This is a genomic window from Chloracidobacterium sp. N (assembly GCF_018304765.1).
GTDB lineage: Bacteria > Acidobacteriota > Blastocatellia > Chloracidobacteriales > Chloracidobacteriaceae > Chloracidobacterium > Chloracidobacterium aggregatum.
Map to the genome: position 1 here is coordinate 739,483 of NZ_CP072642.1, position 230,686 is coordinate 970,168.

The 230,686-nt window shown below is 62.1% G+C and carries 187 protein-coding genes, 3 pseudogenes and 1 riboswitch (1 of these 191 cut by a window edge); of the genes and pseudogenes, 101 read left to right on the forward strand and 89 right to left on the reverse strand.

From position 1 onward, the window contains the following. Positions 1-50: 50 nt before the first annotated feature. The gene (locus J8C05_RS03150) at positions 51-1,028 is read right to left on the reverse strand and encodes an AAA family ATPase (protein WP_058866574.1); all 978 of its coding nucleotides are present in this window, start codon (positions 1,026-1,028) and stop codon (positions 51-53) included. Positions 1,029-1,266: 238 nt separating this feature from the next. On the opposite strand from J8C05_RS03150, the gene J8C05_RS03155 reads away from it, so the two are divergent. Beyond that, positions 1,267-1,635, forward strand: a complete 369-nt coding sequence (locus tag J8C05_RS03155; RefSeq protein ID WP_211422751.1) for a hypothetical protein — start codon at positions 1,267-1,269, stop codon at positions 1,633-1,635. A gap of 141 nt (positions 1,636-1,776) precedes the next feature. On the opposite strand, the gene J8C05_RS15690 is transcribed toward J8C05_RS03155, so the two are convergent. Then, a complete protein-coding gene (locus J8C05_RS15690; protein ID WP_343316657.1) occupies positions 1,777-2,088 on the reverse strand; it encodes a type II toxin-antitoxin system PemK/MazF family toxin in 312 nt (103 codons plus the stop codon). Between the two features lie 158 nt (positions 2,089-2,246). Here J8C05_RS15690 and J8C05_RS03160 point away from each other — a divergent pair, with 158 nt between their 5' ends. Next, positions 2,247-3,401, forward strand: a complete 1,155-nt coding sequence (locus J8C05_RS03160) for a glycosyltransferase family 2 protein (protein ID WP_211422752.1) — start codon at positions 2,247-2,249, stop codon at positions 3,399-3,401. A gap of 26 nt (positions 3,402-3,427) precedes the next feature. Here J8C05_RS03160 and msrP read toward each other — a convergent pair whose 3' ends face one another. Then, entirely contained in the window at positions 3,428-4,405 is a 978-nt protein-coding gene (gene msrP, locus J8C05_RS03165) for a protein-methionine-sulfoxide reductase catalytic subunit MsrP (RefSeq protein ID WP_211422753.1), read from the reverse strand. A gap of 20 nt (positions 4,406-4,425) precedes the next feature. After that, on the reverse strand, positions 4,426-6,552 hold the full coding sequence (locus J8C05_RS03170) for a S9 family peptidase (protein ID WP_343316638.1): 2,127 nt from the start codon (positions 6,550-6,552) through the stop codon (positions 4,426-4,428). 206 nt (positions 6,553-6,758) lie between these two features. Here J8C05_RS03170 and J8C05_RS03175 point away from each other — a divergent pair, with 206 nt between their 5' ends. Further along, entirely contained in the window at positions 6,759-7,709 is a 951-nt protein-coding gene (locus tag J8C05_RS03175) for a PhoH family protein (protein ID WP_211422755.1), read from the forward strand. Positions 7,710-7,746: 37 nt separating this feature from the next. Here J8C05_RS03175 and lpxB read toward each other — a convergent pair whose 3' ends face one another. Together lpxB and J8C05_RS03185 are read right to left on the reverse strand one after the other, a co-directional pair. Beyond that, on the reverse strand, positions 7,747-8,964 hold the full coding sequence (lpxB, locus tag J8C05_RS03180) for a lipid-A-disaccharide synthase (RefSeq protein WP_211422756.1): 1,218 nt from the start codon (positions 8,962-8,964) through the stop codon (positions 7,747-7,749). 27 nt (positions 8,965-8,991) lie between these two features. Further along, entirely contained in the window at positions 8,992-10,008 is a 1,017-nt protein-coding gene (locus tag J8C05_RS03185; RefSeq protein WP_211422757.1) for an NADP-dependent oxidoreductase, read from the reverse strand. Between the two features lie 98 nt (positions 10,009-10,106). Between J8C05_RS03185 and recO the strand changes: the two genes are divergently transcribed. Continuing rightward, positions 10,107-10,898 carry a DNA repair protein RecO gene (gene recO, locus J8C05_RS03190; protein WP_211422758.1) on the forward strand — a complete coding sequence of 264 codons (792 nt, stop codon included), beginning with the start codon at positions 10,107-10,109 and terminating at the stop codon, positions 10,896-10,898. Continuing rightward, positions 10,820-13,552 carry a PIG-L family deacetylase gene (locus tag J8C05_RS03195; RefSeq protein WP_211422759.1) on the forward strand — a complete coding sequence of 911 codons (2,733 nt, stop codon included), beginning with the start codon at positions 10,820-10,822 and terminating at the stop codon, positions 13,550-13,552. Before recO ends, J8C05_RS03195 begins: the two co-directional genes overlap by 79 nt. Here J8C05_RS03195 and J8C05_RS03200 read toward each other — a convergent pair. Beyond that, positions 13,549-15,297 carry a serine hydrolase domain-containing protein gene (locus J8C05_RS03200; protein WP_211422760.1) on the reverse strand — a complete coding sequence of 583 codons (1,749 nt, stop codon included), beginning with the start codon at positions 15,295-15,297 and terminating at the stop codon, positions 13,549-13,551. The two genes, J8C05_RS03195 and J8C05_RS03200, sit on opposite strands and share 4 nt — an antisense overlap. Before the next feature lie 376 nt (positions 15,298-15,673). Here J8C05_RS03200 and J8C05_RS03205 point away from each other — a divergent pair, with 376 nt between their 5' ends. After that, a complete protein-coding gene (locus tag J8C05_RS03205; protein ID WP_211422761.1) occupies positions 15,674-16,417 on the forward strand; it encodes a PspA/IM30 family protein in 744 nt (247 codons plus the stop codon). A gap of 77 nt (positions 16,418-16,494) precedes the next feature. On the opposite strand, the gene xth is transcribed toward J8C05_RS03205, so the two are convergent. Further along, positions 16,495-17,298, reverse strand: a complete 804-nt coding sequence (gene xth, locus J8C05_RS03210; protein WP_246840736.1) for an exodeoxyribonuclease III — start codon at positions 17,296-17,298, stop codon at positions 16,495-16,497. 112 nt (positions 17,299-17,410) lie between these two features. Between xth and dnaX the strand changes: the two genes are divergently transcribed. Next, complete coding sequence (dnaX, locus tag J8C05_RS03215; protein ID WP_211422762.1) at positions 17,411-19,186, forward strand: DNA polymerase III subunit gamma/tau; 1,776 nt, start codon at positions 17,411-17,413, stop codon at positions 19,184-19,186. Here the strand turns inward: dnaX and J8C05_RS03220 are convergent. The 9 genes from J8C05_RS03220 to kynU form a co-directional block, all read right to left on the reverse strand. Beyond that, positions 19,170-19,928 (reverse strand): uracil-DNA glycosylase, encoded by a 759-nt coding sequence (locus J8C05_RS03220; RefSeq protein ID WP_246840737.1) that lies wholly within the window; start codon positions 19,926-19,928, stop codon positions 19,170-19,172. The two genes, dnaX and J8C05_RS03220, sit on opposite strands and share 17 nt — an antisense overlap. After that, complete coding sequence (locus J8C05_RS03225; protein ID WP_211422763.1) at positions 19,906-20,826, reverse strand: branched-chain amino acid transaminase; 921 nt, start codon at positions 20,824-20,826, stop codon at positions 19,906-19,908. The genes J8C05_RS03220 and J8C05_RS03225 overlap by 23 nt, the downstream gene beginning before the upstream one ends. Positions 20,827-20,916: 90 nt before the next feature. Beyond that, complete coding sequence (gene rocF / locus J8C05_RS03230; protein WP_211422764.1) at positions 20,917-21,855, reverse strand: arginase; 939 nt, start codon at positions 21,853-21,855, stop codon at positions 20,917-20,919. Between the two features lie 64 nt (positions 21,856-21,919). Continuing rightward, a complete protein-coding gene (locus tag J8C05_RS03235) occupies positions 21,920-22,396 on the reverse strand; it encodes a S24/S26 family peptidase (protein ID WP_211422765.1) in 477 nt (158 codons plus the stop codon). 145 nt (positions 22,397-22,541) lie between these two features. Further along, positions 22,542-24,776: a tetratricopeptide repeat-containing diguanylate cyclase gene (locus tag J8C05_RS03240; RefSeq protein WP_211422766.1), complete on the reverse strand. Its 2,235-nt coding sequence runs from the start codon at positions 24,774-24,776 to the stop codon at positions 22,542-22,544. Positions 24,777-24,798: 22 nt separating this feature from the next. Beyond that, positions 24,799-25,992 (reverse strand): serine/threonine-protein kinase, encoded by a 1,194-nt coding sequence (locus tag J8C05_RS03245; protein WP_058866556.1) that lies wholly within the window; start codon positions 25,990-25,992, stop codon positions 24,799-24,801. Positions 25,993-25,999: 7 nt separating this feature from the next. After that, a complete protein-coding gene (locus J8C05_RS03250; protein ID WP_211422767.1) occupies positions 26,000-26,380 on the reverse strand; it encodes a DUF1987 domain-containing protein in 381 nt (126 codons plus the stop codon). 212 nt (positions 26,381-26,592) lie between these two features. Beyond that, the gene (locus J8C05_RS03255) at positions 26,593-27,276 is read right to left on the reverse strand and encodes a hypothetical protein (RefSeq protein ID WP_211422768.1); all 684 of its coding nucleotides are present in this window, start codon (positions 27,274-27,276) and stop codon (positions 26,593-26,595) included. Positions 27,277-27,305: 29 nt separating this feature from the next. Then, entirely contained in the window at positions 27,306-28,574 is a 1,269-nt protein-coding gene (gene kynU / locus J8C05_RS03260; protein ID WP_211422769.1) for a kynureninase, read from the reverse strand. A 100-nt stretch (positions 28,575-28,674) separates the two neighbouring features. On the opposite strand from kynU, the gene prmC reads away from it, so the two are divergent. The 4 genes from prmC (at position 28,675) to J8C05_RS03280 (ending at position 30,928) form a co-directional block, all read left to right on the forward strand. After that, entirely contained in the window at positions 28,675-29,586 is a 912-nt protein-coding gene (prmC, locus tag J8C05_RS03265) for a peptide chain release factor N(5)-glutamine methyltransferase (RefSeq protein WP_211422770.1), read from the forward strand. An 18-nt stretch (positions 29,587-29,604) separates the two neighbouring features. After that, complete coding sequence (locus J8C05_RS03270) at positions 29,605-29,994, forward strand: hypothetical protein (RefSeq protein WP_211422771.1); 390 nt, start codon at positions 29,605-29,607, stop codon at positions 29,992-29,994. Positions 29,995-30,077: 83 nt separating this feature from the next. Further along, entirely contained in the window at positions 30,078-30,551 is a 474-nt protein-coding gene (locus J8C05_RS03275; protein ID WP_211422772.1) for a hypothetical protein, read from the forward strand. 83 nt (positions 30,552-30,634) lie between these two features. Next, positions 30,635-30,928, forward strand: a complete 294-nt coding sequence (locus J8C05_RS03280; protein WP_211422773.1) for a hypothetical protein — start codon at positions 30,635-30,637, stop codon at positions 30,926-30,928. Between the two features lie 77 nt (positions 30,929-31,005). Here J8C05_RS03280 and J8C05_RS03285 read toward each other — a convergent pair whose 3' ends face one another. From J8C05_RS03285 to J8C05_RS03300, 4 genes are all read right to left on the reverse strand, one after another. Then, on the reverse strand, positions 31,006-32,538 hold the full coding sequence (locus J8C05_RS03285; RefSeq protein ID WP_211422774.1) for a glycosyltransferase family 39 protein: 1,533 nt from the start codon (positions 32,536-32,538) through the stop codon (positions 31,006-31,008). A gap of 66 nt (positions 32,539-32,604) precedes the next feature. Then, positions 32,605-33,717, reverse strand: a complete 1,113-nt coding sequence (locus tag J8C05_RS03290; RefSeq protein ID WP_211422775.1) for a radical SAM protein — start codon at positions 33,715-33,717, stop codon at positions 32,605-32,607. Between the two features lie 139 nt (positions 33,718-33,856). Next, positions 33,857-35,155: a DUF1501 domain-containing protein gene (locus J8C05_RS03295; RefSeq protein ID WP_246840738.1), complete on the reverse strand. Its 1,299-nt coding sequence runs from the start codon at positions 35,153-35,155 to the stop codon at positions 33,857-33,859. 21 nt (positions 35,156-35,176) lie between these two features. Beyond that, on the reverse strand, positions 35,177-37,279 hold the full coding sequence (locus J8C05_RS03300) for a DUF1800 domain-containing protein (protein ID WP_211422776.1): 2,103 nt from the start codon (positions 37,277-37,279) through the stop codon (positions 35,177-35,179). A gap of 230 nt (positions 37,280-37,509) precedes the next feature. Here J8C05_RS03300 and J8C05_RS03305 point away from each other — a divergent pair, with 230 nt between their 5' ends. The 4 genes from J8C05_RS03305 (at position 37,510) to J8C05_RS03320 (ending at position 42,344) form a co-directional block, all read left to right on the forward strand. After that, the gene (locus tag J8C05_RS03305) at positions 37,510-38,850 is read left to right on the forward strand and encodes an inositol-3-phosphate synthase (protein WP_211422777.1); all 1,341 of its coding nucleotides are present in this window, start codon (positions 37,510-37,512) and stop codon (positions 38,848-38,850) included. A gap of 19 nt (positions 38,851-38,869) precedes the next feature. Then, on the forward strand, positions 38,870-40,465 hold the full coding sequence (lnt, locus tag J8C05_RS03310) for an apolipoprotein N-acyltransferase (protein ID WP_211422778.1): 1,596 nt from the start codon (positions 38,870-38,872) through the stop codon (positions 40,463-40,465). Positions 40,466-40,526: 61 nt separating this feature from the next. Continuing rightward, entirely contained in the window at positions 40,527-41,930 is a 1,404-nt protein-coding gene (gene cysS / locus J8C05_RS03315; protein WP_211422779.1) for a cysteine--tRNA ligase, read from the forward strand. A gap of 69 nt (positions 41,931-41,999) precedes the next feature. Further along, a complete protein-coding gene (locus J8C05_RS03320; RefSeq protein ID WP_148263921.1) occupies positions 42,000-42,344 on the forward strand; it encodes a hypothetical protein in 345 nt (114 codons plus the stop codon). Positions 42,345-42,464: 120 nt separating this feature from the next. Here the strand turns inward: J8C05_RS03320 and J8C05_RS03325 are convergent, their stop codons facing one another. After that, entirely contained in the window at positions 42,465-42,704 is a 240-nt protein-coding gene (locus J8C05_RS03325; protein ID WP_041569061.1) for a hypothetical protein, read from the reverse strand. A gap of 102 nt (positions 42,705-42,806) precedes the next feature. Between J8C05_RS03325 and J8C05_RS03330 the strand changes: the two genes are divergently transcribed. Both J8C05_RS03330 and J8C05_RS03335 read left to right on the forward strand, forming a co-directional pair. After that, entirely contained in the window at positions 42,807-44,102 is a 1,296-nt protein-coding gene (locus tag J8C05_RS03330; RefSeq protein WP_211422780.1) for a M16 family metallopeptidase, read from the forward strand. Further along, positions 44,102-44,983 (forward strand): alpha/beta fold hydrolase, encoded by an 882-nt coding sequence (locus tag J8C05_RS03335; RefSeq protein ID WP_211422781.1) that lies wholly within the window; start codon positions 44,102-44,104, stop codon positions 44,981-44,983. The genes J8C05_RS03330 and J8C05_RS03335 overlap by 1 nt, the downstream gene beginning before the upstream one ends. A 120-nt stretch (positions 44,984-45,103) precedes the next feature. On the opposite strand, the gene J8C05_RS03340 is transcribed toward J8C05_RS03335, so the two are convergent. Further along, positions 45,104-45,820 (reverse strand): prepilin-type N-terminal cleavage/methylation domain-containing protein, encoded by a 717-nt coding sequence (locus tag J8C05_RS03340; protein WP_211422782.1) that lies wholly within the window; start codon positions 45,818-45,820, stop codon positions 45,104-45,106. A gap of 185 nt (positions 45,821-46,005) precedes the next feature. Continuing rightward, positions 46,006-47,325, reverse strand: a complete 1,320-nt coding sequence (locus tag J8C05_RS03345) for a PP2C family protein-serine/threonine phosphatase (RefSeq protein WP_211422783.1) — start codon at positions 47,323-47,325, stop codon at positions 46,006-46,008. 217 nt (positions 47,326-47,542) lie between these two features. On the opposite strand from J8C05_RS03345, the gene J8C05_RS03350 reads away from it, so the two are divergent. Beyond that, on the forward strand, positions 47,543-49,117 hold the full coding sequence (locus J8C05_RS03350) for a hybrid sensor histidine kinase/response regulator (RefSeq protein WP_211422784.1): 1,575 nt from the start codon (positions 47,543-47,545) through the stop codon (positions 49,115-49,117). Positions 49,118-49,183: 66 nt separating this feature from the next. On the opposite strand, the gene J8C05_RS03355 is transcribed toward J8C05_RS03350, so the two are convergent. Then, the gene (locus tag J8C05_RS03355; RefSeq protein WP_211422785.1) at positions 49,184-50,797 is read right to left on the reverse strand and encodes a phosphoenolpyruvate carboxykinase; all 1,614 of its coding nucleotides are present in this window, start codon (positions 50,795-50,797) and stop codon (positions 49,184-49,186) included. A 267-nt stretch (positions 50,798-51,064) separates the two neighbouring features. Here J8C05_RS03355 and J8C05_RS03360 point away from each other — a divergent pair, with 267 nt between their 5' ends. Beyond that, positions 51,065-52,006: a DUF808 domain-containing protein gene (locus J8C05_RS03360; RefSeq protein ID WP_211422786.1), complete on the forward strand. Its 942-nt coding sequence runs from the start codon at positions 51,065-51,067 to the stop codon at positions 52,004-52,006. 29 nt (positions 52,007-52,035) lie between these two features. Continuing rightward, positions 52,036-52,482, forward strand: a complete 447-nt coding sequence (locus J8C05_RS03365; protein ID WP_211422787.1) for a DMT family transporter — start codon at positions 52,036-52,038, stop codon at positions 52,480-52,482. A gap of 13 nt (positions 52,483-52,495) precedes the next feature. Here the strand turns inward: J8C05_RS03365 and J8C05_RS03370 are convergent, their stop codons facing one another. Continuing rightward, positions 52,496-54,937 carry a PBP1A family penicillin-binding protein gene (locus tag J8C05_RS03370; protein ID WP_211422788.1) on the reverse strand — a complete coding sequence of 814 codons (2,442 nt, stop codon included), beginning with the start codon at positions 54,935-54,937 and terminating at the stop codon, positions 52,496-52,498. Between the two features lie 78 nt (positions 54,938-55,015). On the opposite strand from J8C05_RS03370, the gene J8C05_RS03375 reads away from it, so the two are divergent. The 6 genes and pseudogenes from J8C05_RS03375 to J8C05_RS03395 all read left to right on the forward strand — a co-directional run bounded on the left by J8C05_RS03375 (position 55,016) and on the right by J8C05_RS03395 (position 61,440). Beyond that, entirely contained in the window at positions 55,016-55,732 is a 717-nt protein-coding gene (locus J8C05_RS03375; RefSeq protein WP_211422789.1) for an SDR family oxidoreductase, read from the forward strand. 59 nt (positions 55,733-55,791) lie between these two features. Next, on the forward strand, positions 55,792-56,655 hold the full coding sequence (panC, locus tag J8C05_RS03380) for a pantoate--beta-alanine ligase (RefSeq protein ID WP_211422790.1): 864 nt from the start codon (positions 55,792-55,794) through the stop codon (positions 56,653-56,655). 176 nt (positions 56,656-56,831) lie between these two features. Continuing rightward, positions 56,832-56,894, forward strand: a pseudogene (locus tag J8C05_RS15720) (zinc-ribbon domain-containing protein); the annotation flags it as partial. A 75-nt stretch (positions 56,895-56,969) separates the two neighbouring features. Continuing rightward, positions 56,970-58,553, forward strand: coding sequence for a formylglycine-generating enzyme family protein (locus J8C05_RS03385; RefSeq protein ID WP_211424461.1), 1,584 nt, complete (start codon positions 56,970-56,972; stop codon positions 58,551-58,553). 67 nt (positions 58,554-58,620) lie between these two features. Then, positions 58,621-60,300 carry a tetratricopeptide repeat protein gene (locus tag J8C05_RS03390; RefSeq protein WP_211422792.1) on the forward strand — a complete coding sequence of 560 codons (1,680 nt, stop codon included), beginning with the start codon at positions 58,621-58,623 and terminating at the stop codon, positions 60,298-60,300. Between the two features lie 258 nt (positions 60,301-60,558). Beyond that, positions 60,559-61,440, forward strand: coding sequence for an ABC transporter permease (locus J8C05_RS03395; RefSeq protein WP_459543835.1), 882 nt, complete (start codon positions 60,559-60,561; stop codon positions 61,438-61,440). Here the strand turns inward: J8C05_RS03395 and J8C05_RS03400 are convergent. The 7 genes from J8C05_RS03400 to J8C05_RS03430 all read right to left on the reverse strand — a co-directional run bounded on the left by J8C05_RS03400 (position 61,408) and on the right by J8C05_RS03430 (position 68,441). After that, positions 61,408-62,457 carry a ketopantoate reductase family protein gene (locus tag J8C05_RS03400; protein WP_211422794.1) on the reverse strand — a complete coding sequence of 350 codons (1,050 nt, stop codon included), beginning with the start codon at positions 62,455-62,457 and terminating at the stop codon, positions 61,408-61,410. The two genes, J8C05_RS03395 and J8C05_RS03400, sit on opposite strands and share 33 nt — an antisense overlap. Beyond that, the gene (locus tag J8C05_RS03405) at positions 62,454-62,765 is read right to left on the reverse strand and encodes a lycopene cyclase domain-containing protein (RefSeq protein ID WP_211422795.1); all 312 of its coding nucleotides are present in this window, start codon (positions 62,763-62,765) and stop codon (positions 62,454-62,456) included. The genes J8C05_RS03400 and J8C05_RS03405 overlap by 4 nt, the downstream gene beginning before the upstream one ends. Further along, positions 62,762-63,088 carry a lycopene cyclase domain-containing protein gene (locus tag J8C05_RS03410; RefSeq protein WP_211422796.1) on the reverse strand — a complete coding sequence of 109 codons (327 nt, stop codon included), beginning with the start codon at positions 63,086-63,088 and terminating at the stop codon, positions 62,762-62,764. Before J8C05_RS03410 ends, J8C05_RS03405 begins: the two co-directional genes overlap by 4 nt. 80 nt (positions 63,089-63,168) lie before the next feature. Next, the gene (locus J8C05_RS03415; protein WP_211422797.1) at positions 63,169-63,858 is read right to left on the reverse strand and encodes a class I SAM-dependent methyltransferase; all 690 of its coding nucleotides are present in this window, start codon (positions 63,856-63,858) and stop codon (positions 63,169-63,171) included. A 57-nt stretch (positions 63,859-63,915) separates the two neighbouring features. Further along, on the reverse strand, positions 63,916-65,991 hold the full coding sequence (locus tag J8C05_RS03420) for a thioredoxin domain-containing protein (protein ID WP_211422798.1): 2,076 nt from the start codon (positions 65,989-65,991) through the stop codon (positions 63,916-63,918). Positions 65,992-66,193: 202 nt separating this feature from the next. Then, entirely contained in the window at positions 66,194-67,813 is a 1,620-nt protein-coding gene (locus J8C05_RS03425) for an ABC1 kinase family protein (protein ID WP_211422799.1), read from the reverse strand. A 154-nt stretch (positions 67,814-67,967) separates the two neighbouring features. After that, positions 67,968-68,441: a peroxiredoxin family protein gene (locus J8C05_RS03430; protein ID WP_211422800.1), complete on the reverse strand. Its 474-nt coding sequence runs from the start codon at positions 68,439-68,441 to the stop codon at positions 67,968-67,970. 433 nt (positions 68,442-68,874) lie between these two features. Here J8C05_RS03430 and rseP point away from each other — a divergent pair, with 433 nt between their 5' ends. The 10 genes from rseP to J8C05_RS03480 all read left to right on the forward strand — a co-directional run bounded on the left by rseP (position 68,875) and on the right by J8C05_RS03480 (position 76,793). Continuing rightward, complete coding sequence (gene rseP, locus J8C05_RS03435; RefSeq protein ID WP_211422801.1) at positions 68,875-70,353, forward strand: RIP metalloprotease RseP; 1,479 nt, start codon at positions 68,875-68,877, stop codon at positions 70,351-70,353. A gap of 160 nt (positions 70,354-70,513) precedes the next feature. Beyond that, positions 70,514-70,663, forward strand: a complete 150-nt coding sequence (rpmH, locus tag J8C05_RS03440) for a 50S ribosomal protein L34 (RefSeq protein ID WP_014099211.1) — start codon at positions 70,514-70,516, stop codon at positions 70,661-70,663. Between the two features lie 19 nt (positions 70,664-70,682). After that, positions 70,683-71,090: a ribonuclease P protein component gene (gene rnpA / locus J8C05_RS03445; protein ID WP_211422802.1), complete on the forward strand. Its 408-nt coding sequence runs from the start codon at positions 70,683-70,685 to the stop codon at positions 71,088-71,090. Positions 71,091-71,182: 92 nt separating this feature from the next. Then, the gene (gene yidD / locus J8C05_RS03450; RefSeq protein WP_407062869.1) at positions 71,183-71,452 is read left to right on the forward strand and encodes a membrane protein insertion efficiency factor YidD; all 270 of its coding nucleotides are present in this window, start codon (positions 71,183-71,185) and stop codon (positions 71,450-71,452) included. Continuing rightward, a complete protein-coding gene (yidC, locus tag J8C05_RS03455; protein ID WP_211422803.1) occupies positions 71,452-73,326 on the forward strand; it encodes a membrane protein insertase YidC in 1,875 nt (624 codons plus the stop codon). The genes yidD and yidC overlap by 1 nt, the downstream gene beginning before the upstream one ends. Positions 73,327-73,397: 71 nt before the next feature. Next, entirely contained in the window at positions 73,398-73,889 is a 492-nt protein-coding gene (locus J8C05_RS03460; protein ID WP_211422804.1) for a Jag family protein, read from the forward strand. A gap of 42 nt (positions 73,890-73,931) precedes the next feature. Continuing rightward, positions 73,932-74,888, forward strand: coding sequence for a hypothetical protein (locus J8C05_RS03465; protein WP_211422805.1), 957 nt, complete (start codon positions 73,932-73,934; stop codon positions 74,886-74,888). 76 nt (positions 74,889-74,964) lie between these two features. Then, positions 74,965-75,624 carry an ABC transporter ATP-binding protein gene (locus J8C05_RS03470; protein ID WP_211423192.1) on the forward strand — a complete coding sequence of 220 codons (660 nt, stop codon included), beginning with the start codon at positions 74,965-74,967 and terminating at the stop codon, positions 75,622-75,624. Further along, positions 75,621-75,980: a hypothetical protein gene (locus tag J8C05_RS03475; RefSeq protein ID WP_211422806.1), complete on the forward strand. Its 360-nt coding sequence runs from the start codon at positions 75,621-75,623 to the stop codon at positions 75,978-75,980. Before J8C05_RS03470 ends, J8C05_RS03475 begins: the two co-directional genes overlap by 4 nt. A 120-nt stretch (positions 75,981-76,100) precedes the next feature. Continuing rightward, positions 76,101-76,793 carry a LolA family protein gene (locus J8C05_RS03480; RefSeq protein ID WP_211422807.1) on the forward strand — a complete coding sequence of 231 codons (693 nt, stop codon included), beginning with the start codon at positions 76,101-76,103 and terminating at the stop codon, positions 76,791-76,793. Between the two features lie 35 nt (positions 76,794-76,828). On the opposite strand, the gene J8C05_RS03485 is transcribed toward J8C05_RS03480, so the two are convergent. Then, the gene (locus J8C05_RS03485) at positions 76,829-78,175 is read right to left on the reverse strand and encodes a DUF58 domain-containing protein (RefSeq protein WP_211422808.1); all 1,347 of its coding nucleotides are present in this window, start codon (positions 78,173-78,175) and stop codon (positions 76,829-76,831) included. Positions 78,176-78,346: 171 nt separating this feature from the next. On the opposite strand from J8C05_RS03485, the gene J8C05_RS03490 reads away from it, so the two are divergent. The 5 genes from J8C05_RS03490 to J8C05_RS03510 all read left to right on the forward strand — a co-directional run bounded on the left by J8C05_RS03490 (position 78,347) and on the right by J8C05_RS03510 (position 86,171). Further along, complete coding sequence (locus tag J8C05_RS03490; protein ID WP_211422809.1) at positions 78,347-79,819, forward strand: O-antigen ligase family protein; 1,473 nt, start codon at positions 78,347-78,349, stop codon at positions 79,817-79,819. Between the two features lie 67 nt (positions 79,820-79,886). Then, a complete protein-coding gene (locus tag J8C05_RS03495) occupies positions 79,887-80,984 on the forward strand; it encodes a peptidyl-prolyl cis-trans isomerase (protein ID WP_211422810.1) in 1,098 nt (365 codons plus the stop codon). A gap of 229 nt (positions 80,985-81,213) precedes the next feature. Then, a complete protein-coding gene (locus J8C05_RS03500) occupies positions 81,214-82,896 on the forward strand; it encodes an SUMF1/EgtB/PvdO family nonheme iron enzyme (protein ID WP_211422811.1) in 1,683 nt (560 codons plus the stop codon). A gap of 86 nt (positions 82,897-82,982) precedes the next feature. After that, positions 82,983-84,497 (forward strand): response regulator, encoded by a 1,515-nt coding sequence (locus tag J8C05_RS03505; protein WP_211422812.1) that lies wholly within the window; start codon positions 82,983-82,985, stop codon positions 84,495-84,497. A gap of 150 nt (positions 84,498-84,647) precedes the next feature. Further along, positions 84,648-86,171, forward strand: a complete 1,524-nt coding sequence (locus tag J8C05_RS03510) for a response regulator (protein WP_211422813.1) — start codon at positions 84,648-84,650, stop codon at positions 86,169-86,171. Positions 86,172-86,218: 47 nt separating this feature from the next. Here the strand turns inward: J8C05_RS03510 and J8C05_RS03515 are convergent, their stop codons facing one another. Beyond that, the gene (locus tag J8C05_RS03515; RefSeq protein ID WP_211422814.1) at positions 86,219-86,899 is read right to left on the reverse strand and encodes a tetratricopeptide repeat protein; all 681 of its coding nucleotides are present in this window, start codon (positions 86,897-86,899) and stop codon (positions 86,219-86,221) included. A gap of 124 nt (positions 86,900-87,023) precedes the next feature. Between J8C05_RS03515 and J8C05_RS03520 the strand changes: the two genes are divergently transcribed. Then, entirely contained in the window at positions 87,024-89,144 is a 2,121-nt protein-coding gene (locus tag J8C05_RS03520; RefSeq protein ID WP_211422815.1) for a molybdopterin-containing oxidoreductase family protein, read from the forward strand. Between the two features lie 17 nt (positions 89,145-89,161). On the opposite strand, the gene J8C05_RS03525 is transcribed toward J8C05_RS03520, so the two are convergent. The 6 genes from J8C05_RS03525 to J8C05_RS03550 form a co-directional block, all read right to left on the reverse strand. Beyond that, positions 89,162-91,069, reverse strand: a complete 1,908-nt coding sequence (locus tag J8C05_RS03525; RefSeq protein ID WP_211422816.1) for a WD40 repeat domain-containing serine/threonine protein kinase — start codon at positions 91,067-91,069, stop codon at positions 89,162-89,164. Positions 91,070-91,216: 147 nt separating this feature from the next. After that, positions 91,217-91,429, reverse strand: a complete 213-nt coding sequence (locus J8C05_RS03530) for a hypothetical protein (protein WP_211422817.1) — start codon at positions 91,427-91,429, stop codon at positions 91,217-91,219. Positions 91,430-91,448: 19 nt separating this feature from the next. Further along, a complete protein-coding gene (locus J8C05_RS03535) occupies positions 91,449-91,754 on the reverse strand; it encodes an RNA-binding S4 domain-containing protein (protein ID WP_211422818.1) in 306 nt (101 codons plus the stop codon). Positions 91,755-91,770: 16 nt separating this feature from the next. After that, positions 91,771-92,544: an enoyl-CoA hydratase/isomerase family protein gene (locus tag J8C05_RS03540; RefSeq protein WP_211422819.1), complete on the reverse strand. Its 774-nt coding sequence runs from the start codon at positions 92,542-92,544 to the stop codon at positions 91,771-91,773. A gap of 5 nt (positions 92,545-92,549) precedes the next feature. Continuing rightward, complete coding sequence (locus J8C05_RS03545; RefSeq protein WP_211422820.1) at positions 92,550-92,969, reverse strand: thioesterase family protein; 420 nt, start codon at positions 92,967-92,969, stop codon at positions 92,550-92,552. A 32-nt stretch (positions 92,970-93,001) separates the two neighbouring features. Beyond that, the gene (locus tag J8C05_RS03550) at positions 93,002-94,561 is read right to left on the reverse strand and encodes a YifB family Mg chelatase-like AAA ATPase (protein WP_211422821.1); all 1,560 of its coding nucleotides are present in this window, start codon (positions 94,559-94,561) and stop codon (positions 93,002-93,004) included. Positions 94,562-94,748: 187 nt separating this feature from the next. Between J8C05_RS03550 and J8C05_RS03555 the strand changes: the two genes are divergently transcribed. From J8C05_RS03555 to J8C05_RS03575, 5 genes and pseudogenes are all read left to right on the forward strand, one after another. Next, positions 94,749-95,612 (forward strand): hypothetical protein, encoded by an 864-nt coding sequence (locus tag J8C05_RS03555; protein ID WP_211422822.1) that lies wholly within the window; start codon positions 94,749-94,751, stop codon positions 95,610-95,612. 134 nt (positions 95,613-95,746) lie between these two features. After that, entirely contained in the window at positions 95,747-96,340 is a 594-nt protein-coding gene (locus J8C05_RS03560) for an SGNH/GDSL hydrolase family protein (protein WP_211422823.1), read from the forward strand. Between the two features lie 70 nt (positions 96,341-96,410). After that, a pseudogene (locus tag J8C05_RS03565) lies at positions 96,411-97,584 on the forward strand (phosphoglycerate kinase). A gap of 30 nt (positions 97,585-97,614) precedes the next feature. Continuing rightward, the gene (gene recF / locus J8C05_RS03570) at positions 97,615-98,808 is read left to right on the forward strand and encodes a DNA replication/repair protein RecF (protein ID WP_211422824.1); all 1,194 of its coding nucleotides are present in this window, start codon (positions 97,615-97,617) and stop codon (positions 98,806-98,808) included. A gap of 12 nt (positions 98,809-98,820) precedes the next feature. Continuing rightward, entirely contained in the window at positions 98,821-99,549 is a 729-nt protein-coding gene (locus J8C05_RS03575; protein ID WP_211422825.1) for a sulfite exporter TauE/SafE family protein, read from the forward strand. Between the two features lie 325 nt (positions 99,550-99,874). Here the strand turns inward: J8C05_RS03575 and J8C05_RS03580 are convergent, their stop codons facing one another. After that, positions 99,875-100,504: a DUF7676 family protein gene (locus tag J8C05_RS03580; RefSeq protein WP_211422826.1), complete on the reverse strand. Its 630-nt coding sequence runs from the start codon at positions 100,502-100,504 to the stop codon at positions 99,875-99,877. Between the two features lie 181 nt (positions 100,505-100,685). On the opposite strand from J8C05_RS03580, the gene holB reads away from it, so the two are divergent. From holB to J8C05_RS03600, 5 genes are all read left to right on the forward strand, one after another. Next, the gene (gene holB / locus J8C05_RS03585; protein ID WP_211422827.1) at positions 100,686-101,696 is read left to right on the forward strand and encodes a DNA polymerase III subunit delta'; all 1,011 of its coding nucleotides are present in this window, start codon (positions 100,686-100,688) and stop codon (positions 101,694-101,696) included. 238 nt (positions 101,697-101,934) lie between these two features. Beyond that, a complete protein-coding gene (locus J8C05_RS03590) occupies positions 101,935-102,912 on the forward strand; it encodes an alpha-ketoacid dehydrogenase subunit beta (protein ID WP_211422828.1) in 978 nt (325 codons plus the stop codon). Positions 102,913-102,980: 68 nt separating this feature from the next. Further along, entirely contained in the window at positions 102,981-103,793 is an 813-nt protein-coding gene (locus tag J8C05_RS15430; RefSeq protein ID WP_246840739.1) for a biotin/lipoyl-containing protein, read from the forward strand. Then, on the forward strand, positions 103,747-104,391 hold the full coding sequence (locus J8C05_RS15435; RefSeq protein WP_246840740.1) for a 2-oxo acid dehydrogenase subunit E2: 645 nt from the start codon (positions 103,747-103,749) through the stop codon (positions 104,389-104,391). Before J8C05_RS15430 ends, J8C05_RS15435 begins: the two co-directional genes overlap by 47 nt. 84 nt (positions 104,392-104,475) lie before the next feature. After that, complete coding sequence (locus J8C05_RS03600; RefSeq protein ID WP_211422829.1) at positions 104,476-106,827, forward strand: ArnT family glycosyltransferase; 2,352 nt, start codon at positions 104,476-104,478, stop codon at positions 106,825-106,827. Positions 106,828-106,958: 131 nt separating this feature from the next. Here the strand turns inward: J8C05_RS03600 and J8C05_RS03605 are convergent, their stop codons facing one another. Then, positions 106,959-108,587 carry an HD-GYP domain-containing protein gene (locus tag J8C05_RS03605; protein WP_211422830.1) on the reverse strand — a complete coding sequence of 543 codons (1,629 nt, stop codon included), beginning with the start codon at positions 108,585-108,587 and terminating at the stop codon, positions 106,959-106,961. A gap of 5 nt (positions 108,588-108,592) precedes the next feature. Beyond that, positions 108,593-109,090, reverse strand: coding sequence for a hypothetical protein (locus J8C05_RS03610; RefSeq protein WP_211422831.1), 498 nt, complete (start codon positions 109,088-109,090; stop codon positions 108,593-108,595). 477 nt (positions 109,091-109,567) lie between these two features. Between J8C05_RS03610 and J8C05_RS03615 the strand changes: the two genes are divergently transcribed. Genes J8C05_RS03615 through J8C05_RS03625 form a run of 3 tightly spaced genes read left to right on the forward strand, consistent with a single transcriptional unit; the run spans position 109,568 to position 113,074 of the window. After that, positions 109,568-109,969, forward strand: coding sequence for a response regulator (locus J8C05_RS03615; RefSeq protein ID WP_211422832.1), 402 nt, complete (start codon positions 109,568-109,570; stop codon positions 109,967-109,969). A 27-nt stretch (positions 109,970-109,996) separates the two neighbouring features. Further along, complete coding sequence (locus tag J8C05_RS03620; protein ID WP_014099253.1) at positions 109,997-110,869, forward strand: CoA transferase; 873 nt, start codon at positions 109,997-109,999, stop codon at positions 110,867-110,869. A gap of 24 nt (positions 110,870-110,893) precedes the next feature. Then, complete coding sequence (locus J8C05_RS03625) at positions 110,894-113,074, forward strand: molybdopterin oxidoreductase family protein (RefSeq protein ID WP_211422833.1); 2,181 nt, start codon at positions 110,894-110,896, stop codon at positions 113,072-113,074. A 739-nt stretch (positions 113,075-113,813) separates the two neighbouring features. On the opposite strand, the gene J8C05_RS03635 is transcribed toward J8C05_RS03625, so the two are convergent. Then, entirely contained in the window at positions 113,814-114,113 is a 300-nt protein-coding gene (locus J8C05_RS03635; RefSeq protein WP_211422834.1) for a hypothetical protein, read from the reverse strand. Here J8C05_RS03635 and J8C05_RS03640 point away from each other — a divergent pair. Beyond that, positions 114,112-114,432 carry a hypothetical protein gene (locus J8C05_RS03640; protein WP_211422835.1) on the forward strand — a complete coding sequence of 107 codons (321 nt, stop codon included), beginning with the start codon at positions 114,112-114,114 and terminating at the stop codon, positions 114,430-114,432. The two genes, J8C05_RS03635 and J8C05_RS03640, sit on opposite strands and share 2 nt — an antisense overlap. Before the next feature lie 467 nt (positions 114,433-114,899). On the opposite strand, the gene J8C05_RS03645 is transcribed toward J8C05_RS03640, so the two are convergent. Together J8C05_RS03645 and bchI are read right to left on the reverse strand one after the other, a co-directional pair. Then, the gene (locus J8C05_RS03645; protein WP_211422836.1) at positions 114,900-115,754 is read right to left on the reverse strand and encodes a 5'-nucleotidase, lipoprotein e(P4) family; all 855 of its coding nucleotides are present in this window, start codon (positions 115,752-115,754) and stop codon (positions 114,900-114,902) included. Positions 115,755-115,767: 13 nt separating this feature from the next. After that, a complete protein-coding gene (bchI, locus tag J8C05_RS03650; RefSeq protein ID WP_211422837.1) occupies positions 115,768-116,940 on the reverse strand; it encodes a magnesium chelatase ATPase subunit I in 1,173 nt (390 codons plus the stop codon). Between the two features lie 117 nt (positions 116,941-117,057). Between bchI and thiE the strand changes: the two genes are divergently transcribed. After that, positions 117,058-117,690 (forward strand): thiamine phosphate synthase, encoded by a 633-nt coding sequence (gene thiE / locus J8C05_RS03655; protein ID WP_211422838.1) that lies wholly within the window; start codon positions 117,058-117,060, stop codon positions 117,688-117,690. Between the two features lie 12 nt (positions 117,691-117,702). Here the strand turns inward: thiE and galE are convergent, their stop codons facing one another. Continuing rightward, positions 117,703-118,695, reverse strand: a complete 993-nt coding sequence (galE, locus tag J8C05_RS03660) for a UDP-glucose 4-epimerase GalE (protein WP_211422839.1) — start codon at positions 118,693-118,695, stop codon at positions 117,703-117,705. Positions 118,696-118,815: 120 nt separating this feature from the next. On the opposite strand from galE, the gene J8C05_RS03665 reads away from it, so the two are divergent. Both J8C05_RS03665 and J8C05_RS03670 read left to right on the forward strand, forming a co-directional pair. Beyond that, the gene (locus tag J8C05_RS03665; RefSeq protein WP_211422840.1) at positions 118,816-119,298 is read left to right on the forward strand and encodes an RNase H family protein; all 483 of its coding nucleotides are present in this window, start codon (positions 118,816-118,818) and stop codon (positions 119,296-119,298) included. A 13-nt stretch (positions 119,299-119,311) separates the two neighbouring features. Continuing rightward, positions 119,312-119,938, forward strand: coding sequence for a histidine phosphatase family protein (locus J8C05_RS03670; protein ID WP_211422841.1), 627 nt, complete (start codon positions 119,312-119,314; stop codon positions 119,936-119,938). 8 nt (positions 119,939-119,946) lie between these two features. Here J8C05_RS03670 and J8C05_RS03675 read toward each other — a convergent pair whose 3' ends face one another. From J8C05_RS03675 to secA, 10 genes are all read right to left on the reverse strand, one after another. Continuing rightward, on the reverse strand, positions 119,947-120,804 hold the full coding sequence (locus J8C05_RS03675) for a phenylalanine 4-monooxygenase (RefSeq protein WP_211422842.1): 858 nt from the start codon (positions 120,802-120,804) through the stop codon (positions 119,947-119,949). A gap of 262 nt (positions 120,805-121,066) precedes the next feature. Continuing rightward, positions 121,067-122,503 carry a cytochrome b N-terminal domain-containing protein gene (locus tag J8C05_RS03680; protein ID WP_211422843.1) on the reverse strand — a complete coding sequence of 479 codons (1,437 nt, stop codon included), beginning with the start codon at positions 122,501-122,503 and terminating at the stop codon, positions 121,067-121,069. Positions 122,504-122,605: 102 nt separating this feature from the next. Further along, positions 122,606-123,139: a QcrA and Rieske domain-containing protein gene (locus J8C05_RS03685; RefSeq protein ID WP_211422844.1), complete on the reverse strand. Its 534-nt coding sequence runs from the start codon at positions 123,137-123,139 to the stop codon at positions 122,606-122,608. Between the two features lie 194 nt (positions 123,140-123,333). Beyond that, positions 123,334-123,519, reverse strand: a complete 186-nt coding sequence (locus J8C05_RS03690; RefSeq protein ID WP_058866477.1) for a CPXCG motif-containing cysteine-rich protein — start codon at positions 123,517-123,519, stop codon at positions 123,334-123,336. Between the two features lie 69 nt (positions 123,520-123,588). After that, a complete protein-coding gene (gene lepB / locus J8C05_RS03695; RefSeq protein WP_246840741.1) occupies positions 123,589-124,719 on the reverse strand; it encodes a signal peptidase I in 1,131 nt (376 codons plus the stop codon). Between the two features lie 73 nt (positions 124,720-124,792). Then, entirely contained in the window at positions 124,793-126,136 is a 1,344-nt protein-coding gene (locus J8C05_RS03700; protein ID WP_211422845.1) for a M16 family metallopeptidase, read from the reverse strand. Positions 126,137-126,293: 157 nt separating this feature from the next. Continuing rightward, positions 126,294-127,682, reverse strand: coding sequence for an alkaline phosphatase D family protein (locus J8C05_RS03705; protein ID WP_211422846.1), 1,389 nt, complete (start codon positions 127,680-127,682; stop codon positions 126,294-126,296). Positions 127,683-127,778: 96 nt separating this feature from the next. Continuing rightward, complete coding sequence (locus J8C05_RS03710) at positions 127,779-128,912, reverse strand: protein kinase domain-containing protein (RefSeq protein ID WP_211422847.1); 1,134 nt, start codon at positions 128,910-128,912, stop codon at positions 127,779-127,781. A gap of 140 nt (positions 128,913-129,052) precedes the next feature. Then, positions 129,053-130,765 carry an ABC transporter substrate-binding protein gene (locus J8C05_RS03715; RefSeq protein ID WP_211422848.1) on the reverse strand — a complete coding sequence of 571 codons (1,713 nt, stop codon included), beginning with the start codon at positions 130,763-130,765 and terminating at the stop codon, positions 129,053-129,055. A gap of 146 nt (positions 130,766-130,911) precedes the next feature. Then, positions 130,912-133,692, reverse strand: a complete 2,781-nt coding sequence (secA, locus tag J8C05_RS03720; protein ID WP_211422849.1) for a preprotein translocase subunit SecA — start codon at positions 133,690-133,692, stop codon at positions 130,912-130,914. 512 nt (positions 133,693-134,204) lie between these two features. Here secA and J8C05_RS03725 point away from each other — a divergent pair. The 5 genes from J8C05_RS03725 to J8C05_RS03745 all read left to right on the forward strand — a co-directional run bounded on the left by J8C05_RS03725 (position 134,205) and on the right by J8C05_RS03745 (position 140,050). After that, complete coding sequence (locus J8C05_RS03725) at positions 134,205-134,702, forward strand: roadblock/LC7 domain-containing protein (RefSeq protein WP_014099275.1); 498 nt, start codon at positions 134,205-134,207, stop codon at positions 134,700-134,702. 76 nt (positions 134,703-134,778) lie between these two features. Next, positions 134,779-135,369: a GTP-binding protein gene (locus tag J8C05_RS03730; RefSeq protein WP_014099276.1), complete on the forward strand. Its 591-nt coding sequence runs from the start codon at positions 134,779-134,781 to the stop codon at positions 135,367-135,369. 185 nt (positions 135,370-135,554) lie between these two features. Beyond that, positions 135,555-136,340: an enoyl-ACP reductase FabI gene (locus J8C05_RS03735; RefSeq protein WP_014099277.1), complete on the forward strand. Its 786-nt coding sequence runs from the start codon at positions 135,555-135,557 to the stop codon at positions 136,338-136,340. Positions 136,341-136,345: 5 nt separating this feature from the next. Further along, a complete protein-coding gene (locus tag J8C05_RS03740) occupies positions 136,346-136,984 on the forward strand; it encodes a hypothetical protein (RefSeq protein ID WP_211422850.1) in 639 nt (212 codons plus the stop codon). Positions 136,985-137,101: 117 nt separating this feature from the next. Continuing rightward, positions 137,102-140,050: a TonB-dependent receptor gene (locus J8C05_RS03745; protein ID WP_211422851.1), complete on the forward strand. Its 2,949-nt coding sequence runs from the start codon at positions 137,102-137,104 to the stop codon at positions 140,048-140,050. A gap of 51 nt (positions 140,051-140,101) precedes the next feature. On the opposite strand, the gene J8C05_RS03750 is transcribed toward J8C05_RS03745, so the two are convergent. Both J8C05_RS03750 and gltX read right to left on the reverse strand, forming a co-directional pair. Beyond that, positions 140,102-141,235, reverse strand: coding sequence for a pyridoxal phosphate-dependent aminotransferase (locus tag J8C05_RS03750; RefSeq protein WP_211422852.1), 1,134 nt, complete (start codon positions 141,233-141,235; stop codon positions 140,102-140,104). Positions 141,236-141,245: 10 nt separating this feature from the next. Further along, positions 141,246-142,775, reverse strand: coding sequence for a glutamate--tRNA ligase (gene gltX / locus J8C05_RS03755; RefSeq protein ID WP_211422853.1), 1,530 nt, complete (start codon positions 142,773-142,775; stop codon positions 141,246-141,248). A 217-nt stretch (positions 142,776-142,992) separates the two neighbouring features. On the opposite strand from gltX, the gene J8C05_RS03760 reads away from it, so the two are divergent. After that, positions 142,993-143,922 (forward strand): PLP-dependent cysteine synthase family protein, encoded by a 930-nt coding sequence (locus tag J8C05_RS03760; protein WP_211422854.1) that lies wholly within the window; start codon positions 142,993-142,995, stop codon positions 143,920-143,922. A 117-nt stretch (positions 143,923-144,039) separates the two neighbouring features. Beyond that, positions 144,040-146,313: an AAA family ATPase gene (locus J8C05_RS03765; RefSeq protein ID WP_211422855.1), complete on the forward strand. Its 2,274-nt coding sequence runs from the start codon at positions 144,040-144,042 to the stop codon at positions 146,311-146,313. On the opposite strand, the gene J8C05_RS03770 is transcribed toward J8C05_RS03765, so the two are convergent. From J8C05_RS03770 to queD, 5 genes are all read right to left on the reverse strand, one after another. Next, positions 146,310-148,844, reverse strand: a complete 2,535-nt coding sequence (locus J8C05_RS03770) for a glycogen/starch/alpha-glucan phosphorylase (protein ID WP_211422856.1) — start codon at positions 148,842-148,844, stop codon at positions 146,310-146,312. The two genes, J8C05_RS03765 and J8C05_RS03770, sit on opposite strands and share 4 nt — an antisense overlap. A 32-nt stretch (positions 148,845-148,876) precedes the next feature. Further along, positions 148,877-149,356 carry a hypothetical protein gene (locus tag J8C05_RS03775; RefSeq protein ID WP_211422857.1) on the reverse strand — a complete coding sequence of 160 codons (480 nt, stop codon included), beginning with the start codon at positions 149,354-149,356 and terminating at the stop codon, positions 148,877-148,879. A 21-nt stretch (positions 149,357-149,377) separates the two neighbouring features. Then, complete coding sequence (locus J8C05_RS03780) at positions 149,378-153,151, reverse strand: PD-(D/E)XK nuclease family protein (protein WP_211422858.1); 3,774 nt, start codon at positions 153,149-153,151, stop codon at positions 149,378-149,380. 86 nt (positions 153,152-153,237) lie between these two features. Further along, a complete protein-coding gene (locus tag J8C05_RS03785) occupies positions 153,238-154,467 on the reverse strand; it encodes an MFS transporter (RefSeq protein ID WP_211422859.1) in 1,230 nt (409 codons plus the stop codon). Between the two features lie 12 nt (positions 154,468-154,479). Then, positions 154,480-154,857 carry a 6-carboxytetrahydropterin synthase QueD gene (queD, locus tag J8C05_RS03790; protein WP_211422860.1) on the reverse strand — a complete coding sequence of 126 codons (378 nt, stop codon included), beginning with the start codon at positions 154,855-154,857 and terminating at the stop codon, positions 154,480-154,482. Between the two features lie 223 nt (positions 154,858-155,080). On the opposite strand from queD, the gene J8C05_RS03795 reads away from it, so the two are divergent. Next, the gene (locus tag J8C05_RS03795; protein WP_211422861.1) at positions 155,081-159,226 is read left to right on the forward strand and encodes a protein kinase domain-containing protein; all 4,146 of its coding nucleotides are present in this window, start codon (positions 155,081-155,083) and stop codon (positions 159,224-159,226) included. Between the two features lie 148 nt (positions 159,227-159,374). On the opposite strand, the gene J8C05_RS03800 is transcribed toward J8C05_RS03795, so the two are convergent. From J8C05_RS03800 to J8C05_RS03810, 4 genes and pseudogenes are all read right to left on the reverse strand, one after another. Further along, positions 159,375-160,457 carry a DNA adenine methylase gene (locus tag J8C05_RS03800; RefSeq protein ID WP_459543836.1) on the reverse strand — a complete coding sequence of 361 codons (1,083 nt, stop codon included), beginning with the start codon at positions 160,455-160,457 and terminating at the stop codon, positions 159,375-159,377. Between the two features lie 11 nt (positions 160,458-160,468). Beyond that, positions 160,469-160,699, reverse strand: coding sequence for a molybdopterin dinucleotide binding domain-containing protein (locus J8C05_RS15760; RefSeq protein ID WP_407062876.1), 231 nt, complete (start codon positions 160,697-160,699; stop codon positions 160,469-160,471). A 47-nt stretch (positions 160,700-160,746) separates the two neighbouring features. Next, positions 160,747-162,360 (reverse strand): annotated as a pseudogene (locus tag J8C05_RS03805) (molybdopterin-containing oxidoreductase family protein); the annotation flags it as partial. A gap of 53 nt (positions 162,361-162,413) precedes the next feature. Next, entirely contained in the window at positions 162,414-163,406 is a 993-nt protein-coding gene (locus J8C05_RS03810) for a quinone oxidoreductase family protein (RefSeq protein ID WP_246840742.1), read from the reverse strand. 71 nt (positions 163,407-163,477) lie between these two features. On the opposite strand from J8C05_RS03810, the gene J8C05_RS03815 reads away from it, so the two are divergent. The 5 genes from J8C05_RS03815 to J8C05_RS03835 all read left to right on the forward strand — a co-directional run bounded on the left by J8C05_RS03815 (position 163,478) and on the right by J8C05_RS03835 (position 174,481). Beyond that, on the forward strand, positions 163,478-167,071 hold the full coding sequence (locus J8C05_RS03815; RefSeq protein ID WP_211422862.1) for a protein kinase domain-containing protein: 3,594 nt from the start codon (positions 163,478-163,480) through the stop codon (positions 167,069-167,071). 12 nt (positions 167,072-167,083) lie between these two features. Then, the gene (locus J8C05_RS03820) at positions 167,084-170,836 is read left to right on the forward strand and encodes a protein kinase domain-containing protein (RefSeq protein WP_211422863.1); all 3,753 of its coding nucleotides are present in this window, start codon (positions 167,084-167,086) and stop codon (positions 170,834-170,836) included. Between the two features lie 8 nt (positions 170,837-170,844). Further along, positions 170,845-171,465 (forward strand): PH domain-containing protein, encoded by a 621-nt coding sequence (locus J8C05_RS03825; protein WP_211422864.1) that lies wholly within the window; start codon positions 170,845-170,847, stop codon positions 171,463-171,465. Then, on the forward strand, positions 171,462-172,979 hold the full coding sequence (locus J8C05_RS03830; RefSeq protein WP_211422865.1) for a PH domain-containing protein: 1,518 nt from the start codon (positions 171,462-171,464) through the stop codon (positions 172,977-172,979). The genes J8C05_RS03825 and J8C05_RS03830 overlap by 4 nt, the downstream gene beginning before the upstream one ends. Before the next feature lie 422 nt (positions 172,980-173,401). Then, positions 173,402-174,481 carry an NHL repeat-containing protein gene (locus J8C05_RS03835; protein ID WP_211422866.1) on the forward strand — a complete coding sequence of 360 codons (1,080 nt, stop codon included), beginning with the start codon at positions 173,402-173,404 and terminating at the stop codon, positions 174,479-174,481. Here the strand turns inward: J8C05_RS03835 and J8C05_RS03840 are convergent. After that, a complete protein-coding gene (locus tag J8C05_RS03840; protein ID WP_211422867.1) occupies positions 174,465-175,109 on the reverse strand; it encodes a histidine phosphatase family protein in 645 nt (214 codons plus the stop codon). The genes J8C05_RS03835 and J8C05_RS03840 overlap by 17 nt on opposite strands. 3 nt (positions 175,110-175,112) lie before the next feature. Then, complete coding sequence (locus J8C05_RS03845) at positions 175,113-175,616, reverse strand: GNAT family N-acetyltransferase (RefSeq protein ID WP_211422868.1); 504 nt, start codon at positions 175,614-175,616, stop codon at positions 175,113-175,115. A gap of 95 nt (positions 175,617-175,711) precedes the next feature. On the opposite strand from J8C05_RS03845, the gene J8C05_RS03850 reads away from it, so the two are divergent. The 12 genes from J8C05_RS03850 (at position 175,712) to J8C05_RS03905 (ending at position 195,544) form a co-directional block, all read left to right on the forward strand. Beyond that, positions 175,712-176,410 (forward strand): TetR/AcrR family transcriptional regulator, encoded by a 699-nt coding sequence (locus tag J8C05_RS03850; RefSeq protein ID WP_211422869.1) that lies wholly within the window; start codon positions 175,712-175,714, stop codon positions 176,408-176,410. Then, positions 176,407-177,753 carry an efflux RND transporter periplasmic adaptor subunit gene (locus J8C05_RS03855; RefSeq protein WP_211422870.1) on the forward strand — a complete coding sequence of 449 codons (1,347 nt, stop codon included), beginning with the start codon at positions 176,407-176,409 and terminating at the stop codon, positions 177,751-177,753. Before J8C05_RS03850 ends, J8C05_RS03855 begins: the two co-directional genes overlap by 4 nt. Positions 177,754-177,781: 28 nt before the next feature. Further along, positions 177,782-178,561 (forward strand): SDR family NAD(P)-dependent oxidoreductase, encoded by a 780-nt coding sequence (locus J8C05_RS03860; RefSeq protein ID WP_211422871.1) that lies wholly within the window; start codon positions 177,782-177,784, stop codon positions 178,559-178,561. A gap of 36 nt (positions 178,562-178,597) precedes the next feature. Then, positions 178,598-181,753, forward strand: a complete 3,156-nt coding sequence (locus J8C05_RS03865; RefSeq protein WP_211422872.1) for an efflux RND transporter permease subunit — start codon at positions 178,598-178,600, stop codon at positions 181,751-181,753. Continuing rightward, entirely contained in the window at positions 181,753-184,290 is a 2,538-nt protein-coding gene (locus J8C05_RS03870) for a nitric oxide reductase activation protein NorD (protein WP_211422873.1), read from the forward strand. The genes J8C05_RS03865 and J8C05_RS03870 overlap by 1 nt, the downstream gene beginning before the upstream one ends. A 147-nt stretch (positions 184,291-184,437) precedes the next feature. Then, positions 184,438-185,214 (forward strand): ABC transporter ATP-binding protein, encoded by a 777-nt coding sequence (locus tag J8C05_RS03875; protein WP_211422874.1) that lies wholly within the window; start codon positions 184,438-184,440, stop codon positions 185,212-185,214. Continuing rightward, positions 185,211-187,748, forward strand: coding sequence for a glycosyltransferase (locus tag J8C05_RS03880; RefSeq protein WP_211422875.1), 2,538 nt, complete (start codon positions 185,211-185,213; stop codon positions 187,746-187,748). The genes J8C05_RS03875 and J8C05_RS03880 overlap by 4 nt, the downstream gene beginning before the upstream one ends. Before the next feature lie 21 nt (positions 187,749-187,769). Continuing rightward, positions 187,770-189,665, forward strand: a complete 1,896-nt coding sequence (locus J8C05_RS03885) for a glycosyltransferase family 2 protein (protein ID WP_211422876.1) — start codon at positions 187,770-187,772, stop codon at positions 189,663-189,665. Between the two features lie 2 nt (positions 189,666-189,667). Next, a complete protein-coding gene (locus J8C05_RS03890; protein WP_211422877.1) occupies positions 189,668-190,291 on the forward strand; it encodes an HAD family hydrolase in 624 nt (207 codons plus the stop codon). Between the two features lie 16 nt (positions 190,292-190,307). Then, positions 190,308-192,179 carry a hypothetical protein gene (locus tag J8C05_RS03895; protein ID WP_211422878.1) on the forward strand — a complete coding sequence of 624 codons (1,872 nt, stop codon included), beginning with the start codon at positions 190,308-190,310 and terminating at the stop codon, positions 192,177-192,179. A 39-nt stretch (positions 192,180-192,218) separates the two neighbouring features. Then, positions 192,219-194,174, forward strand: a complete 1,956-nt coding sequence (locus J8C05_RS03900; protein ID WP_211422879.1) for a hybrid sensor histidine kinase/response regulator — start codon at positions 192,219-192,221, stop codon at positions 194,172-194,174. Next, positions 194,171-195,544, forward strand: a complete 1,374-nt coding sequence (locus J8C05_RS03905) for an FAD-binding oxidoreductase (protein ID WP_211422880.1) — start codon at positions 194,171-194,173, stop codon at positions 195,542-195,544. Before J8C05_RS03900 ends, J8C05_RS03905 begins: the two co-directional genes overlap by 4 nt. A gap of 6 nt (positions 195,545-195,550) precedes the next feature. Here J8C05_RS03905 and J8C05_RS03910 read toward each other — a convergent pair whose 3' ends face one another. The 4 genes from J8C05_RS03910 to J8C05_RS03925 all read right to left on the reverse strand — a co-directional run bounded on the left by J8C05_RS03910 (position 195,551) and on the right by J8C05_RS03925 (position 199,510). Then, complete coding sequence (locus tag J8C05_RS03910; RefSeq protein ID WP_211422881.1) at positions 195,551-197,326, reverse strand: tetratricopeptide repeat protein; 1,776 nt, start codon at positions 197,324-197,326, stop codon at positions 195,551-195,553. Positions 197,327-197,378: 52 nt separating this feature from the next. Beyond that, positions 197,379-198,338, reverse strand: a complete 960-nt coding sequence (locus tag J8C05_RS03915) for an NAD-dependent epimerase/dehydratase family protein (RefSeq protein ID WP_211422882.1) — start codon at positions 198,336-198,338, stop codon at positions 197,379-197,381. A gap of 95 nt (positions 198,339-198,433) precedes the next feature. Further along, on the reverse strand, positions 198,434-198,778 hold the full coding sequence (locus J8C05_RS03920; RefSeq protein WP_058866433.1) for an STAS domain-containing protein: 345 nt from the start codon (positions 198,776-198,778) through the stop codon (positions 198,434-198,436). 237 nt (positions 198,779-199,015) lie between these two features. After that, positions 199,016-199,510: an ATP-binding protein gene (locus tag J8C05_RS03925; protein ID WP_058866432.1), complete on the reverse strand. Its 495-nt coding sequence runs from the start codon at positions 199,508-199,510 to the stop codon at positions 199,016-199,018. A 369-nt stretch (positions 199,511-199,879) separates the two neighbouring features. Here J8C05_RS03925 and J8C05_RS03930 point away from each other — a divergent pair, with 369 nt between their 5' ends. The 6 genes from J8C05_RS03930 to J8C05_RS03955 all read left to right on the forward strand — a co-directional run bounded on the left by J8C05_RS03930 (position 199,880) and on the right by J8C05_RS03955 (position 205,774). After that, the gene (locus J8C05_RS03930; protein WP_211422883.1) at positions 199,880-201,022 is read left to right on the forward strand and encodes an alpha/beta fold hydrolase; all 1,143 of its coding nucleotides are present in this window, start codon (positions 199,880-199,882) and stop codon (positions 201,020-201,022) included. An 83-nt stretch (positions 201,023-201,105) separates the two neighbouring features. Next, complete coding sequence (yhbH, locus tag J8C05_RS03935) at positions 201,106-202,275, forward strand: sporulation protein YhbH (protein ID WP_211422884.1); 1,170 nt, start codon at positions 201,106-201,108, stop codon at positions 202,273-202,275. 144 nt (positions 202,276-202,419) lie between these two features. Continuing rightward, complete coding sequence (nrdR, locus tag J8C05_RS03940) at positions 202,420-202,920, forward strand: transcriptional regulator NrdR (protein WP_058866429.1); 501 nt, start codon at positions 202,420-202,422, stop codon at positions 202,918-202,920. A 222-nt stretch (positions 202,921-203,142) separates the two neighbouring features. After that, entirely contained in the window at positions 203,143-204,402 is a 1,260-nt protein-coding gene (locus J8C05_RS03945) for a type IV pilus twitching motility protein PilT (RefSeq protein ID WP_211422885.1), read from the forward strand. A 64-nt stretch (positions 204,403-204,466) separates the two neighbouring features. Next, entirely contained in the window at positions 204,467-205,153 is a 687-nt protein-coding gene (locus J8C05_RS03950) for a zinc-ribbon domain-containing protein (protein ID WP_211422886.1), read from the forward strand. A gap of 81 nt (positions 205,154-205,234) precedes the next feature. After that, entirely contained in the window at positions 205,235-205,774 is a 540-nt protein-coding gene (locus J8C05_RS03955; protein WP_211422887.1) for a DUF3299 domain-containing protein, read from the forward strand. Between the two features lie 55 nt (positions 205,775-205,829). On the opposite strand, the gene J8C05_RS03960 is transcribed toward J8C05_RS03955, so the two are convergent. Continuing rightward, a complete protein-coding gene (locus J8C05_RS03960; RefSeq protein WP_211422888.1) occupies positions 205,830-206,867 on the reverse strand; it encodes a Gfo/Idh/MocA family protein in 1,038 nt (345 codons plus the stop codon). 243 nt (positions 206,868-207,110) lie between these two features. Here J8C05_RS03960 and J8C05_RS03965 point away from each other — a divergent pair, with 243 nt between their 5' ends. The 4 genes from J8C05_RS03965 (at position 207,111) to J8C05_RS03980 (ending at position 210,868) form a co-directional block, all read left to right on the forward strand. Further along, on the forward strand, positions 207,111-208,796 hold the full coding sequence (locus J8C05_RS03965; RefSeq protein WP_211422889.1) for an LIC_10190 family membrane protein: 1,686 nt from the start codon (positions 207,111-207,113) through the stop codon (positions 208,794-208,796). Continuing rightward, complete coding sequence (locus J8C05_RS03970; RefSeq protein ID WP_211422890.1) at positions 208,796-209,740, forward strand: DMT family transporter; 945 nt, start codon at positions 208,796-208,798, stop codon at positions 209,738-209,740. The genes J8C05_RS03965 and J8C05_RS03970 overlap by 1 nt, the downstream gene beginning before the upstream one ends. A gap of 85 nt (positions 209,741-209,825) precedes the next feature. Further along, the gene (rpmG, locus tag J8C05_RS03975) at positions 209,826-209,987 is read left to right on the forward strand and encodes a 50S ribosomal protein L33 (protein ID WP_058866422.1); all 162 of its coding nucleotides are present in this window, start codon (positions 209,826-209,828) and stop codon (positions 209,985-209,987) included. A 230-nt stretch (positions 209,988-210,217) separates the two neighbouring features. After that, positions 210,218-210,868, forward strand: a complete 651-nt coding sequence (locus J8C05_RS03980) for an STAS domain-containing protein (protein ID WP_211422891.1) — start codon at positions 210,218-210,220, stop codon at positions 210,866-210,868. A gap of 9 nt (positions 210,869-210,877) precedes the next feature. On the opposite strand, the gene J8C05_RS03985 is transcribed toward J8C05_RS03980, so the two are convergent. The 3 genes from J8C05_RS03985 to J8C05_RS03995 are packed head-to-tail and all read right to left on the reverse strand — an operon-like array spanning position 210,878 to position 213,656. After that, positions 210,878-212,842: a hypothetical protein gene (locus J8C05_RS03985; RefSeq protein ID WP_211422892.1), complete on the reverse strand. Its 1,965-nt coding sequence runs from the start codon at positions 212,840-212,842 to the stop codon at positions 210,878-210,880. Positions 212,843-212,871: 29 nt separating this feature from the next. Further along, positions 212,872-213,306 carry a hypothetical protein gene (locus tag J8C05_RS03990; protein WP_211422893.1) on the reverse strand — a complete coding sequence of 145 codons (435 nt, stop codon included), beginning with the start codon at positions 213,304-213,306 and terminating at the stop codon, positions 212,872-212,874. Next, positions 213,303-213,656, reverse strand: coding sequence for a putative quinol monooxygenase (locus tag J8C05_RS03995; RefSeq protein WP_211422894.1), 354 nt, complete (start codon positions 213,654-213,656; stop codon positions 213,303-213,305). The genes J8C05_RS03990 and J8C05_RS03995 overlap by 4 nt, the downstream gene beginning before the upstream one ends. Positions 213,657-213,882: 226 nt before the next feature. On the opposite strand from J8C05_RS03995, the gene J8C05_RS04000 reads away from it, so the two are divergent. The 4 genes from J8C05_RS04000 (at position 213,883) to J8C05_RS04015 (ending at position 218,373) form a co-directional block, all read left to right on the forward strand. Next, entirely contained in the window at positions 213,883-215,064 is a 1,182-nt protein-coding gene (locus J8C05_RS04000) for an acyl-CoA dehydrogenase (RefSeq protein WP_211422895.1), read from the forward strand. A 21-nt stretch (positions 215,065-215,085) separates the two neighbouring features. Next, entirely contained in the window at positions 215,086-216,030 is a 945-nt protein-coding gene (locus tag J8C05_RS04005) for an NAD(P)/FAD-dependent oxidoreductase (protein ID WP_211422896.1), read from the forward strand. Between the two features lie 79 nt (positions 216,031-216,109). Beyond that, entirely contained in the window at positions 216,110-217,528 is a 1,419-nt protein-coding gene (locus tag J8C05_RS04010; RefSeq protein WP_211422897.1) for an alpha-amylase family glycosyl hydrolase, read from the forward strand. Positions 217,529-217,530: 2 nt separating this feature from the next. Continuing rightward, positions 217,531-218,373 carry a methyltransferase domain-containing protein gene (locus J8C05_RS04015; protein WP_211422898.1) on the forward strand — a complete coding sequence of 281 codons (843 nt, stop codon included), beginning with the start codon at positions 217,531-217,533 and terminating at the stop codon, positions 218,371-218,373. 20 nt (positions 218,374-218,393) lie between these two features. On the opposite strand, the gene J8C05_RS04020 is transcribed toward J8C05_RS04015, so the two are convergent. From J8C05_RS04020 to J8C05_RS04065, 10 genes are read right to left on the reverse strand one after another with little or no spacing between them, the layout of a single operon-like run. Continuing rightward, positions 218,394-219,167, reverse strand: a complete 774-nt coding sequence (locus J8C05_RS04020; protein ID WP_211422899.1) for an SDR family oxidoreductase — start codon at positions 219,165-219,167, stop codon at positions 218,394-218,396. Positions 219,168-219,214: 47 nt separating this feature from the next. Further along, complete coding sequence (locus tag J8C05_RS04025) at positions 219,215-220,198, reverse strand: P1 family peptidase (RefSeq protein ID WP_211422900.1); 984 nt, start codon at positions 220,196-220,198, stop codon at positions 219,215-219,217. Beyond that, the gene (rfbD, locus tag J8C05_RS04030) at positions 220,186-221,040 is read right to left on the reverse strand and encodes a dTDP-4-dehydrorhamnose reductase (RefSeq protein WP_211422901.1); all 855 of its coding nucleotides are present in this window, start codon (positions 221,038-221,040) and stop codon (positions 220,186-220,188) included. Before rfbD ends, J8C05_RS04025 begins: the two co-directional genes overlap by 13 nt. An 8-nt stretch (positions 221,041-221,048) precedes the next feature. Beyond that, positions 221,049-222,884 (reverse strand): serine/threonine-protein kinase, encoded by a 1,836-nt coding sequence (locus J8C05_RS04035; protein ID WP_211422902.1) that lies wholly within the window; start codon positions 222,882-222,884, stop codon positions 221,049-221,051. Between the two features lie 37 nt (positions 222,885-222,921). Continuing rightward, positions 222,922-223,971: a nicotinate-nucleotide--dimethylbenzimidazole phosphoribosyltransferase gene (gene cobT, locus J8C05_RS04040; protein ID WP_211422903.1), complete on the reverse strand. Its 1,050-nt coding sequence runs from the start codon at positions 223,969-223,971 to the stop codon at positions 222,922-222,924. Next, positions 223,968-224,906 (reverse strand): alpha/beta hydrolase, encoded by a 939-nt coding sequence (locus tag J8C05_RS04045; protein ID WP_211422904.1) that lies wholly within the window; start codon positions 224,904-224,906, stop codon positions 223,968-223,970. Before J8C05_RS04045 ends, cobT begins: the two co-directional genes overlap by 4 nt. A 57-nt stretch (positions 224,907-224,963) precedes the next feature. Then, positions 224,964-225,989 carry a phosphoribosylformylglycinamidine cyclo-ligase gene (purM, locus tag J8C05_RS04050; RefSeq protein WP_211422905.1) on the reverse strand — a complete coding sequence of 342 codons (1,026 nt, stop codon included), beginning with the start codon at positions 225,987-225,989 and terminating at the stop codon, positions 224,964-224,966. Positions 225,990-226,003: 14 nt separating this feature from the next. Further along, the gene (locus tag J8C05_RS04055) at positions 226,004-226,273 is read right to left on the reverse strand and encodes a DUF3006 domain-containing protein (RefSeq protein WP_211422906.1); all 270 of its coding nucleotides are present in this window, start codon (positions 226,271-226,273) and stop codon (positions 226,004-226,006) included. Positions 226,274-226,298: 25 nt separating this feature from the next. Then, positions 226,299-226,748, reverse strand: coding sequence for a GatB/YqeY domain-containing protein (locus J8C05_RS04060; protein ID WP_211422907.1), 450 nt, complete (start codon positions 226,746-226,748; stop codon positions 226,299-226,301). 16 nt (positions 226,749-226,764) lie between these two features. Continuing rightward, positions 226,765-227,448 carry a DUF3386 family protein gene (locus J8C05_RS04065; protein ID WP_211422908.1) on the reverse strand — a complete coding sequence of 228 codons (684 nt, stop codon included), beginning with the start codon at positions 227,446-227,448 and terminating at the stop codon, positions 226,765-226,767. A 235-nt stretch (positions 227,449-227,683) separates the two neighbouring features. Between J8C05_RS04065 and J8C05_RS04070 the strand changes: the two genes are divergently transcribed. The 3 genes from J8C05_RS04070 to cobD form a co-directional block, all read left to right on the forward strand. After that, entirely contained in the window at positions 227,684-228,751 is a 1,068-nt protein-coding gene (locus J8C05_RS04070; protein WP_211422909.1) for a type 1 glutamine amidotransferase, read from the forward strand. A gap of 191 nt (positions 228,752-228,942) precedes the next feature. Beyond that, positions 228,943-229,147, forward strand: a riboswitch (cobalamin riboswitch). Between the two features lie 170 nt (positions 229,148-229,317). Next, entirely contained in the window at positions 229,318-230,271 is a 954-nt protein-coding gene (gene cbiB / locus J8C05_RS04075; protein ID WP_211422910.1) for an adenosylcobinamide-phosphate synthase CbiB, read from the forward strand. Beyond that, a protein-coding gene (gene cobD / locus J8C05_RS04080; RefSeq protein WP_211422911.1) for a threonine-phosphate decarboxylase CobD crosses the window boundary here: on the forward strand, positions 230,268-230,686 show its start. 691 nt of this gene lie beyond the right edge of the window; 419 of the gene's 1,110 nt are visible here — the first part of the coding sequence; its start codon is at positions 230,268-230,270; the stop codon falls past the right edge of the window. The genes cbiB and cobD overlap by 4 nt, the downstream gene beginning before the upstream one ends.

The following is a 230,686-nucleotide window of genomic DNA, read 5'->3' on the forward strand; positions in this document are numbered from 1 at the left end:
CGACTGTGGCCGGTGCCTGTGCCCCTTTTGGATGTGTCCACTGCCGGGGATCACAGGGGCACGGCCACGGTTTTGAGAATTTCTTCGAGTGCCGACCGGGCGTCATCGGTTTCGCGTCCCCCACCGGCATAACGTGGACTGACGATGACCCGGTGGGAGAGGACCGGAATGGCGAGGCGCTTGATGTCATCCGGCAGGCAGTAGTCGCGTCCGTCAAAGAGCGCCTGCGCCTGTGCTGCGCGAAACAGCGCCAGGCTGCCCCGTGGGCTGACACCCATTTCCAGCAGTTCCGATGTGCGGGTGGCGTTGACGATGCGCAGCAGGTAGTCCACCAGGGCGTCATCCATCCGCACCGTACGGGCGCGTTCCTGCAACGCCAGCATATCCGCCGCCGACAGCACCGGTTTCATCTCCAGCAGGGGATCGCGACGGGCCTTGCCGAGCAGGATTTGCCGTTCGTCTTCGGCTGAGGGATACCCCATGCTGAGGCGCATGGTGAACCGGTCGAGCTGGGATTCCGGCAGGGGATAGGTCCCGTGGTGTTCGACGGGATTCTGCGTCGCCAGGACGATGAAGGGCCTGGGCAGGTCAAACGTCTGGTTTTCAATCGTCACCCGTCCTTCGGCCATGGCTTCGAGCAGGCAGCTCTGGGTTTTGGGCGTGGTGCGGTTGATTTCGTCAGCCAGAACGACGTTGGCAAAGATGGGGCCCGGACGGAACTCGAAACGGCCGGAAGCCTGGTCATAGACACTCAACCCCAGGACATCGCTGGGAAGCAGATCGCTGGTGAACTGGATGCGCTGAAAGGAGCAGTCCAGGGCGCGGGAAAGGGTACGTGCCAACGTGGTTTTGCCGACGCCAGGCACGTCCTCGATGAGCAGGTGTCCATCGGCGACGAGCGTGACCAGGGCCAGGCGGACGACATCGTGCTTGCCCCGTACGACGGTCTCGATGGCGGACTCCAGTGCCTGCAACTGCTCGGCCACACTCGACAGGCCCGACACCACGGGAGAAGAAGATGGCGTCACCGTTCAGTTACTCACTTTCTTGCGGACGGGATATTCCTGCTGGTGTATGACTTTGAATGTACGTCATACCATGCCGCTGACCAGTCTCGCAGCACACAGTTGCCGTCTGGCGTTGTCGTAAGGGGCATCCGGCGTGCGGCCGTGGGAAGGTTATGGACCGGAAGGTTGCGGGCGAAGGGACGGCGAGACATCCAAGGAAGCCTTCACCTTGAGGTCTTCACCTGGAGGGAAGGGAGCTATGGCGACGTTTGAAATCCGTGATGGACAACTGGCGTTGAAGTTTTCCCCGCTGGAGAAGCTGGGCGGTTTGCGTTCCGGCGCTACCGTCGGACTCGAGGACATCCAGGCGGTTGAGAAAGTGGATGATCCGTGGGATATCCTCGATGGCCTGCGCTTTGGCACCGGCATCCCGTGGGTCATTGTGCTGGGGACGATGCTCCGGCAGGGCGGCAACGATGTGGTGGCTGTGTACCGCCGGGACCCGGCGGTTGTCGTCACCTTGCGGCCTGGCGCGCCCTACCAGCGTCTCATTGCCACCGTGCCACAGCCGGAGCAGGTTGTGGCTACCCTCCAGACCGCTCTGAAAAACGAACGCAGGAAAACCTGACAAGAAAGCCTGAACTGGTGCGCTACTTTATGCTGCGCGACTGGTTGGGGGAACGACTTGGGTTGTGAGGCGTTGGTTTGCTGAATTTCCACTTCCGCCTGCCCACACTGCAAGTGATTGGTGAAAGCACCGCTTGGGCACTCACCGTCTGTCTGCAAACATCTCTGTCAGCACCCCTGGCACCGCCCGTCCTGTCTCACGGGTCCTCACTCCAAGTCGCCTGACCAGGCGTTCCCTGTCCACCGTCCGCAACTGATCCAAAACCACCTGTCCTTCTTTCCCCCCAAACCGGCACTTCACTCGCGTGGGGTACTCCCGCCCCTTCGTCCACGAAGCATACTGGTTGTGGATGCCAGTGGTGGCAACCCGAAGCTTGCTACACCGGGCAACATACTGGGCCGGCTGTGGTGAGCAGCCCGGCTGTCTGCTGGCGTGATTCGGTGATGCCGTCAGCCAAAGTCCATGCCGCTGGGTCCAGGGTGGTTCGGCTGCTCAGCCACCTTGAGACCGCTTCGGGCACTTTTGGCACTGGTTCCGTGGCGCTAAGCTTGAGCACGTCGGGTAACGTCCGCAGTTCGTTGCACAGCACGTCCAAAGGCTGGCATCACACCATGGAACTTCTGCTTCAAAGCCTGGCCATCGTGACCGGTGCCGTTCTGGTGGCTTCGCTGGTTGCCCTTGGGCGCGGCAACCGGGCCATCCGCTTTCTGGCGGATGCCGTCGGGCCGGATGTCCGCCCACAGGCGACCGTCAGCATCATTGTCGCGGCCCGCAATGAAGCCGACACCATCGAGCCGGCGCTGCGGTCACTGCTGGCCCAGGACCATCCGGGGCTGGACATCATCGTGGTCAATGACCGTTCCACCGATGCCACCGGCGACGTTCTGGCCTGCCTTCAGCGTGAGTTCCCGGCGCTCAAAACCGTGACCGTCACCGCGCTGCCTTCCGGCTGGCTGGGAAAAAATCACGCCCACTGGGTCGGAGCGCAGGCAGCCACCGGCGATTTCCTGCTCTTTACCGATGCCGACATCATCATGCACCCCAGCGCCGTGCGCCGTGCTGTGGCCTTTGCCCTTGCCGAAGGCCTTGACCACGTCGCCGTCGGGCCCGAGGTCCCCCTGCCCGGCTTCTGGCTGACGGCCTTTCTCGGCACCTTCACGATGTGTTTCTCGATGTTTGTGCGTCCGTGGCGGGCGCGCGACCCGCGCAGTACGGTCTTTGTCGGCATTGGTGCATTCAATCTCGTCCGCCGCACGGCCTACGAGCGCGCCGGTACGCACGCTGCCATTCGGATGCGGCCCGATGACGACATGAAACTTGGCAAAATCATCAAGCTGGCCGGCGGACGACAGGAACTGGTGGCCGGCAAGGAACTGCTGTCCGTCACCTGGTATCACTCCCTGGGCGAACTCATCCGGGGGCTTGAAAAGAACACTTTTGCCGGTATGGATTACAACCTGGCGCTGGCTGTCGCCGGGCCGCTCACGCTGTTTCTGCTGTTTGTCTGGCCCTGCCTGGCGCTGCTGGTGACAAGCGGCTGGGTGTGGCCGGTCAACCTGCTCAACGTCGGGCTGGGGCTGGCGCTCTATGCCGACAACTCGCTGCGGTACGGCGTCCGGTGGCGACACGTCCCGCTCTTTCCGCTGACCGTCCTGCTGATGATGTTCATCGTGTGGAATGCCACCCTGCGAACCCTTCTGGGGCGCGGCATCACCTGGCGCGGCACGTATTATTCTCTCGCCGAACTCAAGGCGAATCGGGTCTAGGCTGCCTTCTGAATGCGGGGCGGCGTTCAGTAGAAGGTTCTCAGGTCCATGCCGGCATAAAGATGCGCTACCTGGTCGGCGTAGCCGTTGAACAGCAGGGTCGGCCGTCGGGTGAGCTCACCAATGCGCCGTTCGGTGGCCTGGCTCCACCGGGGATGACTCACCGCCGGATTGACGTTGGCATAAAAGCCGTATTCACGCGGTACGGTTTCGCGCCAGGTCGTGCGTGGCATGCGGGGCGTCAGCACAATGCGCACCACCGACTTGATGCTTTTGAAGCCATACTTCCACGGCACAACCAACCGCAGCGGGGCGCCGTTCTGGTTGGGCAGGGTTTTGCCGTACAAGCCCACAGCAAGCAGCGTCAGCGGATGCAAGGCTTCATCCAGCCGCAGCCCTTCACGGTAGGGCCAGTCGAGCAGCCGCCCGCGTTGCAGGGGAAACTGTTTCGGATCGTGCAGGGTCTCGAACGCCACGAACTGCGCCCTGCCCAGTGGCTCGACCAGGTTGAGCAGGGAAGCCAGCGGAAAGCCCACCCAGGGAATGACCATGGACCAGCCTTCGACACAGCGAAGCCGGTACACCCGGTCTTCAAGCGGAAAGCGGCGCAGAAGATCGTCTATGTCGAAGGTCTGGGGACGCTGGACATCGCCTTCAACCGTCACCGTCCAGGGGCGTGTCACCAGCGCGCGGGCTTCATAGGCCACATCGTGCTTGGAGGTCGAAAACTCATAGAAGTTGTTGTAGTGCGTGATGTCGTCGTAGTCCGTCGGCGGCTCGTCAGTCGTCAGACGCCGGTCGCCGACGGGCGCCGTCACCAGCGAACGCGGTCCGGGCCCCGCCGGTGGGCGGCGCGTCGCACCGGCAAAGAGATGATACAGCCCGGCGGTGGCGGCCAGTGAACCTGCCGCCACCAGACCCTGCAGCACCGTCCGCCGCCCGAAATACAGCCGTTCGGGTGTGATTTCCGAGCCTTTGATGTCGGCGGGCCGTTTGATGAGCATAGTTGGGACCGCCGCCCGGCTTACTTCCCGATGCCAAGCTGCGTGAGCAGAAACGTGTAGTAAAACGCCGTTTCGCGCAAGGCATCGTAGCGTCCTGACGCACCGCCGTGCCCGGCGCCCATGTTGGTTTTGAGCAGCAGCAGACGGTCGTCTTTTTTGAGCGTCCGCAGCTTGGCCACGTATTTGGCCGGCTCCCAGTAGGCCACCTGACTGTCGTTGAGCGCCGTGATGACAAGCATGGCCGGATAGTTTCCGGGCTGAAGGTTGTCGTAGGGCGAATACGAGCGCATGTAGTCGTAAGCCGCCTTCTCGTTCGGGTTGCCCCACTCGATGTATTCCCCGGTCGTCAGCGGCAGGGTTGGATCGAGCATGGTGTTCATCACGTCCACGAAGGGCACCTGCGAAATGACCACGCGGAACAGATCGGGGCGCATGTTCGTCACGGCGCCCATGAGCAACCCGCCGGCGCTGCCGCCCTGAATCGCCAGATGCGCCGGCGAGGTGTACTTCTCCCGGATGAGAAACTCGGCACAGGCGATGAAGTCGGTGAAGGTGTTTTTCTTCTGCATCAGCTTGCCCTGCTCATGCCATTCCTCACCCATTTCGCCGCCACCGCGAATGTGGGCAACCGCAAAGATCATTCCCCGGTTGAGCAGGGACAGCCGGTTGGAGGAAAAACCATCGGGAATCGAGACGCCATAGCTCCCGTAGCCGTACAGCAGCGTGGGGTTTTTGCCGGTTCGCCGCAGACCTTTCCGGTAGGTGACGGTGAGCGGGATTTTCACGCCATCGGATGCGGTCGCAAACAGGCGCTTTGTGACGTACTGCGTCTTGTCATAACCGCCGACAACTTCATTCTGCTTGAGCAGGGTTTGCTGGCGCGTAGCCAGGTCGTACTCATAGACCGAGCGCGGTGTGATGGGCGACTCATAGGCATAGCGGAATCTGGTGGTTTCAAATTCGGCATTCGTTGCGCCCCCGACGGCATAAGCCGGTTCAGGAAAGGCAATGAGGTGTGATTTGCCCTGCTCCAGATCAAACACGGTGAACTTCTGAAGACCATCCTCCCGCGTCGTCACAACGGCATGCCGGGTAAACAGGTCAATGGACTCAATCTTGACCTTGGGATTGTGCGGGACGAATTCACGCCAGTTGGATTTGGACGGATCACTGACCGGAGCGCGTACGATGCGGAAGTTTTTGCCGCCATCCTGCGTCAGAATGAACCACTCACCGTTGCGGTGCTCGGCGAAGTAGCGGATGCCTTCGGTACGGGGAAAAAGCACCTGAAACGTTCCCTGTGGCTGGTCACTGGGCAGGTAACGGACTTCACTTGTCGTCGAACTGATGGAGAGCAGCGTGAGATATTTCCGGTCACGGGTACGGTCAAGTCCCAGGTTGTAGAGTTCGTCGGTTTCTTCAAAGATTTCTTCGGTTTTGCCGCCCAGGGTGTGCCGGAAAAGCTTGTTGGAGCGCTTGGTCACCGGGTCTTCAATGATCAGAAACAGGGTCTGGTTGTCGGCCGCCCACTCGACGCTTGTGACGCGCTCGGCGGTGTCCGGCAGGTGCTCGCCGGTGGTCAAATCCTTGATGTGGAGCTTGTACTGGCGATAGCCCGTTTCATCCGTTGTGTAGGCCAGCCGCCGGCCGTCGTCGCTGACAGCAAATGCCCCCAACGCCATGAAGGATTTGCCTTCGGCAAGTTGGTTGAGGTCAACGAGGATTTCTTCCGGGGCATCGAGTGAACCTTTTTTGCGGCAATAAATGGGATACTGTTTGCCCTGTTCGGTGCGGTAGTAGTAGAAAAAGTTGCGGTACAGATAGGGAACGCTGAGGTCGGTTTCCTTGATACGCGCCAGCATTTCCTGGTACAGCTTGTCCTCGAATGCCTTGTGCGGCGCCAGGACACGTTCCGTGTAGGCATTTTCGGCTTCGAGGTAAGCAATCACTTCCGGGTTCTGACGTTTGTCATCGCGCAGCCAGAAGTAGTCATCCACGCGCCGGTCGCCATGCAGCTCGAAAACGCGCGGTTCCGTTTTGGCAATGGGTGGTGTCGGACGGGTTGTTTGTGCCATGACTGCAAGTGAGGCCGTGACCACCACGGCAATAAGCTGACAGGTGAAGGGTTTGTGGGTGAGGTAACGCACGGCGTCGAACCTTTCTGGAAAGAACGGTCTGGGCAGTGAAAGGCGGCCGACCGGGGCCGCCACATGCGGTCATGGAAAATCACACCCGGACGGCGCGTGCAAGTCAGACCGGCTGCCGTTGACACCCGCCGGTGGCTTTACGATAGTAGCCGGCAGGTCAAACCGATTGAATTTTGGTGGTCACGACTCAGTATCAAGGTGGTGGTTTGAAGAAACTGACGCTTCCTGACGAGGGGCTCGAAGTCCTGTTCGGACCCTATGACGAAAACATCCGGTATCTCGAATCCCTGTTGAACGTCCGCATCGGGGCGCGCGGGAGCGAGGTGACCATCGAAGGTGAAGTGTCCGACATGGCCGTGGTCGAGTCCATTCTGACCGACTTTGCCGAACTGGTCATTGAAGGTGCGGCCCCGTCAAGCCAGGAACTGCGTCAGGCTTTCAAACAGATTGCCGATGACCGGACCTCCTCCCTCAAAAGCTTCTTTTCCAAGACCTATCGTTTCAACCCGACCGGGAGGAAAATGGTTTCGGCGCGGACGCCGACGCAGCGCCGCTATCTCGAAGCCCTGCAAACCCACGAACTCGTGTTTGGCATCGGCCCGGCCGGAACGGGAAAAACCTTTCTCGCCGTCGCCATGGGGTTGCATTACCTGTGGCAGAAGAAGGTTTCACGGATCATCCTGACGCGCCCGGCGGTTGAAGCCGGTGAAAAGCTGGGGTTTCTGCCGGGCGATCTGCAGGACAAGGTCGATCCCTATCTGCGTCCACTCTACGACGCGCTGTTTGATCTGGCCGATGCCGACAAGATCACCCGCATGCTGGAAAAGCGCATCATCGAAGTTGCGCCGCTGGCCTTTATGCGCGGGCGGACGCTGTCTGAAGCCTTCATCATTCTCGACGAGGCGCAAAACACCACCTCCGAACAGATGAAGATGTTTCTGACGCGCATCGGCTTCGGGTCGCGGGTGGTGGTGACGGGCGATGCCACCCAGATTGACCTGCCGGCCGGAAAGCTGTCCGGCCTCATCGAGGCCATGACCGTGCTGCGGGACATCCGCGAGATTGCCATTGTCGAGTTCACGAACCGGGATGTCGTGCGGCACCGGTTGGTGCAGCTCATCGTGCAGGCGTATGACCGCGCCCGCCAGAGCGCCTGATGTGCTTCCCGGCAAAGACCTGCCCGGCGAAACACGTTCAGGGGGCGTGGGCGTCGGGTTGCGGCTGCGCCTGAAATGGCAGCGCCGCCCGATGCGGGAGCGCCGTCAGACGCTGCCATACGGCCTGCGCCGCACGCGCCGAAGCGCCAGTTTCGCCCAGTCGCGCCCGAATGGCGGCATAGACGGCCTGCAAACGTTCCCGTTCCGCCGTCTGGTGCAGCAGGTCGTGCAGCCGCCGGGCAATGTTTTCGCCGGTGACGTGTTCCTGGAGCAGTTCCGGCACAGCCACTTCACCCATCACATAGTTGACAAGTCCGACGTAAGGCAGCGGGGCAAAGCGTCGCAGGTACATTGCCGTCAAGGGCGCGACCTTGCCGACGATGACCATCGGAATGCCAACCAGTGCCGTCTCCAGCGTGGCGGTGCCCGAAGCGACAACGGCCGCCTCCGCCACGGCGAGCGTTTCATAGAAGGCGTCCGGGATGAGCTTGACCGGGAGACGGGCCGGCCGCAGCCACGGCGTGAAATCGTCCTCTGCAAGCGACGGTGCACGTGGAATCACAAAGCGCAGCGATGCGTCATGACGCGCCAGCTTTTCGGCCGCGTCGAGCATTGGGGTCAGATAGTGGCGCAGTTCCGACCGGCGACTGCCCGGCAGCAGGGCAATGACGCGGCTATCGGTGCCAAGTCCGAAACGTTCCCGAAGGAAGCGTTTTTCATCCGGCGAGAAACGCGGCACACGGTCGAGCAGCGGATGCCCGACGAAGGTCACATCCATGCCATGGCGGGCATAGAAGTCCACCTCGAACGGAAACAGCACGAGCATGTCCGTCACGAGCCGTTTGAGCTGCGAGACCCGTCCGCTGCGCCAGGCCCAGACCTGCGGGCTGATGTACCAGATGACCGGAATCTGCCGTCGCCTGAGTTGACGCGCCAGACGCAGGTTGAAATCGGGAAAGTCAACCAGAATGGCTGCATCGGGGCGGTCGCGGTCAAGGCCGGCCACGAGTTCCCGGAAGGTGCGCCAGATGGTCGGCAGATGACGTACCACTTCGACAATACCAATGACGCTGACGGCTTCCATGCGGATGAGCGGCGCAACGCCGGACGCCGCCAGACGTTCGCCGCCCATCCCGTGAAACCGTGGCGGAGCCACGCCGTTCTGCCCGGCCAGAAGGTGCATCTGGTGGATGAGTTCCGCCGCGTGAGCATCGCCAGAAGCTTCTCCGGCGACAATCAGAACGTTGTGCGTCATCGTTGCGTCAGTCAGCAACGGGCTGCGTCAGGGTTCATCCGAGACCTTGACGACAAGTTTGCCGATGTTGGAGCCGTCAAAGAGTTTCTGCACGGCCCTGGGTGCCTGTTCGAGACCTTCAACGACATCGAGCCGGTACTTGAGGCGTCCCTGGGCAATCCATTCGAGAAGCTGCGGGATGGCTTCCATGGAGCGGGGCAGGTAATCGAGCACGATGAAGCCTTCGATGCGCAGCCGCTTGCTGACGACGAGCAGGAAGTTTGCCGGCCCGGCGGGTGGTTTCTCACTGGTGTACTGCGAAATCGCGCCGCAGGCGACAACGCGCCCAAAGTTGTTCATCCGGGCCAGCGCCGCATCGAGAATTGCGCCGCCCACGTTGTCAAAGTACACGTCAATGCCTTTCGGGCAGTGCTGTGCCAGTGCGGCCGCAACGTCTTCGTGCTTGTAGTCAATGGCGGCGTCAAAGCCCAAATCCTCGACAATCCAGCGGCATTTTTCCGGCCCGCCGGCAATGCCCACGACGTGGCAGCCTTTGATGTTTCCAATCTGGCCGACCAGCGAGCCGACGGCTCCGGCCGCGGCCGACACCACAAGGGTTTCGCCCTCTTTGGGGCGGCCGATGTCGAGCAGGCCGAAGTAGGCCGTCAGTCCAATGGCGCCCAGAACGCCGTGATAGAGCAGCAGGGAGTGGCCGGGGATTTTGGCAATCGGCGTCAAACCCTGTCCGTTGCCGACGTAGTAGAGCTGCCAGCCAAGCAGTCCCTGAACAAAGGTGCCCACCGGAAAGCCCGCGTGCCGTGAGGTTTCAACCACACCGACGGCCACGCCGCGCATGACATCTCCCAGCGGCACGGCCGGAAGGTAGGAATCCTGCGCCGCCCAGATGCGGTTCGTCGGGTCGAGCGAGAGATAGATGTTGCGGACAAGTACCTGCCCATCCGCAAGGTCGGGAACGGGTTCTTCATGCCAGGTGAAATCGCTATCCTTGAAGTTGCCCACCGGACGGGCAGCCAGTCGCCACTGGCGGTTGATGTATTCGGCCATGTGCCGGAAGATTCCTTTCATTGCAGGGTGTCGCTGATGGTGCGCCCAGGCGCGCACGGCGCAAGCATGCTGGATTTTGAAGCCACTGCAAACCTCGTATGTCGGCGGCAACGACGTTACACACCAGCGACGCTTTCGTCCTCCGTACCTACCCGTATGGCGAAGCGCACAAAGTGGTCGTGCTGTTTACCCGCAGCGGCGGGCTGGTGCGCGCCGTGGCCTACGGGGCCCAGAGCAAACGCCAGAAGTACGGCGCGGCGCTGGAGCTGTTTTCCGAGGTGAGCGTGGTGTACCGCGAACGCCAGGGACAGGAACTTGTGTCGCTTGTGGCCTGCGATGTCAAGCGCCTGCACTTCGCGGCAACGTCCGATCCGGTTCTGATGGCGATGCTGGCCTACTGGGCCGAACTCACCAGTGAGCTGTTTCCGGCACATCAGGCCAACGACCCTGTATATCGCCTGCTCGCCGCAGCGTGCGATCTGGCCGACCGCCACGCGCAGACGCCACGGCCGGAAACGCCTGATGCCCTGATGGTCTATGTTGAAACCTGGCTCCTGCGGCTGGCCGGTTTTCTGCCGGACTGGAAACACTGCGCCCGGTGTGGTGTGGATTTGCTGTCCACGCCAGCCGCGCGCTTGTCCGCTGACGGCACGCCGGGCTGCACAACCTGTCTCGCGTATGGGCGGGACATCAGCCTGCCGGCGCGCCGGGCTTATGCCGCAATACAGCGTCAGTCGCCGGGTGATTTCTGGCATCATGCGCCAGCCGCCGATACACTGGCCGAACTGGCCGCGCTCAACGGACAACTGGTATGTCTGGCGTTGGAGCGCCCTCCAAAGAGCCGGGCCGTCTGGCAGCAGCTTCGGGACGGGATGGCGTCTGTCACCTGAACCATCTGGAGGAACGACGGCCGGCGGTCAAGGAAACCACAACGATGCGTCTCGCTTTGACGGTGATATGGCTTCTCTGGCTGGTGGCAGGCGGGGTGCGTCCCCTGTTTCCGGCAGCGCACGCCCAAGTGCGCGGCTATGATGCGCCGGGTCTGGTTGGGCTTCAGCTTCAGCTCCGGCGGCTTCCGACAACGGCCAGCGTCCTGCACATCGGGGCCCATCCCGATGATGAGGATTCGGCGCTTATCGCCCGTCTGGCGCGGGGGGATGGCGCGCGGGTGGGCTACCTTTCGCTGACCCGTGGCGAAGGCGGGCAGAACATCCTGGGACCGGAGCAGGGCGAGGCGCTTGGGGTGATCCGTACCGAAGAACTGCTCCAGGCGCGCGCCCTCGATGGCGGCGAACAGTTTTTTACCCGCGCCTTTGACTTCGGCTTCAGCAAGACCCGCGAGGAAACCGAGGCGAAGTGGAATGCCATGCACGGCCCCGATGCCATTTTGCAGGACGTGGTCAAAGTCATCCGCCGGTTCAAGCCGCTGGTCATTGTCTCGCGCTGGGGCGGGACGCCCCGTGACGGCCACGGCCATCACCAGTACTGCGGCTATCTCACGCGGCTGGCCTTTGCCAAAGCCGGCGATCCCGACTGGCATCCCGAACTCGGCCCGGCCTGGCAGGTGCAAAAACTCTATGTCAGTGCCGACGTTGCGCCGCCGGACAATCCCCATCCGCCGCTCAAAATTCCCACCGGTATCTATGACCCGGTACTCGGACGAACCTGTTTTCAGGTGGCCATGCATGGGCGCAGCCAGCACAAGTCACAGGAAATGGGGGCGCTGGAGCCGGAAGGCGAGCAGTTTTCCCAGGTGAAGCTCGTCGAAAGCCGCGTGCCAACGGACCCAGCCAACGAAAAGAGCCTGTTTGATGGTCTGGACACCAGCCTGTGCAGCCTGGTGGAGGCGTCGGCCCCGGAGGAAGCCCGGCAGTTGCTCGCTGACATCCAGACGATGGTGGATCGTCTGGCGGCAGGCTGTGTCACGCCGACGGAAGCCTATCAGGTTCTGACCGAAGCCTACGCAAAGCTGATGCGGTGTCGGCGGTTGCTTGACGGCGCGCCACCGGAAAGTATGGAGCCGGTCGGCATTGGCGAAAGATATGGGCCGGGTAAAGCGCCCCCGCCGCCGTCATCGGCGCTTGATGTCAAGTGGGAGCAGTTGGGGCGGGCCTTTCTACTGGCCGCCGGGTTTCAACCGGCGGCCTGGGCTGATGTTGAAACTGTGACCGAAGGCGACACACTCAATATCGTGTTCACCCCCTGGCAGATGGACGCGCCCCGTTTCGAGATGGGCAACTTCATCATGTCTCTCCACGTGGATACGACGTGGCTGGAGGAGAAACGTTTTCCAGAGGGCTACCTGGCGTCAGTCCGCTTGAAGATAACGCCCCACCCTGACTGGCCGGTACGCCCGGGCCGGTCGGTGTTGGACATTTTCGGGTATGGGCGCATCTTTGGGCGGCCCTGTCAGTTTGGTGTCCCGCTCAGGTATCGCTACGCTGATCCGGTGCGCGGTGAAGTGCAACGGGAGGTGGAACTTGTACCGCCGCTTTCGGTCAGCCTGAGCGATACCCTGCTGGTTGTTCCGAAGACTGACGAACGGGAGGACGAACAGGAATCAGCGCCGCAGCGTATCGTGGCAACCGTCACCAACCATGCCCAGACGGAACGCAGCGGCAGCGTCAAACTCGATGTTCCCCGTGGCTGGCGCGTCACACCTTCCGAAGTTGCCTTCACGCTGCCGCCAAAGGGAAAGCAACCGTTCGTCTTCGAGGTGGTTGTTCCACCGGCGACACCAGCCCGGCGTTACACCATCTCGGCCACCGCGACGAGCAACGGTCAGCGGTATGACCGCACTATGCAGGTCATTGCCTATCCGCACATTCCAACCCGCCGTCTCTATCCGCCTGCCCAGTTGACCGTTCTGGTCAGTGACATCCGGGTTGCCCCAGTCAAGGTGGGGTACGTCATGGGCAGCGGGGACCTGGTGCCGCAGGCCATCCGGCGGATGGGATTGCCGGTGACGCTTCTGGATGAGGACACGCTGGCCACCGGCGATTTGCAGGCTTTTGATGTCATCGTGGTGGGGATTCGCGCTTCACAAACCCGCCCGGACTTTGCTGCCGAGCACGCCCGTTTGCTGGAGTACGTCCGGCAGGGCGGGACGCTCATCGTGCAGTACCAGCGCCCAGACTACGTTGTGCGGGGGCTTCCACCCTTTCCGGCAACCATGGCGCGGCGCACCACGGATGAAACCGCCCCGGTCACGGTGTTGCAGCCGGACCATCCAGTATTCAACGTGCCGAACCGGATCACGGCGCAGGACTGGGAAGGCTGGGTGCAGGAGCGGTCACTGTACGACTGGGACACCTGGGATGACCGCTACACGGCGCTGCTGGAAAGCCACGATGCCGGAGAAGCGCCCAACGCCGGCGGGCTGGTCATCACGCGGCTGGGGCGGGGACACTACATCTACACCGGCTATGCCTGGTTCCGGCAGTTACCGGCCGGAGTGGCAGGGGCCTATCGCGTCTTTGCCAACATGTTGAGCCTGCCCGCCGGGCGCACGGCGGAGCTTCCCGGTCAGCACCCGGCCCGTTAGCGCCAGCGTCCGGCCAGAGGCAGGTCGCCGGGAAGTCCGAGCTGAACCGCGAAGTCGGCAAAGCCGGGCGTGTTTGAGTTGCGCAGAAAAAACGTCCCCTGGCGATAGACGCCGAAGGTGTCAAAGCCCTGTCCCGTCCAGTCGCCGGCAACGGGCAGGTCGCCGGCCAGACCGTAGAAGAAGGCCACGTCCGCAAAGCCGCTGGTGTTGGTGTTGCGCAGGTAGGCAAAGCCGTCCGACGGCCGGAAGCAGCCAACGGTTGTGAACAGATCGCCGTTCCAGTCACCAACCACGGGCAGGTCGTTCGGGTTGCCGTAGTTGATGATGTAGTCGGCAGGGCCGGCGTCGTTGGTGTCGCGCAGCAGGAAGACGCCGTTCCGGTACACCCCAATCGTGTCGCGTCCATCGCCGTTCCAGTCGCCGGCCACGGGTCGGTCTCCCGGTGCGCCAAAGTCGAACACCACGTCGGCGACACCGGGGCCGTTGGTGTTTTTGAGAAAGAACCGTCCCTGCCGGAAAATCCCGATGGATTGCACGCCGTCGCCATCCCAGTCGCCAACTACGGGGATGTCGCCGGCCTGTCCGTAGAAGAAGTTCATGTCCGCGAAGCCCGAAGCATTGTCAAACTTGAGGTACACGTTGCCGTTGCCGGGGCGCACCCCAACCGTTCGGGGACCGGGACGGGGTGGCGTGGCCTGCTGCACGGCGTTGTTGACGCTGGCCCGGAGCTGTTCTGTAAGCTGAAAGACCTGACTGAGCGGTGTTTGGGCAAAGAAGACGCCCAACGCCCCGGTGCGGTAGTCAATCCACGGCAGCGTGCCAAGCGCGCCGCCGTCGCTGACGTTGATGCCAACGCCATTGCTGTCGAGCGTATTGAGCCACCATCCGAAGCCATAGCGGGTGTCCGCCTGTCCGTAGCCCTGGTAGGGCGAGGAAACAATGCGCGCACCTTGGGTCTGATCGCGGCGCATTTCCAGACAGGCTGCGGCCGACAGGACGCGCTGCCCCTCGAAGATGCCGTTGGCATAGAGCATGGTGAGGAAGTTCAGGTAGTCGTCGAGGGTTGACCACATGCCACCGGCCACGCGCGGATTGGCGGTGAAGTCACCCGATTCCGTAAAGGCTGTGCGCGTCATGCGGCACGGCGTGAGGATGTTCTGCCGCACGAAGGTGTCAAACGGTGTGCCGGTCACCACTTCGACCACGCGCCCGGCCACATGCATCGAGGCGCCGCCGTAGAAAAACTCCGTACCCGGTTGGGCGCGCAGCGGCGTGTTTTCCTGCGCAATGATGGCCACGGCCTGTTCCAGCGTGATGGTTGGGTTGTCGAGGGCAGCGGAAGCGCCGCGCATCCCCGAAGTGTGCGCCATACACTGCCGAATGGTGGGATTTGCCCGCTGGGTTGAGCCGGCAACGGGCATGTCGCGGAAAGCGGGCAGGTATGCGCCAACCGGGTCATCGAGCCGGATCAAGCCCCGATCCACGCAGACCATCACGGCCGCCATGGAAATCAGTTTGGTTGAGGAAGCCAGAAAGACCCGTGATTCGGTGGTGAAGGGGACGCCGAAGGCGAGGCGTCCATAGGCTTCCCGGAAGATCAGGCGATTACGGTGGCGAAGGCTCAGGGACAGCCCCGGCGGCTGACTGGCAGCGACCGCCGTCTGGAGTTGGCTGCGGACGCCGCTCAGATCATAACCACTGGCAAAGGCTGCCACGGAAGCTGTGGCTGTCGTCCGTGGAAACATGAATCCACCCGGACACAGGCTGACCAGGAGGCAACCCAGCACCAACCAGTACGTCGCCGTCCGCGTTCGCACCCGTGCGCCCCGCCGGACGCTGGCTGATATTTCACACCTTTGACCCACGTGATGTTTCCCCTCTGATTTGGTCGTGTTGGATGCCAGTCGCAGGATGTTTGACACAATATGGTCATAAAAGTCTGAAAATTTCCCACGTTCCGCGCTGTGCTGCCTGTGAAGGCAGGGAGCAACGTGCTTGGAACTTGTACCCAAGGCTGCTAGACTGCGGCACAGCTTGAGCAGGTCTGCCAAATCAAAGGCAAATGGCGTGGAGTTGTTCAGGCTTGGCTCAGGACATTTTACTGGCGGAGGCACCCGGCACATGTGGGAAAGGTTGAAGCGCCTGTTCCGTTCGATTTTTGGGGGGATAATTGACGCTGCTGAAGACCCCGAACTCATTCTCCAGCAGGTCATCCGTGACATGCGCGACCAGGTTCCGAAGCTGAACGAAAGTGTCGCGCAGGTGATGTCCAATGAAAAGCTGCTCGAACGGGAGGTCGCCACGCTGGAGCGCGAAATCACCGAACTCGACAGCAAGGTCAAAGCCGCGATCAAGATGGGGCGCGACGACATTGCCACCACCTACATTGCCTCCATGCAGGAAAAGCAGAACTCGCTGGCCCGCGCCAAGGAACAGCTCGTGGTGGCCAAGAAAGCTTCGCAGCAGGCCATCCGCTTCCGCGATGACTACCTGCTCAAGATGAAGCGCAAGCAGGACGAGGCCATGCAGCTTATCGGCGAGAGCAAGCGTGCGCGGATGCAGGAGCAGCTTGCTGCCACGATGGCTTCCTTCCAGGTGGGGGATACGGCCGGTTCGTTTGATGAAATGCGCGAGAAAATCAACCGCCGCGCCGCAGCCGCCGAAGCCAAGATGGAGCTGTCCACGTCAGGTGTGGACAGCCAGATGGCACAGCTCGAACGTGAAGTCTATAACGTTCAGGCCCAGGATGCCCTCATCGCCTACAAGCGCCAGATGGGCCTCATCCCCGATGAACCCACGGCGCTGTCGGAATCCTTTGGCACAGAACGGACACTCGGCCCGGCCCAAAAGAAAGCCCTTGAGTAACCTCACCTGAACCGCACGATGTCTGACCGCCCACCACAGTGCCTGTGGTGGGCGGTTTTGATGTTCGGGTGGTCGGTTCAGCCGCTGGTTTTTGACGGAAGGCGAAAGGTGGCCACGACCGGTGCGTGGTCAGAGGGACGTTCCCGGCCGCGCTCGGCGCGGTCAATGCTGGCTGACAGACAAGCATCCGCCAGAACCGGCGTTGCCCAGATGTGGTCAATGCGCCAGCCCCGGTTGCGCGCAAACCCACCCGTACGGTAGTCCCACCAGCTATACAGCCCCGGCTCGTCGGGATGCTGCTCGCGGACGCTGTCGCGCAGTCCCCACTGCCGCCAGCGCGCCAGAAACGCATGCTCCCGCGAATGGAACATCACCGTCTCGCGGTTGCTTTCCGGGTCGTAGAGATCAATGTCAGCCGGCGCGATGTTGTAATCACCACAGAGCAGAAACGGCATCTCCGGCGTCAGATGGCTTGTCAGAAAGTGCGTGAGCCGCTCCAGAAAGGACAGCTTGTAGGCAAACTTCGGCGAGGTGACCGCTTCGCCGTTGGGTACGTACACCGAGGCCACGGTGACGCCGCCGATCGTGGCGAGCAGAAACCGCCGCTGGTCATCGGGCGCATCGTCGGGTAAGCCATAGCGAACCTGCTGCTGTGGCTCAAAGGAGAGGATAGCCACGCCGTTGTAACCTTTCTGTCCGTACACGCTGGCTACGTAACCAAGTTGCTCAAAAGCCTCAAATGGAAAATCGGCGTCAGGGACCTTGGTTTCCTGCAGACACAGGATGTCCGGTTCGTGGCGTTCGAGCCAGTCCAGCACGTGGGGCAGGCGGACGCGAATGGAGTTGACGTTCCACGTGGCAACGGTCAGTGTTTCGGGCATGGCATGATTTCGGCAGTTCGGGACTCATGCCAACCGGCATCACGCACGCCAGCCTGGGGGATGTAGCTTGGGTCCTGGGGAAGCGTGGCTTTGCCGGTCAGGCTTTTTGCTTATGGCTTATCAGGTCATCGCCCGCAAGTGGCGACCTCAGCAGTTTGAAGATGTCGTGGGGCAGGCGGCCATTACGCGCGCCCTCAGCAATGCCCTGCGGACGGGACGGCTTCATCACGCCTATCTGTTTGCCGGGCCGCGCGGCGTCGGCAAAACCACCTGCGCCCGACTCTTTGCCCGGGCGCTCAACTGCGCCGAAGGCCCGACGCCCACCCCCTGCGGCGTGTGTCCGTCCTGCCAGGAAACCCTGACCGGCAACTCGCTCGATGTTCTCGAAATTGACGCTGCTTCCCATACCGGCGTGGACAACATCCGCGAGGTCATCATTGCCACGGTCGGAAACCGTCCGGCGCGTGACCGCTACAAGGTCTTCATCATTGATGAAGTCCACATGCTTTCGACGAGTTCCTTCAACGCCCTGCTGAAGACTCTGGAAGAGCCGCCGCCGCACGTGGTCTTCATCATGGCGACGACAGAACTGCACAAGCTGCCGGAGACCATTCTCTCCCGCTGCCAGGTCTATGAGTTTCGGACGGTTGGCGTCGAAGTCATTGCCGACCGGCTCCGGCAGATTGCCGAGGCGGAGCAGGTGCCGATTTCACGCGCGGCGCTGGTGCAGATTGCCCAGGCCGGACGTGGCAGCCTGCGCGATGCGCAGTCGGCCCTTGAGCAGGTATTGGCTTTTGCCGGCACGTCCACCGAGATTGATGAAGCCGCCGTGCGCGACGCCCTTGGTCTCATCGGCATCGGTTGGCTGTCAGAAGTCGTGGAAGCCCTGCACAGGTCGGATGCCGCTGCTGTTTTGCTGGATGTGGAGCGGCTGGTTCGGACGGGCCATGACCTGCGGCAGTTTTTGCGGGAGCTGATGACCTATCTGCGCCACCTGCTCGTGGCACAGTTGGTCGGCGCTGACCGGGAGTTGCTGCCGGTTGCCGACAGTGAAGTGGCTATTATCAAAAAGCAGAGCCGGTACTTCACGGTTGCCGAACTGATCCGGCTGTTTTCGCTGGTGGCTGACCTGGAAATGCAGGTGCGGGCGGCAGAGGACCCGCGCCCACTTGTGGAAGTCGGTCTCGTCAAACTGACCCAGCTTGGCCACCTCAAGCCGCTGGAGGACATTCTGGCGCGGCTTGATGCGCTTCTGACCGAAGGCCCCCGTCCACTTCCCGTATCTTCACCGGGTGGCACCACTGCCGGAAAGCGGCCGGCCACGCCGGTCAAACCAACGCCGCCGCCATCGGCAACACGCCCGGAACGCCCCACGCGCGCGGAATCCGGGTCGCCTGACCGTCCGCCGCTGCGCCTTGCGCCACCGCCAGAGCCACCCCCGGAACCGCCCCCGGATACGGCCCTGCTGGCGGCAGCCCCACCGGCGGATGACAGCTTCGACCCGACCAACGCGACCGAAGTTCTGGACAGAATCAGGCAGCGGGCTGATGAACAGGGAAAACCCTTTTTAGCCACACAACTTGAAAAAGTTCAGTCCGCGCGATGGAATGGCGATCGGTTCGAGTTGACCTTCGGCCCTGAAGCCAAATCGCAGGAGGCTTCCGTCCGGGAAGCACGGGCTTTCCTGCAGGAAGTCCTGCAGGCGCTGACCGGCAGGCAGGTGAGCCTTGTCACCCACCTGGAGGGCCGTCAGCCGCCTGCCGTCTCAGAGCCAGAGCCGGACCGCCGGGAAAAGCTGTTGCGGGCTGAGGTTGAACGTCACCCGGCGGTCAAAAAACTGCAACAGTGGTTTGGCGCAGAACTGTTTGACATCAACCCGCCGGAGTAGCGCTGGCGTCAGGGAGTAGTATCTGGCGTGCGGTCGTGAAGATGGCATCCAGCATGGGTTCGGTGAGCCGGCCCGTCAGCGTATTCTGTTGGCTTGGGTGATAAGAACCAAGCAGTGTGAGTCCGGGTGCGAGGTCATAACGCGCACCATGTGCAAAACGCGGTTTTGGCTTGGGAAACACCTTCCCCTGCTGACGCAGCGCCTTCAAGGTCTGTTCAAAGGCAAACTGTCCAAGGGCGACAATGACGCGCACTTCAGGGAGCAATTCCATTTCGCGGACGAGAAACGGCAGGCAGGTCTCAGCTTCTTCGGGAAGCGGCCGGTTGTCCGGCGGCGCGCAGCGGACAGCCGCGCAGATGTAAGCGTTGATGAGGTGCAGCCCATCTTCGCGGTGGGTTGACGTCGGCTGATTGGCAAAACCGGCGCGGTACAGCGCCCGAAACAGCCAGTCGCCACTCCGGTCGCCAGTGAAGAGGCGACCGGTACGGTTGCCGCCGTGCGCCGCCGGCGCCAGCCCGACAATAAGCAACCGGGCCTGTGGATCGCCAAAGCCGGGGATGGGCCTGCCCCAGTAGGTTTCCGTCTGAAAGCGGCGGACTTTGTGTTGCGCTACATGTTCCCGCCAGACCACCAGACGGGAACAGCTCCGGCAGGCGGTGATGTCCTGGCGGAGCTGCTCAAGTGAATGAAGATGTGCCGTGCAGGATCGCACGTCCGGTTCAGACGGCGGTGAGCCATTCATGGCGGTCTTCACGTTCGCCGTGAATGATGCCGAAATAGGCATCCTGGAGTTGTTTGGTGATGGGGCCGCGTTTGCCTTCGCCAATTTTGATCTTGTCGAGCGTGCGCACCGGAGTGATTTCGCAGGCGGTGCCGGTGAGAAACACCTCGTCGGCAATGTAGAGTTCTTCGCGGAGAATGCTGCGCTCCACGACCGGAATGCCCAAGTCTTCACAGAGACGCATTACGGCATCGCGGGTGATGCCAGGCAGCACAGCGCGTCCAATCGGAGGGGTAATGACGGTCCCATCCCGCACCATGAAGACGTTTTCCCCGCTTCCCTCGCTGACATAACCGGCAGCGTCAAGGGCAATCCCTTCGGCATAGCCGTTGACAATGGCTTCCATCTTGATGAGTTGGGAGTTCATGTAGTTGGCGCCGGCTTTGGCCGTGGTGGGAAGTGTATTGGGGGACATGCGCGCCCAGGAAGAAGTACATACATCCACCCCGGCTTCAAGTGCGTCACTGCCAAGGTAGCGTCCCCAGGGAAAACAGATGATGAAGGTTTCCACCGGGGCCGGGAACGGGTTGACGCCAAAGGCCCCATAGCCACGAAACACAATGGGACGCACGTAGCAGTGCTGGAGCTTGTTGACCCGTACGATTTCGATACAGGCCGTGAAGATTTGCTCCATCGTGAAGGGAATCGTCATGCGATAGATGTGGCAGGAGTCGAACAGACGGCGCACATGCTCACGCAGGCGGACGAGCCGTGGACCACGCGGGGTTTGATAGCAGCGGATGCCCTCGAACACCGAGGAGCCATAATGGACAACGTGCGACATGACATGAATGCGCGCGTCCTCCCACGGGAGCAGTTTGCCGTTGTGCCAGATTTTTTCAGACGTTTCGAGTGCCATGGCCGGTTCCTCCAAGCGACGCAAGGCTGAGCCGGCCGTACCCTGGTTGGCTACGTCCTGAAACCGACTCACCCGGCGTCCTGAGCAGACTTACAGGATTTTTTTGCCAAGCGCAGAGAGCAGGAGTTCCGCGCCCAGTTCGCCGGTCCGATTATGCGCATCGAGAACGGCATTGATTTCGACCATTTCGACCGAGAGCATTTTGCCTGAATCGTGAATTTTCTCCATTGCCAGGTGACTTTCACGATAGGTGCCCCCGCCGGGAACAGGCGTGCCGACGCCAGGCGCATAATAAGGGTCAACGAAGTCCATGTCGAATGTCGCGTGAAAACCAACCGTGTGGCGTGTAACCCAGGCGATGGCTTCATCCATGATGGCGCTCATGCCACGTTCGTCGAGATCGCGCATTGTGTAGATGCGCAGCCCTAATTGACGCGCCAGTTGACGCTCGCCTTCGTCAATCTGACGCACACCGATGATGACGCAGTCTTCAGGGTGTATCTTCGGGGCAAATCCGCCAATGTGCGTCAAAACTTCAGGGCCATAGCCCAGCAGAACAGCCAGCGGCATGCCGTGGATATTGCCGGACGGGGATGACTCCGGCGTGTTGATGTCGGCATGGGCGTCAATCCAGATGATGCCGATGCGTTGGCCCCGGCGGCGGTAGTAACCGGCCACCCCGGCGACGCTTCCGATGGCAATCGAATGGTCGCCGCCCAGGACAACCGGCACGGCGCCGCGGTCCAGAATCCCTTCGACGCAATCGGACAGAATGGCATTCGACTTGGCCACTTCAGCAAGATACTTGTGTCTGGCGTCGGCCGGCGTGGCGCGGCGCATTTCGGCTAGTGCCACCGGGATGTTGCCAAGGTCTTCCACGGTGTAGCCCAGTTCGGTGAGTTTGGCGCTGAGGCCGGCAATGCGTACGACGGACGGCCCCATGTCCACGCCACGCCGGTCGGCGCCCAAATCCATGGGCACGCCGACAATGGTCACTTTGCGGGGAGCAGGAGAAAGGGGTTTTTCCATGGGGAATCTCCAGCAAGCCTTGGTCATGGGCGAACGGAGGTTGCCTGACGAAGGGCAAGGGGCGCTAGACGGATTTGACCTTGCGGAAGCGCCAGCGGTGAAGCCATCCGGCGAGGCGTGTCCGCAGACGACGCCAGAACGTGGTCAGATCATGCCGGACGCCGTTACTTTCGATGCGCAGGACGCGCCCAACGACGTTGGAAACCGGAACGGAGACATCGAGACCTTCGGCTGCGTCCCCACGGGTCACGACATAGGTCGTAGCATGGCGTTGCTCGAAACGCAGAATGCGATGCACGACGGCTGTTTGGCTGCTTGTGCAAAGCAGAACAATGTCTCCAACACCGAGCTGAGTGGTTGGCACCTGCTCAACGGTCAGCCAGTCACCATCAGAGATGGTGGGGCGCATGGTGCTGCCGTTGACCCGGAAGCGATAGACGCCATCGCGCATCAGTTCCGCCCGCGCCGTCCGTAAAATATCGGGCGATTCCAGGGTGTGTTCCCGAATGGGAGACGTTTTGGTTTTACCGGTCGTCCGCATGTGCTACGCCCCGCCGGGAGATGAGTTGAAGAGGCTTTTCAGGGTTGCAGCGCCTCCATATTAGTGTGAGCCAGACTGGCATTTCAATCGTGTCCGTTGGATTTTGGGTGTCCGGCTTGTCGCCCCGTACCACACTGGCCGTTTCCTATGGACGACGGTACGCCGCCGGAACCACCGTGACGAGATTCCCACCACGGGTGGTCACCTGGGCCAGGGCGTCACGCAGAACGGACACGAATTTATCAAACGGCATGCCCTCAAAGAGCGGCAGGTCGCTTGTGACCGCCACACTCAGCGTTAGAACCCGGTGGGGCGAGGAAGCGTGCGGAATCCCTTTTTGCTGGATGGCTGCACACAGATGTTCGGCCCGCTCCCGTCCCTGCTCAGCATCCGCATCGGGGATAAGTACCAAAAAGCCTTCACCAGGGTCATAGGCCGCCATGCCGCCTGCCGGTGCGAGTTGGGCATCGAAAAGCCCGGCGACGACTTCCAGACATGGCTGGCGAAAAGCGGCCGGATAGGACGCAAAGAAGTCGAGCTGTGCCAGACACAGCGTGAGCGGATAACCCTGGCGTGCCGCGCGGTTCCACTCGCGTCCGTGCAGTTTCTGAAATTGCGCCAGTGTCAGGAGATCGCTCAGCCGTCCGGCACCCGACGGCTCGGCGGCCCGGCTGCCTGTCAGGAGATTCGCCAGCCCGCCTGGCACTTCAAACGACAGCGGTATCGCCGGTGGCAGAGGGGCTGCCACCGGAAGCGGCTGTGGTGTGGCCGGCAGAAGGGCGGCATTGGGATCGAGCGAGATTGCTTCCGCCTGCAGTTCGGCAGCTTTGTCCGCATCACCCCGCGCCTGATACATCTGCGCCAGCACCATGGCTTCGCGCGCGGCATCGGTTTTCCGCCCGGACTCCACGTACAGGTCCTTGAGCTGGAGGCGCGTTTCCAGAACATCCGGCTGGGCGGCCACCATCCGTTCAACCAGTGTCAACCGCGCCTGCATCAGTTCCGGGTTCTGCACCAGGAGGCTGTCGAGCAGGGCGATGCTGTATTCGCCCGATGTCGTCTCGGTGCGTTCCACCGACGGCGTTGTTCCGGCCGGTGAGGTTGCCCCGGCCGTCAGGCGGTCGTAGTAACCGGCAGCCGAGGGTGACTCAAACCCTTCCGGGAAACTCATCGCCGCTGCGGCGGCCGGGTCATCCGCCTTGTGACCGGTCAGGGCTTCGAGCCGCTGCCGCGCCTTGCGGCTGGGTTGATGCCGGATGGCCTGTTCAAGAGTGCGGATGGCATCGGCCTCACGTCCGGCATCGAGATAGGCCTGGGAAAGCAGGTCAAGGGTGCTGGCCAGCTTCCGCTTCTCGCCGGACTGCTCATACACCTGGGCCAGGCACTCGATAGTCGGAATGTGATTTGGCTGGCGTTCAAGGATACTGCGCAAAATGGCCGTTGCACGTTTTTTCTGTCCGCGGTCAAGAATCAGGTTGAGCAGGCTGCGGATGATGTGAACGGCGCGGTCGAAGGCCTCGCGTTGGACACAGGCTTCAGCCACTTCCAGCCGGTGCTCGAAACGGCTCTGGTCAATGGCAAACAGGCGGTCGAAGGTGGCTTCGGCCGCGTCGAGTTCTCCTCCCTGCAGGTAAGCCCGCCCCAGCACCACGGCAAGTTCGAGGTTGTTTGGCGTCTGGCTGATCTGCTGGCGAATGCACTCGTAGCCGAGCAGCGCCTGTCCGGCGGCAATGCAGGTTTCGGCATAGCCACCCAGGGCGCTCGTGCTGTCGGGACGGATGGAGAGGGCGCGGTCATACGCGCCGAGCGAACCTTCCCAGTCCTGCTGCCGCCGCAGGGCGGTTCCGGCCGCCAGGAATTGCTCGAAAGCATCCGTGCGCTGGCCGCTGCGCAGGTGGGCTTCCGCCAGTTCGCGCTTGACCCGCCCATCGCCCGGATCGAGTTTGGCCAGCTCCCGTAGCGCCGAGATGAGCGTTTCCGGGGCGCCGTTCCGGCGGGCGGCCTCGGCCGCGCTCCGGTAGTCCTGTTTGGCGTCCGCCACCATGCCCTGTTTCCGGTGCAGATTGCCCAGCGCGAGGCTGTACTCTGGCTGGTCCGGCTGCAACCGGATGATCTTCTTGTACAGCGCAATGGCCTGGGGCAGTTGCTGCTGGCGGACGTAGTGTTCGGCCACCATGGCAAAGCGCCCGGCGGCTTCCTGTGTCCGGTTGACCCGCTGGTAGAGGTCGCCCAGGATGTTGGCAATGGTGACATCCTTGGGGTCGGTCCGCGCCACCAGCTCATAGTCTTTGATGGCAGCTTCAAGCTTGCCCTGCTGGGCATGCTTTTCTGCCTGCTTGAGGGTTTTTTCACGGTCGAAACTGCGGGAAAAGAAGGCCATGGCGGTTTCCGAAGCGGGTGAGTCAGTGGTGACTGAGGGGTCTGAGAAGCCGCACGACTTCCTGTGCGGTCGGGCGTGACGACGGGACTTTGTGCAACATGCGCATGGTGACGGCTTCGAGGATGGGCGGCACATCGGGCGCAAAACTGGCCAGCGGTGGCGGCACACTCTGCAGGTGCGCCGTCATCAATGCCGCCACATTGCCATTCTGCGCCGTAAAGGGCGGGCGCCCGGCCAGGATTTCGTAGGTGACAATCCCCAGACTGTAGATGTCGGCCCGTCCATCGTAGGGGAGAAAACTCAGGCGCTCCGGCGGCATGTACTTGGGTGTCCCGACGATAAGGCCACGGGTCGCTTCCGGGTGGGAGCCATCTTCGGCGGCCATGAGTTTGGCCAGACCGAAGTCGAGCAGTTTGACGACTTCGCCGGTCGGCGGGCGGTGCAGGAAGATGTTGTCCGGTTTGATGTCGCGGTGAACGATGTGCATGGCGTGGGCTTCGGCCAGAACCGACGCCACCGGAAGGATGATGTCCAGACACCGCTGGGGGGAGAGCCGCCCCAGCCGCTTGAGTTCCTGTCCCAGCGTCACGCCGTGCAGGAGTTCCATCACCAGGTAGGCAAAACCATTTGAGGAAATGCCGAAGTCAATGACGTTGACGGCATTGGGGTGCTGGACACGACAGGCTGAAATGCCCTCGCGCTTGAACCGGTCGAGTTCTTCCGGCGTGACGCTGCCGCCCCGGGGCTGGAGGATTTTGACGGCGACGGTCGTGTTCAGCGCGAGGTGCGTGGCCTCATACACCGCACCATAACCGCCAGCGCCAATTTTGCGTTCGAGGCGGTAGCGCCCGTCAAGCACCGTGCCCGGCAGGGCTTCCGTGTAGGCTGAAAAAATCGTCTGGGCACGCGCCTGGGATTGCAGGAGCGCTTCCTGGGCGCGGATAAGGGCCTGGTTTTTTTCGAGCAGTTCCCGGTTTTTGGCTTCCAGTTCGTGCTGAATGCGCAGCAGGCGGCTCTGGGTGGCATCCCCGATGCCGGTCATTTTGACCGCCTGCTTGAGCAGGGCGCGGTACTTCCTGGCCAGTTCCGAAAACTCCCGTTGCCACTCCGCTCCGTTGGGCAGCCCTTCGGCTGCAATTCGCTCGGCCGTGGCCAGAACAGCGAATTCCGTAGCAAAGACTTCTTCAGCAGCCGTTTTGGGTTTTGGTTCAGCCATGCGGCCATCAGGACGGGATCGCTACGAATTTGAAGGGAATCGAGAAGTCTTCGGCAAACTCTTCGCCGTGCTCTTTCATGTCGTCATCGTCTTCATAGTAGTGCCAGTTCAGGGTGACAGTCCGCCCGGCTCGGACGGCATGTTCAACCATCTCCAGAATGGTGATGATGCACTTCGATGAGCTGGTGTTGAAATAGTCCAGACGAAAGTTGAATGTAATGGGCGTGGAAGACTCGATCAGGTAGAGCGACAGCCAGTCCAAAACCGGTTGGTAGAAGTGCATCGCATTTTCTGGGTACGAATCGCCTTCCATATCGAGAACGCCTGTGGCGGCGTCAAAGGCGATGCGCGGTGTCGCTTTGGCTTTCTCGATGTACAGGTTTTCCATAGTTGCCAACCTCTCAGCCGGTTGAGGTGCAAAGCCGCTACAGTCTAACCGACACTGGTGTGAAACAGACCAAGGGGCATGCCAATGGTTGTTGACTGTGGCTGACACAATAAACGAAGTCATGGCTGACTGCAAAAGGGGAAAAAGGGAATGGAACCAAGGCTGTCCGCGTCCGTGGAGGCTGCGGACTGAGGGAAGCTGGACCACGCCGGTTACCGGGAGGGTGCCGAACAGACCGGCCAGCGGGCATAGAAGTCAGACAGTTCCGGGAGATGGAGCTGCTGCCCCAGTTCGGCGATGCGTTTCTGGCAGGTGCCCGGTGAGCCTTGGGAAGGCAGGTGCAACCGGGGGTCGCGCTGCACGGTGGTGTGGGCGGTATCGCGGGCGCGGCGTCCCCCACGACGAGCCTGCCAGTGGACGTACAGCCGGATGGCGTTCCAGGCAATGAAGATGTTGGGACCGGGCAGCAGGCCGAGCAGCAGGGTAAGTGGGAGAAGGGCGATATTGATCCAGACGCCCCGCTGGTGGACAGCGAGGCGTGTGTCCAACCAGCTCATCCAGTAGGCGCGCACGGTGTCGTCATCCAGTTCTCCGTCGTGGATGATTTCGACAGTACTCGCATGAGCCAGCGCCCGCAGCAGACCTTCGGCCGGGTGCGTCCACTGTTCAAGCCAGAGCCAGATACGCCGGATGCCGCGCCAGAAGCGGTTGGGTGGTGTGTGCAGCAGGTGCGCAGCTTCTTCCCGAAGACGATACGCGCGGCGCACAAGCCGCTGCGTCAAGCCTTCCGGCGGAGAGCTGTCTTCGGCCGGGAAGGCTTCGGGCGGTGCGTAGAACACCCAGCCGCGTACCGGGCAGCGGAGGGCATAGACTCGGACGGTGTGCAGGGGCTTCACAGCAAGCAGGACTTCTGTGGCAGGACGGGTCAGGTTGTGGCAAGGCGGTTGCGCCAGACCTGGGCAAGTTGCCATACATCGTGAAAACTCGTGTACAGCGGCGCAACGGCCACCCGCAGGATGTCCGGTTCGCGGACGTCCACGACAACGCCTTGTTCCTGAAACCAGGCAGCCAGGGAACGCGCTTCCGGCACACGCCACGAGAGCTTTCCGCCACGGGCGGACGGATCGCGTGGGGTGATGAGCTGAAGGGGAAGCCCGTCCAGCAGCGCCAGCGCATAGGCCGTCAGCCGGACGGCTTTCGCCCGCAACCGTGCCATCCGGGCGCGGTGAAACAGGTCAAGGGAAGGGCGCAGGGCCGCCAGCGACAGAATCGGCAGGTTGCTGAGTTGCCAGCCGGCTGCACCGGCGGCCAGTTCGTAGGTGTCAGGCATCAGGAAGCGGGTCTCGGCGCGGTGTCCCCACCAGCCGACAAAACGCGGCAGGTCAAAACGTTGGGCATGGCGCGCATGAACGAAATAGCCCCCGACGGCGCCGGGGCCGGCGTTGACGTATTTGTAGTGGCACCACACGGCACAATCCACGTCCCAGTCGTGCAGCGCCAGGGGAACGTTGCCAATGGCATGCGCGGCATCTATGCACACGACACAGCCCTTGGCCCGCGCCTGGGCAACCAGTGGCGCCAGCTCGAAAAACTGTCCCGTGGCATAGTTGACCGCCCCCAGCAGGACGAGCGCCACCTGGTCACCTTCGCGCTCCAACTGCTCCAGCATGTCTTCAGTGCGCAACAGGTCTTCGCCCGGACGGGGACGCATTTCCACTACGGCTTCACGCGGGTCAAAGCCGTGAAAAGCCGCCTGGCTGAGCGCCGCATACCGGTCGGACGGAAAGGCGCGCGCTTCCATCAGGATTTTGAAGCGTTCCCGCGTCGGGCGGTAAAACGAGGCCAGCAGCAGATGCAGGTTGACCGTCAGACCATTGGCCAGCGCAACTTCATCGGGCTGCGCCCCAACCAGTTCCGCCACCAACGGACGGAGATCGGCGTCGTAGTCGGCCCACGGATGCGGCGGCGTGAAATGTCCGGCGACGCCCAGCGATGCCCACCGGTCAAGTTCCGTCAGGACGGCCTGCCGCGTGGCTACCGGTTGCAGCCCCAGCGAGTGACCGCAGAAGTAAAGCTGCGGCTTGCCCGTTGCCGGATTGACCGGGAAGTGAAAGTGCGTGCGAAAGTCGGCGAGTTCATCGGCGCGGTCGAGTTCCCGCGCAAAGGTTTCATCGGGACGAAAATTGAGAAACATAGAGCGTTCCGTCGGTTGACCCACGGGGCGGCAGGGTGTGGCCGCTGCCCGGCGGGTGTCACATTTCGCACCGGTGACGTACCGGGCAGGTGCAGGGCCTATGTCAACGACATTTGGTGAACTCGTCAAGGAAGGCGCTCGCCTCCTGGCGGCCGGTGGGGTGGATGAGCCTTACCGCACAGCCGGCCGCCTGGTGCGGGAGTTGCTGAACGTGGATGCCGTCACACTTGCGGCCCACCCAGAGCATACGGTTTCCGACACAGACGCCGAGCTGGTACGCCGGGCCTTCCACCGTCGGGCCGACGGCGAGCCGCTTCAGTACATCACAGGCCGGCAGAACTTCTACGGACGCGATTTTCAGGTAACGCGCGACGTGCTCATCCCACGCCCGGAAACCGAACTGCTCGTGGAAGTGAGCCTGGAGCACATCCGCACCCGTCCTCAGCCGGACTGGCGGCTGCTGGATTTGGGGACTGGTTCGGGCTGTCTGGCCGTGACCTTGGCGGCGGAAATCCCGACGGCGCAGGTCGTGGCCGTGGATATTTCGCCGGCGGCACTGGCCGTGGCTGCCGCCAATGCCCAGCGCCATGGTGTTGCGGAGCGCGTCCGGTTGGTCGAGAGCCACTGGCTGGACGCTGTGCCCACCACGCCGCCGTTTGATCTCGTGGTGTCGAATCCGCCCTACGTGGCGGAAACGGACTGGCCGGCGCTCCAGCGGGAAGTCCGTGACCACGAGCCGTACGTGGCCCTGGTTGGCGGAGAGCAGGGAACCGAAGTCTATGCCCACCTTCTGGCCGCCCTGCCGCCCTATCTGGTGGCCGGCGGGAAGTTTGCCTGTGAGGTTGGGTTTGAGCAGGCGGCACGGGTTTGTGCCGTGGGCGAAGCTGCCGGCTGGCGGGTGGAGCGCGTCATCCACGACCTGCAAGGTATCGCGCGCACCGTGGTCTTTACGTTTCCACAGGTTTTCAGCGACAATCACCGGACTTGGCTCGGCCAGGGAAATGAAGGCTGAACCCGGAGGTGCGCTGTCATGGAAACCAAGCCGACGATTGAAACCGTTCTTGAACGTCTCTCCGCCATGGAGTCCCGAAGCGCTGCCAGGGAGTCCCAAATCATAAGCCGTCTCGAAGCACTCGAAACGCAGGTGTCGGGGTTTGGGGCCCGTCTCGATGCTCTGGAAACGCAGGTGTCGGGGTTTGGGGCGCGTCTCGATGCCCTGGAAGTCCGGGTATCGGGAGTTGAATCGCGTCTTGATGCCTTGGAAACACAGTTGAAGGAAGGCTTTCAGAAGGTCAACGACGGACTGGAGATAATGAAGTACAAGCTGGAAATCATGACGCAGGACATTATGGATGTGCGCGCTGCCATGCGAAAACTTGATCGCCGCATACCAGGAGGGCTTGAACCCTCAGTTGCCTGAACCGCCCCACTGTCAGCCGCCACCGTTACGTGGGTGGGAACGGTGAACAGGGAAATCAAATCTGAACCTGGAGGTGTGCTGCCATGGAAACCAAGCCGACGATTGAAACCATTCTTGAACGTCTCTCCGCCATGGAGTCCCGAAGCGCTGCCAGGGAGTCCCAAATCATAAGCCGTCTCGAAGCACTCGAAACCCAGGTGTCGTCGTTTGGTACGCGTCTCGAAGCACTCGAAACCCAGGTGTCGTCGTTTGGGGGGCGTCTCGAAGCACTCGAAACCCAGGTGTCGTCGTTTGGGGGGCGTCTCGAAGCACTCGAAACCCAGGTGTCGTCGTTTGGGAGGCGTCTCGAAACACTCGAAACCCAGGTGTCGTCGTTTGGGGGGCGTCTCGATGCCCTGGAAACACAGGTGACGGAAGGCTTTCAGAGAGTCAATAAAACACTGGAGCACATGAAGCACAAGGTGGAAATCATGACGCAGGACATTATGGACATGCGCGCCAGCCTGCGTGCACTTGATCAACGCATACCCAGAGCGATTGAACCTTCAGTCGCCTGAGCCACCTTGCCGTCAGCCACCAACGTTACGTGGGTGGGAACGGTGAACAAGGAAATAAAATCTGAACCCGGAGGTGCGCTCTCATGGAAACCAAGCCGACAATTGAAACTGTCCTTGAACGTCTCTCCGCCATGGAGTCCCGAATCACAAGCCGTCTCGATGCCTTGGAAACACAGGTGTCGGGTTTTGGCTCCCGTCTCGATGCTTTGGAAGCACAGGTGACGGAAGGCTTCCAGAAGGTCGCTGCCGAACTCAAGCTCATCAACCGCAAGCTGGAAATCATGACGCAGGACATCATGGACATGCGCGCCCGGGTACGGGATGTCGAACACCGCATGGATGATGTCGAAAACGAAGTCCGGGCGAAGGCCAGCTAGACTCGTGGCTGTCCTGCAGGAACGCCACAAACCGGGCCGGGTCACTTGTATGGAATCCGGCAGCAAGAGTCAGCGCATCAGCGCAGCACTTCAATGACGCGCACCTTCGGATAGGCGCCTGGGAAATCCACTTGGCGCACAACGTGAAAGCCCGGCACGGCCGGCGCATCAAACTTCTCTGAACGATAATCGAGAATGACCCACGCGCGCCGTACCCCTTCTTCCCGCATCAGGCGTTCAAGCTGATTGTGCCCCACAGGTTCGCCGGTTGGCGTCATCTGCGCCGGGTAGGTCATTCCTTCCAGTCCATAACGCGGCGCGTAGTAAGCCAGGCAGACATCCATGGCGTCGGGATCAATGACCACCCGCTCTCCGGGCCGGGACTCGCGGCGGATGAACTCCAGCGCCGGACGCAGATCGCTGTCCCGCGCTGTCGTGCCGTAGTGAATCCGCGTACCCTGCCAGAACAGCGTCCCGACACACAGGCCAATCAATGCCAGACGCCACCCGGCAGCGCGTATCTGATACAGCCCGACGGCCGTGAAAAACCAGAAAGCGGGCGTCGTGAAAATCAGGTAGCGGGCCATCTCCATGCTGCCCTTCCGCAGCGACAACCCACTGGCAAGCAGCAGGGGCAGAGCCAGAAACAGCACCGGCAGGGCCGCCCGTATGTCCGCGCGCGCCAGCTTCAGGTTGTGCCACAACCCGATGCCCATCAGAGCTGTCAGAAACAGGATGAAGACAATGTTGAACGTCAGCGGTTGCCAGAAAAAGCTTCCCGGCAGGTTCACGTGTTCCACGATGAGCCGCGCAAACCAGTCCCGGATGTGATCGAGATAGACGGCATAGCCCAACGTGGTTTCCTGGAAGTAGCCCACAACCTGCCAGCCGGCGTCAGCCAGCGTGAGCGGTTTGCGCCAGGTTTGACCGCGCTGCATCTGCGCTACGATGACTTCAACCCACGGGGCATACAGCAGCGCCATGACGCCTTGGGCGATAAACCAGCGCCGCGTCTGACGGCGGGTGGCCGCGCGCGTCGGGCCAAAGGCCGTCAGCACGAAGTGCGCGTTGACCGCAAGGACAGCCAGCACGGCAAAGTAGTGGCAGTACATCGCCGCCAGCGCCGCCCACAGGTACACCGCCAGCCCGCGCTCCACACCGCTTTCACGCCACATGGCGTACCCGCGCAGTGCCACCAGCACCAGCGCCATGACCAGCGGGTACATCCGGGCTTCCTGGGCAAAGAATATCTGGTGCGCGGAAACCGCCATCAGCAGCGTGGTGGCCAGAGCCACCGAACCGCTGTAACGGGGTGCGATCAGGCGGAAAACAGACACCAGCGCGGACAGGCTGGCGACAACGGAAAGTGACCGGACGGCCGCGGCGCTGTCGCCAAAGAGGTTCATCCAGATTTTCAGCAGGATGTAAAACAGCGGCGGATGCACATCCGCGGCGGCACACCGGGCAATCCCGGTCAGCGACCGCCGGGCGACATCAAGGGAATACAGCTCATCGAGCCAGAGGTTCTGCTGCCCGATGTGCCAGCCGCGCAGCACGAGCGCCAGCGGCAGCACTCCACACCAGAACAGCCAGCCAGACCAGTCCCGCACCGTTGTGGAAGGGTTTGCGTCGGCAGATGAACCGGCAGGGGAAGTGACCAGCGCCGTCACAGCGACTCAGACGAAATTCGGGTTGTTGTTCGGATGGCGCAGCGTCCAGAGCGTCTTGTTGATGGGATGACACCGGCAAATCGGCTGGCATTCATCCACGTTGATGGACGCAATGACCTGCTGGCGGCGCTCACTTTCCCAGATTTCCCGGAAACTCTGGGTGCTGAGATCGCCCAGGCAGAATTCCTCCTGCCCACGGGTCTGGGAGCAGTAATAGACCTTCTTGTTGGCCTCGATGACCGGAAAAAACGTGGCATAGCACTTCCGGTAGGCGCTGCGTTCGAGGTCGGGCGCAAGAACGCCTGCAAACTGGTCTTCCTTGACGAAGACGCGGAACGTCTCCGTTTCGTACATCTGTTTGGCAGCGCGGGCGCGATACAGGGCGTCGAGATAAAAATCGCGGTCGTAAAACTCGCTCGAGGACTTGGGATGCAAAATGACCGGCTTGATCTGGAAGTAGTCAATGCCGGTTTCCCGGACGCGCCGCGTGGCTTCCTCAACTTCGGCAAGGTTGGTCGGTTCGACGGAAATTTGCGCGCCAATCTGAACCTTCGATCCCTGGCGGCGTTTTTCTTCGGCCAGATTCGCCAGATTGCCCAGCACCTTCTCGAAATCATTGACCTTGTGAATCTTCTCACGGGTTTCGGGCGTGCCGGCGTTGAGTGAAATGCGAATCCAGGTGCAGTGCCGGGCCACAACCCGGGCCTTTTCGGGCGTCAGCAGACCGCCATGCGTGATGATGGCCGAATCCACACCCTTGTGAGCCGTGTATTCGACAAACTCCATGAGGTTCGGATTGACGAACGGCTCGCCGCTGCCCGAAAAAATCATGCTTTTCGTGCCCAGCGTGACCAGCTCGTCGAGCAGCGTCCGGTAGAAGGACAGCGGCATGATGCTCGCATCCGGGTTCGCCTTTTTGGACTTGTCATCGCCCTTGTGCGAGCCAAAGTACCCCCCGTGCATGCACCACGTACAGAAGTGGTTGCAGATGGTTGAAGGGCTGAGTTCCATCGTAATCGGATAGACGTTCTTGCCCTGCCACCAGTCGTACATCACATCCATGTGCGTGAAGAGCTTGAGCGGGGAAAACACATCCGTTTTGAGATCGGGCTGGTGCATGGTCGGTCGCGTTCCTTACCGTGAAGACAAAACTTTCCGGGACAAACGAAAGATGCGTACGAATCCGTACGCATCTTTCGGAGAAGTCGGTGTGGCGTCAAGCCGTTGGCGTGTGAGGCTGCCGTAGTGGTTGCCGCCGTCAGCCCCGGTGGGCGAGGACGCCAATGAAGTTGGCCGGCTGAAGGGTGTAGCCGGGGAAGACCGGCTGCGCCTGAGCCAGACCCAGATGCCGCACAACCACTTCGGCCAGCACGGTGCGAAAGTCCGTGGTCACGGGAAGATCGCGCCCGTCGGCAAGATTGGCCGGCGCCAGTTTCGGTACGTCTCCGTAAACCCGCCCGCCGTGCACGGTGCCGCCGACCACAAACATGCACGAAGCCCGTCCGTGGTCGGTGCCACCGGCGCCGTTCTGGCGCACGGTACGCCCGAACTCGGTCATCGTCAGCACGAGGGTGTTGCGCATCTGCTCTGCGCCCAAGTCCTGTACGAAAGCAGCCATGGCGCTGCCAAAATCGCGCAGCAGGCGGTTGAGCTGTCCGGCGGGTTGTCCGGGAGCGCCCTGGTTGGCATGCGTGTCCCAGCCCCCGCAGTCTGTGAAGGCGACTTCAAGGCCGACATTGGCCTTGATGAGTTGCGCAATCTGGCGCAGTGACCGGCCGAGCGGTGAGTTCGGGTAGGTTGCGCCATGTTCGGGCTGGAAACGCGACGGGTTGGCGCGCTTGAGAAACCGGATGGCTTCAAGGGTGTCCTGCCCGGTATGGCGCAGCGCATCGGCCGCAGCCTGGGCGTACATCTCCTCGAAACCGGATGTCACTTTGCCGGTAGCGCCTCCGGCGCGCAGCTCGAAGGCTTGCAGGTCATCGAGGGCAATGACGTCGGCTTTCCCCTGCAGGGTGCGTGGCGTCAGTTGGGTGAAGGACACCGCCCGAAAGGGCGATGCCTTCTGAAGCGGCGCCGCCTGCAGGTAGCGGTTGAGCCAGCCATCAGGCGTGCCTTTGCGGCCCGGCGTGGCCGATTCCATGTAGTCCTGCGCGTCGAAGTGCGAGCGGGTGCTGTCGGGCGAGCCGACGCCGTGGACAACGGCCAGTGTCCCGGCCTGAAACAGGGGCAGCAGCGGAGCCAGATGGGGACTCAGTCCAAACCGCCCATCCAGGTCGAGGGCCGCGGCCGGATCGCCCGGTTTGGGCGGCGCTACCGCCAGAAGCGGACGCGACTGGCGGTAATGCTCATCGCCATAGGGCGCGACGGCGCTCAAACCGTCCATTGCGCCGCGCTGGAAGATGACTACCAGCCGTTGGCGCGGTTGGGCAACCTGGGCTTCGGCTGCACGGGCATACCGCTGAAACAGATACCCGAAAGCGGATGGCGTCAGCGCCAAAGCCCCCAATCCGCTTGCGCCAAAGCGGACGAACTGCCGACGGGAAATGTGGTGCGACATAGGCTTACGCTCCTTTGGAAACTAGCGGCGCTGGAACTCCGGTGAACCCAGAATGAGGCCGGTCAGTTGTGCGGTGAGGGGAAGTGGCGCATCGGCCTGCGCGAGGGCTTCAAGCGCCAGATCATAGCGGCGCATCGCCGGGTTCACGCCCGGTGCAAAGGCCTTTCCGGGCGTGCGCCGCGGCCGTGGCATGGCCGGCATCATGGACGCATCATCGTTCTCCGCATCTCCATCTTCTTCTAACACCGGTTCGTTGTCCGGTGTGGTCGGCGTGCGGACTTTGAGACGGGTGCGGTCGCCGATGATGTCTTCAAGCGCCCGGTACGTCGTTTCGGAGACACTGCCGCCAACATAGCGGGCCAGAAGGGTCTCGATGAGCGCCCGGCCGTCATCACCGGAAGCTGTAGGCGGAAGCTTGACGCCGGGCAGATTGCCGCTGGCGAGCACCAGGGCAAAGTTGAGGCGGTTGAGCAGGGCCCCGGTGTTGACCCAGGCTTCGGCGACATCCTTGTAGCCCGTCGGCGGCTGGCAGCCGTAAAGCGGCATGCCCATCCGCGCCAGCGCCCCGGTCAACACCTGGGCATCCGTGATTTCGGCTCCGGCGGCGCGCAGCGTGCTGGCGACGAACTCCAGCGGCGTCTTGACCTTCGCCTGGTAAACCGCCGGATCGAAGAACTCCGGCGACTCGAAAATGGTTTGCAGGCAGGCGCGGATGTCGCCCTGCGTCCGCTCGAACGTAGCGGCCACCCTGGCGACAAGTCCGGCCGGCGGCTCATCGGCGACAAACCGGCGGCACAGTTTCGTGGCGATGAACCTGGCGGTTGAAGGATGCCGCGCCAGCAGCGTCAGCACCATGTCGCCGTCCCGTTTGCCGCCGCCGGCTGGAATTTTGACGCCCAGCACAACCTTTTCGCCCTGATCGTGCGCCCAGTCGCGGTAAATGAACGAGCCGGGCGGCACATCGGCTGCGCCGGGCATCCCAGGGCGGGCAAAACGGTCACGGCGCTGGCCGCCGAAGGGCTGGTGGATACTCCAGCCTGTGAAGCACCGGGCCACTTCCTGAACATCCTTCTGGGTGTAGCCGCCGTCCACGCCGAGCGTATGCAGTTCCAGCAGTTCGCGGGCGTAGTTTTCGTTGATGCCGGGCTGTCGCCGTTGTGCCGCACCCGGGTTGGGGGGAGTTGCCGGTTTGGAGCCAGCTTGCACCGGCGGGCGCATCGGCGGGAAGGGGCTTTGCACACCACCACGGTTGAAGATACCGCCTTGTCCAAGCCTTCTCCGGCCGAAGCCTCCCTGGCCTGGGAACCCCTGTCCCGGCTGCCCGTTGCCGGGACGCATGCCGCCAAGGGGACGCTGCTCCTGGCCGGGCAGCTTCAAATCCGGCGTGACCGACTGCCAGTTGTCCAGGTAGAACAGCATTGCCGGGCTGTGGGCCGTGGCGCGCAGCAGGTCTTCAAACCGCCCCAGGGCATGGGGGCGGATGGCATCGCGTTCGTATTCGCTGAGGAAGACGCGCACAAGGTTCTTGCCGGCAAAAACGTTGAAGTGATTGAACCAGAAATCCGTCATGACCTCCTGCAACTGCCGTTCGCTATAGACAGCACGCAGCAGTTTGGCCTGCTGGAGGTCGCTGACCATCCGGCGCGGGTTGCGTTTTTCGTCCCCGAAGACTTCGCGGTAGCGTTCCATCATCTGGCGACGTTCCTCCGGCGGCAGCTTGGCGAGGGCTTCTCCGGGGTTTTCAGGGAGGTTGCCGCCCTGACGGCGGAGAATCTCCTGTCGCATCTGACGCGCCTCGGCTTCCAGCCGGACCAGCTCGGCCGTCGGTGTTTCCAGCATCGGCAGGCGCTTCAGCCGGGCTTCCACGGCGCTGTCGTCAATCGTTTCGGGATGAAGCTGCTGGGCAATGTACTGCCGCAGCCGCAGACGGCGGACGCGCTCAACATCGCCGGGCCGTGGGCCGTAGCCCAGACGGTTGAGAACGTGGAGCATCCGTTGGTCTTCGGTCAGCGCCGGGGGGTGAGTGGTTTCGGTCAAGCGGGGCGCGGCCGACAGGGGCATCAGCGGCGACAGGAGCAGCAGACCGGCCAGAGGCAGACTCAAAGCACGGGAGAAGCAGGGCATGATCGTCATCCGTCCTTGCCTGGAAAATTCGTCTGGAAAATTCTGGAAGCCAGTGGCGTCCACCACGGGCAACCTCGCTGTGCTATGAGTCCGGTCTGCCGGGAAAAGTTTGGCAAACAGGCCCTGCCGGAGCGCGTCCGGCGCGTGCCGATTGTTCATGCCTATCCGGTCTGTGGTAGTTACGCATCTTTGCGCGCAAGGCGCAGGTATTCCTTTCCGCGAGGCTTTCCATGACTGAAAAGAACAAGACTTCCATACCCAGCCCGGCTCCGATTGCCGAACCGACGGGCAAGCTGGGGGTGCTGCTGGTTGGGTTGGGTGCGGTCAGCACAACGTTCATTGCCGGCGTCGAAGCCGTCCGTCGGGGCAAGGCGCTGCCGATTGGCTCACTGACCCAGATGGCCTGCATCCGGCTGGGCAAGCGCACCGAAAATCGCAACCCACGCATCAGGGATTTTGTCCCGCTGGCGACCCTCGATGATCTTGTCTTTGGCGCCTGGGACATCTTTCCCGACTCGGCCTACGAGGCGGCACTGCATGCCGGGGTTCTGGAACGTTCGCTCATTGAAGACCTCAAGCCGTTTCTTTCCAAAATCAAGCCCATGCCGGCCGCTTTTGACCGCAGCTACGTCAAGCGGCTGGACGGGCGGAATGTCAAGCCAGCAGCCAACAAGTACGAACTGGCCGAACAGCTCATCGCCGACATCGAGAACTTCAGAAAAAAGCACCACTGCACGCGCCTGGTCATGATCTGGTGCGCTTCGACCGAGGTCTATCTGGAGCCGGCGCCGAAGCACCACGGCACGCTCAAAGCCTTCGAGGCGGCAATGAAAGCCAACCACAAGAGCATTGCGCCTTCGATGCTCTATGCCTACGCCGCACTCAAATGTGGCGTCCCCTTTGCCAACGGCGCTCCAAATCTGACCGTGGACATCCCGGCGCTCATTGAACTGGCGCAGATGAACCACGTGCCCATCTGTGGCAAGGATTTCAAAACCGGGCAGACGTTTATGAAAACGCTCATTGCGCCGGGGCTGAAATCCCGCATGCTGGGGCTGCAAGGCTGGTATTCCACCAACATCCTGGGCAACCGGGACGGGGAAGTCCTCGACGATCCGGAGTCTTTCAAAACCAAGGAAGAGTCAAAGCTGTCCGTCCTGGAATACATCCTGCAACCGGAGCTGTACCCGGAGCTGTACCGGGATTTTTCGCACGTCGTACGCATCAACTACTACCCGCCACGTGGCGACAACAAGGAAGGCTGGGACAACATTGACATCGTGGGCTGGCTTGGCTACCCGATGCAGGTCAAGATCAACTTCCTGTGCCGGGATTCGATTCTGGCCGCGCCCCTGGTGCTGGATTTGGCGCTGTTCCTGGATTTGGCCCAGCGCGCCGGCATGCGCGGGATTCAGGAATGGCTGAGCTTCTACTTCAAAAGCCCGATGGTCGCGCCGCAGCTTTATCCCGAACACGACATCTTCATTCAACTGATGAAGCTGAAAAACACGCTGCGCCACCTGCGCGGGGAAGACCTCATCACCCACCTGGGGCTTGAGTATTACGACTGACGGGAGCCGCCGCGTGGAGATGGCTTCTGCCGCAAAGCCCAAGACCGGCCGGCCGGCGGCGTGGTGGACGGGCGTCAGTCCGTGGCTGGCCGCCGTGGGGAGCGCCGGCCTCCTGACGCTGGCCTTTCCGCCGTTCGGCTTCTGGCCGCTGGCTTTCGTGGCGCTGGCGCTGCTGCTCTGGGCTGTGACTTCGGCGGAGCGGCTGGTGACGGCCGGACTGCTCGGCTGGCTGTTCGGGGCGTTGTTTTACTACGGGTCAAGCTGGTGGGCGACGCACTCGCTCATCGTCTATGGGGGAATGTCCACGCCTGTTGCCTACGTGCTGATCGGCGTGGCGGCCGTTCTCGTCGCCATACCGACGGCACTGTTCGCGTTGGGGGTTCACCTGACGACGCTGCGGGAGCCGTCGCCGGGATGGTGGTGCATCCCGGCCTGGTGGTGTGTGGGGGAGTGGCTCCGGGGCGAGGTGTTTGCCTTCGGGTGGAATCCGCTGGCCAATGCCGTGGCGCTGGAGCCATGGCTGGCGCGCGCGGCCCGGCTGGGCGGACATTACCTGGTCGGGGCCATGGTGACGGCCTTTGCCGCCGGCGTTGTCTATGCCCTGCGGCAGTGGCCGCACCGCCCGGTACGCGCGCTCCGGGGGCTGGCGGCCGGAACGCTGGCGCTGCTGCTGCCGTCGCTGGCGGCGTTGACCGGCGCGTTGCGTCCGCCCGAATCTGACAGGGAAGCTGCGGTGGCGGTCATTGCCGTCCAGCCCTGCGCACCCATGCTCACGAAGGTGATGTCAGCCTACGACAGGGCCGAAGCCCGGCAAATGCAGCTTGCTTTGGAAGGGCTGCGCGCCGCGTCAGACAGCGCGCGCCGAATGGTCATCTTTCCAGAGTCGCAGATTGCCCTCGATGCCGACCGGCCCGGCACTGAGCAGTCGCTGCGGCCGCTTCTGTCACAGGGCGTCTGGGTGTTGACCAATGCCACCCGGCGGGTTGGAGATGGTTTTGCGAATACTGCGCTGCTCTACGCGCCGGATGGCCGCACGGCGGAATACCAGAAGGTGCATCTCATGCCGTTTGGCGAGTATGTCCCGCTGGGCCGGTACCTGCCGGTGGAGTTGCCGACGTTGGCCGTGGAAGCGCGTCCCGGAAAGCGCATTGTGACCCTGCCCGTTACCGATGACCTGCGGCTTGGCGTGGGCATCTGCTTTGAGTCGGCTTTTCCGTCCCTGCACCGTGCCTTCCGGCAACAGGGAGCGACGGTACTCGTCAACCTGGCCAACGATGGCTGGTTCGGCCGGACGCCGGGCAGCGAACAACACCTGCGGCATCTCATCTATCGCGCCATTGAAACCGGCTGCCCCGTCGTGCGCGTCACCAACGATGGGATCAGCGCCCTGATTGACGCCGGAGGGCAGGTGCGCGATGTCATCCCACAGGGACAACCCGACGTGCGCGTGTGGCCGGTGTTCCCGGCCGCCAGCGGGATGACACCATACGTTGTCGTGGGCGACCTCTTTGCCTGGAGTTGTCTGGCGGCCGTCGTGGGCATGCTGCTGTGGCGGCTCTGGACGCGGATTCGGTTCTACACGGAAGCCATTACGGATTTGGTCGCGGGAGAATAAACTGCCGGCCTGCCGCCGGACGGTGTAGCATCCGGTGTCGTGTTGGGGGACGACCCAAGCCATGAGCATGCACTTTTTCAACTCACTGACACGCCAACGGGAGCCATTCGTCCCGCTCGAAGGGCGGCGGGTACGGATGTACGCCTGTGGGCCGACGGTCTATAACTTCGCCCACATCGGCAACTTCCGCACGTTCGTCTTCGTGGACATCCTGCGGCGGCATCTGAAATGGCGCGGCTATGAACTGCTCCACGTCATGAACCTGACCGACGTGGACGACAAAATCATCCGCGACGCCCGCGCGGCCGGACTGCCGCTGCGTGAGTTTACGGAGCGGTACGTGGCGCATTTCTGGGAGGATGCCGACGCGCTGGACATCGAGCGGCCGGAAGTCACCCCCCGCGCAACCGATCACATCCCGGAAATGGTGGCGCTTATCGGGCGTCTCATGAAGTGCGGCTGCGCCTATCACAGCGACGGCTCGACCTACTTCCGCATTGCTTCGTTCCCCCGGTACGGCGTGCTGTCAGGCAATAAACTGGCCGGAAACATCGCCGGTGGAAGCGCCCGGGTTGAAGCCGATGAGTACGAGAAAGACGACGTACGGGATTTTGTCCTGTGGAAGCGCACCCAGCCCGATGAACCCACGTGGGATTCGCCGCTGGGGCCCGGCCGTCCCGGCTGGCACATCGAGTGCTCGGCCATGGCAATGAAGTATCTGGGGGAGTCGTTTGACATTCACTGCGGCGGTGTGGACCTCATCTTTCCCCACCACGAGAACGAAATTGCCCAGTCGGAGGGCGCGACCGGGAAGCCCTTTGCCAGGTACTGGCTGCATGCCGAGCACCTGCTGGTGGATGGGCGCAAGATGTCCAAGCGGGAGGGCAACTACTACACGCTGCGTGATCTGCTCGACCGGGGCTACAGCGCGCGTGCGGTGCGGTATGTCCTGGCGGCCGTGCCCTACCGCAAGCCGTTGAACTTTACGCTGGAAGGGGTGGAGGCGGCGGAGCGACGGCTCAAGCGGCTGAATGAAACCGTACGGCGGTTGCGCGAGGTCGTTCCGGCGGCGACCGACCGGATGGATGAGACGGCAACGGCTGTGGCCGGCATTCGCCAGAGCTTCGGCGCGGCCATGGATGACGATCTGAACACGGCGGAGGCCCTGGCGGCCGTGGCGCAGCTCGAAACGGCTGTCAACATCGCGTTGAGTCACGGGGAAATGACCGAGGCCGCGAAGACGGCGGCTTTGGCCGGCTTTGAGGATGTGCAGGCCGTGCTGGGGATTCTCGACCCGGCACAACCGGAGTTACTGCCGGCTGACATTGAAGCCCTGATTGCCGAACGTCTCGCGGCGCGCCGGGCCAAAAACTTTGCCCGTGCGGATGAAATCCGGGCGCAACTCGCCGCCCAGGGCATCATTCTGGAGGATGGAAAAGACGGAACGCGCTGGCGCCGGGCGTGAGAATTTGGGAGTATAAAGCAAAATAAGCATCTTGTAGTTGTGCAAAGCCACTTGGCTGAACCAGTGAAAATGCAAGTCAGGTATTACCGCTACATATCGGATCAATTAGGTGAAGGGCGAATTTTAGTAAAAAACGTTGAGGCCTTTCTTGCCGTCAATCCACAAGCACAGATTAGCACAAACGTGACGGCTCCCTTATTCAGGGTATCACTCAATCAACGCCAAGTAGGACTCAAACCACGTGGTGTTGAACTCGTTGAGTTCGATCCATCCAGTGGCAGTATTATAAGTCGGCTATTTGTTCCAGTCACGACTCCATCTGACTTTGAAAATATCCAGGTCAGTCAGAGTTATCTTATCAATGGCAAAGGCTATGGGGTTCATCGAAAGCGTTACGAAGTCATTGGACGCTAGCATATTTTCTACCCCGTGCTTGGTTGGTAAATGGAAGAATAAGCGAATAGGTACACTTGTCGAAATATCAATCAGGCTGTACTCCACTAACTGACACAGTATTGCTTGTGAAGCCCGATCTTACCACCTGTCTTGAGGGGAAACGAAGTAGAGTCCCTCCGGGGCCGTGCGCACCTCGCGGTCGGCTTCGAGTTCCCGGATGATCTTCCAGAACTTCCTGGGAGCGATGCCAAAACGTTGCTGGATGTATTCATCACCAGCCTGGCTGCGCGTGATGGGAAGAAAGCCATCCTGCCGCAGGGCTTCAAAAACCATGCCCCGGCGTCGCGCGGGGTTGGCCTTGGACGACTGTCGGGACATGCGGGCCACCGCGGCCTTTCGTCAAAACGACTTGCCCTGTCGGGCGCAGAGCGTAGGTTAACAACAGAACAGCGTTGCCGATGCAACCACAAGGGAGCCGCCATGACCACCAACCATGCCAACTCGTTGCTGACGGCCCGTGTACAGCGCCACGTGTTACCCAACGGACTGACGGTGCTGCTCAAGGCCATGCCGGCCAACCCCATCGTTTCCACGATGATTTGGTATCGCGTCGGTTCGCGCAACGAGCCGGCCGGAAAAACCGGGATGTCGCACTTTCTCGAACACATGATGTTCAAGGGGACGCAGCGGCTCGGCAAAGGCGAGATTGATCATCTGACGCTTCTCAACGGCGGGCGCAACAATGCGTTCACCTGGATGGATTTCACGGCCTACTACTTCACCTTTGCATCTGACCGCTGGGAAGTTGCGCTCGACATCGAAGCCGACCGCGCGCACAACGCGACATTCGATCCGGCCGAGTTTGAGGCTGAAAAGCAGGTGGTGCTCGAAGAGCTTCAGATGTGTCTGGACAGCCCGTTTGATGCGCTGGAGATGGAAGTCTGGGCGACGGCTTTCCGGCAGCATCCCTACCATGTGCCGACCATCGGCTGGCGCGAGGATGTCGAACATCTCACGGTGGATGACCTGCGGCGCTACTACGAAAGCTATTACTGCCCGAACAATGCCACGCTGGTTGTTGTCGGAGACATCCACCCGGAGACAGCCCTGCGCCGGATTGAAGATACCTTTGGGGCGCTTCCGGCGCGTCCGTTGCCGCCGCCGCCCCATGCCTCGGAGCCGCCTCAGCGGGGTGAAAAGCGGGTCATCGTCAAAAAGCCGACGCCGCTGCCCCGGCTGACCCTGGGCTACCACGTCCCGGAAGTTGCCCATCCCGATTCGTATGCCCTGCACGTTGCTTCCATGCTGCTGTCTTACGGGCGCACCTCGCGGCTCTATCAGCGTCTGCAGGAACAAGACGAGTCTGTGACGTTCGCCGCGGCGCATTACGCCGAGCACGTGGACCCGTCACTGTTGACCATTGCGGCAGAAGTCAAACCCAACCACACGCCGGAAGAAGTCGAGGCGGCGATTACCGAGGAGGTCGAACGGCTCATCCACGAACCCCCGACCGACCTGGAACTGGCCAAAGCCAAGCGGCAGACTGAGGCGCAGTTCATTCTTGGCAGCGAGGACATCCTCAACCAGGCCATGCTCCTTGGCGAATATGAAACCATTGCCTTTGGAGCGCGGATTCCAGAAGAAGCCCGTGGGTATCACTACCTTGACGCTTACCTGAACCACGTCCGGCAGGTTTCACCGGCTGACATTCAACGCGCGGCGGCGCTGTATCTGCACCGCGACAATCGCACGGTAGGATGGCTGGTCAATCCCTGATGAGCAGTGAGCGGTACTTTGATTGGCAGGGCTGGCGCTGTTTCTATCAGGCGGCCGGTGAGCCGGGAGCGCCACCGGTGGTGCTGATTCACGGGCATGCCACGTCGCACTTCACCTGGCGGCATCAGGTGGTGGCGCTTCAGAGGGATTTTCAGGTCTTTGCGCCGGATTTGCTGGGATTCGGGCGTTCGTCCAAGCCGCGCGACGTGGCGTACAACGTGGAAATCTGGACGGCGCAGATCACGGATTTTATTCAGTCAGTGATTCAGCGTCCGGTTTTGCTGGTGGGGAACTCTCTGGGTGGTCTCATCGCCGCGCACATTGCTGACCGCCACCCGGCGCTGGTTTCAAAGCTGGTGCTCATTGCTTCAGCCGGGGCGTCAAGCTACTGGCAAAGCTCGCTGGTCAACTTTCCGTTTCTGCTGATGCGGACGCCCGTCATCGGACGGACGCTGTTTGACACCCTGGTGCAACAACGGTTTGTCGAGTGGAACATCCGCCATCGGCTCTATGCCAACCCGGCGGCCGTGACCCCGGAGGTCATCGCCCACTACCAGGAATGTTTCTTTGCGCCGGACAACCGCGAAATCGTTTTTGAAGTCACCAAGCAGTTCTACGACTTTGTGATGGACGACGCCATGGCCCGGCGGATTGCCCACCCGACCCTGTTGCTGTGGGGTGAACGGGATACCTTCGTGCCCCCCCTTCGTGGGCGACAACTTGTACGGGTGATGCCGTGCGCCCGGCTGGAGGTCCTGCCGCAGGCGTCACACTGCCCGCACGAAGACCAGCCGGAGCAGGTCAATGCCCTTTTGCAGGCCTTTCATCGGGAAGCCGACCCGGCGGCCTCCGGTGGTGGAAACCCCTCACGCCGAGCCTGACCGGGACGGTTTCCGTCGTCACCCCAAAGTGTTCTGAGATGAGACGCCATGAAAAACGGGCGACCGGAGAGGATCGCCCGTCAGGAACCGTGGCTGGCGCGACGCAGCTACGCGACGCAGCTAAATGCCACGAATCTGGGACGGCGGCTGGGTCAGCAATGTCATGATTTGAACCGTACGGAACGCACTTCCAGTCGTCCGGGTGTAGGGATACCGAACCTGTACGACAACCCGCCGGACTGTATCACCAGTGCCCTCCGGTGGACAGTTGCCTGGGGCTGCAAGGTCGTAATCGTTGTCATACTCCCGGTCAAAGCAAATCGGGAGCGGCGGTCCCGTCGGGTTGCCCAGATTCGGTACGGTCGCGTCAGACGTGCGCACCAGCACCCGCATCGTGAATGACTGATAGCGGGGATCAATCCCACTCGCCACTTCATCCGCATCGCCCGTGGCCCGGATCATGTCACTGCCGGGGCTGATATACACAGGCTGAAAGGTATCAGGAAAAAGACCATTGACTTCCGCACGGTTGCTCAGCCGGATGAAGGTGTTCCGATTGCGGTTTGCTGGGTCTGGAATCCCCCCGATGGCATTCATCTCGCGCATCATGACAATCTGGTTGAGTGTTTCTTCCGCGAGGTTGCGCGCCAGAAGCAGCTTGTTGGCGTTGAGCGAACTTGTCAGCGCAATGGACATAAACGCCAGCGCCCCAAACATCCCGACAAACAGAATCATCAGCGCCAGGATGAGTTCAATGAGTGTCACCCCGGACTGCTGTGCCCGCTGAAGCCGAATCCGTCGCACGGTGCGTGTGACGTGTCCCGTTGTCATCATCATTGGACGACCTCCGCTGAAACGACAATTTCACCTGTCCTCAAAGCAAGGCAAGTCCGATGCCAGTTCCCTGAATATCACTAAATGCTTTGTTTGTATGGTTTAGCTTTCAGATGAGGCATTGATGGGGCGCAGGCGCCTGAAAAAGTGTTACTGAAGGTGACACTTCTGAGGACGCTGGACCGGTTTCAGCCACCTTCCGGTGGGGCTGGCAGGGCTTTGATGACGACCACGGTCAGATCATCCCCCAGTGGGGCCGGGCTGGCAAAGGTCCGCGCGGCATCATAGATGGCGCGGGCCAGTTCCTGGGCCGGCGCTTCCCGCTGGCGCTGGACGGTCTCAAGCAATCTGGCCAGTCCGAATTCCTCCCCGTCCTGTCCGGCTTCGGTCAGGCCGTCCGTGTAGAGAACGATGATGTCGCCCGGCTGCAGGATGCAGTAGCACTCGATGTACTTCCGATCCTCGAACAGCCCCAGCACCGTGTTGCCACAGGAAAGTTCCTCGTACGTGCCATCGGCGTGGATAAGCAGCGCCGGATTGTGGCCGGCATCTCCATAGCTGAACCGCCGGCTCGCCGGATCGAGCACTCCGTAAATCGCCGTGACGTACTGGGAGCTGTCGAGGCTTTCCCAGAGCAGATAGTTGACCTTGCGCAAAATGACCCGGATGGAGAAGTCGTTGCGTACCTGAGCGCGCAGGCAGGCCCGGAACGTGGCCATGATGAGCGCCGCCGGAACACCTTTGCCGGAGACATCGGCAATGGCAATGCCAAGTTGGTGATTCGGAAACGGGATGAAGTCGTAATAGTCCCCGCCCACGGCTTCGTTGGGAACGGTCAGCCCGGCAATGTCAAAACCTTCCACGGTTGGCGCGCGGTCCGGCAGCAGGCTGCGTTGCACCTGGCGTGCAATGGTCAGTTCGCTTTCCAGACGGCGTTTTTCCAACCGTTCCTGGTGCAGAATGGCTTTCTCGATGGAAATGGCTGCGGCCGAGGCAAACAGGGTCAGCACTTCCAGGTCGGCGGCCTTGTAGGCATCCAGGGTGCGGCTTTCAAGATTGAGCGCGCCGATGATGCGGTTGTTGGCAATGATGGGGACGACAATTTCCGACATCGTCAGCGGGTCGGAACTGATGTAGCGCTGATCGTTGCGGACATCGGGAATGACAATCGCCCCACCCGACTGCACCACCCACCCGACAAAGCCTTCCCCAAGGCGCAGCAGGCGTTCCATGGAAGCCTCATCGTAGCCACGATAGACCGTGGCCCGGATGCGGCGGTCGCGGCCGTTGGTTTCCAGAACGTAAATGGCGGCGGCATCGTAGGGTACGAACGACTTGACCGAATCAATGATGAGTGACAGGGTTTCGTCCAGGTCGAGCGACCGGCTGATCGTGCGGGTGATGTCCAGCAGTAGCCGGAATTTGGTCTCGAAAGACAGGGCTTCCGGCGAAGTTGCCGAGGCCGTCGCCGAAGGCGCCGGGTCTGAATCCGTGGAGAGTGCAGGCATAAACGAGTCCTTCCGCTGCCATGACCTTATCGCTTTCGGCGTCGCTGTGCCATATTTTCACGGTGCCAGCGCCTTCCTGACGCCCACGCCGGGCATCCCGGCGCTGCCGTCCACCCGCCTTGGGAGAGTTTCCGGCAGGAAAACAGGTTGCCGACTTGAAAGACTGGTTTTGTAGCTTGAGAATCATTCTGGAACTGTTTTGCAACGGTTCTGTCTTATGTCCGGCTTCAAGGGTAACTGTACGATGCGCATCCTGCTCGTCGAAGATGATGTGGATTATGCCGCTGTGGTGCAGGGCTATCTCCGGCGCATCACGGCGGAAGTCACGGTCCGGCATGTCACCTCACTGGCAGCCGCCACTGCCCTGGCCGTGGCGGAGCACTTCGATGTCGGCGTGCTTGACCTCAACCTGCCGGACTCCCAGGGAACAGCCACAGTCACGGCGCTGGCGACCGCCGCCCCGCATCTGCCACTCGTCGTCCTGACCGGCGAAATAGCCAGCGACACCGACCTGCAGGCCCTTGAAGCCGGGGCGCAGGAATACCTTGCCAAAAACGAGCTGGGCGTGGTTCCGCTCCGGCGCGCCATTCGCTATGCGCGGGAACGGCATCGGCTGACCCGAGCACTGGCGCAGGCCAACCAGCTCAACCGCCTTGTACTCGACCACATGCCGACCAACATCAAGCTCCTTGATGCGGAAGGCCGCGTGCAGTTCATCAATCCGGCCGGGCTGGCCGCCCTGGGTCTGAGCGACCCCAGTGCCGTCCTGGGATACCCATGGTTGCAGCTTTGGGCCCCGTCAGCCGAACCAGCCATCCGTGCGCTGCTGGAGCAGGCCCGTGCCGGGCAGCCTTCCACCACGGAAGCCTTTTTGGCGCGTGCCGGCGCTGCGCAGCATTGTGCGCCGCGCTGGTGGCATATCACGGTGCTACCACTGCCGCCGAACAATGCCTCATCTGCCCGTTATCTGGTTGTGACCCAGGATTTCACTGCGCGCCACTTCCACGAAAAACACCTCCACCATGCGCAGCAGACGGCGCTGCTCAAGCACATTGCGGCCGGGGTTGCCCATAACTTCAACAACCTGCTCACCGTCGTTCAGGGCTACAGTGAAATGATGCTGCGTACCCTGCCGGAAGAAGACGCGCGGCAGCGCCGCCGGGCCACGGACATTCGCCAGGCTGCCATTCGGGGCAGGCAACTTGTCGAGCACTTGCTGGCCTACAGTCATTTTGCCGAGCTGTCACCCAGGATCATTGACCTCAATGCGTTTCTGGAGCAGGAAGTAAAACTTTTGGAAAGTACGCTCAACCCCCTTGCGAGCCTTGGTTTTGAGCCATCGCCGGAGCCGCTTCAGGTGTATGCCGATCCGTGGTTGCTGTCCTCGACCCTGCTGACCTTTGTGCTCAATGCCAATGAGGCCATGCCGGAGGGTGGAACCGTGACGCTATCCGTCAGCCGGGTGACTTTGGATGCCACGTTTCTGAACCAACCGGCCGCGGACCGGCTGGTGGGTGATGTCGAAGCCGTGTTGTCCACCGGTTCGCCAGTGCCGTTGGTCAGAATCTCGGTCCGGGATACCGGCCCCGGCATGGATGCTGCAACCCTGGCCAACATCTTCACGCCGTTTTTCACGACGAAACCGGTGGACAAGGGAACCGGGTTGGGGTTGGCAACCGCTGCTGCGCAGGTGGAACGGATGGGTGGATTCATTGGCGTGACATCGCAACCCGGCGCCGGGGCGCAGTTTGATGTGTACCTGCCTCTCTCTTCAGCCCAACCGGTGCCTTGAATGCCCATCTTGTGGGCAACCCCATCGCTGGCGGTTGCTCACAAGGGCCCAGGGAAAAGAACAATCTCAGGGACGTGGCGCGGCAGCGCGGATAGCCGGTTCGACCATACTTTCAAACTTGGCAAAGTTTTTGACGAACATCTCGGCCAGCCGCTTTTCCTGGGCATCGAACGCCGCCTTGTCTTCCCATGTGTTGCGGGGATTGAGGATGCTGCCGGGAACACCGGGACAGGTCACCGGAACCTCGAAGCCGAAGACCGGGTTTTTGATGTATTCGACCTGATCGAGATGGCCATCCAGCGCCGCGTGCAGGATGGCGCGGGTGTAGGGCAAGCTCATCCGCTGTCCGATGCCATAGGGGCCGCCCGTCCAGCCGGTATTCATCAGCCAGATGTTGACCTTGTGCCGGGCAATTTTTTCACCCAGCATCCGGGCATAGACACTTGGGTGCAGCGGCAGAAACGGCGCGCCAAAGCAGGCGCTGAACGTGGCGACCGGCTCAGTGACACCCATTTCCGTGCCGGCGACCTTGGCGGTGTAGCCCGAAATGTAGTGGTACATCGCCTGTTCCGGCGTCAGGCGGGCAATCGGCGGCAGAATGCCAAAGGCGTCACAGGTCAGCATGACAATATGACGCGGAATGCCGCCCAGACCATCGCGCGTCATGTTGGCAATCTGCGTGACCGGATAAGCACCGCGCGTATTTTCGGTGATGCTGGCATCATCGAGGTCGAGAATGCGCGAATGCTCGTCGAGAACGACATTTTCCAGAACCGTCCCGAAATGCCGGGTGGCGGCGAAGATTTCCGGCTCGCCCACCGGTGAAAGGCGGATCATCTTGGCGTAGCAGCCGCCTTCGATGTTGAACACCCCGTTGTCACTCCAGCCGTGTTCGTCGTCCCCGATGAGGGTCCTGGATGAATCGGCCGAGAGCGTGGTTTTGCCGGTGCCGGAAAGTCCAAAGAAGATGGCAGTATCGTCTTTGCTCTTGCCGTAGTTGGCCGAGCAGTGCATCGAAAGCACACCCCGCTGCGGCAGGACATAGTTCATCAGGGTGAAGATGGACTTTTTGATTTCTCCGGCGTAGTGCGTCCCGCCGATAAGCACCAGCTTGCGGGCAAAATCCAGAACGACAAACGTTGGAGATTTTGTCCCGTCAATCTCAGGGATGGCGAGAAAGCTGGGGACGTGAATGACCGTAAATTCCGGGACATGCTGCGCCAGCTTCTGCGCGTCATATTCACGCAGAAACAGTGTCCGCGCAAAAAGGGCGTGCCAGGCCGTTTCGGTCACAACCCGGATCGGCACGCGGTAACGCGGATCAGCACCGGCATAACAATCCTGCACAAACACATCCCGGTTTTGCAGGTAGGCCGATACCCGCAGGTAGAGTGCGTCAAACACGGACTGCGGAATCGCCGCGTTGTTTTCCCACCAGACACGTGATTCCGATTCCTCATTGCGGACAATGTACTTGTCCTTGGCTGAGCGTCCCGTGTGCCGTCCGGTGCGCACGACGAGCGCCCCATCGTGGGCGAGCAGCCCTTCGCCGCGCTTGATGGCTTCTTCGTAAAGCACCTCCGTCGCCGAATTCCAGTAGATGGCCTTCTGGTTGGTCAGCCCGTGATGCTCCAACCCATAGTGACTCTTACCACGCCCAATGATTTCGACCGTATTCATACTTGACTCCAGGGCCAGGGCAAAACCGGCCAGGAAAAGAAAAAACCAGCCCGGGGACACTGCTGGATGCTTGCGTGCTAACGCTAACACACTCACTTTTTGAGGTGAAAGTCCCTCATCTGGCGTGAGTCAGGGGGAAGTCACCCGCTTTACTGCACGGGCTTTCGCATGGTTTTTCCCCAGCGTGCTATCGTTACGGAAAACCGTCCGAAACTGCCGCCGCGGTCGGCTGCCTTCGTCTGCGAGCGATTCGAGGTTCTGGGAACCATGCCTGGTGGAAGTCTGCTGCTTTTGCTCGATGATATTGCATCCACTCTTGACGACATTTCGGTGATGACCAAGGTCGCAGCCAAGAAAACGGCAGGCGTCGTGGGTGACGACCTGGCGCTCAATGCCCAGCAACTGACGGGGGTGCGTACCGACCGTGAGTTGTCCGTGGTGTGGGCGGTGGCCAAAGGCTCTGCCATCAACAAGGTGATCCTTGTTCCCAGCGCCCTCGCCATCAGCGCCTTCCTGCCGTGGCTGGTCATTCCGCTGCTGATGATTGGCGGCGCTTTCCTGTGTTTTGAAGGCGTCGAAAAACTGGTCCACAAATTGCTGCACCCGGAAGAAAACCATGACGCAGCCGAAACCACGGCGCACGATGGTGCATCTGCTAATGCCACATCAGGCAACGAACGGGAAAAGATCAGGGGTGCGGTCCGAACGGATTTCATCCTGTCCGCCGAGATCATCGTGATTGCGCTGGGGGCGGTGGCGGCAAAGCCGTTTCCCACCCAGCTTGGTGTGCTGACGGCCGTGGCCGTGCTCATGACGATTGGCGTCTATGGCCTGGTGGCCGGGATTGTCAAGCTGGACGATGTGGGGCTTTATCTCAGCCGGCGTCCGGCTGCGCCGCTACGGTTGGTGGGGCGCGGACTCGTGGGCTTGGCCCCCTATCTGATGAAGTTTCTTTCGATTGCCGGGACGGCCGCGATGTTTCTGGTCGGTGGTGGCATTCTGGTTCACGGTGTGCCGGTGGTTCACCACTGGGTCGAGGAACTGGAACACCTGGTGGCAGACATCCCGACGGTTGGGCAGACCCTGACCTGGTTTGTCGGCCCGGTGGGGGATGGCATATTTGGCGTCCTCGTCGGCGCCGCTGTTCTGCTGCTGGTTTTGGTGTTCAAACAACTCGCCGGCCGGTTCCGTATGCGTCCCGCTTCCTGAAGGCTTCCCTGAAAAGAGGAAACACCAGCATGAAACTTGGATGGGTGACGGTTGTGCTGCTGACCGGCATGATGTTGCCGGTGCAGGCGGCCGTAAATGCCAAGCTCCGTACTTTCGTCGTCAATCCCATTTACAGCGCGCTCATCAGCTTTGGGGTCGGAACGAGCCTGCTCATCGTGCTGGCTTCCGTCATGGCCTGGGCAGGCTGGGCCGGGCATCTGCGGGGTGCGGTCTCCGCTCCGTGGTGGACCTGGGTGGGAGGGGCGCTGGGCGCGGTCTTCGTCACCATGGCCATTCTGGCTGTGCCGCGTATCGGCGCGGCCGGCTACTCGGTAGCCATTATCACAGGGCAATTCATCGGGGCGCTGATCCTTGACCACTACGGCTGGTTGGGACTGCCAGAGCACCCGCTGACGTGGTCCCGCCTGCTTGGTGCCGTCTTGTTGCTGGTGGCTGTGTGGCTCATCCAGCGTTAGCCGGCGCGCAAGGCTAGTCACGGGGTGGCACATCCGGCGGACGCCGGTCGCGGGGACGGGTAGCGTCGGGCAGCGGCGGCGGCCCGGTCACTGGCGGCAGTTCCGGTGGGGGAAGCTGGATGTCAGGTTCGACCACCACGCCCGGAGTGCCCATCGCGGCGGCGTCAGTCTGCGTGCAATCCTTCTTTGGGGCTGTCCCGGCCAGAAACCATTCCTCGATGGTTTCACCCTGGCAGGCTGGAGAAGGAAGCAGCCCGGTTTGCAAATCCACGGTCACTTTTTCCACGCCTTCGGCATCAGGGAAGGCATCACCGGTCAGGTCAGGGCGGAACTTGAGGACGGCGCGCATGAAGTTGACGAAAATCGGCAGCGCCGAATTCCCTCCGGTGATACCGAGTTGGCGGTTGTCGTCATACCCGACATAAACCACGCAGACCATGTGTGGTGTAAAGCCGGCAAACCAGCCATCGCGGCTCGTACCGGTTTTGCCGGCCAGGGCCTTGGTCAAACCGTTGGCTTTGGTGGCCGTGCCGCGTTCGATGGGGCCGCGCAGCAGGTGCGTCATGACGGCGGCGACCGCCGGGGAGATGACCGGCGTTGTCTGCGGCTCCACCTTTTCCACGAGGTTGCCTTTGCCATCGGCGATGAAGGTCAGGGCGCGGGGTTCGACCCGTGCGCCACGGTTGGGGAAAGCGGTGTAGGCGCGGGCCACTTCAAGCGGTGTTGCCTCTTTTGTGCCCAGCGCCAGACTCGGATACGCCTCCGGGCGCGGCAGCCCGAACCGTTCGGCCGTGCGTGCCACCCGGTCGTAACCCACGGCCTCGGCCACACTGACGGTGACGACGTTGAGCGATTTGGACAGCGCCGTGCGCACGGTGACGTATTGGTTGCTGTAGGCCTGCCCGAAATTGTCAGGGCTGTAGGTCTGCCCGTTGCCGTAGGTGAAGGTGCGCTTCTCATCCTTGAACAGGGATGATGGAGTGACGACTTCTTCTGCAATGGCCGTCGTATAGACGAAGGGTTTGAACACCGATCCCGGCTGACGGCGGGCGTCCGTGACGCGGTTGAGCTGGGATTGCGAATAGTCCCGGCCGCCCACCATGGCCAGAATGTCTCCGGTGTGGGCGTCGAGGGCGATGAGTGCGGCGTCCAGCCCTGGCGCCGGCTTTTTGACGAGATTTGCCAGCCCCTTCTGGACGGCCTCGACCGCGGCCTGCTGCAGGTTGATGTCGAGCGTGGTGTAGATGCGGGCCGCCGGATCGGACAGCACCCGGTCAAGTTTTCGCTCGGCAAGCACGGTTTGCAGGTAATCCAGATAGTAGGGGGCATCGGCGTTGCTGCTGGTGCGCCGGGGCGCAACGCCAAGCGGGGCGGCCCTGGCCTTTTCATATTCGGCCGGGGTGATGAAACCGACTTCGAGCATATCGCCCAGCACTTTGTTGCGGCGTTCGAGGGCGCGTTCCGGGTGCCTGAAAGGCGAGTAATAGCCGGGGCCGCGAATGATGCCAGCCAGAAAAGCGGCCTCCGGCAGGCTGAGCTGGATGATGTCTTTGCCGAAGTAAAACCGGGCCGCTTCACCAAAGCCGTTGATGGAATAGCTACCGTCCTGGCCCAGGTAAATCTCGTTGCAGTACATCTGGAAAATCTGGGGCTTGGTCAGGCGTGTTTCGAGAATGATGGCGATGTAGGCTTCCTTGAGTTTGCGGCTCAGGGTGCGCTCCGGCGTCAGGAAAAAGTTTTTGACAAGCTGCTGGGTGATGGTCGAACCGCCCTGCAAGCTGCCGTCCCGGTCGGTGAAGTTGCGGTAGATGGCGCGGGCCAGTCCGCGCAGGTCAATGCCCCGGTGGTCAAAAAAACGCCGGTCCTCGACGGCGACCACGGCCTGGACGAGTACCTTGGGCAGGTCATTGAACTCGACGATCTTGCGCTTTTCCCGTTCCTTGTTGAGCGCCGTCAGCAGCGGCGGTTCCAGCAGGCATTCCGTAAGCGGTTGCTGGTTGGAGAGTTCGACGATGTTGACCGGCGTGTTACCGTTGAACCGGATGCGGACAGAAGGGAATTTCTGTCCGGCCAGAGGCGCATCGGCGCTGGGGAGAATGTCGAGCCGGTTGCCATCGAGCAGGTAGCGTCCGCGCGTGGTGTCGCCTGCCTGGGACTGGGCAACGTAGCCGGTCCGGGTGAGATACTCCAGAAGTTGCGCTTTGCCAAACGATCCGCCCCTAATGACGCGCGCTGGGGCGGCATAGATGCCACTTGACCGGACGAAAGACTCCCCCTGCAGCTTTTGGTCAATCATCGTCGAGAACACGACGTAGTAATAGGTCAGGATGATGACGACCGGGAGCAGGGCCAGCGCCAGAAAAAAAACACGCCGTGGCGTGATGAGCCGTTGCCACCAGTGTTTGGTGCGAAAAACCCGCGGGTCGTTCTTGAAAGCTGGGTGATTTCCAGTCATGAGGACATCGTACGACGTTTCCTAAACTCGCCAATACCCCCTTGCCAGGACTTTACGCTTGTTGTCAGGAGTTTTTTCATGGATTTCACTGGGAAAGTCATCCTCATCACGGGTGGCGGCCGCGGCATCGGACGGGCTGCGGCCCTGAAGTTTGCCCGGCACGGCGCCGATGTGGCGCTGGCCGCGCGGACGGCGGCTGATCTTGAAGCCGTGGCCGGAGAGATTCGCGCCCTGGGGCGGCGCGTTGTCGCCGTGCCAACCGATACCACCAACCGCGAGCAGGTGACCGCTTTTGTGGCAGCCACCATAAGCCAGCTTGGCCGCATTGATGTGGTTGTCAATGCCGCCGGGATTGGGATTCTCAAGCCGTTTCTGGAGTTGACCGAAGCCGATCTGGACCGGATGCTGGCTGTCAACGTCCGGGGCGTTTTCAACGTAACACAGGTGGCGGCACTGGAGATGACGAAAACCGGTGGCGGGATCGTCATCAACATTCCAGGGATCCTGGGGCGGGCAGCGATGATGCAGGCTGCCGGATACTGCGCCTCAAAGTTTGCCGTCACCGGTATGACCCGCGCCATGGCGCTCGACTTGAAGCGCAACGGCATCCGCTTTACGCTACTACACTTCGGCGGTGTGGATTCACCTTTCTGGGATACCATTGCCATGCGCGTCCAGCGGGACAAAATGCTGTCGGTCGAAGACGCCGCCAACGCCATTGTCTTTGCCGCCTCACACACCGGCAATGGCGTACTGAACGAGCTGGTGCTGCAACCGGAAAGCCATCAGATGTGAGTTGCCATCAACCCCCGGCAGGGAAGCCATGGCTTCTCTGCCGTCTTTGGGTGTAGGGTATGGAAATCGTCACGCGCATTGCCCGAATGCGCCATTTGGCGCCGCGCCTCAAGCAGGACCGGAAAAAACTGGCGCTGGTGCCAACGATGAGCGCCCTCCACGAAGGCCATCTCAGTCTTATCCGCCGGGCGCAGATTCTGGCTGATGCGGTGGTCGTTTCGATTTTTTTCAATCCGATTCACTTTCAGGCCGGAGAGGAGTTTGATGTTCCGGCCCGTGACCTGGCGCGTGATGCCGAGCTGATGGCCAAGCGCGGAGTAGATGTTTTGTTTGCGCCGAGTGTGGACGAAATTTACCCGGAGGACATGCTGACCTATGTCACGACAGACACCCTGGACTGTCGGCTGTGTGGAGCCCAGCAGCCCAACTACTTTCGCGGTGTGACGACCATCGTCAACAAGCTCATCAATATCGTGCGCCCGGACTACACGTTGGTGGGGCAGAAGGATGCCCAGCAGTCCATCATCATCCGCCGGATGGTGCGCGACCTGTCCATGGATACCGAAGTGTTCATCTGCCCGACACATCGTGAGCCGGATGGACTGGTGACCTCTTCCCGCAATGCACTGCTCAGTGCGGAAGAACGTCAGGCTGCCACGGCGCTCTACCGGGGGTTGCAGCAGGCGCAGAAATTGGTTGAGCGAAACGGGGTCCGGGATGCGGAAACCCTGATTGGAGCCGTCCGGCAGGTGCTTGACCTGGAACCACTGGTGCGCCCGGAATATATCGCCCTCGTGGATATGGAGAACCTTGCTCCGCTGACGGCCATCGCGGAAGGTGGGGAAGGTCTGCTCGCCGTGGCGGCGTATGTTGGTCAGGTACGCCTCACCGACAACATCATTCTGGTGGGGAGTACGGGATAACCCCGGCGTACCGGCTTTCTTGCCGTGAACTTTTTGAGAATGTTACTATGCTGCCGGTTGGCTGGCTTCGTGGCAGACTGGCAGCTATGGGCAGCTTGCCCTGAACGGCGACTTGGAGGCACAAAACACCCGGAGCATGCCAGGCGTATGGTTTGGGGTGGTATGGGTAACTCGTCATGTTCTGCCCAAAGTGCGGTACTGAAAACCGTCCAAATGCGCGTTTCTGTAAAAGCTGCGGGCACGCTTTCGCCGGGGGCGGAGCCGGTGGGTCAGCGCCCCTGACCGGCCCCTCGTCCATCGAGCATACCTTTGTCATGCGTTCGGTCGGCCCCGATGATCCGGGGCGGACGAATGTTTCCCTGCCGTCCCTGGAAATGCAGCCGGAGTCCGCGCCGCCACCCGGTCCGGCGCCGGACAATAGCCACCACGGGGATGGTTTCATTCTGGGAGACATCTCCTCGCCCAACCTGCGGCTGGATGCCCCGCCGCCGGGAGCGACCGCCGGACCGGAATCCCTCCCGGACCTGTTTGCGACCAACATCTCCACCCCACAGTTTCCACCGACGCTCATCTCTCCACCCCCGCCGCCATCAGCTTCACCCCCACTGTCGCCACCGGCAGGTGGCTTTTCAGTGCCTGATCCATTGGCGACCAAAACCGGCACACCGGCGGCTTCGCTACCAACACCACAAACACTCGTCCCCCCGCCGCCGGCAGGCAGTTTTCCCGCGTCTGGTCCGTTGACAAACCGAACCGGGACACCGGCCGGTGGGACGCCGGCGGTGACGCCGCCAACCCCGCCGTTGAACCCGACGCCACCCGGAGGCGTGCCGCTCCCACCGGATGTGGCGGCAACCCCCTTCCGTCCGGTGGAACCGCTTGTCGGCGCACCACGGCCGATGGGACGGCAGATCACCGAGATGCCGGTGCTGCCGCCCAAGCCCCCGGCTGACCTCTTTGCCCAAACCGCTCCGGCTGCGGCACCTCCCCGCCGTACTGGCTTCCCGCTCTGGCTGGTCGTTGGGCTGTCAGTCGGAGCGATTGTGGCTTTGATTGGGATCGTGGCGGCCATTGCCTACTTTCAGTGGGCTGCGCCCTCCGCTCCGGTGGCTTCGGACACGCCGGCAGATACCCCGGCAACCAGAGGCGAGCCACCCACCCAAACCGAATCACCGGTGACACCGCCCAAGCCGGTTATCCCCGAAAACATGATTGCCATTCCAGGCGGGGAGTATCTCATTGGACGCAACAGCGGCGACTTTCTCGATCCCTATGAAAAACCCCAGCATACGGTGACACTGCGCCCGTTTTACATTGACCGGACCGAAGTCACGAACGCCGACTACCAGAAATTCATCGAGGCAACCGGGCATCCAGCCCCGGCTTCCTGGGTCGGTGCGCGGTTTGAAGCCGGCAAGGAACTGTTCCCGGTCACAGGTGTCACCCTGTCCGATGCCGAAGCCTATGCCCGCTGGGCCGGTAAGCGCCTGCCCACTGAAGAGGAATGGGAGGCGGCCGCCCATGGACGTACGCCAACGATTTTCCCTTGGGGCAATGCTTTCGATCCCAGCCGTGCCAATGTCAAAGCCAGTGGTCTTGGTGTGCCGGTACGGGTTGGGACGTATCCGGCCGGCGCCAGTCCCTTTGGGGTGCTCGACATGACGGGCAATGTCTGGGAGTGGACAGCTTCAGAAGCCCGACTCTACCCCGGAAGCACCGAGAAACCACCGAGTTGGGACAAGCCGCTCAATCCCGGCACACGGTTGCAAATCATTCGGGGCGGAGCGTTTACGGAAGACACCAGGCGCTGCACCGTGACTTACCGCAACTGGGTCCCGTCGGACTTCAAGGCCCGTGAACTTGGCTTCCGCTGCGCCCAGGATCAGCCGCCACAGTGACCTGCCAGCCGTGAAATGCTGTAAGTACGTTCGATTTTCATCCCGCACCACGCTTTGACTTGCCACTATGTTCACTGCCAAGTGCCGTGTTCCCGGTTCTTTCGCCAGGTGGTTTGCGTGTTCACAGGCGTCTCTGCCAGCGGCCGGTCTGGTCTGGACGTTTGTTCTGCTGGGGGGCATTGTTTTCCTGGGCAGCCGCAGCGTAGCCCAGATCGGGCGCGCGGATGATGTGCCGCCCGCCTCGGCCAACCCGTCCGCACCTGGAACGCCACCGGGCAAGCGCCCCTCTCCGCCACGTCGCCCGGCCATCGTCAAAACCCCCACGGGCGTTGCCATGCCGCTCGGTCGTCCGGCGGAGTTTTACTTCGAGGAAGGCAACGAGCTGTTTGACAAGGGAGACTTCGTCTCGGCCCGGATGTTTTTTGAGCAGGGTGGGAAAGCGGCGCGTCCCAAAAGTGACCTGGCGGAAGTCCTGCAGCGCCGCCGGGAAGTGTCCGCCCACATGGCGGTCGGTATGCAGTTCGAGCGGGAGTCACAACTTGTCGAGGCCCTGGCCGAGTACGACAAAGCCCTGGCCCTTGAGCCGGTCAATCCGGTTGCCAAAAGACACGCCGGACAGGTTCTGCAGATGCTTGGCAAGGCGGCCATGCTCACCAAAGACTGGCAGGCGGCGATTGGTTATCTCCGCCGCGCCCAGGAGCTTGCGCCCGAGGCTTCCACGCAGGCCGCACTGGTCACATCTCTGCTGCGGTTGGCTATGGAGCAGTCCGATCCGACCGAAGCCCAGCGCACCTACCGGCAGGTGCTGGAGATCGCACCCGGTAATGAAGATGCCCGTCTGGGACTGCGCCGCACGGAGGCACAGCTCCGCACCCGGCAGGCCGAAGCCGCCTTCCAGTCCGGACGCTATAACGAAGCCCGGAGTGAATACGAAGCCGCGCTTGAACTCGACCCTGAACATGCACCGGCGTCCGCGGGCAAAACCAAGGTGGAAGGCTACTTGGCCCGCCAGTCGGCAGATGAAGCCTATCGCCGCCGGGACTTCCGCGCGGCGTATGCCGACTACCAGAAATTTCAAACCGTTGTCCCAGATGACCCGCAGGTGACGGAGCGGTTACAGGAACTCTCCCTGCGGCTGGAGCCGCCCCTGCCGCTGCGCGGCTCGCTGATTTACAAGCTGAACACCGCCAGCCCCTTTCGGATTCGCCTGCATCGCGATCAGGTGGAAAACGCCCTGCTTGACAGCGAGAACCCCATCAAGCCGGACATCAAGCTCGAAGGCCGCCTCCCGGCGCGGGAGGCTGTGTTCCGCTTGGGCAAGTCTTCCGCCAATGTCACGGTCCGTATCGCCGTGATGCCGGTTGCCGGCAATGATTACACCGCCGAGCTGATTGCCACGCCCAAAAATCCGCGTTCGGAAGATGTCATCGTCGTGGCCGAATGGCAGCTTCCCCTGAAAGGTGGGGTTCAGTGGAAAAGGCAGCTCGAACCCGGCGCCTACCGGGTCTATTGGCAGGGACCATTCTTTGAGGTTTTTGACCCAACCGGCGTCTGTATTGAATCCAGCCGGCAGTCACCCCTGCCGCGCCAGCCTGTCACAGTCAAGGTCAAGCCAATCAAGGGGGTCACGGTGCAGGTTGTCGAGCAACCCAATCCCGGAAACGACTTTACCTTCGCCCTCAACCTGGCTGTCACCAGCCCGACCCTGCTGCTGCTTGACCTGAGCTGGGATGCAGGCAAAAAGTAGAAAACGCGCTCTTGTGGTTGAAAAAATGACAGCCATACCCGAAGTTGAAGGCAGACCCCGCACGGACACTCCCTAGAAGCTTGGGTATGGCTGTTTTCCTGACAAAGAAGCAGAGCAACCTTCGTGCCAGAACTGCAATGTCTCCAACGGACGGCGTTGCCCTTGGTTTCTGGTGCTGAGTTGACAATTCTTTTCATTCACCGGTTGTCAATTTTTGTCATCCTGTCTTTGTTTTGACAGGAAATGGTAACAATTTTCGTGTCTGACACCCTGCTGCTGCTGGTCTCACTCTTTGGTTCGACGCTCCGCCTCTCGACGCCACTCATCCTGGCCGCCTTGGGTGGGCTGTATGCCGAACGGGGCGGAGTCATCAACATGGCGCTGGAAGGCATCATGCTGGCCGGCGCGTTTACTGCCGCCACCGTGACGGCGCTGACCGGCAGCCCATGGCTGGGGTTGTTGGCCGGTCTGGCGGCCGGGCTGTTCGTGGCAGCACTCCATGCCTTCTGCTGCATTACCTGCCGCGCTGATCAGGTTGTCACCGGCACGGCCATCAACATTCTCATGCTGGGCGTCCCGCCGTTGATTTCGGGGGCCTTGTTCGAGTCCACAGGTTCGACACCCAACCTGGCTCAGACCCAGACGCTTCCCACCCTGCCGATTGTGGCTGCCCTGGTCGCCGTGCCGGTGACGATGTTTGTCCTGTTCAAGACACCCTTCGGTTTACGGTTGCGCGCCGTTGGCGAAGTGCCCGAAGCCGCCGCCACGGCTGGCATCAGCGTCACCTGGCTGCGCTGGCAGGGCGTCCTGCTTTCAGGGCTGCTGGCCGGGTTGGGCGGAGTCTATCTCTCGATTGGGCAGAACTCGCTCTACACGCGCAACATGACCGCCGGGCGTGGCTACATTGCGCTGGCGGCGTTGATTTTCGGCAACTGGCTGCCATGGCGTGTCCTGCTGGCCTGCCTGCTGTTTGGCTTCATGGACGCCGTGCAGATTCGCCTGCAGGGAACATCGTCCGTTCCCACGCAGTTCATTCAGATCATCCCGTACATTTTCACCATGGTGGTGCTGGCCGGCTTCATCGGCAAAGCGACGCCACCCCAGGCATTAGGCACGCCCTACATCAAGGGACGCCGGTGAACCGGCCAGGTGGGCGATACGCTCCCGGAGCCGTTCGAGTGGGAATTGCCCAACACCCTTGCCCGTCTCGATGGATTCCCGGACCGCGGCCAGCAGGGCGCGGTTGATGGGCGTCGGAACGCCATACCGTTCCCCAAGCCGCACAATCTCGCCATTGAGGTATTCGGCTTCGGTTTCGGGACGGCGAAAGTGCAAATCCTGCCACATGGATGGATAGCCGCGCTGTTCCGGCGGTACGTCGGTAAACTCGGCCTGACGCGCGGCAAAGGCTTCGACCTGCGCGCGAATATCGAAACGACCGGTCACATCAGCCGGGGAAATGCCGGCCGCAGCCAGCACGCGCAGCCCTTCTTCCATGACGGCGCGCATCATGGACAGCATCTCCGGCGTCGCAAAGGCTTTCTGCCAGTAGCAGTCCGTAACGGCCAGCAGCGCATTGTTGAGGTTTCCGATGAGCTTGCCCCACTTGACGGCCATGGCATCGGGATGCTCGCGGGTGGGCAGCCCGGCGGCCGTAAAGTCTGCCGCCACCTGGGCCGTCAGGGCATCCGTCCCTTTTGGAAAACACCCGACGGCGAGAAAGTCCATGATGGTCAGGACGACGCGGCCGGGTTCCGGCAGGACGGCGTTGAACAGCACCAGGACGGGATACACCTGCGTGACGTATTCGGCGACAATGGCTTCATTGGCAATGCCGTTTTGCAGGCACAACACCGGTGTCGTGGGCGGAACCTGCCGGGCGACATCGGCCATGGCAGTGGCGGTCTGGGTTGCCTTGACACCCAGGAGCAGGACATCGCCTTCTCCCGGCGCAGCTTCCGCGAGATGGGAAACGGCCGGGATGTCAAGCGTCAGGGTTTCCGTCGGCGTTTCCAGGCGCAGTCCCCGCGCCCGGATGGCTTCCACGTGGGCCGGACGGCCGACCAGACAGGCGGCATATCCAGCGCGGTGGAGCAGCCCGCCGACAACGCTGCCAACGGCTCCGGCCCCATAGACAATGTACCGTCGAATCATCATGCGCGTAGTTCTTTGGGCAGAAACAGCACGAGGCTCTGTGACACGAGCAGGCTGGTCAGAAAAAAGAAAATGACTTCTTCCAGTGGCACGACGCCCACGTGGATGCCGAGAATCTGATTGGCGTCAAACAGCCAGATACCTTCGGCAATGGCCAGCGCATCGGCTATGACGAAGTACAGCCCGATGACCACCACCGGCAAAAACACCGCCCGTGCATTGCGCGCCAGGATGCGCCAGCCAATGGCCCACTGGATTATGACAACCGGCAGCATCCAGCCGAGCAGATGGAACAGGTAGTTGGTTTTCATGTGGCTTTCTCCGTGGCGGTTGAGCTGGAGCGCGGGCGCAGCAGCGCCACCGTCAACAGCCCAACGCTGATGGTTTGCAGCAGGAAAAAGCCGTATTCCTCGATGGGCAGCCGCCAGATGCGAAACAGAATCTTGTCTTCCGGGAAGTCCCATATCCCCAGTTTGACGGCATGGTTGTCCCACGGGGTGGTGAAGACAAAGACAATGACACAGACGAGACCCAGCCAGCGGGCATGGACACGGGAAAACCTGCCCCGCGCCAGCCAGGCCGTCACCAGCAGCAGGGGAAGGCTGAAGTAAAGGTGAAACTGCAAGTACGTCATGAAAACCAGCGTTGTGTTGTAAATCGGGGGCGATGACAGCTTATCGAAGTGACAGACCGGGCAAAAGTCTATGTGTTTGTTTACGTCGGGCGTGAAGACATCCCCGGCTGGGGTGAGGGCCGGCGGGTGAGCGTCCAGTGGCGGTCGCTGGTCTGGGCAAGGGTGATGTCGGTCAGTCCGGCCGCCTCGGCCGCCGCTGCAATTTCTTCGAGTGTGAGCGCTGCCCCCAGCGAATCACGGAAAAGCTTTTGCTGCCGGGGCGATTCGTCCCCGGCGTACTGCGCCACCAGAGCATCGGCTGCTTCCGGGGTGGCCGGCCGCAGGAGGTCCCGGATGAACAGCGCAGCCCCCGGTTTGGCCACCCGCGCTATTTCACGCAGGACCGTGACCGGCTCCGGGATGTGGTGCACGATGCTGTTGGAAATCACGGCATCGAAGGTTGCCGCCGGAAAGGGAAGGCTTTTGGCGTCAGCCAGATGCAGGCTGATGCGGTCTTCGAGCCGGGCCGCCCGGAGATGGGCCGCCGCCAGTTTGAGCATTTCCGCCGACAGGTCCGCGGCGGCAATCTGCACGTCCGGCAGGCGTTCGGCAATGAGAACGGGAATGCGCGCCGTACCCGTGCCCACATCCAGCACATAGCCAGCCCGAATGCCAAGCGCCACGACGGCATCCGCAAACGCCGTGTTGACTTCGGTGAAGTCCATGGCGTCGTAGTCCTGGGCTTCCTCCGCCGTGTCCATGACTTCGGGTTCGAGAATCCGCTCCATCATCACCTGTTTCGTGGTTGGTTCGCCGCTGCAAGGTTGGTCAATGGCGATGTTGTTTCGTCAGGCCAACTGCGCGCGCAGGGCATCGGGCGTTGTAACCGGGGCCTGGCAGGTAAAGCTCTGGCAGACGTAAGCCGTGGGTTGGCCGTTGTGCATCGTTCGCTGCGCCACCAGCGGAACATACTGCGCGTGGTCGCCATCTTCCGGGTTCAGCAGGGCCACGACGCGGTGCGGACGGAAGGCTTCCTCGACAACCCGGCGAAGCTCGCGCGTCTCCGCTGCGTCCGGCGGCCCGACGATGACGATTTCCCGGACACTGGCCAGATAGAAGTCGAGCGCCCCCAGCAGTTGCCCGAATCCAGAGGGCATCTTGGCCATGGAACTGGACAGTGTTTGCAGGATGTGTTCGGCCCGCTCGCGGTAGCGTTGCTCGCCGGTCAACAGCGCCAGGCGCAGCAGAACCTCCACCGCCACCGAATTGCCCGACGGCGTAGCGTTGTCGAAGACATCCTTGACGCGCGTGATGAGCTGCTCGTGCCGGTCGCCGGTAAAGAAAAAGCCCCCGCCCTGCGGATCGTCGAATTGTGCCAGCATGGCCTCAGTCAGTTCGCGCGCCGCACAGAAGTATTTGACGTTTCCGGTGGCTTCATACAGCGCCAGAAGCCCCTCGGCATAGCAGGCGTAGTCTTCCTGGTAGCCCGGAAACTTGTTTTGTCCGTCCTTGTGTGACCGGTACAGGATGCCGTCCACATACATCGTGCCCAGAACAAACGCGGCATTGCGTTCTGCTACGGCACGGTAATCATCCCGTTCCAGGACGGCTGCCGCCCGCGCAAAGCTGTAGAGCATCAGTCCATTCCACGCGGCCAGACATTTTTCATCGCGCGCCGGTTTGACCCGCTGTTCACGGGCTTCAAACAGGATGCGCTTCGCGCGCGCCAGCACATGTTCCAAGTGTTCCGGTGTCACTTCCTTGAGACGGGCAACGGTTTCGAGCGGCAGGGGCGTGCTGAGCACGGTTTTGCCGGTTTCCTCGAAATTGCCTTCTTCGGTGACATCAAAGTACCGGCGCACCAGGTCAGCATCGGCTTCATCGAGCAGGGCATTGATTTCCTCCGGCGTCCAGACGAAAAACCGGCCTTCTTCACCTTCGCTGTCGGCATCCTGAGTGGCGTAAAAGCCGCCCGTCGGTGCGGTCATTTCACGCACCACGTAGTCGAGCGTTTCTTCGACGATCTGGCGGTAGCGCGGTTTGCCGGTCGCCTGCCAGGCTTCGAGGTACGTCCGCGTCAGCAGGGCGTTGTCGTACAGCATTTTCTCAAAGTGCGGGACAAGCCACTGGTCGTCCGTCGAGTAGCGATGAAAGCCGCCGCCCAGGTGGTCATACATCCCGCCGCTGGCCATCTTGTCGAGGGAGAGTTCGACCATTTCGAGCGCGTGGAGTTCGCCCGTCAGTCGCCAGTAACGGAGCAGGAAGGAGAGCAGCATCGAGTTGGGAAACTTGGGCGCGCCACCGAAGCCGCCGTGAACATGGTCGAAGCGTGTGGACAGGCGGCGGTAAGCATCTGTGAGGATTTCCGGTGACAGCGTTCGCGCGCCGTCCAGCGGCGTGTGCATCCGTTGGAGTTCGGCCGTGATTTCAGCGATGCTCTGCCGGACCTCATGGCGGCGCTGACGGTAGGCGTCAGCCACTGAGCGGAGAATACGCGGAAAGCCCGGCATCCGCCCGCGGTCTTCGGGCGGGAAGTAGGTTCCGCCGTAGAACGGTTCGCCGTCCGGCGTCAGAAATACCGTCAGCGGCCAGCCGCCCCGCCCGGTCATAAGCTGGACGGCGTTCATATAGACCGTATCCAGGTCCGGGCGTTCTTCGCGGTCCACTTTGATATTGATGAACAGCTCGTTCATCAGGGCCGCAATGGACGGATTTTCAAAACACTCGTGCTCCATGACGTGGCACCAGTGGCAGGCCGAATAGCCGATGCTCAACAAGATGGGCTTGTCTTCAGCTTTGGCCCGGGCCAGGGCTTCCGGCCCCCACGGATACCAGTCCACCGGGTTGTGGGCATGCTGCAAAAGATACGGACTCGTTTCGCTGATGAGCCGATTGACAAACTGCGGACTGGGTTGTGCCGACATGATGACGGGATGATTCCTTTGCTGATAATCGTGGCCAATACACCAAGCTAAGCTTTCTTCTGTCGGGCGTCCAATGGCTGTACCAGAACGGACGCTTGGGGCAACCGTGCCGGGTTGACGGCAACCGGCCGGAGTTCGTCCATCCAGAAGACCAACTGACCGGCGAAGGCGGTGCCGACCGGCCGTGGCGCTGAGAGGGGGATCAGGCCGGAGGCGGCGGAGAGGCGTCGCTCCCCGAAGGCAGGGCAGCGCCTGAAGAAAGGGCCGGCGGCCGCGGTTTGAAATAGGTCCGGTAGGCCAGACGGGCGACATTCCAGATTTTTTCCCACCCGATGCGGACTTCCTCGCCGCGCAGCAGCCTGCCGAGCACCTGGTCGCGGACGTGAGCCGTAGCGCGCTTGAGCAGGAATTCCTTGGCGTGGGGGCGCGCCACCTCGAACAGGTGAAAGTTGGGGTCGAGACTCTGGCCCATGCCTTCGAGCGTCATCAGGGCCCGTACCACGAAGGTGAAGTTGCCGGGAATGCGGAAGGGATAGGCGTAGAGCGTACTCGAAACGGTCGCATTGAGTTCGGAAAAGGTCAGTTGGGACAGTTTTTTGCCCTTGTACTGTGCCAGAATCCCCTGGGCCGCTTCCTGGAAGGCGGCCGGGTCGTAGCCGGGTTGCAGAAAGCCCAGCGCAATGGCATCGCCGACCAGGCCCATCAAATCGCGGTCGGTGATGTGAAAGAAGGCATCCAGCAGGCCCATCCGCATCTCATCCGTGATGCGCCCAACCATTCCGAAGTCGAAGAACGCCAGCCGCCCGTCGGCCATGATGCGCAGGTTGCCCGGATGCGGATCGGCGTGAAAGAAACCGTCTTCGAGCAACTGCTTGAGGTACGTGCGCACCAGCAGGGTCATCTTCTGCATCGGGTCAAAGCCGGCCGCCCGCAGCCGTTCGGCGTCGGTCGGTTTGACGCCGGCAATGTATTCCATCGTGATGACGTGGCGGCTCGACAGCTCCGGGTAGATGCGGGGGAGATAGACTTCCTGCTGCCAGTTGGCAAAGTTGCGCCGGAACCGGGCAGCGTTTTCCATTTCGCGCTCGTAGTCCATTTCTTCGCCGAGCATGGTCTCAAACTCGGCGACGATGCCGCTCCAGTCCGCGCCTTTGACGCCGGCCAGCCAGGTTGGGCGGCGTTCCAGGTAGGCGGCCACAACCCGCAGAATCTGGAAATCGAGCCGGATGATGTCCGCCAGGTTGGGGCGCTGAATCTTGACCACGACCTCCGTGCCGTCCGGCAGTTGGGCGCGGTGTACCTGCCCCAGGCTGGCGGCCGCCAGCGGACGCGGTTCGATGCGCCGAAACAGCGCCTGTGGCGGTTGCCCAAGCTCTTCCGTAATCCGCTGCCAGGCCACCTCCGTCGGAAAAGGCGGCACTTCATCCTGAAGCACAGTCAGCGCCTGGGCGTAGGTCAACGGGAGCAGGTCCGTGCGCGTGGAAAGCATCTGGCCGATCTTGATAAAGGTCGGACCCAACACAATGAAGGCCGCGCACAGGCGTTCGGCCTGACCGGCGTGAAAGGCGGCTTCCGTGGCCTGGGCGGATGTGGAACGGTGCAGCAGCCGCCGGAGTCCGCGTCTCCACCAGACGGCAGACGCTCCGCCGTCCGCAGCGAGTGAGCGGATGACGTAGGGTAGCAGAAGCCACAGACCCAACCGCAGGATGCGCAGCAACCGCCGCCGGGCACGCCAGTCGAGCTGGCGCAGAGCCGCCCAGAAAAAACGGACGGTGCTCCAGAGCGATTCCCGTTCAGGTGAGGTATCGGTTGGCTGGGACATCAGTCGTCGGCACTCATCAGGGCAAGCCGGTTCATCTGGGCAGCGGGGACGGCTGCCACAAGCATCCGTGCGACCCCGGTGGCTTGACTGTGGCGAGTGCCGGCAAAGGCGTCAAGTTTTCCCCACACCGGGCGGGGGCATGGCGCAGCAAAGGTCAGTCAGGTTGAACGACACGCAGCAAATCCGCCCGCATCTGCTCCGCCAGGGTTGTGGTGAGGTCCAGCCCCTCGCGTTTGACGGCCACCGTGCCGTCTTTGCGGAGCAGGACAAAGCTGGGGATCACGGAGAGGTTGAGGCGCTGGAACAGCAGGTTCCCGCGTGGGTCCCGCGCGACAGGGTAGGTCAGGTGCAACTGGTCGCGCCAGGTTTTCAGGTCGGCGTCGCTGATGAAATCCCGGTCGCGAGGCTGGGTGCTGTTGGTAAGGACGAGGCAGAGCGTCACTTGGGGATGGTTGTCGGCAATGGTGTTCATCTGGCGCAGGAGCAGTCGCATCAGGGGCGACCCATGGGCAGTGAAGCACAGAAGAACAGCCTTGCCCCGCAACTGTTCCGCGTCGAGGGGCGAACCATTGGGAGTCGGCAGGAGAAACTCAACCGGATCGCCCTGTTTCTGAACCTTCTGCACCACCGTCGGATTCTTTTCCTGCGGAAGGGCCCCCGGGTCCGTGCCAGAGTGGCCGGCGAGGTTATGAGCCGGAACCGGCTGAACCACGGGACCGGCCCACAGGAGCAGCGTCAAGACCCACGACCGGCCGGCAGGGAAGGATTTGGTAGGCAACATGATCTTTCTGCGGCTTCGATAAGGATACACCCGAATACCACCGATGAAGGCCCATCCGGGAAGGTTGCGTCAGGCACTCGGCCGGGGATTCACGGCCGGGGATTCACGGCCGGGGGTTCACGGCCGGGGGCTGGTGACTGGCACACCGCCTGTTTGGAGAGCACCGGCATGGGGTTGACCGGCGCTGCCCCCGGCGGCGGAAGGCGTTTGGGTACGTACCGAACGGCTATGTTACATTCCAAACGGCCCGGTAAGCGATAGGGAGGTTCACAAACGTTTTATGGTCACGGTGCTCGCGGCGCTTTGGTTTGGCGCCAGCCTGCTGGCGGGTGAAACCCTCGTCATGCTGGCGGCATTTCTGGTCGTGCTGGGGACGACGGTTGTCATTCACGAGTTTGGCCACTTTGCTGCCGCCAAGTGGCTCGGCATGAAGGTCGAGATTTTTTCCGTCGGCTTTGGGAAACGCCTGTTCGGTTTTCAGTGGAAAGAAACCGACTACCGGCTTTCCCTGTTGCCACTCGGTGGTTACGTCAAGATTACCGGCATGGACCCGGAAGAAGAGGCCGCCCGGCAGCGGCATCCTGACGCCTACCTGATGCGCCCGAAATGGCATCAGTTTTTGGTTCTGGTGGCCGGGCCGGCCATGAATATCGTTCTGGCGCTGGCGATTCCCTTTGTCATCGGGCTGTTTTTCTTCAAGGCGCCGGCCTATCTCAGCCAGCCGGCGGTGGTGGGCGCGGTGCCGATTGGCTCTTCGGCGGAAGAAGCCGGCATTCAGCCCGGTGATCGCATTGTCAGGTTTGCCGGTATCGAGTCTCCGACCTGGAGCAAGGTGCGCGATTACACGGCCATCAATGATGGCAAATCCGTCCCCGTGACCATCGAGCGTGGCGGACAACGGCTGGAGTTGACCATCATCCCGAAAGCCCGGCAGCAGGCCGGAAACACCGTCGGCGACGCCGGGCTGCTGCCCCAGGACATCCCCGCGGCGCTGCCGGTTGTGGCTGCCGTTCAGCCCGGTTCGCCGGCGGCGCAGGCCGGGCTGCAACCGCAGGACAGGTTGCTGGCGCTGGACGGGCGTCCCATCCCGAACTTTGACTGGTTCAAGCAGTCGCTCCAGGCGTATGAAAATCGCCAGGTGGTGCTGACGGTCGAACGCCAGGGCGAGACCCTCACCCTGGCGCTGACCCCCAAGCGCATTGACGGGGAAATCCGCATCGGATTCGTCCCTGTCCCGCCGCCGCCGCTGCCACTGACGCGCGAGCGCAAATCCCTTCTGGGGGCGGCCCAGCATGCCGTCAACGAAAACATCCGTTTCATTGTGCTGACCGGTGAAGCCTTCCGGCAGATTTTCCGTGGGGAACGAAAAGTCTCCGACACACTTTCGGGTCCCATTGGGATTGCCAAGGCTTCCGGCGACGCCGTGAAGTTCGGCGGCCTGGAAGGTCTTTTCTTCATCATGGGACTGCTCAGCCTCAACCTGGGGATTTTCAATCTGCTGCCTATTCCTGTCCTGGATGGGGGCCACATTTTCCTGCTGGCGCTCGATGCCATGGCGGGCTGGGTTGGCTGGCGGCTGACCGATGATCTCAAGCAGCGTTTCAATCAGGCCGGCTTTGCGGTGCTGATGTTGTTGATGGTGTTCGTGATGTTCAATGATGTCACCCGTTTCTGGTGGAAGCCCGGCGCGGCCGAGCCGCCGCCACCGCCGCCACCGGCCGTCGAAAAGCCATCCACTGAGAAAGCGCCACCGCGCTGAGTCTGGGGCGTCCGTCATCTGAGCCGGGTGCGAAGGGAGGCGGTCTGCAAAGGCCGCCGCTTGACGCCTGGCGGCCAAAGCCATTACGCTTGCCGACTTTCATTGTGGTTCGGGTGGCAACCGCTGACGGCCGTATTTTCAAAGAAAGGAAGTGATTGGGATGAAGCGCACATATCAGCCGAATAACCGGAAACGGGCCAAAACGCATGGCTTTCGGGAGCGCATGAAGACCAAGGGTGGGCGCAACGTCCTCAAGCGGCGTCGGGCAAAAGGGCGCAAGCGTTTGACGGTGAAACACTACGGCTTCTGACGCAGCGGCGGCCCCTGATGTGACCGATGTCGAACGGCCCGTCGCCCACGTTTCCTGTCGGTTTACAAAACAGGCGCGCTTACGGACGCCCGGCGAGTTCCAGCGGGTGTATCGCCAGGGCAGACAGTTGCACTCGTCACTGTTTACCATTTTCGTGGCTCCCAACCGGCTCGGCCGAACGCGCCTGGGCATCACGGCCAGTCGGAAGGTGTCGAAGTCGGCCGTAGTGCGCAATCGGTGCCGGCGCCGGCTGCGGGAAGTGTTCCGCCGCCAGCAGGCGACGTTGCCGGTCGGCTGGGATATTGTGGTCAACGCCAAGTTCCAACTGACGACGGCAAGCTATGCGCTCATTGAACAGGAGTTTACCCGCCTGATGGAAAAGCTTTCCAAACTGGCGGCCGGTGGCGCGGCGGAGCCGGCTGGGTGATGTGGATGACCGGCCCCCTGACCCCCGCCAGCTTCCGTCCCGCCAGCTTCCGGGGAGCAGGTGACTGTCGCCGGCAGCAGGTTGAAACGTCCATGTTGAAGCAAGCGGCCCTGGCGCTGATTCGCCTGTATCAGCTTTTGATAGCTCCTCTCCTGCCCCCGGTGTGTCGGTTTCAGCCCACCTGTTCGCACTACACCGCCGAGGCCATTGCGCGGTATGGCCTCTTTCGTGGGGGCTGGCTGGGCGTTTGTCGGCTGGCGCGGTGTCAGCCTTTCTGTCGTGGTGGCTACGATCCGGTCCCCGATTTGACCCCGCGGTCCAGCGCGCCGGTGGCGTCGCGCACGAAAGGTAGTTCAGGCTGATGGAAAAGTCTCGCATTGCACTCGCCTTTGCGCTGTCACTGGCAGTGATGCTGGTCTGGCAGTATTTCTTTGCGCCGCCCCCGCCGCCCCCCGGCGATGCGGCGGCTCCGGTGGCAGCCGGGCGGTCGGCGGCGTCTGAATCGCCAGTGACCACCGGCGAAGCGTCTCCGGCCGCGCCTTCTGAACTGACCCCCACCGATGCCCCGGCGCGTGACATCACCGTTGAGACGCCCCTGTGGCGCGCCACCTTTTCCAACCGGGGCGGGGTCCTGACCCGGTTCGTGCTCAAGGCGTTGCCCAACGGGCGCGCGCTCCGCGCAAGCGATGGCAAGTCGGAACTGGAAGTGCTGACCACGACTTCCCGCCGGGGTGATCCCGGTGCGCCGACGACCGAACTCGGCGCGGCCTTTGAGCTGATTGCCACCGGGCAGGACGAGTTGACCGCGTTCTTCAACCAGAGTCGCTACCAGGTCGAAGGTGCTGTCACGGAAGCCCTGTCCGTGGGCGACGGCGAGACGGCCACCCTGACCTTCGGGCTTAGCACGGCCCAGGGCTACCAGATCGTCAAGCAGTATGTCATTCGGGGCGGGCGTTATGACTTCGACTTTCTGGCCGATGTGCAAAAGGATGGCGCGCCGGTGCCGGTCATGTTTCGTCTGGGGCCGAATTTTGGCGACCAGGTGTTTGCCGAGTATGACGGCTACACGCACACGCCACCCCACGCCGTGACGGTCATCGGCGGAAATGCCACCTTCACGCCGTTCACTTCGGTGGATGCGACACCGCCCGGCGCGGGCAAACCCGCCTACCTGACCAAGCCCAATACGGCCTGGTGCGCACTGACCGATCACTACTTTGCCTTCACGGCCATTCCGCCGCAGCCCGGCACGGTGCAGCTCAGCCGACGGGATGCCGTGACGCGCTTTCAGGGACGCGATGTCAAGCGGGAATACGTCTTTCTGGATGTGCCGACGGTCAATGCCGCAGCCAATATCATTTACATCGGCCCGAAGGATCGGACGTACCTGGCTTCCGTAAGCCGGCTTCTCAAAACGGAGCGCAACCTCGATGTGGACCTGCGCGAACTCAACGACTACGGCTGGCTGGCCTTTTTTGTGCGGCCGCTCATCCCGGCGCTGGACTGGCTGCTCCGGTTTTTCTATGCGCAAACCCAGAACTACGGCTGGGCCATTGTGCTGCTGACCTTTGTCGTCAACATGCTGTTGTTTCCGCTGCGCTGGAAAACGGCCGTGTCGTTTCGCAAGGCGGCCGTCCATGCCCCGCGTCACAAGGAGTTGGCCGAACGGCTCAAGCAGTTGCAGGCGCAGAAAGTCAAAATGGACGACCCGCGCATGGTGGAGTTACAGCGCGAGCAGATTCAGCTTATGAAGGAAAGCCTGCCTATCATGGGCTGCCTGCCGATTCTGTTGCAGTTGCCGATTTTCGTCGCCATTTACGTCTATCTTCAGCTTTCGGTTGACCTGCGCCAGGCCGCGTTCATCGGCTGGCTCACGGATTTGTCCATGCCTGACCCGTGGCATGTCCTGCCGGTCGTGCTGTGTGTGACCCAGATTGGGCAGAGTTACCTGATGCCACAGCCGCCGGGGCCTGAAGACCCGGCGCTGGCGATGCAGCGCAAGATCATTGTGTGGGTGATGCCGATTCTGTTTGCGGCGCTGTTTTTCTGGAGTGCGCCCAGCGGGCTGGTGGTGTACTGGATGGCCGGAAATATCATCGGCATCACGCAACAACTCATCATCAACCGCATGCTGCCGCCCATTCCTGCTGCCAGCCCGTCCCCAGGGGGCGCGGCCGATGCGTCAGCCGCCGATGGAAAGGATAAAAAGAAGAAATTCAACCCACGTCCAGCCTAGTCGGTTCCGGTAGCTGCACCTTGCCTGGCAGTGTTACCGGGTGGGCGTGAGGTTGGGTAGATGCCATGCCGATGTCCGATGCACTTTTGTCTGAACTGACCCCCGTTCGGGATGACGACAGTCTGACCCCGCTCCTGCACGATTTCCTCACCAGGGTCATCCGCCACAGCGCATGGCGGATGACGTTCACGATCAGCGAGCAGACCGGTGTCTGGCAGGTGAACTTTGTCGGTGAAGATGCCGGTCTGTTGCTGGCCCGTGGGGGGGAAGTCCTTCATGCGCTGGAGCACCTGCTGGAGCGCGTCGTGAATCATCACGCGCCGGGGCGGTGGGCGGTACGTCTCGATGCCAATGGCTACCGCGCCAACCGTGAACGGGAACTGGTGCTGATGGCGCGGACAGCGGCCGAGCAGGTCAAAAAGTATCGTCAGCCATTCACCTTCAGCGCCCTGAATGCCGCCGAGCGCCGGATCATTCACCTGACGCTGGCCACGGAGCCGGGCGTGCGAACGGAAAGCATCGGTCATGGAGACGACCGCAAAGTGGTTGTCCATCCGGTATAACCACGGCCGACCCGAGGACAACCTTTCGTGAAAACGGGAGCCGTGCGTTGGAAAATTCTCATCCTGCTATGGTTGGGCGCGCTGCTGACCGGCGGCTGCCTGACCTCGCGCGTGGCTCTGCCACGGCTGCTGCCGCTCAATCCACCGGTGACTGCCGAAGACCTGGTCGGGCGCATTGCCTACCTTCAACAGGTGCAGGCGGTGCGGACGGCCGTCCAGTTGCAGTTTGTGGACTATCGGGATTCGACACGCGGCGTCGGCAAAGCCTATCCTTCAGCCAGCGGGGCGCTGGTGCTGCGGCGTCCACAGAGCATTCGCTTACAGGTGCAGGCGTCGTTGCTGGGTTCGCTGGCGGATATGACCTCGGATGGGCAGCAGTTTACGGTCGCCGTGTTTTATCCCACCGACCGGCAGGCTTTCATTCGCGGTTCCAATACCAGGACCTACGAGGTGAAGGTTTCGGATGGAAAACAGGCGCGTGATGTGAGTGCCTTTGCCAGCCTGCGTCCGCAGCACCTCTCCATGCCGCTGCTGCCGCCACCCATCCCGCCGGCTTCGCCGGACATCAGTTGGTCGGTGTTTGAGACGCGCCGGGATGAGAGCGTCATGACGGATGCGCGGCCGGAGTGGGTGACACGCACCTACTATCTCCTCTATGTTGCGCAGCGCGAGCCGGCGGGCGAGCCGGCGGGGACGTGGCGTCCGCGCTTTGCCTATTGGTTTGACCGGACCCAGCCGGGAACGCCATTGACACGGCTCGAAGTTTTTGAAGAAAACGGGGACCTCGGCACCATTTCGGATTTTGGCGGATATACTACGAATGGTGGAACGCCCCGGCTGCTCCCGGAGTGGGTTCGGATTATGCGCCCGGCGGAAGGCTATGCCCTGCGGGTGGTGTTTCAGTCCCCGGAAATCAACCCGACCTCGCTGCCGGAGGATGTTTTCACCCTGACCAATGACCGCAACCTGAAAGTCGTGGACCTCGATGCCCAGCCCTGACCCCCTGCCCAGTATGACCACTGCTCTGACCGACACGGCGACGGCTCCGGTTCTCGTCGCGGCGCAGTCCCTCACCATGGTCTATAAGGTGGGACGGGTTGCCGTGCGGGCGCTGGACGAGGTGAGTTTCACTGTCCGGCCCGGCGAGTTTGTGTCCATCATCGGGCAATCGGGGTCAGGGAAGTCCACCCTGCTGCATATTCTGGGCGGTTTGCTCAAGCCGACGGGTGGTGCGGTCATCCTGGACGGGCAGGACCTGGCGGCCGTCAGCGATCAGGAACGAACGGCCATCCGCCGGCAGAAGATTGGCATCGTGTTCCAGCGTTTCAACCTGTTTCCAACCCTTTCCGCCGAAGGCAACCTGCGTCTGGCCGAGCAGATTCGCGGGGTCAACGGGCAGGACCCGGCCCATCGCCGCGAGTTGCTCCGGTTGCTCAACCTCGAACAGCGCCTGCACCACAAACCGCTGGAGCTGTCCGGGGGCGAACAGCAGCGGGTGGCCGTGGCGCGGGCCCTCATCAATCGTCCCAAGTTGCTGTTGGCGGATGAGCCGACCGGCAACCTCGACAGCGAAAACTCCCGCATCGTGCTCGACATGCTGCGGCAGCTCAACCAGGAACTGCACCAGACGGTCATCATGATTACCCACAACCCGGAAGCGGCGGCCATCGGCACGCGCATCATTTCGATGCGGGATGGGAAAATCATCGCCGACCAGCCCAATAACCCCCGATGAACCGGCTCTTTCGCGGCATCAAAGCGGCTGTCCTGTGGAACTATGAGCGTGGCTCGTGGCAGTACGACGTGCTGTGCTGCCTCATTCTGGCCTTCATTTTCCTGATTCCATCGAGCTGGTTCGATGAGCGTCCCGTGACGCGCCGCCAGGCGGCCGCCCGGCTGGGCAACATTGGAAACCCGGAGTTCATCAGCATGGCGGAACTCGGTCAGTTCCCGCCCACGACGACGTTGCAGGTCGCGCTTGAACAGGCTGGTGCGGCACGCTTGAAGCGTCCCGTACGGGTACAACACTTCGAGCATGTCAACGATGTGTCCGGGCGCCAGATTGCCGGGTATCACGTCTGGTTCGAGTGAGCGCCGGACACCGCTGCATCAATTTCGGCGACATCTTCCGGTTTAAGCGTGAGTCCGGCGGCGGATATGCGATAGCATGGGCGTTTGTCATCCTTCAGCCACAATGGAGCAGGGCATTACATGAGAGAACGACGGCGACGATGGATTATGGGCGGGCTGCTGTCCCTGATGGGACTTCTGTGCACGGGGCTTCCGGGCAGCGCGCGACCCGGTGGTGTGGACCTTCAGACGGTCATTCGGAATCTGCAGGCGGCGAGTCAGCGGCTCAGTGGCCTGCGCGCCACGGTGGTGCACCAGCGGGTCAACTCACAACTTGGCGTCCGCGAGCCACAGCAGGTGGGCACGCTGCGTTTCAGCACGGGGGGCAATGTCCGGCGGCTGCGGATTGATTACACCGAGCCGCAGTCGAAGACCGTCGTCGTCAACGGCAATGAGGCCATTCTGATTGAACCGGCGCTCAATCAGGCTTTCGTCAGCACGACCAACGAGATTGCCAAGAAAACGGCCTCGACCAGTCTGCTGACCGTCCTGACGGATGCACGGCAGCTTTCCGAAAACTTTGACGTGGCGCTCGAAGGTGAGGAAACCCTCGACGGGCAGCCCACGACGAAACTGCTGCTGCGTCCAAAGAGCAAAAGCCAGTACACGCGCCTCGAAGTCTGGGTGTCGCACCAGAACTGGCTGCCCGTCAAACAGGTGCTGCATACCCGGAGTGACTACACCACGATCCTGCTGAGCAACATCCGCTTGCAGTCCATCCCGGAATCCAGCTTCAAGGTGGACTACAGCAAATACAAGGTCATCCGGGGCTAGGGTGGGCGGTGACGGGGGCACCTGGCCGTGAGCGGTCAGAGCCGTCCGCGCGTTTTGACCTCGAGGTAGCGGTTGACCAGGGCAACCGAGAGCTGTCCGGTCGGCACGTCCAGCGCCAGTCCGCCGAGTTCGACAATGCGGTTCAGGGCCTGTTCGCGTTGGGTGAGGAGTTCTTCGGCCACCGACTGGGCATAGACCTCATCGAGTGATGTCGGCGGCGGTTTGACGAAGGCGCGCAGGTCACGGTCGCCGATGGTGACAATGAGCGGCAGGTGACGTGGAATGAGCGCCGCCGTATGCGCCAGCAGGTCGGCCGAGGCATCCGCATCCACGACATCGGTCAGCAGGACAACCAGCGACCGCTTCCGGCAGTGGCGTCCCAGATGGGCAAAGGCCCGCGCATAGGACGGTTCAATCATCTGCGGCTGTACGTCGTGCAGGTGCTCCAAGATAACCCCCAGTTGACTGGCGCCGGGCCGCGGCGGCAGGAAGTCATCCACCCGGCGGGTGAAGGTCAGCAGCCCGACCTGGTCGCCGCCGGCCACGGCGACGTAAGCCAGCGCCAGCGCCGCATTGACGGCATAATCGAGTTTGGTCAGGTCGCCAAGGCGGGCGGTCATCAGGCGGCCGCAGTCCAGCATCAGCAGGATGCTCTGGCTGCGCTCGATCTGGTACTGCCGCGTGACCAGCTTGCCCCGCCGGGCCGAAGCGGCCCACGCCACATGGCGCAGTTCGTCGCCGATGACAAACTCCCGCAACGACTCGAACTCACGACCCTGCCCACGCAGTCGCTGCCGACGCTCGCCCTGGCGGCCCATGCGATAGGCTTCGATGACCTGCCGCTGTGCGGCGCGAAAGTCGGGGTACACTTTGACCGATTCCACAGCCGGAACGGATGTCTGCCGCCAGACGAGGCCCCACGGACTGTGCAGCCGCACCGCGATGTTGCCAAACTCAAAGCGCCCGCGCGCCGGCGCCAGCAGCTCATAGTGCAGCGTCGCCGTTCCCCGTGGGGGAACCGTAAACTGTCCCTCCCGTTTCGGCGTCTGCATCTGGGGGGGCGGTTCATCCTTGACCCACAGCGTCAGCGGAGCCGGGCGGTGGTTCTGGACTTCAATGGTGACGCCATTGCCACTGCCAATGGCAAAGCGTTCCGCACACCGGCGGCGAAGGGTGAAGCTTCCCCGAAGAGGCGTCCGGGCCGCGTCGAGCAGGGCCAGGCCGAGCAGGGCCACATCGAACGCGCCCCCGACCCACAGGAAAGACGGATGGCTCCACCCCAGTGAGAAGAGAACCAACCCCCCGGCAAAGGCCATGAGAAACCGGGCGGTGAAGACAATGTTCAGGGTGCTGTACGACACCAGAGCAGGTGTTTTTTCCACGTGCGGAACCATAGTATCCCGCCGCTACGGACACAACCGCCGTGTGGTCGGTCAAGCGCTGCCTCGGCCGGTGGTGACTTTGAGGACAGGTGTGAAAAAGCTGGCGTGGCCCGGTCATCCATAGCGTACCAATCTCTCCGGCGGAGGCTCCTGCTGCTTTCCAGGTGGTTTTTGCTGTTGTATGCCGTGCTGGCACCCCACTCGATTGCCGGCGCGCAGGGGAGTGCCCTGGTGCTGGCCCTGCTGTGGGGGCTGGAACGGTGGTTGGCGGCTGGTGACACCACGCTTCCGGCATCGGCGTCCCGGTGGCGGGAGGCGGCGCAGCGATGGTGGCCGCTGGCATTTTTTTTTGTCCTGTGTGCCGTGTCGGCGCTGATGTCCTACGAGCCACGGTGGAGCCTGGATGGGCTGCGTAGCGTGGCCTTTATGGCGACCTGTGGCATTGTGGCGTTCTGGGTGCAATCCCGCGCCCAGGCGTGGTGTCTGGCCTGGACGCTGCTGCTTTCAGCCCAGGTCGGGTTGCTCTACACCGGGTATCAACTGCTGGTGGGAAGTGGTGTGCGTCTGGTCGAACTCAGCCCTGACTCACCTCTGCATCCGTACTTTCAGCCTGGCGATGTCGTGTTGCGCGTGGATGGTGAAGTCGTCCGTACCCCGGAGGACATCACCCGCCTCGTTCTGCAGAAACCATTGCCTTCCAGCCAGCCCGTGAGCGTGACCGGACGGCGCATCGAGCTGCCGCTCACGGCCCCGCTCGACCGGGCGGCACTCCAGTCCCGTCTGGCGTTGCTGGGCCCGGCCGGGTTGGGCATCCGCGCCAGTGCGCCGGCGCGGGACTTTCGCGCCAGCGGGTTTTTTTCGCACTACGTCACCTATGCCGAGGTGCTGCAAATTCTCATTTCCATGGCGCTCGGCATGGCCTGGCGTACCGTCGGACGCCGGCGCTGGTGGCTCTGGGGGCTGGCGCTGCTGCTTTTGCTGGCGCTGGGGCTGACGCTGTCCCGCGGCCCGACGGGCGGGCTCATCGTCAGCGTCGGCGTGATGCTGTACCTGCTGTGGCGGGAGGGCGCAGTCGGTACACCACGGGTGGTGATGGGGCTGGCAATTGCCGGCATCCTGCTGTCCAGTGCGCTGGCCTATGCCTACGCCATGCGCCACATGTCCGTAGTGGATGTCCGTGAAGGCAGTCTGTTCTGGCGGCTGGTGGTCTGGCAGGAAGGCATCGGGCTGGTGGCGAAACATCCCTGGTTTGGCATCGGGCGCCACAGCGACCGGCTGCACGCGGCAGAATGGGGACTGTACGCCCATGGCGATTTGCCGCCCGGCCACTTTCACAACACCTATCTGCAGGTGGCGGTGTGGTACGGGCTGCCGGCTCTGGCGGCCTACCTCTGGTTGCTGCTGACTTATGTCGGACAACTGCTGCGGCGGCTGCGCGACGGCATTGCCCTGGGCGCGCTGGGCGCACTCACCGGCTTTGCCGCGAGCGGCATCGCCCATTTCAACCTGGGAGACGGTGAAGTGTCCATGGTGCTGTGGTTTGTGGTGGGGATAGCGTTGGGGATGCCGGTCACGGCGGAGATGCCAGCCGATCATCCGCCGTCCGGGCACAGGGGAGTTTCATCCAGGGAGCATTTTTCGTAGCATGCCGTGCCTATGGCCCCAGGGGCCGCATAACACAAAAACGCTTTTTGAACGGTAGGAGCCAGACGTGAAAGTTTATTCGTGGTGGTTGATGACCGGCTGTAGTCTGTGGGTTGGCGTGGCGTTGCTTCCTCTGCCGGGAATGGTTGCCGGCTGGCGGACTGCGGCCCAGGAAGCGGTGGTGATTGATGAAACCCTGGTCAGCGTCAACAAGGAACTCATTACCCGCTCGATGCTGCGCCGGGCCGAGAATGCCCTGCGGCGCGATCTTCAGGAACAGTTCCCCAACGACTCAGCCAGGCAGGAAGAAATCTTTGCCCGTTTGCAGCCACGGCTGCTCGTCAGCCTGATTGATGAGCGCCTGATTGCGCAGCGCGCCGAGGAAATGGGCGTGTTGCCCGAAATCGAGGCCCAGGTCAACGCGACGATCCTTGAACTGTGCAAACAGAACAACCTCGAAAACCTGGATGCCTGCCGCGCGGCCATGGAACGGCAGGGCCTGACGATGGAGGACATTCGGACGAGCTATCGCGGACAGTTCCTGCGCCAGGCCGTCTATGGGCAGGATGTCTATAGCGTCCTCATCGAGCAGGTGACGAACCGCGAAGCCGAGGAATACTACCGCGCCCATCCGGCTGATTTCACCGAGCCGGGAGAAATCGAGATCAGTGAAATCTACATCGGCTTCACGCCGGAGACCCAACCCGCCGCTGAGGCGCGGGCGCGGCAGGCCCAGGCTGAACTCAAAGCCGGCCAGCCCTTTGCTGAAGTCGCACGAAAGTTTTCCGACGAAAAACGGGCATCACGCGCCAATGGCGGCAAGCTGCCGCCCTACAAGGATGACCAGTTGGCCGAGGCCTTCCGGGCCGAACTCGACAAACTCAAGCCCGGTGAGGTGACGCCCATTCTGAAGCTGGAAAAGGCCTACCAGATTCTCCGGCTCGATGCCCGCCGTCCGCCTTCGGTCAAGCCCTTTGCCGAAGTGCGCGATCTGGTCAAACGTCTGATTGCGCAGCAGCGCGCCGACGCCAAAATCAGGGAATATCTGCGCGGCTTGCGGGCCAAGGCACTCATTCGCCTGGCCGAGCCGTACCGGAACGTTCTCATCGAAGCCGAAAAGGCCGAAGAAGCCGAGGCGGACGAGGGCGGGAAGAAAAACGGCTAGCTTGTCTTTCCGCCAAAACAGACATCTCCCGTCTACTCCGTTGAGGGGAGTGGGAAAAGCTTCCCCTTCGCACGTAAGCATCGGCTGTCAAAGTACGTTTGAGTACATTGTTGAGTACCTGTGGCAGGCGGCGTAGATTGGAAGCACGTCCTCCCAATCCCTGCTATCAAGAGAGCCGCCCATGCCGACCGCGCTCGATCCTCCATCGCCCACGCTGGATAACGCTGCCATGAACAAAAGACTTGGGGATTACCTCAAAGCCTACGGCGCGCCCTTGCCGGCCCAGGAAGCCCTCGATCTCTTTCTGGGGATGGCGCGCATTGTCCATGGCATGCACGAACAATTTGCCTTTTATGGTCAGGAGCTACGGTTTGACAACATTATCCTGAGCCCGGACCAGCCGCCGCGTGTCCTCGATTGCGGCATTCCCCAGTCCCGCCTGGCGGCCAAGTCACCCGCACCGGAGGACGTAGCCCAGGGTATCCGCCGGGATATTCACCAGTTGGGGGTGATGCTGTACCAGATGGCGACGGGCCAGCCGGTGCCGGAGCGGCGCTCGACCTATAACTTTCGGACGGATTTTGACGAGACCTCCGATCTGTTGCCGGTGCCGGACCCGCGTACGGTCAACCCGGCGGTCTCCATGGAAATTGTCTGCCTGGTCGCCAAAGCCACGGCCCGCGACGCGCAAAGCCAGGCAAAAAGTATCGGGGAGTTGTTGTCCCTGCTGGAGCCGTCGCCGGATGCGGCGGAGGGAGCAGCAAAGGCGGAGTTGTCCGCGCCGGCAGCGCCTGCACCGGCAGCATCTGCGCCGGCTGAGAGCGCCCAGGCGTCGCAGGCGAATCCGCCGGTGCGCCGGGATGCCAAAGTGACTCTCGCCAAGCGGTCGCTGCCGGTGGTTTCCGAACGCACGGGTTTTGTGCTCAACGAAGCCGCCGTCAAGCGGGATGCTCCGCCGGCGCCGGCGCCACCACCGGCCAGCCTGGTGGACGGACTGGCGCAGGCCTTTGCGGATTTGAGTGGAACGGGAGAGCGTCCGACCGGCAAGGGGTTCAAGTTCTTCCTGGCGGGTGTGAGCTGCCTGCTGCTGCTGGTGGTGAGTCTGATCACCTACCGGATTGTCGAAAAGTTCTTTCTGGGGGGCGGGGCCAGCGTGGCGACGCGCCCCACGGTGGAAGCCCTGCGGAGCCGGAGCGAAACGTCCAACCGTCAGACCTTCGTTCCGACGACCGCGCCGGACGATACCCGCGCCCTGCTGCCGGCACTCGTGGCCGTCAAAGGTGGGACCTTTGAGATGGGCAGCCTTGATGGGCAGCCGGATGAGCAGCCGGTGCACCGGGTGACACTCTCCGACTTTGAGATTGGCAAGTATGAAGTCACAAACGCCCAGTACAAGGCGTTCTGTGACGCCACTGGCCGTCCCTATCCCGAAGAACCAAACTTTGCCCGGCTGCGCAACTACTTTCTGGACTATCCCCATCACCCGGTGGTGCGGGTGAGTTGGGATGATGCCAACGCCTACTGCGTCTGGCTGAGTGAACGGACGGGGGACCTCTACCGCTTACCGACGGAAGCCGAATGGGAATATGTTGCCCGCAACAGCCCGATTGGCTGGGACAGCTACCATAGTGGCGGCGCACCGCATGAGGTCGGAACCAGCCCCCCCAACGCACTGGGGATTTATGACCTGATGGGCAATGTGTGGGAATGGTGCGCCGACTGGTACGGCTCCTATCCAGCCGAACCGCAGACGAATCCGAAAGGTTCACCGCGTGGCACGCATAAGGTGCTGCGGGGGTGTTCGTGGTATTTTAGCACCGTGCCGTGCCGTCCGACTTCGCGGTTTCGGTTCGACCCCACGTTGAACTACTGGTTCAACGGAGGCTTTCGTGTCGTCCGGGCCAAACACTGAGCATCCGGGCATCGCCAGGAAAGCACTCGAAGCGGCTGCGAACGTCGGGCTGGGTCGGCACCACTCAATCTTTGTGAGCGGGTTTTATGGGACTCTTTGACCACGTCCGAAGTGCGCGCGAGCAGGTGTCGAATATCCAGGATACCTCGGCGCTGGTGGCTTCGATTGAGCAGTGCGAACGCATCCTGCAGTCCGATCCGAAGCACCTTCCGACCTTGCTGGAGCTGGGACGGCTCTACCAGGAACACGGCCAGACCCAAAAGGCCTGCGATGTGTTTTGTCGGGCCGGTGAAATTGCTGTTGAGCGCAACGATACGGAGCAGGCGCTGGTCAGCTACCGCAAGGCCGAACGGCTGGCAGCAGGCGATCTGCGGGTTGAGCTGTGGCACAAACTGTTTTACCTCAGCTACAAGCTGCGTCGCATGGAAGAGGCCTTCGAGCGGGCCAAGCAGATCGTCGAAACCCTTGTGGAACGTGGCAACACGAAGCGGGCTGCCAACTTTGTCTCCGCCATGCCGGACTTGGGAGCCAAGGATGCCGAATACCGGCAAATCCTCGAAGCCATGGCCGGGGTTGTGCCGCGCCAGACGGGTGCAACTGGAACGGCTGTTGGCACCTGGCGGCGGGCAACCTCCGGCCAACGGAGCGCTGATGAGTACTTTCCGGGACAGACCATCCTGATTGTGGATGACGAGCCGGAGTTGCTGGAAATCCTCGAATCATCCCTGCGGACGCTTGGCGCACGCATCATCACGGCCGCAAACGGTCACATGGCCTGCGAAAAGGTCAAGAAGTACGCGCCTTCGCTCATCATCAGTGACCTCGCCATGCCGGGCATGGATGGCAGCCAGTTCTTTGAGTGGGTGAAGTCACAACCCGAACACGCGCGGGTGCCCTTTATCTGCCTGTCTTCGATTGGCTCAGAGGCAGAACGTGTCGCCGCCTTTGAGATGGGCGTCGAGGACTACTGGACCAAACCCTTTCATCCGACGGAAATCCGCTACCGCGTCAAGCATCTGCTGCGGCGTCTGCGGCGGCCCGTGGATTTTCAGGGCAAGCTGTCCCAGGTCAACCTCGCTGAAATCATCCAGATTCTGGAGTCCGGCCGCCGTACGGGATTGCTGACCATCGAATCCGGTGCAGAGCAGGCGTACCTGTACTTCCGGGATGGCTTCATCCTCAATGCCGAGTGTGGAACCTTGTCCGGGGAGCGGGCGGTGTTTCATCTGGTGGGCTGGACCAGCGGTGATTTTGCCTTCTGCACCATGCCGATGGCGCGTGAAAAGGTCATTCAACTGACTCCGCAGCAGTTGCTGATGGAAGCCTTCCGGCGCTTCGATGAAGTCGAGCGCGTGTTGTCGTCCCTGCCAAATCAGCATGAGGTGTTCGTCTGTCGGCCGGGATTTGAAAAAGCTCCGGAAGTGGCCGAGCAGTTGGCGCAGGGCGGTGAATTCGTGGCCAATCTGGAGACGATTCGCCAGCTTTTCGACGGCACCCGCACGTTGGAAACCTGCTGCCAGTCCTTGCGCGATGACCTCGAAACGCTGCTTCTCGTACGTGAACTCGTTGACCGCGGGTTGCTCGTGCCGCGATCAGCGTGAGGGTAGCCCGTGGCGGCCAGATTATGGCACGATTGGGCCCGATTGTTCCAAAGCCATATCTTTGCGCATCGTCTATTCTGTTTTTCAGTCTGTTGATGACCGTGGCGACGCTTTCCCCGGCGTTGTACCAAGGTGACATTCGAGGTTGCCATGGGACTGTTTGATCGGATTCTGAATGCCCGCGCACAAGTGACCAACCTGCTTGACAATGCCAAGCTCAACAGCGCCATTGAGCGTCATGAACGCGAACTTGAACAGGACCCACGCAACCTGGGCGCTCTGCAGGAACTGGGTTTGCTGTATCAGGAGCGCGGTGAGCCACAAAAAGCCTGTGAGGTGATGCTGCGAGCGGCGACAATTTATTTCGACCGTCTGGACTTTGAGCAGGGAATGCTTCTGTGCCGCAAGGCAGAGCGGCTGGCTTCCGGGGAAACCCGGCTTGATGTCTGGCGCAAGCTGTTTGAGATCAACCACCGCCTGCGCCGCTATGACGACGCCTTCGGACGTGCCAAACAGATTGTCGAGCACCTGATGGAACTGGGTGATACGGTGCGGGCGGCGGACTTTGTCAACCTGATGCCGGACCTGGGGCCGAAAGACATTCTCTACCGCCGGGAACTCAAGCTGCTGGTCGGTCTCGAAGCGGACAACGTCGCCACGGTTGGACAGGTGTCGAGCACGTGGCAGCGCAAGCAGGCGACGGTACGCGACCCGGATGAATACTTCCCCGAACTGTCGGTGCTCATCGTGGATGACGAGCCGGGGATTTTGAACGTCCTGGAAACCAGTCTGCGCTCCCTCGGCCCGCAAATCCTCATGGCATCAAACGGGCGGGTGGCCTGTGAGATGGTCAAGGCCCACCAGCCAGCGCTCATCATCAGCGACCTCAACATGCCGGAAATGGACGGCAGCCAGTTTTTTGAGTGGCTTCGCTCGCAGCCGGACTGCGCGCATATTCCTTTCGTCTGCCTGTCTTCAGCCGACAGCGAAGCCGAGCGCATGGCCGCCTTTGACATGGGGGTGGAGGATTACTGGTCCAAACCCTTCCGCCCCATGGAAATTCGCCACCGCGTCAAACGTCTGCTCAAGCGGGTGCGGCCGCCCGTGGATTTGCAGGGCAAGCTGGCGCAGGTCAGTCTGGCCGAAGTCATCCAGATGCTCGAAACCGGCCGCCGCACGGGACTCCTGCTGCTGACGCGCCAGCAGGAAGAAGCCAGGGTTTATTTTCGGGATGGGTTCATTCTGGACATCGAATATGGCGCAGTCCGCGCCGAACGGGCCTTTTTCCGGCTCGTGGGCTGGACGACCGGAAGCTTCACCTTCCGCTCGCTGTCCATCGGCCGCGAGCCGGTCATCAAGCTCAATCCCCAGCAGTTGCTGATGGAAGCCTTCCGGCGCTTTGATGAAGTCGAGCACCTCATTGCCGAGCTTCCCAACCGCGACCAGACCTTCATCTGTGGTGATGGTTTTGAGCGCGCGCCGGAAGTCGCCGAGCAGATTGCCCAGGAAGGTGAATTTGCCGCCAACATCGAGCGCGTGCGGCAGTTGTTCGACGGTTCACGGACCCTTGACCAGTGCTGCGACGAACTGCGGGATGACCTCGAAACGCTGCTTCTCGTTCAGGAACTCATCAACCAGAAGCTGCTCGTTCCGGGGCAGGTCATCGAGCTGTAGCGCGCCTGAAAACACGGCATGCCGGACGACGCACCGGGCAGGTCAGCCTAGAGCTTCCTGAGCAATGCCCGCGCTTCGCGTTTGTAGCCTTCATCCTCGCGCTCGTGGTGGCGGGAAAGCGGTGCATCCAGAATCCACTGCAAGTGGTGTCTGGCCTTCGCCTTGTTGCCGAGTGACAGGTAGCATTCGGCAATGTAGAGGTGATTGAGATAGAACTTGGGGCCAAATTCGAGCGCGGCTTCAAAACACTCGATGGCTTTACGTTTGTCGCCAATGGAGACGGGCCAGCCCGGCACCTTGTCGTAGATGCGCCCCAGCACCCGCCACGGGCCACCGTAAAAGTAGGATTCGTCAATTTCGATGACCCGTTCGGCGCACCGCTGAATGGGCTTGATGAGCGAAAGGCTCTTCAGAATCCCTTTCTCGTTGCCATACATGCCATAGTTGACGGCCAGCCAGAAGTTGCCCTCCAGAGAGTTTTCGTTGACTCGGACGGCTTCCTCGCCGTATTCCACGCCTTGTTCAAACAGGGCCAGCTTGTCCTTGGGGGCCGCCATTTCGCCGCGCCAGTACTGGATTTCAGCCAGCAGCCCATAAGCCCAGTCACACTGCCGGTCTTTTTCGAGAAGCGACACCAGCGCGTCTTCCGCCTGATCGAGGTTGTCAGCGGCCAGTTCCCGCTCATTGATGAGTTTGCGAACTTTCGTGAAGACGGCTTTGTGCTTCATGGGCGACTCCGCACTGGACGCGAGGCAGGTTTTCAAAAAGTATAGGCTAACTATAGCGAAGTTGTGTCGTTTCGGACATGCCTTCGTCACAACCAATTGCTGCCAACCGGGAAAAGACGAACGTATGGTTGCCCTGAATGTCGTTCATGCTGCGTGTCCACATGATTGCCCGGACACCTGCGCTATTGCCGTCACCACAGAAGGCACGGGTGCGGCGCGCCGCGCCATCAAGGTCGAAGGCGATGCCCGCCACGCCGATACGGCCGGTTTTCTGTGCGCCAAGGTGTCAAAGTACCTGGAGCGCGTCTATGACCCGCGACGGGTGCTGCACCCGTTTCGCCGCTGTGGGAAAAAGGGCGAGGGCCGGTTTACCCGCATCACTTGGGACGAGGCCATTGCCGAAATCACCGGACGGTGGAAAGACCTGATCGCAACCTGTGGGCCGCAGTGCATTCTGCCTTACAGCTACGCCGGAACGATGGGACTGGTACAGGGACAGGGCATGGACCGGCGCTTTTTCCACCGCATGGGGGCCTCCCTGCTGGCGCGTACCATCTGCGCCACGGCCGGCGCGGCCGGCTACAAGGCGACGATTGGCGCGAGCATCGGGATGGAAGCCCGGCACTTCGCCGAGTCGAAGTTCATTCTCATCTGGGGAAGCAATCCGGTCACCTCGAACGTCCATCTGTGGCGCTATGTGCTCGAAGCCAAAAAGCGCGGAGCGCGGGTCGTCACCATTGATCCCTACCGGACACGCACGGCGGCGGCTTCCGATGAACATCTGGCCATCATCCCTGGTACGGATGCGGCACTGGCGCTGGCAATGATGCGCGTCATCGTGGATGAGCAGTTGTATGACGCCGACTACGTAGCCCGCTACACGCTGGGCTTCGAGGCGCTGTGCGAGCGGTTGCAGTCCTACACGCCGGCTGCCGTCGCACCGATGGTTGGTCTCGATGAAGCCACCATCGTCGGACTGGCGCGGGCTTATGCCCGGACGCAGCCCAGCGCCATTCGGATCAACTATGGCTTGCAGCGGCATGCCGGCGGGGGCATGGCCGTCCGCACCATTGCCTGTCTTCCGGCGCTGGTCGGGGCGTGGCGACATCCGGCCGGTGGCATTCTGCTTTCAACTTCGGGGACGTTTCCGCTCAACTACGCGGCGCTGGAGCGCCCGGACTGGATTCCGCCCGGAACGCGCACCATCAACATGACGCGCCTTGGCGAAGCCCTGATGAATCGGGATGAAGCCGGCCGCCCGGCCGGCTTTGACCCGCCGGTGCTGGCGCTTTACGTCTATAACTCGAACCCGGCGGCCATTGCGCCCGATCAGAATCAGGTCCTCGCCGGACTGCGTCGGGAAGACCTGTTTACGGTCGTGCACGAACAGTTTTTCACCGATACGACCGATTATGCCGACATCGTGCTGCCGGCGACGACCCAGCTCGAACACATGGATGTGGTCAAACCGTATGGGCATCTGTCGCTGATGTTCAACGAGCCGGCCATTCCGCCACTGGGTGAGGCGAAATCAAACTCCGATGTCTTTCGTCTGTTGGCGCAAGCCATGGGCTACACCGAGCCGGAGTTACAGGAAAGCGACGAGCAGCTCATCCGGGCCGTGCTGGATGTTCGTCACCCGTGGATGGAAGGCATCACCTTTGAGCGGCTGCGCGCGGAAGGCTACGTGCGGCTCAATCTGCCCAGCCCGTTTGCGCCCTTTGCCGAAGGTGGTTTTCCAACGCCTTCGGGAAAATGCGAGTTCTACTCTGAAAGCCTCGCACGCCAGGGGATGGACCCGCTGCCGGCCTATGTGCCACCACGGGAAAACGTACACAGCAATCCACCGCTGGCGGCGCGCTATCCGCTGGCGCTCATTTCACCGCCGGCGCATAACTTTCTCAATTCGACCTTCGTCAATCAGGATTCGCTCCGCCGCGTCGAAAAGGAACCCATCGTCGAGCTGCATCCGTCCGACGCTGAGCCACGGGGCATCCGCGACGGGCAGATGGTCCGGGTGTTCAACGACCGGGGGGCCTTTTGCGTCCGTGCGCGGGTTTCCGGGCGAATCCGGCCGGGTGTGGCCTATGCGCCCGGCATCTGGTGGGCCAAGTTCAGCCCCGATGGCCGCAACGTGAATGCCACCACGGGGCAGGCGCTGACCGACCTTGGCGGCGGTGCTACCTTTTATGATGTCCTGGTGGAAGTGGAACCGCTTGACGCTCAGGCGCGAGCGTTGCTCTGAACGTTGCAGGGAGGAAGCTAGTCCGCTATCGGCGTAAGTTGCCAGAGGTGGATGAGGGCATCTGCTCCGCCGGAGGCCAGATGCCGGCCGTCCGGCGCAAACGCCAGGGATTGCGCTGCGCCATCGTGGGCCTCGACGGTGACAAGGTTGGTGAAATCCTGCGTGGACCAGAGCTTGATGACACCATTCCAGTCACTGGAGGCGAGCCACCGGCCATCGGGCGAAAGCGTCAGCGCCCGGATGGCTTCGAGATGGGCTTCGACCGTCTGGAGCGGGCTGGTTTCAGTGGCGTGCCAGAGGCACAACTGTCCGTCCCGGCCGCCGGAAACCAGGCGGCCGTCGGGCAGATAGACCAGTGACGTTGGCGCATGGCCGGACCGCCGCAGCATGGTCTGTTCCGTTTTGGAAATCAGGTCCCAGAAGTGAATGGCATCATCGGCGCCGCCGGAAGCCAGCGTATGCCCGTCCGGGGAGAGCGCCAGCGCGTCAATGGTTTTGATGTGGCCGAGAAAGGAAGCAATCTGGCGTTGCCGCAGGGCGTCCCAGATTTTCACTTCCGTGTCAAACGCCGTGATGAGCCAGCGGCCGTCAGAAGCAAACAGCAGGGCGCGCACGGCCGTCCGGTGCCCGAAGGAAGCAATTTCAGTGGCATCGCGCAGCGTCCAGAGTCGGGCCGTGCCGTCGGCCCCGCCGCTGGCCAAGCGGAGTCCATCCGGGGCAATGGCCACGGCATTGACCGAGTATTCGTGGCCGCTGAACAGTCCGATTTCACGGTGTGTCCGCAGGTCCCAGAGGCGAACGCTCCCATCGCCGCTGGCCGAGGCCAGCCAGTCACCACTGCCGTGGTAGGACAGGCTCTTGACGACGTGTTCATGCCCGGTCAGGGTGGCGACCAGTTTCAACTCGACCGGTTTTATCTGCGACAGATCGAGGGTGGGGAACGTGGCCGAAATCTTGGCGATGTTGAGTGCGGCGGCTGTTTCCTCGGCTTCCCGCAGGGCGTGCTCAAATTCCTGGCAGAGCAGAAGGGCCGTTGGCTGCCGCCGTTCACGCGCTTTCGACAGCGCCTTGAGCACGACGCGCTCGATTTCTTCGGGAATGTCCGGGCGCAGCCGCCGCATCAGCGGCGGCGGGTCAACCGCATGCTGGATGATGACGGCCGATGGCGTCGGCGCATCGAAGGGGACGTGGCCGACCAGCAGTTCGTACAGCGTGACGCCGAGTGAGTAAATGTCCGATGTCCGGTCGAGTTCTTCGCCCCGGCACTGTTCCGGCGACATGTAGTGTGGCGTACCCATCACCAGTCCCGGCTCGGTGAGGTTGGAAACCGTAGTCCCGGGCCGTTCCTTGAGCTTGGCAATGCCGAAGTCCACGACCTTGACGATTTCTTCGCCGGTTTCGGGCTTGCTGAGCAGGATGATGTTGTCCGGCTTGATGTCCCGGTGGACGACGCCGGCTTCGTGCGCCGCATGGATAGCCTGGCAGACGGGCCGCAGAATGGACACAATCCGCTGCGGCGACAGCCGTTCGTGGCGTTCCAGTTCTTCGCGCAGGGAATGCCCGGTCAGCAGTTCCATAGCGAGGTACGCCTGGCCGGTCGGCAGGATGCCAAAGTCATATACACTGATGACATTGGGATGGTTGAGCCGCGCCGCCGCCCGTGCTTCCTGGCGGAAGCGCTCCAGGGTTTCCTGGTTGGAGACAAAATCAGGCAGCACGATCTTCAGGGCAATCGTGCGGTCGAGTTCCAGATGCGTCGCCCGATAGACCGAGCCCATGCCGCCCTGGCCGATGAGGGCGTCGAGACGATACTTGCCGCTGATGATGCGTGTTCCGGGAAAGGCCTCGGCCAGAAATATCCCGTCTTTTGTGCAGCGCAAATCGGTGTCGTCGTAACACTGCTTGCAGACCGGGCAATATCGCATGGTGCTATCCGAGGAAGGGATCAGACGGTGAACGCAGCATAGGCAGGCCACTGGGCCGGTGTCCAGCATTGTCTTCGGGCAATGATATTGGTGCACGTCTGCGCCGGATTCAACACCGGCCGTCCTGGCGCCGGGCGGCGTGGCTTTTCAGTCCGGGGGCAGGGTGTCGTCCTCGGCGGTGATGTCGGTTTCCATCTCCGCTGGGTTTTCTGCCAGCTCAAGCTGAATGAAGCGCAGCTTGACGGCGGCCACGTTGAGCGCATCACAGGCGGCATCAAACAGTTCAAAGCCGGCCCGTCCGGTGAGGATGTCCTGCACAAGCTGCGTGGCTTCCTGCAACTGCGCATAGGCTTCGACCATGAGTTGTCGGTGTGCGGGGCTAAGGGACATCTTCCACCGGCGTCAGGGGTGCTTCAGCCAAAAACTCTTCGGCCAAAAGCTCTTCGGAGAGCCGTTCGTAGAGCGCCGCCGGCGCTTTGACGCTTTTCGTTTCCGGGACGGCCAGCACGCGCACGACAAGCCGCCGGCGGCGCAGGTGCAGCGTCAACGTGTCGCCGGGCCGGACCGGCCGTGAGCTTTTTGCCGGAAGCCCGTTGACGAGCACGGCCCCTGCTTCACACAAATGCTGCGCCACGGTACGCCGTGGCACGAGCCGGCTGACTTTGAGGAACGAGTCAAGGCGCATGGGCGGTGGCTTCCGGTCAGTGGTGTTTCCAGTTGGGTTTCCGTTTTTCCCGGAACGCCAGCAGCCCTTCCTGCACGTCGCTATAGCTCATCAACTGGTTGAGATACTGGTCTTCGACGGCCTGCATGGCCGCTTCGATGTCGTGAAAATACGCCGTATGCAGCGCACGCCGGGCGGATTCCAGCACCGGCGCACTCCAGCCGCGCAGAACGGCCAGCAGTTCTTCGGTTTTGACAGCGAGTTGCTCCGGCGGGACGACGTAATCCACCAGTCCCACGCGCTGGGCCTCGGCGGCGTCAAGCACTTCCGACAGCAAGACCATCCGCAGGGTGCGGTGCCAGCCGATGATGCGCGGCAGGAGCACGCTGGACGTGGCGGGATATAGCCCAAACCGGATTTCCGGTTGCCCAAAGGTTGCCGTCGCCACGGCGATAACCAGGTCACAGTACGCCACAAGTTCACAGCCCATGCCGAAAGCCTGCCCCCGTACGACGCCGACCACCGGCTTGGACAGCGTCCGCAGGTTGCGGTAGATGGTGTGAAATTCCTGAAGCGTCTGGTAAGCCGTGGAAGGCTTGTGGTCTTCGACCGAAATGCCGGTTGAAAAGGCCGTGCACTCCGGTTCGGTGGTGATGACGATGGCATGAAAGCTGTTGGCCGGCTTCCGCCCCAGCGCGTCGAGAAGCTGGTTGATTTCGCGCATCATCGCCAAACTCAGGACGTTGAGCGGTGGGGAAGCCAGTGTCAGGAAGGCAATGTGGTTTTCGATAGCAAGGCGTGCAAGAGGCATGGCAGTCACCGTGACATCAAGCGTTTTTGTGCGCCGGCCAGCAGGCGTTCGACCGTGACGATGGCGCGGGTGTGTTCGCCTTCGCCGATTTTACCGGCCGGGTCAAAGGCTTCGACGCGAAACCGATGAAATTTTCCGTCGTTTCCAAGATAGGTTGCCGTGGCCGTGACCGTCGCGCCAACTGGTGTCGGAGCCAGATGGCGTACGTTGACTTCCACGCCGACGGAAAGTTCACCCGCCGCCTGGATACGCTCCAGCATCCGCCCACAGACAAGTTCCATCAGGGCAATCATCCGAATGGTGGCAAACACATCAATGTAGGCATCCTGGTAGCTTCCGTCCCTCCACTCGGCCGACAGGCCGTGCGCGGTATCGTGTTTGGTGACGACGTAGGTGACGGTTTCGGTCTGTCCGACGGCAAGCATTGGCAAACTCCATGCAACTGGCAGCTTGCGGGCTACTTCCAGTAACTCCGGTCAAGACTGCGGTACTGAATGGCTTCGGCCACGTGGTGCGCCGCGATGTTGGTTGCGCCTTCAAGGTCGGCAATGGTCCGGCTGACCTTCAGGATGCGGTCATACGCCCGCGCCGAAAGCCCCAAGCGTGCCATAGCCGTCTCCAGCATCTGCCGGCCGGCACTGTCAAGCCGACAGTAGCGCCGGATAGCCTGCGGCGTCATGTGCGCATTGCAAAACATGGCTGGCTTTGTCTTGTCGCGTGTTCTGAAGCGTTCGAGCTGGCGTTCGCGCGCCCGCATCACCCGCGCCCGGATGGTGGCGGAGTCTTCACCGGGCGCATCGGTGGCCAGTTCCCGGAAATGAACGGCCGGAACGTCCACGTGAATGTCAATCCGGTCCAGCAGCGGGCCGGAGATTTTGGCGACATACCGTTGAATCTGGGCCGGCGTGCACTGGCATTCGCGGGTGGGGTCGTTGAAAAAACCACATGGGCAGGGATTCATCGCCGCCGCCAGCATGAAGCGCGCCGGAAAGGTCAGCGACATTGCCGCCCGTGAAATCGTCACCTTGCCGTCTTCAAGCGGCTGGCGCAGCACTTCGAGCGCATTGCGGTCAAATTCGGGGAGTTCATCCAGAAACAGGACGCCGTGGTGCGCCAGACTGACTTCTCCTGGACGCGGAGCCGCCCCGCCGCCAATGAGACCGGCATCCGAAACGGTGACGTGGGGGTTGCGAAAAGGACGCTCGCACACCAGACCCTGCCGCTGCGTCAACCCGGCGACGCTATGGATGCGCGTCACGTCAAGGGCTTCCTCGAAGGTCAACGGCGGCAGGATGGTCGGAATCCGACGGGCGAGCATCGTCTTGCCTGAACCCGGCGGCCCGATCATCAGGATGTTGTGCCCGCCGGCGCAGGCCACCTCGATGGCACGGCGCACGTGCAGTTGCCCGCGAATGTCCCGGAAGTCCGCGTGGCCGTCGGTGGTTGCCGCCAGCATGGCCGAGACATCCACGGTGAACGGCGGCGGCAGCGGATCGCTTTCCAGCAGGTTCAGCACATCCGCCAGGGAATCCACCGGATAGGTGGCCAGACCGCTGACCACGGCCGTTTCGGGGGCGTTGTCGCGGGGCACAACCATGTACCGCAGGCCGTTTTCCCGTGCCTTGAGCGCCATGGAGAGCGCACCTTTGACAGGGCGCACCTGGCCGTCCAGGGACAGTTCGCCGACAAACAGCGTCTCCGCCACATACCGGCCGCGCCAATCGCCGGCTGCCCCAAGCACGCCAACCGCAATCGGCAGGTCAAACCCGGAGCCTTCCTTGCGCAGGTCGGCCGGGGCGAGATTGACGGTCATCCGCTGGTTTGGAAACAGATACCCGCAGTTGGCAATGGCGGCGCGAATCCGCTCACGGCTTTCCCGGACAGCCGCATCCGGCAGACCAACCATGGTCACAGTGGGCTGGCTGTCGCCCATGTGCGGCGTAAGGTGGACTTCGACTTGTACCAGGTGGGCGTCAATGCCAAAGACGGCCGCACCGAACGTTTTGAACAGCGCCATGGGTGCAACGGATATGACCAGACTGCGAGACCTTGAAACTAGGTTTTCCACGGCCGACGCGCAAGCCAAAAACTGCTGCGGCCGGCCGGTTGCACTTGGCAGCCCGACTTGATTGAATCGGGGCCGTCTGGCGTTCCCACCCGTCGCGTTGCTCACCCTGCACCGTGTGTCCGTCAAGTGTTTCCTGATGCTGCCTGCACTTCTTTCTGACAGCCTGCGCCGGGCAACGTCCGGGGCAAAGTGGGCCTTGCTGCTGACGCTGGTCAACCTGGGGCTATCCGTACTGGCGCTGCTCCCGGTCATTCTCTGGCTCAGTGCGGTCAACAGCGCCTCGTTGTTTGCCGAACGTCTGCTGAAGGACACCCTCGACATCGAATGGCTGTTCGTGGCGCTCCGCATCGGGAAAAGCGCCTTTCCCATCCGTCTGGCCATCACCTCTGGACTCGCCCTGCTGATCGGCTACCTCATCATCACATTCCTGTCCGGCGGCATCATTGCCACTTTTGCGCCACGCGAAGCGCCGCGCGCGTTCTGGGCGGACTGCCGCCGGTATGCGCTGCCGCTGTTGGCGGCCGGGCTGCTCACGGGGCTGCTGCTCGCCATAGCCGGCGGTGTGCTGGTGCTGTCCTGGGGGCCGCTGTACAGCCTCGTGACCGAAAACCAGACGACGCCGTGGCGCGCTGACCTCATGCAGTGGCTTGGCCTTGGCACCGGGCTGGCGATGTTCTGGAGCATTCATCTGGTGATGGACTACCTCAAGCTGGCGCTGGTGGTGCATGCGCCGCAGCGGTCGTGGAAGGGCCGCCTACGGGCATGGTGGGGGCTGTTTGTCCACCGTCCGGGCACGACCATCGGGTTGTATCTTGCGACGACGCTGTTGTGGCTGCTCGTCATCGGCAGCCTGCTGTGGCTGATGGGACAGGTGACGCCGGTGACCTGGTTTTCCGCGGCCCTGCTGGTGCTGCTCAGCCAGATGCTGGTGTTTGCCCGGCACTGGGTGCGGCTGGTGTTCATCGCGGGCGGGTGCCGTTTGCTGGAAACCGTGCCGTAAGGTGTGGAATGAAACGGGCCGGACGCCGGTGGGTGGGGTGGTGGAGTTCGGTGTGCCTGACTGTTGCCGTTGGCTGCTTTTCCAGACCACTGCCCGCACCGCAGCCGGCGTCAGACGTGGGAAAGGGTGTCGTCATGAAGCGTTACCTGGCTCTGGGGGATTCCTACACGATTGGGGAGGGGGTGGCTGAACCGGAACGTTTTCCCGAACAGCTTTGCGCCGCCCTGCGCCAGCGCGGGCAGAACTGGGACGCGCCACACATCATTGCGCGTACCGGCTGGACGACCGATGAACTGGCAGAAGCCATTGCTGCCCATCCGCCGGCAGGACGCTTCGATCTGGTGACGCTGCTCATCGGCGTCAATGACCAGTACCGGCGGCAGACACCGGAAGCGTACCGTCCCCGGTTCCGCGCGCTGCTTCAGCAGGCCATCGCCTTTGCCGGCGGACAGCCCCGGCAGGTCATCGTCCTTTCCATTCCTGACTGGTGTGTGACGCCATTTGCCGCCGAACAACACCGGCAGAATGAAGGCCCCGTCATTGACCGGTTCAACGCCGTCAACCGTGAGGAAACGCTGGCGGCTGGAGCGCACTACGTGGATGTCACGGCCATTTCGCGCCGGGCGGCGCAGGAAACCTCCCTGCTGGCGGCCGACGGACTGCATCCTTCGGGCAACATGTACGCGCTGTGGGTGGCGGCCGCTCTGTTGTCCGTTCCGCTGGAGTAGCTTCGGCGGTGTGATTCCCGATACACTTTCCGCACCACAACGACTTTGATCTTCTTCCCGGAGCCAGCCCATGCGTACCATTCGAGACCTTGACCTGCACCAGCGGCGTGTCTTCATTCGCGTAGATTTCAACGTTCCCGTCAAAGACGGTCAGGTAACGGACGACACGCGCATCCGCGCGTCCGTGCCCACAATCCAACTGGCGCGTGAAAAAGGCGCCAAAGTCATTCTGGCTTCGCATCTGGGACGCCCCAAAGGCGCGCCGGAAGCGAAATACAGCCTTCAGCCGGTCGTCCCAGTGCTGAGCGAACACCTGGGTGCGCCGGTACGCTTTGCCCCGGATTGCGTCGGCCCGGAAGTCGAAAAGCTGGTGGCCGAACTTCAGCCGGGAGAGGTGCTGCTGCTTGAAAATCTCCGTTTTCACGCCGGCGAAGAAAAAAAACGACGAAGCCTTTGCCCGTCAGTTGGCGGCGCTCGCCGAAGTCTATGTCAACGACGCCTTCGGTACGGCACACCGGGCACACGCCTCAACGGCCGGCATGGCGGCTTTCATCCCGGAGCGGGGCGTCGGGCTGCTGATGGAGCGGGAACTGGAATACCTTGGCAAGGCGCTGCATGCGCCGGAGCATCCCTACGTGGCCATTCTCGGCGGCGCGAAGGTATCGGACAAAATCGAGGTCATTGACAAAATGCTGGATGTGGCCGATGCCGTGCTGATTGGCGGCGCGATGGCCTACACGTTTTTGAAAGCCCGTGGCATCGAAATCGGCCGCTCGCTCGTTGAGGAAGACAAACTCGATGTGGCGCGCGCGCTGGAGTCCAAAGCCCAGGCGCGCAACGTCCGGCTGCACCTGCCGACCGACCACGTGGTGGGCGATCTGGCGCGTCCTGAGCTGGAACCCCAGACGGTTTCGGTGACGGCGACGCCGCCCGACCTGGCCGGGTATGACATCGGGCCGGAAACGATTGCCGCCTACCAGTCCGAAATTGCCACGGCGCGCATGATTGTCTGGAACGGCCCGATGGGCATTTTTGAGCAGCCGCGCTATGCCGCCGGAACGAACGCCATTGCAGCCGCCGTGGCGGCCGCTGAGGCCATCAGCATTGTCGGCGGCGGTGACAGTGTGGCCGCCATCAACGCCGCCGGTCTGGGCGACCGGATTACCCACGTCTCCACGGGCGGCGGCGCCAGTCTGGAGTTTCTCTCCGGCATCGAACTGCCCGGCGTGGCCGCGCTCCGGTAAGCCGTTGTCGGGTTGCGTACAGGGAAGGGCATGGAGATCACATCCGTCACGGTAGATGGCTTCCGCAATCTGGCCGGAACGTTGTCGGCTGCGCCGGGGCTGAACGTCCTGTGGGGTGGCAACGGGCAGGGCAAAACCAACTGGCTGGAAGCCATCTATCTGCTGGCGACGACAAAATCCTTTCGGACGCACCAGCCGCAGGAACTCATGGCCTTTGGCGCGGCGGCGGCCCATCTGCGCCTGGAATTGCAACGGCGCACGGGCAGTTCCGTCACGCTGGATATGCATCTCGAAGCCGGGCGCAAGGTCATGTTGGTCAACGGCAAGCGGGCAGCTTTGCGCGATTACCTGGGACAACTCGTGGTGTTTGCCTACGGGCGCGAGGCGCTGGATGTCGTCTGCGGCGAGCCGGAGCAGCGCCGGCGGTTTCTCGACCGGGGCATCCTGAGCCTGAAACCGGCTTATGTGCAGACGCTGCTGGATTACGCCCGGGTGCTCAAACAGAAAAATGCCCTGCTGCGCGTTGTTGCCGAGCGGCCTGAGCACCGCGACTGGCTGGATTCCCTGGACGCATGGAATGCGCAACTCGTCGAACTGGGGACGGAACTGCACGTGGAGCGGGCGCGCTACGCCGAACAGCTCGATGCCCATCTGGAACGGCAGCTTTTCGGGGCTGAACGGGTGGCCATCCGCTATGTGTCGTCGCTGGAGCCGGACCTGCCGCCGACGGCGGAAGCCTTCCGGGCCGCCATGACCGAACGGCTGGCGCGCCGCCGCGCGGCTGAACTGGCCGTCGGGCATGCGCTCGTCGGCCCGCACCGGGACGATCTGGCCATTCTGATGGATGGACGGGAAGTGGCGCGCTTTGGCAGCGCCGGTCAGCAACGCAGTACGCTGCTCGTCCTCACGCTGGGGCAACTGGCGCTGTACCGGGCGCACTGCGCCGAGCCGCCGGTGTTTCTGCTCGATGACCTCGATGCCGAACTTGACCCGCGACGGATCACAACCCTGCTGGCATATCTGGAGGACAAAGCCCAGACCTTGGTCACCACAACCAAACCGGGGCTGGTACGCGGTGCGGCCCGCTGGCTGGAGCTGCGCGCCGGGCGGCTTGTCTCCGCCCACGATGGGGACTACCAGCCGCCGGCAGACGTTTTCCCGGAAGCCTGTCTCGAAACACAAACTTCCGCCGCAGGACTGATACCGGCCGATGGTTTTGGCTAGGGTCAAACCGGTATGGATGTGGGTACATTGGCCTGGGTTACGGGCGGGGTTCTGGTTGTGGCAATGCTGTATGCCGCCGTCGGGCATGCCGGAGCTTCGGGTTACATCGCCGTCATGACGCTGGCCGGGTGGGCGCCGAACGTCGTCAAGCCAACGGCCCTGATGCTCAACCTGCTGGTGGCAGCGCTGGCCACCTGGCAGTTTGCGCCGTACTTCGAGTGGCGGCGCTTCTGGCCGTTTGCACTGCTGGCGCTGCCGCTGGCGTTTATCGGCGGCTACCTCACCGTACCGCCGGAGGTCTTCCGGCGGTTGGTGGGTGGGGTGCTCTGGGCGTCGGCGGTCAGGATATGGCTGCCGCGACCGGCTGCGGCTCCCGTGACACTACCGCCGTTGCGGCTGGCGCTTCCGGGCGGCGCGGGCATCGGTTTGCTGTCGGGACTGACCGGCACAGGTGGGGGCATCTTTCTGACGCCGCTGTTGCTGTTGGCCCGGTGGGCCGAGACGAAAACGGCTTCGGCCGTTTCGGCGGCGTTCATTCTGGGGAATTCGCTGTCCGGGCTGCTGGGGTACGTTGCCAGTGCTGCGCCTCTGCCGCCTTTTGTCTGGCCGCTGTTTGTGGCGGCGCTGGCTGGCGGCTGGCTGGGGGCGCACGTCGGGAGCCGGTATCTGTCGGCGCGCGGTGTCGAGTACGCGCTGTCGGTGGTACTGCTCATCGCCGGTGGAAAACTGCTGTTTGGATGAGATTTCGTGTTCCTTCGCGCACGGGTTTGTGCTAGACAGGGCGCGCAATGTGGCAGTCGTTGACCGGTTGCCGATACTGACGTTGCAAGGAGGTGATCCATGAATGCAGGAACACTTCCGGGGCCAGCGTCAGCCGACACCTCACGTGTGCGCTGACATCTTCCGCTCCGGTTTTCAGAAACCTTGTGCTTCTGAAACGCCAACCGCCGCCACGACACTGGCTTTATATGCCACATGCCGGGCGGCGGTTCGTGTTTTCCAGCGCGGAAGGCTGAATCTACAGACCGTTACGCATTCACCCACGTCACCTACGCCGGGCCGGGGGTCAGTGATGAAGCGACTCGTGCGGTTCCCGGCTGTAGTGGTCCGCCAGATCGGCCGGGGCCGGTTCGCCCAGAAAGATTTCCCGCAGCTTGTGCCAGAGCGCCAGGCGGTTCCAGTCCGGCGTTTTGCGGACCTTCATCTCATCCGTCAGGTAGGGGTTGGGCAGAAAGACCGTCGTCATCTGCCCGCCCGCGCCGTTCCACAGGCGCAGGCCCCAGCTCCGCCCGCCGCCGCAACGCTGCCCACGCTGTAAAAAGAAGGCTACTTTGGAAACCTGCCGCTGCCGGGCCACTTCGGGCGTCGGCGCCTGCCGGTGAATGCCGGTGCACAGGTGAAAGTGCCAGTAACCCAAATCCACCGTGAGGTAGCCGTCGAGAAATGTCACTTTGGGCGCTTTCTCAAAGCGGATTTCAAAAACCGCGCCCTCGATGCACGGCCCGACCACGATGTCCCGCCAGTGTTCTTTGAAAAGCACATCCGTCAGGCGCTGCATCGTTGCCGGGCCGGCATCGAAGTAGTCGTATTCAAGGGTTCCACCGCCGGGCAGGGCGATGACTTCCCGTGCCAGACAGCGGGGTGATGGGGCGGCGGCAGTGTCGGACGCAATATCGGGCAGGGTGGCAGCGGTCATGGGGTCTTTTCTCCGTGGGGTGTTTCTTCGTGGACAGGTCGTGCCACGGCATGGCCGTCGTCAGCCGGGCCGGGCTGAGGTAGTGTAGGCGGCCGGTAGGCTGTCACCAAAGGGCTTTTCGTGCACAAGCAGGAATTTTGCGAACACTGTGGCTTTCGGCCACAGTGGCACTCCCGTCAGCATGGCTTTCCATGAACTCATCGGACAATCGGCTGCAAGAGCCTTTCTCCAGCGCGCGCTTGTCACCGGACGCCTGCCGGCCAGCCTGTTGTTTACGGGGCCCTCCGGGGTGGGCAAGCGCCAGTTTGCCCTGTCCCTGGCACAGGCGCTGAACTGCCCGGAAGCACCGGACACCGGCTGCGGCATCTGCGCAACCTGCCGGCGCATCGCGCAGGGGGAGCATCCCGATGTGAAGCTGATCGTCCCGGATGGCGCACACATCAGGATCGGGCAGGTACGCGAAGCCATCCCCTTCGCTACCGACCTGCCTTACGAAGGCCGGCGGCGCGTTGTCATCTTCGAGCGTGCCGATGCCTTCAACACGGCGGCAGCCAACGCCTTTCTCAAAACGCTTGAAGAACCGCCCGCCCATGCACAGCTCATCCTCATCAGCGCCCGCCCGGATGCCCTGCCGGCCACCATCCGTTCGCGCTGCCCGGTCGTGCGGTTTGCGCTGCTGTCACCCGAAGAGGTTGAGCGTTGTCTGGAGCGATATGCCCGGCGTCCACCGGCCGATCAGCGGCTGCTGGCGCGGCTGGCACAGGGACGCCCCGGTACGGTTACGGGGTTGGACCTGGAAGTGTACCGCCAGCAGCGCCGCGCCCTGCTCGAACTGCTGACGTTGCTGGGGCAGGGCAATGCCATCCCACGCCTGCTGAAAGCCGCCCAGTACTTCGGAAAACTCGAACGCCCGGATTTTGAATTCGCACTGGACATCCTGGCCAGCCTGGTGCACGACCTGGTATGCCTGAAGGTTGCACCGGCGGCCGCGGAAACGTCCCGTTCGCTGGAAGACCGGCTCGTTCACAGCGATGTTCAGCCCAAACTGGCGGAACTGGCCGACCTGTTCCCGCTGGAGCGTTTGCACCAGACGCTCAACCGGTTCGAGGCCATCCGGCGCGATCTTGACCGCAACATCAACCGCGTCCTGGCGCTGGAGGCGGCGCTGCTGGAACTGAGCGCCAGACCGTAAAGCCGTTGGCGCGGGGGCTGGCGCGGCAGCATCGGTTACCTGGAGGATGGCGACGTGGAGGTTGAGGGTGTCTGCCCGTTGCTGCGTACACATCAGCCGACCCACCCGCCACCCGCCACTCGCTACTCGCCATTCCTAACCCCGGACAGCCATGAATCCTTCGACGACGGGACACAACTTCGGTTATCGTGGGGCGCACCAGCCACACAGGAATCATCCCACAACGAGCTGAACAGTCATGGCCCTGACAACCTACCTTGAAGCCATCCGGCAAGCCCTGTTCGAGGAAATGCGCCGCGACCCCAACGTGTTTTGCCTTGGGGAAGACATCGGAGTGTATGGCGGCGCGTTCAAGGTCACGGCCGGTTTGCTGGAGGAATTCGGGCCGGAGCGCGTCATTGACACGCCCATTTCAGAGGCGGCCATTGTCGGCGCCGCCTGCGGTGCGGCGCATCTGGGGCTGCGTCCGGTGGCCGAAATGCAGTTCATTGATTTCATCTCCTGCGCTTTTGACATGCTGACGAACTATGCGGCGACGAGCCGCTACCGGCAGGGACTGGCCGTGCCCATTGTCGTCCGCGGCCCATCCGGTGCCGGCGTGCGCGGCGGCCCCTTTCATTCGCTCAACCCGGAAGCCTTCTTCATGAACACGCCGGGGCTGAAGATGGTCGAGCCGGCAACGGCGTACGACGCCAAGGGACTGCTCAAAGCGGCCATCCGCGATGACGATCCGGTACTCTACTTCGAGCACAAGTACCTCTACCGCCGCATCAAGGAAGACCTGCCGGAAACGGACTACATGGTGCCGATTGGCAAAGCCGCTGTACGCCGGGCCGGGACGGATGCTTCCATCATCACCTTCGGGGCCATGGTTCACGTCGCCCTGGAAGCCGCCGAAACCCTTGCGCGCGAAGATGACATCCAGGTGGAAGTGCTCGATATGCGGTCGCTGCTGCCTTACGACAAGGAAGCCATGGCGCAAACGGTACGGAAAACCAACAAGGTCATCATTCTGCACGAGGCGACGTTGACCGGCGGAATTGGCGGCGAGTTTGCCGCGTTCATTGCCGAAGAATTGTTCGAGCACCTGGATGGCCCCATCGTGCGCGTGGCTTCCATTGACACGCCGACGCCCTACAGTCCGCCGCTCGAAGATTTTTTCCTTCCCAACGCCGGGAAAGTCATGGCAGCCGTGCGGCGGCTGGTAGAGTATTGAAACGAACCAACCGGGCTATGCACTCTGCACGTGTGGCCCACAAGTCATCTTGGTAAAGGATTTCAGTTATGCGTTACGAAGTTGTCATGCCTCAGATGGGCGAGTCCATCACGGAAGGCACCATCATCAAGTGGTTGAAACAGATTGGCGACCGCGTCGAGCGGGACGAGCCAATCTTCGAGATTTCAACCGACAAGGTGGATGCAGAAATACCGGCCCCCCAGGCCGGTATTTTGGTGGAAATTCTCGTTGGCGAGCACCAGACCGTGCCGGTCAATACGGTGGTGGCCTACATCAGCGATGAAGTCCCGGCTTCCGCGCCGGATACCCAACCGGCACCGGCCGAAGCTCCGGCGGCGGTCAGCGCCGCCGTTTCCGCGGCCACGCCTTCGGCAACCGCAGCCCCCTCCAACGGTGTGACGGCCGCCACCCGGATTGATGAAGCCGATGTCGAGGACGCTTCGGAAACCACCGACGCTTTTGGCGTGCGGTCTTCACCGCTCGTGCGCCGGATGGCGCGCGAACATGGCATTGATTTGCGCCAGATTCGCGGCACGGGCATCGGCGGACGCATCACCAAACACGATGTTCTGGCCTTTCTGGAGCGCCGCCAGACCGCGGCTTCGACGGTGGTGGCGCCGCCGGCCGCGCCAGTCGTGACGCCGGCCGCGCCACCGGCTCCGGCCCCGGCGCCGGCAACACCGCCTGTGATGCCGCCCGCTGCGCCGGCGCTGGCGGCGCCGGCCGTTGCCGCGCCGCCCCCGGCCGCCCTGCCGGGCGATGAGGTTGAAGTCGTCCCGATGACGGCGATGCGCAAAAAAAATTGCCGAGCGCATGGTGCTCAGCAAGCATACGTCGCCGCATGTCACTTCCGTCTTTGAAGTGGACATGACGCACATTCACCGGCTGCGGGAGCGGAACAAACGTGAGTTTGAAGCGCAGCATGGCGCCAAGCTGACGTTTTTGCCCTTCATCGTCAAAAGCGTCGTGGATACGCTCCGCGCCTGGCCGGCGCTCAATGCCTCCATCGAGGGCGACAACATCATTTACAAAAAGCACTACCACATCGGGATTGCCGTCGCGCTTGACTGGGGACTGATTGTGCCGGTCATTCGCCATGCCGAGGAGAAAAACCTCATCGGCCTGGCGCGCAGTATCAGCGATCTGGCGAATCGGGCGCGCGCCAAACAGCTCAAGCCCGATGAAGTCATGGGCGGAACCTTCACCATCACGAACTACGGGAGTTTCGGCAGCCTTATCGGAACGCCCATCATCAACCAGCCGCAGGTAGCCATTCTGGGCGTGGGCGCGGTGGTCAAACGGCCGGTCGTCACGGAAGACGATGCCATTGCCATCCGCCACATGTCCTACCTGTCGCTGACGTTTGACCATCGCCTGATTGACGGCGCGGTGGCGGACCAGTTCATGTCCCAGCTCAAGCGAACGTTGGAGACGTTCCAGGCGACGGAGCTGAGTTAGACGCCACCGTGAAAAGCCCCGGTTGTGCGGGCGTGGAGGAGGCTGGCTCGCTTCCACGCCCACCCAGCCGATGACGTGCGCCTGATGACGGAAGGTTCGGCAAAAGCCGCTGTCAAAAGCGAGCCGCTGCATCTGTCAGCCAATGCCATTCCGGCCTGGACGGATGAAGCCCGGCGGGCGGACCGGCTGGCGGGGTTGCTGCTGGCCGGACTGGCGGCGCTGTTTGCCTTCTTCGTCACCCGGCGCATTGGCGCCATCCCGGCGCCGACGGCGGCCGAAGGTTTCCTGGCCTATGAGGCCCTGACGGGCGGGCTGATGCTCACCCGGCCGGCGCTGGACTGGACGCTGTGGGCGGCGCTTGTGGTCTTCGGGGATGGTGTGGCGCAGGTGCGGGTGTGTGGCGTCCTGCTGGCGCTGGCGGCACTGGTCGTCATCTATTCCATCGGGCGCAAACTCCACAGTCGCGCGGCCGGGCTGCTGGCGGTGGCGTGCCTGATTGGCGATCCCAACTTCTTCAACAGTCTGCGCACGTTCCGTCCTGAAACCGGCGCTGTCACCTTTGCCCTGCTTGGCTTTTATCTGTTTCTGCGCGCCCAGGCCACCGACCGCCTGGGACGCAAGTGGCTGTGGGGACTGCTGGGCGGTGCGGCCTCGCTGCTGGCCGGATGGTTTGATCCGATTGGATGGAGCGGTTTTCTGTGGGTGCTCGCCTGGGGACTCATCCAGCGTGGCGACCTGCTGGGGAGCACCTCGTGGCGCATTTTTCTTCTCGGCGCTGGAACGTTGCTGCTTCCCTACCTGCTCTGGATGGGGACGCACTGGGCCGAATACCAACGGCAGGCCACCCAGGTCGCGGCGGTCCTGTATGGGCAGCCCGGTCTGTCCCTGTGGGAGAACCTGCTGGCCGAAGGACGGCGCTATGCCGGTTGGTCTAACGGTATCCTGCTGATTCCGACCCCGGACAGCCTTAGCGTGCGGCTTTTCCAGGGGATGACCTTGGGTGCGCTGGCCTATCTGGGCGTCCGCACCGCCCGGGCGATTTCCCACATGGTGTCCCACTGGCAGTTTGTCCGCGAACTGCGCCGGCGGTTTGGCGGGATGCCCGCTCCAGCCGAGCTGAAAGAGCTGTATGAGAGTGGGGAAGTCCGGCTCCCCAAGGTCGGCACGCTGGAAAGCTGGATGTTTGAGCGTGGGGGGCTGCTGCGTCGGCTTTCGCTCATTGTGCAGGAAATTGAAAAAGACACGCGCCCCATCACCCACTGGCTTCAGGTGTTGGGCGCACCGTCGCACCCGGACTGGCGGATTCCCCGCACGGGGCTGCTGGTTGTCACCTTGACCGGCATCGTGAGTCTGGCGCTGTTTGACAGCTATAAACTCCCGGCCTCGTTGCCCATACTGACGGCCTGGTTTGCCTTGTGCGTCGGGGTGTTTGTGGTGGATGCGCTGCGCTGGGCTGTGGAGCAGCGGCGGCGTACCGTGCCGCGCGTCCTGCGTGGCTTGGCAGTGGGGGTGACGATGCTGGCGCTGATCACGGCCACGCTGGGTTCGGGCGGGCGGGCTGTCTGGCGTTTCCACCGCTGGACGCGAACCTTCACCCCGGCGCCCTATGCCGATCTCGCCCTGGTGTTGCGGCAGGTCGTTCCGCCGGGCGCGACGGTTGTGGCCAGCAACACCCACCGCTTTGCTTTTCCACTGGGCACCCGCTACGTCGCCCCACTTGATGAGGAGCCGTTTCCAGCTCAGATTGCCGACGAGAATCAGCCGGTGGTGATGATCACTGATGAAACACCGGCGTCCGCGCCTCTGCGGAAGCTGGCCGCTCAGTACCAATGGCCACTCGTTGCCGAGTTGTCGGGAACGCTCTACGGCACGGTGCGCGTGTACCGGCTGACCGGAACGGAAAGCACCCCGTCACTGCCCGCGCGGTACTACTTCATGGGAAGCACCAACGGCTATGCCCGGCGTGGCTATTACACGGAGCAGCAGCGTCAGGAAGCCACGCTCGTCTGGCTGGCCGAGCCGACTGATCTTGAACGCCTGACAAAAAACCTGCCGCATGCCGGGATGCGTCCGCCGGAAGTGCAGCGCGACGGCAGCCAGCTTGCCCTGCGGGTTGTGACCGATGTCTCCAACTACACCACCCGCCTGCGGCTGCCCTTGCCCCCGCTCAAGCCAAACGTGATGTATCGCCTTCAGACCGCCGCGCGCGTCACGCAGGGTGGGGCGGTGATTGGCGTCCGGGACCAAACCGGGTTGTGGCTCAACGAACCCGTGGCGCTGAGCGAGAGCCAGACCTACGTGCCCATTGACATTCTGTTCGTCACCAACGAACGGGGCGATGCCGAGCTGGCCATTGGCAACCGGCGAAACCAGCCGGCCGCTTCCGCCCTGTATCTTGGGCGGGTGGAAGTCCGGGAGATTGGCGCCAATCCATAGGGGCCTGTCTGCTAAGCTCGACGCGCCATGGCGTCCCGTCAGTCATCACCTGTCTGGATTCTGTTGATGATTGGGCTTTCGTTGTTGGGTCTGTTGGTATCGGTCGCCTGGGGCGTGGCTATGCGCTTGGGCTACCTGCCGCGCTGACGGAGAACGGCGCTGCTTTCGGGCTTCAAAACCGGCTTACAGAAAACGATGGATTGATTCAGCAGGGTGCCACACTCACCGGCCGCCTTGGTTGCCACCTCGGTGATGGGCCGAAAGGCGCTGATTTCTTCCAGCAGGTCGCGCGGCGGTTCGGCTTCATGGGCAAAGCCAATCAGCCACCGGGGGAAATGTGGAAGCCGCCGGAGCAGGGAACGAAGCGCGGCGCGGTATTCACGGCGCGAGGTGAGACAGCCGCCAAAGCGTCCGGCGTGGGCCCGCGTCAGCGACCCAAGTGCATCCGGGTGATGGCTGACCCAGACTTCGCGCCAGCCATCCCGGTGTCCGGTCACGTGGTCGTAAGGGGCAAGCGGCGGCAGGCGCAGATACACCACATCGGCGGCCGTCTGCACGGCAAACACGTGCGCCGGAAGGCAGGTGGCCTGGTTGGCCAGCCGGTTGTCCACGGCACGGTTGAGCCGTGGCAGGGCTTCGATGGCCGCTTCCTCCAGGCTTTGGCACAGGTGGCGGACGGACACATCAAAGCCCAGCCAGTAATCCCCAAGGTATAGCCCCAGACTCATCCCCAGCGCCTGCGTGATACGGTCCGGCGTCTGGAGGACGGCCTGCCGCAGTCCGGCCAGCCACCGGGCCTGGGGCAGCGGCAGCCAGCGCGTCAGGGCGGGATTGATGGGCGTTGCGTCGTCCTGGGCGGCATCGCGCGCCGCCCCCAGCCAGGCATCCACCTGGCTGGCCGTAAGCACATAGCCGTTGTTTTCAACGGTGGCAATGGCCCGGCAGGTCTCCGCCTGACGCGGATCATTGGTCAACACCTGTTTGCCAAGCAGCTTGAGCCGCCAGCCCAGGCTGCCATCGCCGCCAAAGGGCAGGGCAATGGAATGGAATGGTTCTTTCTGAAGGGCCGCCACCTCAAAACCGAGCAAAGGCGCCTGGTGCAGGGGGCTTTGGGAGACTGTCCAGGGCATCAGCCCAGAGATACCCACAACACCACTGCCGGACGGGTTATGGTCCGTTGTTGGGTCGGCCAGCCAGCGGGCCGTCACCGTTGGGTCAAGCGCCGTCCCGGCCATAGCGCGCAGGTGCGCCAGAGCTTCCGTTTCCTGATAGGCACTGCGGAACGGGCGGTCCTGCGTTAGCGCGCACCACACGTCAGCCAGGCGTAACAGGCGCGCCGCCAGCGGAATCTGCTCGCCCCGGAGGCCGTCCGGGTAGCCCGACCCGTCCCAGTTTTCGTGGTGCCAGCGAACCAGCAGGCCAATGGCTTCAGGAAGGTTGCGGTCATACATCACCCGCTCGCCAACGACGGGATGCCGCCACAGCATCTGCCGTTCCCCAAAGGTCAGGGGCCGGGAAGCCGTCAGAAAAGGCAGGTCAAGCTGGCTTTCGCCGATGTCGTGCAACAGCGCCGCGATGCGCAGGTCACGGCGGCCACGCTCGGAAAACCCAAAGGCAACCGCGAGTTTGTCCGCAACGGCCGCCAGACGGAGGGCGTGGGGCGCCGTGTAGCCTTCGACAAGATCAAGTCGGGTACTTTCAGCTTCGTACTCGGCAAGACGGGCGGCCCAGGTGTCCGGCGCGGAAGCCTGTTTGGACATTGCGCTCAAAACGGCGTAGGCCGCCGACGCAATGGATGATCAACCGGGATGAGTACGCTGAGAACCGCGCCGATAAAGCCGCCGCCCAAGGCAAAGACCAGCCCCCCAAAGGTGCAGAACGCCAGAAACCGCAGAAAGTCCATCCCGTCGAGATCGGGCGCGGCAAAGCGGAGCAGATAGAGCAGACCTGTCAGGATACCTCCGAAAATGAAGCCCAGTGCGGCATTGTGGGCGGCAATCCGGGGCGTCTCGGCATGGCCGCCGTGGCGGAGCACGCCGGCAAAAGTCCCAATGAGAAACCCGATTTCGGCAAACATCGCCCCATTGCGGATCGGATGGGCATCGGGAAAGCCAAGCTGTCGCCAGACCAGATACAGGGCAACCATCACCAGACTGCTTACCGCACCGACGCGGCTGCCGGCCAGCAGCATCGTCCAGAAATGTTCGAGGGAATCAAACGTCGGCTGCCGGAGCGGCTTTGGCGGCGCAACCAGATGCAGCACGTCCTGACAGCGGCTACAGGTGTTTGTGACCGGATCATAGCAATCGCTCTGGTGACAAATCTCGCACCGTACAGCAAGGGAAACCGACTTAACTCGCAACGGCTGGACTTCCGCCATGACGTTCAACCTCAGCAGAACAAGTCTGGAATTTCGGGGACGCCGTGGTGTCGCGTCCCGCGCTGACCTCCACGGTCTCGGCTGTAATGGATGGGGCAAATGCCGTCAAATGATTCCGCGATGATGATGGCAACGGGACGGTGCTGACTGTGCGCCCGGCAACGCTGGGTGCTGTTTTCCACCACGGATTAGCAAACGTCTGACCAAAAGACGTTGGTAAATGGAAAAAAGTTGTGTTTCTTTATTGTCACCTTCAACGTCCAAGCGATAACCTGCCGGTATCATTTTTGAACTACCCTATACGGCGGTTTGGGCAACCCCCCCTCTTGCCCGGATAAGCCTGCCTGCAAGAGAAGGCCTATGAAAATGCCCGTTTTGCTGCTCGTGGATGATGATGAACTGGTTTTGGAGTTGCTCAATGACATCCTACAGGACGAGTTTACGGTTGTCACGGCGACGGATGGCCCCTCGGCCCTGGAGAAGCTGCGCTCGCTGAGCGCCCTGGATGGCGTCATCACAGACTTCGACATGCCCCACATGAGCGGTCTCGAACTGATGTGGCGGATTCGCCAACGTTACCCAACCCTGCCCATGGTTGGGCTTTCGGGGACGCTCCGCTCCCACCATCAGATTGCGGGCCGCTGCCCGGAAGGCGCTGTCTTCCTTCAGAAACCCTTTGAGGTGTCAGAATTGCTGACTTTAGCCCGCCGGCTCTTCCAACCGCCCGGCAATCAGGACTATGCTGGGCGCACACAACTCTGAACCTGATGACGGGTAAACACATCTCGCATGTCACAGAAGGTACTCGATCTGTGCCGCCTTCTGCCCGGCCCGCTGGCCGGGCGGATGCTTGCGGACCTTGGCTTTGAAGTCGTACGTCTGCTGCCGCCGGCTGGCGACCTGACGCAGGCGCTGTCGCCACAGCTTTACAACTGGCTGGCAGCCGGAAAGCAGACAATCACCCTTGACCTGAAAACCCCCGATGGCGTCGGGCAACTCAAGGCACTCGTCGCCGAAGCGGCCATCCTGCTGGAAATGAACCGTCCGGGTGTCATGGAGCGTCTGGGCGTCGGGCCGGAAACACTGCGCGCCATCAACCCAAAGCTGACCTACGTACGGATTGCCAGCTACCGCGAAGCGGCCCTGTACGAAGCGCCGGGCCATGATCTGACCTATCTCGCGGGCGGCGGTTTCATCCCCCGCTTTGGCGACGGCTGGAAGTACCTGCAAATTGCGGACGGGGCCGGAGCCTACTGGGCGGTCATCGCCGCGCTGGACGGGCTGCGCAAGGGCGGCGGCTTCTATGAGGTGTATTTGTCCGAAGCGGCAGCCGGGCTGGCCTATCCGCCGCCCGTCAAGCTTGATGGAAGCATCGTCTGCTACGGTATCTATCCGACCCGCGAGGGGCAGTTGGCGCTGGGGCTGCTGGAGCCGCACTTCTGGCAACGCTTCTGCGCTGCCGTCGGACGCGAAGACTGGAAGGCTTCGGCGTTCTCGCCGGCTATTGAAAGCAATCCGGTGTACGTCGAAATCAGAACCCTGCTTGCCGAACGGACGGCGGACGAATGGGAAGCTCTGGCGCTGACCCACGGTTTTCCCGCCCGCAAGGTGCAACCCTACGTTCCGCCACCGAGCACCATTCCCTGGCGCGAAGTGCGCTGACGCCCATACCCTGGAGCCGAACCCATGGCGACTGACCGGCAGCATTACCGGACGTGCAACCTGTGCGAGGCCATGTGCGGTCTCGAAATCACCGTTCGCGGCAATGACATCGTACGCATCGAAGGCGACCGGCAGGACCCTTTCAGCCAGGGGTATATCTGCCCGAAAGGGGTTGCTCTACAAGACCTGCACACCGATCCCAACCGGCTGCGGCATCCGGTCCGTCGTACCCGTGGCGGCAACTGGGAGCGGATCACCTGGGAGGCGGCTTTCGATGAAGTGGCCGGGCGTCTGCGCGACATCCAGGAACGCCATGGCAACAACGCCGTGGCGACCTACCAGGGCAATCCGGCCGTGCACAACTTCGGCACGGTGCTTTCGTTCCCGTCCTTTGTGCGGACGCTGAAGACCAGAAACATCTACTCTGCCAGTTCGGTTGACCAGTTGCCGCACATGGTCGCGGCCCACGCCATGTTCGGCCACGGACTGCTTTTGCCCGTGCCGGACGTGGAGCGGACGCAGTTTTTTCTCATCATGGGGGCGAATCCGGTGGTCTCGAACGGCAGCCTCATGACGGCGCCCGGCATGTCGCGGCGGTTACAGGCGTTGCGCGCCCGTGGCGGCAGGGTCGTTGTCGTGGACCCGCGCCGGACGGAAACGGCCGAACTTGCCGACCAGCATCTTTTCATCCGGCCGGGAACGGATGCCTACCTGCTGCTCGCCATGCTGCACGTCCTGTTTGCCGAAGGGCGCGTTCGGCTGGGGCGGCTGGCGGCATTTACCGATGGCGTCGAAACGCTGGCGGCCATCGTGTGTGATTTCCCGCCGGCGCGCGTGGCGCCGCTCACCGGCATTGCTGCTGAAACCATTGAGACGCTGGCCCGCGAGTTTGCCACCGCGTCGGCGGCCGTGTGCTACGGCCGCGTCGGGCTTTCCATCCAGACCTTCGGGACAAGCGCCCAGTGGCTTGTCAACGCACTGAACATCGTCACCGGCAACCTTGACCGGGAAGGCGGAGCCATGTTTCCCAAAGCGGCGCTTGACCCGCTGGAGCGGTTCACGGCCGGGCATCTGGGGGCATGGAAAAGTCGCGTCCGCGGCCTGCCAGAGTTTGCCGGTGAACTGCCTGTGGCGGCGCTGGCCGAAGAAATCCTGACGCCAGGCAAGGGGCAGGTTCGTGCGCTGGTGACGATTGCCGGGAATCCCGTCCTTTCGACGCCCAACGGCCGGCAGCTCGATGCGGCGCTGGCCACGCTGGAGTTCATGGCGGCGGTGGACATCTACATCAACGAGACGACCCGCCACGCGCACATCATCCTGCCGCCGACGGGTTCGCTGGAGCACGAAAACTACGCGGCGATTTTTCACCATCTGGCCGTTCGCAATACGGTCAAATACTCGCCAGCCGTGTTTGCTCCGGCGGACGATACGCGCCACGACTGGCAGATTTTTCTCGAACTCGAAACGCGCCTCGCCAGCCGGACACCACTGGAAGCCATCCGGGCGCAACTGCGGCGGGGTGTCCGGTTGGGGCTGGGTCTCGATGGCATGCTGGATTTGGCGTTTCGTTTCGGCCCCTATGGAACGGGACTGTTCGGCGACGGCCTGACATTGGCGAAAGTCAAGGCGGCTCCGCACGGCATTGATCTGGGGCCGCTCCAACCGGCGCTGCCCGGACGGCTCTGGACAAAAAACAGGCGCATCGCCCTGGCGCCGGAGATGTTGACGCAGGATGTGCCGCGTCTTCATGCGCAACTTCAGTCCCAACCGATGCCGCCCGCTGCCAATGGCACCCTGCTGCTGATCGGCCGGCGTCAGCTTCGCAGCAACAACTCGTGGATGCACAACAGCGAACGGCTGGTACGCGGCAAAGCCCGCTGCACGCTGCTGGTGCATCCTGACGACGCCCGGCGGTATGGCATTACCTCCGGGCAGATGGTGAAGGTTATGTCCCGTGCCGGGGAAATCACCGCCCCGGCAGAAGTTTCCGATGAGGTCATGCCCGGTGTGGTCAGCCTGCCGCACGGTTGGGGGCATGACCGTCCCGGTGTCCAGCTCGACGTTGCCCGGCGCTATCCCGGCGTCAGCATCAACGACATCACCGATGAGCAACTGGTGGATGAAGTCAGCGGAAACGCCGCCCTCAGCGGCGTGCCGGTACGCCTTGCCCCTGTCGCCGGAAAAGCTGTGTCGCGCCCGGCCTGAACCACAGGCCTGAACCACAGGTTTGAACCAGTCCCTGCCTTCCGGTGGCCGGTCAGGCTGCTTTTCTCCAAGCGGTCACGTGAGAACCCGTACGCACGGTTGACGCGAAAAAAAAAAGTCCTGTAGGCTTGCAGTATCCTGAGTGCTTTTCCAAGGCAAGGTTGTGATGATGTCTTTTGCCTGCCGTCGCTGGTGGTGTCTGGGGTTGGTGTGGCTGCTAGTGGTTGCCACACCGGTCGGGGTGATGCGTGTGCCGGCCCAGTCGCTGGTGGCTGGCGGGAGCACCGGGCAGAGAACCGGAGCTTCCACGAAGCCGGCAGCTTCCCCTGAGCCGTTGGAGGTGGTTGTTTTGCGGCGGGTTGACGAGGTTGACCGGCCGCCGACGGCAGAAGAGGTGGAAGACTTTCTGAAAGCAAAATCGCTGAAGTACAGCACGGTGCTGGCGTGGCGGGTGTTGACGCGGCAGGCGCTGGCGTTCCGGGCTGGGGCGGCTTTGCTGCGGCGGAGCGGCGTTGGTTTTGAACCATACATGCTGCTGGGTGGGGATTGGTATCCACGGCTGCGGGCGCAGTTGGAGCGGGAGGCGTCGTTCCGGGCGGTGCAGCGGCTGGGCGGGCAGGCGCAGGGGGTGTGGATGGGAGACACGGTGGTGGTGCCGGAGCGGGTCGAGGCAACGGGGGATGTGGTGATTGTTGCGCGGCAGATGGTGGTTGAAGGACGGGAGGTGGTGTTCGAGGGGTCACATCACATTTACCTGTTTCAGGCAGAGCCGCCCCGGTTCATGGGTGCGCAGGCAGGGCGTGTGATGATAGTTGTGAAGGGTTTTGGGCGGGATGAATGGCAGGAAATGGTGCGGAAAGGGAAGTGTCCGCCGAACTGTGATGAACTGCCGGGGGCCGATGGGGCGGATGGGAAGCACGGTGCGAATGGAGCGGATGGGGCAAATGGGGCCGATGGAGCGGATGGAACCTGTGACAGTGCCGATACGATAGATGGGCGGCCCGGAGAAGCTGGTCAGCGCGGGGGTGATGGAGAGCATGGGAGTGACGGACAACCGGGCAGGGATGGAGAGACTGCGCCTTCTATCACATGTGATATTCCTGCCAATGATACGACTGACTACATTTTTACTGCACGGGGTGGTGATGGCGGCAGGGGAGGGAGAGGTGGTGATGGCGGGCGTGGTGGGCGCGGCGGCAACGGTGGACGGGGCGGAGACGGTGCCAGTTGTAACTATCAGTATGGACGCGGTGGCTGTGGTGGGAATGTCGGGGCGGCTGGGAGGGGTGGTAATGGTGGTAACGCTGGGAAAGGTGGTAAGGGGGGCAAGGGTGGCAACGGCGGTGATATTACCGTGACCTACTGCGGCCTCGCCAAGATCAGAATGTACAGTGGTCCCGGCAGAGGAGGCTATGGTGGAAATTTAGGTCATGCTGGACATCTGGGTTCGGCAGGGCACCCAGGTGCCAGACCGGGACACGACAGCGCTCTTTGTTCTGTCAGGAAAGATAAGAAATACCCGGAGTTTCCGGGCCACGGGAATTACGGTCAACACGGAAAGTATGGTGAACCTGGTGAACATGGGGCTCCCGGCAGTACCCTTGGTGTTGCACGAGCAGAGTATAGTGGCAGTAACAGCGTATCCGACGATAAGGATTTCAAGTTTTGCTACTACGTTTCCACTGATGGCGGTCGGACGTGGCAGCTTCTCGGTGTAACCAGGCTGGCTGACGGACAGCCAGCGGACAGCAGTGCTGCGCCTGCCACCGAAAGGTAGGCCAAACCAGGTCGCCTGTGATGCGCGATGCGGTTGCCGGCCGTGCGGTCAACGCATCTCTGTGGGGCGCAGAAAACGCCGTGGCTCGCGGCCCAGCGGTACCTGCCACTCGCCATACACCGGATTGGGCAGCATGAACCAGTCCGTTCCGAACCGGTAAGCATGTTGCTCAACCGCCATCCGGCGCTTTGCCAGCGCCTGCCGCCGGGCGTCGTCCGTCGCGTCGGGCGCGAGTTCGGGCGTGACGAAGATTTCCGAAAAGTCACGCAGGTTGTCACCGATGTAGAGCAGGACGCGGTATCGTTCCTCAACGGCCTTGCGGCGGGCGGTTTTGTCGGCCGTATCCGTACGCAGCAGGAGGCGGTCGGCAATGCCTTCCACAGACAGCCCGTTGTGGCGCAGGGCAGCCACCGTCGCTTCCCGGTCGGTACGGTTGGAGATGTACACCACCGTCACGCCAGCGCGTTCGGCTTCCTCAATGAAACCTTTGGCTCCGGGAACAAGGCGTGTTTCTGTCGGGAACTCCCGCTCCCAGCGGTCCCAGAGGGCTTTTTCGTAGGACTTGCTTTCGCGGTCAAGAAACGACTGGAATCCGGCGTTGTCCAGAACGGTTTCATCGAGATCGAGGATGACGGCCGGCGGCCGTTCCGAGGGCGCGAGTGCCGCGAGGCGCTGGCGCAGACGTTCGCTGGCCCAAGCGTATGTTTGCAAACAACAGGCGACATACTCCGCTGAGGTTTGCATAAACAGGTTGGCGTCGAGCGTCCGTTCCTGTGGGTTGACGCGCGGTGCCGCTTCCCGCTGTCCCCACACGGCGGTGCCGGTTGAACCCAGGCCCAGACCCAACAGCAATCCCACTGTGAGGGTGATGCCGGTGTGGGCCGTCGGCTTCAGACGTGCCATAAATCCTTGCTCCCTACTGCGATTCTTTTTCGAGTTTTTCGAGCGCCCACCGGATTTTCTCGCCACCATCCGTGCGGTCCAGCGGGTCCTTGCGCAGCCGGTGACGGAGGGAGAGCGTCGCCACCGCCCGGATGTCATCGCGCGTGACGTGGGCGCGGCCTTCAAATGCCGCATTTGCCAGAGCGGCATTCAGCAGGGTGATTTCGCCCCGGTGGCCGTCCACATCGAGCGCCACGCAGAGCCGGGCAATGAAGCGCAGGATGTCATCGGGTACGTCCAGCGTATCCAGCCGGTCGCGCGCCTGAACCAGGCGCGTACGGAGGGCCTGCTGGGCTGGTTCATACTCGGCGCGAAACCCGATGGGATCGCGCTCAAAAGCCAGTCGCCGTTTGACGATGGCAATGCGCGTGTCAATGTCGGTAATCGTGCGGATTTCGGCCATAAGGCCAAAACGGTCAAGAAGCTGCGGGCGCAACTCACCTTCTTCCGGGTTGCCGGAGCCGATGAGCGTGAACCTGGCCGGATGGGCAATCGAAATGCCTTCCCGCTCAACAATGTTGATGCCGCCGGCGGCGGAGTCGAGCAGGACATCCACGAGGTGGTCTTCGAGCAGGTTGACTTCGTCAATGTAGAGAAAGCCGCGATTGGCCTTGGCCAGCAGCCCCGGCTCAAAGGCTTTCTGCCCTTGGCTGAGCGCCCGTTCGATGTCGAGCGTGCCGCACAGGCGGTCTTCGGTTGCGCCCAGCGGCAGGTCCACCACCGGAACCCGTCCAACCATCGTCGGCAGCTTGGCGCGTGGTTTGGCGTTGCGGCAGGTGTCACACAACCCGGCCGATTTGTCGGGAGGGCAGCGGTAGGGACATTCGGCCACGAATTCGATTGGCGGCAGGACATCGGCCAGTGCGCGGATGGACGTGGATTTGGCTGTGCCCCGGTGGCCCAGCACCAGAATGCCCCGAATGTTGGGGTTGACGGCATTCAGCAGCAACGCCCGCTTCATTTCTTCCTGCCCCAGAATGGCCGTGAAGGGAAACACCGGCTGGGCATCCGCCAGCGACTGGGGCGCGGTGGCATCGGATGAAGTCCCTTTTCTGGTTTTGCGCGTGGTTTTGACGTTGGTGGCCCTAGCGGTTTGCGAGGTGCCGGCGCGCGCCGCAGACGCCGCAGATGTGGATGATGAAGCCATCGAGTGCGTATCGGTTGCGGATGGAATGGAGGGTTGCTGTCTCGAACATACCTTGAAAGCAAGGCGAAAAGCGAGATATTGAGCAGCCTGAGTTGGTACAGCCTTCCCCGGACGAAAATGAACGCTGTGTTGTCCTGGACGTTGCCGCCGGTCTATCCCATTACTTCGCCGCAGGTTGGGCTTTCACTCCGGGCGGTGGTGGAAGCGCTCATCGCCGGCGGCGCAACCCTGGTGCAGATTCGGGACAAGCAGGCCGCTGCCCGAACGCTCCACGAAGCGGTCTGTGCCGTCATGGAGCTGGCCCGTCCGCGTGGCGTCCGGGTGATTGTCAATGACCGGGTGGATGTGGCCCGGGCCGCAGCGGCCGATGGTGTTCATCTCGGACAGGACGATCTCGATCCGGTAGCGGCCCGCGCCATTCTGGGGCCGACGGCCATCATCGGCTACTCGACGCACAACGTCGCCCAGGCAACAGCCGCCGACCGCCTGCCCGTGGATTACCTGGCAATCGGACCGGTTTTCGAGACCCAAACCAAAGAACAGCCCGATCCGGTCGTTGGGCTGGAAGGCGTGCGCGCTGTCCGCGCTGTCACGACGAAACCCCTGGTGGCCATTGGTGGCATCACCGCCGACCGGATAGCGCCTGTCCGGGCCGCCGGAGCCGATGCCGTCGCCCTGATTTCGGCGCTCTACACCGGGCCGGATGACATTGCCGGACGGATGGCCGCGCTGCTTGCCCTGGCGCGCTGATGGCGTCGGCTATCAGGCGGTTTCTTTGGGATAGCCGTCCGGGTGGCGGCTGTGCCACTGCCAGGCCGAGCGGATGATGTCTTCCAAATCCGATTGTGCCGGCCGCCAGCACAGGTAGTCCTGGGCGGCGCGTGAATCGGCCACGAGCTGCGGCGGGTCGCCGGGCCGCCGGGCGCGGATGCGGGTCGGAATGGCGTGGCCGGTGACGCGCCGGGCCGTTTCAATCACTTCCAGCACGGAATGGCCCTGTCCGGTGCCCAAGTTGAGAAAAGCCGAAGGCTGATCATCGGCCAGGGCATCGAGGGCGGCAATGTGGGCAGCGGCCAGATCGCTGACGTGGATGTAGTCGCGGATGGCCGTGCCATCGGGCGTCGGGTAGTCGTTGCCATACACTTCAACGGCTTCGGCCCGCCCGCCGGCAACCCGCAACACATTGGGAATGAGATGGGTTTCCGGTTCGTGGTCTTCGCCGTGGATGACTGTTGCGCCGGCGGCGTTGAAGTACCGCAGGGCCACGAACCGCAGGCCATAAGCCCGGTCATAATCGGCCAGAATGCGTTCCACAAACAGCTTCGACCAGCCGTAGGGCGTGATGGGCTGCTGCGGATGGCTTTCGGTCATCGGGATGGATTGCGGCAGTCCGTACGTGGCGCAGGTCGAGGAAAAAACAAAGCGCCGGATGCCGGCTTCATGGAGCGTGTCCAGCAGTATCTGGCACTGGCCAACGTTGTTGTCGTAGTAGCGCGCCGGGTCGGCAACCGACTCCGGGACCAGCGCCAGCGCCGCAAAGTGGATGCACGCCGTGATGTTCTGTTCCCGGATGACCCGGCGAACCAGGTCACGGTCGCCGATGTCGCCGACATAGAGCGGCACCGCTGCCGGAACGGCCGCCCGGTGGCCGCGCGAAAGGTTGTCCAGAATGGCCACCGGACGTTTGGCCCGCTGCAGGTGTTCCACAGTGACGCTGCCGATATACCCGGCGCCGCCGGTGATGAGAATCGTCATAGGGAAGACGAAAGGGTGAGGCCGGAGTGACGCTTTCCTGCGGATGTTGTCACCCGACAGGCTGTCGGCTATCTTGCCGGGCTGTGTCGGGAACGACAAGTTACCGTGTGCATGAAGGTTATGACAACGCTCCCGGAAGTACGCATCGTGTGTGACGGTTCAAGTCTCGGCAACGGACGTGACACGGCTTCAGCCGCTGCCGCGGCACTGCTTGAACACCGGGGGCAGAAAGGGCTGACGCGCAAGTTTGTCGTCGAGTATCTCGGCCCGGCCACGAATCAACAGGCGGAAATCGTGGCGGCCTGCATCGGGCTGGAGGCGCTGCGGCAGCCCTGCCGGGCGGCCGTTGTGACGGATTCGCGCTATGTCGTTGAGACGATGAACGGCCGCTTCCGGCGGCGGGCCAACCACGCGCTGTGGGAGCGGCTTGACCGCGCCGCGGCCGCGCATGAAGTCACCTGGCAGTGGACGCAGGGCCACGCCGGCCACCCGGAGCAGGAAGCCTGTGACCAGGCGGCCCGCCATACAGCCGAACATCGCGGCCGGGATGACGCCTTTCTGAATCGTCTGCTGACGTCCCTGCCGTCAGCCTCCCCGGCCTGAGCTGGCAACCGGGATGGCGACCCGTCTGTTGCTTTTGCGGCATGGCAGAACCGACAACCCCGAACAACGCTGTTATGGCTGGCGGGATGTTCCGCTGCATCCCGAAGGACACCGGCAAATGGCCCGATGTGCCGCCAGACTGCGCCGGGTGACGCTGGCCGCTGTTGCTGCGAGCGACTTTACACGGGCAATCACCAGTGCCGACTACTTTGCCCGGCCGCGCGGTCTGCCGGTGCAAACCGACCCGGCCCTGCGGGAAATCCATTTCGGGGCCATTGAAGGATTGACGTTCGCCGAGGTCGAAGCCCGCTACCCGGCGACGGCACGGGAGTGGGTCGCCACGCCAGCCACGGTACGCTTTCCCGAAGGCGAGTGCTTTGCCGATGTACAGGCGCGGGTCATCCCGTGGGTCACGTCCTGGCTGCACGACTGGCAGGACAGAACCACGCTTCTCGTCATCCACAGCGGCACAATTCGCGCACTGCTTCAGTGGATGACCGGTTGTGACCCACAGGCGACACTCAGCATCAGGATTGCCTACGGAGATGTCTTTCGGTGTACCCGGACAACCCCGACGGGGAACTGGCAGCTTGAACAGTTGCCGTATGGCGGGACGGACTGGACACCCGTCCCGCTTTGAGCATTTGGTCAGGCTGGCATCAGGCCCTGGGCGGTTGCCCAGGCTTCAAAGGACTGTTCGAGTTCGTCGAAGGAAGCAATCTCGAAGAGTTCTTCCTGCATGTGATGGATTTCGACCGGCGTTTCCGTTATGCGCTCGATGTCGAAGGGAGTCTTCTTCACCTGGTCGGAGAGGGCATGTTCGATTTCCCCCACGGAGGAGCTGATACCAGCCCCGTAGATTTTCGTCAGCCGTGGGTCGCGGTCAGCGCCAGCGTGCGCCGTGGGGTTGATGAGACCGAATTCGACTGTGTACCAGTAAATCCGCCCCAGTTTGACCGTATCGGCTTCGTCCCGCGCGTTAATTCCGGCCTCGCCAAATTTGCGGAAAAACGAGGCAAAGCGCGGGTTGGTAATCATCGGCAGGTGCCCCATCAGATCGTGGAACATGTCGGGCGCCGGCGTGTATTCGAGTTCGGTCGGATGGCGCAGGAAGTCCGTGCAGGGAAAGAGCTTCTGGGCCAGCAGCAGGAAAAACGTCGCTTCTGGAACGTAGCCTTCCACCCGAATGCACTGCCATCCGGTGCATGCGCGGAGGCGTTCGCTCAAATCCGCCAGTCGGGGAACGCGCTCCCGTTCGTACTGGAGCTTTTCACGCCCGACGAGATACTCCTCGCACACCCGTCCCTGGATGGCAACCAACTGACGGTCGTAGAGCATGCGCCAGGTCTCGTGCTGCACCGGCGCATAAACCGGCGGCTGGATGTCGCGGCCGATGGTGCCTTCGGGCGACGGGCTGGGCGCAATGGGCGGTGATGGCTTGGCTTTGAAGACGACTTCCGTGGAGAGCTTTTGGGGAAGGGGGCGAAGGGCTACCGCAGCAGACATAACAGCTCTCCTCCTGACAGGATGTGCGACTTGGGGACGCTGACCCGAAGTTAGTGGATCGGCCGCACCAGACCAACGGCCATCTCGGACAAGTTGCCCCAACCAATCTTTATCGCTGCACGCCGGCTGAAGTGCCGGATTTTTGGCTGAGCCATAGCCTGTTGCTGTGCGCCAGGGATTTGCCGGCTTTCTGAAAAGCATCAAAAAAACGTGCCTGCCGCTTCGGCAGGCACGTCCATTGAGAACCATACAGTCAGGAAGGTTACTTGAGCGTGTGAATCCAGTCGGCAATGGCAACCCGGTCGGCAGCCGAAACCTGGGGCATAGGCGGCATCTTGGAGGCACCATAGGCCGATGGATTTTCAATCAGCCCGGCAATCTCTTCCTTGCTGCGTCCGGGTTTTTTCGCCACACCGGTGAGTTTGGGTCCGGCCGGGCCGCCCTCGCCCTGTTCACCGTGGCAGACGGCGCAGTTTTTCACAAAAGCTTCCGGCGCCGGTGCGGCCAGGACAGCGGCTTTTTGGCTCGTGTCTTTCGGCTCGAACGGTTCTTTCAGGAAGCGCGCACCTTCCTCTTCCTGGGCTTTGAGCTGGGCGGCGAAGTTCTGTTCGTCATCCCGCTTGGCCAGCAGGTGCAGCGTGCCCATGGCGACGAGCAGCGCAACCGTGCCCAGCATGATGAAGGGACGCTTGAGCGGATGCCGCTCCGGGTTGCGATCAAGAAACGGCAGAAAGGTGATGATGGCCATCACGATGCCGGGAATGATCAGCGAGCCAATGATGGCCGTCGAGCCGGGGAAGTATTTCAGAAGCTGGAACAGGAACAGGAAGTACCACTCCGGGCGCGCGACATACTGGGTCTGGGACGGGTCAGCTTTGGGCTCAAGCGGGGCGAGTGTCGTCCAGGACAGGTAAGCCAGGATGGCAAACACCACCAGCGAAAAGACCGCATCCTTGAAGACCTGTCCGGGCCAGAAGGGCTCAACCTTGAACATGGCTTCCTGCTCGGTCATGTTGAAGGGCCCGGCTGGCTGCGCCTTGCGGAACAGGTAGAGATGGGCGGCGATGCCACCGGCCATCAGCGCCGGCAGCAGAAAGACGTGAACCATGAAAAAGCGCGAAATGGTAATGGTGCCCATTTCGGTGCCGCCAATGATGATGCGCTTGATCATGTCTCCGAAGATGGGGACTTCGCTGGCAATCCCGACCGTGACCACCGTCCCGTAGTACGCTTTCATATCCCACGGCAGCAGGTAGCCGGAAAGTGAAAACGCCAGCACGAGTTGCAGCAGCCCGGCCCCGACCAGCCAGAGCAGTTCGCGTTTCTGCTTGTAGGCACCCCAGATGACGATCTGGAGAATGTGCAGCACCACCATGATGACCATGGCGCTGGAGCCATAGTGGTGCATACCACGCATGAAAGCCCCAAAGGGAACTTCCTTCATGATGTACTCGACCGATTTGTGCGCATCTTCGGCGCTCGGCACGTAGTACATTGCCAGGAAAACACCAGTGATGGATTGCAGGGCAAAAATGAACAGAAGCGCGCTGCCGAAAGCGTAAGCGTATTTCGTTCCACCTGGAATCGGCTCATCAAGCAGCTCGTGCATGATTTCACTGATTCCGGCGCGCTCATCAACCCAATCGTAGATTTTCCCTAACGTACCACCATTTGACTGTGGAATTGCCGGAGAAGCCATAGCTGAGAAAACCTTTCTAGGACTGTTTCTGTTACTGAGCAACAGGTGCCGAGGCGTGGGGGCTATCGCCGGCTGAAGCAGTCAGAACTGCCGTGTGTATCTTCACGAAAAAACCTCTTTGGTTGGAAGGAGGTTCTTGAATTTCTGGAAAACGACCTGAAGTTTGCCGTCGGCGACACGGTGTTCGAGCGCATCGAGTCCGCGCGCTGAAGCCGAACCTGGTTTTTTCTCGCCGCTGACATCAAAGGCGCTGTTGTGACAGGGGCAGAAATACTCATTCCGCTCTGGAATCCAGTTGACTTTGCAGCCCAGATGCGGGCAGGTCGCCGTAAAGGTCAGAAAGTCATTGCCCCGCTTGACGACCCAGATGGTTTCATCCGAAGATGACTTCACCCACCCGTCCCGAATCTCGATGGTAATCTTTTTGGCAGTTGGCTTACCTTCTTCAAAATCGGCAACTGAACCGAGGTCAATCCAGTTTTTGTCTTCACCGCCTTCGCCGGTTTTGAGTGCGTTTCCGACAGCAAATTGAAAAATCGGATAGGCCAGTGCGCCACCAATGCCGGCGCCAATCACAATGGAGCCAAGCCCCATAAACAGACGTTTGGTTTTGTCCACTTCGGACAGTTCGGACATAGAGACTCCTTGCTCGTGAAGCCGGAATTCAAGCGATCATCGTTCCAGAAAGCATGTGCCGGGGAAGAAATTGCCACGCTTGCGGAGGGATTTACCGGCGCCAGTATAGTGATGGAGGAAATCGGCGTGTGTAAGCAAGCTTACAGAGTGGGTGACTTTTGCCCAGGTTTGCGCCACCCGGAGAAAGCGAAAAATCAGCCTGGCTCGGCAAAGACGCAGACCGTTTCACCGTCATGGTCGAGAGTGAGGTAAAGCACGTTTGGTTGGCAGCAAACCGTACAGTCCTCGATGTACTGCTGCCGGCGGCCGCCGCTCCAGTCAGGAAAGGTGACGTTGGGTTCACCACAGTAGGCACAGGCGTAGGTTGCGGTATCCTGCATGCGCGCCGGGTTCCCTGGTGAGATAAAGTCGGGGGCAAAACTGTGTCCGGGTTTGCTGCGCACACCCGTTCACTCAGCGGGGGGGAGTTCCGGCCGGTCCTCCATCCGTTGCAGACGGCGGAGCGGTTCGAGGACGGTCGGCTCATCCTCGATGAAGCCCATCTCGCTTACCGGCCAGTAGCGATAGACCGCCTTGCCATAGATGTACATTTCCGGGACGAGTCCCCAGTTGCGACTGTCGTTGCTGGCGTCGCGGTTGTCGCCCATCACGAAGTAGTGGTGGGGTTCAACCACCCATGTCCGGGGTGGACTGACAATCGTCGTGTAGTCGCTCGACAGATAACCTTCCGGCACGAGCTTGCCGTTGATGTAAAGCTTGCCGTTGGCCAGGGTGACTTCATCACCGGGCAGGCCAATCACACGTTTGATGAAGCTTTCCTGGGGATTTTTGGGGTAGTAGAACACGACAATGTCGCCACGCTCGATTTTGGAAAAGTTGTAGATGAAGCGGTTGACGAACAGGCGCTCCCCCTCATGCAGATGCGGCAGCATGCTCGTGCCTTTGACATAGACGGGCTGAATGACGAAAAGCCCGATGAGCAGCGCGATGACGAGCGCCAGAAGCACATCCCGTCCGATGCTTAACCCTTCCCGTACCCAGTGTTTCCAGGCGGGCGACGCGCCAGTGAACGTGGAAATGACCACGCCGGCTTCATCGCCCAGGCCATGGCCGGAAGATGACTTATGGTCATCCACCGTCCACAGCGGTCGGAATACAGGCTGTGACCAGGCATCCGCCGGCCCCGAAGCCGCCATGACCGCATCGGTCAGGCACGATGCGGCGGCTTCCGGCGCGGCCACACCCCATCCGTTCTGGGGGATAGCCGTTCCTGTGGTCTGCGCCAACGTCTCAGAGCTGGTTTCTGTGGTGACGTCATCCAGTGGGACGATTTCCGGCTGACTCCCTTCTGATTGCGGAAGCCGGCCCGGGGCCATCTCATCGGCCGGAGCCGTGGCGTCCCCGTTCGCCAAGGCTTCCACTTCAGGCCGGAAGACGCTGGTCGGTGCAGCTCCATTCCGGGGGCTATCCACAAGCCGCATCCCCGGTAACGGTTCGGCCGTTCCGTGGTTGGAAAACGGGTATCCAGAGAGCTGATGGTCGGAGAACTGATCGTCGGGGAAATCGTCGCGCATCATCATCCACTCTGCATCCTCATAAGGTTGGCAGGTCAGGCCAGGCGGCAAGACATTGACATCCCAAGGTGTATTCCTATCACGGCTGGATGGTTTCGACGGTTCCAAATTTGGCCAAGCTGGCCTGTAGCGAAGCCGTCCCGCCAGAGACGATGATCAACCGCCCACGTCCCAGCATCTCACGCGCCAGCGCATGACAATCCGCCGGTGTTACGGCTGCTACGCGGTTGAGTATGTCAGCTTCGGCTGTTGGACTGCGGCCGTAGGTTTCCAGTCGTGCCAGACGCTGTGCCAGATCACGGTTGTTGGGCACACGGTCACGGGACGCCGATGCGACAGCCGCCTGGGCCGCACGAACATCGGCCTCACCCGGTGGTGTATCCCGCAGTTCGCTGAGAAGCTGAAGGAGCCGTTCGATTTGCGCCGGGGCCGTTTCCGGGGTGCAGACTCCGCTGAGCATCCACGGGCTGTCCGGGAGCCGGCGGTGGGAAAGTGTCAATTGCCAGGGTTGGCAGCGGCGCTTGAGCAACTCCGTCAGCACCAGCCACGTGGCGCGGGTCTCGGCGGTAGCTTCCGGCAGAATGCCGCCCAGTCGCACCTGAACCTGTCCGCCGGAGGGTCCGGTCTGAGGTTGGTGCACCAGGCGAAGCTGATCTGGAGGGTTGGGCGGCAGGAAGGTCGCCGGCGCCGGCTTGCCCTTCGCCCAGCCGCCAAAGGCGCGGCGTGTGACACCCCGTACCTGGGAGGCGGTGATGTCACCAACGATGATGACAGCCGCATTGTTGGGAAGCCAGTGCCGGCGGTAAAAATCGGCGACATCGGCCGGCGTAATCGCGGCAACGCTCTCCGGCGTCCCCAGCAGATTGTGATGGTAGGGATGGGCGTCATAGAGAGTCTGGAAAAACAGCGCGTCAGCCGCGGCTTCCTCGGTCTGGGCCGCACGGGCGGCCGCGATGGCCGCTTCCTGAAAGGGCTTGAAGCGGGTTTCGGCAACATCGCGCCGGGCCAGATCGGGCGTCGTCACCAGCCGTCCCAGCAAATCAATCAGGGTTGCCGCCTGGCGCGCTGGTCCCGTCACCAGAAGGCAGGTCTGGTCCCAGTCCACATCAACTTGAAGCTGGGCTTCGGCTTCTTCCAGTTCAAGCCGCACCCGTTCGGCGTCGTAGCCACCGCCGCCGCCACGGATACACTCCGCCGTCAGGCGGGCCAATCCTGCCTTACCCACCCGGTCAAACGTCGCGCCCACCTTGATGACGACCGCCACGGCGACGGAGGTCGAGCCGGGGCGTTCCGTCACCAGGATGGGCAGCCCGGTCAGCAGGGTATCCCGTTGAACCGGGGGAAGTTCATTGTCCGGCAGGGATTCCGGCTTCAGGGGGGCTTGCTGTGCTTGTGCGTTGTTGGTCACAAGGTTCCCAGGCATTCCCACCAGCAGCAGCCAGCCAGTGAGAAACCATAGTATCCAGCGGCGGGAACACCTCGGCGCAAAAGGCATGACTGGTAAACGACGACGGAAACCAATAGAAAATGTCGGCGGCGCTGCCGCAACGGAGTATCGTAGCCGAACGTTGCCTTTCAATCTACCGTCCTGAGCCGTCCGATGGGCGTGGAAAGCGCAACTCGCTGATGGGAATTTCCCGTTTCCACTGTTCGTTGCCGTTTTCGTCAAAGCAGCGCATGGTGAGCAGACGGTTGGCGCGTGGGCCGGAAAACTCCAGAATGCCGAAGTTGTGCTTCTCGACCAGCGTCCCCGGCACCCGGCAGGGGTTGTCCTGCTCGGCCTTGGAGAGCGTGGCCACGCCGGCCGTCAGGGAGCTCGATGTGAAGTCGTAGAGCGGATAGAGATTCGGTTCCAGGCGCCGGTTGAGTTCGGCCAGGTGGCGATCTCCCGAAATGAAGACGACACCGGGGATTTTTTCCGAACGGATGAAATCGAATATCCGGGACTGTTCAACCTTGAACCGGCCAAAGCACTCCCAAGGAGAAACAGGGTTGAGCACCTGTCCGCCGCTGACGACCACCTTGAACGTGGCCTCGCTGGAACGCAATGACTCCAGCAGCCAGCGAAGCTGCTCCGGCCCCAACATGGTTTTGTCTGGTGCGTCGTCGGGCAGGTGATTGGGCATCCGGTGGTAACGCCCGTCGAGCATGAAGAACTCGACATCAGCCCAATCAAACCGGAAAAAGCAGCCCGGCGTCTCCGGTGTGCCGTGGGTCGGGTTGCACCAGTAGTCCCGGAAAATGCGCAGGGCCGTATCCCGCCGGCGGAACGTGCGATCCGAATCATTCGGCCCGTAGTCGTGGTCGTCCCAGATGGCGTAGTGGTGGACGGCCGCCCACAGCGGTTGCAGTTCCGCTTGGGCGCGGGTGTGGGCGTAGCGATACCGCATCCCGGCTTCGGTCTGGTAGTCCGCCTCGCGGTAGTAGCAGTTGTCGCCCAGCCAGAGCATCACGTCGGGCTTCTGGGCCAGGATGGCAGAAAACACCTTGGGCGAATCGCCATAGGGCCGTCCTGGACGGTCAAAGGGCGGGTCATTGACGTAGTGGCACGAACCAAAAGCCACTCTGAAGGGCGGTGGCTCCGTTCGCCATTTCCACATCGGCTGGGTTTGAAACGTCATCGGATAGGGCCGCTCAATGCGCGCCCCGTCCACATAAACTTCGTATTCGTAGCGTGTGCCGAACGTCAGCCCGGAAAGGGTGAATTTGGCGATACCGTCTCCGGCATGGGTTGTGTGGTGTTCCTCACTGAGCCGGGTCGTCTCCGGCTTCCCCTGCACCCAATAGCGTATCTGGGTGCGGGCCGGCCGCCGGGTTTGCAGCCAGATCATCGTTTCAGTCATTTCGCTGTAACCAACCAGCGGGCCGGAAAGCAGGGCATCGGTTCCCGTGCCTTCGGTCCGCAGGCGCAGGAGAGACCAGGCTACCGGGGACAAGGCCAGGTGGCTGAGAAAGGAACGTCGCTTCACAGGGAGAAGTCCTCACAGGTGGAATCACACGACACGCCCGGCTGCGGTGACATACGACAGGGAAGGCACGCGGCATGTCGTGAACGGAACCGTCGGCTAGCTTCGCAGGGACCACCAAATGATGCTGCCCAGGAGCACACACGCTATGACGACGGCCACAATGATGACTGTGCGCCAGGTTGCGCTCCGCCGGGGGACTTCACGGGCCACGACGGTTTGGGACGCCATGATGGTATCGCCCGGACGGCTTGGAGGCGGTGGCAGTTCAGGCACTTCCGGCACGTTCGGGGGGAGCGCCGGCACTGCGACGACCGAAGCGCGTTCCGCCTCCCGTTTGGTCATGGTGGCTGCCAGGCGCACCGCCAGTTCCAACTCACGGGCAAATTCACTGCCCGACTGCGGCCGCCGCAGGGGACTTTTCTCAAGCGCCCGCATGATGACGCGCTCGACGTGCGCCGACAGGTCGGGGCGCAGTCGCCGGGGCGAAGGGGGAATCTCGTTGGCGTGTTTGCTCAGGATGACCTTGGAGGGGCCGCCGTGAAAGGGCGTTTTGCCGGTCAGCATCTCGTAAGTGATGATCCCCAGACTGTAGATGTCTGACCGCGCATCGAGTTCGAGTCCCTTGGCCTGTTCGGGAGACATGTACTGCGGCGTGCCCATGACCATGTTCTGCGCCGTGAGCGGGGCGCTGTCCGTGGTGTCTTCCTGCACCTTGGCGATGCCAAAATCGAGCACCTTGACCCGTTCCCGCTCGGCTTCGTCCGTGGGCAGCAGCATGATGTTTTCCGGTTTGAGGTCGCGGTGAATGACGTTCTGGGCGTGGGCGGCATCCAGGGCTTCCCCAATCTGCCGTACGATGTGTACCGTCCGGTCGAGCGTAAACGGCCCATCGGTCTGGATGGCCCGCTTGAGGGTCGAACCTTCGAGATACTCCATGACCAGATAGACGTAGCCTTCTTCGCTCGTCCCGAAGTCGGTCACATGAATGACGTTGGCGTGGTCAATGCGGCTGGCCGCCTGGGCTTCTTTCTGAAACCGCTTGACGGCGCGGCGCTGGGCGGCCAGTTCGGCGTGGAGAATCTTGACCGCCCAGAGTTTGCGCGTCAGGACGTGAGTGCCGCGGTACACCGTACACATCCCCCCCTCGCCGATGCGTGCCGTGAGGTGGTAGCGGTCTATGAAGACCCGCCCCACCAGCGGGTCTTCGCCGAGCTCTTCTTCATCGGACACCTGGGACAGCGGCCTTCCGTCGTAAGGACAGAAGGCGATGTCTGCCGTGTACGTACGCCGACATTGCGGACAGGCTTTCATGACTTACACACACTGCGAAAACCCATAGTACAGCAGACGACGCTTGACGGACGAGATGGTTACTTGAGGTAAAGCTCTTCGAGATTCCACGTGGCGGCGGGGTCAAATTTCGCCAGCCGGACGTTCAGCACATTGGAGCGGGCCCCGGCAATGGTGTGTTCCGAGACAAGGTGCAGAACCGGCGTGACCTCATTCCAGCTTCGCTGAAAATCGTTATAGAGTTTGCGCCGCTCTTCAATGGTTTTCTGGCGCAGTGCCAGGTCGAAGTTTTTGGCTATTTTCTTGAACCAGTCGTAACCCCGCAGGTCGGTCTGCACATTGGTGATGACCGGCTCGGCGAAGTAGGGGCGGCTGCCCGTCACGAAGGGTTGGAGGAAGATGGGGTCCGGGAGTTCCGGCTGAATTTCGACCAGAATCATGTCGAAAACCCCGGAGGTCAACGCTTTCCACCACTTTTCCAGGGGTTGTTCGTCCAGCACGATGTCCAGTCCGGCCGCGGTCAGGTCCTGTACGATGGACTGCCCGATGGCAACAGCGGTTGGCTCTTTGGGAACAATGAACTTGAAGCGTACTGGCGCCTTGATCCCGTCAATGAGTTTGCCGTCCCGGTAACTGTAGCTGGCGGCCTGCAGGGCCGCTTTGGCCGTTTCCACATTGGGTTCATAGCGGGGTGCATTCGGGTCATACCAGGTGGTATTGCCGGGGGTGATGAGACCAAAGCAGGGGTCGGCGTTGCCCCCCAGCACGGACGCGGCCAGGCGTTTGCGGTCAACCAGCCGTGAGATGGCTTCCCGGAAGTCATCGTTCAGAAAATGTTTCGCGCGGTTCCGGTCCACCTTGGTCTGGTCAATCCGGGTGTTGCCCACCAGCGTCCACACGCGCAGCGAGCCACCGGCGTTACGCACCTTGGCCTGCCCTTCCACGGCCTTGGCCTGCTCTGGCAGCAGGTAGTCAATGACATCGTACTTGCCTTCGACGAACCGCTCCGACTGGGTCTTGCGATCCACCCCCAAGTCATAGACGACTTCGTTGAGGTAGGGCAGCACCGTACCGGCATTGTCCACTTTCCAGTAGTTCGGATTGGCTGCCAGCCGAAGCTCCTTGTTGGGTGAAAATGATTTGACGACAAAAGGCCCGGAGCAGGCGATTTTGGTCGGGTCATCCGCAACCGTCGGGAAGTTGGTTTTGGAGACAATGGGAATCCGGGCAAAGACAAACTTCGCAGCATCAGCCGAAATGGCATCGTTGAATTGAATCTCTACGGTTTGGGGGTCAACGATGCTGAACCTGGCGTCCCCACGCTCGTTGCCCACACCGGTTTTGAGCAGGTCGCTCAGGGCAGAGCCAGCCTTGAGAGCTTGTTCGTACGAGAAGACCACATCATCCGGCACCAGGGGAGAGCCATCCGAAAAAAAGCACTTGCGGAGCGTCACCCGGTAGGTTTTCCCGTCACCGGCCAGGGAGACCGCCGTGGCCAGACCGCTGTCCTCGACAACCTGTTTTTCAAAGTCGTAATCCAGCAGCGTGCCGTAGAGCTTACGCAGGACAGCCAGCGTATCGGGGGTGGAATCCACGAAGGGGTTGAAGGTCAAAGGTCCAAAGGACAGCGCCAGCCGGAGTGTCCCGCCTTGTTTGCCCGGCTCACATTTGGCCGGCTTGGCATCTGTGCCGGCCATGAGTTTGCGGGAGGCCGTTCCACATCCCGTCGCCAACGTCAGACAGAGGGAAAGCGCCAGCGAAAGAGCTGTCGCCGCTCGAGTTGTTGCATGCATGCGTCATGGTCGCCGACCGCCCAGCCACCCGAAAACAATCGCGCCAGCTTGGGGCAGGCGGTGGTGTGTTGAAATGAAATACGGGTGCTGGCCCGTACCTTTATCAGAGTAGCCGGGAAAATGCCACGCTTTGCTTTACAAACCACTTATGCGCCGTGGCAGTTTTTGTACTTCTTGCCGGAGCCGCAGGGGCAGGGTTCGTTGCGTCCGATCTTGGGTGTGCGGCGGACGACCGTTCCGCCTTCACCGGCCCGGGCGGCGCCGGCGTTGGCCGCCGTGTACACCTGCCCGGTGGCCGGGCGGGGGGTCGGCAGGGAAGCCGTTGGGGTGCGTTGCGTGGACGCGCGCGGCAGGGCCGGCGGCGCGGACACTTCCCCGGCAACTTCAAACTCGTCGCTGGTGGTTTCGTCCCGTGCGGACAGCTCGTCCTCGAAGTCGAGCGCCGAGGTTTCAGCGACTTCGACGCGCATGTTGAACAGGATACGGACGCATTCTTCGTCCATCCGGTCAATCATCTCTTCAAAGAGCCGGCTGGATTCTTTCTTGTATTCAATCAGGGGGTCTTTCTGCCCATACCCGCGCAGTCCGACGCCTTCCTTGAGGTGGTCCAGCGTCGCCAGATGCTTTTTCCAGTGGGCGTCAACGATGTTGAGCATCACGTGGCGTTCAAGCTGGCGCAGATTTTCAGCTCCAATTTTGGCTTCACGCGCCTGGTGGCGCTCAAGGATGGTCTGCCATACCCTGGCGCGGATTTCATCCCGGCTCAGACGGTCAAAGTCGAGGTTTTCGGCCTCGCAGTCATAGGCGTAGAGATCGAGCAGGGCCACGCGCAGGCCGTCCACGTCCCATTCTTCCGGGCGTCCATGAAGGTAGCGCCGGATGACATCCGCGAGCAGGTCCTCGGCCAGGTGAATGAATTGCCGCCCGCCTTCCGCGCCTTCCATCAACTCGCGCCGCAGGTTGTAAATGGTTTCGCGCTGGAGGTTCATCACATCGTCGTATTCGAGCAGATGCTTGCGGATGGAAAAGTTATGGGCTTCGACCGACTTCTGGGCGGCTTCCACCCGCCGCGACACCATGCGGCTTTCGATGGCGACGCCTTCTTCCATGCCCAGCGTCAGCATGATGTTCTTGAGCCGCTCGCCGCCGAAGATGCGCATCAGGTCGTCTTCGAGTGACAGGTAGAACCGCGAGGAGCCGGGGTCGCCCTGCCGGCCGGCGCGTCCGCGCAACTGGTTGTCAATGCGGCGCGATTCGTGCCGTTCACTCCCGATGATGTGCAGCCCGCCGAGCGCCACGACTTCAGCATGCTCCCGGTCCGTCTGGGCTTTCATCTGCTCAAACAGGGCCTGGCGCTCTTCCGGGGGGACTTCTGCCGGATTGCGTTCCTGCCGGCGCAGTTCGGCGTCGGTCAGAAATTCGGGATTGCCGCCAAGCAGAATGTCCGTACCGCGGCCAGCCATGTTGGTGGCAATGGTGACTGTTCCCTTGCGCCCCGCCTGGGCAACGATTTCCGCTTCCCGTTCGTGGTACTTGGCATTCAGCACGTTGTGAGGAATGCCAATAGCGGAAAGCTTCCGCGAAACGAGTTCCGAGTTGGCAACCGAAGCCGTCCCGACCAGGATCGGCTGACCGGTCTGGTGCCGTTCCTTGATTTCTTCAACAATGGCGTTCCATTTCTCTTCGGCCGTCCGGTAGATGAGGTCGGGATAATCCTGCCGGATCATCGGCCGGTGCGTCGGGATCACGGTGACTTCCAGGTTGTAAATCTTGGCAAATTCCGCCGCTTCGGTTTCGGCCGTTCCGGTCATCCCGGCCAGCTTTTCGTACATGCGGAAGTAATTCTGGAGCGTGATGGTCGCCAGCGTCTGGGTTTCGGCCTCGATTTTGACGCCTTCCTTGGCCTCCACCGCTTGGTGCAAGCCATCTGACCAGCGCCGTCCGTCCATCGGACGCCCGGTGTGCTCATCCACGATGATGACCTGCCCATCCCGCACCATGTATTCCTTGTCGCGGTGGTAGAGGGTATGGGCCTTGAGCGCCTGATTGACGCAGTGCAGCAGCTCAAAGTTGGCCGGGTCGTAGAGGTTTTCAACCCCAAGCAGCTTTTCAACCCGTTCGATGCCGCTTTCGGTCAGCGCCGCCGTGTGTGTTTTTTCGTCCACCAGATAGTCGGTGGCCGGGTTGAGCTTGGGAATGACATCGTTGGCGAGGTAATACTTTTCACTCGATTCGTCCGAGGGGCCGGCGATGATGAGCGGCGTGCGGGCTTCGTCAATGAGGATCGAATCCACTTCGTCCACGATGGCAAAATGGTGGCCACGCTGGACGCAGGATTTGACCGAATACTTCATGTTGTCGCGCAGGTAATCAAAGCCGAACTCGTTGTTGGTGCCATAGGTGATGTCACAGGCGTAGGCTTCGCGGCGTTCATCGTCGTAGAGGTGATTCTGGATGACGCCCACGGAAAGACCCAGAAACCGGTAAATCTTGCCCATCCAGTCGGCGTCGCGCTTGGCCAGGTAGTCATTGACGGTGACGACGTGCACGCCGCGTCCCGTCAGGGCGTTGAGATACACCGGCAGGGTGGCGACGAGGGTTTTGCCTTCGCCGGTGCGCATTTCGGCAATGCGTCCGTGGTGGAGGGCGATGCCGCCGATGAGCTGGACATCAAAGTGGCGCATCCCGGTCACACGCCGTGAGGCTTCGCGAACCGTGGCAAAGGCATCCGGCAGCAGATCATCGAGGGACTCGCCCTGCTCCAGCCGTTCCTTGAACCGCGCCGTCTGGGCCTGCAGTTCGGCGTCGGAGAGCTCCTGCAGCCTGGCTTCCCGGTCGTTGATGGCCGACACGAGGGGACGAATCCGCTTGAGGTAGCGTTCGTTGGCGCTACCGAAAATTTTGGCAAGAACCTTGTCGAGAAGCATGGGTGTGCCTGGGCTGAAGAAAATCGAACGGGGTGCGGCAACGTCACTCTACGTTGCCAGGACCACTTGGGTAATGTGCCGGACACTTCGGCGGAGAAGTCAGGCCCGATGAGGGATACTAGGGAATCACCTGGGTGGCGTCAAGAAAGCCATGGTTCCGGGGGCTTCCTGGCGGGGGCCGCAGCCTGTTCCGTGACTGGGGGGCGGGCTTCCGAGAAATGCCCTTGAAAGCGTTTTTTCGCCTATGCTATGAAGCCGGTTACTTCAGGCACATTGCTGCGTTGGTGTCCGGCTTGGGTGGCGAATGGCGATGAAATGGGGGCAAAACCTGGTTTTTGTGCCGCGCCGTGGGAGCCGCCAACGTGTGTGTGAACGTGTGTGAGTGAACGTGTGAACGACGGAGCTGATGCCTCAACCGCGCCCACTGGACGAGAGATTATGGCTGCTGATGTAATTTGGGTATAGCCAAACCAGGCAGCACGCGCTACCTTTCTCGACGAGGATGGTAAAACATGTCAAGTGCCGCGCTGGTGCTCTACGGTGAAGAGTATCAGCAAATCAAGAACATCATTGCCCGCCTGTGCGAAGACGCCAACGCCCGAATGGTGTTTCTGATCGATAAGAACGGTCAGAAGATTGCCGACCACGGGGATGTCGGTGCGATTGACACCACCAGCCTGGCCTCGCTGACCGCCGGCAACGTCGCTGCCACGGATGCACTGGCGCATCTGGTTGGTGAAAAAGAGTTTCCGGTTCTGTCACACGAGGGGGAACGGGATAACATCCACATCTCGATTGTGGCGCAGCGGGTGATTCTGGTCGTCATTTTTGATGAGCGGTCGAGCTTGGGGCTGGTGCGCCTCCGGGTCAAGCGGGCCGCAACCGATATGGCGGAAGTGCTGGAAGCCATTGCCCGCAAGGTCGAGGAGGAAAAGGCCCGTGGCGTCAATCTTGAATCACCCTTTGCCGAAATCACCGAGGACGATATTGACAACTTGTTTTCTGATTGAGAAGGTGTAGAGGAACAACATTTCTACGCCCAAGCGCTTTTTCAGGTTCTGTCTGTAGTGCGAGGAGTGGCTTGCCTTGACGTTCATCAATTACGCTGCCCGTGAAATCAACTGTAAGCTCGTCTATTACGGCCCCGGTCTTGGCGGGAAGACGACGAACCTGCAATATATTTACGACACGACTTCTCCGCAGGCGAAGGGCAAGCTGATCAGCCTGGCCACGGAAACCGACCGGACGCTGTTTTTTGACTTTCTCCCGCTGGAACTCGGCACCGTACGGGGCTTCAAGACCCGTTTCCACCTCTACACCGTGCCGGGACAGGTCTTTTACGACGCCAGCCGCAAGCTGATTCTCAAAGGCGTGGATGGTGTGGTCTTCGTGGCCGACTCGCAGGAAGAGCGTATGGATGCCAACATCGAGTCGCTCTGGAACCTGGAGCAGAACCTCAAGGCGCAGGGCTATGACCTGATGAAAATTCCGTACGTCCTGCAGCTCAACAAGCGTGACCTGCCCAGCGCCCTGCCGGTCGAGGAACTCAAAAAAGAACTCATGCGCAAAGGCGAGCCGGTGTTTGAAGCTGTCGCCTACAAGGGCACGGGTGTTTTCGATACGCTCAAGGCGGTGGCCAAACAGGTACTGGTCGAGCTCAAGAAAGGCGGCGGCTAGTCCTGATCCAATCCTGATCTGTGGTACGTCCGGCCCTTCACCGGCCTGGCCGCAGGAAGCAGCGACAGACACAACGGGCATGCCCGTTTGAGGCTTCGGTAGTCAACCGAAGCCTTTTTCCATTATGGTTGGCAGTGGTTTGGCCCGGCCATCCATATCCTCACTGTGTGGTAGGACCCCTCATCATGCTTACCGGTAAAAAAGGTGTGATTCTCGGCGTGGCAAATAAGCGCAGCATCGCCTGGGGGATTGCCCAGGCGACGGCACAGGCCGGTGCAACGCTGGCCCTGAACTACCAGAACGAACGTCTTGAAGCCAACGTCCGTGAACTGGCGGCCACGCTGGACAATCCGTTCGTCGCCCCCTGTGATGTCACCAGTGACGCCGACATTGCGGCGTTCTTCGAGGCTGTCAAAACCAACTTTGGTACGCTGGATTTTCTCGTGCATGCCGTGGCCTACGCGCCCAAGGAAGACCTGGAAGGAGCGTTTGTGGACACCTCCCGCGAAGGCTTCCGCATCGCCCATGACATCAGCGCCTACTCGCTGACGGCTGTGGCGCGGGCAGCACTGCCCCTGATGAAAGACCACGGCGGCAGCATCGTGACGCTGACGTATCTCGGCAGTGAGCGGGCTGTCGTCGGATATAACGTCATGGGCGTGGCCAAGGCGGCGCTCGAAGCCAGCGTCCGGTATCTGGCGGCCGACCTGGGCCCTTATGGCATTCGCGTCAATGCCATCTCTGCTGGTCCGATCAACACGCTCGCCGCGCGGGGCATTCAGGGATTTACCAAAATGCTCAAACACCATGCCGCCGTGGCCCCGTTGCGCCGGCCCACGGAAGTGGCCGAAGTCGCCGACACGGCCCTGTTTCTGGTGTCGCACATGGGGCGTGGTATCACCGGTGAGGTCATTTACGTGGACGGCGGCTACCACTGCATCGGCCTCGTGCCCAAGGATGAGCCGGCCTAGGTCGCGTGGATGTGTTGAGAACGTGGCTGGCCCGGACGCGCACACCCATTGATGAGCCGTCCCTGCCCACCTGGGATGCCCTGCACCCATCCGTGCAGGCCGAGTTGGGCGTAGCGGGGGTGACGGCCACTGACTTTGCCTGGTTTGGTCGGCGGCGGGGCGACCTCCTCAACTTCTATTGGGCGCTCAAACGCAAGCGCCTGTGGCGGCACATCTGGTTCGAGCAGCCAAATCAGGAAGTGGGCTTCAACGGTCTGCGCTTTCATCCGCGCTACGGAACGGCGTCCCTGCTTTCTGATCTGCGCGCTGATGCCACCTTCACCGATCTGCGCCAAACATGGCGTGGCCGGTTCAACAGCCGGCTGCATCCAGAGCGATACAACTTCTCGGAAAACGACACGCCCGTGGCGTCGCTGCACTTCAACTTCGACGACGCCGACACGGCCGACGTCCACTTTGACTACTTCAATGCGCATGCGCCGGGCGGCTGGCCGCTCCTCGCCCACGCTTTCTGGGAGTATCCGCTCAAATTTCTTGTGGATTACTCGAATGCCGAAGACATCCGGCGCTGCCTGCACGTGCGGGACGGATGTGATCCCTGGCAGGTCATCCGCCGGAACGGCGCCCGGAATTGGCCTGCCTGAGCTACTTGAGGGTGATGCCACTCGCAAAGCGCCTTGTGAGGCGCCAGATTGAAACAGTTTAATCACGCTTTTTTGGTTTTTGTGTCACAAGAGCCTGCATCGAGGTCAGATTGGGTCATGGCCGTCCGTGTTCCCTGGATTATCAGCTTGTTGGTTCTGGCGCTGTGGTTGTTGTCACCGGTGGGCTACGCCCAGAGCGGTTCAACAACCGGCACGATCACCGGGCGGGTCTGCGACGCTTCCGGGGCGGTCATCGGCGGCACGGAAATTGTCTGTCTTCAGATGGGAACCGGGATGCAGCGCACCGTTCAGTCCCGTGAGGACGGCACGTACGAATTTCTCAACCTGCCGCCGGGGGACTACGAACTGCGCGCCCGGGCGGCCGGCTTCGAGGACAAACGGCAGACCGTCCGCCTTTCGCTGGGTACCACGGCGCTGGTGGTCATCACGCTGGCCACGGCCGGGACGACCGACGTCATCGAAGTCGTGGCCGATGCCCGCAGCGCGGCGGAATCGGCCACGAACATCCGGCAGAATGAAATCCCGACACTCCCCATCAACCGGCGCGACTTCCTGCAATTTGCCATCACGGCGGCGCGAACGGTCCCGGACAACCTGCCCGACCAGGGCGCCACGGCAACGTCGGGCATTTCCTTCAATGCCCAGTCACCACGGCTGAACAACCTCACCATTGACGGGCTGGACAACAACGATGCCACGTCCGGGAGCATCCGCTCGACATTCTCCCAGGAGGCCGTACGTGAGTTTCAGGTCGTTTCGGATGGCTATTCCGCCGAGTTCGGGCGCGCCCTGGGCGGCATCATCAACATCATCACAAAGTCCGGCGACAACCAGTTTCGCGGGTCACTCTTTGGCTTCTTTCGCAACGCCGCCCTGAGTGCGCGGGAATCCCTCACGCCCGGCAAGCCGCCTTTCGAGCAGTACCAGTATGGCCTCACGGCCGGGGGCCCGCTGTGGCGCAACCGGGCGTTTTTCTTTGTGACCGGAGAGCGGCTCAACATCAGGCAGAACACCGTCGTGACCATTTCCGACACCGTGCGCGCTGCAGCGCTGCGCAATGGATTTCGGTTCGAGACCGGAAGCATTCCCTTCAGCACCGGTGGCTCGACGGCCCTTGTCCGGGGGGATTGGCAGATCACACCGGAAGACAACCTCACGGTGCGCTACAACTACGGGGGGCAGGTGAATACGGCTTTTGAACCCTTCGGAGGGTTGACCGCCAGCACCTTCACCGGAGAGCAGCGGCTGACCGACCACAACCTGGCCGTCAACAACACGTTTGTCAGCCAGCAGGCCTTTGTGGTGGAAAGCCGCTTTCTCTACAGCACCCGTCTGCAGGACATCGGCGCTGCCGATCCGGGGCCGCGCATTGCCATCAATGCCCCGGAAGGACAGGTCATCTTTGGGAAATCCCTCGTTCTGCCGCAGTTCCGCGATACGCAGACGTACCAGTTTTTTACCTCTGTGGGTTTGGTGCGCGGCCGCCACCAGATGAAATTCGGCGGCGATGTCCTGCGGGTGGATTCACGGCAGCGCCAGCCGGCCAGCGAAGGCGGACAGGCCAACTTTTCGACGGTCAGCCTTGCTGCCCTGGGCGGTCCGCCCGGCTCACCGTCCATGTCGGCGCTCCAGGCTTTTGACCCGACATTGCGCACACCCCAGCAGCGGGCCGTACTGGCGCTCATCGGGGCTGGTCTGCCCAACCGTTTCCCCGGCTTTCCGGCGCTGCCCCTGGATGTCCTGCCCATCACGAATGACTACCGGCAGGGCTTTCTCGACCCGCAGCCGACGCGGATACCACAAACGGCCTGGAGCCTGTTTGCCTTGGATGATGTTTCACTGCACCCGGCCGTAAAGCTCAATCTTGGTGTGCGCTATGACCTGATACGCGCGCGCAGCACGCCGGAAAACAACGGCCTCGTATCGCCCCGCATTGCGCTGGTCTGGCAGCCTCTCCAGAAACTGACCGTACGGAGCGGCTACGGCCTGTTCACGGCCAGCAATCTGACGTTTCCGATTTTTACCGTTGTCCCGGTGACGCGCCGGACACTCGTGTTGCCGTTTCCCTTCAGCATCCTGCCCTTTACCCAGCCCAACCGGCAGCTTCCTCCATCGGGCGATTTCCCCTTTGGCATTCAGCCTGTCCCCCAGTTTGGACTGGAGTTTCAGTTTGCCCGGCGCCTGCCGGCCAGTTACACCCAGCAGGCCAGCCTCAGCCTGGAGTCCCAGGTTGGCCAGACGCTGTTTTCGGTGGTCTATAACTACGTCCGTGGCAACCGCATTCTGTCGCTGCGCACCATCAACCCGGTCGTCCGTCCGGGTGTTGATCCGCTCGACAGCGTCATCAACGGCCGTCTCGATCCCCGCCGGGGAACGGTGAATGAATATGCCGCCGCCTATGACAGCTACTATCACGGCGTCACCTTTGGCGTAGAACGGCGGGTCGGACGCTTCACCGGTCGCGCCAGCTACACGTTGTCGAAAGCCATTGACAACTATGTGGATTTCCGTACGTCTTTGCAGGAATTTGCCGAGCCGCTCGACGTTCGCGGGGAGCGTGCGCTGTCCATTCAGGATGCCCGCCACCGGGTCGTGCTGTCCGGGGTGTGGAAGCTGGACTATTCCAAACACCTTCTGCTGCGGGATTACACCCTGTCCTACATCTTCACGGCGGTTTCGGGGCGTCCGTGGAATCTGCTGGCCGGTGTGGACCTGAATCGGAACGGCGATGCCAATGACCGGCCGGCCGGGCTGGGGCGCAACGTCGGAGTGACGCCAGCGTTCTACAATCTCGACGTGCGCCTGGCGCGGCGTTGCATCAACCGGGACCGCTTCAAGCTCGAAGGCATTGTCGAAGCCTTCAACCTTTTCAACCGAACCAATGTGCGCGAGTTCGGACGTACCTTCCCACCGGTGAATCCTCCGCTCAACACCGAGTTCAATCTTCCGCCGCGCCGTGGCGGGCGGTTCATCGTCACCCCTGATCGCTACCGGCGCGCTTTTCCGCCGCGTCAGATACAGGTCGGGTTTCGGATGACGTTTTAGCGGCGCTGCCCGGACGGGCAGCCGGGAAAAAGCGTCGTTCAGAGATGCCATTCAGAGATGGCGGGCAAGGATGTCGAGGCCGGCCCGGAGCTGGTTGGGTTCTGTCAGGCAGGACAGCATGAGGTGAACGCCCTGCTCGCAGCCGTAGAAGTAGCCGGGATGCACGAGGACGCCATGTTCGAGGAGTTCCAGCACGAGGTCTTCTTCGTCCTCCCACCCGGCAATCCGTGGAAACAGGTAGTAGCCGCCATCCGGCGGGTGGACGGTCACATTTGGGCAGCGTTGCAGCCGGGCAAGCGCCAGATCGAGCGCCGCCCGCAGGCGGTCGCGCATGTGCTGTACGAAAGCCTGCCCCTGCTCAAACAGCGTCGGCAGCATGAACTGGGTCAGGGCATTGGCGCTCAGAAAGGCATCGTTAAGGATTTCAAGCCGCGTCCCAAACCTGGTCGCGGCCGGTTCGTTCAGCGCGATCCAGCCCAGTTTCAGGTCGGGCAGGGCCAGGCGTTTGGAAATACCATCAAGATGAAAGACCGGAAGCTCCGGGTGCAGTGTCCCCAGCGGCGGGCTGGTCGGAGCCCGGTAGGTAAAGGTGGCAAACACTTCATCACAGATGACGGGCAACCCAAGCTGGCGGAGCGCCGGCAGTGGTTGCTGGACGATCATCCCGGTGGGATTGTGGGGCGATACCAGCAGAACGGCACGGGTCTGCGCGTCTGTTGCCGCGAGCAGCGATGCTTCATCAATCCGCCAGCCATGGGCTTCATCCAGCCGGTAGGTACGCAATTCCACGTGGTGTATGGCCGCCAGATGCTCAAACAGCGGATACGTGACATCGGGTCCGAGCACGTTGTCGCCCGGTTCGGTGAGCAGCGCAAAGAGCAGGCTGTAGGCTTCACTCGTACTGGCGGTGATGAAAATGGCATCCGGTGACACCGCGAGCGGCGGCGTCCGGCGGGCGTAGTCCGCCGCAATGACCTCCCGCGCCGGCAGCCACCCGTGCGGATCAGGACAGTAGCGCCGGTTCGCCCAGTAGTCCGCTGCGGCAGCCTTCAGCACATCGGGCGGAAACAGCAACCCCTGGTGGGTTGGATTGCTGCTCGTCAGGTCAAGGTAGTGTCCCTTGCGCTGGCGGGCCTGTTCGATGCGATTGGGTGTCAGGTCGGCGTCAGCGAGAAAACCGGGCATGGGTCAATGTTCAGGATGTGGCCGCCGCGTCACGGCTGGCCGGCGCTTCGGCCATGAGCCGTTGCCCGGTGGCGCGCAGGCGGGCGCATGAACGCTCGCGGCCAATGAGGACAAAGACCTCAAACATGCTTGGCCCTACACTTTGTCCCGTGAGCGCCACCCGCGCCGCGTTGATGAACAGTCCGGCCTTGACTTCCCGGGCCGCAGCAAAGTCCCGGAGCGCCGCTTCGACCGCTTCTGCCGTCCAGTCCGGGAGCGGTTCGAGCGTGTCGGCCAGTTCCGGCAGCCACGTTGCCAGGCGGGGGTCACGCAGGTTTTTCCGGGCAGCTTCCGGGTCAATGTCGAAGGTGTCGTCAAAGTACGCCCGCCCGTAGGTGGTGAAGTCCACCAGCGTGCGGAAACGCTCACGAATGACATCCACCGTACGGGCAAACCACGCCTGCCCGTCACCGGTAGCAAAGGCAGGCTTCCAGAGTCCGGCCGTCTCAAGCTGCGCCTGCACCATGGGGAGCAACCGGTCGAGCGGCAGAGTACGGAGATATTCTGCGTTGAGCCACAGGGCTTTCGGGTCGGTGAACTGCCGTGGGTCGGCCAGCGGCTGGTCCGCTGGCGGAAGGTTGAAAATCCCGTTGGTGCGGCTCACCTGGGCAAAATCAAAGGCGGCGATCATGTCCTCCCGCGAGAGGATTTCCCGGTTGTCACCGGGGGACCATCCGATCAGGGCAATGGCATTGAGAAAGGCGTCCGGGATGAAGCCCTGCGCCTGATAGAACTGCACCGTCGCCCGTTCGCCATGCTTGCGTTTGGAGAGTTTGGCGCGTTTGCCATCCAGAATGAGCGGCAGGTGCGCAAAGGTGGGTTCCGGGACGCCCAGCGCCCGGTAGATGAGCAGTTGTTTGGGGGTGTTGGCAAGGCCGTCCTGCCCGCGCACAACGTGCGTCACCCGTTCGGCAATGTCATCGGCCGCGTTGCTGAGAATGTAGAGCGGTGAGCCGTCCGAACGGAGCAGGGCAAAGTCCTCGATGTCGGCATAGCGCTTGGTCTGCTCCCCGTGAACCAGATCGTGGAACGTCACGGCGCCGTCCGTCCGGGGGACGCGGAACCGCACGACATAGGGCGTTCCCTGGGCTGTGAGCTGGGCTTCTTCTTCGGGCGGCAGGGTGCGGCCGCGAAACACAAAGGGTTGTTTGGCTGCCTCGGCCGCCTGCCGCATCGCTTCCAGTTCCTCTTTGGTTTCGTAGGACTTGTAGGCATGGCCGGCCGCGAGCAGTTGTTCGGCAAGCTGGCGGTGGGCTGCCAGCCGTTCGGACTGGTAAAAGGGACCTTCGTCCCAATCGAGGCCCAGCCAGCGCAGCCCGTCCAGAATGGTCGCCACGGCTTCCGGCGTGGAACGCTCACGGTCCGTGTCTTCAATCCGCAAAATAAACGTGCCGTGGTGTTTACGGGCAAACAGCCAGTTGAAGAGCGCCGTGCGCGCCCCACCGATGTGCAGGTAGCCGGTCGGAGAAGGCGCGAAACGGACGCGGATGCCTGAGTTCATTAGAGGTTGGTGTCCTGTGGGCGTAAAGTTCCGGCGTCGGGCTGCCGGTCGGCAAAGTCTTAGCAAAACACCCGGCCGTTCGTCACGTCCGACGGTCTATGAACGACCGGACTGGCAACTGGGACCCTACGGCCCGTCCGGTGTATCGCATCGTTGCCTTGGAACTGCGGCAACGATAGCATCGCCCCTGTCAACCATCACTCTGAAGATACATCCCATGGCACTTGGTATTACGGAAGACATCACGGAACTCATTGGCAAAACCCCCCTGCTGCACCTGCGCTCCGTCGTTCCGGCAGGAGCCGCCAATGTGTATGCCAAACTTGAATACCTCAACCCTGGCGGGAGCATCAAAGACCGCGCCGCGCTGGGTCTCATCACCGATGCCGAGCAGCGCGGGCGGCTCAAGCCCGGCGCTACCATCATCGAGCCGACCGCCGGCAACACCGGCGTTGGACTGGCGCTCATCGGACGGACGCGCGGCTACCGGGTGATCCTGTGCGTCCCGGAAGGCTACAGCCGCGAAAAAATGCAGGTTGCCGAGGCGTTGGGCGGGACGCTGGTCTATACGCCCTATGAAGAGGGCATCCCCGGCGCGATTCGCAAGGCGCTGGAGCTGGCGGAATCCATCCCTGATGCTTTTGTTCCACAGCAGTTCAGCAATCCGGCCAATCCGCACATTCACTACCTGACGACCGGCGCCGAAATCTATGAGCAGCTTGGCGGCAAAGTGGATGGGATTGCCATTGGCTGCGGCACGGCCGGCACCTTTTCCGGCGTGGCCCGCTACATCCGGGAACGCAACCCAAACGCGGTGTGTATCGCCGTCGAAACGGAAGGCTCGGTGCTCGGCGGCGGACAGCCCGGCCCCCACAAAGTTGAGGGAATCGGCACAAGTTTCATCCCGGAAAACTTCCACCGCGAGTTATGCGACGAAGTGGTGGCTGTCACCGACCGCGACGCCTTCGCCATGGTTCGCCGCCTGGCCTGTGAGGAAGGGGTCCTGTGTGGTGGTTCGGCCGGCGCGAACGCTTTTGCGGCCATTCAGCTTGCCCGGCGTCTTGGAGAAGGGAAGAACGTCGTCACGATTTTCCCGGACGGCGCTGAACGCTACATGAGCAAAGGGATTTTCGACGAACTGCCCTGACACACGGTTCCGGCTCGTTTCCCGTCGCCCTGTCTCCGGCTGTCATCCAGCATCCGATTTCGCTTTCCGCTGCCTCCAACGGCAATCTGCCGGGGGACAGGGCAACACTTTTTTCGCATGGGATGGCGCGCGCATGCGATAGTGGAAGTGGAACCACCACGGAGGCTCTACCCCCACGCCGGCCAGCAGGCTGTGGTTCATCTTGCCTTTGTGACACCCGAAGCCATGGATATTGCGGAAGCGCGCGCTGCCAATCTACGCGGCAACGAACATCTGCAACGTGGGGACTATGCGGCTGCCATCGCTGCCTACCGGGAAGCCATTGCCTGTGACCCGCATGCGCGGGCTTATCCACGTGAGCGGGGTATCATCCACGCCAATCTCGCCTACGCCCTGTCTCTGGCCGGAGACCTTGACGCGGCCTGCGAGGCGTACCACACGGCAATCCGGCTGGAGCCACGGCGGGGCACCTATCACAATGAACTGGGCGATGTTCTGTTTCGCCTTCAGGATTGGTCGGCAGCGCTGGCGGCCTATCACCGGGCGGCCCAATCGGAAACCTTTTTGCGGGCCTACCCGGAATCACCCGGACTGATTCAGTACAACCTTGGTCTTACCTACGGCGAGCTTGGCGACCGCGAAGCCGCACGGCGGCATTTTGCCGAGGCCCTGCGCCGCGAACCCAAAAACGAAACCTACCGCGTGGCTCTGGAGTCGCTTGGCCCGTGGCCTTCATCGGCGCCCTCATCTGCACCGGCAACACCATCCGCTGCGCAACCCAGGGGGCGTCCGACCTTTGCCCAGGTTGGGGGATGCCATGAAGCCAAGCAAACCATTGCCCAGGCCGTACGCATTGTGCTCGAAGCCGAGCGGGCTGCGCAGTATCGCATTCACCTGAACGGTATTCTGCTCATTGGCGGGCCGGGCAGCGGCAAAACCTTTCTGGCGGAGGCAACGGCGGGTGAGTTTCAACTGCCGCTCGTGCGCGTTACGCTCAGCGAAGTGACCTCGAAATGGTCGGGAGAAGGCGTCGAACGTCTGCGTCAGGTCTTCGAGCAGGCGGCGCAGCGCGCTCCGTGCCTGTTGTTTTTTGACGACTTCGAGGGCCTGGCGGCCAACCTGCGCGATACGGAGTCCAACATCGAGCATCGCCGCTTTCTGGAAGCCTTTCTTCAGCACATCGAGCAGATTCGGCAGAAACCGGGCGTGGTGCTGATGGCTGCAACCTCCCAGCCGGATGTACTGGATGCAGCAATGGTCCGTCCCGGACGGTTCGACTGGCGCGTGACGCTGCATCCACCGGAAGTTAACGAACGCCGCGCCATGCTCGAAAACCTGCTGCATGCGCGCCCCATTGGAGACATCAACTACGAGCACTGGGCGCAGCGCACGGCCGGATGTACGGCGGCTGACCTGGCACGGCTCGTCAACACTGCCGCCTTGGAAGCCTTTGCTGCCAATCAGCCGATTGCCGACCACCACCTGGCGGCGGCGCTGTCGAAGTTTGAAGCCAGTGAGCGTTTCGTAGGCACACGCCGCGCGTGGTCGGACATTGTGTTGACAGAAGAAGTGCGGGCGGCCTTTCGTCTCATCCAGTACCTGCTGGAAAATCCTGATGCCGGCCAGTCCTTTGGTCTCACGCCACCGCGTGGGGCTGTCCTGTACGGCCCACCGGGGACGGGCAAGACCACCCTGGCGCGCGTTCTGGCCCATGAGGCGCGGTGTAGCTTCTATGCCGTGACGCCGAGTGACATCTACGCCAAGTGGGCCGGTGAATCGGAACGTCGCGTCACGGAGCTGTTCCAGCGCGCCCGGGCGCATCGTCCGAGCATCATCTTTTTTGACGAAGCCGATGCCTTGTTTGGCGCGCGGTCTGCCGCTGCGGCTGAGGCTGCGCCCCATGTCAACCGCGTCCTGAATCAGTTTTTGGCCGAGATGGACGGCCTGCGGGCCAACGACCGCCTTTTTATCCTGGCGGCAACCAACCGGCTTGACCTCATTGACCCCGCCATGCTGCGTGCCGGCCGCCTGTCAGAAAAAATCCACGTTCCGCTGCCGGTGCAGGAACAACGCCTGGCGCTCTTCAGGCTGTTTACCCGGACCATGCAGCTTGATCCGTCCGTGCGGCTGGAGGAACTGGCTGCTGCAACAGCCGGGAAATCCGGCGCGGACATCGAGGAACTCTGTCATGCGGCGGCACGGGTGGCGTTTCTCCGGTATGTGGACCGGTCCGTGCCGTCACCTCAGCCGCTTGTGACCGGAGAAGACTTCCAGGCAGCGATGTCATTGTTGGGTATCGCTGTTTCGCCCTCGTCCTCCCCGTCGGCAACGGAAAAACGGTCAGCCCCGACATCAACCCTGTTGACGGAAGAAGTGGCCCTGATGTCTTAGACATCACAGGTCGCCATATTGACCGCCACGGGTGAGACTCTCCAGATGGATTGGGCATACTCCTGAATTGTCCGGTCACTGGAGAACTTACCCATTTTGGCTGCGTTGAGAATGGATTTTCGTGTCCATTGGTCCTGGTTGAGGTAGGCCTGCGCGACACGCTCCTGACATTCAACATACGCGTGATAGTCAGCCAGAACGAAGTACTGATCACCCCCTTCGAGCAGGGAGAACAGAATCGGGTGAAAAAGCTCTTTGTCCAGGGGGCTGAAGTATCCACCACCAATCATGTTGAGCACTTCATTCAGCTCTGGATCGCTGTGGAAGTAATCCCACGATGAATAATGTGGCTTGAGTTTGGCAATCTCCTCAACGGTGAGTCCGAAAATGAATATGTTGTCGGACCCGACTTCTTCAGCAATCTCGATATTGGCACCGTCGAGCGTTCCAATGGTCAGGGCACCGTTGAGGGCAAACTTCATATTGCCGGTACCGCTGGCTTCCATGCCAGCCGTTGAAATCTGCTCCGAAAGCTCAGCCCCCGGCATAATTTTTTCTGCCAGGGAAACGCGATAGTTTGGAAGGAAAACAACCCGCAGACGGTCTTTCGTAATGACATCATTGTTGATGACGTCAGCCACAGCGTTGATGAGACGGATGATGAGTTTTGCCTGACGGTAGCCCGGCGCCGCTTTCCCTGAAAAGAAGATGGTTCGTGGCACCATCTCAAGGTTCGGGTTATGACGGAGACGGTTGTAGAGTGTAATCGCGTGGAGCAGGTTGAGCAGTTGGCGTTTGTATTCGTGAATTCTCTTGACCTGACAATCGAAGATCGAATGCTTGTCTATGTGCAGCTTCTGTTTCCAGGTCTGATTGACGACTTCAATGAGAATATCCTTGCCATCCTGCTTGACTTTTTGCCAGGCTTGCCGGAAACCCGGATCATCAGCAAAGGGAATGAGTTTTTCCATCTCATACAGATCGGTCATCCATTTGTCACCAATGGCTTCCGTGATGAGAGAGGCAAGCTGAGGGTTACAGCATGCCAACCATCTTCTCTGCGTGATACCGTTTGTCTTGTTTTCAAATTTGTCGGGAAACATCAGCGCAAAATCCCTGAACAATTCGCGCTTGATGATCTCCGTGTGGAGTGCTGCAACGCCATTGACCCGGTGTGAGCCAACGATAGCCAGATTGGCCATGCGTATGGACTTGGGACGAATACCGAGAACCGGCTCTTCAACAAGGGAGACCCGTTGAACAAGCTCCTCGTTGTTGGGATACCTGACCCTGACGTCCCGGAGAAAGTGATAGTTAATGTCGTAGATGATTTCCAGATGACGTGGCAGAACCTTGCCCAAAAGTTCAACGGTCCATTTTTCCAGTGCTTCGGGTAGAACCGTATGATTCGTGTAGGCCACTGTGGCCCGCGTCAATTCCCAGGCTTTTTCCCATGGAATATCTTCCACATCAACAAAAATGCGCATCAGCTCGGCAATGGCAATAGCTGGATGTGTGTCGTTGAGCTGTATGGCTACTTTGTCGGGGAATTCATCGAAAGTTTTTCTTGTCTTCTTGTAGCGTCGGATAATGTCCTGAAGTGTAGCGGCAACGAAAAAGTATTCCTGTTTTAGCCGAAGTTCTTTGCCTGAGTGCCGGTTGTCGTTTGGGTAGAGAACCTTTGAGATAGTTTCTGATTCTGTTTTGCTCCTGACGGCACTTATGTAATCACCCTCATTGAAGTGGTGGAAGTCAAACTCGCGTGATGCTTTCGACGACCAAAGCCTTAGTGTGTTGACATTTTGGACGCCATATCCGGGAATAGGCGTATCATAAGCCATAGCCAGAACCGTTTCGGTTTTGATCCATTTGTGAGCAATTTTGCCGTTCCCGTTTGGAAATTGGACTACCTCCCCGTAGTAGTGGACGGGATAGAGCACTTCCGGTCGTGCAATCTCCCATGGGTTTCCATACCGGAGCCAGTTGTCCGGCTGTTCGACCTGTTCGCCATCCTTGATTCCTTGGTTGAAGATGCCGTACTCGTAGCGGATACCATAACCGTAGCCGGGGATGGCAAGTGTCGCCATGGAATCCAGGAAGCAGGCTGCCAGCCGCCCAAGCCCCCCATTGCCAAGCCCGGCATCCGGCTCGGTTTCCTGGATGTCTTCGAGCCGGTAGCCAAGGTCAAGCAGCGCTCTCCGGCATTCTTCCTTGAGGTTGAGATTGACGATGGCATTGCCCAACGTGCGTCCCATGAGAAACTCCATGGAGAGGTAATAGACCCGTTTGGCATCTGCCCGATAGTAAGTATCCTGGGTGCGCAGCCAGCGTTCGATGAGCCGGTCGCGGACGGCGTAAGCCAGGGCGAGATATTGATCGAGATGGGTGACGGTGAAGCGGTCTTTGGCGAGCGTGAATTCGAGATGGTCAAGAAAGCTCCGCTGTATGGCTTCGGCGGTGAGTCCGTGATAACTCTCATAAGCTGAAAGATTGGCAGCCGATTCTGAAAGTGATGTTTTTACTTCGGACATAACAGTTTCTCCCTTCCTGGATTGAAAAATGACTAACGTCCGCCTGAAGCCTGTGCTGGCAGAGGAATCAATCTTGAGAAGACGAACCTTCCCAGACAGGCCAGAAAGATACAGGGAATGGGTGCTGTAAACAAGGCAACTGTGCGTGGAATCAAAGCCCTATAGCCAATTTCCGTTCCTTCCTTGATATTCAGTGAGTCCCAGTGCAGGAAATATGAGTTCTGCAAATTTCCTATCAGGCTCACAAAAGTCATTATCCAGATGAGAATTTCTGCAAATTCAGCGATGATGAGACCAATGAGTACGGTTTCTGTCCAGCTAAATCTGCCAACCGGTGACGACAATGCCCCGAAGTAGAGTGAACTGAGTAGCATGGTGTTGACGATGGAAAACATGGCATTTCCACGCGGCGCGTATGGAATGCCTGAAATCCCGGTGATAAACCGTCCCATGGCAACCAGAAAAATCACCACGAGTGGCATCTTTACAAAGCTGAAGACTTTTAGAAACATGATGTTTTTGCCTTGACCGACTTACACTGTCTTACACTGTTCCGTCACTCTTCTGTGTTTGCGTTGGATTCTGTGTGTCTCATAACGGCAAACCGGCTTGAAATCACAAAACCGGCATTCTTCCGGTCCACGTGACGGGAGCACCTGAAAATGCCCTTTTTCGATTTTCTCTTTGTACTTCCACACATAACCCAGGATTGACTCATAGGTTTCCCTGAACTTTTCTTCTGAAAGGAAGAAGTGGTTCTGCTCCTTTGGCAACAGTTCTTCACCATCGGATCGGTAGAGTCCATTACGGCAGCGCGGTGTTTTCGTGATGGAGTAGTATCCGCCTCCAATGACAGGTTGGAGCGATGGAAAACACTTCTCTATTGATGCCAGGTAAATTGCAATCTGCACATCACGTCCTTTCCTCATTTCATCAATGGAAGTTCCTTTTGAAAGCTTGTAGTCATAGACAATGAAAAATTCCTGCTCTTTTTCTGCCTGAGGCAATTTTGCTTTCAGCACATCAATTCTGTCAATCTGGCCCCGGAGGAGAATTTTTTGCCCCTGTTTGTTCGTGAGTTCCAGAGGTTGCGAGACAGAGGATTCATCAGCTCCGGTTATCTTCATGCCGAAAGCCAGCTCTGTGATATGTCGTGTCGCTTTTTTGTCGTAGGATAGTTCCTCGGCAATCAACTGTTCCAGAAAGGTGATCAGGATACGTTTTTCAATTGCCCATATTTTCATGTTGAGGGGCGGAATGTGTTGCTCATACTGTACAAATACTTTTTCAGCGATTTCTCTGAGACGGGTGAGTGCTGTTTCAGAGCCTGTGCTCTGGTGTGGCAGGGGCCCGGCCCGGTAAAAGTCGCGCAGAATATCGTGGAGAATCCGCCCGCGTTCTGAAGCTTGCAGATCGAGGGCGGTGCTGACCCTGGGGTACAACTGGAGGACGCGGTGGGCAAAGAAGCGGAAGGGACAGGCGGCATACTCATTGAAGGCCGTGGCGCTGAAGACGTGCTGTTCCCCGAACCGTTCGTTGAGTTCGGCCTGCAAACCCTGATCTTCAATTTGACCGTCAAAAGGCGTCCAGAGATGACTGTACCGGTCCGCCTCCACCTTCTGGCGCTGCCGGAGATTGTCCGACAGCCATCGTTGCTGCCGGACATATTCCTGCACGGCTTCCAGTTGTTCGGTCAGGGATAACACCGACCGGCCATTTCCTCCCATTTGGGCAGCCGAGGCCGATGCTGAGGCAGGTTGCGTGGTTGTCTGTCCACGGCGCCGTCGGGCCTCTGCGGCGGCGGTCTGGCGGAGCAGTTCGTGGCGCGTGGTGGCTTCGAGAAACGTGGCGCCGTCGTAGCCCTTGGCAACCAGAATGTGATGCGGCCCACCGGGGGCTGTGGCCGGCACGAGACGCTGGATTTCGGCCAGAAACGAGGACGGGACAAGTTCCTGGTCTTCCGCGCCGACGGTCGGATAGGAAAGATGGACGGCCGCCGTTGCCCGGCACACGACCTGGTAGAAATAGTGCTCTTCCTTGACCATGGTGGCCGGGGAGATGTCTTCCAGAACAAGACCGTCTTCCTTGAGGCGTTCGCGCTCGGCGGGCGGATACAACCAGTCGCCCGGCAGCCGGGGCGGGAAGCCACCCTCAACCATGCCGGGAACGAAGATGATGGGGAAATGCAGGCCGCGAATGGTGGTGACCTCGAGAATGTGCACCGCGCCGAACGTTTCTGGCTCGACGCGCAGGGTCAGGTCATCGAGTGCCTGCAGGATGTCCGACAGAAAAACCGCCAGTGTCATCCGGGCCGGCTGGCTACCGTCAGCCGTGGATGGCTCCTGCAGCGTGGCGGCAAGGCTTCGGGTCGCCAGCCGTTCGGCATCGGCCACCGCGATGGCTGCACGGCGGACTGCCTGAAGCCCCCGCAGGTCAAGGGTGGCCTGGAGACGTTGCTGTGGTTGACCGATGGCTTTCTGGATGTTGGCTTCAAGCGCCTTTTCGTAGGAAAGCTGGCTCAGGGCCTGCTCAATGGCTGCGTTTAGCTCGCCAGCCGTGCCTTCGATGGGAATTTCCGCCAGGATTTGCCCCAACTCCCGCAGGCTGCGCCCGGCTTCCTGCAACTGCGCGGCCGTGATGGCATCCGGGCGAACCATTGGCCCGCCTGACTCCACATCGCTGCCTTCGCCGGTTTCTTCTTCGTCTGCTGTGGGAGAACTGCTGTCCGCTTCCGTCGGCGGGAGCGCTTTTGCCAGGTGTTCGGCGCGCTTCAGCCAGTCGGCAAGGTGGAGTTGTTCCCCAACAAAAGCCACGACGTTTTCAATGTCGTCGGCCGACATCTGGTGTCCGGGGAGCGTGAAATAGTCACTTTTGAGAATGTCAACCAGCCGGCTGACCGGTATCCGGTCGGATGTGGTTTCGCCACGTGGACGGTCAGCCGCAGCGGCGACGAGCTTGAGCCAGGCGCGCACGGCCGGGATGTCGGTCACGGGCAGGCGTTCGTCAAGGGCATAGGCGATTCCTTCATCACTGAGCACCCGCCGCAGATGCGCGCCGTAGGTGTCCCGGTCCCGGAGTACGATGGCGATGTCGGCAGGCGACCGACGCTCTTCACGGACATAATGCTTGATGGTTTTGGCAATGTGGCGAAGTTCGCGTTCGATGTCCGGCGCTACCGCCAGAAAGACCGGCGCTGTTGTGTCCGGTGGGGGTGTAAACGCCGGGTTGAACAGCCCCATGCGCAGGACATCAAGACCCGGAGCCGTCGGCAGGCGCGTCACCGGCCGGTTGCCAGCGCGTTCGTGAAAGATGACCTCCCGGCAACCATCACCCATCATTTCCCGAATCTTGGCGATGGTTTCGTGGACGGCAGCAAAAACGGCGGGATTGTCGGCGTCGTCGTCGAAGTTGAACGTCACGCGCGGTATCCGTTTGATAAGGCGGCGCAGGATTTCGCCCTGTACCGGCGTGAGGTCGAAGAACCCATCCACGATGAGCCACTCAACCCCATCCAGCAACGGGGTCTGGCAGGGAAGTCCATCGAGGCTGCCGTCGAGGGCGGCCATGGCGCGCAGGTAATCGGCATCACTCTCGGTAAACTTTTCTGTGGCGGCCGGGAACTGATCCGTATGGGATGGATGCGGGCTGTTTTCGGGTATGCCGCCGTTCAGCACCGTGGCATAGCACCGCATGATCTGCGCCACATCCCGTTCATAGCCATAGATTTGTTCGGCTGACTGCGGAGAGGGAGGGGGCGGCAAGCTTTCCTGAAGCCGGGCAATCCGCTCTTCGACAATACTGGTAAACTCGGCAGCAGTTTTTCCGGCGCGGGTGATTTCACCGATGAGCCGCGTGACGGAAGCCACACAGCCGCGCGCGGTAGCCAGTTGGCCGAACGCCGGAAGCTGCCTGCGTTGGGTAAGCTGCCGCATCAGTTGGGCGATGAGCGGACGGCGCAGCGGATAATCCTCGCCGTTGATGTCACGGCGGTAAGCCACCTTCTGCCAGCCCGTTCCCTCGTGTTTGACACGCGCCGTCCGCAGCAGTCGCCGGAGGAGACCGTTGAACAGGTACACCGGCAGTCCATCGAAGATAACCTTCACCGTTTGTCCGGCGAGGATTTCCAGGGAAATGGCACTCAGCAGGGGGCGTGAAGCCACGAGGTAAATCACGCTGTGACCACCGGCTGGTACGTCTGACCGCGATTCCTGCTGAAGGTACGCCGTGACCTTTTTCAGCAACTCCTGACGTTGGCTGCCCAGAAGCGGACCGCGCCAGATAGTATGCTCAACCGTCGTCGTGCTCATGGTGATCCTCCCTGCGCCCGGCGTGGCCGTAAGCTGTGGCTGTAAGCTGGCGGCCGGGAAAGATAGCTGTCAACTCACGTGTCAACTCACGACCGGGCGGAGGCCGTCGTCTTGACCGCCACAAAGGCCAGGAATACGGCGGCGGCCAGCGCCGCGACGGATGCTCCAGTGACGAAGGGGGACGCCACAGAGACGTGTTTCATGGCGTAGCCACACCAGGCCGGCGCCAGAATGCGCCCCAGACTGGCCACGGAAGCGGCCACCCCAAGCACTTCCCCCCGTTCGTCCTCGGCGGCGCGGTTGGTGAGCAGGGCCAGCAGGGTCGGATTGGCCAGTGCCGTCCCAATGCCCATACCGCCGCACAGCCAGACGAGTCCCGTGACGGTATCGGCAAAGGGTGCAACGGCCAGGGTTGCCGTCAGCAGTCCGATGCCAATCGCAAAGATGGTGCGCTCTCCAAAACGGTGAACCAGCGGACGGATACAGCCACCCTGCACTACCGTCATGGTGAGACCGAGAAAGGCAAACAGGTAGCTGTTGTCGCGTTCCCCAAGACCGAAACGGAGATTGGTGTAGAGCGGAAGCATCATCTGGTAGCAGGATGCCGCCACGATGAACAGAAAGTTGATGATGAGCAGGGGGCCAAGCTGTGGGTGCCGGAACCAGCTCCCCAGCGAGGTGATATGCCCTTCCTGGTGCTGGAGGGTGGCTTCGGCGCGCTGTTCGGGGGACAGACTTTCCGGCAGCAGCCACCACATCACCAGCGCATTGCTGAGCGCCAGGCCGGCAGCGACATAAAACGGCGTGGCCGCATCGGTGTAGTGGGCAATGACGCCGCCCAGCGCCGGGCCAATCGTGTAGCCCAACCCAATGGCCGCGCCGATGAGGCCCAGGCTCTGGGCGCGCCGCTCCGGTGAACTGACATCGCTGGCGTAACTCATCGCCAGCGCCGTGTTGCCGCCTGTCACCCCATCCAGGGCCCGCGCCAGAAACAGGATGCCCAGCGCAAAAGTGCCATCCGTCAGCAGCGAAGCCGCACCGGTGGCAGCGGCCGCCACGGCCGAGCCACCCATACAGGCCAGCAGCAGCGGCTTGCGCCCCTTCCGGTCTGAAAGCCGCCCGATGGCCGGCGCAAAGAGCAACTGGGCAATGGAGTACGAGGCCAGCAGCCACCCGACGACCACTGCCGAGCCGCCAAAAGTGCGGGCATAGGTGGGAAGAATGGGGATGACCATCCCCCAGCCAATCTGGTCAACCAGTGTAACGATAAAAATCAGCAGCGACGCCCGCCGCGCCTGGTCTGGACCCGACATCATAAGCATCCACTCTTATGCATCGTCCGATGCCTCACCGTAGTAGTGGCAGGCCGAAGTGCAGGTTTCGGCAATGCTCACCCGATACAGACAAGGTAAGGCCGGCGCGAGCCGTTCCCAAATCCAGCGGGCGAGGATTTCACTGGTGGGATTTTCGAGTCCGGGAATGTCGTTGAGGTAGTAATGGTCGAGTTGCAGGCGGATTGGCTCAAAGGCCTGCCGGATGGCGTCGAAGTCCATCAGCCAGCCGAGTTCGGGATTGACTTCGCCGCGCACGACAATCTCCACGCGATAGCTGTGGCCGTGCAACCGCCGGCACTTGTGCTGGGGCGGGACATGGGGCAGGTGATGGGCTGCCTCAAACGTAAAGGTTTTCGCCAACTCGACATGCATAGTCCGCTGTACACAACTGGAAAGCTGAAGGTGATCTTACGCACAATGTCTGTGGCGTCAACGTACGGCCGAATGTCGGCAACAGCTTGACGTGGCCCGACTGCGGCCCATACCGTTTAGGGCGCGCACACTCAACGAAACCCTCGACTCGTCATCTTTCACCGTGATGAGCTGCATCTGAAGCCACTCCAGGATGTAGGTGATCACGTCTTTGGCCTGCACCATGACCGAACGCGAGTCGCCACCGATGGAAGTGACTGACGACCAGCCGGACCCGCTGCTGGGGATGACGGTGGATGGCAAGTACCGCATCGAACGGGTGCTCGGCGTGGGCGGGATGGCCACGGTGTATGCGGCCGTGCGGCTGCAAATTGGCGACACGGCTGCCATCAAGGTGCTTTCACCGGAGTCGAAATCCGTCCCGCTGGCGGTCGCCCGTTTCCAGCGCGAGGTGCGCGCCGCGGCCCGGATCAAACATCCCAACGTCGTGTCCATCTATGACTTCGGGACGCTGCCGGATGGGCGCGCCTACATGGTCATGGAGTACATCACCGGGGAGTCCCTGCGGGAAGAACTCAAGCGGGTGGGGCGTCTCGTCCCCGAACGCGCCGTGGCCATCATGACCAGCGTGTGCGCCGCCATTCACGCCGCCCACCAGGAAGGGATTCTGCACCGCGATCTCAAGCCGGAAAACATCATGCTGGCGCGCATGCGGGATGGGGGCGAAGTCGTCAAGGTCGTGGATTTCGGCGTCGCCGAGCTGCATGAGCAGGCGGCCACGTCAGCCATGACAAAGCTGACCGAATACGGGCTGATGGTGGGGACACCCCACTACATGTCGCCGGAGCAATGCCGGAGCGAGCCGCTCGATGCCCGGTCAGATGTGTACAGCCTAGGCATCATTCTCTACGAACTGCTGACCGGGAGCGTGCCGTTCAATGCCCGGACGGTTTCAGCCGTCATCATCCAGCAGGCGACGGAAGCACCGCGCCGTCCGCGCGATTTGAACCCGGAGCTGAGTTGGGCGCTGGAGCATGTCGTGCTGCGGGCGCTGGAGAAAGACCCGGCGCGTCGGCCGCAGACGGCAGCCGAACTGGCCCAGGACCTGCAGTTGTCGCTGACCAATGTGAGGGCCACGGGGTCGTTCGGTTTTTCCGCCCCACCGGCCCGTGATACGACCGGTTCACTGCCGCCGGTGACGTTCGGGAGCACTTCCGAGCACCTCACGCCGCGCTCCCTGGTGGTACGCCGGTCGGGAACACTCCGCTACGACAGCCTGACCGGGATTCGGAACCTGACCTTTCTCAAGCAGGAGGTGGAAAGTCTCGTTGCCGCCCGCCGGACGGCTTCGCTGCTGCTGGTGGGGGTGGATGGCATGAAGGCCGTCAACGACCGCTTCGGCTACACCGTGGGGGACAGCCTGTTGCGGGAACTGGCCCACTGGCTGCGTGAGCACGTGGGTGAACTGGGCATTGTGGCGCGGCTGGGCGGGGATGAGTTTGCCATCCTTCTGCCTGGCAACACGGCGGCCGACACCATCGTGTTTGCCGACCGGATGAAGCAACGTCTGGCTGAGCAACGGTTCCTGCGGGCTGAAGTGACCGGGGGACTGCCGGTGCAGGTGACGATTGCTGTGGTGGTGTCGCCGGATGATGCGGTCACCGGCGTCGGCCTGCTCGATGTGGGCGGGCAGGCACTGGCAGCGGCGAAGCGGCAGGTGCCGGGGGGCATTTACCGGCAGGGGCTGGATGAATCCACCCTGCGCGCCCACCCGAACTTCAACGCCTTTGTCGGTCGGGAACGGGAACTGCACCGGCTGCGGGAAATGTTTGACCGGACGGTGGCCGGGCGCGGACAGCCGGTTCTGGTGCTCGGCCCAACGGGAATCGGCAAAACCCGTCTGCTCCAGGAATTTCGCCGCCAACTCGCCGGTCAGGAAGTCACCTTTCTGACCATGCCCTTCTACGAGGCTGGTCAGGGGACGCCGTACAAGTCCTTCTACGACAGCCTGCGGGGAAGCTTGCAGTTGCTGCTTGAAGCCAATGAGCCGCCGGTCGTCCAGCAGATTCTCGGTCCGCTGGCCGAGCGGGTGTCGCTGGAGTTTGCCACCGAGGACGGGTTTCTGCACTTCTGCGATTCCGTACAGTCGGAAAACCAGCACGAGCGCTATCTGGCCTTTGACTATATGGTGGCGCTGTACGCGGCGCTGGCGCACCAGCAGGTCACGGTGCTGTTTGTGGATGACGCGCATTTTGCTGATGAGCTGAGCCTGGATTTGCTGGCGTATCTGGCGCGCTCAACCGTCGGGCAACGACTGATGCTGGTGCTCACGGCGCGGACGGAAGTGCTGACCGAGCAGCATCCCCTGCGCAACTGGATGCGGGCTGTCAATCAGTCGGTTGGGTATCAGTCCCTGACGCTCGAACCGTTGTCTCTGGAGGAGTCCACGGCGCTGCTCCACACGACGTTTCCCAGTCTGAAGGTTGCCGGCAGCACTGTGGCCCGTCTGCATGCGGAGACCCGTGGCAATCCGTTCTTTCTGGCCGAGATCCTGCGCCACCTCGTGCAGACCCAGCATATTGTGCGTCAGGAAGACAGTTGGGTGTTTCCGCCGCTGACGGATGTCTCCCTGCCGCCATCGGTCGTAGAGGTCGTTGAGGCTTCCTTTTCGCGTCTTTCTCCGACGGCTCTGGAGTTGTTGTCCCAGGCCGCGGTCATGGGCATGGACTTTACCTTTGACCTGCTCGTGGAAGTGACCGAGCGCCCGGAACGGGAAGTTCTGGCGGCGGTCGAGGAGGGCCTGGCGCAGGGCATCATCACCGAGTTGACCGAAGCCGAGGAAGACAGTTACCGCTTTCGCCACGGAACGGTGCAGAAGGTGCTTTACAACCGGCTCAACCGGCGGCGGCGGCGCACAACGCATGCCGCGGTGGGATATGCGCTTGAAAAGGCGACGACCGTGACCGGGCGCAGCAGCCGCCTGGCGGGTGAACTGGCCTTTCACTTCTACCACGCTGCGGAGTATCTCCCCACCCTGCGCTATGCCGCCCTGGCCGGAACTCATGCCTGGCGGAGCTGGGCCATTGATGAGGCCCTCAAGTTTTATGGTTGGGCCGAAGAAGCCGAGCGCCGCTTGAACATCCTGGTGGATGTCATCTTTGATGAGAAGCAGGCATCATTTGACAACGTGCCCGTAGAGCAACTGCGGCTCATTGCCGACTTCAACCTCAACTACGGGCAGATGCTCATTCACATCGGCCGGCTGGATGAGGCTGAAAAAAAGCTCCAGCTTGCCCAGACCCTGGCGCGTCCTTCCCAGGACGAGCACCTGCGGGGCAAGACGCTGGCGGCGCTTGGTGAACTGTGCGAGGCCCGGAGCGAGTATTCCTCGGCGCTGCTCTACTGCCACCAGTCCCTTGAAATCCTGCGGCGCAAGGGCGACAAACGCGCCGAAGCCCGGACGATGGCGATGATCGGCACACTGTATGACCGGCTGGGGCAGTTTGCGCGCGCGGCCGATGCGCTGGAAAAAGCCTTGGCGCTGGCGCGCGCCATCCGGGACCGCCAGATTGAGGCCATTGCTCTGCGGGAGGGGAGCTTCGTCCGCGCCCGGCAGGGATTGTTTGCCACGGCGGTGGCGCTGGCCAAAGAAGGCATTGCCGCTGTGGAGCGGCTGTCTGACCCGCTGGCCCTCTCGATTGCCACCAGCATCCTTGGTTTTGCCCTGCGCTCCCAGGGCGACTACGAAACCGCCATAGGGCATTTTCAACGGGCGCGCCAGCTTACCCAGGACCTCAATCGTCCGCGCAGTGAGTGCATCGAACTCACTAACCTCGCGGAATGCCACATCGGGTTGGGAGAATCCTCCCTGGCGCTCGACAAGGCCCAGACGGCGCTGGATATTGCCCTCAGGATTGGCAACCGTCAGCTTGAAGGGCTGGCAACGCTGACCATTGGCCGCGCCTATCGCCAGCGGGAGGAACTCGGTGCAGCCGTGGTGTGCTTCCAATCAGCCCTGAAGCTGCTTTCATCCATCAGTGACCGGGCGGCCGAGTGTGATGCGCTGCTGGCGCTGGCCGATTGGCACTGTCTGGACCGGCATCCGATTGAAGCTCTCGAACTGATGCACCAGGCGCTGGCGGTACTGCCGGATGAAACCGCCCGGCCGTGGCAGTGGCGGATTGCGGTGATGTTGGCCCGTTGCCACCGGCTGTTGCGGCAGGTGGATGTTGCCCGGACTGATCTTGAGAAAGCGCGCACCATCATCGAGACCCTGCGAAGCAATCTTGATCCAAGTGTGCCTCCCGACCGCTTTGCACGGGTAACGCGGGCCTTCGACGAGGAATGGGCGGAAGTGTACGGCCAGTGACACCTTTCTGTCCCGCAGCGGCGTGCCGTTACAGAAACCCGCAGGCTTTCAACGCTCCGGTCTGGCCGCCATCGGGCAACCCCAGCGCCCTGTGCGCCAAAGTGAATTTGGATGCAGCAGCTTGCTTTGTCAGCCTGCCTGCCAAAGCCTAAATCAGTCTGAGTTGTTCTATTTTCTTTTGCACTATTTGCTCAATTGGAAGCTCATAGTTGGAAATGAAAAGTTCACTTCCTTTTTCCGCCCTGCCCTGTTTGTAGTTGTTCATTCCATACTGCAATTGCCATTCATAGATATTTGCAAAATCAAAATTTTTTCTGATTTCCGGCGAGTCGTCATAAGTTATCAGCCAGGAATGATTGCATTTTTTCATCTCACCAGCAAATTCACTATGGTCAAAGTTTAGATGCAGGATACCATTTTTGCCATACAGCTTTGATTTTGTTGCCTTGAAATAAGGTGGATCAAGAAAGATGAAAACTTCCTTTTCTCCATCGTGCAACAGTTCGCGGTAATCCAGACAGGTAATCCTGACCCCTTCCAAAAGTTTCCCCAGTCTGGCAACGCGCCGGATGGAAGACTCTGTGAACCTTCCAAGAAAAGCCAACCGGGAGTATCCTCCGGATTCAACAACTCCTGAAAAGGTGATCCGGTTCAGAACGAAGAAGCGGACTGCCCTTTCAAGTTCGGACAAACTTTCACTGTTTCTGTTTACCAGTTCGTCAAACAGTTCCTGCCCATCTTTTCTTTCCAATTTGACTTTGAAAATCTCGCTTGCCAATTTTTCAGAGTCCTTCTGTACATATTTCCAGAAAAAGTATAGCTCCGGATTGAGATCATTGATCCAGATGCTTATTTCCGGGCAGGTCTGGCGCAGGTAAATAAAAAATGACCCACCGCCGACAAACGGCTCTCTGTATTCTCTGAAATCCTTTGGCAGGAGATACCTTATTTGCTGGATTGCGCGCGACTTGCCGCCGGGATACCGCAGAGGGCTTTTTAGCATAGTGCGTCGGGAGTGGGATTGTCTCTGTGAAGGGGTGTCCGGTTTGCGCCTTCCATGTGTTCCTGCACCGGGCGCTGGTGGGGCTGCCGGATGAAACCGCCCGTCCATGGGCGTCGTGGGTTGCCATGACGCTTGCCCGCTGCCGCCGGCTGTTGCGTCGGGGCCGTGGTAGTAGAAGGATGTCGCCCGCACTGTCGTGCAGGCACCACCCGGCGCGCGCCCGGCCACAGACCGCAGCTTCAGGTCACTTTTCCTATCCGGCAGGCAAAGCACTTGTAGGCCTGTTGCCCGGACAGGTTGTCGTACTGCGCATCGTCAACCAGGATGTTTGCCGGCGCATAGCGTGGCGTATCCACTTCGTCTCCGACAAGCTGGGCTTCACCAAATGAGTTGGGAATGAAAATGACATCCTCCCGGATGCCTTCCCACAGGAGCACCGTGCCGGTGAGCCGTCCACGCGGGCTTTCCACAGTTCGGCCTGGCGTGAGTCTTGCCGGGCCATCACCTGCGCCAGCTCAATCCAGATTTCCCAGTCGGGCTTGGACATCCCCACCCGTGGAACGACTTGCGCCTGCCACCGGATGGCGCGGTCATCGCGCCGCATGTAAACGGTTTCCATCTCAAAACCGCTGCACACGGGCAGCACCAGATCGGCGTAGTAGGCCGACTCTTCCATGAACAGCCCGGTGTACACATAAAACTCCGGTTGGCGAAAGGCCTCCCGGACCTTGTGGCTGTTGGCGCTGCTCATCAACGGATTGCCGGCTGTCACCACAGCCCGGAGGGGATAGGGCTGGCCGGTCAGAATTGCCTGGGCAAAATAGTCCGGCCCAACGGGAAGGGCCGGCGCTGAAGGCGAAGGCGCCTCGCCGACGGGCGGTGGAAGCTGCAAATCACCCGGCCAGGTGTTGTGCATGAAATTGCACCCGCCACCCGGCACGCCGATGTTGCCCGTAATGGCTGCCAGGAACGTCAGGGCGCGATAGGTGGCAAAGGCGTTGAGTTGGTGCGAAATACCGGCATTGCAGAAGATGGCCGCCGGCCGGGTGGTGGCGTAGCGGTGGGCGAGGTCACGGATGGCGTCAGCCGGAAGCCCGGTCACTTGTGCGGCCCACTGGGGCGTGTAGTCATGGCGGATGAGATGTTGCCTGAGTTCCTCGAAGCCCAGCACCCACCGGCGTACGAAAGGCTTGTCGTACAGTTGCCGGGTGACAATTTCGTGCAGCATGGCCAGAATGAGCGCCAGATCGCTGTGGGGCTTGATGGCGAGCCATTCATCCGCCAGGGCGGCCGTCGGCGTGCGGCGCGGATCGATGACAACCAGCCGCGCCCTGGTTTTTTGCCGGGCACGTAACAGGTAGGAAAATGTCACCGGATGCGTTTCAGCCTGGTTGGTGCCCAGAAACAGCAGGAATCTGGCGCTGCCCAGGTCTTCCTTGCCCGTTGCGCCGTCCACACCATAACCATTGGTGAAGAGGCCCAGTCCGAACGTCCACGACAGGGCATTCCCGCCGGCGTCATTGCACACGGGCCCGACGTCAGTATCGTTGGGGCTACCCAACAGCCTGAAAAAACGATGGATGAGTGAGCCTGTCCCGCGTGGCAGCCGTCCTGACGTGCGGTTGGCGATGGTATGCGCCAGTCCGGCATCCCGCAGGGTCAGGAATCGCCGCGCCATGAGGTCATAGGCTTCGTCCCAGGTGATGGGCTCAAAACGGCTGTCGGGTGAGCCTTTCTCACCAGCCACACGTTTGAGCGGTTGCCGCAGGCGGAAACGGTTGTACACCAGCTCGGCCATGAGCTGTCCCTTGATGCAGATTTCACCGGCTTGCACCGGGTCATCCGGCTCGCCGCGCACTTCGAGGATGCGTCCCTGTTTGAGGGCCACCTGGAGACGGCAGAGCGAATTGCAAAACTGGCACGCGCTGGCCACGACCTGATCGGGTTCAAGGGCTGCCGATTGCCGGGTGTAGTTCTGGGGGCCGGCCGGTGAAGCGTCCGGGGCGGACTGGATGACGCCAGGCTGGATGAAGCCGGCAAGTGGCAGAAACGAATCGAGGCCGGCCATGCCCAGTGAGAACACTGCGCCGCCCTTCAGAAAACCACGCCGCGAGATGGCATCGTCTGACATAAGCCCTACCGGTGCGGGAATGTGTTTTTTGGCCTGTGAGGCCTATTCTGTACTCAAGTTTGTGGTGGTGCGACAAGCAGGAGCTTGCCCATGACGGTACGGCTTTCCAGTCGCTCGTGAGCCGCTGCTGCGGCAGCAAGTGGAAAGGTAGCCGCAATTGGCACTTGAAACGCGCCGTTGGCAACCTGCGCCAGGATGTCCTCAAGGTCAGTCCGCGCCTCCGGGTAGCGCCCGGCCGCCATGAGGTTGCCCAACTGGAAGCCGTAGATGTGGGCATTCTTGGGGTAGAAATCCCGTACGTTGATGAGCGACGGTTCAAGCGTCACATTCGCCAGCGCGGCCACCCGTCCAAAGGGGGCCAGCGCCTTGAGCCCGTCGGCAAAGGTCTGCCCGCCGACCGTATCGAGAAAGGCCGTCACGCCCTTGTTTTCAGTGATGTCCCGGAGGGCTTCAAGGAGGTTGATTTCGGCGTAGTTGACCAGAATGTTCGCGCCGAGACGGGCGGCAAAGGCCAGTTTTTCCGCGCTGCTTGCGGCCGCAATGACCGCTGCGCCGACGTGGCGCGCGATCTGGATAGCGGCTGTCCCGACGCCACTGGCGGCAGCCGGAATGAGCAGCGTGTCATCCGGGCGCAGCCGGATGAGGCGGTGCAGGCAATACCACGCCGTGAGCCAGTTGACGGGCAGCGCCGCGGCCGTCGTCGTGGTGACCACTTCGGGAAGCAAAGCGACTTCATCCTCGTGCACGACGGCTTCCGTCACATAGAGACCCTTCCGGTGGCCAAAAATGACAACCCGACTGCCAACCGGTAGCCGGGCGGCACGTGACTCCACCACCACGCCAGCCGCTTCGAGTCCCGGCCGCGCCGGAGGCTGCGCACCATGGTAAGCTCCGGTGCGGAGCAGGATGTCAGCCCGATTGACGCCAATGGCCTCAATCGCCACACGGATCAAACCGGGTTCAAGGGCTGGGGTTTCTTCCGTAATCAGGTGGAGGACATCAGGGCCGCCAAAAGCTTCAACGATGATGGCTTGCCGTGTGGGCATACGGGTTGGAGATGTACCTTTCGTCAGGTGATGCTGTACTGTGGCTGCAAAGTGTGTGTTCCCGCACAACCATGCCACGGCTGCACCGGATTTGGCTACTCGGTCTGTGGTGCGTGCTGGCCGGGTTTGCCGGGGGGATAAGAGCTGACCCACGTCCTGTAACAGACGTTTCGGACGGGCCGCCGGTACGTCCGTTGACGCGCCTCTTCACCGGGAAAGACGGACTCCCCCAGGTTTCCGCCATGAGCCTGGCGACTGACCGGGAAGGGTATCTCTGGGTGGCGACCCAGGATGGTGCCGCCCGGTTCGACGGACGCACCTGGAAAACCTTTGCCATGCCCAACCGCCAGCGGTCGAACTTCCTGCGGGTGTGCCTGCCCACTGGCGACGGACGCCTGTGGTTCGGACGCCAGGATGGCGGACTCGCCTGCCGCCTGCCCGATGCCACTTGGGAAAACGCGGATGAAACCACCGGGCTTCCGGCCGGTCGGGTCAATTGTCTGCTGGAGCGGACGGAAGGTGAACTCTGGATTGGCACGGAACGCGGGCTGGCCGTCTGGCGGGCAGCGACACGGCGCATCGAAGTCCTGCCGGGTCCGCTTTCCGGCGAGAGGGTGCTCTGCCTGACCAAAACTCCCGACGGCAGCGTGTGGGTTGGCACACCGAAGGGACTGGTTCGGCATGACGGGCGCACCTGGGAAACCATAACCGCCGGCCCAACCGGAAGTGTCTCAGCAGGTTACGTGGACGGGACAGGGGCGCTCTGGGTGGGGGGCAGCGAGGGGCAGCTCTGGCGTTGGGAAAACCGTACCTGGCGGCGCTGGCCGCTGCCAGTCCGCAGCCGCATCACGGCGCTGGCCGAAACGACGCCGCCCCAGGGGGCGCGCCGCCTGTGGGTTGGGACGGATGGCGACGGCTTGCTGTACCTTCTCCCGGACAATCCGCCTGACCTTCAGGCCGTACAGGCGTTCGATGCGGCGTATGGCCTGCCCAACGTCAGTGTCTGGAGCCTGCTCGCCCTGCCGTCCGCCACTCCGGGGCAGCACGTCGGGCTGTGGGTCGGCACGGATGGCGGCCTGCTCCAGGTTTCATTTACCGGCTGGGCCACACTCGACAACATCCCCACCCTCGCCGGTGCGAGTGTCTATGGGATGTGCGCCGTGCGGCGTCCCGATGGCGGAACCAACTACTGGTTCGGGACACGCGGCAACGGACTGGTTGGCTACGCGGATGGGCGCTGGCAGCAGCTCACCGTGGCCGACGGCCTTTCGACCAACACGGTGTTCAGTGTGCATGAAACCTTTGCGGCGCAGACCGGTCGTTCCCTGTGGATTGGAACCCAGGCCGGACTGTTCCGCCGACCGGCCGGGGGGCGGGTCGCGCCGGTGCGTGCCGTGCCCAAACTCGAACGGGCAAGTGTGCGCGGCTTTCTCGAATCGGATGACGGTCTATGGATTGTCACGGCCGGCGCCGGTCTGCTGCGCTTCGAGGCGGAGCGGTGGACGGTTTTCGACACCGCCAGCGGTCTGCCGACCGACAACCTGCACGCCATTTGTGAAAGTGTGTCGCCCGCCGGCGAAAAAAGTCTCTGGGTGGGAATGGAAAACGGCGGACTGGCGCGGCTGGTCAACGGGCAATGGCAGGTGTGGCAGGCGCCGGTGCTGCCCAATAACACGGTCATGACCGTCCAGGTCATGGACTTTTCCGACGGACGGCAGTTTCTGTTTGCCGGGACGGAGGGCGGCGGCCTCGTTACGGCAGAACTCGACGGTGCACCACTGCGCTTTCAGGTCTGGTCGGAGTCCACGACGCCCGGCTTTCCCAACGACACCGTTTATCAGGTGCGCTTCGATGCGCAACGGCGCGCCTATGCACTGACCAACAAGGGCGTGGCGCGACTGACCTACCGGGGAAACGGCAACTTCACGCTTGAAACCTTTGATACCGAAGACGGTTTACCAAGTGGGGAGTTCAACGGCGGCGCTTCGATGGTGGATCCGCTGGGGCGCATCTGGGGTGGAACACCCAACGGCGTGGCGGTGTTCAATCCGGCAGCCGAGGCGCTGGCATTACCACCCCAACCGCCGATGCTTCAGGCAGCAACTGCCGACGCCAATCCCCAAACCTTTGCCGACGGGCTGACGCTGCCCGCTCGTGTGCGCAGTCTGGTCTTTGAAATATCAGCCCCGACGTTTATCGCCGTCTCGCGCCTGCGCTACCGAACCCATCTTGAAGGCTTCGATGAACAGCCAACTGACTGGGGTTCCGAGTCCCAGCGCACCTTCACCAATCTCCGGCCCGGCGAGTACGTCTTCACCGCCTGGGTACGTGACGGATACGGACGCGAGAGCCAGCCCACCCGGATACGTTTTCGGATTGCCACGCCGTGGTGGCTGACGTGGTGGGCGTGGGTGGGGTACGTGGGCTGCGGGTTTGGGGCGGTCTATGCCGGGGTGCGGTGGCGGCTGCGGGCGCTGGAGCGGCGGAACGCGGAACTGGAAGCGAAGGTGGCCGAGCGGACGGCGGCGCTGGCCGCCGCCAAGGCGGAGGTGGAAGCCCAGAATCAGGCGTTGGCGGCGGCCAAGACCGAAGTGGAGCGGAAGAACGCGGCGCTGGACGAGAAGGTGGCGGCGCTGGAGGCGAGCCAGCGGCGCGCCGACCGGATATTTTCGGCGTTGGCGGAGGCGTTGCCGGGGACGGTGCTGGATGGGAAGTACCGGTTGGGGCGGAAGCTTGGGGCTGGCGGGTACGGGGTGGTGTTTGCGGGGGAGCATCTTGGGTTGCAGCGTGGGGTGGCGGTGAAGGTGTTCAAGCCGGTGGCCGGGAATGACAGTGCGGAGGCGCTGGAGCGGTTTCGGCGGGAGGGGTTGCTGGCGGCGCAGATACGGGATCGGCACGTGGTGGAGGTGATGGATGCTGGGGTGTCGGGGGAGGGGATGGCGTATCTGGTGATGGAGTTGCTGGAGGGGTATGCGGTGCGGGAGGAGATGCGGGGTGGGGGATTGGGAGTGGGGCGGGCGTTGCGGGTGTGCGGGGCGGTGTGTCGCGGGTTGGCGGCGGCACACGGGGTGGGGGTGGTGCATCGGGATGTGAAGCCTGAGAACGTGTATGTGGACTGGTCGGGTGGGGAGGAGGTGGTGAAGGTGGTGGATTTCGGGATAGCGACGGTGCTGGAGCGTGGTGGCGGGGGAGGGTTGGAGACGTTGACGGGGACGGGTGCGGTGGTGGGGACACCGGCGTACATTGCGCCGGAGCGGGTGGTAGGGGGTGAGTATGACGGGCGTGCGGATGTGTATGCGGTTGGGGTGATGTTGTACGAGATGGTGTGTGGGGTGTTGCCGTTTGGGGGGCGTGGGGAGAGTGGGATACGGGTGTTGCTGGCGCACGTGCATGATGTGCCAGTGGGGCCTGGGAAGATGGTGGCTGGGCTGGATGAGGAGGTAAGCGGGTATATGCTGCGGCTGCTGGCGAAGGATGCTGGGGAGCGCCCGACGGCGGCGGAGGTGGCGGAGGAACTCGAACGCCTCGCCGACAAGGTGGCCCGTCAGCATCAGGCGCTCTCTGACCGGATAGCAGCCAGCTCAGGTGAAATGAATCGGTTGGTCGAAACGCGGCGGCGGACGACTACGGTCCGGCGTAATCCCGCAACGGATGAACGCTCATAGTCCAGGCACGATATGTTGAGACGGTTTGGGCAGTGTTTGACCTGGCACATCACCCTCTGGCTGGGAGTGGCGCTGGCTGGACTCCCTTTTTCGGCAACGGCCGATGTCCGCAAAGCCTTCCCGGTATTGCGCCCGGCGCTGACGGTCTTCACGGACCGCGAAGGGCTGCCCCAGAACACCGTTGGCGCCATGGCTTGCGATGCCCAAGGGCATCTGTGGGTGGGCACGCAGGATGGGCTGGCGCGCTACGATGGGCGCGGCTGGCAGGTGGTGGTGCTCCCGGCCGAGGCGGCCTCACACAACATCCACGCCTTGCTGCCAGCTTCTGATGGTGCGCTGTGGGTGGGCACGCTCGATGGCCTGCTGCGTCTTCAGCGTGGGCAGTGGACAGTCTTTGGTGCGGGGCAGGCGTCTGAAGCCGGGGGGGTTCCGCTCCGTGAAGTGTACGACCTGCTTGAGGAAGCCACGCCCCAGGGGCAGGTTGTATGGGCCGGCGGCGATGGAGGCGTTGCGCGCTTCGTCAGCGGCCGTTGGGAGCGGGTGCCCATCCGGGCCCAGCTTCCCGAGGTGACTGTGAAATGCCTGGCGCGTACCGTGGATGCCACCGGGCAGGAAGTGCTGTGGATTGGGACGACCAGCCGGGGACTCGTGCGCCAGGTGGGGGAAACGGCGCAGGTGCTGGGGCAGGCGACTGGTATCCCAGGGGAATACATCACCTGCCTGCTTCCGACACAGGATGCGGACGGACAGCCCCAACTCTGGGGTGGGACGCAGGGGGGCGGACTGTTTCTGCTGGATGGGCAGGGCCATGTGCGTCAGCGCCTTACTCCAGACAACACGCCGTTGCCCAACGGGCGGGTGCAGTGCCTGGCCGAGGTCAGGGCCGCCGATGGCCGACGTCACCTGTGGATCGGGACGGATGGCGGGGGCGTGGCCTGCTACACCGGGCAGGACTGGCGGGTCTATGCCACGAAGCAGGGAATACCCTCCGAACGGGTGTTTTCGCTGCTCCCGGAACGCGGCGACATCACGCCCGGTATCTGGATCGGAACCGGGGGCGGAGGGCTGGCGCGCTGTGACCTCGAAGGCTGGCAGTCCATCACCGTCAATGAGGGACTACCCGACCGAAGGGTGTATGCCTTTCTCGAATCGGCCGGACGTGAGGGCAACCGCTGTTTCTGGATTGGCACTTCGGGCGGTCTGCTCCGCGCTGAGAATGGCCAGCTCCGAACCTATACCCGCAAGGATGGACTGCCCGGCGATACGGTACTGAGTCTGGCCGAGTTGCCGGCCTCCAATGGCGGCCCGCCGACAGTCTGGGCGGGCTGCGATGGCGGGTTGGCCAGACTCGTCGGCGACCGCTGGCAAGTCGAACCCACGCCCTGCGATGGGCGGCGCGGAACGGTCTATTTTTCACTCGCCGTTGCCGAAAATGCCGCCGGCCAGCCGGTGCTCTGGGCTTTTACCTACGACGGTGTGCAGTATCTCGAAAACGGACGGTGGCAGCGGTCAGAACTGCCCGAATTCAATGACAGGCACATTCCTTACCGGGTGGAACGCGACCCGGCGCGCCCCGATGTGCTGTGGGGAAGTGTCTATGGCCTGGGTGTGCTGCGCTACGCCGACGGGCAGTGGACGTTGCTTCCCCGACAGGGGCTCTCCACCGACCGTCTGCTGGGCCTCGGTGTGTTCGGGACCGGCGATCAGGCGCAACTCTGGGTGGGAACACAGAGCCAGGGGGTGCTGTTCCGCGACTTGAACCAGCCGCAGTCTGCCTGGAGGCGGTTTTCCACATACAGCCAGCCGGGGCTGCCCAACGATTTCGTCTATGGCGTGCTGATGGATGCCCGTGGGCGACTGTATTTCATGACCAACCGGGGCGTCGCCCAGTGGACGCCGGAGAATGGTCCGGGGCCGAACTACCAGACCCGTGTGTTCTCGATGAACCAGGGGTTGCCGAGCAACGAGTGCAACCAGGGGGCTTTTTACCGTGACAGCGCCGGACGGCTCTGGGTTGGCACGGTCGCCGGAGCGGCTGTCTATGACCCGGCTCTGGAAACGCTCCCACCGGTGCGTTCCGTGGTGCTTGAGCAGACCCGCGTCAACGGCCGTCCGTTTGAGCTGACGGCCGGGCAGCGTCTGCGCCATGCCGAGAACAATCTGGCCTTTGAATACGCCTTGCTGGATTTCAGTGAACCGGACGCCATTCGTTACCAGGTGCAGTTGGAGGGGTATGACCCGGCGCCTTCCGCGTGGACGACCGAAACCAGAGCGGTCTATACCAACGTCCCCTCTGGAACCTACACCTTCCGTGTGTGGGCGCGTGACCCACACGGGCGGGTGATTGCCATGTCCCCGCTGGCGTTTCAGGTGCTTACGCCGTGGTGGCTGACGTGGTGGGCGTGGGTGGGGTACGTGGGCTGCGGGTTTGGGGCGGTCTATGCCGGGGTGCGGTGGCGGCTGCGGGCGCTGGAGCGGCAGAACGCGGAACTGGAAGCGAAGGTGGCCGAGCGGACGGCGGCGCTGGCCGCCGCCAAGGCGGAGGTGGAAGCCCAGAATCAGGCGTTGGCGGCGGCCAAGACCGAAGTGGAGCGGAAGAACGCGGCGCTGGACGAGAAGGTGGCGGCGCTGGAGGCGAGTCAGCGGCGCGCCGACCGGATATTTTCGGCGTTGGCGGAGGCGTTGCCGGGGACGGTGCTGGATGGGAAGTACCGGTTGGGGCGGAAGCTTGGGGCTGGCGGGTACGGGGTGGTGTTTGCGGGGGAGCATCTTGGGTTGCAGCGCGGGGTGGCGGTGAAGGTGTTCAAGCCGGTGGCCGGGAATGACAGTGCGGAGGCGCTGGAGCGGTTTCGGCGGGAGGGGTTGCTGGCGGCGCAGATACGGGATCGGCACGTGGTGGAGGTGATGGATGCTGGGGTATCGGGGGAGGGGATGGCGTATCTGGTGATGGAGTTGCTGGAGGGGTATGCGGTGCGGGAGGAGATGCGGGGTGGGGGATTGGGAGTGGGGCGGGCGTTGCGGGTGTGCGGGGCGGTGTGTCGCGGGTTGGCGGCGGCACACGGGGTGGGGGTGGTGCATCGGGATGTGAAGCCTGAGAACGTGTATGTGGACTGGTCGGGTGGGGAGGAGGTGGTGAAGGTGGTGGATTTCGGGATCGCGACGGTGCTGGAGCGTGGTGGCGGGGGAGGGTTGGAGACGTTGACGGGGACGGGTGCGGTGGTGGGGACACCGGCGTACATTGCGCCGGAGCGGGTGGTAGGGGGTGAGTATGACGGGCGTGCGGATGTGTATGCGGTTGGGGTGATGTTGTACGAGATGGTGTGTGGGGTGTTGCCGTTTGGGGGGCGTGGGGAGAGTGGGATACGGGTGTTGCTGGCGCACGTGCATGATGTGCCAGTGGGGCCTGGGAAGATGGTGGCTGGGCTGGATGAGGAGGTAAGCGGGTATATGCTGCGGCTGCTGGCGAAGGATGCTGGGGAGCGTCCAACGGCAGCAGAGGCGGCAGCGGAGTTGGAGCGTCTTGCTGACAAGGTTGCCGCTGAGGGTGGGGTGGTTCGGTCTGGTTCTTTGGAACGGGAGGTGAGTGTGTCGGACACGATACAGGAGACGTTAGGGGGCAAGGCGGTGGCCGAGGGGGATGCGACGATGGCGACTGCAACGTCGCTCTCACCAAAACCGGCCGCAACGCCGCCTGAGATGCCGTCATCCCTGACGGCCCCAACAGACGGTGCGGACACGTCCGACACGACAGGCCAGCCGCGATGACAGAAAAGATGCCAGAGACAACCATAACGGCGTCGGTATCTGAGGAAGCCTTGGTTTCAGGGGCGACACCGGAGGCGTTTTCGACCCTCGAGCCGGAAGTCATTGCCCTGTGGCGACTCAACGGGGGTATCGAGTGGGCCATCCTGCTGTCCATGACGTTCGTCATCATCACGGTAGGCAGCATCGTGCTGTCTTTGGGAATGTGGTTCTGGGCGTTGCTGGCGGCCTGGGTGCTGGCGCTGGTCGTGGCGATGGTTCAGACCATCTGGTATCCGCCGTTGGCCTATCGCTACTCCGCCTACCGCATTACCGACCGCATCATCGAAGTCCGGCATGGGGTGTGGTTTCGGGAAAGCCGTCTGATACCGCTGTCGCGCATCCAGCATATTGACCTGCGGCAGGGACTTTTTGAGCGGTCGTACGGCCTGGCAACGCTTGTCTTCCACACCGCCGGCATGCATGAGTCGAGTACACCCCTGCCGGGCCTTGCCGCCGGCAAAGCCGCTGCCCTGCGCGACCAGCTCATCGGACAGCTTCACCGCCGGCAGGTGCCCGTTTCTGTGGTGCAGCCCGACACACCGGAAGCTGTCAACAGAGACGCCACGGCCAATGGAGACGCCACGGCATGAGCACCGAAGCCGCCTACCGGCTGCCCTTGGCCGGGCGACTTCATCCCTGGACGCTCGTGTTCGGCCTGTTTGCCGTGGCGCGCCAGATGTTGATTCCGCTGCTCTACTGGGTCGTTTCCGGGTTCAGCGTCTTTGGCACGTTGCTGGTGCTGATGTTTGGCATCCCCAGCCTGCTGCTGGTCGTGGCCCGTTACTGGACCTTCCGCTACCGGGTGGAGGAAGGCGAGCTGATCGTCGAGCAGGGCATCCTGCGCCATCAGGAACGGCACATTCCCCTGGCCAACATTCAGGAAATCCGCCTCGAACAGAACCTCATCCAGCGTCAGTTGGGGATTGCCCGGGCCGACATCGAGACGTCAACCGGAGGTGGCGTCGAAGCCTCGCTGGCGCTGCTTTCCGTTCATGACATTGCCCGTTTGCGCCGGTGTGTGTTCGAGCACCGAGGTGAAGGTGCACCGGACGGAGGCACACCCCGGTCCGAAGCGCCGGCCGTTGCGGAAGTGCCGCTGGTGCGGCTGGGGTGGCCGGAGCTGCTCATTGCCGGGCTGACCTCGAATGGCATTTTCACGCTGTTTCTCATCCTGGGCGCACTGCTCCGGTTTGCCGAGGAATGGCTGCCGGAAGCCGGACGCCGGGCACTGCTCCGGGGGATTGAAGCGACAGTTCGCGCGCTCGGCGGTCAGAGCACGGCGATGATGCTGGCGACGTTGTTCCTGTCCATAACGTTTCTGGTGCTGCTGAGTGTGGCGGCTTCGGGCGTCATGGCGGTAGTGCGTTTTTACGACTTTCAGTTGACCGAACAGGGAACGGCCCTGCGGCGTACCTACGGGCTGCTGACCCGTCACATCAGCAGTCTGTCACCGGCGCGGATTCAGTTGCTGGCCATTGAGCAAACCCCGCTGCGGCGGCTGTTTGGCTGGGCATCGCTGCGGGTGGATGTCGCCGGTGTGGCTTACGAGCGCCAGGAAGAGCAACAGGGGCGGGGGGTGCTGGTGCCGCTGATCCGCCCGGCGGCAGCCGAAGCCCTGCTGGCCCGGTTTATGCCCGGTTGCGTCATGGCGCCGGGTGCGTGGCGCAAGGTGTCGCCGCTGGCGGTTCGGCGCGGCATCCTGCGGCGTTCGGTGTGGCTGGTGGGGCTGACGGCTGCGGCGCTGTGGTGGTGGTCATGGCCGTATGGACTGTGGCCGCTGCTGGTGGGCTTGCCGGTCATCGGGCTGGTGAGCTGGCTGGACTACCGCGCCCGCGCCTATCTTCCCGGTGCACGCTACTGGTTTGTGCGGCAGGGGTGGGCCGGCCACGCCGTGTATGCCGTTCCGGTCAACAACATCCAGGCGGTGGTCGTGGCGCAGACCCCTTTCGATCTGCGGTTGGGCTTGGCCACGCTCATCCTCGACACCGCCGGACAGACGCCGGTCATCATCCGGGACCTCCCGGTTGCCGAAGCATGTGCGCTGGGCCAGCAGGTGGCGCGGCAGGTTGAAGGCACATCAGGGCGACAGGCGGCAGGTTTCTGACTTTCCCCTTTTTGTTGTGATTGTTGCCATGTGGACGCTTTGTGCTTGACAAAGTGTTTTTTTTGCTCTCATGCAATAAACCCTTATGAAGTACAGGAGGCAACCCCCAATGCCATCCAAACGTGCGCTGCTGTCTGCCCTGCTGCTTGCCCTGACTTGGGCAATGCTCCTGCCATCGCCGTCGCGGCACAAAAGGCATGCATCAAAGGCGAGACGGGATCGCCTGAATTCTGGTACTTTGAGGTCCTCCAGCTTTGCCACAACTGTCAATGCTACGTACGAATCTGCTCTGCAGGCCCGGTTGCTTCAGGTGGAATTGCTACTGTTATGCCACATCATTGCGTGTGATTAATTGTTATGAATGCGATGCGTACCCACCGCTTCATCCCTGAGGTCCCAAAACATGTAAGAAGGAGATAGCCATGTTCCGTTTCACCCTGAAGTCTGTCTGTCTTTCCTTTGTTGTTCCCGGTGTGGTTTTGGGTGTCTTCGCGCTGACCCGGCCTGACCTTTGGAGTTCTCACCCGGCCGAGGCATCGGCCTCCACCTTGACCTATGAAGAGTTACATCGGGAGCGGGAAGCTTTTCTGAAGGTAGCCTGCCTGGAAGACATCAGGAAGATTGGCGTGCTGGGCAATACAGCCTCCCTGGATTTCGACACCATCGGGAGAATAAAACTCGATGGTCAGGACAATCTCTATGTTTCGGGAGCGGTTCTGAGCGGGAATGTCAGTGCGCTTGGTCTGAAAAGGATTTCAAAGGGAAGTGGCCAGGTTCAAAACCTCATGGAGGGCCCACTTGCAGAATATATATTGATGGATGCAGATGTCACGAGTCAGGGAGATGTCTATCTGCTTCTTGGCAAGTTCAAGGTTTTTGAGAACTGGATTGCGCATTACACAGCGGATGGGGTGCTGGAATCCGTTGTCCCTCTTCAGGGCTTTCTCGCAGGGTACATTATGGCTGACCAGGATGGAAGTCTGTGGGTCTTTGGTGTAGAAAAGTCACTGACCAGCAGGTTCGCTATGGTGCAGACTTCCGAGATCAGAAACATCGGGCGGGATGGAAAAACCATTGCCACGGTTGTCAAAGACATCCCGACTCACGAGACTCTCGAAGGCCTGTTTGTACGAAACCGGGGCAGAGTCAACTTTGTTTCCAATACCTCTGGAAAGCTTTATGACTTCGACAAGCAAAAGCTTCTGGAAATTTCACCCCTGCCTTTTGAAAAGTATCCGGCGGTTGTCAAACTTATCGTAACTGACACTGTAAATCTGGAAGACGGCACAACCCGCTGGATTGGTCTTCTTGAAGGCCGAAAGGGAAAAATCTTCAGAGGCTTCGTTGCTGTGACTGATGCCAACGGAAAGGTTATCTTTCAGAAGCCCATGCCAGCCGCCCAACCCTACGTCGTCGCCCTTGATGCGGAGGGAAATCTGGTTTTGCGGAACAAGGACCGCCTTGAGCAGTTGGAGAAGTTTGCCTTCAGTGTGAGCCAGTGAGCACCGGGACGAAATTGTGCAGCCGCAGCCGCGGATGCAGCGGCCCAAAGGTAATGACGTTGAGACAGCCGTGGTCCTGTTCGAGTCGGACGAGATACTCATCCGGCAGACCAAGCGCCCAGCCCAGAATGATGCGGTTGACGCCGGAGTGCAGCGCCATCGCAATGGTTGCTCCGGCATGTGCGCTGAGTAACCGCTCGACGGTCGGCAGGACCCGCTGTTTGACTTCCTGAAAACTCTCCCCGTTGGGAAACCGACAGGTGGCCGGATTGGTGCGCCACGCGGCAACCGTTGCCGGAAAGCGCTCCGGCAGATCATCCACCAGGCAACCTTCGAGGTCGCCAAAGTTGATTTCACGTAGGGCGTGCACGGCCGTTGGGCGCAGGTTCTGCCCTTCGGTCAGAATGTCCGCTGTCTGGCGCGAACGCTGAAGGTCGCTGCTGTATATCGCTACCGGTTGCCCATCGCGCAGGTAGGCGCGCAGGTACTCGCGCAGCCGCGCAATCTGCGTCCGGCCCGTCTCCGAAAGCGGCAGGTCCGTCCAGCCATGGCAGCGGGGGGCCGGGCCGTCAATTGTTTCCCCGTGCCGAATCAGAAGCAGGGTCGTGACTGGTGTTTCAGGCAACATGGGTCAGGTTGTACGGATTCCGCCCTCGCGGAGCATCTCGACGTGCGGCAAGCCATCCTCATCGTAGGGTTCGGAAACCGTCCGGTAGCCGAAAGCCCGGTAAAAGCGTTCCAGGTATTGCTGGGCTGAAATCCGGTTGCCCTGTCCCGGATACAGCTCCTCGTGCAGGGTGAGCGCCTGCTGCATGAGCGCCTTGCCAAACCCCTGCCCACGTCCGGCCGCCGGTGTGATCACCCGCCCGATGGATGGCTCGGCATACTTGACGCCCGGCGCAACAAGCCGACAGTAGGCCACCAGTTCGCGTCCCGTCGCCGTCTGTCGCCAGCCCAGGATGTGGTGCGCCTGGCGGTCAATGCCGTCAATGTCCTGATAGATGCACTGCTGCTCAACGACAAATACCGCGGCCCGCGCCTGAAGCAGGGCGTACAGCTCATCCACCGTCAGTTCCGTAAAGTGCGCCGCCCGCCAGATCAGTGCGGGCGCAGAAGAAGAGGTTTCCGCCGTCATAAGTGGAAAACTAGCTTGTCGGCGGATGGGATGCCAGTATAGTCTCTGGTGAGTAAGTGAATACTAACTTTGTAAGTAAACATACCCTGACTGCCATGACCAGTGCCCCACTGACGACCGCACGGCCAACGACAACCCCCCGCCGGATGTCCGGGGAAGACCGGCGGCGGCAGATTGTCCGCATTGCCATGCAGCAGTTTTCCGAAAAGGGTTTCAACGGCGTCACGACCAAAGAGATTGCCGCGCGCGCCGGTGTGAGCGAGGCCATCATTTTTCGGCACTTTGCGACCAAGCAGGACCTCTATGCCGCGATTCTCGACCAGAAGATGAAAGACGCCGACGCCCGGAGCTTCTGGGAGCGCATGCGTGAGCTGGCCGCCCGGCGCGATGACCAGAACTTCTTTGAAACCATCATGCGGCACGTCATCGAGCGGCACCGCGCCGATTATTCCTTCCAGCGGTTGCTGTTTTTCAGCGCCCTCGAAGGCCACGAACTTTCCGATATGTTCTTCCGGCTCTATGTGCGCGACATTTTTGACTTCCTGGCCGATTACATTGAAACCCGCATCCGTGAAGGCGCGTTCAGGGAAGTCAATCCCCACGTGGTGGCGCGTTCCCTCTTTGCCATGCCCTTTCTGCAAACCATGTTCGAGCAGCTTCACGGCGATCAGACCGTGACCGGATCGCCCGAAGCGCTCGCACGCGCCTACAGCAGCATTTTCTTTGAGGGCATCCGGCGGCCGGCAGCCGGGGCCCGGGTTCATCCTGCCGGCGAAACCGTTGTACCGTCATGAAGAAGCTGCTTTGTTGGAGTCATGTCTGGCGGGCGGGACGCCCGCCTTCTCAGGAGGTGGAAGCCCGGCATGTTTGGCGGGCGGGACGCCCGCGCTCCCAAGAGGGTGGACGCCCGCGCTTCCAGGGAGGCGGAAGCCCGCGCTTCCAGGTGGTGCTGGCGCTGCTGCTGGTCAGCCTGCTGAGCGGCTGCTCACACAAGAAAGAAACGGTCAGCGCCGCCGCCGACAATGCCACGCCGCCGCCAGTGCTCGAAGTCCGAACGACTCCGGCCGTCGAACGGCTCATCAAAAAGTCCATCGAAACCGTCGGTTCGCTCGTGCCCGATGAACAGGTGGTCGTCGCCGGCCAGGTGGGCGGCGAGATCGCCGAACTCACCGTGGATGTTGGCAGCCCGGTCAAGGCCGGACAGATCATTGCCCGCATTTCTCCCAAGGAATACGAACTCAGGCTCCAGCAGGCCGAAGCCGCCCTGGCGCAGGCCCGCGCCATGCTCGGCGAAGCCGGACGGCGTGATCCCATAGACATCGAAGCCGTTCCCACCGTGCGCCAGGCCAAAGCCACACTCGATGACGCCCGCGCCCAGATGGAACGAACCCAGCGCCTTGTCGAATCCGGGGATGTCCCCCGGCAGCGGTGGGATACCGTCGAAGCCAACTACCGCGCGGCCGAAGCCCGTCACCAGGCCGCCCGCGATGAAGCCGTCATGCGCATCGGCATGGTCGAACAGCGCCAGGCTGAAGTGCGGCTGGCCAGAAAAAAACTTGAAGACTCCGCCGTTCGTGCCCCCATCAGCGGGTTCGTCAGCGTCCGCCACAAGTCACGTGGCGACTTCATCAACGAACAGGGCGGCAACCGGGACATCGTGACCATTGTCCGGCTCGATCCCATCCGGTTGCAGGCCAATGTCGCCGAAGTCGGTGTGTCCTACGTCAAGCCCAATATGCCAGTGCGCTTTACGACCGATGCCTATCCGGGACGCGATTTTCCGGCGCGCGTGGCACGTATCAGCCCCGTCCTCAACCAGCAGACGCGGCTGCTGATGGTCGAAGCCGTGGCTCCCAATCCGCAGGGGCTGCTCAAACCGGGCATGTTTGCGCGGGTGTATGTGGACATCGCCAGTGATGTCCCGGCGGTGTTCATCCCGTCCCTGGCCGTGGTCAGTGTGGCCGGCGTCGAAAAAGTCTTCGTGGCTGTGGACGGCAAGGCCGTGGAACGCAAGGTACGCCTGGGCAAACGCGATGGCGAATCGGTCGAAATCACCGAAGGTCTCAAGCCGGGCGAACAGGTCATCACCACGGCCCTTGACCGCCTCACTGACGGCACGCCGGTCAGAGTTTCCTGACGCTTCCAGCAACGCGGAGCCACTTCCTATGAACATCAAGGATCGGGTCATTGTCATTACCGGTGCATCGAGTGGCATTGGCGCGGCCACGGCCCGGCATCTTGCTGCACAGGGCGCCAAAGTCGTCCTCTTTGCCCGGCGTGAAGCCCAACTCCAGGAGCTGGCCGCGGACATCCGGGAGCAGGGCGGACATGCGCTCGTGGTCGTTGGCGACGTGACGCAAAGCCACGACGTACGCCGCCTCATGCAGGAAACCCTGGCCACGTTCGGAAAGCTGGAAGTGCTCGTCAACAACGCCGGCACCGGCGGCGGCCTCAACCTGTGCGACACCCGCGATGAACTGCTCCGGCAGGTGCTTGAAGTCAACGTTCTGGGCTGCGCGCTGTGTGCCAAGTACGCGCTGCCACACCTGCCGCCCGGCGGCGTCATCGTCAACATCGGCTCGGTGGCCGGGGAAGTCGCCACGGTGGGGATGTACACCGCATCGAAATTCGCCGTGCGTGGCTTCAACGATGCCCTGCGGCGGGAAGTCAAAGGCCGCGGGCTGCACGTCGTACTCGTCGCGCCGGGATTCATTCGCACCGAGATGACCGCCGGACTGCGCTATGCCATGCCGGGGCCGGACATCGTCGCCCGCGCCATTGAAAAAGCCATCCGGTCGCCCCGGCGCAAAATCGTCGTGCCGTGGTGGTACCGCCCGTTGATGTATCTCGGCAAGATTCCCCCGATTGCCGATGCCATTTTTGGCAACCCGAAGACACAAGCCCGTTACCGCGACCGCGACAGCGTGAAAAAGTTGACGACCTAGCGCCGCTGCGGGCGGCTGGTCCCGCACTCTGCCGTTATGCAAAAACTCGCCGAACTGTGTATCAAGCGTCCCGTCTTCGCCACGATGCTCGTCATGGCGTTTATCGTCGTGGGGGCATTTTCCTACTTCAAGCTGGGCGTTGATCTCTTTCCCAAGATTGACCTCCCGACGGTGACGATCACGACACGCCTCGACGGGGCCTCGCCGGAAGAAGTCGAAACCCAGGTCACGAAGCGCATCGAGGAAGCCGTCAACACCATTGCCGGTGTGGATGAGCTGCGTTCGGTTTCGGCCGAGGGGGTGTCGCAGGTGTTCGTCGTCTTTGTGCTGGAGCGCAACATAGACGAAGCCGCCCAGGATGTCCGCGACAAGGTCAACCGCATCCTTGGCGAGCTGCCTTCCGATGTCAAAGCGCCGGTCATCGAAAAGCTCGACCCCGACACCCAACCCGTGCTGTCACTGGCCATTTCCGGCAATCGTTCGGCGCGCGAAATCACCGAAATTGCCGACAAGCTGGTGAAGCAAAACCTGGAATCGCTCAGCGGCGTGGGGCGCGTGTCCTTCATCGGCGACCGCAAACGGGAGATTCAGATTGTTCTCGATGCGTCGAAGATTGCGTCCTACAACCTCAGCGTCGAAGCCATCAAGCAGGCGCTGCGCGCACAGAACGTCGAAATTCCCGGCGGGCGGCTCGAAGATGGTCGCCGGGAGCTGTCGCTGCGTACCCTTGGGCGCGTCACCAGCGTCGAGGACTTCAACCGCGTCATCGTTGGAACCGCCAACGGACTGCCGATCTACGTCAAAGACATCGGCTATGTCGAAGACGGGGTCGAGGAGCCGCGTTCACTGGCCCGCCTCGACGGAAAGCCGGCGGTCATTCTGGAAATCCGCAAGCAGTCCGGGACAAACACCCTGGAAGTCGTGCGGCTCGTCAAGGAACGCATGGCGGAAATCCTGCCCCAGCTTCCGGCGGATTTCCGGGTGCAGTACCTCAAGGACCAGTCCATTTTCATTCAGGATTCCTTTGACGCCGTACAGGAGCACCTGCTGCTCGGCTCCATCATGGCGGCGCTCGTCATCCTGCTGTTTCTGCGCAACTGGCGCTCGACGGTCATTTCCGCCATCGCGATTCCTGCTTCGGTCGTAGCGACCTACGGCCTGATGTACGCCATGGGCTTTACGCTCAACCGCATGACGATGCTGGCGCTGGTGCTCAGCGTCGGGATTGTCATTGATGATGCCGTCGTGGTGCTCGAAAACATCTACCGCTTTATGGAAGAGAAGGGGATGTCAGCCTTCGAGGCCGCCAGGGAAGCCACGGCCGACATCGGTTTTGCCGTTCTGGCGACGACCCTTTCGCTGGTCGTCATCTTCGTCCCGGTGGCGTTTATGGGTGGCATTGTCGGGCGCTTTATGTCGTCCTTCGGCTTCACCTGCGCCTTTGCCATTCTGGTCTCGATGTTCGTCAGCTTCACGCTGACGCCGATGCTGTGTTCGCGCTTCCTGCGTCCACCCAAGGCCGACGGCGTGCACCACAAGTCGTCGCGTGCCACGGGCTTCTATGGCTGGCTGGAGCGGGGCTACATGTGGCTGCTGGAGTGGTCGCTGCGGCGTCCGGTGGTCATCATCGGCATTTCGGTGCTCACGGTACTGTCGGTTGTTCCCATCTTTTCCGTGATTGGCAAAAACTTCATTCCCTTTGACGATGTGGGCATGTTTGAGGTCGCCGTCAAGCTGCCCGAAGGCACGTCGCTGGAAGAAGCCGAAAAGCAGATGGCCAACCTCGAAGCCATCGTCCAGACGACACCGCACGTCACCCACTGCCTGACCACGCTTGGCGGTGATGAACAACGGCGGGTCAACCGGGGCAACATCTTCGTCCAGTTGACGCCGCTGACGGAGCGCGCGCTGACCCAGGCTGACCTGATGCAGATCGTCCGTGACAAGCTGGCCGACCAGCAGGGGAAACACATCTCGGTGCAGTATGTGCAGGCCATTACCGGCGGTGGAAACTCAGCCGCGCCGGTGCAGTATGTCGTCCGGGGGCCGGACATTGCCAAACTCACGGACGCTTCCCAGCGGCTGATGGACTTTCTGAAAGGCATGCCGGGGGTGGTGGACGTGGACACAACGCTCGAAGTCGGGAAGCCTGAACTGCGGGCGGTCATTGACCGCGAAAAGGCCGCCAACCTGGGCGTGAACGTGGCCGCCGTCGCTTCCGGGTTGCGGACGCTCGTGGCCGGGGAAATCGTCGGCACGTACCGCGAAGGCGACGACCGTTACGACGTACGTTTCCGGCTGCGCCAGGAAGACCGTACGGGGCCGGAAACGCTGTTGCGCTCGTATGTGCCTTCGACCCGGCTCGGCAATGTACCCATTGCCAACTTCGTTTCGTTTTTCAGCGGGGTCGGGCCGGCGCAGATTGACCGGTACAACCGGCAGCGCCAGGTGACGATTTCCGCCAACCTGCAGCCGGGCTACTCGCTGGACCGCGTCCTGCAGGGGCTGGATGAGAAGTCCAAACAGCTTGGACTGGGCCCGGAGTATCAGGCCAGCAAGCTCGGCCAGAGCAAGGAACTGGGGAAGGCGGCGGCCAACTTCCTGATGGCTTTCGTTCTGTCGTTCGTCTTTATGTACATGATTTTGGCGGCGCAGTTTGAAAGCTTCCTGCATCCGGTGACGATTCTGCTGAGCCTGCCCATGGCGGTGCCCTTTGCCCTGCTGTCGCTGATTCCCTTCGGCGAAACGCTCAACATTTTTTCGGCGCTGGGGATTCTGATGCTGTTCGGCGTGGTGAAGAAAAACTCCATTCTGCAGATTGACCACATCAACGTGCTGCGGGCGGCCGGGCAGGAACGCTATGCCGCCATTGTGGCCGGTTGCCGCGACCGGCTGCGGCCGATTCTGATGACGACCCTGGCGCTGGTGGCCGGGCTGATTCCCATGGCCGTGGCGCAGACGCCCGGCTCGGCGGTGCTGCGTTCCGTGGCGATTATCGTCATCGGGGGGCAGTCGCTGTGTCTGCTCCTGACACTGGTGGCCATACCGGTGCTGTATGAGCTTTTCGATGATCTGACGGATGGCTCCTGGTGGCGGGCGCGGTTTGACGCGCTGCGCAACCTGTGGCGTCCGGCGCCCGCCGGAGACGCGCCGGCGGATGTCTCAGCCGCAGCACGCAAGCAGGTCCCGTGATGTTGTTCCGAACCTGGTCACGCCTGCTGCGCCCACGCCAGACGGCGCCACCGGCTCCGGCGGAGCCACCGCCGGCCTCCGCGCCGTCCGATGGTGTGCCTTCCGCTGTTTCGTCGGCCGGACGTGGGGCAACCCTGGGCTCCCCGGCAGCCGCTGCGCTGGAGCGTACGCAGGCTGCCCTCGAACGGTTGTCACCCCAGTTGGCGGCTGAGTTCAGCGTACGGTTTCCGTCTCTGGTGGCCCAGCTCGGAGAACCCGTGGTGGTGGGTCTCTGCCACCTGCTGGAACGGGCGGCAGCGACCCGGCACACGGCGCGCATGGCGGACATCGTCCGGGAAACCTGTCAGTCCGCGTTGCTGCTCAGCGAGGATGAGCCGCGGTGCCGGGGATTGTTCCAGCGTGCCGCGCCGCTCTATGCCAGTGTGCCGCTGCTGGGGGCGGCGGCGCTGCGCGTCGCGGCCCAGCACCCGGAATTGACGCCGGAGCAGTTTCACACCTGGCTATCCTGTGGTCTGGACCGCCATGGGGCGGATGCTTCGCGTCTGGCCGCTTTCATCCGTCTGGAAACGACCCAGGCGCGGGAAACTCTGGAGTCCTGCCTGCCGGGGCTTCCCCTTGCAGAAGCCATTCCAACCCTGCGGCACTACCTGCGGGCGCTGACCGGGCATCATTTTCAGTTGGTGGCGGCCACGCCTGTCGCCGATACGGTGGAAGTCGGCGGCCGGGTCACGGTGGGCGGGCAGGCGCATCATCTGGCGCTGCCCCGGCGGGTGGCGGTCTTCGATGAGCGCGAGCGGAACTTTGTGCTCTACAAGCTTCTGGCGGCACAGGGGGCAGGGCGGCTGCTCTTTGGCGGGGATGTGGCGGACAGCCCGGTACTGCGGGCGGCCTACGAAACGACGCGCACCTTTTTTGCCGATCTGGGGGCGGGTGCGGGCGGGCTGTCGCACGTGGATTTTGCCCTGATCCGCGAACGTGCCGTGGAGTATGTCCTGCCGCCGCGCCCGGAAATCATCACGGTGGGGGACACGCTGGCGCTGTTTCCTGATGCCGAGATGGCCACGGTGCTGTTTGATGTCATCGAAATGGCCCGCGTGCTGCGTGGCATGCGCCGGGCTTACCGGGGCGTGGCGCGCGATACGGAGGCGCTGACGGAGCCATTGCTGGCCAGTCGGCGCTCCCTGGCTGGCGCACCGCTTGGGGCCGCCGTCGTCGAACTACTGTTCCGCCTGGCGCTGGTGGGACAGGTTGGCCCGGCCGTGCAGGCCGAATATGCCGCCCTGACCCACACGTTGACCGAGGCATTGTCGCCCTGTCTGGCGGAAGGCGCGACGGTGGCCGATACCCTCCGGGTGACACTCGACATCTACCGCCTGCTTCCACCGCCCACGCAGCGTCGCTGGCAGCCGGATACCCGCCCGGACGAGGAAACTCCGTCCGGTCGCCACGCGCCGTCTGCCGCTTCAGCTACGGCGGCAGTGGACCGGTCGCCGCTGGCCCCGGTCAGCGTCCCGGTGCAGGGGGAACAACCGCCGGCGGAAGGCACCGCTTCGGATGCCGGAGAACAGCCGGTTGTGACACCCATGCCGGACGAAACCGACCGCAACGGCCCTCCCCCGGTCATCTGGCAGGCGGCAGAGATAGAGCCTTACCCGGAATGGGATGTCCGTCTGGGGGACTACCGTCCGAACTGGTGTCGGGTGGCGACGCTCCGCCTCGCCCAGGCGCCGGCACTGGTGTTGCCGCCGCGCGACGAAACGGCCGTGCGCCGTCTGCGGCGAGCCTTTGAACGCTGGCAGCCAAGCGATTTCGCCTGGGTGCGCCCGACGACGGACGGGCAGGAACTCGTTGTCGAAGCCCTTATCGAGCGCCACGTCGAGCGGCGAACCCAGCCGTGGGCTTCGGATGCCGTCTATGCTGTCCGCCAGCGGACGACGCGCTCGGTGGCCGCCCTGCTGTTGCTGGATGTTTCCCGCTCGACCGGTGAACACCTGGCCGGTGCCGGCCGGGGAGCGTCGCCGCAGCGGGTGCTGGACGGGGAAATCGAGAGTGTCCAGTGTCTGGCCGCGGCGCTTGACCAGATTGGGGATCGCTTTGCCGTCTATGCGTTCAACAGTCAGGGACGTCAGTCCGTGCGGTGTTTTCAGCTCAAGACATTTGCGGAACCGGCGCGCTGTCTGCCCTCCCGCCTGGCGGCGCTGGTGCCGGCGGCCAATACGCGCCTGGGGGCGGCTGTGCGCCACGCCACACAGTTGTTGCTGCGTGAAGCCGCGCGGTCGCGCCTGCTGCTGGTGGTGACGGACGGCCTGCCGCAGGACAGCGACTACGGCGACGTGACCTACGCCGTAGCCGATACGGCGCAGGCGCTGGCCGAGGCGCAGTCCGTCGGGGTCAAGCCCCTGGGGGTGGCGCTGGAAGCTGGTCAGGACGAAGCCCTGCTGGATATTCTCTTCGGGCGGGGACGGTATGCCTGCATCCGCGAAGCTGCGCGCCTGCCCGAAGCCCTGCCCCGCCTGTACCGGCGGTGGGCAATGTAGCTTCACGCGCCGCCGGCCGGTTGCGCCAGCCATGCCGGATGAGCCGGTTGGGGCTTATGCGGGGTGGCGGGAGGGGAAAAATCGGCGCTTGACACTCCCGTGAAGCACAGCACATCATCGGCGGCTTGACGCACTGGGAGGTGCCCGTTGACGGTTGCCATTTACGTCGAACATCTCAGCAAGACCTTCAAACGCTACCAGCCCCGCCGGTATCGGACGCTCAAAGAGTCGCTCATCAATGGCGAAATGTTCGAGCGGCGGCTGTCAGAACGGATAGAAGCCGTCAGGGACGTTTCATTTTCGGTCGCTGCCGGTGAAACCTTCGGCATCATCGGGCGCAACGGGGCCGGAAAAAGCACGCTGCTGAAGCTGCTGTGCGGCATCCTCAAACCGACCACAGGGCGCATTGCCGTCCGGGGCCGGGTGGCGGCCCTGCTGAGCCTGGGCGTCGGCTTTCACGAGCAGATGTCGGGCCGCGAGAACGTCTTTCTCAACGGGCTGGTGCTGGGGCTGTCGCCACGTGAAATCCGGGCGCGCTTCGATGACATCGTCACCTTTGCCGAACTGGAAGATTTCATTGACGCGCCGGTGTGGACGTACTCAACCGGCATGCGCATGCGGCTGGCCTTTTCGGTGGCCGTCAACGTCGATCCCGACATTCTCATCATTGATGAGGTCCTGGCCGTGGGCGACATTGCCTTTACGGAAAAGTGTCTGGAGCGGATGCGGATGTTTCAGGAAAAGGGCAGGACCCTGCTGCTGGTCACCCACGACACGGCCATTCTGACCGCTTGGTGTCAACGGGCGCTCTGGCTTGACCAAGGGCAGGTGCGGGCGCTGGGGGACCCGACCGAAGTGGCACAGACCTACCTCAGCACCTTTTCCGATCCCGTTGCCGTCCCGGCCATGAACGCCGTTGCATGAAACCCATTGTCTTCTGCACCATCGCAGCCAAAAACTACTTTGCCTGCATTCGGACGCTGGCCGATTCCCTCCGGGCGCAGCATCCCCAGGCGGATGTTGCCGCGTTGGTGGTGGACCGCGACGAACTGCCGCCCCTGGCGGCAGACGGGATGGCGCTTCAGCTTCACGGGCCGGCGGACTTTCTGCCGGAAACCCGCTTTCGCCCGATGGCTTTCAAATACGATGTCACCGAGCTGTGCACGGCGGTCAAACCGTTTTACCTCAGCCATCTTTTCAGGCAGGGCTACCGGAAGGTGGTCTATCTTGACCCGGACATTCTCGTGCTGCGGCCGCTGGACATCGTTCTTGACGCGCTTGACCAGTCCAACATCGTCCTGACGCCCCATCTGGTCGAGCCGCTGCCGCTCGACGACAAAATCCCGACTGAAGTCAACATCCTCCAGGCCGGTGCATACAACCTGGGCTTCATCGGACTGGCAGCCGGAGCCGAAACCGAACGGATGCTGGCGTGGTGGAGCCGGCGGCTGGAAGACTTTTGCTTCAACGAAGTCAGCAAAGGGCTGTTTGTCGATCAGAAGTGGATTGATCTTGTGCCGGGGCTGTTTGACGGCGTGCAGGTGCTGCGTCATCCGGGTCTCAACGTGGCGTACTGGAACCTGCGCGAGCGGGACATCACGCAGCAGGACGGTGAGTTTTTTGCCAAAGGTGAGCCGATCCTGTTCTTTCACTTCAGCGGCTACGATACGTCCCACCCGACCGTCATCTCCCGGCATCTGTCGCGCTACACGCTGAAAGAGTACCCGGTGGTTGCGCCGCTGTTTGAGCGTTACACGAAGCTGCTGGCAGCCAACGGCCACGCGCGCTACCGCCGGATTCCCTATGGTTTTGCGACGTTTGACAACGGCTTTCCCATCGAGCCGGCCATGCGCCGCCAGTACGCCGAAGCTCTCCGGCAGGGGCGGCAGTTTGGTGATCCTTTTGCAGCGGGTGGGCGGCGTTCCTTCTTTCAGGAAATCACCGGCATTGAGCCGGTTGAGCTGCCGATGGGTGTCAACATTGCCGGTTACTTTCGGGCCGAACTGGGCATCGGCGAGGCGGCGCGGGGGTATGTCCGCGTCATTCAGAAGCTGGGCTATGCCACAAGCCTGTATGACTTTTCCGATACGGCCCCAAGCCGGAAACTCGATGCCACATTTGGCGAATTTTCACGTGACAACCCCTTTGGCATCAATCTTATATGTGTCAACGCCGACCAGGTCGAGGTGTTTGCCAGCCGGACAACAGAGGATTTCTTCCAGGATCGGTACAACATCGGTCTGTGGGCGTGGGAACTGCCGGACTTTCCTTCCGAGTGGGTGCCATGTGCGCGCCGCTTTGATGAAATCTGGACGGCCAGCCACTTCATTCGCGCCAGCCTCGAAAAAAGCCTTGAAACGCCGGTGTACACCATTCCCCACGTGGTCGAGCCGGGGGCAGTGACGCCGCGCAGCAAGTCGTATTTCGGGCTGCGTGAGGATGAGTTTTGTTTCCTCTACTCTTTTGACTTCAACAGCACGTTCGAGCGGAAAAACCCACTGGCGGCAGTGGCAGCCTTCAAGCGCGCCTTTCGCCCCGACGAGCCGGTGTGTCTCGTGCTCAAGTGCATCAACGAGCATCTGGCGCCGGAGTCCTTTGCCCGGCTCACAGCGGCCGTCCAGGGAAGCAACATCCGTATTCTGAATGGCTATCTCTCGCGGGAAGACAAGCATGCGCTGACCCAGGCCTGTGATGCCTACATTTCGCTGCACCGCTCGGAAGGCTTCGGGCTGACGATTGCCGAAGCGATGTACTTTGGGAAGCCGGTCATTGCCACGGGCTGGTCGGGCAACATGGACTTCATGACGCCGGACAACAGCTTTCCGGTTGAGGTTACACCGGTGGCCATTCGTGAAACCACGCATGTCTATCGCGCCGGGAACATCTGGGCGGAGCCAAATGTCGGGCACGCGGCGCGGCTGATGCGGGAAGTCTGTGACCACCCGGAAGCGGCCCGCGCGCGCGGTGAGCAGGCGGCGCGTGACATGCGGGAATACCATTCGATTGCAGCCATCGGCCGTGTGGTGGAAGCCCGGCTGCGTGAGATTGAACGTTGCCGCCGGGCGAAAGTCATCCAGCGCGCCCTGGCCGCACGCCAGGAACCGGCATCAGCACCGGCGGCCCCGCCGGCCGTGACGACGCCAGACCTGCCGGTGGCTATCCAGAATGGCTATCAGGGCGGTCAGGGGTGGCAACTGGCGCTGCGCTCGCAGCCCGAACTGGTGCGGCAGATGTTGCCGCTGCCCGGCGAAGCGTACGTGGAAGATTCCAAAGTGGGCACGCTGGGGCGTCTCTCAAAGCGCCTGCTGGCGCGACTGTTCCGGTTCTACATCTTCCACCAGAACAAGCTCAATGTGCACCTTCAGGGACGGGTGATGGAGTTGACGGAGGATGTCCACCGTCTGAACGAAGCCCTGGCGGAGTTGCGCGCCCGGCTCTTGCACCCGGACAAGCACTGAACTGCACCCGACGGGAATCCCGTGAAGTCGCTGCTCGATTACTACCGTCGCCATCCACATCGGATTCGGCAGGCTGTGCAGACGGCGCACCGACTCTGGCGGACTGAAGGCGTGCGAGGGGTTTGGCGGCATATCCAGACGCGCATGGCCGAAGAAGGACGCACCGCGCCGCCACGCTGCCCGTATCGCCGATGGGTGGCGCGCTACGACCGCCTGACCGATGTTGACCGACGGCGCATCCGGGAACGTCTTGCCCGGCTGACCCATCGCCCGCTGTTTTCAATCCTCATGCCGGTGTGTGATCCTGACCCGCGATGGTTGCAGGCCGCACTGGCTTCCGTCACCCGTCAACTCTATCCCCACTGGCAGCTTTGCATTGCCGATGACGCCTCGACCCGCCCTGAAGTACACCGGTGTCTGGCCGAAGCGGCCCGGGCGGATGACCGCGTACGTGTCGTCTATCGTCCGACGCGCGGCCACATTGCTGCCGCTTCCAACAGCGCCCTGGAACTTGCCACCGGCGATTTCATCACCTTTCTCGACCACGACGACGTGCTGGCCGAGCACGCGCTGGCCTGCCTGGCCGTGGCCCTTGATGAACAGCCTGAAACCGACGTGATCTACACGGATGAAGACCAGATCGACATGCGGGGGCAGCGCTTTGCCCCACACTTCAAGCCCGGCTGGAGTCCAGAGTTGTTACGCGGCTGCCATTACCTTTCCCATCTGACCGTCTATCGGGCAACGAAGGTGCGCGCCGTCGGCGGTTTTCGTCCGGGGCTGGACGGCGCGCAGGATTATGACCTGTGTCTGCGCATCACGGCGCAGACCGATCCGGCACGAATTCGGCATCTGCCGCACGTGCTCTACCACTGGCGGGTGACGGCCGGTTCCACGGCCGGGCGGCACGAAGCCAAACCTTACGCCATGGCGGCCGGAGAGCGGGCGCTGGCCGAACATCTCGCCCAGGTCGCGCCGGGGGCGGAAGTGACCCGGACGCCGACCGGACGCTATCGGGTACGTTATCCGTTACCAGCACCACTGCCGCGTGTCAGCATTCTGATGGGCACGCGCGACCAGGCGGAACTGACCCGTACGGCACTTGACGGAGTGCTGAACGCCACGGATTACGCGAATCTTGAAGTCGTCCTCGTGGACAACGGCAGCCGCGAAGCTGAAACGCTGGCGCTGTTTGAAACCCTGCGGCAGGACGCACGGGTGCGCGTCATGCGCTATGACGCACCATTCAACTTTTCGGCCATCAACAACCTGGCCGCGCATCATGCGACCGGAGACGTACTTGTGCTGCTCAACAACGATGTGCAGATCATCCACGCGGACTGGCTGCGGGAGATGGTTTCGCACGTCATGCGCCCGGAGGTTGGCATCGTTGGCGCGAGGCTGCTGTACCCGGACGACACGATTCAGCACGTGGGCGTCGTGCTGGGGATTCGGGGCTTGCCCGGACACGTGCACCGGGGCGAACCACGGACGGCGCGCAGCATTCCTTCCAACGTCCAACTTCTGTGGAATGAAGTTGCCCGTGACGTTTCGGCGGTGACGGCCGCCTGTCTGGCCATCCGCCGGACGGTGTTTGAAACCGTTGGCGGCCTCGATGCCGAACACCTGCCGGTAGCCTTCAACGATGTGGATTTGTGCCTGCGGGTGCAGGAACATGGCTATCGCATTCTTGTGACGCCGCATGCCGAACTCTACCATCTGGAATCGGCCTCGCGTGGTTCCGACCAGCGCCCGGAGCGGCGCGCCGCCTTTCAACGGGAGTGCGAGTACATGCTGGCGCGGTGGGGGGCGCGGCTGGCCGATGACCCGTACTACAATCCAAACCTGACCCTGGAACGTCTGGACGCCTCACCCGCCCGTCCACGCCGGCCCTATTTCTTTCGGGAGTCATCCTAGCCATGCCGCTCCGGGCGGTGGTGTTCGATTACGGCAAGGTGCTTTGTCAGCCGCAGCCGCCGGCTGTCCGGGAAGCTCTGGCAACACGTTTGGGTGTGCCACGGGAAGCCTTTGAAGCGGCCTATGGGCGGTTTCGGCTCGAATATGATCGCGGCACGCTCGACGATGTGGCCTACTGGCAGTCCGTGGTGCAGGCTTGCGGACGGACGCTCGATGCCGAGACGGCGTTGTGGCTGGCTGGTGTTGATGCGCGAGGTTGGTCACATCCCAACCTGTCGCTTGTGGACTGGGCCGGGCAGGTCCGGCAGGCCGGTTTTCAGACGGCGATTCTCTCCAACATGCAGCGCAGTTTGCGGCAGCGGTTGGAGGAATTGTGTCCATGGTTGCCGGAAGTGGATGCGGCGGTTTTTTCCAGTGACCTTGGCTATGTCAAGCCGGAGCCGGAGATGTACCGCCGGGTGGTGGAGCTGTTGGCCGTTGCACCGCAGGAGGCGCTGTTTATTGACGACGTGGAAGCGAATGTTGCTGGGGCGCGGCAGGTGGGACTGTCTGCGTTGCGGTTCACCGATGTTCCAACGCTGCGACAGGCGTTGACCGCGTTTCCCGAACTACCGCCAATCCTGTGAATGGTTCGCCGTGGGTATGAACTTCAACTTGAGTCCACTGGATGAGCCGGACATGACTTCCCGCCGCGTCTGGCAGCAGCGTGCCGTGCTGGCTGTCCTGCTTGGCGTATTGGCCGGGCTGACCTGGCGCAAGTGGGGCGATCCGGTGGTGGACTTCGGCTGCGAGTTGTATGTGCCGTGGCAGATCACGCAGGGAAAGCACCTCTACCGGGATATGGTCTGGTTGGGCGGGCCGCTGGCACAGTACGGCAACGCGCTGGCCTTTGCCGTGTTCGGCGTTTCCCTGACAACGCTCATCTGGGTCAACCTGGTGCTGCTGGCCCTGTTGACGGAACTCATCCGGGGCTATTTCGCCCGCTGTGTATCGCCGCTGGCCGGGCTGCTGGCCGGACTGCTGTTTCTGAGCCTGTTTGCCTTCGGGCAGTACGGCCCGCTGGCCAACTACAACTACATGGCGCCGTACCGCCACGAGCCGATTCGCGGAGTCCTGTTGGCTATCGGCGCGTTGCATGCAGCGACACATGCCTGGTCCCTCCAGGCGGAAAACAGTCCACGCGCGGCCCGGCGGGTGGGGTGGTGGATGGCGTTGAGCGGGCTGCTTTTTGGCGGTGTCTGCCTGACGAAGCTCGAAATTGCCCTGGCGGCGGGATTGGCGTTGCTGGCCGGCTTTGTTGTCGGGATGGCGCGGCTTGACGTTCGCGGTCAGGCCCGGTGGAAGCTGCCGGGCTGGTTTTTGGGTGGCATGCTGGTATTGCCGGTGGGGTTTGTGGCCTACCTTGCGCTGCACATGCCGCTCACGCTGGCCCTACGCGGCGCACTGGGCAACCTAGCAACGGTTGTGGTGGCCAACCCGGCGCAGCAGGCATTTTACTGGCATGTGCTTGGTCTTGATGCCTGGGTGCAGCACGTCACCGACATCACAACCGGCTGTGGCATCGTCAGCCTGGCCGGGCTGGTGGTGCTGGGTGGAGAACGGTGGTTGCCGCACCGGTGGCAGCCAGCAGCAGCGCTAGTGGGTGCGTTGTTGAGCGGCTGGCTGGCCTACCGTTTCGTGCCGTGGGAGCGGTTCGCCAAGCCCTTTCCGGTGTTGCTGGCGCTGACGGCTGCGGGACTCGTCTCGGCTGTAAAGTGGGAAACTGACCGTGACCGTCTCTGCCGGCGCTGGCTGCCGCTGCTGATGTGGAATCTGCTGGCGCTGGTCATGATCGGGCGACTCGGACTAGCAGCGCGTCTGCACCACTATGGGTTTGTTCTTGCCTTTCCGGCCTTTCTGTTTCTGGCGACGATGGCGCTGTTCGTCCTGCCGGCCGTGTTGCGCGGACAGCCGTCCAGCACAGGCAGGCTCACGAGCGGTGTGGCAGCCGGTTTTTTGCTCGCCTGTGTGACGGCGCACCTTCAGCTTGCCTTCGATCACTACGGGAAAAAAACACAGCCGGTGGGTTTGGGCGGCGATCAGTTGCTGACCTACGGCCCACAGTGGGTACCTGTTGGGAAGGTTATAGCAGAAACCGTCACCGCACTGGATCGGTTACTGCCACCGGAGGCGAGCCTGTTGGTAATGCCAGAAGGAATTGCTCTCAACTACTGGCTGCGGCGCCCCTGCCCGACATCTATGCTGACATTTGATCCGTATTACTTGGCTGCTGGCGGAGGAGAAGCCGCTGTCATCGCCGAACTTGAGCGCCACCCGCCGGATGTTATTGCGTTGACCCGGCGCGACATGCCCGGCTATGGTGTCGGTTGGTTCGGTGAGGACCCAAACTACGGACGCCAGGTAATCGTTTGGGTGCTCCAGCGCTACGAAGTTGCGCAGGTGTTTGGTGAATGGGAAGATTTTGGCGTCGTGCTGTTCCGGCGGCGGGCGGCTGATCTTCCACCCGTGCCATGATGGGTTCTCCGGCGGTGTCACCAGGGCAAGTCAATCACCATGAGTCATCCCACAAACGATCCTGTTGCGCCAGAGCTGTTTGCCGCGGTCTTTCAAAGTCTTGACATCCCCATCGTTGTTGTGGACTACGCCACCCGCCGCGTCGTCGCCGTCAACCGGGCTTTTACCAGCGAATCCGGCTACACTGCTGAACAACTTATCGGGCGGGAAACCAGGGAACTTTCCCTGTTTCCTTCGGAAGAGTCTCGCGACCGGCTCTACGCCACACTGGCCGAGCAGAAGCAACTGACCACAACCGTGGTGGGGCAGGCCCCAGATGGCAATGTGGCTGAACTGACCCTGTGCCTGTCGCTGGCCGAGGTTGGCGGCCGGCGCTACATGGTCATTTACACCAAGTTCATGAACACCCTGCTGGACGAGACGCATCAGGTGGAGCAGCGCCTGCGGGATGTCCTGGCGGTGGTGCCGGGCGTGATTTACCAGTACCGCTACGATGCTGCCAGGAAAGGACGCTTTACCTACCTGAGCAACAAGACGGAAGCCCTGTGCGGGATCACAGCCAAGGACATCGTGATGCATGAAGGCTGTTTCTGGGAGCACGTGCCGTACGAACATCGGCGCGAGGCCCGGGACAGCTTCGCAGCGGCAGCCGCCAACCGCAGCCCGTGGGAGTGGAAGTTTCCGCTCCGCCACGTGCGCACGGGTGAAGAACACTGGTTTTACTGCATTGCTTTTCCGAAGATGCTGCCTGACGGGGGTACGCTGTGGACAGGTTTTGTTTCTGACATCACCCAACTGCACCGCCTGCAGGAAGCGCAGCAGGCTGCCCAGACGCTGCTCCAGGAAGAGCGCCTCCAGAAAAACAAACTGGAGTCACTGGGGACGCTGGCCGGCGGCATTGCCCACGATGTCAACAACCTGCTGGCCGTGCTCACCGGCAATCTGGGCCTTATCAAACGCGATACGTCCCTGGGAGAGGAAAGCCAGCGCCGGCTGGAATCCATCGAGCGCGCTACGGAACGCGCCAAATTGCTCGCCAAACAGCTTTTGACCTTTGCCAAGGGCGGCGACCCGGTTCTGGAAAGTGTCTCGCCGGAAGTCTTCGTGGTTGAGCCCATGCAGTACATCCTGGAAGGCCGCGGCGTGGATGTCACCTTCCATCTCGCTACACCCCTGTGGCGTGTGCGGGCGGATGTCGGCCAACTGAGTCAGGTGTTTCAGAACCTGGCCACCAATGCGGCGGATGCCATGCCGGAGGGCGGGCAGGTGCGGGTGCATCTTCAGAACCGTACCCTGGGGGAACAGGATGTGCCGGGCCTGGCGGCGGGTGATTATGTACACATCAGCGTCACCGACACCGGCTCCGGGATTGCACCGGAACATCTGTCACGGGTTTTTGATCCCTACTTTACGACCAAAGCCGAGGGCTATGGTCTGGGGCTGGCGATTGTCTATAGCGTGATTTCCAAGCATGGCGGCCACATCGCCGTGACTTCAACCCTGGGCGTCGGGACACGTTTCGATGTCTATCTGCCGGCCAGAAAAACCATGGAAGTCACGCTGGAATCGGCAGTGCTGACCGGGGATGAAGCTGACCGGATTGCCAACCGCCGCCTGCTGGTGATGGATGACGATGAGTTGGTTCGGGAAATGCTCGGCACGGCGCTGGAAACCTTTGGCTATGGGGTCGTGGCCTGTCGGGCGGGAGAAGAAGCCATTGAACGCTACCAGGCAGCCATGGCGAATGGTTCTCCCTTTCTGGCGGTGATTCTCGACCTGCACATCAACCGTGGAATGGGGGGACGGGAAACGCTGGAGCGGTTGCGGCAGCTTGATCCGCAGGTGACGGCCATTGTCTGTAGCGGCTATCACGACGACAGCATCATGGCGAACTACCGCCTCTACGGCTTCGCGGCCAAGCTGCCCAAACCGTTTGACATCGAAGCCTTGGGCGCTGTTCTCGGCCGGCTGTTTCCTGACGCATCCAAGCCATGAGCCTTGCCCAGCGTACCGTGCGTCTGACCAGTTGGGGACGTTTTCCGGTGGCCATGGCCAAGGTGGCGCGTCCGGCCCGGCAGGGCGACCTGGTGGGACTCCTCGGTGACGACACCCACCCTTCACTCATTGGGCGCGGTTATGGCCGCAGCTACGGCGACGCTGCCCTCAACACGTCGGGCGTCGTTGTCGAACAGGTGCATTTTGACCGCCTGCTGGCTTTCGACGAGACCACGGGTGTGCTTGTCGCTGAAGCCGGGCTGCGGCTCAAGGACATTCTGGAAGTGTTCGTTCCACGGGGTTGGTTTCTGCCGGTGACGCCGGGGACGAAGTACGTCAGCCTGGGCGGGGCGCTGGCCTGTGACATTCACGGAAAAAATCACCACGGCGACGGTTCGTTTTCCAGTCACGTGGAATGGTTTGACCTGCTGACTGCCGACGGCCAGGTGCGCCGCTGTTCCAGAACCGAACAGTCCGACCTGTTCTGGGCCACGGCCGGGGGCATGGGCCTGACCGGCATCATCCTGACGGTGGCGCTGAAGCTGCGCCGCATCGAGACGGCTTACGTCAGCGTGGATTACCGCCGCACCCGTGATCTGGATGAAACGCTGGAACGCTGTGACGCCGAAGACCACCGCTACCGCTATGCCGTATGCTGGATTGACTGCCTGGCCCGGGGAAAACATCTGGGGCGCAGCGTCCTGATGCGCGGCGATCACCTGCCGCTGGCCGACCTGCCGGCCCGCTACCGGACACAGCCACTCCGGCTGCCGCGCAAGCCCGAAGTGACCGTGCCCTTTTCCTTTCCCAATGGCGTCATCAATGCCTGGACGGTCCGGGCCTTCAACATCGTCTTTTACCACAAGCACCCGAAGGCAACGTCGGGTGTGGTCGTGGACTTCGATTCGTACTTTTATCCACTGGACGCCGTGCTCGAATGGAACCGGGTCTATGGCCGGCGTGGTTTCATTCAGTACCAGCCGGTAATTCCTCTGGAAACAAGCCGTGCAACGCTCATCAGGTTGTTGGAAGAACTCAGCCGGGCCGGAATCGCTTCGTTTCTGGCGGTGCTCAAGCGGTTCGGGCCCCAGGAAGGGCTGCTGTCCTTTCCCATGCCGGGCTACACGCTGGCGCTCGACATTCCGGTGAGCGGAGACGCCATGTTTGCCCTGCTCGACAAGCTGGATGCACTCGTCGTGCAGGCCGGTGGACGGATTTACCTCGGCAAAGATGCCCGCCTGAAACCGCAGCACCTGGAGGCGATGTATCCGCAGCTTCCAGTCTGGCGACGGATCAAGCAGACGGTTGATCCCGAAGGCCGGTTTTCGTCCGATCTGGCGCGGCGCGTGGGCCTTGTGCCGCCGGACTAGACGGCGTCAGGGCTGTTTGTCCGGGCGGAACGGACGTTCCTTTCCGGCCACAGCTTCGGCGTAAGCACCGCCCCGTACGTCGCCAAGGGCGATGGCCCGCTCATAGGCGGCAATGGCTTCCGGCCGCCGGTCGGCAAAATCGTAAATCCGGCCGATGGCCACGTAGGCCCGCGACGCCAGCCAGCGTTCTTCGGGCTTGGCCAGCCGGGCCGCGCGTTCATACAGCTCGACGGCCTGTTCGAGCCGTTCCTGGAGGGCGGCCAACTGTTCGCTTTCATCGGCGGCGGGGTCCGTTTCCACGGCGCTCGGCTGTTTGGCCGTGAGTTCCGCGAGGCCGAACGTGGCGCGGGCATCCTGGGGGTCTTCACGCAGCAGGGCTCCGAGCAACTGCCGTGCCTCGGCGTATTTTTTGGCGCGCAGGAGGTCATCCGCCTGCTCGATGCGGGACAGGCTTTTGGCTGTCGGCGCGGCGCGGACGAGCTGCCGGCGCTGTTCGACCCGGGCGCGCAGGGCGGCCAGTTCCGTCGGGCGGCGGCGTTCGCGTTCCGCATCAAAAGCCGACACCATGCGGGGAAGCCAGTCGAGAATATCCACGCCGGTTTCATCGAGCGCGGCAAGCTGCTCGAAGAAGTGCAGGGCCAGAACGCCGCCACGCTCCCAGACGCCCAGCAGTTCGACGCGCGCTTCTTCATCGGCAAGCTGAAGCTGGGCCCGTTCGGTGTCATCGTCCGTCTGGCGCGCGGCCTGCCGTGCCGCCTGAATGGACAGGCGGGCCTCGATGGCCCGGCTCAGGGATTCCCGGACGATTTCAAAGACGTTGTTTTTCAGGGCCGGATCGGCATTGGGCAGGCTGCCGGCCAGTTTCACAATGGCAGTACGCCGGTCAGCGATGAGTTTGCCCGAACGGGCAATGACCGGCTCCAGAAGAAAGCGCAGCAATGCCCGCCGGATAGCCCGGTTGGGGGCTTCCCGTGGCGCGCTGACGACAAGAAAGAACTCGTCTCCGGGCCGGCGGTAGGTGCGCCGGTCAGCACCGTTCAGAATGTCATTGCGTGTGACGACCCGCCCCACCGGGCCCAGCAGGTCAGGCAGGATGAACATCCGCCGGGTGCGTTCACGGAGTTCACCGGCCGGCAGGTTGGCGCTGGTCAGGGTGTCGAGATCGGCGATGGGCGGCGCATCCCGGGCCGTGACGATGGGCTGCGTGTGCAGAAACGTCAGCAGGCGGAGGGTTTCTTCGTCGGCGATGGACTGGAGCCGTTCGGTAAAGGCTGTGTAGTTGGCGGCATATTTGGGAAATGCCGCCCGTACCGGTGCGCGGGTGGCAAATTCGGCGATCAGCGGCGCCAGACCCGCCAGTGGACGCACATCCGGCGGCAGGGTTTCTGCTGGCGGCAGGGTGAAGTCCGGCAACGGGCGCGCCAGCATGGCCAGTGCCACGGCGCTGCCCATGAGGGTCGGGCGGTGGCGTTCGGCTTCAGGGAGCTGTTTCCAGAAAGCGCGCAGCTTTTCCGTGATTTCAGGCGGGGTGGTCTGCTGGAGATCGCGGAGCAGTTGCGCCCGGACCTCATTGGGCGGGGCGTCCGGCGTTTCGGCGTCGAAGCCGGCCAGATTGAGCGCGGCGAGCGTCACGAAGAGCCGCTCGTCCGTTCCCACGACGATGTTGGCCCGGGCTGACGGGGGCTGGGTTTGCGCGGTGACGGCTCCGGCCGTCCAGGCCAGGACCGACCAGACCAGAAGCATGACGGGCCAGAGGTGGTGTCGCATCCGTAAGAAAGGCATGGGGGAAGGTTGAATCAGCGAAAGGGAAAAACTGCCGGGTGCGTTCGAGAGTTTACTTGCTGAGTTTATACACCTGCCGCATCCAGTCGGCCGTCAGGCGCAAGCCTTCTTCAAGGCTGTAGGTGCTACGGTGGCCGAGATCGCGTACGGCTTTGCTTGTGTCCACCAGCTTGACTTTGGTGGTCAGCGGTTCGGCGTCGGCATAGCGCACCAGCGTGGGCGAAGCGCCGGTCACTTTCAGCACCAGATCGGAGAGTTCCTCGATGGTGTGAAGCTGGTCGCCGCCAATGTTGTAGGTTTCACCCGGCTTGAAGTGTTCGACCAGATTGGCCACCGTGCGGATGGTGTCGGCCAGAAACGTGGAAGTCCGGGCATGGCCGCGATAGACCGTCCACGGCAGGCCGTGCAGGGCGCAGTAGAGAAAGCGGCAGTTCACCGAGCGATAGGGGCTGTAGTATTCGCCGGGTCCGTAGGTGTTGAACAGGCGCACGACGACGCTTTCGACGCCATGCTGGGCAATGGCGTTGCGGATTTGCATCTCATTGACCCACTTCGACATGGCGTAGTCGTTGAGCTGCTTGATCTCGACTTCATCGGTGATGTGTTCGACCATCAGATGCGGATAGTCGCCATAGACTTCCGATGAGGAGAAGTGCACCAGTCGAAAACGCTGGCTTTCCTGAAGGCGCAGCAGGTGCTTGGTGCCAATGACGTTCGTGCGCCAGAGCGTTTCGTAGAAGTCTTCTCCGTTCCAGCGTCCAAACTCGGCGGCGCAGTGGAAGACGTAGTCGAAACGGCCGAAGTGCTCGAACAGACGGGCGAGTTGGCGAAACTCGCCGATGTCGCAGCGGGCATAGCGCGGCTCGCGGAGGTCGCCCTGAAGCCCAAACGCAACTTCGTCGGGCTGGTGCGCGAGGTCACAGGAGATGACATCGTGATGTCGTTCGCGAAGTTCACGGACGAGCCAGGTGCCAACGACACCCAACCCGCCCGTGACCAGAATACGTGCCATCGTTACGTGTGGCGTGAGTGGCCGCTTCAGCCAGCCGCGCCAGCGGGGGAGGTATGTGGCCCACCCGGAGAAAGACCCGCAGACCTGAAGCCACTTCAGGAAAAGCTGGCAATGGCGTCGGCCTCGTTGTCGAACGTATCGAACACCGTCAGCAGCTTGGTGATCATCAGCAGGTCCTGAATCTTCTTCGTGAGGTTCAGCAGCTTGAGCTGCCCCTGCTGATTTTTGACCGTCGTGTAGCTGTGGACGAGTTCGCCAATCCCGGAACTGTCCACGTAGCTCACATCGCCCAGATTGAGCAGGATGTTTTTGTTGCCATTTTCGAGCAGGGACTTGACAGCTTCCCGGAGCTGGACGCTGCCTTCGCCAATCGTGATTTTGCCGCTGAGGTCCATGATGGCGACATCGCCAACAGTACGATGGGAAATGGTCAGTGACATACGGACGCGGGACTCCTTCGCTGAAAAATATCGGCCGGTGCGCCGGTGTGATTCGAGCCTGTTGGTTGGTGGCAGCCTATCATTGCTGTCCTGGCGTTGGTTTTCAAACTTTGCTCCACGTCCCCGCCACAGTCTCCTCCGGGAGCAGGTCGCAGGAGCGGTGGACATAACGGATGCGTCCCTAAGCCTGCTTTCAGACATCCATCCCGGTTGTTTTCAGCCTTGGCTGCGGCTTTTTCAGCCTTGGCTGCGGCTGTGGCTGGCGTCACGGCCGTTGCTGCTGCCGGCAGGGCTGGCAGGGCGGTACTTCACCATGCGCACTTCAAGTCCGCCCTGCCGGTGGGGCAGGAATTCGACGGTATCCATGAAGGTTCGCATGTAAAAAATGCCCCGCCCGTTGGGGTTCAGGAGGTTCTCCGGGGCGCGCGGATCAGCAAGGTGGCTGGCATCGAAACCGTTGCCACGGTCACGCACGACGACGATCAGCTTTTCATCCGTCAAATGAAAGCGAACCTGAACCGGCTTGGAAATATCGAGTTGGTTGCCGTGCTTGATGGCGTTGACGATGGATTCCCGAACGGCCAGCCCGACCCAGTCCACGTTTTCGGCCTCGAATCCAGCCAGTTGTGTCAACTGATCGGCAACCGTACCCACCATTTCCACGAACCGGTAGTGACTCGCAATTGTGACTTCAATGACCGTATCGGCCGCACCCTGAATGTCGTCTGGCATCGTTTCCACGATTGTTGCCCGCCTGCACGCCGACTGAAGTTGAACCACGGCGCATCATCAACAGCTTGAGCACCACTGCCCCGGCTAGATAACACGCGGTGAAAACGAGCGTCAAGGCAGGGAGCGTCATGGCCGCGGGCAATTCGTGCTATGATTTCCGGCCGTGGGCAACCGTCCTGTAGGATTGTCCGCCGGTCCCTGTGCGGTGAGCCGCTACGGTACGCCGCGGCTGAACGTCTGATTGGAGTCTGGGTTAAAGGGCCGGCAATGGCCGGCCATAAGCTGCGGAAGTCTGTCGCCGGGGACGGTTCACAGGCGGGCTTCATGTCCTGGTCTTTTGAGTTTGTCGTTTCTGGGGGAAGTGATTTCGTGAAAGCAAAACAATGGTTGGCGGCGCTGGGGGGCGCAACCCTGGCCGGTGGTTTGGCCTGGCAGTATCTCAAGCGTCCGCGTGACGTGCGCTGGATTGATTACGTGGGCGAACTGCCCCACCCGGATGCCAGTCGCTTTACGGTGGTGGATGGCGTGCGGTTGCACTACCAGGAATTTGGCGCACCGGATGCGCCGGTGCTGCTGCTGCTCCACGGCTACTGTTCATCCAACTACACGTGGAAAGACGTGGCCGAGCCGCTGGCCGCAGCCGGCTACCGGGTGATTGCACCCGATCTGAAAGGGTTTGGTTTTTCGGAAAAACCGGCCGACCGCCGCTACCACGTGCAGGACCACGCCCAACTCGTGATTGGGCTGCTCGACCGGCTGGGCATCGAGACCGCCACCTTTGTGGGGAACTCCTTTGGCGGGGCGGTGTCGCTGGCCTGCGCTCTGATGTGGGCCTCGCGGGTGACGGGACTGGTGCTCATCGATGCGGCCTACAATGACGCACCTTTGCAGCAGTACCCGTTCAGCCTCTATGCCCGGATTACACGGACCTGGCTGGTTGGGGAAGCCGCCGTGCCGTTGCTGATGTCCACCCGCCAGACCTCGGAAACCCTGCTGCGCGGGTTCTTCCACGATCAGCAGGTGGTGACGCCGGAGCGCATCGCGGCTTACTTTCGTGCGCTGCGGACGGTGGAAGGGCAACGCGCCGCCATGACGACGGCCCGCCAGTGGGACCTGAACTGGATCGAGCAGGAGTTGTCCAGCATTACCGTCCCGGTACTCATCATCTGGGGCGAGTATGACCGGTCCATTCCGGTCACGCTGGGCGTCCGTCTGCGCGCCCGGCTTCCACAGGCCGAGTTTGTGGTCATCCCCGATTGTGGGCACATCCCGGAAGAGGAGCGCCCGGAAGAAACCACGGCCCTCATCCTTGACTTCTGCCGTCGGCAGGCGGCGCGTCCGGCCCCGTCGCTGGCGGCTTCCGCCACGGCGGCTTTGGCGGCCGGTGCGTCTTCCGCACTGGCTCCGGTCAGTCTGGCCGTGGCCGTCCAACCCGACACGTCGGCTTCGGCTGACACCGCTCCGCCCAATGCCACTTCACCCCAGGCGGCCGAGGAATCGCCGGCGGAGTAGTCCTGGGAGTGGCGGTCGGACCAGGCACGACTTTGGCAGCACGCCCTGGCTCTTCAGGCAAGGGGCGCTTTGGGAGTACACCAATGGCAATTCAGCAGCATGACTGGAGCCTTCAGCGCAAGGGCGTCATTGATCAGGAGCGCCACAAGGAGCGCGTCAAAGAAGCCATCCGTAAAAACCTCGGCTCGATTGTCTCCAACGAGGCCATCATCCTTTCGGATGGCCGCAAGACGGTCAAGGTGCCCATTCGGTCGCTGGATGAGTACAAATTCCGCTTCGACCGCCACAAGCAGAAGCACGTCGCCCAGGGCGATGGCGACTCGAAGGTGGGCGATGTGGTGGCGCGGGAAGGCCAGTCCGGCAGTGGGCCCGGTAAGGGCGGCACGGGCCCGGCCGGCAGTGATGCCGGGCAGGAATACTACGAAGCGGAGGTCAACATTGATGACATCGCGGCGCTCATTTTTGAGGACCTGGAACTACCGTTTCTCGAAGAGCGTGCCAACAAGGCCCTACCGGCCCGCACCACCCGCTTCACGGAAATCCGCCGCACCGGAGCGTTTTCCAACCTCGACAAGCGCCGCTCGATCATCGAGAACCTCAAACGCAATGCCGTCGAGAAAGGGCGCGCCCAGGTGGGCGGCTTCAAAAAAGAGGACCTGCGCTTCAAGAGCTGGGAGGAAGATGTCCGCTTCGAGTCCAATGCCGTCGTGCTGGCGCTGATGGATGTCTCCGGCTCGATGGGCGAGTTCAAGAAATACATTGCCCGCAGCTTCTATTTCTGGATGGTGCGCTTCCTGCGGACCAAGTACGACAACGTCGAAATCGTCTTCATCAGCCATCACACCGAGGCCAAGGAAGTCACCGAGGAGCAGTTCTTCACCCAAGGGGAATCCGGTGGCACGGTGGTGTCCAGCGCCTACAAACTGGCGCTCGACATCATTGACAAACGCTACTCCCCGAAGGACTGGAACATCTATCCCTTTCACTTCTCGGATGGTGACAACTACTATAGTGACAACGAGGAAGCCGTCCGGCTCGCCGACAGGCTCATCACGACCTGCAATCTCTTTGGGTATGGCGAAATCGGGGATGAGGGCGCATCAAGCTACCGGCGTTCGTCGGGGGCGCTGCTTTCGATCTTCAAGGAACATCTCAAGCACCAGAAACGCTTCATTGGTGTGCGCATTGACAGCAAGGAAGACGTGTATCCGGCGCTTAAGGAGTTTTTTGGCGCGCGCAACATCAAGGTTTGACCCAACCCGCTGAAGTCACCGGGTGACGGCCGTCGGCCGCCACGGACTGTGGCGCCCAGGCACGGGCCGCAGCCCACATGTCCCGGACGGACGAAACCGGCCGTGGGTTGCAACGGAAACGTAACGGACGGAAAGAGCAACGACGTGAAGTGTCCATACTGTGGCAACCTTGAAGACAAGGTTGTGGACTCCCGCGAAAGCCGCGAAGGCGACGTCATCCGTCGCCGCCGTGAATGCCTGAAATGTGAACGCCGGTTCACATCCTATGAGCGGATTGACGAAATCCCCTACATGGTCATCAAGAAAGACGGCCGGCGGGAACCCTTTGACCGGCAGAAGGTGCTGGCCGGGTTGGCACGGGCCTGCGAAAAGCGTCCCGTGCCGGCCGCCAAGCTGGAAGCCATCGTCAATGCCGTCGAGAAATACGTTCAGGAATCGCGCGACCGGGAGCGGTCAACACAGAAGATTGGCGAACTCATCATGCGCCGGCTCAAGGATTTGGACAAAGTGGCCTATGTCCGCTTCGCCTCGGTGTATCTGGAGTTCAAGGATGTGACGGAGTTTATGTCCGAGTTGAAATCACTTGTGAAGACCACCCCGCCAGCGTCCCGCCGGAGACGTGGCGCGAACGGGATTTCAGCCTGAGTCAGAACCTGAAGTGTGCGGCGGCAAGTGATGCCGCCGGTGTCTTTTCAGCAGACGGGGCCGCTTGCGCCCCGGGCCGGGCTGATATAGCGTGTCGGATACCACCAGAGCTGTTTTTCAGACCGGTTCAAGGTGGCCCACCGGGCTGGTTTGAACCCTTCCTGATGCAACCACCAGACCACGGCCGCGCGACCAAGGCGGGGAACAAGGGAGTAGAGTCGTATGAGTTACTTTGACTTGCCACCGATCATCGAACGCATGCTGGCGGTCGATGACAAAATCAGTGACCTGAACTTTTCTGTCGGGCGTCCGCCACAAGTCGAACTCAACGGCAAGCTCGTTCCGGTGGACATCAAGGGGCTGCGCAACCTGACCCCCTACCAGACCGAAATCATCGCCATGGCGCTGATGGCCGGGAACAACGACGCGGCAGAGAAGCTGGTGCAGACGGGGTCGGTGGACCTGTCCTACAGTCTGCCTTCCCGGACGCGCTTCCGCGTCAACATCTTCTCGCAGCGTGGGACGTATTCCATCGTCATGCGCGTCATTCCGACGGAAGTGCCCACGATTGAGTCGCTGGGGCTGCCGCCGCAGTTGGGCGAGATTTCCCACCTCAAAAACGGGATCGTGCTGCTGACCGGGCCGACCGGAAGCGGCAAGTCTTCGACGCTGGCGGCGATTCTGCGCAAGATCAATGAGGAAAAGTTCTACCACATCGTCACCATTGAAGACCCCATTGAGTTTCTGCATACCCACAAAAACTGCACCATCAATCAGCGTGAACTCGGCAGTGACACGCCAAGTTTTGCGCTGGCACTGCGGGCGGCGCTCCGGCAGGCGCCGAAAGTCATCCTCGTCGGTGAAATGCGCGACCTGGAGACGACCGAAATTGCGCTGGAAGCCGCCGAGACGGGCCACCTGGTGTTTTCCACCCTGCACACCACGGACGCTTCCAAGACGGTGGACCGCATCATCGGTATCTTCCCGAAGAACGAAGAACACGTCATTCGCGTGCGACTGGCGCAGGCCTTCCGTTACATCATCACCCAACGCCTGATTCCACGGGCGGATGGCAAAGGGCGCGTCGCCGCGGTGGAAATCCTCAAGTCCACGCCCCGTACCCGTGAGTACATCGAAAAGGGCGAGAGTGAAGGAAAGTCGCTGCTGGATGCCATGGAAGACGGTTCACTCGACGGCATGCAGCATTTCGATCAGGTGATTGAGCGGATGATCCGGCAGGGCGTCATCACCCAGGAAGACGGACTGGCCTTTGCCACGAACCAGAACAACCTCCTGCTGCGCCTTTCCGGCCTTGGCTCTTCCAGCGACTTTGCCGGCGCCGGGGGCAGTGAAATCAACCGCATGCAGAAGGACCAGGGGCTACGCAATCCGACCATGGGCGGCATGCGCCCGGTCACGCCGCCGGTGCGCAGCACGACCGAGACGCCGCGCCCCTCCATGCTCGACATCATCGAACGGTGACGGCTGGAAACGGCCGCCAAAGCCCCGGCCTGTGCAAAGCCCTTCGGCCTGTGGATGACGGTTCATGAAAGTTGTCTGCACGCAGTGTCGCGCCAAGTTTGAGATTCAGGAAAAAAACCTGCCGGACAAGCCGTTTCAGGTGAACTGCCCGAAGTGTCGCTTCGGGATGATGGTCAAACCACCGCCGAAAGCTACTCCCACGTTGCGCGGAGCGCCAAAATCTATGCAAGCCAATCAGGATGCCATCATGCAACTCGTGGCCCTGCTGACCGGGCAAACCACCCGCAGTGCCGATGGCTCGACGGGGGCGCTTGCCAACTGGCAGCGCCGTCAGACACTGCTGTGTCTGGCAGACCCGGCGCAGGCCCAGCAGGTACTCGACAAACTCGACCACCAGACCTACGCCCCGACGGTCTGTACCGAAGCCGCCAAGGCCATTGAGCTGATGCGGGACTCGCAGGTGGACATGGTGCTGCTTGACCCCCAGTTTGACAGCGCGAACCAAGGGGGGATCGCCGTTCTCCGGCACGTCAACTCGCTGCCTCCCAAGTATCGGCGTCGGACATATCTCGTCCTGGTCTCGCCGCAGGTCAAGACGCTGGACACCTACATGGCGTTTCTGAACGGCGTCAACCTCACCATCAACACCACCGACATCGAGACCATCAACCAGATACTGGAGCGCAGTATCCGTGACTTCAACGAGCTGTATCGCGGCTACAACACGGCGGCCGGGCTGAACCCGTTCTAGTTGTCGCTCTCCGTCAATGGGGCACGCTACGCCTGAAGGGGGGACAGATGCGGGGCGTGTCCAAATCACCGGTGCCATGGCATGCTATGGCATCGGTGGGTGCCTGATGCGCCCGGATTTTTTTACAGCGTTGTTGTCGAGGTTGAAGTCATCGTGATGCAGGTCAAATCACGTGTGAAGACGTTGCTTGCGGTGCTGTGGCTGCTTGTCGTGGCCGTCAGCCACAGCGGGGCCGGAACACCGGCACCGACCGCTTTGCGGTTTCGCGATCTGGATGGGGTGCAGGTCAACGGTCGGGAAGTCGTCTTTCCAGCACGCGCCCAACAGCTCAACGGCAAGCAGGTGGAAGTCAACGGCTTCATGGTGCCGCTTGGCATCAGTGATGGGAAAATCCGCCGGTTCATCCTCATTGAAGTGCCGCTGGCCTGTTGCTTTGGCGATGGGCCGGGCATCGAGCAGATGATTTTCGTGACTCTCGCGCCGGGACAGGAACTCAGCGCCGCCAGTGACTACCCCGTGGCGGTCAGCGGCACACTTCAGGTCGGGGTGCAGCGCCGGGAAAGCGGGGCTGTCGAAAGCCTCTACCGGATTGTCAACGCACGGGCGCGGAAGCTGGTGTGAAAGCCCGCATACTCCCGGTCTGTCAGATACAAACCGGAAGATGTGCTCTGTCAGCTCACGCCGGCTTTGTCCGGCTGATGACTATGGGGGCGCCACGCTGGGCAAGTGAAGCCTGAATGGCTTCAAGGGTACGAACGACCGCCAGCCCGCTTTTCCCGTCGGAAACCGTCAGACTGCCGCGCCGCAGCCCGTCGAGGAAGTAGCGCGCCTGCGCCTTGAGCGGTTCTTCAAGCTGAATGCGCGGAATGGAGATGTCACCTTCACGGGCAAGCAGTTGGAATTGCCCGTAATCTTCATAGTACGGCTCGCGGATCACCCCTTTGTCGTAAATGCAGAGCGGCCCGATGGTGGCGAGGTCATCCCAGACGAGCATCTTCCGGTCGCCCACGACAGTAATCTCACGCACCTTGCGCGGGTTGAGCCACGACACATGGACATGCGCCAGCAGGTCATTGGGATAGCGCAGGGTGATGAACGCCAGGTCTTCGATGCCGGGCTGGAGATAGGCCGCGCCCGAAGCCGAAACTTCGATTGGCGTGGCGCCGGTCAGAAAGTCGAAAATGGCAATGTCGTGGGAAGCCAGGTCATAGACGGCATTGACATCCTTGCGAATCGGCCCCAGGTTCGTACGGGTCGAAACCATGGTGTAAATCCGCCCCAGATCGCCGAATTGCAGGTATTCCTTGAGCTTGAGAATCCCACGGTTGAACAGGAAGACCTGCCCGACCATCAGCAACCGGTTCCGTTCGGTTGCCAGGGTGACGAGTTCCTCCCCTTCTTCCGCCGTGCGACAGAGCGGCTTTTCGACCAGAACGTGCTTGTCGGCCAGCAGCGCATCCCGGACGATGGCATGGTGCGTGTTCGTCGGCGTGGAGATGACAACGGCGTGAATGTCGGTTTCGGCGAGCATCCGGCGGTAGTCTTCAAACAGGGCGAGGCCCGGATAGGCCCGACCCACCCGCTCCAGGTTCTGGCGGCTGACATCCGCGGCCGCCACAACCCTGGCTTCGGGAAAAGCCGAAAATGTGCGGATGTGGTTCGGCCCCCAGTGACCACACCCAATGACGGCGATATGAAAGGTGGCTTGGCTCATAACCTATGCTTTCAGATGCAGATTTGCGGACGGGTGACTCCACATGTGCCGGGACCAATGAAAAGCCCGGTGGCGCAGGTGCAATCAGGTTTGTCCCCGAATATACATCGTTCGGTCGCGGAGCAGGATGGTTTTGGTCAACCGGACTGAGGGGATGGTTTGCCAGCCGTCTTCGGGCTGTGTCCTTCGGACTCACCTGCGGGTATCCCACCTCTCCGGCCGGGCATTACTGAAGCCTGCGGCATGCTGCTTACCCTTGCCATCTGGATCATCATGATTGTGCTGGCAGGCGTGATTGGGCGGATCTGCCTGTCCGGGGTTGTCTTTTCCAGCACGTCTGAGCCGTTCACAATCAGCCTGTGGTTTGGGGTCGGGGTGTTGTCCAACCTGTGGTTAAGCACGGCCTTCCTGCTCCCACTCACGCCCTGGGTCGCCGCCCTGACCGCTGGCATCCTGCTTCTGGCACTACAGCGGATGCGGCCGGCCCACCCGCTTCTGCCCGAATGGGGGAAGTGGCGTTGGTCGGCGGCGGCCGGACTGCTGTCCTTGGCCCTGCTGGCGGCAGCAGCGGTTGCCGTCGCTCCCGTCATCCTGGTGGACACGGGGATTTACCACTACCCCGCGATGCGCTGGTTGGCCGAGTATGGCGTGGTGAAAGGCACGGCCCTGCTCGATGTGCAACTGGGCTATGCCTCGCCGTGGTTTGCCCTCTTTGCGCCATGTGTTCACGGCGGTCTGAAAACCCGCGCGGCGGGGCTGGCCGGTGGTTTTGCTCTGGCGCTGTGGTTGGTTGGGGCCGGACTGGCCGGGTGGCGGCTGTATCGTGGAACAGGCCGCCCCGGCGACTGGTTTTTCATCTGGGCCACGGCTCTGGGCATTGGCGCGCTGGGCACTTCCGATGGGCTGCTGGCGTCTTCATCGCCGGATGTGCCGACAGCGGCGCTGGTTGTCGTCGTACTGTGGGCGATGCTCGACCGGGAAACCCTGCCGCCGCCCGCCCGCCAGGGCCGGGACTGGACGGTGGCCGCCCTGGCCGGAATAGCCGCTGCCATCAAGCTGACGGCCATCCCCTTGCTGCTGTTGGCCGGCTGGCTGGTGTGGAGGTCAGCCCCCCGCCGCCGGTGGACGGCGCTCATCGCCTTCGTTGTCCTTGGAAGTGTGGCGCTTCTGCCGGTGACGCTGGCGCGGGTGCTGACTTCCGGCTGTCCCTTCTTTCCCTCGAAGCTGCTGGCGCTGCCGGTGGTGTGGCGCTATGAAATGAACCCGTGGCAGTCCTCAAGCGGCATACCCCGGTCACTGACCACCGTGATTCGTGATCAGGCGCGCTGGGACTGGGGAGCTTTGGCTGTGGCGCGCTACAGTACAGGTCCGCTCAACGGCTGGCTGGACTGGCACTGGCTTCCGGGCTGGCCGACGCATGAACCTGTCGCCGCCGGACTGCTGGCCGGAAGCGGACTGGCAACGCTGGTCTGTCTGGCGCGGCGCCGGACGATGCCGGCAAGCTGGATGTGGGCGCTGGGAACCGGATGGCTCGGAAGTGCCTATGTGCTGCTTCAGGCTCCGTCGCTGCGGTTTGGTGTCGGCTACTTCGTCGTCCCGCTGGCATTGGGGCTGGCGCAGCTTTCGAGGACGTTCCCCCGGTGGGCTCCGCTCCTGGTCTGGAGTGTGGGGCTATGCCTGCTCCCGTTTCCTTCGCAGTTGCCGCTGGTGCGTCCGCCGCGTCTGACGCCGGTTCCGGTTGTCCTCACCGAGGTCAACGGCATGAAGCTCTACCAGCCGGTGCCCCGGCCGGGCATCTTTCCGCGCTGTGGCGACAGTCCGCTTCCGTGTGGCTCGAACATTGATCCCACCGTCCGCTTGAGCGATCCCCGGCGCGGCGTTGCGGCCGGTTTCATCCGGGGGCCGATGCCGAGAAGGGAAGCCTTCTGATGGCGGCCATGACGCTGCACCGCTGGGCGCTGCTGGGGCTGATCGTGGCGAATGCGATCTGGGGCAGCACGTTTGTCGTGGCACAGGATGTCACCAATCCGGCGCATCCCGGCAGTCTCGCGCCCATGCGCTACATCATGGTGCGGTTCGGGCTGGCCGTGGGGCTGATGTTGCTGGTGTGGGGCTGGCGATTGCGGCGGCTGTCCTTTCAGACCCTGATCCATGGGCTATGGCTCGGCGTTTTTCTGGGGCTGGGCTACGTCCTGCAGGCGCAGGGGCTGGCCTGGAGCGGTAGTCCCTCCAAAGCGGCATTTATCACCGGGTCAAGTGTGTTGCTCGTTCCGCTGTTTGGGGCCTGGTTTGGAAAGCAGCGGCCGACGGCGGCCAATCTGCTGGGCCTCGGTGTGGCCTTCATCGGGTTTACCCTGCTGTGCTTTCCCGATGAGGCATCCCGTGGCTGGCGCTGGAGTGATGCCGTATCGTTCGGGTGCACCGTCCCGTTTGCTGTGCACATCGTCCTGATGGAGCGTTATGCCGGGCAGTCGGATGTGGACAGTCTCAACATCGTGCAACTTGGCGTCTCCGTGCTCGTGGCCGTGGCCGGCTGGCTGGCGGTGGCCGGCTGGGTGCAGCTTGCCCTGCCGCTGCCGGATGTACTGACCCCGGAACTGCGGCCGTTGTCCATGACGGCCTACCAGGTGGGGGAGCTGCTCTATCTGGTGATGTTTGGCACGATTCTCTGCTATCGCCTGCAAACCTGGGCGCAGCGGCATGTTTCCGCAACACAGACGGCCCTGACGTTGACGCTCGAACCGGTGTTTGCCTCACTCATCGCGTTTCTGGCCGGCGTTGAACGGCTTGGCAGCCGTGAGCTGGTGGGCGGCCTGCTGACCATTGCCGGGGTCGTGATTTCCGAAGTGCTGGCTGTGACCAAAAAGACTTGACCCACCTGCCCAAAATGACAACACTCGGTGGCTTCGGTTGTCTTCCCAACCTTGTGAGTCAGGCAAAGAAAGGAGGTCTCGCTTCATGGCAAAGGCAAGCAAGCGCATCAACATCAAGTTGCAGAGTTCGGCCAGTTCACATTGCTACTACACGGAAAAAAACAAGCAAAACACCAATGAGCGTCTCGTGCTGAAAAAGTATGACCCCAAAGTGCGGCGGCACGTGGAATACAAAGAGGCCAAGTAGCGACCTCAACGGCACGGTGGAATGTGGTCAGGGCGCGAGTCGGCAGGCTGGCGCCCTTGCTGTTTTGCCCGGCCGGAGCGCTGGCGGCCGGGCAACCCGCGCCTTTTCCTGCCGAAAAGGTTGACGCAGCGCATTACGCTCGCTAGTGTAGCCGTACACAAGCGTGTAATCAGCCAAGCTTTTCAAGGGCCGAGTAGGAGCTTTTACCTCTCCCCGGCGGCGCGCAAGTCATGAAATCTTCTGAAAATGACAGCGGAGCAGGACGCCCGCTTGCCCGGCGTCCGACACGCTACCGTCTGGAAAAAAAGGTCAACGGTATCTGTGTCCTGGAAGTCGTGGGACGCCTGGCTCCCAGTACGGCACAGGAAGAGTTGACAACGCGCGTGGACGACCTCATTGCCTCCGGCCACGCCAACTTTCTCATTGACCTGCGCGGTGTGAGCTACATCAGCAGCACCGGTGTCGGGTCACTCATCGAGTGCTATCACCACGCGGAACGTGCTGGTGGCAAGCTCAAACTGCTCAATCCCTCGCAGGCCGTGCGGCAAATCCTCACCGTGTCAAAGCTGGACAGTGTGTTCGACATCTGGACCGACGAGGAAGCCGCCATCCGCAGCTTTGGAACAACTGGCACTGAGACTGCGCACCCGGAGGAAGACGACCCGCCGACGCTTGTCCCTGAAGCTGTCAAACGTCCTTCTGCTACCACTTCCGCGCCAGCGACGGCAGCCGCTTCCGCCTCCAAGGCGTCTCCCGCAGCACCGGAGACGCCAGAGGTCAAACCGGCACCGGCGGCTCCCCAACCACGGATTGTCAAGGCCGCCGATGCCCCCCCGCTGAAGAAAAGCCGCTCACGGCGCGCCAAGCCTTCTTCTCCCTAGAAGCACGGCCTAACCTGCCGCCGACAGTCCAATGACCGTGCCGAAGGCCAGGGAGTCGCGGATGCGCAGCGCCGTTCGGACAGCCTGCTGCAGGCGGATGACCGGGAAGGTGGGGGCCCGCCCCTCGGCCAGGTCCCGGAGAAAGCCCTCGAAACAAGCCCGCTGGCTGGCAGGTGACGGCGTAAGGTCTTCGCGCTCAAGGTAGCCAGCCGGTGTCTGGACGGCCAGCCGTTCACGTGGGCTTTCTGCTCCAAAAGTGGCGCTGATGTGAATGCTGCTCCCATCGGCGAGTGCCAGTGTCAGGGCAAGGGTCGTCAGGCGTTCATGACTGACTTCCTGCGCGTAGAGCCGCTCCGGGACGCTGTCGGTGAAGCTCATGGCCAGCAGAACGGCTTCGGCCAGCCGCAATGTCGCTTCGGCAGAGGGCGCCGGGCAGGTGGCATGGAAGTCATATCGCAGCCAGGACGGAGCCTCCGTGCGCAGCCGCTTCAATTCAGCAAAAGCCGGCGTCGTCAGCCGGGCAAAGCCAATCATCAGCGGCACATCCTGCGCCATGGCCAGCCGGAACACTTCCTCCAGTTCGCTTTCCTCATCCGTAGGCAACTGGGTCAGAAAAAGCGGCAGCCGGCCCTGCAAAACCTCACAGGCAAGACGAAAGGCGTCCCCGGTGCGTCCCAGCAGCACCACGTCGGTCTTGCCGTCCGAACCCAGGGGCGACACGTCATTCGTGCCGTATTCGGCATCGAAGGTTTTCACAAGCTGCCGCGCCTTTTCCGGGGTGGGCGCCACGACGCCCGTCACGCGAACCTGTCTGGAAGGGATGATTTCCCGCAGTGCGTCCTGTCCGGTGTCGGCAATCACGGCCAGCCCGACCATGCCGCTGAGTTTGGGACGCGCAACGCCGACATCGAACCGGACGGCCGGACTCGCCTCAACCGTGGCCGGATAGGTGACAGCCACGGCGCGACCCGGCGCGGTGTCGGCGCGGAGCATTTCCTGTACGGCGGCATCAATGGCATTGAAGTCATGACGCTCGATGGCCGGCCGGGCGGGCGGTGGCAGTGCCGTCACAAAACGCAGAAAGGCCTCCATGGCTGGAAGAGGTGAGGCTGCCGTCGCCAGCGGGTCCTGCTCACCGCGTCCGCCAAACCAGGTAAACTGTATCTGCATTTCCTGGGCGCGACAGGCGGCCCAGGCCGCTTCGGGCAGCATCGGCAGGCTGGCAATCAGGCGCGCCTGTGGCTGGGCCAGACTGGAAAGCCACGGCGTCAGGCATTCGGCGGCGGCTGTGTCGGTGACAATCAACACCGGGAGGCGTTGCGCACGGGGTGGCGCGGCGTCCAGGTCACAGAGATCGGCTCCGGCAAGCTGACACAGCCCACGCGCCAGTCGTCCGGCCACGTTTTGCCCGCCAACGCCCACCGGCAGGCCCAGACGCACTTCAGCCGCCTCAACGGCCCGCCAGGCAATGCCGCCCGGAAGCGCCAGCAGCGCCAGATCGTCGGGCACGTCTTCCGGGATGGCCACCAAGCGGTTCGTGGCGACAAAAACCAGCGGGCCCGGAAGGTCCTGCCCGTAGCCAACCCAGGCCACCCGCTGTCCAATCTGGAAGCCACTGCGGGGCGCAACGGCCGTGATGACACCGACGCCGCCGTACTCGATGCTGAAGAGCGTCACCTTGCGCGTGACGAAGGTTTCGTAAGCCTTTTTGAAGCCTGCCTGCCGAAAGGAGGACCACATCCGGCGGACCAGTCCGGGTTTGGCCTCGGGTTTGGCCGCCGGCGCCAGCGCCGTCGTTTCCGTGCCGGTGCGGGCTTCGGGCGCGGCCGGCCTTTCGTTTGCCGCCAGCGTGGCGGCGGCATGCAGCAGGCACTGGCTGACGCGAATCACCGCGCCGCCCGGCGCCAGACGTGGGACAGGGGTTTCAGCATAGGTGAAGCGCCCCGTGCGGGGGTCCTGAACTGGTCGTTTCATGAAAAATCAGGATGTACGCCCGTCCGCCGTCAGGCATCGTCTTCGCTGCCCGTGGGGTCCTGGTCGGCAAGGTAGGCCGCAATCTGCCGGGCAACTTCACTGTCCTGGAGCGCGTGGCGGAGCGGGGCATCGAGGGCTGTCAGGCAGTCCGGGCAGAAACGCACGACCGGCGCCGCCAGCCGTTTCCCACAGCCGGCGCAGTGTTCCGCCAGAAAGCGCATCGTCTCGTTGGCGACGGCCTCCCACTGGGGATGGGCGTCGAAGCGGTCACTGGCCAGCGCGCTCAACTGCCACACCAGAAGGGCCAGCTCACCGACTTCATGCCAACTGTCGGTATAGCTTGCGGCTGGCTCGAAGATGGATGGCGCTGCGATGTCCCGGGCCGTCACTTCATACAGCGTCCGCAGAAGCGCCTGCCGGTATTTGTGCAAATGCTGCTTGGCCGCATAGACCGGGGGATTCACGACGGTTGGGTCCCTTCGGCGAAGGGAACGGTCTCGCCCGCCCTGGCCGGCTTGACACTGTACAGGATGTCGTAGGCGAGGGGATATTCAAGCAGCTCCCGTGCCGATTCCTGGAGGGCGGCAATGAAGGGGGAGGCAAGGTGGGTACGGAAGTTTTCCAGGCTCGTCCATACCTCATAGGACACAAAACATGCCGGGTCATCAGCCCGCACGTGAAAGTCATAGTAGAGGCAGTGGGGATGCTGGCGGATGGGTTCGATGAGCGCACTAACCGCGCCAAGAACCTTCTCCTCGCAGCCCGGACGGGCCGTAAGCCGTACCATGATGGCAACCGGGCCGTCAGGTGTCATGGTGTCTCCTTTGTGGCACTGGGGGAATTCCAAAGGCCCTGCCTGTCCTGACCAAGGCTGGCCGCCATGATGCCGTCAGTCCTGACGCTGACGCAAGTCGTCAGCCACCCGGCCAGACGCACGGGCGGTTTGGAGTGAACTTTCGGACTCTGATTCGGTTTTCCAACCGGCCGTGTTATACAGGGAAAACGTTGCTTATCTCACATTTGCCAAAAGGAGTTCTGCGATGTCTGCTGCTGCACCTGTCCCGGTGGCGTCACCTGTTCCGGCGCTGACCACCCTCTCCGAAGACGAGCGCATGTTTCGTGACAGTGTTGCCGATTTTGCCCGTGAACGCATCCGTCCGCACGTGGCCCGCATGGATGAAGACGGTGTGTTTGAAACCTCGCTTCTGGACCAGTGTTTTGAACTGGGGCTGATGGGCGTCGAGATTCCGGTCGAGTACGAAGGGTCGGGCGGGACGTTTTTCATGGCCACGCTCGCCGTTGAGGAACTGGGCAAGGTGGACGCTTCAGCCGCGGTCATCGTGGATGTCCAGAATACGCTCGTCAACAATGCACTGCTGCGCTGGGGGACGCCGGAGCAGAAGAAACAGTACCTGCCCAGACTGGCCACAAACATGCTGGCCTCGTATGCCCTTTCCGAAGCCGGTTCCGGCAGCGATGCCTTTGCCCTGAGCTGCCGCGCCGTGGACAAGGGCGACTTTTGGGAACTCACCGGACGCAAGCTCTGGATTACGAATGCCGCGGAAGCCGGGCTGTTCATTGTCTTTGCGACGGTCAACCCGGAAGCCGGCTACAAAGGCATCACGGCCTTTCTGGTGGAGCGCGACATGCCCGGCTTTTCGGTTGGCAAGAAGGAAAACAAGCTGGGCATCCGGGCGTCTTCGACCTGTGAGCTGATTCTGGAAAACTGCCGCGTGCCAAAGTCGAATGTTCTGGGTGAGATTGGCAAGGGCTACAAGATTGCCATCGAGACGCTGAATGAAGGGCGGATTGGCATTGGCGCCCAGATGGTCGGCGTCGCAGCCGGTGCGCTGGAGCACGGCATCCGCTATGCCAAGGAGCGGGTGCAGTTTGGCAAACGCATTGCCGATTTTCAGGCCATTCAGCACCAGATTGCCGAACTTGCCACGCATATCGAGGCTGCCCGCCTGATGGTGTACAATGCGGCGCGCCTGCGGGATGCCGGCCAGCCGTTCGTCAAGGAAGCCGCCATGACGAAATGGTTTGCGTCACAGGTGGCGGAGAGTGTCACTTCCCAGGTTGTCGAAATCTTCGGCGGCTACGGCTTCACCAAAGAGTATCCGGTCGAGAAATACTTCCGCGACTCCAAGATCGGAAAGATTTACGAAGGCACGTCATTTATGCAGCTCAACACGATTGCCAAGCTGCTGCTGGCCGACTGAGCTGCGTCATGGAATCGCACGATGGATAATGACGCACAGGCTGACCTGCTGATTGTGGGCGGTGGCCCGGCTGGCATTGCCGCCGCCCTGTGGGGCAAGCGGCTGGGTCTGGACCCGCTGCTGCTGGAAGCCGGTGCCCACCTCGGCGGGCAGTTGCTGCGCAGCTACAACCAGTCGGTGGACTGTCCGGGATTTTACGGACTCGTTGGCACGGACATCGCCGAGCGGCTGACAATTCACCTCGTACGCGAAGGCATACGTTTTCGGACAAGTGCCTTGGTGACGCAGGTGGATTGTGCCGCCCGGAAGGTCATCGTCAATGAGACGGAAACCCTCACCGGACGCGCTCTGGTGCTGGCGCTCGGCGTACGCAAGCGCCGGCTGGGCGTACCCGGTGAACGCGAGTTTGCCGGCCGCGGGGTGAGCACTTCAGCCACCCGCGACAAGGGGCGCTACGCCGGCCGGGAAGTCATCATCGTCGGCGGTGGGGACGGCGCGTTTGAGGAGGCCCTTATCCTCGATGAAGCCGGTTGTCGGGTGACACTGGTGCATCGCTCCGGGACGTTTCGGGCGCGTCCTCTCTACCGCGATCGCGTGTTGACGCATCCCCGGATTCGCGTCATGACGCATACGCGACTGCTTGCCATCGAGGGAAAACACCAGGTTGAGCGCGTCATTGTGGAACAGGACGCGCCGGGCGCGGCTCCGCACCAACAGGCCATCCCGGTGTCCGGCGTCTTTCTGGCCCTGGGGGTTGTGCCGGGAACGGACCTGGTTGCCGGCCAGGTAGAGCGTGACGCCGAAGGCTATCTCATCACGGACCGCCACGGGGCAACCTCCTGTCCCGGCGTCTGGGCCTGTGGCGATACAACGCGACCGCTGCTGTCGAGCCTTTCGACGGCTTTCGGTGACGGTGCTACTGTGGCCAAAGCCGCTTTTGACTGGCTTATGGCACAAAAGCAGTAGCGGCCAGGGCTGACTTTGTTTATCGTCGGCCGCATCCCCCCGCCCGCGTCCCGATTCTGCTTCTTCATCGTGGTGAGCGATGCTTTTGTATGAAATCAATGCCCGCCTCAATGGGCAACGCTTTGCCGACATCAGCGAGCGCCAGTTACAGGACTATGCCGCGCTTGGCTTTGATACCCTGTGGCTGATGGGCGTGTGGGCCATCGGCCCCGAAGGGGTGATGATGTCAAAGCGCCATGCCCCGGACTTTGTCGGCTCGCCCTACGCCATCAGTGACTACCATTTCAACCCGGAGCTTGGCGACGAAGCGGATTTTGCGGCGCTCCGCCGGCGCGCTCACCGCCATGGGCTGCGGCTGGTGCTTGATTTCATCCCCAATCACTTTGCCCGTGACACACCGCTCATTCTGACGCACCCGGAATACTTCATGCACAGCAACCCGGAGTGGCGCGATGAATACCGCGACGACTACTACTGGCATCCATCGGGACGCTGCCTGGCACATGGCAAGGACCCACACTTCGCTGGCTGGGAAGACACGGTGCAACTTGACTACACCGTAGCTGGCACGCGGGCCCACATGCGCGACACGCTCGTTCGGTTGGCAACGCTTTGCGATGGCGTCCGGTGCGACATGGCCATGCTGCTGCTGCGTGACCAAATCCGTCGCCAGTGGTATCCGCGGCTGCCCCAGGAAGTCTTTGACCGCGCCATGCCGGGTGAGTTCTGGGATGAAGCCATTGCAGCGGCCAAGCGCGCCAATCCCGATTTCGTCCTGATTGCCGAAGCCTACTGGGATACCGAGCTGAAACTGCTCTCGCTGGGTTTCGATTATGCCTACGACAAGCGGCTGCTCGATGGTCTCGTGGCACATGATGCGCCTCGTGCTGTGGCTGAACGGCTGCGCTCGGTCTCCGAACTTTTTCTCAAAAACACGCTCCGCTTTACCGAAAATCACGATGAGGAACGGGCGGCGGCGCGTCTTTCGCCGCTGGCCAATCGGCGCGCGGCGGCGCTGGTGTGCCTGCTGCCGGGCGGCGTTCTCATTCATCAGGGACAGATGGAGGGCGTCACGGAAAAAATCCCCGTTCAGCGCATCTGGCCGCTGCACCACCACGAGCCGGATGTGGCTCTTCAAACGTACTTCAAGGCACTGCTGGACCTGGCACGACGGCCCCTTTTCCGCCACGGCCACTATGCCCGCGCCGAGTCCAATCTGCCCCACGTGGTGAGTTTCTGGCGGGCCCACGGCACTGCGGCCGAGCTGGTACTTGTCCCCATCGGGGACGCCCCTGTGCACCTGCCCGTCACACCGTGCGTCACGTTGCCTCCACCGGCTTACCGGGTCAATCCCCAGGCAGCGCAGATACGCCAACGCCCGGAACAACGGCTGCCGGTTGTAACCCGGAACGACTGCTGGGAACTGAACGCTGCGGTGCTGGCCACGGCGTTTGAAGCATCCCCGTTCGTAAGCGTCACCTTTGACGCCGAGGTTTGAATGTGAACGCCCGGCTCACGACGCTCCTCCATGCCCTGCGCTGCCCGGTGTGCGCTGGCGAAGCCCTCGTCTTTGAAGGCGAGTTTGAGGGGGTGCGCCGCACCGGGACGTTTTCCTGCCGTCAGTGCAGCGCCCGGTATCCGTTGCAGGATGGAATTGCCGATTTCCTGCCGACGGTCCACCCGGCGCTGACGCTGGCCCAGTTGACGGGACAATGGAAGCTGACGGCAACCGTGTATGAGCGCCTGTGGCGAACCCGCGCCCTGTCGCTGCTTTCCGGGGAGGCATTTCCGCCAGCGCGCGAAATTGGCTTGCTGCTCGATGCCCTTGAACCCACCTTTGCTGAAGATGGGCTATGGCTCGATGCCGCCTGTTCGACGGGCTACTACGGACGCCCGATAGCCAAACGACTCCTGGAGCAGGGCCGGACAGCTTCACTTGTGATTGGGATCGATCTTTCGCTGGCGATGCTGGAAGAAGCCCGTGCCTACGCCAACCGTGAGGGCGTCGCCGAAGCCATGCTCTGGCTGCGGGCGGATATGTCCGCGCTGCCGCTGGCGGAGGCCACGGTGCGGGGCATCGCCTGCGGTGGCTCACTCAATGAGTACCGCGATGCGCTGGCTGTGTTGAAGGAGGGGCGGCGCGTCCTGCAACCCGAAGTCGGACGGTACTTCGTCATGAACCAGCTCGATCCACCGCTCATCGTACGGGCGGCGCTGTCTTCCATGGGCGGGCTGACATTTTTCACGCGCCCCAAGCTGGATGCGCTTTTCGAGGCCGCCGGGCTGCAAAAGGTGACGGCCGCCGATTACGGCAAACTGGCCATCACCGTGCTGACCGTCTGAAGCCGGGGCAACGTCAGGCTTCAGGAAACGCTGGACGCCACCGCGGACCGAGCCGCCACGGCATCGGGCGGAACAGAAGCAAAAAAGGCACGCCAGTCGCTGACCGGAGGCGTGTCGTCAGAAACGATTTCCAGTGTCCTGCCGTAGGCCGTGTCCGTCCACAGTGCCTGAACGCAGACTTCAGCCACATCAGCACGTGGAATGGAGCCACTCGAAAGGGCATCGGCCGGAGCCACCCTGATGCCTTTCTGGAGCGGAGGCTGGTTGGTCAATCCGCCCGGTCGCACGATGGTGTAGCGCAGTCCCGACGTACGAACGGCCTTTTCGGCCTTGTCCTTCATCGTGAGGATGTCGCCAAAGGGCTTCATCATGAGGCTGAACGGGTTGAGCGGTTGGTTGATGAGCATCGAGGTGACGATGACGATATGTTCGGCTCCGACCCGCTTCATCGCTTCCAGCACATTGACGGTGCCACGGTTGTCCACAGCGTCAGCGCCGTCGTCGCCAAAACCGAAGAAGTCGGCAAGACCCTTGCCCGTATTGGCAAAGCCGACGCGCGTGCCAACACAGTTGATGACCGCCCGGACACCGCGCAGCGCGTTTTCCAGTCCGGCCGGGTCCCGGACATCCGCCACGGCCGTTTCCACGCCCGGCCTGGCGACTTCCTTCAGCTTGGCTTCTGACCGGGCAATGGCGCGGACCGGGATGCCATAATGCTGCAAGCGCGCCACGGCTTCCCGTCCGGTGCCGCCGTTGGCGCCCAGAACTGCCACGATACCTTCGTAAGTGGGCATGAATCCTGTTCCTCACACACATGGTACGGGGGGCGAAGGGATTGATTTCACGGGGCAGCCACCGGCGCAACCTGTGCTGCCGGAGATGGCGCAGGTGTCACGGCACGCACGACCGCTTCAGCCACGACTTCCGCCGCAAGCGTTCCCAGGCAGCCAACATCCGTTACCGTCGCCGGCAGGTCGGGCGCGGCGACGGAGACGGCAAAGAGGGTGTCACCGTCGAAGGGCGTGTGGACGGGGAAAATCGTCCGGGCCAGCCCGTCGTGGGCCATCTGGGCGACTTTTGTGAGTTCAACCTTGGAAAGGGGAACGTTGGTGGCCACGACCCCGATGGTCGTGTGGCTGGCCGGCGGCAGCGGCGAAAAACGGGTGATGCGTCCGTCGCGGATGCATGCGGCAAGGTCGGCAAAGCGGCCATCCTCCAGCCGTGCGCCGGCGATGATCTGCTGTGTTTGAGGATGCCGGACGTCGCCGACAGCATTGACAGCCAGTAGGGCAGCGACGCATACGCCGTTGGGGAGCGTGCGCTGAAAACTGCCAATACCGCCCCGTGAGGCGCGGGCAAAACCGAGCAGCTTGCCGACCGTTGCCCCTGCGCCGGCCCCAACGTTCCCTTCGGCAACCGGAGCTGTCGTGGCGGCCAGGCAAGCCTGGTAGCCCGCTTCAGCATCGGGATATATCGCCGGATCGCCGGTGTGCAGGTCAAACAGGATGGCCGCCGGGACAATCGGCACCCGCGCCACACCAACGTCAAAACCAACGCCCTGCTCCCGCAGGTAGCGGACGACGCCGGTCGCCGCTTCCAGACCGAAGGCGCTGCCTCCGGCCAGAACGATGGCGTGCACCTGGGCGACGAGGTTGAGCGGCGCCAGAACATCCGTTTCACGGGTGCCGGGCGCGCCGCCACGCACGTCCACACCCGCCACGGCCGGACGGTCGAAACACACGACGGTACAGCCGGTCGGACGGCGCGTGTCGGTGAAGTGTCCGACGCGCAGCCCGGTAATGGCGGTCAGGGTCAGGTTTTCCATACTGCCAGACTTTCAGCCAAAGCGTCGCGCCAGTCGCGCAGTACCGGCAGCCCACGGGAAGCATCCGCCGAGTGTGCCAGGACGCACGACATCGGGCGCTTTGCCGGGCGGCGCAACTCGGCTTCCGTCACACCAACCAGCGTAGCCTGGGCGTGGGAGCCAAGCCATGCACGTGCCAGAGCGGCAAAATCGTACCAGCTACAGGGTTCTCCGGCGCTGACGGCATGAAACAGCCCGCCAGCGCGGGCTTCCGCCAGACAGCGCAGGTACAGAGCAACGTCGGCTGCGTAGCTCGGAAGAATGCGGTTGTCGGTGATGCCTTTGACGACGCCGGGACGGGTGAGCAGGTCGCCAATCACGCTGGCAAAGTTCTTGCCGCCGTGTCCAAAAAGCCCGGCTACCCGCACGACGGCGAAATCCGGTGAAACGCTGTGCACGGCCTGCTCCCCCGCCAGCTTGGACGCGCCATAGACCGAAATGGGGTTGGGAGGACTCGTCGGCTGGTAGGGGAGTGGGCTGGTGCCGTCAAAGACGTAGTCGGTGCTGATGTGAATGAAGTAGGCCCCGATGGCCATGGCATTTTCAGCCAGGTGACGGGGGCCGTCCGCGTTGTGGAGAAAGGCGGCGGCGCGCTCGGTTTCACACGCATCCACGTTCGTCATGGCGGCGCAGTTGATGATGACGGCCGGATGGTATTGCTTCAGACAAGCGCGTACGGCTGCCGCGTCGCTGATGTCCAGCTCAGAGCGGCGCAGAGCGATGACCTCGTAGTGCTGGTGGCAGGCTTCAGCAACGTGGCGGCCAAGCAATCCGGCTGCGCCGGTGACAAGCAGGCTGGGCATGGTGTGTGTCAGTCACGCGGACGACGTTTGTCTTTGTCCTTGTCGTCTTTGTCGCGTCCGATTTTCCAGATTTCCCAGAAACGGCGTTTTTCGCGTCTTTCCTCACGTCTTTCGGCCTGACGCTGCTCAGCGCGTGGGGCGCGCGCAGTCCCAGGGCCGGGTTGTGGGCGAGGCGTGGACGGCGGCTCCGTGCGGGTGGCTTCCGCAGGTGGTCGGGAGGGTGGAGGAGCGGGTGTTTCGGCGGGTGGTTGGGGCGGGCGTGCCGCTTCCGCTTCGTTCCGGGCTTTATTGGTTGTTGGGGAACGGCGGGCGGCAGGAGTTGTGGCTGGTGGAGCAGCAGGCACTGTTTCCCCTGGCGGGTTGGCTGGTGTGGTCGCTGATGGTGATGAAGCGGCTGAATGGTTTTCTCCCGACGGATTGGCAGCAGGGCTGGTGTCCGGGGATGGCCCGTCCGTAACTGGCGGTGCTGTAACAGCCGGTCTTTCGACAGGGGATGTCACCGGAGCCGTAGGGCGCATCCAGCTTGTTGCCACCAGCCCCCCAACCAGCAGTACGGCCGAGATACCGCCCACAATACCCAGCCGCTGAACTGCCCTGGAGCGCGATTCGGGGGCCTTGGCCGTGGTCACGGTCTGAACCGTGACCATCTCCGGCGCCGGTGTGGACGCCGCGCCGATAGCCAGTGTGCCCGTTCCGGCTCTCGGCGTGGGAGCCGCCGGGACCTGGCTCAGAGGGGATGATGACACCGACGATGAAGCCGGCCCGTCAGTGCCCACGGGGTTTCCGATGGCAAAGGTCCCTCCCACCGTGTCTTGTGTGGCCGGAGTGGGTTGAAGACTGCTGCCCTGAAGGGTGGCTTTCTGGGCCGGGCCTGCTTCCGCCGCCAGTGTGCTGTCATCCGTCGGCGCCTTGAACGGTGTTGGTGTTGGCAGGGAAAGGGGAATGACCGGACTGGGCTTCGCGCCATAGGCCGCGGCGTAGGCTGCTTCGAGACGGTTCCACCAGTCAGCCACCGAGTCCGGGCGGTCGGAGGGCTTTTTGGCCAGCGCCGTCAGGACGGCTTCTTCCAGTACCGGAGGCACGTCGGGGTTGAGTTCCCGGAGTGGTGTCGGCGGCTTCTGAATCTGCGCCGTGAGAATGGCGGCAACCCGCCCCCGAAACGGCGGTTGCCCAACCAGCATCTCGTAGGCAATCACGGCCAGACTGTAGAGGTCAGACCGCGCATCCAGGTCCTCGCCGCTGCAATGTTCGGGTGACATGTAGGCCGGTGTTCCCACCAGTTCACCCGTGCGCGTGATACTCGACGAAGTTTCAGCCTCTTCGACGGTTTTGGCCAGCCCGAAGTCGAGAACCTTGACCGTGGTGCTGCCGTCATCCCGCCGCTTGAGCATGATGTTGTCCGGCTTGAGATCGCGGTGGATGATGTTGCGGCGATGGGCAAACTCAACGGCGGCACAGACTTCGCGCAGAATCGGGAGCGCCAGCGGGGGTGGCAGTACCCCCTGTTCCAGCAGGATATGGCGTAGTCCCTTGCCCTCGACAAACTCCAGAATCAGGTAAGCGCCGCCGTCAGGAAGCTTGCCGAAATCATAAACCGTGACGATGTTGGGGTGTTCGGTGGCAGCCGCCGTGCGTGCTTCCCGGAAGAAACGTTCGAGTGAGCCTTCAACCGTCAGAATTTCCGAACGCAGGACTTTGACGGCTACGGTCCGCTCCAGGAGCAGATGGCGGCCGCGATACACTGCACCCATGCCACCCTGTCCCAGGATGGCTTCCAGCCGAACCTTGTTGTCAATGATGCTCCCTACCAGGGATGACTCGGACGCCGTATCGGGCTGGGGCATAGGTCTGGCTCACATGTTTGGTTGGGGTTGCGTGACTTTAGCCCATCTGGGCCTCAGCAAAGGTCACCATGCCTACGTGCAGGCTACATGCTGCATCGAGAATTGAAAATGCCAAAGCCGCGCCGCTGGCTTCGCCCAGACACAGGTCAAGCTGCAAGAGCGGCGTCACTCCCAGCAAATCAAGCAGCACCTGATGCCCCGGCTCGGCCGAACAATGCCCAAACACCATGAACTCGCGCGCCGCCGGTGCCAGGGCGACGGCTACGGCTGCGGCGGCCGTCGAAACGTATCCGTCGGCAACAGCCACGAGTCCTTCAGCCGCACACCCCAGAAACGCCCCACACATGGCGGCCAGATCAAGCCCCCCAACGTTCACCAGGATGTCGTACGGAGCATCGGGGCGCAGGCGATGGCGTTCGAGGGCGTGCCGGATGACATCCGCCTTGTGCGCGACGCCTTCCGGTGAAAGTCCGCTGCCACGGCCTGTCACCAGTTCGGGTGGCTTGCCGGTCAGGGCCGCCGTGACCGCGGCTGCCGCCGTCGTGTTGCCAATGCCCATTTCACCAATCGCCACGGCCCGGATGCCCCGTTGACGAAGTTCGGACACCGTTGTGTAGCCAGCGTGCAGGGCGGCGGCGCATTCCTCCGGCGTCATGGCCGGTTCGTGGGCAAAGTTGCGCGTCCCACGGCGTACCTTGCTGTGCCGGATACCAGGCAGGTGCAAAACATCGGCGTCAATGCCGACATCACAGATGACGAGTTCACTGCCGGTGAGTCTGGCGAGAACAGCAATCGCTGCCCCGCCGCCGATGAAGTTGTGCAGGTGCTGGTGGGTGATCCGTGTTGGAAACGCATTGACGCCTTCGGCACAGATGCCATGGTCGGCGCAAAAAACCACAATTGCCCGTGGCCGGGACTGTGGGGTTTCCGTCGCCTGAATGGCAGCTATCCGGGCTGCCAGGGTTTCCAAGCGGCCGAGACTGCCCGGCGGTTTGACAAGGCTGGCCTGCCGCACTGCTGCCTTTTCTGCCCAGACCGGCTGCGGTGGATGGATGTTTTCCAGAAGACTTTGCCACCAGTGCGTCATGACAGCGTACCGAAGGCCCGGCGCAGCGCGGCTGCCGATTCATCGAGGGCGCGGGAAGCGTCGTCAAACAAGCCCGTCAGCGCGAAAAAGCCGTGCAGCATGCCGGCATAGCAGGAAACCGAGGTGGTCACACCGGCGGCTTCAAGGCGCCGGGCATACGCTGTGCCTTCGTCCCGCAGGGGGTCGTACTCAGCCACGATGATGTGCGCCGGAGGCAGCCCGGACAGGTCTTTTTCAAAGAGCGGTGAGAGATAGGGATGCCGCCGGTCCTGGTCGGCCGGGACGTAGTGGCGCAAAAACCACTGCATGGTTTCTTTCGTCAGCAGGTAGCCTGTGCCGTAAGCCTCATAGGACGGTTGGCTGTGGGTGACATCGGTCACAGGATAGACGAGCAACTGGAACACCGGCAGCTTTCCCTTGCGATTGCGCGCCATCAGGGCGGCCACGGTGGCCAGGTTGCCGCCAGCGCTGTCGCCCGCAACGGCAATCCGCGCCGGATCGCCGCCCAGTTCGGCCGCGTGGGCGGCCGTCCATTGCAGGGCGTCGTAAGCGTCAATGGGCGCTGCCGGGAAGGGATGTTCCGGGGCCAGCCGGTAGTCCACCGAGACCACCAGCGTCGGAGTCCGGTTGGCCAGAATGCGGCAGACGTTGTCGTGGCTGTCGAGATTGCCAATGACGAACCCGCCGCCGTGGAAGTAGAGCGTGATAGGCAACGGCTGGTCGCTCGGCGGCGCGTACAGGCGAACGGGAATTTCAGCCTGGCTGCCCGGAATGCGCCGTTCCTCGATGCGGGCCACAGGTTCCGGCGGCCCGGCCAGGGCCCGGAGCGCGAGGAAGGACGCCCGCGCCTGCTCCGGCGTCAGCGTCCACATGGGCGGATTGCCCAGCGCTGCCATCTGGTTGAGAAAAGCTTCTGCTTGTGGATGCAGGGGCATCGGATACACCTCCGCTGCCAGGCGTGCGCGTTGTTCCCGCCCGGCTCAAGTCAGCTCTCACGTCAGCCGCACCGTCTGATCGCCGGCGATGATCTGTCCAATCGTGAAGACTTCATAGCCGCGCGCGCGCAGGTTTTGGGAAACGGCCTCGGCGTCGCCTGCGGCCACGACCAGCGCCATGCCGATTCCCATGTTGAACACCCGGTAGCTTTCTTCTTCAGGAAGCTGCCCCAGGGCGACGAGGTGGGAAAAGACCGGCAGGATGGGCCAACTCCCGCGCCGAAGTTCAACCGCACATCCTTCAGGCAGGATACGGGGCAGGTTGTCAAGCAGACCGCCGCCGGTAATGTGCGCCAGCCCTTTCACCTGTCCGCTGCCGAGCAGAGGTTCGAGCGCCGGCAGATAGCACTGGTGCGGTTTGAGAAGTTCTTCGGCCACCGTACAGCCCAGGGCTTCAACCTGCGTGTCGGTTTCGTAGCGCGCCGTCTCGAAAAACAGTTTCCGCGCCAGGCTGTAGCCATTCGTGTGTAAGCCTACCGAGGGCAGGCCCAGAACGACATCGCCGGGGCGGATGGTTTTCCCGTCAATGATGTGGGGACGGTCCACCCAGCCAACGATGAAGCCGGCGATGTCATACTCGCCATCGCCATAGAAACCGGGCATCTCGGCCGTTTCGCCGCCGATGAGGGGACAGCCGAAGTTGCGGCAGGCCCGGGCCAGTCCGTCCACAATCGCGGCCACGATACTGGGGGCAAGCCGGCCCGTGGCGATGTAGTCGAGAAAAAACAGCGGGCGCGCACCCTGAACGAGAATATCGTTGATGCAGTGGGCAACCAGATCGTAACCCACGGTGTGGTGAATGCCGGTCAGAAAGGCGATTTTGAGCTTCGTGCCAACGCCGTCGGCGCTGGCCACGAGCACCGGGTCGGTGGCGCCGGCAAAGGTCGGGCGAAACAGTGCGCCGAAGCTGCCGATGTCACTGAGCACCTGGGCGTTGAACGTCGTCTGTGCCAGGTGGCGGATGCGGCGCTTGGCTTCCTGAGCGGCCGCCAGATTCACGCCGGCGTCACGGTATGTCACCACGGTGGTTTCCCCATTCAGAGATAAAAATCTTTCTGGTCCGGGTCCTGGCCCTGGGTCAGTTCGCGGAGCAGCGTTTTGACTTCGGCCTGGGCGCGCAGACGGGCGTCCTCGTCGAGTGTGAAGGTCACACGCAGGTGATCGCCTTCGCGCAACCCGGCCGGAAGCAGGCTCACCGGACAGTCGAAATACACCCGGTCGTTGTCGTGGAGCACAAGCCGGGCAAGGCCCTCGGTCAAACTGTCCACGACGAGGTGGCAGGCGCTGGAAGTTGCCGGATCGTCCATGGGTATCGGCCTTTCAGATAATGGCTTAGGCGGAGAGTTTGGCGCGCACGAGGTCATTGACGGCTTTCCCGTCGGCGCGGCGTCCGGCCAGCCTGGCCATGACGGCTTTCATCACCCGGCCGATGTCCTTGGGTGAACTGGCTCCGGTTTCGGCAATGACAGCCGTGACGATGGTCTCCAGTTCGTCGGCGCTGACGGCCGCCGGCAGGTAGCTTTCCAGAAGTTCCAGTTCGGCCTGTTCCCTGGCGGCCAAATCTGCGCGCCCGCCCTTGGCAAAGGACTCGGCGGCTTCCCGGCGCTGTTTGATCAGGGTCGAAAGCAGCGCCATGACTTCGGCATCGTCAAGCTGGTGCTGCACCTCGATTTCCTGTTTCTGAAGCGCCGCCTTCACCATGCGCAGGGCTTCGAGGCGGGCGGTGTCCCTGGTTTTCAGCGCCGTGGTGAGGTCGGCAAGCAGGCGTTCACGAAGCGTCATACAGGCTCAATCAGACTTAATCCGCCAGCAGGGTAAGGTCATGCAGTTCGATGGCGCGAACCGTCGTGATGCCTTCCTGGTTGGTTTCGATGATACGGATGAAAGTGGGCAGGTGGATGCCGCCAACGGGCGCGTAGTGTTCCGTGTACTGGGCCACGCCCGAAAGCCGGCCGGTTTCGGGATCGAAGTAGGTCACAACGTAGTGCCTGGGCAGGTTACGCCCGTCTTCAGTGATGACCACGTCAAGCGTGGTGATGGTGAAGCGCGAGCCGTGCATCTGCCGGCAAACTTCGGTGATGACGCCATCCTGAATCCGGTAGCTGGAGCCGAGCGGGTCGCCCTCGAACACGATTTTGACCCCCAGGGCATTGTCCTCGCCTTCGGCAATGAACACGGGATAGTTGGTCGGCACGGGCATCCCGCCGCTGCGCTCCAGCCGGTGCGCCAGGTTCATCGCCAACACCCCGCGCAGCCACTCCAGGCTCTCCTGGCTCGCGCCGGGAAGGTCAAGGGTGATGTCGCGGATGGTTTTCAGCGTGACGTGGCCGGTGAAGGTGTGGCTGCCTTCGCGGAAGGTCACGGCCGCCATAAAACCGTGAAACTGGTCGTCCGGGAAGGTGGCCCGGCGGGCACGCGCGTCTTGCAGCAGCGTTTCGGCCATTGTGGAAGGGGCGTCGGGTACGGTGACAGAAACAGCCATGGTACGTTATCTTGAAACGGGTTCAGGTTTTTGAGCCGGCGAAGGGAGATGCGTCCAACAGCATACCCAGCACGGCCGTGGTCGTGCAATCCCGCGTGCGGTCAGGATGATGGATGCACGGTGTGTATTTTGACAAACCTTCGGCGGATTGGCTACGGTAAGCGAATACGGTTTGATGTTGGTTGTCCATGGTTCCCCAACGGCGTCCCCGTGACGAGGAAAGGACTGTGTTTCTATGGCGCGACAGTGGAAAAACTACTGTGAGTTCGAGCCTATCGTGCAACGCATCGAGCACATGCGGGTGCTGGTGCTGGATAATCTCATCGCCTGCATGTCTGACCTCAACGAGAAAGCGAAGGACGAACCCAACTTCGATGCCGAGGCGTGGGTTGCCGAAGAACGCAAGATCGCTGGATTCGCCATCGGAAACATCACCCAGAACATCAACAACCTGGTTGTCAAGCCACACTGGCTGGTGGTCCGCCTCAATGAGCTGACGGATGCCCGGGTCGCCGATTTTGACCCCGATGCCATCATCATCAGCGGCACGCTGCGCGACTTTGATCTCTACAATCCGAAACTCATGGCCAACCTGGAGTCCTTTCTGCAGCGCACGACGGTTCCCGTGCTGGGCATCTGTGGCGGACATCAGATTATGGGGCAGGCGTTTGGCGTCCGGGTGGTGACGTTGGACGGTTTGAACCCGTGGGAAAAACGTACCGAGCGCATGCGGGAGTACCAGTATTACCTCATCCACGTCCTGCGCCCACAGGACCCGCTGTTTGCTGGCATCCTGACCGAACGTGGGCGGCGGCTGCCGAAAAATACGCTTCGGGTGTGGCAAAACCACGGGCTGATGCTGGAGCGCGTGCCACCCGGATTTTCGTTGCTGGCCAAAAGCGAGTTGACCCGCAACCAGATCATGGTCAAACGCGGCGACGGGCAGTTGCTCTATGGCGTGCAGTTTCACCTCGAAAAATCCTTCGAGGACTGGCGCAAGCTGCCCAGCCCGTGGGAACACCGGAACGAAAGCCGGGACGGACGGCGGATGTTTGAGAACTTTCTCATCGAGGCGCTCAAACACCGTGGTAAGGCGGATTTGGTACACGAGAAAGCCATTCTGCCGGCGCCGGTTGTCCAAACCCAGCCGGCCCAGCCGGCCTATGCGGTTGCGGCGAGTGGGCAACGGCTCAACGGGCATGGCAGTTCCGGGAAAGCGCTTCCGCCAGCGCGTCCGGCGGCGGAAGTCCCTACGCCGGAAGCAGAAGGCGAATACATTGCCGACCGCCTGACCGGCCTCTGATTCCGGCCATTTTCCTGACCCGGTTCCTGATTCCGGGCCATCGCTGCCCAAGGCATTTCCACGCCGGGGCCGAAAGCGGTATCTGCGCCGTTCCTTCCCGTGTGCGTACCGGCCACACGTTCAAGCTGGCTCTTGCGTCCGTCTGTTTCTCTTGCGTCCGTCTGTTTCAGGATATAGCTTGTCTGCAGAGTAAGGTTCTTTTGGTTTTGGGTGCCCGTTGCTTCAAGCAAGCGAACGGGAGAATAGGGAAGCGGGTGCAAATCCCGCACGGTCCCGCCACTGTGACGCCAACATCAGGTTTCGCGCCATTTCCTCAGTGAGCCACTGCGCACCAGCGTGGGAAGGCGCGGCGCGAAACGGCGAAGTCAGGAGACCTGCCCAGAGCCACGCGCACGGAAAGCTTCTCGCGGAAGGAGCTGCGCGGCCAACAGTCTGCCGACCCGTGCCCTTTTTGGGCGCAGGTTCCTCGCCTGTTTGCTTTCCAGTGCGTGCGACTGAAGTTGCCGGGGCTTTTGACGCCCTGACTGGCTTGGCCCGTCTTGTCAACGTGGGCCACGGAAGCGTTGATGTCGCCGCTGTTCCTGATTGCCGCCTACACCCTTGACCGCCTCATTGGCGATCCGCCGTGGCTGCCCCATCCCGTACGCTGGATGGGACGCTTCATTACCATCGGCGAGCAGGGACTGCGCCCGTTGACCGCAGGGCCGGCCAGCCTGTTTCTGGCCGGAACCGGCTTGTCACTGGCGCTGGTGGGTCTCAGTTATGGCGGCAGTTGGCTGGCTTTGCGCAGCCTGTGTGCCTGGTCGCCGACCTTTGGCGCCATGGTCATGGTCTATCTGGCCGCCACGACGCTGGCGATCAAAGACCTGCTGGACGAAACCGCCACGGTCGTTGACTGTCTGCTTTGCCATGACCTGCCGGGCGCGCGGGCGCGGGTGGCGCGGATTGTCGGACGCGATACTGTCGAACTCAGTGAAAGCGAAGTCTGCCGGGCAACGGTGGAAACGCTGGCCGAAAGCGCCTCGGACGGCATCATCGCGCCCTTGTTCTATCTGGCTGTGGGCGGCGTTCCGGCGGCGCTGGCCTACAAGGCCATCAACACCCTCGATTCCTGCATCGGTCACAAAGACGAACACTACTTCTGGTTTGGCAAGTTCGCGGCACGGCTGGATGACCTTGCCAACTGGCTTCCGGCACGGCTGACGGCACTGCTGCTGGTGGTCGCCGCTGCACTTGGCGGCGCGGACTGGCGCGGCGCGCTGTCCACGTGGTGGCGGGATGCGCACCGCCACGCCAGCCCGAATGCCGGGCATCCCGAAGCCACCATGGCCGGCGCGCTTGGCGTCCGCCTGGGCGGCCGCAACACCTACGCCGGCGTTCCCCACGTCACACCTTTTCTCGGTCAGGCTCTCCGTCCGCTGGACATAGTCGCTGTTGAAACGGCGCGGCGGCTCGTGGCCCGGGTCTCCTGGCTCGGCTTCGCAGCGGCGCTCATCTTCTGCCTGGGAGGGCCCCGATGAATCCTTCTCCGTGGTTACTCGCACATGGTGGACGTGTTTTCGAGGCGGCGCAGCGGTTGGGCATTGCGCCGGCGGACGTGCTGGACTTCAGCGCCAGTCTCAATCCCTGGGGGCCGCCAGCTTCCGTCAGGTCGGCGGTGGCGCAGGCAGACTGGACACATTACCCCGACGACACGGCGCTGCGCGCCAGTTTTGCACAGCGCTATCGGCTCGATCCGGCAGCCGTGGTGGTCGGCAACGGCGTATCGGGACTGCTTTTTGATGCCTTGCGCATCTGGCGTCCCCGGCGCGTCCTGCTGCTGGAACCTTCCTTTACCGAGTACCGCCGGGCGCTCGTGGCCGTCAACGCCTGTCTCGTCACCTGGCCGCTGCGTGCTGAAGACGGTTTTCAGCCCAACTTCGGGCAGCTTGGGCC

Coding starts and splice junctions, on each gene's coding strand:
- J8C05_RS03155 (WP_211422751.1), top strand. CDS start 1,267: ATGGCGACGTTTGAAATCCGTGATGGACAACTGGCGTTGAAGTTTTCC.
- J8C05_RS03160 (WP_211422752.1), top strand. CDS start 2,247: ATGGAACTTCTGCTTCAAAGCCTGGCCATCGTGACCGGTGCCGTTCTG.
- msrP (WP_211422753.1), bottom strand. CDS start 4,405: ATGCTCATCAAACGGCCCGCCGACATCAAAGGCTCGGAAATCACACCC.
- lpxB (WP_211422756.1), bottom strand. CDS start 8,964: ATGACGCACAACGTTCTGATTGTCGCCGGAGAAGCTTCTGGCGATGCT.
- J8C05_RS03185 (WP_211422757.1), bottom strand. CDS start 10,008: ATGGCCGAATACATCAACCGCCAGTGGCGACTGGCTGCCCGTCCGGTG.
- recO (WP_211422758.1), top strand. CDS start 10,107: ATGTCGGCGGCAACGACGTTACACACCAGCGACGCTTTCGTCCTCCGT.
- J8C05_RS03195 (WP_211422759.1), top strand. CDS start 10,820: ATGTCTGGCGTTGGAGCGCCCTCCAAAGAGCCGGGCCGTCTGGCAGCA.
- J8C05_RS03200 (WP_211422760.1), bottom strand. CDS start 15,297: ATGTTTCCACGGACGACAGCCACAGCTTCCGTGGCAGCCTTTGCCAGT.
- J8C05_RS03205 (WP_211422761.1), top strand. CDS start 15,674: ATGTGGGAAAGGTTGAAGCGCCTGTTCCGTTCGATTTTTGGGGGGATA.
- xth (WP_246840736.1), bottom strand. CDS start 17,298: ATGCCCGAAACACTGACCGTTGCCACGTGGAACGTCAACTCCATTCGC.
- dnaX (WP_211422762.1), top strand. CDS start 17,411: ATGGCTTATCAGGTCATCGCCCGCAAGTGGCGACCTCAGCAGTTTGAA.
- J8C05_RS03220 (WP_246840737.1), bottom strand. CDS start 19,928: ATGAATGGCTCACCGCCGTCTGAACCGGACGTGCGATCCTGCACGGCA.
- J8C05_RS03225 (WP_211422763.1), bottom strand. CDS start 20,826: ATGGCACTCGAAACGTCTGAAAAAATCTGGCACAACGGCAAACTGCTC.
- rocF (WP_211422764.1), bottom strand. CDS start 21,855: ATGGAAAAACCCCTTTCTCCTGCTCCCCGCAAAGTGACCATTGTCGGC.
- J8C05_RS03235 (WP_211422765.1), bottom strand. CDS start 22,396: ATGCGGACGACCGGTAAAACCAAAACGTCTCCCATTCGGGAACACACC.
- J8C05_RS03240 (WP_211422766.1), bottom strand. CDS start 24,776: ATGGCCTTCTTTTCCCGCAGTTTCGACCGTGAAAAAACCCTCAAGCAG.
- J8C05_RS03245 (WP_058866556.1), bottom strand. CDS start 25,992: ATGGCTGAACCAAAACCCAAAACGGCTGCTGAAGAAGTCTTTGCTACG.
- J8C05_RS03250 (WP_211422767.1), bottom strand. CDS start 26,380: ATGGAAAACCTGTACATCGAGAAAGCCAAAGCGACACCGCGCATCGCC.
- kynU (WP_211422769.1), bottom strand. CDS start 28,574: ATGTTTCTCAATTTTCGTCCCGATGAAACCTTTGCGCGGGAACTCGAC.
- prmC (WP_211422770.1), top strand. CDS start 28,675: ATGTCAACGACATTTGGTGAACTCGTCAAGGAAGGCGCTCGCCTCCTG.
- J8C05_RS03270 (WP_211422771.1), top strand. CDS start 29,605: ATGGAAACCAAGCCGACGATTGAAACCGTTCTTGAACGTCTCTCCGCC.
- J8C05_RS03275 (WP_211422772.1), top strand. CDS start 30,078: ATGGAAACCAAGCCGACGATTGAAACCATTCTTGAACGTCTCTCCGCC.
- J8C05_RS03280 (WP_211422773.1), top strand. CDS start 30,635: ATGGAAACCAAGCCGACAATTGAAACTGTCCTTGAACGTCTCTCCGCC.
- J8C05_RS03290 (WP_211422775.1), bottom strand. CDS start 33,717: ATGCACCAGCCCGATCTCAAAACGGATGTGTTTTCCCCGCTCAAGCTC.
- J8C05_RS03295 (WP_246840738.1), bottom strand. CDS start 35,155: ATGTCGCACCACATTTCCCGTCGGCAGTTCGTCCGCTTTGGCGCAAGC.
- J8C05_RS03300 (WP_211422776.1), bottom strand. CDS start 37,279: ATGCCCTGCTTCTCCCGTGCTTTGAGTCTGCCTCTGGCCGGTCTGCTG.
- J8C05_RS03305 (WP_211422777.1), top strand. CDS start 37,510: ATGACTGAAAAGAACAAGACTTCCATACCCAGCCCGGCTCCGATTGCC.
- lnt (WP_211422778.1), top strand. CDS start 38,870: ATGGCTTCTGCCGCAAAGCCCAAGACCGGCCGGCCGGCGGCGTGGTGG.
- cysS (WP_211422779.1), top strand. CDS start 40,527: ATGAGCATGCACTTTTTCAACTCACTGACACGCCAACGGGAGCCATTC.
- J8C05_RS03320 (WP_148263921.1), top strand. CDS start 42,000: ATGCAAGTCAGGTATTACCGCTACATATCGGATCAATTAGGTGAAGGG.
- J8C05_RS03325 (WP_041569061.1), bottom strand. CDS start 42,704: ATGTCCCGACAGTCGTCCAAGGCCAACCCCGCGCGACGCCGGGGCATG.
- J8C05_RS03330 (WP_211422780.1), top strand. CDS start 42,807: ATGACCACCAACCATGCCAACTCGTTGCTGACGGCCCGTGTACAGCGC.
- J8C05_RS03335 (WP_211422781.1), top strand. CDS start 44,102: ATGAGCAGTGAGCGGTACTTTGATTGGCAGGGCTGGCGCTGTTTCTAT.
- J8C05_RS03340 (WP_211422782.1), bottom strand. CDS start 45,820: ATGATGATGACAACGGGACACGTCACACGCACCGTGCGACGGATTCGG.
- J8C05_RS03345 (WP_211422783.1), bottom strand. CDS start 47,325: ATGCCTGCACTCTCCACGGATTCAGACCCGGCGCCTTCGGCGACGGCC.
- J8C05_RS03350 (WP_211422784.1), top strand. CDS start 47,543: ATGTCCGGCTTCAAGGGTAACTGTACGATGCGCATCCTGCTCGTCGAA.
- J8C05_RS03355 (WP_211422785.1), bottom strand. CDS start 50,797: ATGAATACGGTCGAAATCATTGGGCGTGGTAAGAGTCACTATGGGTTG.
- J8C05_RS03360 (WP_211422786.1), top strand. CDS start 51,065: ATGCCTGGTGGAAGTCTGCTGCTTTTGCTCGATGATATTGCATCCACT.
- J8C05_RS03365 (WP_211422787.1), top strand. CDS start 52,036: ATGAAACTTGGATGGGTGACGGTTGTGCTGCTGACCGGCATGATGTTG.
- J8C05_RS03370 (WP_211422788.1), bottom strand. CDS start 54,937: ATGACTGGAAATCACCCAGCTTTCAAGAACGACCCGCGGGTTTTTCGC.
- J8C05_RS03375 (WP_211422789.1), top strand. CDS start 55,016: ATGGATTTCACTGGGAAAGTCATCCTCATCACGGGTGGCGGCCGCGGC.
- panC (WP_211422790.1), top strand. CDS start 55,792: ATGGAAATCGTCACGCGCATTGCCCGAATGCGCCATTTGGCGCCGCGC.
- J8C05_RS03385 (WP_211424461.1), top strand. CDS start 56,970: ATGCGTTCGGTCGGCCCCGATGATCCGGGGCGGACGAATGTTTCCCTG.
- J8C05_RS03390 (WP_211422792.1), top strand. CDS start 58,621: ATGTTCACTGCCAAGTGCCGTGTTCCCGGTTCTTTCGCCAGGTGGTTT.
- J8C05_RS03400 (WP_211422794.1), bottom strand. CDS start 62,457: ATGATGATTCGACGGTACATTGTCTATGGGGCCGGAGCCGTTGGCAGC.
- J8C05_RS03405 (WP_211422795.1), bottom strand. CDS start 62,765: ATGAAAACCAACTACCTGTTCCATCTGCTCGGCTGGATGCTGCCGGTT.
- J8C05_RS03410 (WP_211422796.1), bottom strand. CDS start 63,088: ATGACGTACTTGCAGTTTCACCTTTACTTCAGCCTTCCCCTGCTGCTG.
- J8C05_RS03415 (WP_211422797.1), bottom strand. CDS start 63,858: ATGATGGAGCGGATTCTCGAACCCGAAGTCATGGACACGGCGGAGGAA.
- J8C05_RS03420 (WP_211422798.1), bottom strand. CDS start 65,991: ATGTCGGCACAACCCAGTCCGCAGTTTGTCAATCGGCTCATCAGCGAA.
- J8C05_RS03425 (WP_211422799.1), bottom strand. CDS start 67,813: ATGTCCCAGCCAACCGATACCTCACCTGAACGGGAATCGCTCTGGAGC.
- rseP (WP_211422801.1), top strand. CDS start 68,875: ATGGTCACGGTGCTCGCGGCGCTTTGGTTTGGCGCCAGCCTGCTGGCG.
- rpmH (WP_014099211.1), top strand. CDS start 70,514: ATGAAGCGCACATATCAGCCGAATAACCGGAAACGGGCCAAAACGCAT.
- yidD (WP_407062869.1), top strand. CDS start 71,183: ATGTTGAAGCAAGCGGCCCTGGCGCTGATTCGCCTGTATCAGCTTTTG.
- yidC (WP_211422803.1), top strand. CDS start 71,452: ATGGAAAAGTCTCGCATTGCACTCGCCTTTGCGCTGTCACTGGCAGTG.
- J8C05_RS03460 (WP_211422804.1), top strand. CDS start 73,398: ATGTCCGATGCACTTTTGTCTGAACTGACCCCCGTTCGGGATGACGAC.
- J8C05_RS03470 (WP_211423192.1), top strand. CDS start 74,965: ATGGTCTATAAGGTGGGACGGGTTGCCGTGCGGGCGCTGGACGAGGTG.
- J8C05_RS03475 (WP_211422806.1), top strand. CDS start 75,621: ATGAACCGGCTCTTTCGCGGCATCAAAGCGGCTGTCCTGTGGAACTAT.
- J8C05_RS03480 (WP_211422807.1), top strand. CDS start 76,101: ATGAGAGAACGACGGCGACGATGGATTATGGGCGGGCTGCTGTCCCTG.
- J8C05_RS03500 (WP_211422811.1), top strand. CDS start 81,214: ATGAACAAAAGACTTGGGGATTACCTCAAAGCCTACGGCGCGCCCTTG.
- J8C05_RS03505 (WP_211422812.1), top strand. CDS start 82,983: ATGGGACTCTTTGACCACGTCCGAAGTGCGCGCGAGCAGGTGTCGAAT.
- J8C05_RS03510 (WP_211422813.1), top strand. CDS start 84,648: ATGGGACTGTTTGATCGGATTCTGAATGCCCGCGCACAAGTGACCAAC.
- J8C05_RS03515 (WP_211422814.1), bottom strand. CDS start 86,899: ATGAAGCACAAAGCCGTCTTCACGAAAGTTCGCAAACTCATCAATGAG.
- J8C05_RS03520 (WP_211422815.1), top strand. CDS start 87,024: ATGGTTGCCCTGAATGTCGTTCATGCTGCGTGTCCACATGATTGCCCG.
- J8C05_RS03525 (WP_211422816.1), bottom strand. CDS start 91,069: ATGCGATATTGCCCGGTCTGCAAGCAGTGTTACGACGACACCGATTTG.
- J8C05_RS03530 (WP_211422817.1), bottom strand. CDS start 91,429: ATGGTCGAAGCCTATGCGCAGTTGCAGGAAGCCACGCAGCTTGTGCAG.
- J8C05_RS03535 (WP_211422818.1), bottom strand. CDS start 91,754: ATGCGCCTTGACTCGTTCCTCAAAGTCAGCCGGCTCGTGCCACGGCGT.
- J8C05_RS03540 (WP_211422819.1), bottom strand. CDS start 92,544: ATGCCTCTTGCACGCCTTGCTATCGAAAACCACATTGCCTTCCTGACA.
- J8C05_RS03545 (WP_211422820.1), bottom strand. CDS start 92,969: ATGCTTGCCGTCGGACAGACCGAAACCGTCACCTACGTCGTCACCAAA.
- J8C05_RS03550 (WP_211422821.1), bottom strand. CDS start 94,561: ATGGCGCTGTTCAAAACGTTCGGTGCGGCCGTCTTTGGCATTGACGCC.
- J8C05_RS03555 (WP_211422822.1), top strand. CDS start 94,749: ATGCTGCCTGCACTTCTTTCTGACAGCCTGCGCCGGGCAACGTCCGGG.
- J8C05_RS03560 (WP_211422823.1), top strand. CDS start 95,747: ATGAAGCGTTACCTGGCTCTGGGGGATTCCTACACGATTGGGGAGGGG.
- recF (WP_211422824.1), top strand. CDS start 97,615: ATGGAGATCACATCCGTCACGGTAGATGGCTTCCGCAATCTGGCCGGA.
- J8C05_RS03575 (WP_211422825.1), top strand. CDS start 98,821: ATGGATGTGGGTACATTGGCCTGGGTTACGGGCGGGGTTCTGGTTGTG.
- J8C05_RS03580 (WP_211422826.1), bottom strand. CDS start 100,504: ATGACCGCTGCCACCCTGCCCGATATTGCGTCCGACACTGCCGCCGCC.
- holB (WP_211422827.1), top strand. CDS start 100,686: ATGGCTTTCCATGAACTCATCGGACAATCGGCTGCAAGAGCCTTTCTC.
- J8C05_RS03590 (WP_211422828.1), top strand. CDS start 101,935: ATGGCCCTGACAACCTACCTTGAAGCCATCCGGCAAGCCCTGTTCGAG.
- J8C05_RS15430 (WP_246840739.1), top strand. CDS start 102,981: ATGCGTTACGAAGTTGTCATGCCTCAGATGGGCGAGTCCATCACGGAA.
- J8C05_RS15435 (WP_246840740.1), top strand. CDS start 103,747: ATGGTGCTCAGCAAGCATACGTCGCCGCATGTCACTTCCGTCTTTGAA.
- J8C05_RS03600 (WP_211422829.1), top strand. CDS start 104,476: ATGACGGAAGGTTCGGCAAAAGCCGCTGTCAAAAGCGAGCCGCTGCAT.
- J8C05_RS03605 (WP_211422830.1), bottom strand. CDS start 108,587: ATGTCCAAACAGGCTTCCGCGCCGGACACCTGGGCCGCCCGTCTTGCC.
- J8C05_RS03615 (WP_211422832.1), top strand. CDS start 109,568: ATGAAAATGCCCGTTTTGCTGCTCGTGGATGATGATGAACTGGTTTTG.
- J8C05_RS03620 (WP_014099253.1), top strand. CDS start 109,997: ATGTCACAGAAGGTACTCGATCTGTGCCGCCTTCTGCCCGGCCCGCTG.
- J8C05_RS03625 (WP_211422833.1), top strand. CDS start 110,894: ATGGCGACTGACCGGCAGCATTACCGGACGTGCAACCTGTGCGAGGCC.
- J8C05_RS03640 (WP_211422835.1), top strand. CDS start 114,112: ATGGGAGTGACGGACAACCGGGCAGGGATGGAGAGACTGCGCCTTCTA.
- J8C05_RS03635 (WP_211422834.1), bottom strand. CDS start 114,113: ATGCTCTCCATCACCCCCGCGCTGACCAGCTTCTCCGGGCCGCCCATC.
- J8C05_RS03645 (WP_211422836.1), bottom strand. CDS start 115,754: ATGGCACGTCTGAAGCCGACGGCCCACACCGGCATCACCCTCACAGTG.
- bchI (WP_211422837.1), bottom strand. CDS start 116,940: ATGGCTTCATCATCCACATCTGCGGCGTCTGCGGCGCGCGCCGGCACC.
- thiE (WP_211422838.1), top strand. CDS start 117,058: ATGAACGCTGTGTTGTCCTGGACGTTGCCGCCGGTCTATCCCATTACT.
- galE (WP_211422839.1), bottom strand. CDS start 118,695: ATGACGATTCTCATCACCGGCGGCGCCGGGTATATCGGCAGCGTCACT.
- J8C05_RS03665 (WP_211422840.1), top strand. CDS start 118,816: ATGACAACGCTCCCGGAAGTACGCATCGTGTGTGACGGTTCAAGTCTC.
- J8C05_RS03670 (WP_211422841.1), top strand. CDS start 119,312: ATGGCGACCCGTCTGTTGCTTTTGCGGCATGGCAGAACCGACAACCCC.
- J8C05_RS03675 (WP_211422842.1), bottom strand. CDS start 120,804: ATGTCTGCTGCGGTAGCCCTTCGCCCCCTTCCCCAAAAGCTCTCCACG.
- J8C05_RS03680 (WP_211422843.1), bottom strand. CDS start 122,503: ATGGCTTCTCCGGCAATTCCACAGTCAAATGGTGGTACGTTAGGGAAA.
- J8C05_RS03685 (WP_211422844.1), bottom strand. CDS start 123,139: ATGTCCGAACTGTCCGAAGTGGACAAAACCAAACGTCTGTTTATGGGG.
- J8C05_RS03690 (WP_058866477.1), bottom strand. CDS start 123,519: ATGCAGGATACCGCAACCTACGCCTGTGCCTACTGTGGTGAACCCAAC.
- lepB (WP_246840741.1), bottom strand. CDS start 124,719: ATGATGATGCGCGACGATTTCCCCGACGATCAGTTCTCCGACCATCAG.
- J8C05_RS03700 (WP_211422845.1), bottom strand. CDS start 126,136: ATGCCTGGGAACCTTGTGACCAACAACGCACAAGCACAGCAAGCCCCC.
- J8C05_RS03715 (WP_211422848.1), bottom strand. CDS start 130,765: ATGCATGCAACAACTCGAGCGGCGACAGCTCTTTCGCTGGCGCTTTCC.
- secA (WP_211422849.1), bottom strand. CDS start 133,692: ATGCTTCTCGACAAGGTTCTTGCCAAAATTTTCGGTAGCGCCAACGAA.
- J8C05_RS03725 (WP_014099275.1), top strand. CDS start 134,205: ATGTCAAGTGCCGCGCTGGTGCTCTACGGTGAAGAGTATCAGCAAATC.
- J8C05_RS03735 (WP_014099277.1), top strand. CDS start 135,555: ATGCTTACCGGTAAAAAAGGTGTGATTCTCGGCGTGGCAAATAAGCGC.
- J8C05_RS03745 (WP_211422851.1), top strand. CDS start 137,102: ATGGCCGTCCGTGTTCCCTGGATTATCAGCTTGTTGGTTCTGGCGCTG.
- J8C05_RS03750 (WP_211422852.1), bottom strand. CDS start 141,235: ATGCCCGGTTTTCTCGCTGACGCCGACCTGACACCCAATCGCATCGAA.
- gltX (WP_211422853.1), bottom strand. CDS start 142,775: ATGAACTCAGGCATCCGCGTCCGTTTCGCGCCTTCTCCGACCGGCTAC.
- J8C05_RS03760 (WP_211422854.1), top strand. CDS start 142,993: ATGGCACTTGGTATTACGGAAGACATCACGGAACTCATTGGCAAAACC.
- J8C05_RS03765 (WP_211422855.1), top strand. CDS start 144,040: ATGGGATGGCGCGCGCATGCGATAGTGGAAGTGGAACCACCACGGAGG.
- J8C05_RS03770 (WP_211422856.1), bottom strand. CDS start 148,844: ATGTCCGAAGTAAAAACATCACTTTCAGAATCGGCTGCCAATCTTTCA.
- J8C05_RS03775 (WP_211422857.1), bottom strand. CDS start 149,356: ATGTTTCTAAAAGTCTTCAGCTTTGTAAAGATGCCACTCGTGGTGATT.
- J8C05_RS03780 (WP_211422858.1), bottom strand. CDS start 153,151: ATGAGCACGACGACGGTTGAGCATACTATCTGGCGCGGTCCGCTTCTG.
- J8C05_RS03785 (WP_211422859.1), bottom strand. CDS start 154,467: ATGATGTCGGGTCCAGACCAGGCGCGGCGGGCGTCGCTGCTGATTTTT.
- queD (WP_211422860.1), bottom strand. CDS start 154,857: ATGCATGTCGAGTTGGCGAAAACCTTTACGTTTGAGGCAGCCCATCAC.
- J8C05_RS03795 (WP_211422861.1), top strand. CDS start 155,081: ATGACCGAACGCGAGTCGCCACCGATGGAAGTGACTGACGACCAGCCG.
- J8C05_RS03810 (WP_246840742.1), bottom strand. CDS start 163,406: ATGCCCACACGGCAAGCCATCATCGTTGAAGCTTTTGGCGGCCCTGAT.
- J8C05_RS03815 (WP_211422862.1), top strand. CDS start 163,478: ATGCCACGGCTGCACCGGATTTGGCTACTCGGTCTGTGGTGCGTGCTG.
- J8C05_RS03820 (WP_211422863.1), top strand. CDS start 167,084: ATGTTGAGACGGTTTGGGCAGTGTTTGACCTGGCACATCACCCTCTGG.
- J8C05_RS03825 (WP_211422864.1), top strand. CDS start 170,845: ATGCCAGAGACAACCATAACGGCGTCGGTATCTGAGGAAGCCTTGGTT.
- J8C05_RS03830 (WP_211422865.1), top strand. CDS start 171,462: ATGAGCACCGAAGCCGCCTACCGGCTGCCCTTGGCCGGGCGACTTCAT.
- J8C05_RS03835 (WP_211422866.1), top strand. CDS start 173,402: ATGTTCCGTTTCACCCTGAAGTCTGTCTGTCTTTCCTTTGTTGTTCCC.
- J8C05_RS03840 (WP_211422867.1), bottom strand. CDS start 175,109: ATGTTGCCTGAAACACCAGTCACGACCCTGCTTCTGATTCGGCACGGG.
- J8C05_RS03845 (WP_211422868.1), bottom strand. CDS start 175,616: ATGACGGCGGAAACCTCTTCTTCTGCGCCCGCACTGATCTGGCGGGCG.
- J8C05_RS03850 (WP_211422869.1), top strand. CDS start 175,712: ATGACCAGTGCCCCACTGACGACCGCACGGCCAACGACAACCCCCCGC.
- J8C05_RS03855 (WP_211422870.1), top strand. CDS start 176,407: ATGAAGAAGCTGCTTTGTTGGAGTCATGTCTGGCGGGCGGGACGCCCG.
- J8C05_RS03860 (WP_211422871.1), top strand. CDS start 177,782: ATGAACATCAAGGATCGGGTCATTGTCATTACCGGTGCATCGAGTGGC.
- J8C05_RS03865 (WP_211422872.1), top strand. CDS start 178,598: ATGCAAAAACTCGCCGAACTGTGTATCAAGCGTCCCGTCTTCGCCACG.
- J8C05_RS03870 (WP_211422873.1), top strand. CDS start 181,753: ATGTTGTTCCGAACCTGGTCACGCCTGCTGCGCCCACGCCAGACGGCG.
- J8C05_RS03880 (WP_211422875.1), top strand. CDS start 185,211: ATGAAACCCATTGTCTTCTGCACCATCGCAGCCAAAAACTACTTTGCC.
- J8C05_RS03890 (WP_211422877.1), top strand. CDS start 189,668: ATGCCGCTCCGGGCGGTGGTGTTCGATTACGGCAAGGTGCTTTGTCAG.
- J8C05_RS03895 (WP_211422878.1), top strand. CDS start 190,308: ATGAACTTCAACTTGAGTCCACTGGATGAGCCGGACATGACTTCCCGC.
- J8C05_RS03900 (WP_211422879.1), top strand. CDS start 192,219: ATGAGTCATCCCACAAACGATCCTGTTGCGCCAGAGCTGTTTGCCGCG.
- J8C05_RS03905 (WP_211422880.1), top strand. CDS start 194,171: ATGAGCCTTGCCCAGCGTACCGTGCGTCTGACCAGTTGGGGACGTTTT.
- J8C05_RS03910 (WP_211422881.1), bottom strand. CDS start 197,326: ATGCCTTTCTTACGGATGCGACACCACCTCTGGCCCGTCATGCTTCTG.
- J8C05_RS03915 (WP_211422882.1), bottom strand. CDS start 198,338: ATGGCACGTATTCTGGTCACGGGCGGGTTGGGTGTCGTTGGCACCTGG.
- J8C05_RS03920 (WP_058866433.1), bottom strand. CDS start 198,778: ATGTCACTGACCATTTCCCATCGTACTGTTGGCGATGTCGCCATCATG.
- J8C05_RS03925 (WP_058866432.1), bottom strand. CDS start 199,510: ATGCCAGACGACATTCAGGGTGCGGCCGATACGGTCATTGAAGTCACA.
- yhbH (WP_211422884.1), top strand. CDS start 201,106: ATGGCAATTCAGCAGCATGACTGGAGCCTTCAGCGCAAGGGCGTCATT.
- J8C05_RS03945 (WP_211422885.1), top strand. CDS start 203,143: ATGAGTTACTTTGACTTGCCACCGATCATCGAACGCATGCTGGCGGTC.
- J8C05_RS03950 (WP_211422886.1), top strand. CDS start 204,467: ATGAAAGTTGTCTGCACGCAGTGTCGCGCCAAGTTTGAGATTCAGGAA.
- J8C05_RS03955 (WP_211422887.1), top strand. CDS start 205,235: ATGCTATGGCATCGGTGGGTGCCTGATGCGCCCGGATTTTTTTACAGC.
- J8C05_RS03960 (WP_211422888.1), bottom strand. CDS start 206,867: ATGAGCCAAGCCACCTTTCATATCGCCGTCATTGGGTGTGGTCACTGG.
- J8C05_RS03965 (WP_211422889.1), top strand. CDS start 207,111: ATGCTGCTTACCCTTGCCATCTGGATCATCATGATTGTGCTGGCAGGC.
- J8C05_RS03970 (WP_211422890.1), top strand. CDS start 208,796: ATGGCGGCCATGACGCTGCACCGCTGGGCGCTGCTGGGGCTGATCGTG.
- rpmG (WP_058866422.1), top strand. CDS start 209,826: ATGGCAAAGGCAAGCAAGCGCATCAACATCAAGTTGCAGAGTTCGGCC.
- J8C05_RS03980 (WP_211422891.1), top strand. CDS start 210,218: ATGAAATCTTCTGAAAATGACAGCGGAGCAGGACGCCCGCTTGCCCGG.
- J8C05_RS03985 (WP_211422892.1), bottom strand. CDS start 212,842: ATGAAACGACCAGTTCAGGACCCCCGCACGGGGCGCTTCACCTATGCT.
- J8C05_RS03995 (WP_211422894.1), bottom strand. CDS start 213,656: ATGACACCTGACGGCCCGGTTGCCATCATGGTACGGCTTACGGCCCGT.
- J8C05_RS04000 (WP_211422895.1), top strand. CDS start 213,883: ATGTCTGCTGCTGCACCTGTCCCGGTGGCGTCACCTGTTCCGGCGCTG.
- J8C05_RS04005 (WP_211422896.1), top strand. CDS start 215,086: ATGGATAATGACGCACAGGCTGACCTGCTGATTGTGGGCGGTGGCCCG.
- J8C05_RS04010 (WP_211422897.1), top strand. CDS start 216,110: ATGCTTTTGTATGAAATCAATGCCCGCCTCAATGGGCAACGCTTTGCC.
- J8C05_RS04020 (WP_211422899.1), bottom strand. CDS start 219,167: ATGCCCACTTACGAAGGTATCGTGGCAGTTCTGGGCGCCAACGGCGGC.
- J8C05_RS04025 (WP_211422900.1), bottom strand. CDS start 220,198: ATGGAAAACCTGACCCTGACCGCCATTACCGGGCTGCGCGTCGGACAC.
- rfbD (WP_211422901.1), bottom strand. CDS start 221,040: ATGCCCAGCCTGCTTGTCACCGGCGCAGCCGGATTGCTTGGCCGCCAC.
- J8C05_RS04035 (WP_211422902.1), bottom strand. CDS start 222,884: ATGCCCCAGCCCGATACGGCGTCCGAGTCATCCCTGGTAGGGAGCATC.
- cobT (WP_211422903.1), bottom strand. CDS start 223,971: ATGACGCACTGGTGGCAAAGTCTTCTGGAAAACATCCATCCACCGCAG.
- J8C05_RS04045 (WP_211422904.1), bottom strand. CDS start 224,906: ATGCCCCTGCATCCACAAGCAGAAGCTTTTCTCAACCAGATGGCAGCG.
- J8C05_RS04055 (WP_211422906.1), bottom strand. CDS start 226,273: ATGGACGATCCGGCAACTTCCAGCGCCTGCCACCTCGTCGTGGACAGT.
- J8C05_RS04060 (WP_211422907.1), bottom strand. CDS start 226,748: ATGACGCTTCGTGAACGCCTGCTTGCCGACCTCACCACGGCGCTGAAA.
- J8C05_RS04065 (WP_211422908.1), bottom strand. CDS start 227,448: ATGGCTGTTTCTGTCACCGTACCCGACGCCCCTTCCACAATGGCCGAA.
- J8C05_RS04070 (WP_211422909.1), top strand. CDS start 227,684: ATGGCGCGACAGTGGAAAAACTACTGTGAGTTCGAGCCTATCGTGCAA.
- cbiB (WP_211422910.1), top strand. CDS start 229,318: ATGTCGCCGCTGTTCCTGATTGCCGCCTACACCCTTGACCGCCTCATT.